Here is a 230,686-nt window from a genome sequence, read left to right on the forward strand (position 1 = left end):
ATCCTAAATTTAGAATTTTACCAATCCTTGATTTTATCCAAAAACACATTATAGCCCTAAGAAAAGAGATAACATGGGGTTATGACATTCCATATATGATTACTGGCCAGTTGAATGAGCATCCTAGATCTGCTATAGGTTTTAATAAACAGAAGAGATCGGACTATAGTAGGTTATACAATGAATTAACCGATGCAGAGGAGTAGATTATTTTACTACTGGTATTATAGGAGTTGGTTTGTTGGGAATTTTTACCCAGCTTGGCAGCTCTGATCTTTTTTTCAATGGAATCCATATTTGCTCCCTACCAAAGGGACCGATTTTACCCTTTACTATAAGATTATCCCCATCTATCCACATATCGCAGGAGTAAATCTTTCCACGAAGGGGATCTAGAATCTTTCCTCTACTCCATTTTTTACCCCTATCTTCTAGATCCCAGATAAAGTCCAACCCAATAAAAGTTGGGTCTCCAACAATTTTATCTGCAACTCCTTTAGGGTCAGATAGTTTTCCATCATCTTCATAGGTTACTAATAAACGGCCAAAAACTTTACTATTATACTCATAAATTAGGGCTATTGATTGTACAAAACCTGTCTCCTTAGAAATAATCTTCCATATCCCTGTTATTTTCTCCGCAGCTTGTAAATTCATATAGAATAACAAAACTCCAATTATAATAAAAACTTTTTTCATACTAAAATTATTATTTTTTAATATATATACGTCAAATCTTTTAATTTAACCAAAGTTTAACACTACTTTAATGATCTCCTAATTTACAGAATCTAATGTTTACATATCAATTAGATAGGAGTTTTTAAATGAAAAAAATTATTTTATTAAGCGTTATGTTTGTTTCAACTTTAGCTGTTTTTGCATCAGCTAATAGTGAGAATTCAGAAGCTAGTAGTTCTTCAGCTAGCAATAGTTGGATGGTAGAGTCTGAGGATGGAATTTTGCCAGGTGTAAACCCAATAAATGTTAAAGGTGATATAATAACAGCAGGATCATCTACAGTTTTTCCTCTCTCAGAAGCCATGGCTGAAAGATTTCAAGACGAGGGTTATGCAGGAAATATAACTGTGGATTCTATTGGTTCAGGTGCAGGATTTGAAAGATTTACAGTAACAGGAGAGACTGATATTTCTAATGCTTCTAGACCTATTAAATCAAAAGAGATCGAAGCTGCTAAAAAGATTGGACGAAACCCAATCGAGTTTAGAGTAGGAACAGATGCACTAGCTGTAACTGTTGCAAAAAGTAATACATTTATTAAAGATGCATCAATAGATGAACTTGTAAAGATATTTACAGCTGAAAAATGGAGTGATGTTAACCCAAGCTGGCCAGATGAAAAAATATTAAAGTTTATACCTGGAACAGATTCTGGTACATTTGACTACTTTGTTGAAGAAGTTTTTGATAAAGATTCTGCACCACTATTAAGTGCAGCAAACGTACAGATGTCCGAGGATGACAACATTTTAGTTCAAGGAATTACAGAATCTCCATATGGAATAGGGTTCTTTGGGTATGCATATTACAGTGAGAATAAAGATATCCTAAATATTCTTAGTATTGATGGTGTAGAACCAATAAAAGAGAATGTTGATGCAGCGAAATATCCCCTTGCTAGACCTTTATTTATCTACTCTGATGCAGAAGTTATGAAGAGCAAACCACAGGTTGCAGCTTTTATCAACTTCTACTTAACTTATGTAAACGAAGAAGTTACTAGAGTTGGTTATTTCCCTGCAGATGAAAGTGTTATTGCAAAAGGTAAAGCTGCATGGTTAGAGGCTATGAAGTAAAAGTATTATTAAAATGATCATAAAGTCTGCTATATGCAGGCTTTTTTTTTAACCAAATCTTAACAGAACATAAACATAATCCTAAATAATAATTTGTATTGTAGACTTATAAAAATTATTTAGGAGTTTCTTAGTGACAAAATCTAAGAGGGAGTGGTATGTGGGGAAACCCAAATATCATGAAAAAATAATACAGACCATACTTGCTGTAAGTGCAGTTTTAAGTGTTTTAATAACATTTGGGATTGTATATATATTAGGTAAAGAGTCTCTGTTATTTTTTAAAGAAGTTAGTATTGTAGAGTTTTTTACTTCAACTAAATGGCAACCCTTAATTAATGAGTTTGGGGTTCTTCCCTTAATTAATTCTACTTTAACTACAAGTTTTATTGCAATGTTAGTCGCTGGACCGTTAGGTTTATTTGTTGCCATATACCTAAGCGAGTATGCCAGTGAAAAAGCTAGAAGTATCTTAAAGCCAATTTTAGAGGTTTTAGCTGGAATACCTACAGTTGTATACGGTTATTTTGCTTTAACTTTTATGACTCCTCTTTTAAGGTTAATTTTTGGTAAAGATACTGTTGACATTTATAATACTGCATCAGCAGGGCTTGTAATGGGTATTCTAATCCTTCCTTTAGTTGCCTCAATAACAGAAGATGCATTAAAAGCTGTTCCAAGTTCTTTAAGGGAGGCTGCTTTTGGCCTAGGTGGAAATAAATTACATACTAGTATGACTATTGTTGTTCCTGCAGCATTTAGTGGAATATCCGCAGCATTTATTTTAGGTTTAAGTCGGGCCATTGGTGAGACTATGATTGTAGCCCTAGCAGCTGGAGCTGGCTCAAACTTTACTTTTAATCCATTTGAAGCTGCTGAAACATTAACAGGATATATAGTAAGAATATCAGGTGGAGATGTTAGTTATAATACAATGGATTATAACAGTATCTTTGCTCTTGGACTATTACTATTTTTTATTACACTTAGTTTAAATGTATTAAGTAGAAAACTTGTTAGAAAGTATCAGGAGGAGTATGATTAATACACTTTTTAAGTCAGCAACAATATTGGCAATTTTCATTTTATTTATCCTACTTGTAAATATTATAAATGATGCCTTTGGTTATGTAGCAATAGAGAATAGTATCGAACCTACAATTTTTATAGAATCAGGGAACTTAGATGATCTTAATAGTGATGATATTATTGAAATATTAGAAGAAAGACTCTCTAAGGGATTAGTTAGAAGATATAACTCTGAAAGTCCTCTTAAAGAGAGAAGTCAGAAAGAGCTAATGGAGCTTCTTTTTAATAGGGTTATAGAGCCTAGGGTTAAACAGAGCTGGAGCTTAAAAGAGTCTATCTTTAATAAAAAAGAGATTTTAGAGTTAACTACAAAAAAGTACCCTAATGCGTATATAGACTTTAGAGCTTGGCTAAATTTAGAATTTATTACTAAACCCCAATCTAGTATACCAGAATTTGCAGGTATTAGAACGGCAATACTAGGTAGTTTAATGATAATATGTATAACTATCTTTTTTGCCTTTCCTGTAGGAGTCGCTTCTGCTATATACCTAGAGGAGTATGCAGGGAATAATAGGTTTACAAGATTTGTACAGGTAAATATCTATAACCTATCAGGAGTGCCATCAATTATTTTTGGACTTTTAGGTTTAGCGGTTTTTGTTAGGGGCATGGAGCCTTTTACAAGTGGTTCAATGTTTGGTTACGGAGATCCAGCAACTGCAAACGGGAGAACAATCCTTGCGGCTGGACTAACTTTGGCTATACTAATTTTGCCTATAATAATTATTAACACCCAAGAGGCCCTAAGAGCTGTTCCTCAGACTCTTAGACAAGCTGGTTATGGTATAGGTGGTACAAAATGGCAGATTATTTGGTCACATGTTCTACCTGCATCCATTGAGAGAATAATGACAGGTACTATATTAGCTGTATCGAGGGCAATAGGTGAAACAGCTCCAATTGTTGTTATTGGTGCTTCTACTTTTATATCTGTAGATCCATCAAATATATTTTCAAAGTTTACAACTTTGCCAATACAGATTTATCAGTGGACTTCAAGACCACAGGCTGAGTTTAGAAATGTTGCAGCAGCAGCAATTATCGTTCTACTTCTAATGTTATTATCAATGAATACATTTGCAATTTTAATTAGAAATAGAATAGGTAAAAATAGGAGTTAATTATGAGTGATATAGCAGTAGAATTGAAAAATCTAAATGTTTTTTATGGAGATTTTCACGCAGTTGACAGTGTAAATTTATCTCTAAAAAATAAAAAGGTTACAGCGTTAATTGGGCCATCAGGTTGTGGAAAGAGCACGGTTTTAAGGTCAATAAATAGAATGAATGAGTTGATATCTGAAACTAAAGTAACTGGAGAGATAATTTATGGTGGTATAAATATAAACAGGTCAAATGTAGATCCTGTAGAAATAAGAAAGCGAATTGGAATGGTTTTTCAGAAGCCTAACCCATTTCCAAAAAGTATTTATGATAATATAACCTGGGGTGCTAAAATTCATGGTCATAAAGATGATCTTGATGAGCTTGTAGAGCGAACTTTAAAGCAAGCGGCCTTATGGGATGAAGTTAAAGATAAATTGAAACAGAGTGCTCTTCGCCTTTCTGGTGGACAGCAACAAAGGTTGTGTATTGCTAGAACAATTGCTGTAAAGCCTGATGTAATATTAATGGATGAGCCAGCCTCCGCTTTAGACCCTATTGCAACTGGAAAAATAGAGGAGCTTATAGCAGAATTAAAGCATGACTATACAATTGCTATTGTAACCCATAATATGCAACAGGCGAGCAGAGTTAGCGATTATACGTCTTTCTTTTTAGTAAATGATGAAAGGCGGGGACACTTAGTTGAGTATGGTAAGACGGATGACCTGTTTTTTAATCCAAAGGATAAAAGAACAGAGGATTATATTAGTGGAAAGTTTGGTTGATAGAGGGAAAAATGGATATTAGAACGCACTACCGTGAAGAGTTAAATGGCATAATGAATGATGTTGTTGTAATGGGAGATATGGTAATATCATCCCTACACAAAGGTTTAGAGAGTCTACTGGATAATAACAGTGAATTAGCTAAGGAAGTTATTGTTAACGATCAATTAATTGATGATTTTCAATTACAGATTGAAGATAGATCTACCCTACTTATAGCAAAAGAGAACCCTGTAGCTACAGATTTAAGAGAGATTTTAACTGTTCTTAAAATAGTTGTTGAGTTAGAAAGACTAGGGGATCACGGTAAACATCTCGCTGAAAAAGCTGGTAAAGTTAGTAATGAAGGTTTAAAGATTGCAGCTCCATACCTATCGGATATGACAGAGTTTGGTTGTCAAATGGTTAAAGAGTCTCTAGAGTCATTTATCCAGCAGGACTCAAAATGGGCAGAGGAGATAGCTGCTAGAGATAACTATATAGATGACAAATACTCTATTTTATATGGTAAGTTAATAGACATAATTAAGGAGAAACCCCATAAATCAGAAAACCTTGTTCCTCTACTGTTTCTTAACAGATTTTTAGAGAGAATAGGGGATAGGGTTACAAATATTTGTGAATCGGTTGTTTATGTAATTACCTGTAAGCATAAGTCCCTATAGTAGTTTTTCACGGTCAATAATGCCTAATATTTCATCTATTGGCATTGGCTTATAATAATAGTAGCCTTGGATTAGTTGGCAGTTTGCCTTTGATAAGTAATCAACCTGAGCCTTTGTTTCAGCTCCTTCGGCTACTATTTTTTTCCCTAGGGAGTGGGCTAGGGATATCATTGTATTTAAAATTGTTAGATTGCTCCCTTTTATTTCTAGGGAGTCTACAAATGACTTATCAATTTTCATAGTATTAAAAGGCAGGGATATTAAGTATTGTAGGGAGGAGTACCCTGTCCCAAAGTCGTCTATAGATATACTAAAACCGTAGTCTGATAGTCTAGTTAAACTCTCAATTGTGTTAAATATTTTACTAGCAGTTATACTCTCTGTTATTTCTAGATCTATAAATTTAGGGTCTATGCCCTTAGAGTTAACAATATTAATTAGGTTATCTATAAACTTAGGATCGCTAAACTGTTTCGCAGATATATTAACCCCTACATGAAACTGGTTATATCCTCTTCTTTTAAGGTCTATAACAAAGTCACAAGCCTTAGATAAAACAAAGTAACCAATCTCTATAATAAGTCCATTTTCCTCTGTTATAGGTATAAAAACCTGGGGAGATATCCACTCCTGTTTCCTTCTATGCCATCTTACAAGAGCTTCAAACCCCTCAATTTTACTGTTATTAGGGTTTACTTTAGGTTGATAGAATACATCAATCTCTTCTAAAACCAGGGCTCGTTTTAAGTCTAGTTCTAGCTCTAAGTTCATAATCTCTGTTTTATCTAATTCAGAATTATAAAAACTAAAGGAGCCTTTTTTATTACTCTTTGCTCTTTTTAAAGCTGTGCTGGATTTTGATAAAAGATCATCCATTTCTAACCCATCAAATGGAAATATTGATACTCCAATACTTACAGAGAACTCAATAGAATTACCATCTATTTTTATTGTTTGAGTTGTGTTTTTAATAATTCTTTTTACAACACTTTTAATCTGATTTTTATCGGTAAATCTAGGGGCCAAAATAGCAAACTCATCACCACTAAAACGGGAGACTATATCCTCGTCTCTTAAGCAGTTTTTTAAATTTGAGCTAAACTCTTTAATTACTTCATCTCCTACAATAAATCCGTACTTTGCATTTATGCTTTTAAGTCCATCAATATTAAGTAAAAGTATTCCACACCACTCCCCACTTCTACTCGATTTTTTTAGTTCTGTTTTAAGCATTTCTAAAAAGTAGGATCTATTTGAGAATCCAGTTAAAGTATCATTCTGTGACATCCATTTAAGCTCTTTTTCCTGCTGTTTTTTATCGCTAATATCACTAAAAACACCAATATATTTTTTCTCTGTAACAGAATCTTTATTTAAAATTGATAGGTTTAGAAGCATGGAAAAAAGTTCTCCCGATTTTCTTCTAGCTAAAAGTTCCCCACACCACATGTTATTTTTAGATATAGATCTTATAATTTCAAAGTCCAACTCCCTATTCTGATATTCGGACTTAAACTCATTTAAAACTTTGTTAAGTGTCTCTCTAGAACTATATCCTGTTATTTTTATAAAACTTTTATTTACCCTTTCAATCTCCTGTTTTGAATTAAAAACAAAAATTGCTTCTGATGAGTTTTCAAACATAGTATCCCAGAGGTTTTGTAGATATTTATGCTCCTTTTCAGCTTTCTTCTGATCAGATAAATCCCTAATTACCTCCACTCGAGCATGAATCCCATTATAATCAATATGTCTTGTTCTTATTTCTACCGGTACAAGTTCTCCGTTTTTATTAATACCTATGGTATCATAAAACTCAACTTTGTCTTCTTTTAATATATTTTCTACCTTCTCTATATAGTTAGGGGCAATTATCTTATCTAAAAAATTACCACCTTCTAACTCTTTTCTTGTATACCCAAAAATTTCTGAGAATCTTTTATTCATCTCTAAAATTGAGTTTTCACTATGTATAATTATTCCTTCCCAGGTGGAATCGGAGAACTGTCTTAGAGTATTTTCAATCTGGTTTTTCTTAATTATGTTTATAACTAAAAATATAATTAATATAATAAGAATTATAAAAGAAGTTATAGATATCCAAATTATATATTTATACTCCTCATATATTGAGTAGGGTCTATTTATAATTTCACTATCCAAGGGTAGTTGTTTTATATCAATTCCATATTTTTTTAGTCCTAAGTAGTTAAAGACGTATTGGTTATACTCCTTATTCTCAATTGGGATATCTCTAGGGGCTATACCTTCTAAAAGCTTAAGTCCAATATTTCCAATAGCTTCTCCATGTTTAAAACCACTAATGACCTTTCCACCAATAATATCCTTCTGTATATTAAACTTAACCAGGGTATAAAATGGTCTATTTGCACTATTGGCAAGATTTTTTGCCATATCTTCATAGGTTGAGTAGATATTGTTTTTATCCGAATAATATACACCTAAGAATATTAAACTATTTTCAGGGAGCTTTGATATTGTCTTTTTTAGATTTTCTATGGTAACATTTTCTGAGTATGTAATTTTAAGATCTTTTTCTAGCTCTGCTAAATCATTTTTAAACTGTTTGTCCCAAGCTCTACCAGTTGTTAAATAGTCATTAATTACAAATATCTCTTTTGTATTAGGGTGTAAGCTTAGGGCAAGGTCCACAGTCTCTCTAATTGACGATACCTCTTCCATTCCTGTTATTTCAGGGTGGTCTACTAAAATACTTCTATCTAAATCATTTACCCCAGAGAAAACAATAGGAATATTAGGGTATAACTCCTTGTGGTTATTTACTAAAAAATCAAATGCGTTATTATCTGAAACAAGTATAAGGGAGAAGTTGTAACTCTTATATTTATTTTTTATATAGGCTTTAAAATTATTAAAGTCAGACTCTCTATTAAACTCCTTTGAGTCCATAGCTTCATAATATATTTTAATACTCTGGGAGGGGTGTATAACATCTGTTATTCCCTTATAGACCTCTTTAGACCAGGTCATTTGGAAGTCGTAGGAGTTTATATAGAGTATATGGGTAATGTCATTATTATTTGAATAGAGACTAATTGTAGTTAAAAATAGTAGGTAAAAGGGAATAAATTTCCTAAAGATTGTCATGGTGAAATTCTAAGTTAATATTGATAAAAACACAACCTAATTTAAAGATAGTCTTTATATAGTAATATATATAACTTTAAATAAAAAAATATCTTTTAATAATTATTTACCTATGATAATCTACCTTAATTAAAGGTAAATATAAATGTCAGAAAAAGAAACTATAATTCAAATAAAAAACGTAAAAAGGCCTGGTTATAAAAAGAAAATTACAAATGCTATAATATCTGTAATTTTTTTTATACTTCTAATTATTATCTCCTTCATATTCTTATATCCAAAAAATAGAAAGTATACTTTGGAAGATTTCGATAAGGCTACAGTTAATTTAAGTGATTTAGATAACACTATTAGTCTAACTGGAGTTATTGGATTAAAGAAGAGTATTAACCTATTTTCTCCTGAAACAACCTTTTGTAAGCAGGTACTAAAAAAATCAGGAGATAGTATAAAAGAGGGAGAATTACTAATTATTTTAGACTCTTCAACTCTTTTATTAGAGAGGGATTCAATTTTAGATGAGTTAAAAAAAGTTGAAAGAGAGGTATTAAAAAATGATATTGTGTATAAAAGAGATAAACGAGTTATAGAGTCCAATATTAGTAAACTACAAAGGGCAAATTTAAGAGCTAAAAAAAATATGGATAAAATCCATGAACTATATAAATTAGGTTCAGCCACACTTCAAGAGTATGAAACTGCCCAGGATGAATTTTTAGAGTTTAAAGAGGGGTATAATGAGGCAAAAGAGAGTTTAATAAACTTAGATGAAGATTTAAAGGCTCAAAACTTTTTAATCGAATATGATCAAAATAATTTAAATGAGAAGCTTAAACGAAAGGAGAATGAGATAGAGAAATTATCAATAAAATCTCCAATATCAGGAACAGTTATCTCTATTAATATTAAAGAGGGTGAACTAATTAACTCCAACATACTATTAGCATCAGTAGGAGATTTAAATACACCATATATAGAGTTAGAAATTCCAGAAAAAAATAGACAATATATAAATAATAATCAGAGTTTAAACATAAAAGTTGATAAAAAAGTATATAAAGGGAAGCTATTCCAAATAGACGCTTCTGCATTGATAACTAGTAAGGGTAATGCTGTTGTAAAGGCTAAAGCTGATTTTATTGAAGCTCCATCTAATATTATTCCTGGATCCCAGTGTGGTGCAGAACTAATTATTAGTAGTGTAGAAGACTGCTTAACCCTCCCTAGGGGTACATATATAGTCTCGGGTAAAGACAGGTATCTATTTAGAATATCGGAGGATGGGAAGATGGCTAAACGTATTAAAGTCCAATATGGCAATATGAATAGCTCATTAGTCTCCATTAAAGATGGTGTTGAAATTGGAGATGAAATAGTAATATCTAGTTATAGTGATTTTGTTGATAATGAAGAGATATATTTAAAAACAAATTAGGAGGAAACGTTGATAAAGTTAACTAATATTAAAAAAAAGTATGACCTTGGAGGAACTGAGGTAGAAGCTTTAAAGGGTGTAGATTTAGAAATTAATAGGGGGGAGTTTGTAACAATAATGGGCCCCTCTGGTTCCGGGAAATCAACACTCCTACATATTTTAGGTCTTTTAGATGTCTCATCTGAGGGAAGTTTTTTATTAGAAGGGCATCCTATTGATTCTCTACCAGATAAAGAGTTAGCAAGAATAAGAAATAAACATTTTGGTTTTATATTCCAAAGTTTTAACCTTTTCCCAGAGTTAAACTCCCTCGATAACGTAATTATGCCTCTAATGTATAGCCAAGTTCCTAGGAAGGATAGAAAAAATCTCGCTATAAAGTTACTAACTGATGTAGGTCTCTCCCATAGGATATATCACTATCCAAATATGTTAAGTGGAGGGGAGCAACAGAGGGTTGCAATTGCAAGAGCCCTTGCTAATAATCCGGATGTAATATTAGCCGATGAACCTACAGGGAATCTCCCAAGCGAAAAGGGGTCTGAAATAATTGAGATGCTTAAAGAGTTAAATCGTAAGGGGGTAACTATAATTATGGTAACCCATGATAATGACCTCGGGAGATGTGGTACCAGGAAAATATCTTTTACTGATGGTAAATTGGTTAGTGATGAGAGTATGGTATGTTGTTAGATCAATTGATTTTAGCCAAAAATAGAATTAAAGATCGTCTACAAGAGTCCTTGATGGTTATTATAGGGCTTGGTTTTGGTATTGCTGTTGTATCTATAGTTATAACAGTGGTATATAACTTTAATAATATGATTAACCAAGAGTCAGAGAGTGAATGGTACAGAAATATTTTTGTTATTCCAAGTGAATATATGTATAACAACGACTCTTCGATTCAGAAAATTGGTAACCTGGACAGCCCGAAAATTAATTTTTCTATGGGTTATATGGAGGAGATAAAAAAGTTCTGTCCTACAATAGACTTTGCTTTTTATCGACTGTGGATAAATTTAGAACCTTCAAATTTTGAGGAGTATAGTGAAAACAGACCATGGTGGGAGTCCTCTTTAAGTGGTATTGGTATCTCAGAAGATTATCTTAAATTCTTAGGGATGGAGATTGATAAAGGAAGTTTTTTTTCACAAGAAGATTTTGAGAATGGATCAAATGTTATTATTATTGGTGGTAATCTAGCCCATAAACTCTTTCCAAATGGTAATGGATTAGGAAAAGTACTTTCCTATAATAACCTTGATTACACTATTGTTGGTATTTTAAAAGTTGACTATGGGACAGCATCTCCATCGGAGATAGAAGATCTTAAAGAGAGCCCTTGGGATAACAATAATGGGATAATGCTCCCTTATACCAATGTTATTAATGTAAATGAGTGGAACACTATAGACCAGATGACATTTGGTGTTTCTAGTAATAAGGATTTAAAGAAAGGTGTAAAAGAGATCTCAACATATCTTAAGAGAGATTTTCCAAATAATGAAGTGTATATAGAGAGTAGTCTAGATTGGAGTGGTAATGATGAGGAAACTTTCATAAAAGTTCTCTATGTTATTGGTTTAATTGCTTTTATATGTCTAATTATTGCGACCTTAAATAATCTAAATCTAATGTTAGCCAGGGTTTTAAGGCAAAAAAAAGGCCTAGGAATATCTATATCCCTTGGTGCAACAAAGAGAGATATTTTTACTAGTGTTTTTATAGAATCCGCTCTATTAGGTGTTCTTGGCGGTATCTTAGGTATATTGTTATCCATAATTTTTGGAGCAGTTATAGGAAACATTATATCTTCTTTTGATACATGGGCCAGTATGGATCTCTCTATTGTGTCAATTTTTGCATCATTGATTCTATCATTAATATTGACAATTATATTTTCGATATATCCTGGAATCGAAGCAACAAGGATTTCACCATCCATGGTTTTAAGAGAAGAGTAGGAGGATTTTATGGGCATATTATTAAAACAAATTATTAGTAGGTTACTTCTTAATCCTGTAAAGTCAGTATTAACAATACTAAGCATATCCCTAGGTGTTATGATAATCTCCTTAGTTCTGAATATGAACTTCAAATTAGATGATATCCTTCGAGATGAAGAGGATGTAACTGTTTTTTATGCAAGGAACGAAGTAGAAAACCATGAGTATGATGAGTCAAATATGTTATTAGGCTCTTTTGATGTTATTACTAAACTTAAAAACAGTATAGAAAATGTAGAGGATATCATTCCAATTATTCCATATGGAGATAATCTTTTTTTTTATAATAAGGAGAAATATAGGATAAATAGTGCGTTTCAAACTACTTCTGGATATACACTATATAACAACATAAAACTGATAAAAGGAGATAATATTTCAGACTTCTCAGAAACAAGAGAGTGTATTATCTCTATGGAAGTATATGAATCACTATTAGCAGATAAAAGTATAAAAGATGAAATAATATCACTTAAATATATTGATGAGTTTGAAGATGGAACAACTTCGACTAGTTTTGAGGATATTAAAATAGTTGGAGTCTTTGAAGATAGTACTCCCTTAGAAAAAGAGAGGTATAGCTTCCCAGATATTATTTATTCTATTCCTAGGTTTGAAGAGGGTTTATACAATACTTCAACAATTTTATTAAAAGTATCTCCATTAACTGAGAATCCTAAAGTTAAAATTTTAGAGGGAATAAAAAGTATAGATGGTAGTTTAAAGGATATAAAAGTTTGGAGTGGATCTCCAAGAAATAGTGATGAAAATCAGTGGTATAAGAGTATTGTATTATTGATTAAGATTGTATTTACTATTTTTGGAATAATATCCCTTCTTATAAGTTCATTTGGTGTTTTTAGTATGATAACAGTTTCGATTTTAGACAGAAATAAAGAGATAGGTTTAAAAAGAGCTCTTGGTGGAGCTAAAACAGATATTATTATACAGTTTTTATTAGAAGCAGTTGTTATTATAGTTTTAGGCTCAATAATTGGTATTTTGTTAGCAATGTTATTTTCCCCTCTTTTTATTATGAATGTTGTCCCATCTATAACTGGGGGTGCCATTGATATGTTAGTTGGAGTTAATCTTTCCCTGCAACCAAAAGCCGCTTTTGTCGCATTTTTATTCTCCTTGGTTTCTGGTGGGTTATTTGGACTTTTCCCTTCCCTGTCTTCTGCGAAAAGTAATCCTATAGACGCCATAAGGGAGAATTAATGAAAAAACTACTGTTTATTACTTTTATACTTCTTACAATATCTCTGTCATCAAATGAGTTAGACTTTAATAGCTTATTTGATTTGGCTAAGGAAAATTCCAAAAGCTTAAAACAGCTAAGTAATGAGTTAAGGGTTAGCGAGATTTCAAAGAATAGAACTGAATTTCCTGACTATATAGATTTTGGTTTAAGTGTTCGTCCAATGTTAACCTTCGATAGTCATGGAGATTGGGGCATATCGAAGGGAGAGATCACTCTTGATTTTAACCCTCTACATGATCTTACCACGTCAATAAGTCATGAGTTTGATGGTGGTACATCTCTATCCTTTTTATATACTCTATTCCAGTCAGATAAGGATCGTTTAATTGTAAGAAATACATACGACTTAAAAAAACTATATATACAAGAGGAAATTAAGAGTTTTAGAATTAATCTACAAACCCAGTATTCTAATATTTGCTATTTAAGATCCATGCTAAAAATAACTAATTTAGAGATAGACCTATATAAAAGAGAGCTAGTTATTTATGAAAATAGAGTGAAATCAGGTCTAGAGTCTCAGTTTAGTTTCGATCAAGCTAAAGAGACACTACTTGATAAAGAGTTCTCTATGATAAATTCAGAAATAGAACTTTTAGAGTTGGAGTCAAGACTATCAACTCTTGTAGGTATAGATATCTCTGAAGTAGAGTTTAAGCCATTAGAACTTCCTGGTATAGATGAAATATCAACTCCAAATAGGGATGAAATATTGGCATTATATAGGGATTCCTTTAGGTTTAACTCTTTAAAAGAGGTTGTTAGAATAAGAGAAAAAGAGTTGAAGGATGAGTATGCTAACTATTTTCCAAAGATCTCAATAGGGTCTGCTTTGTATACTGATGATTTTAGTCAAGTAAGTGGCTCCATTCTTCTTAATTTAAATCTATCAACTATATTTAATAAAAAAGAGAGTATTGAGTCTATTAAGATCGGAGTAGAGGAAGCCAAGGCGAGTTTAGAAGATGATATAAAAGAATTTTCCGATGAAATAGATTATCAATTCAAGAGAGCAGAATTGATTTTAAAAAAAATTGACCTACTAAATTTTACCCTTGATAAAGCTAATAAGGAGCTTGAGCTTATTGAGTATAAATTAAATTTAGGAGAGGTGCTTCCTGAAAGTTTAGATAGGCAGCAAGTTCTTATAGATAGCTTGAAACTACAATTAAGACATGAGATTGAGGTATATATTTTAGAAATACATTCTTTAGTAAGAATCTAGATTATAATGTACAATTAAAATGTGAAAATTATAAAAATTGGAATTTTACTCCTAATTCAGGGAAAAATGCAGCTAAGTACTTTCTTAGTAATAAACTTCCTCAAGCCATAATCTGTTTAAATGATGATATGGCAATAGGAGCCATTGAAGTATTTAAAAGTAGTGGCTTAGTAATTCCTGGGGATATAGCTGTTACAGGTTTTGATGGTAGCAACTTGTCTAACTATCTTTTTCCATCTTTAACCACAATAGAGCAACCCCTTGAGAGTATTACAGTAAATGGTTTAGAGAAACTTCTCTCAATAATTAATGGTTTTAAAGTGGAGGAGAAGTTAAGTAATGACTGTACTTTTATAACTAGACAATCCTGTGGTTGTTTATCTCCACAGAGGCACAATTTTAGGAATAGATCCTTTTCTCAAAATAGTATAGAGGACCATTATCATTACCTTAATTCAATTATTGAGGGTGAAGAGGATAAAAGTTCCCTCCATAACATGTTTATTGAACAACTTAATAAGGAGCGTATTAAAAAAGAGTTATTAAAGGATATCTACTTCATAGATTGCTTAGCTTCAAGACAGATAGAGTATAATAAATCCCATAACTATTTAGTTGACCAGTGGAAGTTAAGAACTATAAGTAACAAAATATCTGGTAGAATCTATTTTAGGGATATTTTAAATGAGATTTTAGACTCTTTAGCCCAATTGGATATTAATTATTTTAAACTTTACCTAATCCAAGAGGAAGTAATATATAATAATACACTAAATCTTGAAGATTTTACTATAAACTTGCATCTACACTACCAAGATGGAAGTAAAGTAATAAATAGTGTCGAGGGAATAAAAAAAGGGACATCAGACCTATTTAAATCTGATGATTCGGTTTTGGTTTCCACATTAAACTGGAACAATATTATTCTTGGTTTTTTTGAAATATGTTTTATTGATATGGCTGAGAATACCTATGATATTTTGGGAGATGTAATTAGTAACTCTATCTACACATCAAAAATTCATTTACAAATGCAGGATAGTCAAAGAAAGTTAGAGATGAGTCTAGCTGAAACCAGATGTTTAAATGAGAAATTAAAAACTCTCTCAATTAGGGATGAAATGACAGGACTCTTAAATCGCCGGGGTTTTTTTGAACTCTCCGAGACACTTCTAGAAGAAGCAAAAGATAATAGTTTATATCAGATCTTCTTTATTGATATGGATGGCCTTAAGAGTATAAACGATAACTATGGTCACGATTTTGGGGATACCGCTATTATTGAACTAGCAAATACTCTTAAAAAGTGTTTTAGATCCAATGATGTTGTGGCAAGACTAGGTGGGGATGAGTTTACTGTATTAATTAAAAGTGATGATAACTACGATTTTGATCATTTTAAAGAGCGGTTAAAACTAGAGCTTAATAAGTTAAATATAACAAGAAAATATAGATTTAAAATATCTGCAAGTATTGGAACAACATCATTTAATAAATCATCAAAGAGTGACCTCTATAAACTTTTGAAAGAGGCTGATAATGAACTGTATAGAGTTAAGAAAGATAAGTTTAGGGAACCTTAGAATAGTCGAGGATAGTATTTCTAACTATGGAATTCTACATCTATAATACCATCTTTTACTGCTATATATACAAAGTTGCTACTGCTTTTAATATCTATATCTGGGAGCTTACCTAGTTTTTTATTCCCAATTTTTGAGAAAAAGTAATACTGCTTTTGATCCACTCTTTCAGTATAAAACCCTCTCCACTTCTCATTTTCTAAAAAGTGAGGTTTTATATACTCTCCTCCTCCTGTCTGAATTAGAGTTAAAAAGTGATTCATCTTGTAGTTATTCTCTATATGCAGCCCAAGGTTAACCATCTTTCTTCTGGTTTTTCGATCTGGATCCTGCTTATTTAGTATGGCACTTATGACTTTTGTCTCAGTTGTTATATGATAATCATGCTCTATTATCGATGTAAGCCTAAAGTTCTGGTCCATTGAGCTAAAGTATCCATTATTAAAGGATAGATGCTCCTCTGAATGGATTTGCCATGTTATTGTTTTAGAGGACTCACTTAATAGTTCATCAAAAATCAGTAGTGAGTTGGCTCCAGTATAAAAAAAATGCCTTTTAAAGTGGGTTACACCTAAACTTCTATCGTAAACATTTTTTAAATTAGCACAAAAATAGGTAAACTTATCTTCTATTTTAATCTTTTCAATAAAAGCGTGTTGATCCTTCTCTATCTTTTTAAAGATGTTGTGTCTTCCCTCGTTATTATACCCCTTCCCATCAAAAAGGATCATATTATGATCAGAGGCCTTAACTTCTCTATTGTAGCCATCATCAATTATGTAGTTGTTTGCCCCTTTCCATAAAATAGGAGAGCCATCATCTGGGTGTTGGTGACAGAGGCTTCTTCTAGTAAAACCTTCTATTTTTTGCAGGCCCCAGGACTTTTCCCACTGCCTTTTACCTCCTGGAAATCCCGCTTTAACAGAAAAGGCAAAGGCATCAGGCCCCCAACCGGATCTACAGGATAGTAGTCCTAAGTCTGGGAAAAACCGGGTTGTAGGCATGTTTTTAGGGTTTCTTTTTTTTATCTCGGGGTTGTACCATAACATTTCAAGAAATGCCTCAGGTAAAATCCCTGGTTGAACACTACTCTCAAAAGCCTCTTTATAGAGGAGGTTGTTTAGTACATGTTCTCCCATCCATTGGGCTTCAGTTATGTTGTATTCTGATGCTAATTTAAAATAAACAGCAGAAGAGTGACCACTTCTTGTATCATGACAATCTCCAAAGTTGTAGTTTTTCTCAAAAATAGGAGAGCACTGATAGAGTCTATAATAGAAGGTGTTTCTAAGGAACTTAGAGTTTTTGAATATATCAATACCCTCTTCTAATTTTACAAGTTCAGCATACTGTAGTAACCAGATAATTCCATATCGCCAATATACAACACCCTCATAGTCACTTCCATCATCTGGAAGAAGAGAGAATATCTTTTTAAAATTCTCCTCAGCCCCTTTAAGCCAAACCCTGGAATCTATTGGGTAGTCATCCATTAATGCGTAGGCAGCAGTTGCTAGACCTGTGAAATTTAACCAGTTGTGATTTTGCCAATACCGTACAGGCCATCCTGTTTTACTATGTTTCTCTTTATAGGTCCACTTTTTATTAGCCTGAATATATACCCTTTTTTTATAATACTCCCTCTCTGTCTCTGTTAAGAATTCATTAAACCAGTTGTAACTTAAAGAGAGTCCAAAAAGAACCCAAGAAGAGTTTATATCTGCATGTACTAAATTTGTATGTCCCCAATGGTCGTAGGAGAGGGCAGTAAATATCCACCTTTTTGCTTCATCTATCCATCTTGGATCATGACTTAACAGGGAGAGTAGGGATAAATTAGCAGCAGCCATTCCCATATAGGATGAACTACCCTTTGGGTGTTTATCTGATAAAATAACATCCTCATATCTTTTACACTGCTCTAAGAGTCTAATATATAAAGGGTTATGTTTTTTTACTTTTAGTTTTAAGGAGTCTAGGTCCTTAATAAATAGATATGTTTTAGCCATTATTTCTCATATTATATTAAAAGAAACAACTCCAGGTAACACCTGGAGCTGAGTTTTAGGAAAACATTTGTATAATATATCAATTAATTATCTTTGAACCCTTCCTGATCCGTCACCCTTTAGTAAGTTAAGAACTTCATTCTCTGTTACTAATGCAACATCACCTGGAATAGAATGTTTTAAACAAGAAGTTGCTACTGCAAAATTTAAAGCCTTGTTATCATCCGTTTCAAAGGTAGTTAAACCATAAATAAGACCTGCAGCAAAGGAGTCCCCTCCACCTACACGGTCGATTATATTTTTAATCTCATACTTTGTAGAGATATAAAAATTCTCTCTATTATTAATAATTGCTGACCATGAATTATGATCCGCTGAGTGACTCTCCCTCATTGTAATTGCAATTTTTTTCATATTTGGAAACTGCTTTAATACTAAGTTGGATATCTCTTTATATCTATCTGTCCCAAGGTCTGCCTTTGTTACATCTGCTTCAGACTCTATGCCTAGACACTTTTGACAATCCTCTTCATTAGCAATTGCAATGTCCACATATTTAACTAACTCATTCATTACTTCAGGGGCCGTTTTTCCGTAGTTCCAAAGCTTTTTCCTATAATTTAAGTCGCAGGAGACTGTTACTCCCCTTTTTTTTGCCTCTTTAACAGCTTCTAGGGATAGTTCTGAACTTAGAGCAGATATTGCCGGTGTAATCCCTGTTATATGAAACCATGTAGCATCTTTAAAAACAACATCCCAGTCAAAGTCCGATGGTTTAGCCTCACTTATAGAGGAATTAGCCCTATCATAAACTACTGCAGAGGGTCTCTGGTTTGCACCTGTTTCTAAGTAGTAGGTCCCAACTCGATCTCCCTGTCTTAATATTCTAGACGTATCAACACCTCTAGCTCTTAGTGCCGTAATCGCTCCATCCCCAATTGGGTTTGAAGGTAGGGCGCTAACAAAAGCAGTACTCTTTCCTAATAAAGATAGGGCGGCAGCAACATTAGACTCGCCACCCCCAAAGGTTGCCTCTAACATAGGACTTTGAAAAAATCTCTCATTTCCTGGTGATTTAAATCTTAGCATTATCTCACCCATTGTAACTATTGTTCCCATTATTTTCTCCACTCTTTAATTAATTCTACTGCGTCTTTGCATAATTTCTCTATCATTTCAAACTTACCGTCTCGAATAAGGTCTGACTTAACCATCCAAGACCCTCCACAAGCTACAATATATGGAGACTCAAGGTAGGACATTACATTGTTAAGGGAAACACCCCCAGTGGCCATAAATTTAACTCTTCCGTAGGGTGCTCCCATAGCATTAACCATTTTTACTCCGCCAGAGGCTTCTGCCGGAAAGAATTTTAAAACATCTAACCCTCTCTCTAAGGCAGCTTCAACTCCTGTAGGGTTGTTAACACCTGGATATATTGGAATATTGTTTTCTATACAGTAATCAACAACTGTTGGGTTAAAGCCTGGGCTAACAACAAATTTCGAACCTGAATCAACGGCAGCTTTTGCTTGATCTATTGTTAAAACAGTTCCAGCACCTGTTAATATTTGTGGGTATTTCTTACTAATAATTGATATTGCCTCTTCAGCTGCAGCTGTTCTAAATGTTATCTCTGCAGCTAATAACCCTGAATTTACAAGAGCTTTTGCCAGTGGTTCTACATCTTTTACGTTATCAATTGCAATTACCGGTATTATGGCAATTTTTTCAATCTCTTTAGCTATTTCATAGTATTCTTTAGTCAAACTGTACTTCCTTCTATTTTATTTATTATAATATCCCATGGATAGGGAGATCTCTTCTGCACATTTTAGTAATATAGGTAAATATCTCTCTTTCTTCTCATTATAGTCTCCAAAAAATGGGATACTTAATGCTCCTATAACCTGACCTGTTGAGTTGTAAATTGGAGCTGCAACTGCATAAATACCAACTGACTCCTCTTGATTATCTGTGGCGTAGCCTAAAGTTTTTATTTCAGAAATAGCCTCATCTAATCTGTTCATATCAACAATGGTATTTTTTGTATATTTAACCATCGAAACATTTGGTAGAATGGTGTTGTAATACTCCTTTCCTTCATCTGTTAGGCTTAGTAATAACTTTCCCGCTGCTCCAATGTATGGTGGATAAACAGTTCCCGAATCCAGGGTTATCCTTATGGCTTTTTTACTCTCAATACTTACAAGGGGGTAAATTATGTTTCCCCTCATAATACTTAGTTTTACCATCTCGTTTAGGGAGTTGCAGAGTCTCTCCATAATTGGGGTTGCAATAGTATTAAGATTTAGTCTCTTGTTTACTATATTCCCCAGTGTTAACAGTTTTGCCCCTAAAGTATATAAACCAGCTTTGTTTTCCTGCTCTAAATAGCCCATACCGTGGAGGGTGTTTATTAGCCTGGATACCGTCGCTTTTGGAAGATCAAGGAGAGAACTTATAGTCGACTGGCTTAAACCTTTAGGCTCTAAAGCAAGAAGATCAAAGATTTGGTTCATCTTATTTATCGCAGGGACATCCCCGTTTTTTTCAATCATGTTTAATTAATAAACCTACTTTATTTATCTGTCAACATGTTTCATATATTAAACTATGTTTCATGTGTGAAATTAGGGGTTTTTTATCTAATTTTACCTAAAAATAACAATTTTCCAAGGGAAAAATTAATTTTCCAGCTTGCTTATTTGTCCTATTTCTATCATGCTACACCTTGTATATTTTAAAAATATAGAAGTAAAGGAGCATAAAATGGCTGAAGGTACAGGATTAAATAAGAAGGTAACTTTAAAGAGTGAACTAGCTTCATTTCTTGGTGAAAAAGAGTTACCACGAACAGAGATCACAAAAAAATTATGGGACTATATTAAAGCTAATGGTCTTCAAACAAAAACTGAAAATGGTGCACCAGAGAACGCTGGTAAATATATTGTAGCAGATGCTAAGTTATTACCAATTTTCAAGAATACTAATTCTACAAGCAAGTCTGGAAAATTAACTGACTTAACAAATTTAAGTGAAGGTCAAACTGTAAACATGATGCAGATGGCTGCAATTGTTAGTGCAAATATAGAGAAGTAATTTTTTTAATTATTGTAAATAGTCCTCAATTGAGGACTATTTCTTTTTATAAGTTTTCAAATATATTACCTAGACCACCTAAGACTGATCCTTCACCCTTAGATGTCCCAGCTGCCCTTGGTGCATGTTTAATAATTCTATTAGCCATTCTAGAAAAAGGTAGACTCTGTAAATATACAGTTCCATGACCTTTAAGAGTGGCAAGGAATAATCCCTCTCCCCCAAAAACCATAGATTTTAGATTTCCAGCCTGTTGGATGTCATAGTCTATTCCAGATGTGAAACCAACAATACACCCTGTATCAACCTTTAAAGTCTCCCCATTTAGCTCTTTTTTTACAATAGTACCACCAGCGTGGATAAATGCCATGCCGTCACCTGTTAGGGTTTGTAGAATAAAACCTTCCCCACCAAAAAAACCTGCTCCAAGTTTTTTATTAAAAGCTATATCAACCTTGGTTCCCATAGCAGCACATAAAAACGCATCTTTCTGACAAGTTATTCTGCCCCCAATTTTTGATAAATCCAAGGGAATAATTTTTCCTGGGTAAGGGGCTGCAAAAGCGACTCTTTTTTTCCCAACACCTCTATTGGTAAAGTGAGTTAAAAATATTGTCTCTCCACTAATTGCCCTTTTCCCTGCATTTAGTAACTTATCAAATAGGCCCTTCTCTGGTTCAGACCCATCACCCATTTTGGCTTCATATTCTATACCGTCATCCATCCAGTTCATTGCCCCTGCTTCTGCAATAACAACCTCACTTGGGTCTAGTTCAACCTCAACAACCTGCATATCATCGCCATATATTTCGTAATCTACCTCATGACTTCTCAAAACAACTCCTTTTGTAATACTTTTTTATGAAAATAAGTATATCCTAGAGTTATAAATAATCATACTTTTTTTATGTTACAGGAAGCTTTATTACTATTTTTGTACCTTTGTCTATTTCAGATTCAGCATAAATTGAACCCCTATGCAACCTTATTATCTCTCTACTTATGGCAAGGCCTAGTCCACTCCCACCCTTGTTTCTGTTTCTGGATCTATCAGTTCTATAAAATCTTTCAAATATTTTTTCCAGTTCATCTTTAGCTATACCACAACCGTTATCTTCAATTATTATAGATACTTCCCTGTTTTTTAAATGGGATGATATTTTAATTTCACCCCCTATAGGAGTATGCCTGTAGGCGTTGGCTAATACATTTGTAACTACTTGCTTTAGTTTTTGCCAATCACCATCTATAAGTGGAATATTTTTATTAATCTCAGTTTTTAAAGCAACTTCTTGGGAATCACCCGCTTTAAATGTTTCAGATGTATTCTTAATTAGTTTATTAATATCTAATTTTTCAATGTTTAATTTCATAGATCCTGATTCTGCACTAGAAAGCTCTTGTAACTCTTGAATCAGTTTTGTTAAAACCTTAGTTTCATTATATATACTCTCTATATGTTTTTTATCAGGCTTATATACCCCATCAATTATCATCTCTAAATGTCCCTGAATTAGGGTCGTGGGTGTTCTTAATTCATGGGCAGAGTCCGCAATTATCTGTTTTCTCCATGAATCACTATCCTCTATAGACTTAGCCATGTTATTAAAGGCCACCCCTAACATGGATATCTCATCATTTCCATTAACATCTACTCTTGTTGTATAATCTCCACTGCCTATTTTCTTTGATGCAGAGGATAATTTAGAAATGGGTTTTGTAAGCTTGTATGAAAATAAGTATGAGATAATTATTGAGATTATTAAAATAAATAGGGTAACAATTATTATAATATTGGTAATCCTTCCAAGAAAGTACTCCTCTTCTAGGGTTAGTTTCTCTACCAACATTGATCCTGAGAAGATGTAACCTATTACCTTATTTTCAATGTTAATATTTACACCTAGTTTTAGTTGCTCTTTAGAAACTCTTTTTATATCTATATTAAGTGTATTTAATACAATTTTTCCATGCTGATCAGTAATCATTATAGGTGGAGTTGGAGCTCTTCCCCTTCCATCCATCATATCTCCCATTCTTCCCCTAGGAATTTGTATAATACTTTCAATGCCCTCCCAGCTGTTATTCATCTCATAATATGCTTTTATATAAGGGACTAATCTATTTGAGTAAGTAATATCATTTTTATGGGCAAACTCTTTATAACCTGTTCTTGTTGAGTAATTTATAATTGAAACCATAATAATTGAGCTTAAAATAATTATTACAGAGAATAATAAAACAAACTTTGATCTTAATTTAAACACTGTCCTCTTCCTCTGCAAATTTGTACCCTACACCCCAAACAGTTTCGATAAATTTAGGCTTTGAAGGCTCCCTCTCTATTACTTTACGTATATTTTTTATATGAACATCTATAGTTCTTTCATATCCTTCAAAAACATCCTCTTGAAATGAGTTTAATATCTGAATTCTAGTAAAAACCCTTCCTGGGCTTAACATTAAGTTTTTCAATATTGTGAATTGAACAGAGGTTAGGCTAAGCTTTTCACTCTTTCTATATACAGTCATTTTTTCTGTGTCAATTTTTAAATCTTTTATTTTTATTATTGGATCAATTTTTACTTCTTCCTCTTCAACTTTAGAGAATGAGACCCTTCTTAAAAGAGCCCTCACTCTTGCTGCTAACTCTTTTAGACTAAATGGTTTAGTTATGTAGTCATCAGCCCCCATTTCAAGGCCTAGGAGTTTATCCCCTTCTTCAGCCTTAGCTGTTAACATAATAATGGGAACATTAGATCTCTCTCTTATTCTTCTTGTACTATCTATCCCATCAATACCGGGCATCATGACATCCATTATAATTAGATCTGGTTGTTCTTTTACAAAGATCGAAACAGCGTCTACCCCATCTTTAGCAGGGATTGTAAGAAACCCCACCGCCTCAAGATAGTCACATATCATTTTTCTTATCTTCTCTTCGTCATCTACAACTAAAATCTTTTTACTCATGTCCATCATAATACCCCTGTTTCTTAATTTCTGAAACCTTGGCCTCTAGGTTCTTTTTGCCCCATTCCAAAACCCATCATTCCTGTTCTTTCATCATGATCAATCTCAGTACTCTTTCCATCAATAGTAATTTTTGTAACTACAAACATTTTTTCTGACTGGTCCCAAACCATTGGTGAGTTCCACTCTGCACCCTCTATTGTAACCTTCATTCCATCTTTTACATTAAGAGCTATTAGTTGATCCCATGGAGCCATAATTGTATATGTTGTTTTACCACTTACAAGCTTTGCAGGTTCCCCGTTTACTAGTTCTAATTTCCCCTCTAGAGTAACTATTGTCGCATCATCTAATAGTTCAATCATTCTACCGCCACGGTCATCCCTCATTCTTCCGTAATTACTCTCTTGGTTGTTATTTCTGTTGTAGTTATTACGAGTATCATTATCTCGTCCTCTTGTTCCTGCAAAAACCATAGTTCCTGTACTTACTAATACTAATAATACTGCTATTCCTTTTTTCATGTTAAATCTCCTTAACCTTTGATCTGATTAAAATCTAAACCTTAAATGTGAAGGAGATATGAACAGAGTCTGTTTCTTTTAGAATTTTGCTATAACCCATCTATTTATATCTTTAAAACCAAGACTTTTATAAAGTTTTCCAGCATCTGGATTGTTGTAAAATAGTAAAACAGATTTGTCCTCTTTTATCATCTCTAGGCACAGCCTTCCAACACACTCCTTTGCAAAACCTTTTTTTCTAAAATCAGGGGCGGTGGCAACACCAATTATCATTCCATTTAAACTATTCTCCGCGGTTAACCCAGCTGTAGAGACTACTCCTTTATCATTTTCAATAAAGTATATTCTTCCTGTATTTGTTATAACCTCTTGACCAAATGATTCACGACTAGATTCATCTAGGGAGAACTCTTCTATAGAGGATTCGAAGTCAAAAAGTTTTTCTAAGTCATCCTTGGTTGCTCTTTTAGGCTCTTCTTTAGGAGAGAATCCTGTAAAAGAAGTTTTATTTAGTTCAGCTAAGTAGAGCCGTTTAATATCAGATAAGGGTTTTAATCTATTTAAATCATCAATAACACTTTCCAAACCAGATATCCCCAATGCATTTTTATTAAGTTTTACTGTATCTAATATCTCTGGGTAATCTTTTTTATCCGTAGAGTGAACTACGTAATAATTGTAGTATCTTAGTAGTATAGAAGTTATTAAATTATCATTTTTTATATACCAGACATCCATAAAGTCTGAATCAAGACTAAAATTTTCTATATCACCATATAAAAAACAGTTCTCAGAGGCGCTATCTTGTAGAAAATCTAGAAGTTCTTTTTTGTGATTTTTACTGCATTTTTCCATATAAACATCCTTTTTTTAAATAAGTTTATATTTTTTTGAATTAATATAAAAGAAATCACTATATAATTTAATTAAAGGAGATGTTTAATGACAGAGAATGACTTAAAAATTGAGCTAATGTGTTATAAGGAGTATGTAAATCCAGATTGTGATATTGATAATATGACAAAGGATGAGTTAGAAGAGTTTTACAATCTTTATGTTAAATCAGAATCCTATATGGCTGAAGTAAACACTGCTTCTTCTCTTAATAATAAATCGGCAAAAGTTTTAAAAGAGCAGGATGTTGAGATACCTCAAAAAAGAGAGGGTGCAATATATAAATACTAGTATTACAATAGATAAAATGAAGAGAGATAAGCTTAGTATCTATATATTACTATTTGGAGCATCATTAGTTGTTCATCTATTTGTATTTTTTGATTATAAGTTTCTGCTTGAGAGTTGGAGCCAACCTAAAAACTGGCATCTTCAGAGTTATATATTAATATTAGTCTCATTTTTAATATCAGCATTATTGATTTTTACTAAAAAATTGAGACTTCTTCTATTAAATATTAAATTCGCTACTCTAGTTTTAATTGGGTATCCCCTAGGGGAGTATTTAAATATAGAGACCATTTTACTAGCTTCAATTATTTTAGAAGCGGTCTATTATATTCCTAAGTTGTATGGAGGTTTTTTATCTATTCTATTTATACTAATTACCTTTTTAAATCAAAAACCGGTTACAACCTGGGGAGTTTCGCTTAATAAGCCTGATACCCACCAACTGCTGTTTTTTATTTTTACCTCTCTATTAATATTATCCATTGCAATATTTCTAAAGACAATTTTTAAAAAGTTTGAAGATAGTAGTTTTAATGTAAACCGACTAGATAATGCGGTAAAAGAGTTGACAGATATTAATCTTGACTTTCAAAACTATGCAGCAGCAGTTGAGCATGAGGCTATTGAGAAGGAGAGAAAGAGAATATCCAGGGAGATGCATGATATAATAGGTTATACCCTAACTAACCAATTAATGATTATTCAAGCAGTATTAAGTTTGGGAGAGGATCTCTCCCCTGAGATTAAAAAATTACTTCTTCAATCCCAGCAGCAAACTAATGATGGAATGGCCCAAGCCAGAAATGCACTTTATAAACTTAGAGAGTTCTCCCCTGATAGTGAGGTCGGGATTAAGTTAATCTATAAGCTTGTAAGAACCTTTGAGCAGATAACGGGGATAGATATAAAAATTGATTTCTCCAATACTCCTGATACCTTTGGAAGAGTTATCGATATGGTTATTTATAGACTTACACAGGAGAGTTTAACTAACGCATTTAGACACGGGAAAGCTACAAAAATATCAATCATAATGGCACTAAGGAATGAGGAAATTTTAATTAGTATTTGGGATAATGGTAAGGGGGCTAGTAAAATAAATGAAGGTATTGGGCTTAAGGGTATGAGGGAGAGGCTTAGTTCTATAAATGGAACCTTTCAAACAATGACATTAAATAGTGGGTTTACTATTAGAGCTAGAATTCCCTATTCTATAAAACAGATGGAGTAATAAATGAATATTTTATTGGTTGATGATCAACTACTATTTTTGGAAAGTTTAAAAATTGTCTTAGAGAATTTAGATAAAACCTTTAAGGTGGTTGGGCTTGCAGGAAATGGTGAAGAGGCTGTTAAATTAGTTCAAGAACTAAGTGTTGATCTAATTTTAATGGATGTAAGAATGCCTGTAATGGATGGTGTTGCAGCTACTAAGATTATTAAAGAGAAGTTTCCAAAGATTAATATAATCATGTTAACCACATTTGAAGATGATGAGTATGTAAAGGATGCTTTGCATAATGGGGCGGATGGTTATATGCTCAAAAATATTCCTCCTGAGATGTTAGTCTCATCAATTCAGGCAGTTAAAGATGGGGCTGTTTTAATCTCTCCCTCTGTGGCAGGCCACTTAATTGACAGTATGTATGTGAATAATAAAAAAGCAGCATCAAATTTAAAAAGAGATATTCCTGATTGGTACAACCTTCTTAATTCAAGGGAAAAAAATATAATAAAACTACTAATAAAGGGAAGGAGTAATAGTGAAATAGCAGAAGAGATCTTTGTTGGCTCCCAAACTATTAGAAACTATATAAGTGTTATCTACTCTAAATTAGATGTAGGAAATAGAACCGAGGCAATAAGAAAAGCCCAACAGATAGACTCTTTTTTTACGATTAGTTACAATGTGATTTATAAAAGTACATTTTAGAGTACATTTATAACTTCAATTATGGTCCCCCGTAACCTACAATTTAATTAAATTATTAAAAAAGGGGATTAAAATGAAAAGAACACTTTGTCTATTTATTGTTTTTGTTTTAGCTGTAAGTGGTATTATGGCAAATGGAAATGGTGAAGCTAAAGTCGAAAATGCTAGTAACAGTGTAGAACTTATTATGGGGTCTTGGAGAACTGATGATACAGCTCAGATGAAAGCTGTATTAGGTGAGTTTACAAAACAACATCCAAATATTAAGGTTGTTTTCCAACCTACTATACCTGCAGAGTATAATACTACTTTAAGAATGCAGTTAGAGGGGGGATTGGTCCTGACGTTATGTATGCAAGATCCTTTGCTACAGGAAATCAATTATATCAAGATGGCTTTTTTGCAGACGTTTCTTCTGTAGAAGGTTATGCTACAAACTACAGTGGTAGTAATAAAGCTCCATGGTTAGCAACTGATGGTAAGGCTTTTGGTATTCCTTTTGCCGCTGTATCCCACGGAATTTATTACAATAAAGAGATTTTTAAAGAGTTAGGACTTACTAAACCTAAAGATTGGGATGAATTTTTAGATTATTGCCAAAAAATTAAAGATGCAGGGTACATTCCTTTAGCAAACAGTTTAGGTGATGAGTGGGATATTACAGAAGTAGTTTTTATGAACATTGCTCCTAACTTTATAGGTGGAATGGAGGGACGATTAGCCTATGATAAAAAAGAGAAAGCTTTTAATGGTCCTGAAGTAGTAGCTCTATTTGAGGCTATGAAGTCTTTAGCTCCATATCTTCCTGGTGGATTTGAAGCTCTTGGATATAATGATAGTAATGCCCTATTTGCAACAGGTCAGGCTGCAATGTATTTTGATGGTTCTTGGTCTATTAGTACTTTTGATGATGTAGACTTCGAGTGGGGTATTCTTCCTCCTCCTGCTCCAAAGGGTGCAGAAAAAGAGTATATAACATTCCATGCTGATGCTGGTATGGCTATGAATAGTAAAACAAAACATCCTAATGAAGTAAAAACTCTATTAGCTTGGTTTGGTTCTAAAGATGGTGCCGCAGCCCTAGCTAAATACCTTCCTACAGGGTTTTTCCCAATGTCAGAAAACTCGGTTGTTATAGAGGATGTTCATGCAAATGAGTTTTTAAGCCTTAATAACGGTAGAGGAACAGATGTTAGATGGGCATGGCCTAAATTATTAGGTGGTGAGCCAAGTGGTTATACTTTAATGCAGGAAGGCTCAATAGCTGTAATAAATGGGGATAAAACTCCTAAAGAAGCAGCAGATGATTTTAAATCAGGTCTTGCAGAGTGGTATCCACCAGCACAATAGAATAAAAAATACGGTGGGTTCTCCCACCGTAATAAATAAAGGAGTGAATGGTGGATAATCTTATAAGAAGCAGAAACAGTACATTTTTTAGTAAACGTGGTTTTAAATGGTTTTTATACCTACTTCCAGCCTTAGTTTTTTATACAGGATTTATGGCATATCCAATTCTAAACTCAATCAAATTAAGTTTTTTTTCAGAAACAGTACAAAGTGGTCAAGACTTTGTTGGTTTTAATAACTATATAAAACTTTTTACCCACCCGGGAACTTCAGAGAGGTATTGGTCTGCATTTAGAAATACATGGTTATTCTTTGGAGTACACATGGTTGTTCAAAATGTGCTAGGTATTATTTTTGCAAACTTTCTATCTGATAAACTACTAAGAGGAAGTGGCTTTTTTAGGACAATTATTTTCCTACCTGCTACGCTTTCAATTCTGGTTACAGGTTATATATGGAAACTAATTTTAAATCCACAATGGGGTGCAGTTAACCTACTTTTAAAAAATATTGGGTTTGAGGATTTTTCAATTGCATGGTTAGGTGAACCTAAAATTGCTCTAATTGTAATTAGTCTTGTGTCGTCGTGGCAGTGGGTTGGAATGCCAACTATGATGTTTTTAGCTGGTTTAAATAATATTCCAGAGGATTTATACGAAGCTGCAGAGATATCCGGAGCTACAGATTGGCAGGTTTTTTGGTTCATAAAGTTGCCTCTTTTGAAACCTGTTATAGGAATTATAACAATATTAACCTTTGTAAATAACTTTAACGCTTTTGACGTTGTTTTCTCTATGGCCAATGTTAATGGAGCTCCAGCATATTCTACAGATATTTTAGGAACTTTTTTCTACAGAGTTGGTATTGCAGGTCAGCACCCTGTGGGTATCCCTGATAAGGGGTTAGGAGCAGCAGTTGCTACAATTACATTTATTCTGTTATCTATTGGTGTTGCACTAATAATGAGGGCTACTGGTTCAAATAGAGGGGGATCAAATGATTAAAAAGAAGCAAATCCTACCATATACGGTTTTAAGTATATGGAGTTTAGTTGTATTGTTCCCAATTTGGACAATGGTTATAAACTCGTTTAAGTTTAAATTAAGTATATACAAAGACCCTTTTGGACTACCAACAAAGTGGAACTTTGGGAGCTATTTAACAGTATTTAGCGATAGTGATTTTTTTGTTTACTTTAAAAATAGTCTAGTAGTTACTATTGGTTCAATTATATGTATTTTAGTTTTTGGGTCCCTTGCGGCTTACGCTATGGCTAACTGGAAAAGTCGATTCTCTAAGTGGATATATCTATTTTTTATTGCAGGGTTAATGGTTCCGCTTAGGATTGGTAGTATAAATCTACTTCAGATAGTTAAGAGTTTAAACCTACTAAATACATATGTTAGTCTGTTTCCTATTTATATCGCAATGGGACTACCTATGGCAACATTTGTTTTAACTGAGTTTGTAAGACAGATTCCAGAGTCTCTTACAGAAGCTGCGTTAATTGATGGGGCTAGAAGATCAAGGATCTTTGTCACTATTATTGTTCCCCTATTAAGACCAGCTTTAGGAACTGTTGCAATTTTAAACTTAGTTCCCCTATGGAATGATCTTTGGTTTCCCCTGCTTTTTATTACAGATGAGAAACAAAAAACACTTATTTTAGGGGTTACAAGGCTGTTTGGTCAGTATCAAACTGATTGGTCGAGGATTTTGGCTGTATTAACTCTATCGGCTATACCTGTTATGGGTCTATATCTATTAATGTCTAAACAATTTATTAAAGGATTAACTGCGGGGTCTGTAAAAGGATAATAAATAGTAACAAACTCTTACCCTATGTTATATAATTAATTTATGGTAAGGGTTCTTTTTATTGTTTTACTAACAGCACTCTCTTTTTTAAACTACGGACAAGATAGTATTAGGTTAACAAATGGAGAGTGGGAGCCCTATCTTTCTAAAGGGTCCTACCATTTTGGACTGGCATCCCATATAGTTGAAAAGGCCTTTGCCCTTGAGGGTATAGATGTGGAGTGGGGTTTTTTCCCATGGGTTAGATCCTATAATTTAGCAAAAATTGGAGCCTGGGATGGATCTGCTATATGGTGGGAAACATTAGAAACAGAAAAAGATTTTTATCTCTCTGATAAAGTTTTAGACTCTTCCTTAGTATTTTTCCATCTAAAGACTTTTAATTTTAAATGGGACTCCTTCGAAGATTTAAAAGGGTTAAAGATTGGAGTTACAAGAGGGTATGATTATGGAGAAGAGTTCACTAAGGCTTTAAAAGATAAAATCTTTGAGGTTTTAGAAGTTTCAACTGACGAGCAGTTATATAAGCTTCTTATATCTAAAAGAATAGATTTAATGCCTAATGATAAAGTTGTTGGTTATGCTCAAATTAAGAACTCTTTAGATATAGAGGAGCAACTGCTTTTTACAAACAATCCAAAAACCTTTGGATCCCGAAGCCTACATCTTATATTATCAAAGAATAGTCCTAAAGGGTTAACCCATTTAGAACTGTTTAATCGAGGATTATCAAAGTTAAGATTAAGTGGTGAGATAGATGATATGATTGAGAATTTAGAAATTGGACTATATGATAAAAAATAATTTCTTGACACATTTCATTAGTGTGTTACAGTAATAAAATGGTAGTTTTTCAGAAAGTTTCAGCAATATTACATAAAGTTTTACATGAAGATATTTTTCCCTGGTTAATTCTACTATTATCCGCTTTTATTATAATAATCTCTCTTAATTATATTAAAATAGATAAGTATTTCTCTTCTGATTTTGTAATAGGTCGGGTCTTATCGGTTCTTGAGTCTAATTTAGATGATGACCCCTATGTTCCTGGACGAAAACTTGGTAAACAGGAGCTAGTGGTTAATATCCTTTATGGAGAAGATGCCGGTAAAAAGTTTGAAATATATAATACCCTAACTAAAGGGCACAATATTCTAGCCCGGGAGGGTTACACATATGTTTTTTCTATTAGAGAAGAAATGTCTGGTGATAAGGTCGTCTGGTTATATAGCTATAACAGGGTCCCTCTTTTAGCATCACTACTACTACTTTTTATAGTATTAGTTCTATTTATTGCAGGGAAAAAAGGTTTTAGATCCCTTGTTGGTCTACTTTTTACAGGTGTTATTATTCTGTTTGTTCTTGCCCCTCTTATTCTAAGGGGGATAGATCCTATTTTTATCTCAATTATATCCCTCTCCCTTATTACAGTTGTTAGCTTTTTACTTATTTCCGGTTTTAATAATAAATCCTTAATATCCATATTAGGAACTCTTGGTGGTATTATTTCAGCAGGTATTATCTGTTATATCGCTTCAAAATTAGCCCACCTATCTGGAATTAATATGGAGAAGGGTGAACAAATACTATATATTGCTGAGGATTATGGTATTAGGATAAATGGGTTTCTATTTATATCCATATTAATTGCCTCATCTGGGGCTGTAATGGATGTTGCCATGAGCATTACCTCCTCTTTAATGGAGATAACTAAACATAATAGGGATATCTCTTCAAAGGATCTATTTAGTTCTGGTATGGATATAGGAAGAGATTTAATTGGGACTATGATAAATACTCTTATTTTAGCCTTTGCAGGCAGCTCTTTTACCCTTCTATTAATGGTTGTAGGACTCTCTATGAGTTTTAATCAATATATAAATATTCCACTAATCTCTATAGAGATTATTCAGGGTATTGCAGGGAGTATAGGTATTATTTTAACTGTACCCCTTACCAATATAGCTTTTATCATTTTAGAAAAAAGGAGAAACAAAAATGAAGAAGAGATTTCTAAGAGCTAAGACAATATTTATTTTAGCCCTTCTATTGGTTCTGTCCAGTTGTTTAAACAACAGAGTGGCAAAACCAGAATCAACAGCTAGTGGAATTAGTTCCTATGACCTTAAAACAGGTGAAATTACAAAAAAAGGTGATAAAGATCTTATAGAACAGACCATTGCCATAGGTGCTACAGCAGATGTTCATGGACGTATTTATGCCTATGATTATGCAATTGATGAGGTTGATTCTGATGCAGGTTATGCAAAGGTCTACTCAGCAATTATTGAAGAGAAAAAGAGTAATCCAGATATGATCCTAATGGATGTTGGAGATACAGTTCAAGATAACTCAGCGGAACTATTTAACGATTTAGATACACACCCAATGGTACAGGCTCTAAATTATATGAATTTTGATGTATGGGTTCTTGGTAACCATGAGTTTAACTTTGAAAAGTCATTTTTAGATAGAAATGTTTTAGCTTTTAACGGAGCTGTGCTCTCTGCAAATATAAAAGAAGAGATGGATGATAGTTACTACGCTCAACCATATAAAATATTTGATGTAAATGGGTGTCGAGTTGGTGTTATTGGTATTTTACCTCCCCATGTTGCTGAGTGGGAAGCCTCTTCTCCCTCCCATTTTAAAGGTTTAAGATTTGAACCTACTCTAGCTTCAGTAAAAAAGAGCATAGAGAAGATGGAAGGGCAGTATGATGTTTTAGTTGGTGCTTTTCATATAGGTAGAACTGATGATCGAGGTGCTGAGGCTATAGTTGAAATTGCAGAAAACATTCAAGAGTTTTCTGTTATCTTTGGTGGGCATGAACATTCTACATATGTAGAAAAAGTAGGTGATGTAACAATTATTGAACCAGGTAAGTATGGAGCAAACTTGGCAAGAGCCGATATTAAAGTTGTAAAAGATGGAGATAAGTGGTTAGTTAAAGGTGTTGAAGCTAAAAATATTGGAACTAAAGAGCTTGATGAAAATAGTGAAATTACTAACGAGTTTAAATTTGTTCACGATAAATCTGTAGCTGATGCAAATATGGTTGTTGGTGAGATTAGTGGTGACTTTGTAGATGGTGTAGATTATTTAACTGGTGATTATAAAGTAACAACAATGCCAAGGGCTCAAATTGAGGATACAGCAGTTCTGGATTTAATAAATAGCGTTCAGATGTATTTTACAGAAGCAGAAGTTTCATCGGCAGCTCTATTTAACTTTGGTTCTACATTAATAGAGGGTGTTTTTAAGAAAAAAGATGTGGCTTATATCTATAAATATCCAAATACTCTTGTAGGTGTAAATATAACAGGTGAGAATCTAGTTAAGTATATGGAGTGGTCAGTTAGTTATTATAACCAATCTGTAGAAGGAGATTTAACAATTAGTTTTAACCCAGATATTAGAGGTTACAACTATGACGTTTTCCAAGGTGTTTCATACGATATTGATATTTCTAAACCTGCTGGTCAAAGAGTAGAAAATATAATGTTTAATGGAAAACCTTTAGATCTTAATAGAGTATATAAATTAGCTGTTAATAACTATAGATTTGGAACTTTAACAGGCCTTGGTTTAGTAACTCAAGATGATATGTATTATGACTCCTACACCTCCTTACAGGATGCAGGACGTATTCGAAGTCTGATTATTAAATATGTTGAGGACGTTAAAAAAGGTGTTGTCTCCCCCGAGGTTGATAACAACTGGAAAATAGTTGGATTTGATTTTGAGAATCCTGAGATCCAGAATGTTATAAAAAAAGCATTAGCTGGGGAACTAGAAATACCTAGATCCGAAGATGGAAGAACTATGAATGTACGATCAGTAAGAGCATCTGATCTATAATCTTTGATTTTAAAAAGATAAAAAGGGGTTGTTGCAAGAGTCGATTAGATTTTCAACAGCCCATTTTTTATTTAAATTTGTAAAGAGAATTTGAATATAATATACTTAAAGAGTGATAGATAGTAAAAAAAATATATTTAAAAAATTAAAAGTTAAACTTACTTTATTGATAATATTATTCTGTTTCTTAATAGTTATGTTTCATATATTGTTCTTATATTTTGTCAATATTCGTATATTTCTCTTAGTACTTCTCTTATTGGTTTTCACCCTAATTTACCACTTCTTTTTAAGGCCTATACTTAGTCTGATTAGAAAGCATATTCACATATATGATAGTTATGCAAAAGAGTTAGAAGACCATATGGAGCTAACAGACTACCTTATGAAAAAAGCTAATATTGCTGCTAATGTTAAGTCTGAGTTTTTAGGTAACATGTCCCATGAGATAAGGACTCCTTTAAATGGTGTTATTGGGATGACAGAGTTATTGTTAGATACAGAGTTAGATGATACTCAGAAAAGGTATTTAGATGTTTTAAATAAGAGTGGTGGAGCTCTTTTATCCCTAATTGATGATATTTTTGACTATACAAAAATTGAAGAACAAACATTGAAAATTGAGTCCATGGACTTTAATATAAGAAGTTTAATAGAGGAATTTATACGATCCATCTCCTATAGGGCAGAGGATAAGGGACTAAAAATTAGTTCTAACATAGAGAGTGTTATTCCTGAAAATGTTAATGGAGATCCTAGGCGTTTAAGACAGATACTATCAAATTTAACAGCGAATGCAATTAAGTTTACTAAAGAGGGTGAGATTATAATAGGTTGTGAAGTAATTGATATAGGTATTGGGGAGAGTTCTTATAAATTCTCTGTAAGGGATACAGGCATAGGGGTTGATCCATCTAGCAGTAGTAAATTATTTGATGAGTTTACCCAAGAAGATTCCTCTTTAACAAAGGAGCAGGGTGGTCTTGGTTTAGGTTTAACTATATCAAAAGAGTTAATACAGCTTATGGGTGGGGAGATAGGAGTAAAAAATATACCCTCCGGTGGTGCTAACTTCTGGTTTACTTTGAAGTTTATTAGATCAAAATCTAGAAAGAGTTATACAGAACATGGTGATATTAAAGGTGCTAGGGTTCTATGTATAGGCCATAAATATACTGATATGGCTGTCTTAAGCGGAATGTTTGAAAGCTGGGGAATTGAGTTTAAAATAGTCTCAGATATAAATGTAAATTCCTCTTTTAAGTATAATATAATAATATTAGATATAAATAGTAAGGATATTAAGGAGCATAAGAATTATAGTTTTTCAGATGATGTTAAAGTTGTATTGTTAACATCCTCCATTTCTACTTTGGAGACTCAGCGAATAGAGAGTTTAGGATATGATGCCTGCTTAATAAAACCTATAGTTCAAGTTGATCTATATGACTGTATTAGCCAACTGTTAGGTGATATAAAGGAAGGTTTTCATCAAAGTATAATAACTAATGTAACACTAAGAGAGAGAAGGACTTTTATGAATTAGATATATAATTAAATAGATCTATACCCTTTAAGCTATTTCTATCCCCATTAAATGAGATGTCTGGAGTAGTAAATAGTTTTTCTACAATTAGTCCTGCTGCACCATATGATACATCATAGTCTCCAAATGTGGAAAAGTTAATATTTGTATTTTTTTGTAAGTCATATCCCCAGTTATTTTCAATCTCATTTTCTAGGATTCTTTTTGTATCCAGTTTGTAATCAGTAAAAAAACCAGTATAAATTACTTTTGTGATATTAAATGTATTAACAAATAGGGCTATCTGCTTCTGTAGTTCTTTAATAACCTTTAATGTTATATCCATATTATCTATAGCATTTTCAGCTTCATCATCAGTTATTGAAAATTGAGTATTATTAGAATTATTCCAATATATACTTCTAAATTCCCCAGCTGAAAAGTTATCCCCTATTAGCACCTTTCCATCAATTACAATACCTATACCAACAACAATACTTCTCTGTTGTTTATCATTTATATTTATTGGTCTTTTTTCACCTAATACCACAAGAAAATTATTATCTCTCTTGCCAAGGCTAAAAGTCAGTTCACCCCAACAGCAGCAGTTTGCATCATTATCTATAAAAATAGGATAGGTATATTTTTTATTTAGATAGCTGTATAACTCTAGGGATGTATTAATATTTAATGGTTTAGATTGGATTATAATACCTTTATAAGGGTCTATAAGACCTGGGATACCAATTCCTATACCTAATAATTTATCAAACTCATCCTCAGTTTTCTTTATTACTTTTTCCAGTAGTTTATCAATAGATGTTAAAAGGTCACCTTCTGGTAACTCTTCCCTGTAATTTAAAAGAATATCACCGTGGAGGTTTATTATAACTGCATTAAAATACTCTGTTTGGATCTCTAACCCTAAAATAACCCCATAGTTATTATTTAAACTAAGACCTATTCTTCGTCGCCCTGCATGGTTAAGCTCTTCCTCTGTTTTTTTATCAATAATTAAACCTTCTTCTAATAGGTCCGAGGTTATTTTTGAAATTGTAGATTTATCTAAGCCAAGAATTTTCGAAATTTCGATTCTACTAATCCCTTTTTCCTTTCTTATCTCTTGCAAAACTCGAGTTTTATTTATAGAATTTTTTATTGATGGATGCAAATCTTAATCCTTTATATTACGTTGACATTGAAAACTAATTAAATTAACTTAATTATAATATATTTGTAATTTAAGATAAATACAATTGTTAGGAGAGAAAAAGTGATTATTGGTATAGACGTTGGTGGAACAAATATTAAATCGGGACTTATGGATCTTGATAATAAACTTGTATTTGATGACTCCAGACCTACAGGAACAACCCAGGATGAGATTGTAAATAATCTCGCAGAAATTATTAATGAACTTAATGATAAAGCTAAAAGTGATTTTGGTGCAGATGTTTTAGGAGTCGGTATAGGGGTTCCGGGTGTTGTAAGTAAAGAGCTTGATCATGTTTTTAAGTGTACAAATCTGGGTTGGTTTGATGTTCCCCTAAGAGAAATATTAAAAGAGAAAACTTCCTTTTCTGTTTATATCGATAATGATGCAAACTTAGCAGCCCTAGCAGAGCATTATGTAGGTTCATTACAAAATGTTGATTCAGGTATTTTGTTAACCTTAGGTACAGGTGTTGGTGGTGGAGTTATTGTTAATAACAAGCCATTTAGAGGTGGAAACGGTTTAGGGTTAGAAGTTGGACACATGGTAATTGGAGAGAACTTTTTTAACTGTTCATGTGGTAAAAACGGATGTTTTGAGACTTTTGCTTCAGCCACTGCAATCGTTAGGCATTTTGAAAAAATGTTGGCTGATAACAATATAACTGTTGATCATGAGATCTCTTCTAAAGAGATTTTTGATCGGGCGGCAAAAGGTGAAGAACTACCTCTTAAGGCTGTTGATAGATATACAACTTATTTAGCAATTGGTATTAATAATGTTATAAATGTTTTAGATCCTCAGGTTATATCCCTTGGTGGTGGAGTATCCGCTGCTGGTGATTTTTTAATGGATATGTTAACTAAGAAGGTTACTGAAAATTTATTTGTTAAAGGTTTCCCATCAGCAAAAATTAACTACGCTTCTGCTGGTAATAAGGCTGGAGTTATAGGTGCAGCTCTTCTAGTTAAAGAAGAGATGACTAAATAAACTACTCATTTGTTAATAAATTATTAATCAGGCTGTCTATATCAGCCTGGTTAAAATCTGACTTTCTTTCGTAGGCTAACTCCCTGTTAGCTTCTTTTAGTTTTTGTAATAAGCTATAAATCATTATCATAAATATTTTATTACTTGCTATAGGGTGTTTGTTTACAAACTTAAGCATGTTTTTCCTAGAAATCCTAAGAACTATAGCCTTATCCATTGCAACTACGTTTGCAGTTCTTTTAGCATTTAAAAATAGACCAGCCTCCCCAAAAATTTCAGAAGCTCCCAATGTACATATATAGGACTCCCCACTCTGATTATCTACTGTAACTTTTACACTACCTTTTAAAACCGCATATAGGCTCTTTTCTACAACTCCTTGCTTTATTATAACTTCATCTATATACCTGTGTACTGTAATTAAATCCATAAAATCTTCAATCTCATCCTCCTGTAAATACTGTAGAGGATTTATCTTCTTTATATAGGGTTTCATTGATTCATTTATTTGTAGTCTCTCCATAGTTACTCCTAATCTATATTTTAATAGTTAAATTTTACAATATACAATAAAAAAAACTTAGACAAACTCTTTTTATAGCTCTATATTTAGGGTAGGAGTTAAAATGAATATTATTGTGGGACACTCTAATATGGACTTAGATTGTATCGGTTCCATGGTTCTTGCAGGCTACTTATACCCTGATTATACAATTATACGAAGTCGTTTGGTTCATCCAGTAGCTAAGAATGTTCTTAATTTATATAAAAATCAACTTAATTTTCAGTATGGAAAAATATTGAAGGGTGAGCATATTGAGAAAGTTGTCGTTGTGGATACAAGAACCTCAAATAGGATTAAAGAGTATTTTGAATTTGCTGATTATAATATTGGGGATGTAGAAGAAGTTATTATATATGATCACCATGAGGCTGATTGTTGTGATATAGAAAAAGCAATACTTAAAACCGAAGCAATAGGAGCAAATGTTTCTATTATGGTTAAGGAGTTAATTAAAGAGGATATTACTATTACCCCGGAGGATGCCACCATTGCCCTTGCTGGGGTATATGCTGATACAGGTTCCTTTACCTTTGATAGCACTACCTCTGACGATCTAAATGCAGCTAGTTGGCTAATTTCCCAGGGGGCAAAACTTGGTATTGTAAGAAAACTTCTAAAACCTATGAAGGAGGAGTCTCAAATAGACCTCTTTCATAATGTTATGAATAAATTAGAGGTTAAAAAAATTTTAGGCCACTATATACTGCTCTCTTATATTGAGATACCAAAACATGAGCCTGGTATTGGTGCTGTGGTAGAGAAGATTATGGATGTGGAGAATCCTGATGCATTCTTCCTAATTGTAGGGATTGTTAAAGGGAACCAGACCCTTATTATTGGCCGTAGCCAAAAGCAGTCAATAAATATAAGTAAGCTTCTTAAAACATATGGTGGTGGTGGGCATACTATGGCTGGTTCTGCAAAGGTTAAGGAGCTATATAGCCTAAGTTTTTTAGATGAATTTGTATGGTATTTACGTTGCTCTCTAATCCCATCAATATCTGCTGGAAGTTTAATGACTGACAATGTCTTTACTATTAATGAAAATGCAACTTTAATGGATGCATCTATCTATCTAGAGCAGATAGAACATACAGGTTGTCCTGTTGTAAATAGAAATAGTGAGTTAGTAGGAGTTATTACGCTACGGGATATTAGTAAGGGGCGTATGTCTGATTTAATGATGTCCCCTGTTAAAAGTTACATGGCGAGGAAGGTTGAAACCTTTACCATAGACTCATCTGTTCGTGATATAGAGAAGACTTTTTTTAGTAAAAATATAGGGCATATCCCTGTTGTTAAAAATAAAAAGGTTGTAGGTATTGTTACTAGGCAGGACTTCCTGGATCATATTAATGAAGCCAGGAAGTGATCTGTTTATATCTCTAGTGAGTTAATAATACCACAAATAGAGTTAATATCCTGCTTGGTTACCGATAGGCTAGTTACAAATCTAATGGTGTTTTCCCCTGTTGCAAAACATAAGATCCCTCTTCTTGCTAGTTTTCTCTCTAATTTAGATGCAGGGATGCCCACTGTATCAAAAAAAAGAATGTTGGTTTCTATTGTATTTGGATCAACCTTTGCCCACGCCTTACCGTTTAGACACTTAGCCAAGGTTTTAGCATTTATATGGTCTTCAATTAATCTAGGGATGTTATGCTCAAGGGCGTATAATCCCCCTGCTGCTATTATTCCTGATTGTCTTAGTCCTCCACCAAGCATTTTCCTAACAATCTTAGCCTCATCAATAAACTCCTTGCTTCCAGAGAGGATAGCTCCAACTGGAGCTCCTAAACCCTTTGCAAGACAGAATGTTATTGTGTCTGCATAAGAAGAGATCTCTTTTACACTTAAACCAGTGGCTATAGACGCATTAAAAATTCTAGCACCATCAATGTGTAGGGAAAGACCATACTTATGGGCGAAACTTTGTACGTCCTTTAAGTTTTCTTTGTAATAGCAGGTCCCTCCTGCAAAATTATGGGTGTTCTCTATAATAATCATAGAGGTTTTAGCATCGTGGTATGCACCACTTTTAGGGTTTACATACTCTTGTAGTATCTCTGACCTTAAAATACCCCTCTCCCCGGGAACACCTATAGGATTGACCCCTGCAATAGCAGCGGGTGCACCAAGTTCATGATGAAGAGAGTGGGCTTCGTTATGCATCAAAACATCTTTACCTCGGCCACCATTTATAAATAGAGTTATTAGGTTTGCCATAGAGCCACTAGAAACAAAAAGGGAGGATTTTTTCCCTGTAATCTTATTAGAGAGCTCTTGTAGCTTGTTTACTGTTGGATCTTCTCCATAAACATCATCCCCGACCTGGGCTTTATACATAGCTTTTCTCATTGCCTCTGACGGCTTTGTAATTGTATCACTTCTTAGATCGTAGATGTTCATGTTCTCTCCTATTTTTTTAATCTGTCTAAATGTTCAAAGAAACCTGGAAATGTTATATCAACAGCTTCTGCTGTATCTATCTTGTTAATACCTTCGGCTCCAAGGGCTGCAACTGCAAGGGCCATTACAACTCTATGGTCGTCATGACCACAGACTTCAGCACCTTTTAATGGTCCTCCAGTAATCTCCATACCATCTTCTAACTCAACAATGTTTGCACCCATTTTTCTTAGTTCTGCAGTCATAACAGCTATTCTATCTGTCTCTTTCATTCTTGCTTGGGGCACATTTAATAGTCTGGTAGTTCCCTGGGCGTAACAAGCACATGCTGATAGGGCGGGTAGTGCATCTGGTGTTGCATTTATATCTAAATCGCAACCAGTCATCCCCTTTCCTACTATTGTCATATTATCACCATCTATGTTTATTTCACATCCCATTTTTCTTAAATATTCCACTATTGCCTTATCTCCTTGAGAATCGGACATATCAAGACCCTGTAGGGTAAGTGTTGAACCTGTTACTGCTGCAGCTGTAAAGAAAAACGCTGAGGATGAGAAGTCCGCTGGTATTGACCTATTAAAGTTTTTATATTTTTTACCACCATCTATTACAAAGTGTGAATAGTCTGTGTCATCAATTTTAATTCCCTGTTCCTCCATCCATCTTACTGTCATTTCTGCGTATGGTTTTTCGTGGAGTAAAGGTACATTTATCTCTGTTTTTCCTTCAGAAAGTGGTGCTGCTAATAATAGTGCTGAGAGATATTGGCTTGTAGGACACTCTATTGTTGTAGTTCCACCCTTTATAGGCCCTGTTATAGTAAAAGGAGCGCAACCGTTATTGGATTCTACCTTAACCCCTAAATCCTCCAGGCTATTAAGCAGATTAGCTGCTGATCGTCTTTGGATTTGGTAGTCCCCTGTAAAAGTTATTGGAAGATGAGATAGGGCTGCAACAGCTGCAGCAAGATATAGTGTAGTTCCTGAATTCCCTACATCTATGGCCTCTTTTGGCTGTGTAAGTTTTCCTCCAGTTCCTTGAACAATCCATTGGGAATCTGTCTCTTTTATTTTAGCTCCCATAGCAATACATGCGTCTTTACATGCTCTAGTATCTGCGGAGTTAAGAGGATATGATATCACACTCTCTCCTTCTGCCAGTGTAGCGATTAAAAGTGCTCTTATTGTGTGGGATTTTGATGCGGGAATTCTAATGTTTCCCTCTAGTTTTCCCTTAGAAACTTCAATTTTCATGTTTTAACTCCTTGGTTGGCCATAATAATATCGGTTTTTTACTCTGATTTCAATCGGGGTATATATTTATAATCCTTTATTTGTCTAAGTAAAGTTGAAGATATTAGAAAAAGCAACGATAATAGATGTAGGAAATTATGAAAAAATTAAAGTTCTTATTTTTAACTCTATTTATGGTTCTCGCAGTTGTAGTATTTTCTCAAAGTAGAATACCAGGAAATAGTTCTAATTATATAAGTGTTACAGGTGCCGCAAATTTAGGGAATCATGATACTATTACAGTATTCTTTTTTGAGGTTCCAGATACATATACTCAAAAACTTTATTTTTCTATCTATGACCCGGACATATCAGGTGGAGCACCTGATAATGGTACTGGGGCGAGTACCTTTTATCTATATGGGGGCTCAGGGGCTTTAAGTGCTTCAAATGCTAGAAATATAGACTACACTTCTCTAGTTGAAGCACAAACAGGGACTCTGCTTTCACAATTCACAGATAGTTCCACGTATAATGGTGAATGGAAATCTTTTGATGGAGTGTATCCATCCCAGGGAGAGCACATTGGTAATAAATATTACTTTAGAGTAGTGGCTACAGCTGACGCCAGTAAAAATGGGTTCCAGGCAGATGTTTCATACTCCAGTATAAATGGAGGATCAAATGTTCCTACAGGAGATTCAAATATTTTAGCATTTTCATATAACTGGTCAGTTATTTTTCAGAATGTTAATACGTGGAATCTCTATCCGTATGTTCCTAAAGATTCTGCAGGAAATATAGAAGTTTATACTTGGGATTTTGATAATGGAGAGTCTACTACTGGACCCAGACTATATGATATCTCTAACAAAATTAGAGAGAGTGCTGTAACAACTAGTGGTGATGGTGCTAATTACGTTTATGGGGGAGCTAATTCCATTTCTGTAGACTCTACTCCAATAACTGATACTAATGGAACGTGGAGACTTGAAGTTATAGAGGATAATACCGGTACTGGAGGGGACATAAATCCTGCTGAGATCTGGTTCGGTCAAACTAATGCTTCAACTGTTTTTAGAACTTATTCATCTTATTTTGTTGCAAATGACCCTGATCATATCACTATAAATGTAGATGATGCCCAAGCAGATACAGGTTCAGCCAATGGAGATGGAGAGTATGTTACTTTACAAGTTGTTGATAGTGCTGGTGCCGCCATACCTTATGTTCTTGATCTCTATATATCTGTTACAGGAAGTGCTGAAATCTCTTTTGATCCAGGGACTGGTTGGCAGAATGAAAATCAAGCTTACTTAGCAACCACTGACAATAGTGGTATGTTCTCATTTTATCTTAGAGATGGTTTAGAAGAGGATGTAACATTAACCATCTTAACTGACGGTACAAATGGAACTACTACACTATCAGGAACTAATGATTCTCAAATTATATCTTTTAATGATACAGCTCCACCTACTGTTTCAATTCCCTCGGATTTACAGTTAGATATTAATTCTGCTGGAGACGCTCTTGGTAATTTAATAATAACTGATGTGGGTGGTGGAAATATAACTGCTGCCAATGATATAAGAATACTTCTACCAGCAAGCCTTGTTTATAATGAAATTGCCTTAACAAACGCTGGAAATAAAGTTTTATCAGGTGGAACAGTTGGAGATGTAAATTTAGAATCTGTAAGTACAGTTTACAGCAATGGAGGATTAGCAAATAATCTTTTAACTATAGATGTCACTGCAGATTTTGATGCAGGCAGAGTTTTAACAATTACTGGCTTATTAGTAGACTCTAGTAATTCAGAGGGACTAGGAAATATAAAAATTTCTGTTAACGGTGGAGTAAGTTATACAGTTATTGATTCACATTTTATAGAAGTTAAAGATTTAAGTACAAATAGATGGTATGGAACAGTTAGTTCTGATTGGGAGACAGCAGGGAACTGGAGTTTAGGATTAGTCCCAACAAATGCCCATGATGTAATTATTCCTGATGCTGTTAATGATCCGCTATTTGGAGCAAGTCATACTGATGTTAAATCTTTAACTATTGAAAGTGGTGCAACTGTTTATACTGCAGGATTTAATTTAACTGTTACAGGAGAAGTGTCTGGTGAAGGTTATATAGATTCTACAGGGGGAGGTTTAAGTTTTTCGAATATTACCTCTTTAGGCGGATTTTCCATATCTGGTGGAAGTGTAAATTTTACAGGGATTGAAGAGTTTGAAGATTTTGATATAAGTGGGGCTACTTGTAATGCTTCTGGTACCAGTCTAACAATAAATGGAACTATCTCAGGTAGTGGAACAATAAGTAGTTCCAACACAGATGTATCCATAAATGAAATAGCATCTTTAGGGACATTGGATATTAACAGTGGAACTTTAGATATTATTTCAGATTCAACACTAACAAATTTAGAGTTAGATAATATTACTTTTACACCTACTTTAAACATTACTACAACTAATACAACGCTAACTACAAATTCTGTTTTAAATATAGGAAGTGGAAAAGAGTTCTATGTGACTAATCAGCTAGACGATTGGTTTGACTCAATAATAAACCTAGATGGTGGGAATCTGTATGTAGATAATACCAATGGAAATTTTGCCGAGATAAATTTAACTAATAATTCAACCTTATACGTTTTAGGTAGTAGTGTCGTTGGATTTGGTTCATTAACAACTTCTAATAATTGTACTATTGATATTGGTAGTGGAAGTATTAATGTTCCTGCAGGTTTAACAGGTTCTCCTCATATTAACTCTAGCGGAGGTAGTTTTGAAATTAATCAGAGTATAAACGCTACAATTACTGGATCTTTTTCAAGTATAAGTCTACAAGCTGGAGGTACGATTACATATGCAGGAGATATTGAATTTTTAGGAAATGCAATATTTACAAATGTAGATTCTAATGGATATAAAACTTTTTTTAATGGAACTGGAGAATTAACCGGTTCATTATCAGCAGTCTTTGATGATATAGAAATTGGGAGTTCAGGAAATCTCACCCTAGGATCAGCTATTTCTATTTCAGGTGACTGGATAAATAATGGTGTTTTTATTAATAATAATAACGATGTTACTTTTGAAGGTTCTGCAAAAGCTTCAGCAATTTATGGTGATAATAGTTTTAAGGGTTTTTTATGTGCAACTGATAGTAAAAAGCTTATTTTTGAAGCTGGAAAAACACAAACCATTGCAGTATTAGACTTAAGTGCATCAGATAATGATAATGCAATAACTCTTTCTAGTACTATCCCTGGAACAAAATGGAATTTAATTAATACTGAATCTCATACTACCCAAAGACTGCTGGTTATTGATAGTGATGCTACTGGAAGTGCAGCAACAATAGATGCGTGTACTTTAGTTGGAGCAAGTTATGATGGTGGTAATAATACTAACTGGAATGGATTTACTACTCAAAATACTTGGCTTGGTGGTGCTATAGGGAATGAAACTAATTGGAATGAACCTTCTAACTGGAGTGAGGGAGTTGTCCCTCCTGGAGGTTCAGATGTTTTTAACGTTAATGACAGAGCTTTAATTCCTACTGGGAAGCCTTATTATCCTGTATTAACAGGTCAAACAAAAGTTGCCTTTTTAATTGTTAGTGCCGGTGCTGAGATTGATTTAGCAGGTAATAATTTACAGGTTTATGCTAATTTTAGAAATCAGGGTACTATTAGAATTAATGGCTCTGCTTCTATAACGGATTATGCGTTAACTCCAATTTCAGATATAGGTTCTGGTACTGTAGAGTTTTATGGTTCAGCCACTGATACATCAGGATGGGGACAAGATTTTTATAATTTAGTAATTTCATCCTCTGGAGCTGTTACTTTAAATTCTGCAAGTACAGTATATGGAACCATGGATATCTCTTCTGGTTCTCTAGATATTGGAGCAAATACACTAACATTAAAAGGTGATATCTCAAATAGTGGTTCAGGTATATCTACTACCGGGGTTGTTAATATCGATGGAAATGTTTATTCCACAGGCGATTTTTCTTTTAACAATTTGAATATAACTGCAGGTAATAGATTAACTCTTGCAGGAAATCTAGAAATTTCTGGGGATTTAGATAATTTAGGGGACTTAGTAACATCAAATAATAAAGTTACTTTTAATGGTACAAATACTATTACAGGTAATTCTATTACTTTTGGAGATATTGAAAATATAGGATCTTTAACTCTTAATCAGGATATTCAAGTTGGTGGAAATTGGATCTTTACAACAGGATTTAGTAGTGGAATATATGATGTTGAATTTGTTGATGGAATAGGATCTTCTACAATTTATGGAGATAACACTTTTAGTAGTTTTACATGTAATTCCCCAGGGAAATCATTACTTTTTGAATCAAATAAAACGCAGACAATAGGAAAAATAACTTTATTAGGTATAGAGTCTAATTTAATAACTTTAAATAGTACGTCCTTAGACAAGTATATAATAAATAATACAAACAATACAAATAACAGTATTGATTCTATTTCAGTATCTAATTCTACTTTAACGGGAGATGATATTAATGCGGGTTATCACTCTGTTGATGCTGGAGGAAATGAGGTTATTACTTCGCCTAAGTGGATTTTTCCAAGGGAAGTTTATGTTTGGTCAGGATACATTGATACCGATTGGACAAACTTAACAAACTGGGAACTCTCCTCTGGTGATTTAGTTACAACTCTTCCAAGTTCTACTGATTGGGTTTCAATACCAACGGGATTATCTAATTATCCTGTTATTACTGATGAAAATATAACGTTAAAAAATATTAATGTATCTTCTGGAGCTAGTTTAGAAATAGCTGGAACTTCAACTTGTACCTTAGTTAGTTTAAATAATGATGGAACAATTATTATAAGTGGTAGTGATGTTAATCCAATTAATATTGTTGATACTAATTCTGGTACTTTTGAATATACAGGAACAGTTTCTGTTAAAGATTTTGGAACTACTGATTACTATAATATAAAGTTTAGTGGAGTCGGAACAAAAACATTAGTAAATGACTTAAATATAAATGGTTCTCTTGTATTATCTGAAGGTATCCTAGATTGTAGTAGTAATAATATTAATCTATCAGGAAATTGGACTCAACTATCAGGTTCCACATTAACTCCAGGTGCTAATACTGTAACATTTGAAGACTCATCAAATTTTACTGGTATAACATCATTTGATAATTTAGTAATTGATACAGGGGCCGTATTAAATATATTAAGTGATATTGAAGTAAATAACATTACAATCTCAGGTATCTTAAACGGTGGTTCATCAACTATTAAAGTTAACGGTGACTGGGTAAATAGTGGCACTTTTAATCGAGAAACAGGGACTGTAGAATTTTTAGCCGGTGTTGGAGCATCAACTATTTCTGGTGAAAACACTTTTAACACTCTAAAGTGTATCTCTCCATCTAAAACTATAAATTTTCCACAGGGTGTAACTCAGACATTCTATGATCTTATACTTGATGGTGGGGCCATCGGTACTAGAATAACCCTTACAAGTGGAGCTGATTGGACATTTAAAAACCTTAAAGGAGTAGATGCTCAAGTATCTTTTGTCAGTGTAGAATTTGGTCAAATTGATGAGTCTGGAGAGAATATTGGAGCATCGGATAGTCTTTTTGATGCTAATACAGATACACTAACAACTAAAATTTGGAAAAGTATATCTCCAACAATTATAACTTGGAATGGATCTTCTAGCTCTGTTTGGAATCTCGCATCGAATTGGACTCCTGCACAAATTCCAACAGTTATAGATTCTGTAATAATTCCGGATTCTGGAACAACTACAAATGATCCAATCCTAACTACAGATATAGAAGTTAATAATTTAACAATTGAAACAGGTGGTATTTTTGATACATCAGATAATAATGTAACTATAAATGGATTAATTGATATCCAAGGTACTGGAATTCTCAAAAGATCTGGTTTAGCTTCCCAGTCTATATCAAAAACTGATAATGATTCTGGTACTGTTGAATATGTAACAACAACAACAACTTCTATTCAAAATTATTCAGGAACTGATTATTACAATTTAACAATTAGTAGTGGTGCTAATAGTTTAATTTCTGATCTTAGTATTTCTGGAAGTCTTAATTTATCCGGTGGAACATTAGATACTTCAACTTATAGTGTAATATTTAGTGGCGGTGACGCAGGTTCTATTACAGGTGCAATTAATTTTTATGATTTAATAATAAACAAAAACTTAACAGCAAATACTATAACCATTGATACTGGAATAATCGTTTCAAATGATCTATCTATAAGCCAGGGAACCTTAAACTTAAATGGAACCGATAATAGTGTTTCTGGTGATATAAATCTAACTGGAGGAATATTGCTAGGTGGTAGTGGAACTTTGGCTCTTTCAGGTTCTTTTAACTCCTCTGGTGGAACATTCACAGCGGAAACAAGTACTATTCTATTAGATGGTGTTAGTTCTTCAATTATTTATGGTTCAAATAGTTTTTATAATTTTAGCTGTTCAACATCAAATAAAGAAATTAAATTCAAATCAGGAACAACTCAAACAATAACAAATGCTTTTAATATTTCAGGAGGAAATGATCCTAATCGAATTGATTTAGTTAGTACTTTATCTGGTAGTCAATGGAATTTGTCTGCTGCAACTTCAACAGTGTCTAATGTTAATGTTCAAGACTCAAATATTGTAGGTGGTGATGATATAACAGCAACTTTAGATAGTGCTGATTTAGGTAATAATACGGTTAGTGGATATCCTAAGTGGATTTTTACATCAATTTACACTTGGGATGGAAGTGAAGGTGATGGCGATTGGAATAATGCTGCAAACTGGGATATAAATTCAGTCCCTAGTGGTGTTTTAGATGTGGTTATTATCCCTTCAGTTGCAACTAATCCAAAACTTCCTATTGGGGGAGTCTCAATATATTCATTGGTAATAGAAACAGGAGGTATCCTTGATTTAAATGGTCAGGATTTAACTTTATCCTCATTAGATCTACAAGCTGGAGGTACTATAAAGCTACAAGGAATTGAAGATATCATAGGAACTTCAATTCCAGACACTCAAGGAACTATAATATATTATGGAGTTCCTGGAACTGGAAATTATCCCAATCTCTCTCTAGGTGACTCATACTATAATTTAACCTTTGAGGATGTTGGTGGTAATGATGACGTATGGACAATTGCTGCTAATTTAAATATTGCATTAGGAGGGACTCTAACTTTAAATGGTGGTGTTTTAGACCTTGATGATAAGAATTTAACAATTAATACAGCAGGAAACTATAGTTATTCAGTAGGAACTTTAAGGCTGGCAGGATCTCAGGGAACAGTTTTTGGTTTAGTTGCTAACCCAGGGAGTGATTATATCCCTGGATTAGTTGAGTATACAGGAACAACTTCAGCATTTGCTGCTGGTTATTTATATAATGATTTATCTCTATTAGCAGGAAGTGTTATAACTCTTGGTAATAATATAAGTATATCTGGTGATATGCTTATTTCTGGAACTTTAATAGATAACGGTCAAACCATAAGTGTAAGTGGAAACTGGACAAACACGGCAGGAACATTAACAGCCACAGGAGTTGTAGACTTTACAGGAGCAAATGGTTCAACATCTGTAATAGCTGGTAACACCACCTTCGATGTATTAAGTTCATCGATAGATAATAAAATAATCCAGTTTACAGCAGGAACAACCCAAAGTGTAAACCAACTAGATATGACCCCAACAACAACAGATGGGACAGCATATATCCACCTTTATAGTACAGGTTTAGCAACTTGGAATATTTCTAATACCGGTGCTGGTGATGATAATATGGACTATGTAAAGGTTCAGTACAGTGTAAATACTGGGGCCGATAACCTAAATGCTGGAACACATAGTTTAAACGAAGGAAATAATGAGGTAAGTGGGGCTGCAGGAATCTGGCTGTTCCCAGTAAGCCTAACTTGGGATGGATCCTCTAATAATGGGACATGGTACGATATAACAAACTGGACTCCAGAGAGTATCCCTACAGGAGCGAGTACAGCGACAATAGCCGATGTTTCAGCAACATATTTACAACCAGTTTTAGTCTCAGCAGTAGAGATTGATACATTAAACATCTCTACAGATGCAACCCTGGATGTTGCAGGGAATAACCTAACAATAAACACAGCCTTTAATAATGATGGAACCCTTTACCGAACAGGTGGAGAGACAGTAAGTCTAACAGATATAGATAGTGGAACAGTAAGTTATACTGGAGCAGGGCTTGTAAATATCCAAGACTATGATGCAGGAGCTGGAGCAGATTATTTTAACTTAATAGTCGTAGAAGGAAATAAGAGTTTAACGGCTAACCTATTTGTAGCTGGAACCCTGGATCTAACAAACTCAGACTCTGTGTTATTAACAGGTGTAAATAATTTAACAGTAACTGGAGCAGTTTCAGGCTTCGGTGTAATCTCATCCACAGCTGGAACCACCGATTTAGGTTCAGGAACCATAAGAGCCACAGGAACCCACGGTGTTTTAACAACAGCTGGAGTCTTAACCATAAAAACCGAGTCTATAACAGCGACAACAGATAACTTAATAATAACTTCCTTAGAAGGAACAGCAACAACCACGTTTATAGGGGAAGCAAAGGATGCTACAACTAGCGGTGGGTCTTTACAAATAGATGCCAAAACCGCAGCAGGAACACCAATAGTTTATGGAAAGATAAACGCTTTAAACCTTGGGGTAGATGTAACAAGTGGAGCTAATAATTTAGACATTGATACAGGAAGTGGATCAGGAGTAGTAACTTCCACAGCTGGGGATTTTACTCTAGCAGGGGGCACAACTAATATTCAGGGAGACTGGGGCTTAGTAACTATAAATGGTGGAACAGGAGCAGTTGGCGCTAATAGTTTAACCACAACTGGAAACATAACAGGTACTGGAACACTCACCGCAACAAGTGGAACAATAACAGTTGGTTCCGACTGGGATATAGCTAATTTTACAACAGGAACAAGTAGGGTAGTCTTTACCAATGTTACAGCCAATATAACATCTGGTTCCGCCACAACTTTTTACGATTTAGAGGTAGGAGTAGGTTCAACTCTAACCCCGGCAGGAGGTGAGACTATAACAGTTTCCAGGGATTTACTTGGTCTTGGAACCCTAAGCCCTGTAGCAGAAACTGTAGTTGTAAATAGAAACTGGGATATAACAGGTTTTACAAAAGGAACATCAACTGTTCAGTTTAATAATGGCTTTGACTCTGTAATAAATAAAGCAGTAACCTTTAATGACTTAGAGTTAGTAGCTGGAAACCTAGAACTACTTGCAACCGTGGATATAGGGGCAGCAAATGTAACCCTAACTTCAGGAACTCTAACAGATAATGGTCAAACCATAAGTGTAAGTGGAAACTGGACAAACACGGCAGGAACATTAACAGCCACAGGAGTTGTAGACTTTACAGGAGCAAATGGTTCAACATCTGTAATAGCTGGTAACACCACCTTCGATGTATTAAGTTCATCGATAGATAATAAAATAATCCAGTTTACAGCAGGAACAACCCAAAGTGTAAACCAACTAGATATGACCCCAACAACAACAGATGGGACAGCATATATCCACCTTTATAGTACAGGTTTAGCAACTTGGAATATTTCTAATACCGGTGCTGGTGATGATAATATGGACTATGTAAAGGTTCAGTACAGTGTAAATACTGGGGCCGATAACCTAAATGCTGGAACACATAGTTTAAACGAAGGAAATAATGAGGTAAGTGGGGCTGCAGGAATCTGGCTGTTCCCAGTAAGCCTAACTTGGGATGGATCCTCTAATAATGGGACATGGTACGATATAACAAACTGGACTCCAGAGAGTATCCCTACAGGAGCGAGTACAGCGACAATAGCCGATGTTTCAGCAACATATTTACAACCAGTTTTAGTCTCAGCAGTAGAGATTGATACATTAAACATCTCTACAGATGCAACCCTGGATGTTGCAGGGAATAACCTAACAATAAACACAGCCTTTAATAATGATGGAACCCTTTACCGAACAGGTGGAGAGACAGTAAGTCTAACAGATATAGATAGTGGAACAGTAAGTTATACTGGAGCAGGGCTTGTAAATATCCAAGACTATGATGCAGGAGCTGGAGCAGATTATTTTAACTTAATAGTCGTAGAAGGAAATAAGAGTTTAACGGCTAACCTATTTGTAGCTGGAACCCTGGATCTAACAAACTCAGACTCTGTGTTATTAACAGGTGTAAATAATTTAACAGTAACTGGAGCAGTTTCAGGCTTCGGTGTAATCTCATCCACAGCTGGAACCACCGATTTAGGTTCAGGAACCATAAGAGCCACAGGAACCCACGGTGTTTTAACAACAGCTGGAGTCTTAACCATAAAAACCGAGTCTATAACAGCGACAACAGATAACTTAATAATAACTTCCTTAGAAGGAACAGCAACAACCACGTTTATAGGGGAAGCAAAGGATGCTACAACTAGCGGTGGGTCTTTACAAATAGATGCCAAAACCGCAGCAGGAACACCAATAGTTTATGGAAAGATAAACGCTTTAAACCTTGGGGTAGATGTAACAAGTGGAGCTAATAATTTAGACATTGATACAGGAAGTGGATCAGGAGTAGTAACTTCCACAGCTGGGGATTTTACTCTAGCAGGGGGCACAACTAATATTCAGGGAGACTGGGGCTTAGTAACTATAAATGGTGGAACAGGAGCAGTTGGCGCTAATAGTTTAACCACAACTGGAAACATAACAGGTACTGGAACACTCACCGCAACAAGTGGAACAATAACAGTTGGTTCCGACTGGGATATAGCTAATTTTACAACAGGAACAAGTAGGGTAGTCTTTACCAATGTTACAGCCAATATAACATCTGGTTCCGCCACAACTTTTTACGATTTAGAGGTAGGAGTAGGTTCAACTCTAACCCCGGCAGGAGGTGAGACTATAACAGTTTCCAGGGATTTACTTGGTCTTGGAACCCTAAGCCCTGTAGCAGAAACTGTAGTTGTAAATAGGAACTGGGATATAACAGGTTTTACACAGGGAACATCAACTGTTCAGTTTAATAATGGCTTTGACTCTGTAATAAATAAAGCAGTAACCTTTAATGACTTAGAGTTAGTAGCTGGAAACCTAGAACTACTTGCAACCGTGGATATAGGGGCAGCAAATGTAACCCTAACTTCAGGAACTCTAACAGATAATGGTCAAACCATAAGTGTAAGTGGAAACTGGACAAATACAGCAGGAACATTAACAGCAACTGGAGTTGTAGACATTACAGGAGCAGACGGTTCAACCTCTGTAATATCTGGTAATACAACCTTTGATGTATTAAGTTCATCGGTGGATAACAAAATAATCCAGTTTACAGCAGGAACAACCCAAAGTGTAAACCAACTAGATATGACCCCAACAACAACAGATGGTACAGCATATATCCACCTTTATAGTACAGGTTTAGCAACTTGGAATATTTCTAATACCGGTGCTGGTGATGATAATATGGACTATGTGAAGGTTCAGTACAGTGTAAATACTGGGGCCGATAACCTAAATGCTGGAACACATAGTTTAAACGAAGGAAATAATGAGGTAAGTGGAGCTGCAGGAATCTGGCTGTTCCCAGTAAGCCTCACTTGGGATGGATCCTCTAATAATGGGACATGGTACGATATAACAAACTGGACTCCAGAGAGTATCCCTACAGGAGCGAGTACCACGACAATAGCCGATGTTTCAGCAACATATTTACAACCAGTTTTAGTATCAGCAGTAGAGATTGATACATTAAACATCTCTACAGATGCAACCCTGGATGTTGCAGGGAATAACCTAACAATAAACACAGCCTTTAATAATGATGGAACCCTTTACCGAACAGGTGGAGAGACAGTAAATCTAACAGATATAGATAGTGGAACAGTAAGTTATACTGGAGCAGGGCTTGTAAATATCCAAGACTATGATGCAGGAGCTGGAGCAGATTATTTTAACTTAATAGTCGTAGAAGGAAATAAGAGTTTAACAGCTAGCCTATTTGTAGCTGGAACCTTTGATCTAACAAACTCAGACTCTGTGTTATTAACAGGTGGAAATAATTTGACGGTAACAGGAGCAGCTTCAGGTTTAGGTGTAATCTCATCTACAGCAGGAACCACCAATTTAGGTTCAGGAACCATAAGAGCTACAGGAACCCACGGTGTTTTAACAACAGCTGGAGTCTTAACCATAAAAACCGAGTCTATAACAGCAACAACAGATAACTTAATAATAACATCCTTACAGGGAACAGCCGCAACCACTTTTATAGGGGAAGCAAAGGATGCTACAACTAGCGGTGGGTCTTTACAAATAGATGCCAAAACCGCAGCAGGAACACCAATAGTTTATGGAAAGATAAACGCTTTAAATCTTGGGGTAGATGTAACAAGTGGTGCTAATAATTTAGACATTGATACAGGTTCTGGAGCTGGAGTAGTAACTTCCACAGCTGGGGATTTTACTCTAGCAGCGGGAACAACTAATATTCAGGGAGACTGGGGCTTAGTAACTATAAATGGTGGAACAGGAGCAGTTGGCGCTAATAGTTTAACCACAACTGGAAACATAACAGGTGCTGGAACCCTAAGTGGGACAACAGGAACAATAACAGCTGGAGCTGACTGGGATATAGCTAATTTTACAACAGGAACAAGTAGGGTCGTCTTTACCAGTGTAGCAGCTAATATAACATCTGGTTCCGCCACAACTTTTTACGATTTAGAGGTAGGAGCAGGTTCAACTCTAACCCCGGCAGTAGGTGAGACTATAACAGTTTCCAGGGATTTACTTGGTCTTGGAACCCTAAGCCCTGTAGCAGAAACTGTAGTTGTAAATAGGAACTGGGATATAACAGGTTTTACACAGGGAACATCAACTGTTCAGTTTAATAATGGCTTTGACTCTGTAATAAATAAAGCAGTAACCTTTAATGACTTAGAGTTAGTAGCTGGAAACTTAGAACTACTGGCAACCGTTAATATAGGGGCAGCAAATGTAACCCTAACTTCAGGAACCCTAACGGATAACGGTCAAACCATAAGTGTAAGTGGAAACTGGACAAATACAGCAGGAACATTAACAGCCACAGGAGTTACTGAGTTTATTGATAATGGAGTTATTTCTAGAATCTTCGGTGATACAACTTTTTATGAATTTAAATGTAATACTCCTGGGAAAACTTTACAATTTGAAGCAGGATCTCTACAAGGTGCCAATATATTTAACATAAATGGTGATAATTCATCTTTACCAGCTTCATTTGTTTCACTAGAAAGTTCATTAGTTGGAACAGTGTGGAATATTAAAAACAATCCAGGTGTTGATTCTTTGACTTATTTAGCAGTTCAGGACAGCAATGTTGATGATACAGGGGATAGTTTAGATGCAGGAGCGACCAGTTACAACAAAGGTAATAATGATATTATAGGAGTTAGTTATTGGTTTTTTAGACCTAGTGTAATTACTTGGACTGGAGCCGGGCCTGATATCGGTGGTGGATTTAGAGATTGGGAAAATGCTTCTAACTGGTTCCCAGAAAGTGTCCCAACCCTAAATAATAATGTAAATATTCCAAATGTTTCTAATAAACCAAAATTAACTGAGGCCGCATATACTAAAGAATTAAGTATAGATGTAAATGCTGAGCTTTATATTGATGGGAAACAGTTATATATTGACCCTGATGATTTAAATGGATTAGATGATTTAACAGACTTAGTAAATGGTGGTACTATTTATAGGCTTGGGACCGCTGGGGAGACTGTGACAAAAACTGACTCGACAAGTGGAACAGTTGTATATCAAGGTGTTGGAGTTGGAGATATAGAAGAGTACCCAGGATTAAATGATTATTATAATTTAACAGTTTTAAACGGAAATAAATCACTATCTGCAAGTACAATTGTCACCAATGATTTAGACATTAGTTCTAGTTTAATATGTAATGACTTTAACCTAGAAATTGGAGGCAATTTAACAGGGTTAGGAACTTTAACATCTACAGATAATGTAATTACACTTACTGGTAACTGGAGTATTACTAATTACTCTCCATCTGCAACAAAAACAGAAGGTAGTGTTATCCTAGTTGGACCTGCAGCTTTGGTAAATCCATCACTGCCAGTCACTTTTAATACTTTGACAGTTTCAGGGTCGGGGACAAAAACCATAACCCAGGATATTACAGTGGAAAACAGCATTACAGGGGCTGGAGTATTTGATGGAACAGACCAGATTATTACACTTAATGGTGGCTGGAGTCTTCAAGATTTTATACATGGAACATCAACTGTTAGGTTTCAGACTACACAAACAATAACCCCTACAACAGATAGTGATTTTTATAACCTTGAAATAAACAATGCCTCAATTTTAACCCTACAAAAAGACATAACAGTTTATAATGATATATGGATAGATAATAGATTAGAAATTGGATCTTATAATTTTAATCTATATGGATATAATCAGGGAAGTGGAGATGTTACAGGAACAACAGGAAATGTAAATATTCATAGAACAAACCTTGGGGCTTTAGTATCTCCATTTAACTTTACTACACTCTCACTAGATATGTTTATTATTAATGACATTACAGTAGATGATGACTTTGTACTAGAAACGTCTGGAAATATTACATTTAATGGTAGTATTAACGGTAAGAGTTTAGATGTTTTATCAACTGGTGTTGGACACACAGTAACTATGCTTGGAACAATAGGGGATACAACGCCAATAGGAACAGCAGGAACAGCTGCTCCATTAAATATAACATCGGAAAATATAGTATTAACAGAGAATATAACAGTAGCTGGCTCACTATTAGAAAATATATTTACCGGAAATATAGACTTCCAGGGCTTAACTTTAACATCCGCTTCGGATCTAAAATTTACCGGAGGTAGTATAAATACATCTTCGTCTGCAGTTAACATTATTACAACAGGGACAACAAAAAATATAACAATAGATAATCCCATTACTCAAAATACAGCTTTAAATATAGATAGTTCAGGATTTATATTATTAAATGAAACAGTAGCTGGAAATGGTAATTCTATAGATTTTACAGCCGTAGACAATATTGGAATTGTTAAGAGTATAACATCCTCAGCAGTAATGAACTATACATCAACAACCGGAGATATAAATATAAGTGATGTTGCATTAATATCATCATCAGACGAAATAACTTTAGATGCTAAAGATATTAGAGTTGGAGGTATAAAATCTACTAACGTATCCCCAACAGCTGTAAGTATTACAACAACAGGAAGTTTAATTGATAATGGGGATTCTCTTTTAGATCTTCAAACCCCTAATGGAGGAACAAATCTTAATCTAACTACAGGAACAACTCTACCTATAGAGACTCTAATAAAAGAAATCCAGTTTAATGTAACAGGCACCGGGGACTTTGAACTTAACCAAACAGGTGGAGATTTAACAATAAATGGAAGCAGTGTAAACAGTGGTGTAACAAATATTAATTTAACAGGAGACCTATATATAGACTTTTTAAATGTTGGAGTTAATACCCTTAACATAGATGTTGATGGAAGTATCTTAGAGTCACCTACACCTGATGCTGGGGTAGATATAACCTCTGGAAATATTAACTTTGTAACATCAAATAACATCTCTTTCTCTGAACCTTTGGAAATAGCAGCCCCATTAATGGACATAAATAATACAGGTACCGGTGGAATCTCTATAAACAATATCCCAACAGCTGATGTTGTAATTACTAAATTAGATAGCGTAGGTGGAGATATAAACTATAATCAGAGCATCAACGACTTAACCATAAATGGAACAATAACCACTACAGGAAATATTGTAATTGATAGTAATGGATCAATTTTAGATGGAACTATACCAGAAACTGCAATAATCTCTGGAACAGATTTAACAATATTATCACAAACTGGATCAGTTGGATTAACAGGTAGTGGGGATATAGATGTAGATATTACTAAATTAGTTGAAGCCAACTCATCTTTAGGTGGTGTTTATATTACAGAAGTTGGGGATAAAAATCTTGAAGTTACATATATAAACTCAACAAATGGTAACATTGAGTTATTAAATGAAGCAGCTACAAGTGGAGATATAACAATTGACTCTGGAATTAATAAAGGAATAGTTTCAGATTTAATAGATGATGTTATAAATATCTCCTCAAATAATGGTGATATCTTATCCCTAGGGGTAACATCTGCAACAAATCTTGATATTGCTGGATATAAAATTAACTTAGTATCAGCAGGAGTTATAGGTTCTGAATCTAATCAGATCGATATAGACTCAGGTAATGAACTTAATGTAACTACAAACTCTGAAGTTTGGATTAATGATAGATTCGGAGTCTTGAATGTAAATAGTATCTCTGCCCCTACTGGGGATGTAAGGTTAACAGCTGTAGATGGATTGTTCAGGTTTCCTGGAGGATCAGTTTTATCAGACTCCCTACAGTTAATTACAACTAATGGGGATATTGGAACTTCGACTACACCACTAAGTATTGATACCAACAATATAGAAATAAATAGTGGGGGCAGTGTTTATCTACTAGATTCTGATGATTTAGTATTAGGATTAACCCCAGGAAAATTTGGATCATTTAATATTAGTGGTGCTTCATTAAACGGGACACTAGAAATTACAACAGATGGAAACTTAAGTCTAAACGAAGATATAATAAATAATGGAGACTCATTTATTACCTTTAATAGTGGGGCTGGAATCATCTATCTTTCTGCTAATATAACATCTAATAATTTAACAATTAGTGACTTAAAGGATATAGTATTTGAATCCCCCGTTGAACTTACAGGTGTTGGTAGCACCATTGGGACTCTCTATGCTGGAACTGTTGACCTTGATATAACTTTTAACTCAACAATAAACTCAGATGGAAACTTACAACTTAACGCAGGTATCGGTTATGTTGATTTTAATGGTGTAATTGGTGGAACTACGGCAGTTACAAACCTAACTATTAATAATGCTCAAAGAGTAGATCTTTCCGGTGTAGGGATAGGATTAGATGGAGTTTCAAGTAATTTATCAGTAACAACAACAAATACAGATGGTTTAATTTTATTAGAAGGAACTAATTATAGGATAGGTGGTTCAACAACTCTAAATGCTGGAAATGATACAAATGGACTCTATATAAGTGTTCCATCCGCATTAAATTTTGTAACTGGGGCAACTTTTATTACAAACTCTTTGAACACTTTTATCTATGGTAATACAGCAAACCTTGTTAATTTAACAGGGACAAGTTTTACATTTAATAACCTCCATATATCCCTAGCTGATAAAACGGTTAATTTATCAGGAGACCTTTTAGCCCAGAATATTGTTATGTATAACGGATCATTTAACTCTGTAGGAAATAACATTACTACAACCCAAGATTTAATTATTCTAGGTGATGGGTATAATATAGAAGATCCTGATACCTCTGTTCCTGACTTATTTGCCTATAACAATACAAATAGAGTTACACCAATAAACTCTGTTATTCTAAACTCATTTATTAGTGGTTTTGACCCAAATTATGTTCTCCCTGTATCTACTGGTTATACCTCTAAATTTACAAATCTTTCAGGTTCTACACTTGATATAGGTGGTAATTTTTATAATAACGGAGCAGATATGTTATCTGGTTCTAACTGGAATCTAATTATTCCAGATAATAATATAGCTTCAGACTCTTTTGCAGAAGCTTACAATATGAGTGTTCAAAACAGTATCTCAAATAATCCAGTAACAGCAGTTGAAAATAGTAGTATAACAACCTCAACAAACTGGTTTAATACTAGACCAACTTTTGACATCACTGTTACTGGCTTAGCAACTGTGTATGATGATGTAATTAGGGTTAGTCTAACAGGTGGTTTACTATTTGAAAATAGTCTAAATGAGATCTCAACAGCACTGGCCTCAGGGCTTATTGGTATAGATGATAATAGTATAACAGGGGCTGATTTAGCATCCTATTTCGACCAAGAGTGCACTATTTCAACAGATGGGAAAGGGGATATTGGAACTTTTTATCTAAGAGTGGAAAATGATCCAACTTATAGATGGAATACTGATGCAACTGGTTCATCAGCAGGGTTAGCAACTAGTACAGATAGGGGTAGGGATGGAATTCCTGCAGAGCATAGAACTACTGTTCCAAATATTGTAGTAGAGAAAGCATCATCATCATTTTTATATACTCTGCAGGATCAGTATAAAAACCGAATAGAACATAGACCTTTAGGGTCAAAAATTACAGATGTTAAAGATGAGGCTGATCCAGTAATAGTGCAAATTGAGGCAAGTAAGCACAACTCTGGGACAACAGACCCATTTGATGGCCATAACTATTTTGAAATAACATACTCAGAAAATGTAAGTTATAAAGTTAATAGCAGTGTTGAAACATCCTATGGGGCAAATACTAGGAGTTTAAATACAATATTAAATACATCAGGGAATCAGTTAGGTAATATTACCCAATCAGGCTCAGATGTTAATGTTGAAGGTTTATTTTTATACCCAGGTATCTTTGAACATGGTACATTTAGTGGGGATAAAAATACTCACACCCTATTTAGTTCCCAACAAAATAAGTTACGAATAGACGTTGTTGGTTATAAAGATGGAGCAACTTGGCCAGGATATCTTGGAAGTCTTACCAATAATATTGATAACTATACAAAAATTACAAACCCTGCCTATAACCAGTTTAGAAATAATTTTAATGGTGAATTAGCAGACTTAATATCAGAGCAGACTGATTCATCAATAATTAACCAACTGTCTAACTTCTATAAGAGTGTAACAGTTCCTGGGAATCAGGATATATTCGATATCCAGGGTAATATTCTAGAGTCCTCTGGTGTAAGTTATGATGCTTATTTTAAAACAATGAGTATAAGTGGTTCAGGTTGGGATGTTTACCCTCCATACTTCTCAAAACAGATGTTGGAAAATGGAGATAAAACAGATGTATATGAGATATATTTCCTAGATCAAAATATAGATGTTGGTAACAGAATAGTTGATAATATTGCATTCCATGTTTTAGATGACTATGTAATGCTTCCATTCTGGGTCTCTTGGACAGGTTGGGCAAAGGGTGTTGGCATCTCAAATACTGGAATTAGACCAGATCCAATTGGAGGTATAAGGGATGACCTATTCCTAGGTAATGCCACAGCTTTTAAAATGGGGATATTAGGTAGTTCAAATTATATATCAACTCCAATTACAGGAATGTTAACTTCAGTTGATACCTATATGTTAAGGTCCGACGAGGGAAGTGGTTTTGAAATAAATAGTGCTAATGATAACTACTTCTCTATACAGATAGATGAGAGTCAAAACTGGCTACTTAATAACCAGATGCATATGGAGTATAACGCTTCAATTGGAAGAATAACAGATTTAGCAGGAAATATAATGCCTAACTCTAATAATAAGCTAGATCCATTCCAGTGGATTCCACCTAAAATATTACTTAGTTTAAGTATTGTTGATGATAAAACGCTATATATACAGTATACAAAGGATGTCTATTCAAACGACCCTTCAAATAGTGTAAGAACAGGAATTAATAAAGACTCATTCTCCCTAGTATCAACTGAGGGGAATAGTATTACTAATGTTATTGCTCTTAAAGGGGACTCAACTGAGACTGCAGGGAAGAAAGAGTTCTTTTTAACTCTAGATCAGCCATTATCAGCAAATGACATGGTAAATGCTCGTCTTAGATCCAAAGAACTAGAAGTTTTTGACCTCTACGGAACAGATACAGGTATATATGACAGAAGATTAACAGATTTAGGTTTAGGTCTTGTTTCTCCAATATATGCCAATGACTCCCTACATAGGGATGATAGACTGGTTCTAGATCAAGGTAGTATAAGGAGTTTTGATGGAACAGGACGGCTTCTTCCTGAGGATGTTGTAATTGCTACAGAGGTAAAGGGTAGCTTAAACCAGGACTTCCCACTATCCTTATATTATGATCTGGATACAGATCTATCAGCGGGTTATGATTACGATACTACAGATTCTGTTTACAATAAGAAGTTATGGTTACCAGATGTTCTTCAGGGTACCTATATCTTCTATAATGATTTAGATCTTAGAGAGTTAACTCCAAGCGGAACTGATGAAAACCTTAGTCTCTTTTCAATTGATAATAGTGATTATGAGCTAAATATTGGTTCAACATTACAGTTTATCTATAAATTGGAACTTCCTTCTGATGATCCGGTTGAAGATCCAAACCCATTTTCGCTCTACTGTGTATCCCTACCACCTGGAGGGTCCTATCTTTCAGACTTAATTCCCTGGGAAATATCTATAGAGGGGCTTAAAACCCAACGAGGTGGAGTTACAATTGTTAATAATGTGATAAATCCATTAGATGGACAACATACAGAGATTTTTGTTGAACAGGAGAAACCTGGAATGTCTACAATATCTGTATTCTCAATTGATGGAACAGTTGTAGAAACCCTGCAGAAGGGGAGATTAGGAGTTGGCTCCTACCGATACCTATGGGATGGAACTAACAAATCTGGTAAGCCTGTAGCTAGGGGGATCTACTTTATTAAAGTTATAGCTCCTGGAATAAATGAATCTAGAAAGGTGATGATAGTAAAATAGATGGATATATCCGTAATAATTCCCACTTACAATAGGGCACAGATGTTAAAAAAAGCTTTAGAATCAGTTCTGAATCAGGCATATAAAGCAAAAGAGATAATAGTAGTTGATGATGGATCAACTGATAATACAGCTGAAATCTTTCCAATAGATGGTGTTTTATATAAATATATAGAACACTCTGGTTTTCCAGGAAGGGTTAGAAATATAGGAGTAGAGCTCTCTAAGTACGATTACATTGCATTTTTAGACTCGGATGATATATGGGATAAGGATAAACTTTCCAAGCAGGTCGAATACTTTAAAAACAACCCTAATTGCAGAATTCTCCACACAAAAGAGAAGTGGTTAATGAACAATAAAGTTGTTTCCCAAAAAAAAAGGAAACACAAACGTAGTGGTAATATTTTTAAAGAGTCCCTTCAAGGCTGTATTATGGGTCCATCTACTATATTAATGGAGAAGAGTCTCTTTTATGAATACGGTTGTTTCCCTGAGGATATTGAAGTTGGGGAAGACTACTACCTTTGGCTAAAAATATGTAACTGTGTTGAAATTGACTACTTAGATATGGAGTTAATAAGTAAAATTGCTGGGCATGGTGATCAACTCTCATTTAAATATGGTTATATAGAGCCATTTAAGGTGGATGTTTTAGAGAGATTAATAAAAGAGGAGTGTTTTACTCCAGATAATAGAGCCTTAGCTATGGAAGCACTAATTTTAAAGTATGATATTATAAAAAATGGCTGCACTAAAAGGAGAAATAAAAGTGCAGCCGATATGTATAACAATAGAAAGATAAAATTCTTAGAGTCTATCTAAGAGAATATCCCCAGCAACTATCGTCATTTTTACATTAAAGTCATCATCTAAAACTGTAATATCCGCTAACATTCCTGGAATTAAAGCTCCAGTTTTGTCCATTCGTAATACAGTTGCAGGGTTAGATGAAGCCATTCTAAGGGATTGTTCTAAATTGATCCCCCACTTAGAAAGGTTTTTTATTCCGCCAATCATTGTAGATGATGAACCTGCAATTACATCATCATCTTTATGTCTGAAAATATCCTCATCTGTAAGGTATACTTCTCTTTTATTAGCAAGTAGGCAACCACACTTCTGCTTTGTAGGTTTTAAAGCATCAGTAATTAAAACAACCTTATCCATAGGTTTCTCTTTTAAGAGAAGTTTAACTAGGGATGGGTGTACATGGATTCCATCTGCAATAAGTTCACACGAAATCTCAGGGTGTATCATAATAGCCCCAACACAACCTGGGTCTCTATGGTGAAGTTTTCTCATGGCATTAAAGAAGTGAGTTGAGTGTAAAATACCTGTTTGCATCCCCTCCACCATCTGCTCATAAGTTGCACTTGTATGCCCTGCAGATAGAACAATTCCATGTTTCGTACAGTATAGTGCAAGTTGCCTCATATTTTTTAACTCTGGGGCAACAGTCATAATTGATATATTACCACCAGTCTCTTCAACAAAAGTCTTCATTAATTCAAGATCAACATCTTTAATACACTCTTCTTTTTGAGCCCCTCTCTTCTCTTTAGAAATAAATGGTCCCTCTAGGTGTATTCCCCTTATTTTAGCACCCTTCTCCTTGCCTATTGCATCTCTACAAGCGTGAAGGCTACTTAAAAAATCTTCATCAGGTTGGGGGTAAACTGTAGGGCAAAAACTAGTCACCCCATACTCAATTAAAGCTTCACTCATACCAAGGATTGACTCAACCGTTCCATCCTCTGTCCCAAAACCGTGAAGTCCGTGTATATGTGTATCAATAAAACCAGCAGTTAACATTGCACCATTAAGGTCAATAACCTTGGTTCCCTCTTCTAATACTATTTTATTTAATCTCTCAGTTCCTACTACATCAAAGATCTGATCATCTTTTATAATAACAGCACCGTTATCTAAATATGTATATCCAGTAAATATTCTGGCATTTTTTAAACATGTATAGCCCATTTGAAGCCTCTCTTATGGTAATCTTATTTCGATGTTGTAAAATTGTCAAGTTAATATGGTTTACCAAACAAACATTTTGTGAAGAATTTTAATAAGAGGTGATTTATGGACAAAAAAATAGAAAAAGTTCTAGAGATCTTTAAAAAGATAAACAGTATTCCAAGAAAATCTAAGAATGAAGAGGCTATCTCTAACTGGCTAGTAGAGTGGGCAAAGAGTAACAGCTTTAAGGTTGTTAGGGATGATTTTTTAGATGTTTTAATAACAGTCCCGGCAAGTAAGGGGTATGAGGATAGACCCACAATAGTATTCCAGGGACATATGGATATGGTCTGTGAAAAAATACCAGAGTCTAACCATGATTTTTCAAAAGATCCAATAGAAATGTATATAGATGGGGACTGGTTAAAGGCTAGGGAGACATCTCTAGGTGCGGATAACGGTATAGCCCTTGCACTAGCAATAGCCATTGCTGAGGATAAGGATGTAAAACACCCAGAGTTAGAACTTCTTTTTACAGTTGATGAAGAGACTGGATTAACAGGAGCTGTAAATTTAAAGGCTAACTGGGTACAGGGTAAAAAACTTATAAACATTGATTCTGAGGATGAAGGGGTATTTACTATTGGTTGTGCCGGAGGACGAGATGCTAAAATAGAACTCTCCTCTCCACTGGTTGAAAATTATAAATACGACACATCTTTAATTGTTGAAGTTGGGGGATTAAGTGGGGGGCACTCCGGGGTTGATATTCACCTAGAGAAGGCAAATTCAAATATTCTGTTAACTAGACTTTTAAAGGAGATATCCTATAAAGGTATAGGTTTTAAACTAGCTGAATTAAATGGAGGAAGTGCTCATAACGCAATATCAAGGTCTAGTAGGGCACATATTGCTATAAACAGTTGTGATATTGTTACAATTAAAGAGATCTTAAACAGTAAATTAAAACTAATGAAAAGTGAATTTATTGTTACTGACCCAAATATGAAGTTAAGTATAACCGAGTCTACAAAACTGGAAAAAGTTAGGGATAAAAAAGTTCTAGATCTAATTTTAGCACTACCACATGGAGTTATGTATAACTCATCACAAATGGAGGGTATTGTAGAGACATCTTGTAACTTAGCTGTTATCTCAACCGCTGAAAACTGCTTTAAAATTTTAATGAGCCAAAGAAGCTCTGTAATGTCCAGATTAGATGAGATCTGTAACAAAATAGATTCAGTAGTTAAACTTTCAAGTGGAGGTGTAGAGTTTGGGGGAGGTTACCCTGCATGGCAACCTGATTTTAAATCTACGATATTAAAAGAGTTAAAGGATTGTTATATTAACATTTTTAATAAAGAACCAAAAATTGAAGTTATCCATGCTGGTTTAGAGTGTGGTGTTATAGGTGCTAAATATCCAGGTATGGAGATGATCTCTATTGGTCCAACAATTAAACATCCTCATAGTCCAGATGAAAAACTACATATTCCTTCAATAGGAGATATTTGGTTATTATTAGTTAGGTATTTATCTATTTAATTTATATTTACCCTTAACAGGGTAAATGTAGCTTTGTGATAAAAAATCAATTGTTTTAATACCTTTTAGGGTGTAGTATCGAGGTGTCTGTTTAGGAGGTTTTTATGAAAATTCGAAGTCAGATGCTAACTAGTATGCTCGCAATAATCTTTATTTTTATTGTCTCAATTATTGTAAATGTTAAGAACTCCAATGATCTACAAGCTCTTGCAAAAACATCCTCCATATCCTACGAATTATCAAATGCATTTTTAAATTTATATAATAATAGTTTAACTTTTAAGGTTGAGCAAAAAGCTGTAGAGCTTCATTATGAAAGTTTTACCAGTGGTAAAAAAAAGTTTGAAACTGTTTTAGATAAATTTAACAACGCCCCAGGAAAGAGACTCTTGAATATAGAGTTTCAGGAAAGGTGGGATAATATTAATAAGTTATGGAATCATACAGAGAAGAGTCTAGATACAATAATTAACGCCTTAGATGGTATGGATAATAAACCTATAGCCTTTCTTTTTGATACCCGTTCATTTAATGAGATAATGTCTGATACATCTTTATTTTTAAAAAGTGAGAAGTACCGTTCTGACTATACCAGTGTTCGTGCAATAGATACAGCTCTTGTCTCTATGGGTTCCACATCGGATATACTTACTACAGCCCTTCAACATACAAGGGATAATCTTGGTGCTGTTGTGGAAGAGAAGGAGAAAATAAACGGTTATATAGTTCTTATATCAACACTTATTTCAACACTTTTTGCCCTACTGTTTGCTGGGGTTTTTAGTAGAAGCATCTCAAATAAGATCGGAAAGTTAAAAAAAATCCTGCACCAGATCTCAACTAAAAATTTAGCAGTTGAAATTGATTTAAACTCCAAGGACGAGTTTAACGAGCTAGGGCAATATACAAAAGAGTTAATAATTTCTCTACAGGGATTTATTAAAACCGCAGGGGACTCTGTAGATAAGGTAATGGAGAGTAAAGATGTAATAAATGACGGAACAAGGGAGTCTGCTAAATCATTAAACAGCATTAATAACAGTATTAATGAAATTACCTCCAGGTTTTCAACATTGGATAAAAATATTGAAACTTCATCCCTAGATATATCTAATATGGATGATGAAGTTGTTAAAATAGTAAACAACATAAATGCTCAATCAGAAGCCGTTGCTTCAAGTTCTTCTGCAATTGAGGAGATGACTGCATCTGTAAGCCAAATAGCAAACCTAACCTCAAAAAAACAGGAGAGTACAAATGGTTTATTAAAAGTTGTGGCAACTGGTGGAGTCTCTGTTGAAAATACCTTAGAGAATATCCAGAAAGTAAATAGCGAGATTGACCTTGTTAAAGGTTTGGTTGAGGTTATTAAAAATGTAGCAGATCAGACTAATATTTTGTCTATGAATGCCGCTATAGAGAGTGCTCATGCAGGAGATGCAGGTAAGGGATTCTCTGTTGTTGCAGATGAAATTCGATCCTTAGCAGAGTATACATCAAATAATGTAGAGGCTATAAACTCTGCAATTAAATCAATATCATTAAAGATTGAGTCTTCATTAAAAGCAAGTGAAGAGAGTTCCGTGGTTTTTGAGCAGATAAACAGGGATGTTAATGACTTCTCATCTGCCATGGCAGAGATATCATCTTCAATAGAGGAGTTAGCTGCTGGAAATAGTGAGATTCTAAACTCAACAAATAGGGTGTCATCCTTAAATAGTGAAGTTTATGAAGGTGCAGGTAAAATTAAAGAGCAGTCTGGTATGATTGAGTCCTCTATGCACTCTATTCAGTCTGTATCTAGGGATGTAAATGAAACTATTCAAGGTATATCTAGGGGAACAAACTCAGTACTAGAGTCATTTTCCGGCATAAACGATATCTCCGAAGAGAGTGGTGAACAGATTAAAGATCTATTTAAAAGGATGAATGAGTATAATCTAGAGAGTTAAGTTAGGGATACCACCCTTTTAATCCTCTTGCTATTTGCAATAACTTGATATTTTTTATTAATAACATTGCTAGATGTTTTAACCTTTACCTCTAAGTCTATTATATACTCCCTGTCTCCTTTAACTTCCACAAGGGAGCCATCCTTAGGGATGTAACATTTTTCCACATCCCTATCCATTTTGTAGAATATTTTTCTAAGGTCAAACCTTATTATCTCCTTAATTCCAAAGAGCCTTGAATGGTTTTTATATAGCTTCTTTGTAGATATTTTTACATGTTTTTTATAGTGTATTAAATCAACTATTATATCTTGGGTAGGATCATCACTCTTTCTAGGAAATGTTACCTTCTCCATTGACCGGCCACACTTTCGTCTGTTTATTGGGCTTATTACTGTTTTTACCCTGTCTGCAAAAACTAAACTAACTCTTTTTATAAATATTGATTTAAAAATATCCTTAAAACGATCTTTTATAGAGTAGATTAACATGGCCCCGATAAAAAAATATAAACCATCACTACCTATAAGGTTTCTAAATATCAATGTTATAGAACCGGCTACAAGCATAGCTAAGGCTGCTGCTGAACCAAGAAAAATATGGCTTAAGCCCCTTTGGGTTTTAGAGTCCTCCATATTTATATACATTATGCTCTCAGCCCACTTTTTTAATAGGTGTTCCTTATATATAAACTTTGAGTTACTATTTTCATCAGCTTTTGTAACACTTTTATAACCCCTAGACTCTCTAAATTCCCTCTGTCTAATTATCTCTTCTAGGGCTATATCCTCAAAGAGTTTATCCATTAGGTATATTCTGTACAGCGTTTTTTCTATACGAATACTTATTCCCTCAATAGCCATGTTATATATATTTTTTAGCTCATTAGGTGCTTTTATTGATAGATGAACCAGATTTTCTAGAACACTGTTAAAGCTAACGATTCTTCTCTTTATTATCTCATCCCAATCCTTTGTTTTATTATAAAATAGGTTTGATTTTGTTATTTTTTTACATTGAAATTTAAATGTATTTACTAAGGTTTTTAGTTCGTACTCAATCTCCTCTAAATTCTCAGCCCTTGGATCTATTTTTAGTAATCTAGCCAGTGGATTTAGAGGGTAATTTAGGTCGGCTAATTGTTCAAGACTTATATATGGGGCGTTGTATCTTGTATAAGTTGTAATCTCATTAAAAAAAGCTTCTGGGGAGTACCCTCCATTATTTAGGCTTTTAGGAATGTTAAATAGAATCTCAATATCATATATCTCACTCCTCTTGTCACTTTTTATGTCAAAATAGTTTGAAAACTCTATCTGTTTATTTCCATGTTTCTTTATCATAAATTGAAATAATCCTTTGCTATTGTTAAGTCGATATTTTGTTTATTTATATAACCTTTTTGAAGTTTAGAGACAGTGGGGTTAGCTATATTGAACTGGATATTTTCACAGCTCCTTATTGGTAAAATCCCTGGAGATGTCCCTGTAATTATTAAGCTATCAAACTCTTTTAGGCTATTTTTTGTAATAACTCTCTCAATAACAGGGATTCCCTCTTCTCTGCATACTAAAAAAATCATCTCCCTAGTTATTCCTTGTAAAGAGCTGCTAAGTGGAGAGGTTATTACCCTGCCGTCCTTATCTATACATAAAAAGTTAGAACGACTACCTTCGGTTATCCCACCAATTTTATTCTCTAAGAGTATGTCATAAAAGCCATTTTCACTACATATTTTATCGGATATACTACGTAATTCTAAATTTTCCCGTTTAATTAGTGGAGTATCTCTTTCTAAATCGACTATACCCAATGTTCCACCTTTAATGTAGGAATCTTTGTTAGGAGTTCTGGATTGAACTAGATCAATTGTAAAAATACTACTCTCTAAATTAAAAGTTATTTTAATATTCTTACCCTTTGATTCTGGTAGTTTCGATAAAATAAGGGGTTTTACAATGTCTAACATCTTTTCATAATCAAGTTGTATATAGTTATTTATTGATCTATGTAATCTCTCCATATGTTGGAAAAAGAATATTGGGAGATTATCCATTGTAGCCATAACTTCATAAATATTAATCATACTTTATTCTAGATTAAATATGATGTAATATAAAGTATGATTTATAAAACAGAAATTAAAGTAAGACACTATGAGTGTGATGCCTATGGCCATGTAAATAACGCCAATTATCTAAACTATTTAGAGCATGCTAGATCCGAGTTCTTAAAACAAATAGGATTTGATTATGCCAGTTTTGTTGCAGAGGGTTACGGAGTATATGTTGTAAAGATTTCAATATCATATAAGAGTTCTGCACTACCTGAGGATGCACTAGATATTTTTACAAAGGTTACAGAGAGGAAAAAAGCTAGTGGAGTTTTTTATCAGGAGATTAAAAGAGGGGAAACGCTTATCTGTGTAGCAGAGGTTACATGGGCCTCTATTGGTAAAAGTGGTAGAATGGCTCCAATCCCAAAAGAGTGGGATGTCCCAGGTCTTAATGTATAGATGAAGAAAATTTTTGAATTACTTAGAAGCTTAATAATTAAGTTTTTTGATGATAGTTGTTTAGTTAGGGCTTCAGGTCTGGCCTATAGTACTCTTTTAGCTATGGTTCCCTTTATTACAATTATCTATGCCTTTGGTGGTTTTGATACTCTAGGTAGAAGCATAGAAACTGTCCTTCTTAAGGCTATTATACCCACCCAACACCAGGCTATAAGCCAGGCATTAGATGGTTTTACAAGGAATTCCCTTGCAACAGGAACCCTAGGAATGTTCTTTTTTCTTCTAACCTCTATCTTTCTAATAAATACTATAGCTAGAAATGTTGATTCAATTTGGGGTATTACTTCAACTGTTAACTTTTTTAGGCGTTACGCCACTTATACCGCAATTCTAGTTTTTGGAAGTCTACTTCTTGGTATAAGTACATCTATCTCCGGTACCATAGAGAACTATGTTCTCTCAGTAGGTATTAAGGAGATGAGTAGTTATAATGAGTTTTTAAAATTAATACTTCCATTTGTTTTAACCCTTTTTATATTTTTTATTATGTTAATAGTTATACCCTCTGGAAAGGTTAAGTTTAAGTCAGCAGCAATAGGGGCGCTAACTTCAGCAGTACTATTTGAAATTGTAAAAAAAATATTTACTTATTGGGTTTTAAACTCGGTTAGAAACTCTTTAATTTATGGTTCTGTAGCCATTATTCCAATATTCTTAGTAGGGCTCTACCTTTTTTGGTTAATTGTATTAATTGGTGTTGAAATATCATTTTTAATACAAAATCAAGATAGTCCATTAAGGGGTAATATATTAGAACTTAATATGGAGGAGCGGATAGTTCTAGGATTAGATCTCTTTTTAGTAATTGCCAAATCCTATACTTGTAAGGGGGGTGGGGGTGTTACACTTAAAGATTTAGAGAAATCAACCTCCCTCTCATACAATATTGTAAATCCATTTATAGCCAACTTTTTAAAGAACGGGTTAATACTAAAAATACATAGTAATAAGGGTGGATTTATTCCCTCTAGATCCCTAGACCAGATCTCCTTATCTGACATTGTTTCTGCAATATACGGAGGTAAGTCTAATGTTAATGCAGTGGATTCTATCTCCTTGGAAAATGGGAAGAAGTTCAGTCTTGGGGGTTATGATTCACTAAGTAAAGAGTCCCTATTATCACTAATAAGAGGAGAATAAAAAAAATGAAAGTTCCTAGGTATCACTCTATATCCTTTCTAATTCTACCATTTATAATCTACTTAGCCTTAAATTTTTCCCTTGTAGGTACAGTCTTTTTAAAGGAGATTATCACCTATACATCTATTGTTATTCCTAACTTAGAGTTAGAAGAACCTAATTTACAGTTAACAAAAGAGGATCTTATTAAACAAAGGTATGCTAAAGATTTCTCAGTAACCCTTGTGGTTATAGGTTTTAGTGTAGCCCTTTTTAATCTCCCTTTTAAAATTTTCTTCTTTAAAAAGAGACGAAAAAAACAACCTAAACCCTTGGAGAGTAGATATACAAAGTTATTAATAAACTTCTCCCCAGAGATAATTACAACTATTGTTCTCTTGGGAACTATCTACATTCACTACTCTATATTTCATACTTTTAAGCAAGCCCCAGATAATAATTTTTTTAGTGGGGCTATGAATAATATATTTATAGTATCCGTATTTACCTCAACCCTTGTTGTTATTTTAGTATACTTTGGACAGAAGTTTAGGGTTCAGACAAAGTATATTCAACATGTTTTTTCTAAGGAGAGGTTAACAGAAAAACCGACTGGTTTTAATTTCCCTGGTTTAAGGGGGCGGTTTTTTATAACTACAATTTTTATAACCTTTATCCCCCTAATAATTGTTATGTTTTATGTTATATCAAGCTTTAAAACCGTAAGCTCTATCTCTGCTCTTTCCAATGTAGAGTTTAATTTTTTGTTTAAGGATTGGATAGAGTTAATATCTATGTTTACCCAGGAAGACCCTAAAAGTTTAATTTTAACTGCCTTAGATGGTGGTCCAGCCCCATATATTGATACCTTTGGTGTCTTTCAGCTCTTTTTAGGTATAATTCCAGGGCTGTTTTTCTCTCTAATTTATATTTTTAAAATAGTTAGCTGGAGTAATTACTCAATACTTAAACCAATTAATGAGCTTTTAGTCTCAATGAAAAGTGTCTCAAAGGGTAACCTTGACTCCTATACAATTGTAAGATCTAGGGAGGAGACAGGGCAACTATCCTATGGATTTAATCAGATGCTTAATGGCTTAAAAGAGAGAGAGAGGATAAAATCCCTATTTGGTCAGTATCTCTCTGCAGAGATTTCAGAGGAGATTATAAAGGGTAATGTCGATCTTAATGGAAGTATGTATAAGGCTACAATACTCTTTGCAGATATTAGGGGATTCACAACCCTATCCGAATCTATAACTCCCCATGAGACAATCAGCTTTTTAAATGAGTATTACAATGTAATTATTGATGTTATACAGAAGTATGGTGGAATAATAGATAAATTTATGGGGGATGGTATTCTTGTGCTTTTTGGTGTTCCCATAACTTCAAAGGACCATGCGGATAGGGCTGTTAATGCCTCATTTGAGATCCACGAGAAACTAAAGCAGTTTAATAAAGATAGGGAGTCTGCAGGTCTTTTTACTGTTAAAATTGGTATTGGTATTCATACTGGGGATGTAATTGCTGGAAATGTAGGGAATTCAAATAAACTTGAGTACACAGTAATTGGTGATACTGTTAATATCGCATCGAGAATAGAGAGTTTAACAAAGAAATTTGAAACGGAACTTCTTATTGGTGAGAGTGTGTATGACAACCTCTCCCTTAATAATAAAAATAGGGAGAGGTTTCAAAAACTTGATGGGGTAATTTTAAGGGGTAAAAGAGTTAAGGTTAACCTATTAAAATTTATCCAGTAATTAACCTTTTTAATATCTGAATAAAGTTACTCTTTACACCCCTAGTTAAAATACCTATTTTAAAAAGTTTAGCTGAACCAAGTAGTACTAATATTAGGGATGTTAATAATATCGCAATGGAAATTACTATATTCATATTTCCTGGGCTGTCAATTAATAATCTTACACTCATTACAGATGATGAGGTAAAGGGTATATAACTTAAAACCCGAGCTAGTAATCCATTAGGGTTTGATATTATCCCTCCGCTAATAATCATCGGAGTCATTAACACTAGTTGTAGTGGTATTTGAACTTGACCTAGATTTTGTTCATTTTCAACATTTGCACCAATAGCTGCATATATAAAGAGATAAAAGAAGAATCCTAATATAAAATATAAGAATATAAAAAATAGGTTTATAGGTGTGAATATAGTTATGTTTATTCCTAAGTCCATCATTGGAATAACAAATTTACCAACCATGGTTGCCATAAGCATCCAAACAAAAAACTGCAGTAGTCCTGCAAGGCCAGCTCCTAGAACCTTACCTAATAGTATAATAAAAGGTTTTACGCTACTTAGTAGAATCTCAATAGTTTTATTTGTTCTCTCTCCTAAAATCGATCTTGCAACAGATAGTCCATAAATTAGGGAAGTCATCATTATTAGGATTGATATAACCATGCCTACAATCAAAACCGACTCATAACTTGAATCATCTACATCTCCATTGTCACTAACTTTTTTACTTAATATCCTTATCTCATCTAAAAGCCATTTACTATCTTTTTCCGAGATATCTAATTTCTCTAATTTTAATTTATATAGATAGTCATTTATAACATCCTTTATCTCATTAGAGTATTGAAAGTCAGTTCCTGTTGATGAGTAGTAGGTTAATGATTTTGTGGTAATCAAGTTTTTTGGTAGTATAACAAAACCCTTAACAACTTCATTTATTACTAGGTTCATTCCCTCTCTCTCAGAAGATACCCTTATAACCTTAAGGTCCTTATCTAGTAAGTCACTCTCTATCCTATTTAAAATAGTCTCATCCTCCATGGATTGTATGGCTATAACAGCATTACTCTCTGGCTCCGATGACTTAATAGCTATATAACTTGGAATAACAGTTATTGCACCAAACAGAATTGGCCCTAGAAAAGTCATAATGATAAACATTTTACCCTTTGTTATCTCTCTAAACTCATGCTTAAATATTATATATAGTTTTTTCATAATAGATCTTCTCCTATAGAACTAATAAACACCTTATGAAGGGATGGAACTATTCTCTCATATCTTTTTATAGATATTTTATCTATAATATTTCTTAAAAAGCTATCTGCTAGCTCTTCATCCTTTAGTTCTACTTCTACATATCTAGGATATTTTATTATTGACTCTACTTCCTCCAGCGCCTCAATAAAAGAACCATCTCCATCAAATTCTAGGGCTATCATCTTGTTACCAAATGAGCTCTTAATTTCAGATACAGAACCAGTAATAGCAGCTTCACCTCTGTTTAAAATCATAATATGGGAGCATATCTTCTCCGCCTGCTCCATAACATGGGTTGAAAAAATTATGGTTTTCCCTGCATCTTTTAATAGTAGTATCGCTCCACGAAGCTTATCCATACTTAATGGGTCTAGCCCACTAAAGGGTTCATCTAATATTATTATTTCAGGGTCATGAATTATTGATGTTATAAATTGAACTTTCTGGCTCATCCCTTTAGATAACTCTTCTGTCTTTTTATATCTCCAGTCATGTAGATCAAAATATGTTAACCACTTCTCTATTTCCATCTCTAGTTGCTCTATAGAGCGACCCTTTAACATACCAAAATAGGTAATAAATTCGGTGACTGTAGACTTTTTATACATCCCTCGCTCTTCTGGTAGATAACCTATCTTCTCGTTATCACTTGCTTTAAGCTTCTTTCCATCAAAGAGTATCTGTCCTGAATCTGGATCAAGGATATTCATTATCATCTTTATAGTTGTGGATTTTCCTGCACCATTTGGTCCTAACAATCCAAATATCTCCCCTGGTTTAATTGAAAAGGAGATATCTTTTACTGCTTGAACACTGTCATACTTTTTATTTAGTTTTTTTAGTTCTATCAAATCTGGCTCCATTTTTTATATGTAGTATAATATAAATTACCAAATATTATTTAAATGTCAAGGGGGTTTAGTTTATTTTAGGAATCTCCTTCCATGATGTGGTATATCTAGGGGATAGCATCTCCCTTTTCATAAACCATTTTGAGTTTTTACTCTTATTTAGGTTACAGGTAACAGTCCCATTTCCGTATTTTTTATTAATTTCATTTACGCTAGTTTGTATTTTCTTAAACCTGGGGTCCTTTAGGGTAAAAAGGTCTGGAGTAATCTCCTTTGATGTTCTTAAATCACTTAAAAGTACACTTGTTTTTTTATATAGATACCCCATCTTATATATCTGTTTAATTCCCATGTCAGCTGCTTTTATAAAGTCTGGGAGATAGTCTGAGTAATCCTCAAGGTCTATGGTTATAGAGTTACTATACTGTTTATCCTTGTTTCTAAATCTATTTGTAGTTAGATATATAGTTATTGATTTACCCTTTAGATTCTGTCTTGTCATTTTATTAAAAGCGTCGTGAACGTAACTTTTTGTAGCCTCAAGTAAATTCTCTAAATCTTTAATCGGTTCTCCAAAGCTTTTTGAACTCATAATAGCTCTGTTCTCTTTTACCTCTGTTTCAAACTCAATAGAGGGTCTACCCTCTAACTCCCACTTAGTTCTAAGAGAAACAATACTTAGGTGTTTTTTTATCCACCAATCATCTAATTGTATAAAGTCATAGGCTGTAAAAACATTTCGACTACGAAGAAAAAGTGAAATTTGTCTTCCAATACCCCATACATCCTCTATAGCAGTATCCCTTAGAATATCCTCTCTTATCTCCTCCCTAATCCAATATATTCCTTCTCTATTTTTTTTCCCAATATGATTTGCAATCTTAGCCAATGTTTTTGTCTGGGCTAATCCTATAGAAACTGTCATGCCTGTCCACTGTTTTATTTTAAGTCTAAGATTATAAGCCTCCTCTACAGGGTCAATAAAATCCCAGTTAGCAAAGGCCTCATCTATAGAGTAGATCTCTGTTTTATCTGTAGAGTCCATTATTATACTCATTATTCTTCTGGATATATCCCCATATAATGCGTAGTTTGAGGAGAATACTTCTACATTGTTCCTTTCAAATAGATCTTTTAATTTAAAAAGAGGTGTGCCCCGTGGTATCTTTAGCTTTTTAGCTTCGCTGCTCATGGCGACAATGCAACCATCGTTATTAGACAGGACTACCACAGGTCGATCTCTTAAGTCTGGGCGGAAAATTTTCTCACATGAAGCGTAAAATGAGTTGCAGTCGATTAGGGATATCGGCACTACTTATCCCCTCTAAAGTTATGTATTGTAAAAGTTACCACCCCCCAAATTATAAAATCATCACTGGTAGTTATATCAATAATTGGGTAGTTAGGGTTTTCGGGGTATAAAAAAAAGTCGTTCCCTTTTTTTATAAACCTTTTTACTGTAAATTCTTTATCTAATGATGCTATAATAATATCATTAGATTTTGGAGTGATAGATCTATCTATAATCATAATGTCTCCAGGGAGAATGCCTGCATTTATCATAGAGTCACCTTGGGCTCTTACGGCGTAAGTTGCAGCTTTATTGTGTACAAGATATTTATTAAAGTCTAAGTCCGACTCTATATAATCTGTTGCAGGAGAAGGAAACCCTGCTTTTATGGTGTTCATGAATAGTGGTATCATATTTTAACTATACATCTGTATAGTAATATTTACAATCTGTTTGGAGTTTAAATGAGTAAAGATATAAGCAAAATAAGAATCCCTCTACTTGTTACAGGTATAGTTCTTTTTTTTATGTTGGCTATAAGTACATTCACCCAGGGAAATTTAGATGAGGATTATATTGGATTTCAACTCTTTCGCAACAACCTAACTGTAAATAACATTTCTATAAGAGTTGGGGATAAAGATAATTTAGACTATGTTATGAACCAATTAGATTTAAGTTTTTATCTCTTTAAGGATTCTGCATTTTTCTACTTATATAGGCTTGTAGATAAGGATTATGACCTAATATTAACCTCCTTAGAGGAGGAGTGGAAAACCATTTTTTATCAATATTTTAGGTCAGAGGTAATTGATTTTGATATATTGAATAGCAGTTTGGATAAATTATTAGGCTATGTTGATATTGTTAATGGGGTTCTTACAACAGTTGGTCATAATTGGAGAATCTTTTATAAGGTTTTATTAAGTCTAAACTTAGTGATTTTTATTCTTCTACTAATCGCTTTTTACCATTTAAGCAGTGGGAATTTAAACAATAATTCCAATGGGATAATGAGTGTAAGAAATGCTCTTATTGAGGGACAGGAGCAGGAGAGACTAAGAATCTCCCTTGAGTTACACGATAAGGTTGCCCAGGATCTATTTGCATGTAGAATGTTAATAAAGGATATATCTTCATCTAGCAAGGATGAGATGCTCCTATCGTCAATAAAAAAGTCACTATCCCTATTAGATACTTCAATTAAAGAGGTAAGGGATATGTCCTATACCCTAAGACCTCCTGCCCTTCAAGCTATTGGTTTAGATAGTGCCATACAGAGTTATGTAGATAATTTTTCTGGAAAAATAGATACCCCTATAAGTTTTAAGGCTGTAGGTTTGGTTAATAAAAATATTGATGAAACTGTTAGCATAAACCTCTATAGAATACTACAAGAGACACTAAATAATACTGCTAAACACGCCCATGCAGAAAATATTGATATTAAACTAATATATACCTATCCATATCTCCTTCTAAAAATTGAAGATGATGGTGTTGGTTTTAAATATGTTAAATCTGAGAGTAAGGTTCGTGGGCGAAATAAACTAGGGCTTCCAGGAATAAAAGAGAGGGTATCTCTTTTAGGTGGAGAGTTAATTATAAATACAGATAAAGGAGAAGGAACTAAAATTCTAATTAAAGTTCCTGTTGTTGGAAATGAAAAAGTGTAATGTAATGTTAGTGGATGATCATCCTTTTTTAAGAGCAGGTCTCCGGGAAGTTATTAAAGAGAAAGATAATTACGAGGTTGTAGCTGAAGCTTCAAATATAAGCGAAGCTATGGAAGAGTTTAATGAAAAACTTCCAGATGTTGTCGTTCTAGATATAAACCTAGGAGCAGAGTCAGGATTAGACCTTATACAGCCTTTTAAAGATATGAAAAGTGATGTAGGCATCTTAGTTCTAAGTATGTACGAAGATTATGAATACCTAAGAAAAGCCTTTACTGCCGGAGCAAACGGTTATGTTGTTAAGGGGTCTGAGACCGATATTGTACTCTCTGGAATATCTGTAGTCTCATCTGGAGAAACATTTTTAGGACCTAAGATGGCAGGAATTCTAGTAAAGAGAGTTCTGGAGAAGGGGAATATTCCCTCCTCTGAAGAGGAGAATGATCGTTATGACTCCTTAACGGATAGGGAGCAGCAAATCTTTAGACTTCTTGTAAATGGTCTTACATCGAAACAGATTGGTAAAGAGTTATTTATTAGTTCAAAAACTGTAGATAATCATAAGAGTAAAATTATGAGCAAACTAGAGGTCCACAACTCTGTAGGGCTATTTAGATTTGCTACAAAAATAGGGTTATTGGATAGTTAATGTGTTAGAACCAAAAAAAGAGTCACTTATAATATATAAAGGTCAACCTGGGAAAATAGTTAATGTTGATAAAAAAATTGATATAAAATTAGCTGATGGTAGTGGAAAAAAAGTAAGGGAGAAAGACTTTACCCTACTCCATCCGGGACCTGTAAAGTCCCTTAACATCCCTAGTTTAGATTGTAATATAGAGGAGGTTTGGACTCTATTGCAGGGGGAGAGTGTTTCACTTTTTGATTTAGCAGAGTTTCTTTATGGAGATTCTGATTTAAACTCAGTTTATAACGCCTATCTCCACCTGGAGGAAAATCTTTATTTTTCAGGTTCTCTAGAAGAGATAATATGCAACTCAAAAGAGTTTATAGAAGAGGTTCAGGAGAGGGAGCTTCTAAAGTCTCAAAAAGCTGAAGAGTATAATAGCTCATTAAAACGTCTCTCTATGGGGACTTGGATTGAAGAAGATGAAAATGCATTACGAGAGATTGAAGGAGTTGTTTTAGAACAACGTAGTGGAAGTAAGATATTAAAAAGTCTAGGGATTAAAGAGAGCCCTGAGAGTGCCCATAAATTCCTAATTAAAATTGGTTATTGGACTATAGAGAATAACCCCTTCCCTGGAAGGCTAGGAGTATCTCTTAAGTCAACTGTTAAGAAGGATGATTTTATTTTATCTAAAAATAGTCTAGATCTTACCCATTTAAAATCCTATGCGATTGATGATGAGGGCAGTACGGACCCAGATGATGCTATCTCTTTAGAGAATGGAAATAGGGTATGGGTTCATATTACAGATGTAGCATCTCTTATTCCAAATGGTTCAAACGGGGATATAGATGCTTCTTCAAAGGGGTCAAACCTCTACCTACCCACAGAGACAGTACATATGTTACCAAAGGAGGTAACTGATATACAGGCACTCGGCTCCTTAGAAGGGAATAATGCTATATCATATATGGTGGAGTTTGATGAAGATTATAACATAATAAATAGGGAGGTTCATCTTACTCTAGTTAAGGTCTCAAGGTTGTCTTATAGTGAGGTTGAGAGTCAAAGAGAGTCTGAAGATTTTAAACCTCTCTATAATTTAGCCCACAAGTTAAAAGATAAGAGGGAGGCTAATGGAGCTCTAACAATCTCTCTGCCTGAGGTTAAAATGAGGGTTGATGATAAGGGGAATATTGATATAAAACCAATTGGAGGGATAGAGAGTCGTAATATTGTTAGTGAATTTATGTTATTAGCAGGGGAGACTGCGGCAATCTTCTGTAGGGATAACAGTATTCCAATACCCTATGCAACCCAACAACCTCCCGAGGCAAAGGGAGCTCCGGAGAACAACTTAGCTTCTATGTTTATATGGAGGCGGAAGTTTAAAAGGGGTGAAACAAAGTATAGTCCTGAACCCCATGCAGGGCTTGGTCTACAGCTATATACAAGGGCTACTAGTCCTTTAAGAAGATATTCCGACCTAGTTGTTAATCAGCAGATAAGAAGCTTTTTATTAGGAGAGAGTTGTATGACACAGGATGAGGTCCTGCTTAAAGTATCCCCATCTATTGAGTCGATGAAGAGACTCTCTGTATGTGAAAGGTTGTCAAACTATCACTGGAAATTGGTCTATTTAAGCAGGTTTAAGGATAGTATATATGTTGGTACTTTTGTGGAGAAGAAGGATAAGGGGGTAGGGGTTCTGCTAATTGAGGATCTAGCCTTAGAGGTGACAATTCCAATGAACGAGTTTCCTGAATTAAACAGTAAAGTGAATCTGAAAATAAAAAAGATAGATGTACCAGCTGGAGTTGTTACTTTTCAGAGTTGTTAAAAAATACCTTTACATGGTCCGGGAGGTAGTGTATATGCTTTTTATAGTTATCTCGAATCTCTGTAGCACTAATTGGAGTTATCTCCCTCTTATGGTCGAATTTAAGATGTTTCACTCCAAGGTAGTCAGCTAGAGTATCTCCATAAGTTTCAGATGAGATAATAGAGTCTAGGTTTGGATACTCTTCCTTTACAAATTTGCACCATGCAGAAGTTCTGTCTCTCTGGGGGAGTGCATTTATATTGTCTCTATATGTAACATCAACACTAATGTTTTTATACTCTTTGTAATGCTCTAATAACCATGAATACCGTAACTCCGCTTCTATAGGATCATCTTTAGAAGCTACAAGTAGTAGAGTTATTTTTTTACAGTATTTTAGGCCATAATCAATTAAATTAAGGTGTCCTGTATGTAAGGGCATAAATTTTCCAATTATTATCCCATTATTGTAGCAATTATCCGTCTTGATCCCCCACTATTTCTATGTTCTCCAAGGTATATCCCTTGCCATGTCCCAAGGTTTAACTTCCCGTTTGTAATTGGGATGGATATATTTGTACCTATTATAGATGTTTTTATATGGGCAGGCATATCATCATCCCCTTCATAGTTATGTTCAAAATATTGGGTAGGCTCTTTTATTAACTTATTAAAAAAATTCTCCATATCCCGCCTAACTTCAGGAGCAGCACACTCATTTATAGATATAGAAGCTGATGTATGTTTAATATGAAGATTAATTATTCCATATTTAAAATTTGATATTTCAAAAAGGGAGGATACTATTTCATCTGTAATCAGATGGAATCCCCGGGGTTTTGGTCTTAAAGTGATCTCTTTTTGTATTATACTCATTACAATTAACGCCTTAAATAGGATAACTCTTTAGGAAGTACAATATTATTTCCAAACTTATCTTCACCGTAACCATTCTCAGCTAAAATTTTAATATCCTCTAATACTCTAACATCCCCTTCAAAACAAACCTCTTGGTCTGACTTAATATCTAGGGTTCCTGTTGCTAGGTGATGGGTTATTGCTCTTTTAGCATATGCTGCGATCTTCTCCCCATGGATTGGAGGCAGATCTTCAAAGGAGAAGGATTTATTGTATAGGGTAATATCATTATTCTCCATTAACTGAATATAAACAGCACTAATAGCCTCTCTTAGCTTTACAGAGTCAAGCTCAACACTGTTTTTTTCTTTAATAAGCTTCATATTGTTAACAACTCTAGTTATCATAAATCTCTTTTGAGCATTTATCACTTCATTTGCTCTAAAAAGTTCCAGAGGTATTGCTGCATTATAGGTTTTATCATCCATTATCATCTTTATCTCAGTACCATAGTGAATAACAATTTTGGCTATTAAAGTTGAAGGTCTTACATGGAAGCCTCTATAATTAGGGATATTAACCTTAATTTTTCCTCTTTTTTCATAGTTTATCAATGTCTCTTTACACAGCCTTTGGGCTTTCTGAGTAAAAACAAGAGCATTCGCTATAAATGTGTCAATGATTAGAGTTACTAGATCAAGGTCAGATACAGGTTGAACTACCGATGTTAAAAGAGAAGGTTTAAAATATGCAGCGTGTCTCTCTATATAGTGGGAACATTTAGTACCTATATCAAGTAGATGATAAATAACTGATATGTAATTTTTTAAGCTAGGTAAGGTTTTGTCTGCATTAAGTTTTTGTGACTCTGAAAGGTAGGTATCAAATAAGGATTGTAGGCTATGAAATTTATTTTCAAACTGCATTAGTTTAGCCTCATCAAATACATCTGGAATCATTCCTAAATAATCTGACTTCTTGGTTTTTACAATCTTTTTTAATTGTCCAAAATCCTCCGCAATATTTAAAAAACTCGTAGCTAATGATACAGCGGCATGTTCCGCAGATTTAATAGATCTTTTTTTTCTATTTTTCTCAATAAATCCTAAGTCTGGATAGTCATTTTGAAAAGAACAATCAATAGGGCATACTTTTTGTACAACGCCAACTTTTTTAAATTGTGTAATACTGTTTTTACATGAGTTATACAGTGCTTTTTTTAAAACAGAATAAGCATCAACTATGCTCTCTTTAAACTCTATTTCATCCTTAAAAATACGTTTTTTAGGTAGTTGCTCAATTAATCTTGTACACTTAAAACAGCTTCCAGAGAAGGATTTTATTACAGCTACTGATTCCCTAACAGGAAACCACTGTTTATTGTGCAGGCATCCATAATAATCTAGGAAATCTTCAAGATGTCCTGCTTCCACTTTTAGTCTAGCTAAAAATAATTGAGAGTAAGCTTTTTTTGGTCCTTTTACCAGGACATGACTAATCAATACAAAAAATACCCTAGACTGTTGTTCCACTGCTTCTAAGTACTTCTTATAGTCTATCTCTGAATCCATAATTTAATATAACCCTATGAAAAGGTTAGTTCAACCATTTTACAATCTAATTGTGCTTTTATTAATATAGGGCTGTATGATATTGTTAAAATTAACTATAGTTATTAGAAATAAGAAGAGGTAAATATGAGTAAAATATGGGCAAAAGATTATGAGTTAGACTCATTAATTGAGGAGTATACTGTTGGTAACGACTATGTTCTTGATTTAGATCTTATCGAGTTTGACTGTGTAGGTAGTATCGCACATGCTAAAATGTTATCAACTATTGGAATCTTAACAGAAAAAGAGTATTTGGATTTAGAGGTCGAGTTAAAAAATATTATTTCTGATGTTAAAAAGGGTTCTTTTAAAATAAATAGAAGTGATGAGGATTGTCATACTGCAATAGAGGCTAGACTAACTGATCGGCTTGGGGAAGTAGGGAAAAAGATTCACACAGGAAGAAGTCGTAATGATCAAGTCATTACAGCTACAAGGCTCTATACAAAGACACAGATAGAGAAGACTCTATCTAGTGGATTATCCCTTGTATCCGCCTTAGTGGATTTAGCTAAAGAGAATGAATTTATTCCTATGGTTGGGCGAACCCATATGCAAACAGCAATGCCATCATCTGTAGGGTTATGGATGGGTGCCTTTGCCGAGGAGATTATAGACTCCCTTAAACTTTTAGAGTCTGTATACAATATTATTGACCAAAATCCCCTAGGGTCCGCTGCTAGTTATGGGGTTCCTCTCTCCTTAAATAGAGAGTTAACCGGGAAGCTGTTAGGTTTTAAGAAGGTTCAAAACAATGTTTTATATGTTAATAATTCCAGGGGGAAATTTGAGTCTATGGTTCTTGATGTCTTAGATCAAATCTCATTAACATTAAGTAAAATGGCCCAGGATTTAATACTCTTTTCACTTCCTGAATTTGACTACTTTTCCCTACCTAAAGAGCTTTGTAGTGGATCTAGCATTATGCCACAAAAGAAAAATCCAGATGGGTTTGAGTTGCTAAGAAGTAAGTCCGCAATAGTTTCATCCTGTGCATTTCAAGTTAAAAGTATTATTAGGTCTCTTCCTTCTGGATATAACCGTGATTTCCAGGATACAAAAGAACCATTTTTAAGAGGGTGTAAGACTTCTCTTTTATCTATTAGAGTAATGGAGCTGTCAATTAAAAATTTACAGGTAAACAGGGATAAGTGTTTAGCAGGTTTTACTCCAGAAATTTATGCAACAGATGCAGCCCTAGAGTTAGTTGCCAATGGATCATCTTTTAGAGATGCTTATGTAGAAGTTGGATTAAATGTTGATAAACTTGGACAACGGGATGCTGTTGAATCAATAAAAAATAGAACCCATACAGGATCAACTGGAAATCTAGGTTTAGATAAAATAAAAGAAGATATATCTAATTTAAAATCTAGAATTAGTAACCTTTAGGATTCTCCATATCTATAAAAAAGGGGATGTTGTAAAAGTAATTAAACCTTAGGCAACAGCCCCTTTTTTTATTTAGGGAGATTAGACTATTTCATATTTTCCATCTCTTGCATAATGTTCATACAAAAGTCTCCAATATGCTCAATCTGTCTAAGTAGGTCGATATAAAGCAACTCTGCTTTTACATCACTACCTCCCTGTATTTGTCGTCTAGCTGCCTTCTTAAGAGTAGACCTATAGCTGTTTATCTTCTCTTCTGTTGATTGTGCATCAGCAATTTTGTAGTTCTCATCTTTTACAGATAGGTTGTGTACTACATCATTTAAAAATCCTGCAACCAACTCTTCATAAGGTTTTAGGTCTTCGATTGCTGTTTCATGGAACTTTAGGTTTTGCTCATGTTGTTTATTTAAAATTATCATTAACTTGTAACAACTATCTCCAATACTCTCTAACTCGTTTACAATTCTCATTAAAGAAGCGGCGTTTGTAAAACCGTCATCATTTAAGTTGTCCTTTGTACAAGCTAATAAGAATTGAGATAACTCCTCTTGCATCTGATCAGTATAATCTTCTTGTTTCTTCATAATATTTAAAGCATTTTCAAAATCTGAAAGATCACCGCAGATACTCTCTCTGTAGCTTGAGTACATCTTTTGAACAATATCTGACATCATTCTTACTTCGTTTTTAGCCTTTAATAAGTAGATCTCAGGCATGTCCTGAAAACCTGTATTCATATATTCTAGAGTATATGGTTGATCTTTATATTCAACTTCACTCTCTCTTACAATTCTTGTTACCAGTTTGGCAAATTGTGGGATAAACCATACAAATATCAAAGTTGCTGTTACATTAAAAATTGTATGGAACATTGCTAGTGTAAATCTTGGATCATCACCTGGTATTATGTAATTTACTAGTTTTAGGAAAGGATAAAAGAATATTAGTGCTAAAATAGTTCCAAAAACATTAAATAATATATGTACCATAGCCGCTCGTTTTGCAGCGGTATTTGCAGCTATCGATGCTAAAAATGCGTCTATAGTTGTTCCTATATTACTACCTAAAGCCATCGCTGCAGCTACTTCAAAAGGAAGTCCAATCCCTGCTCCATCTGTACCTACAAGTATTAAAATAACCCCCATAGTTGCACTAGAAGAGTGAATTATAATAGTAGCAATTGCTCCAACTGCAACAAAAAGTAAAATTGATAAGTAACCTAAATCAGTTAGTTGTTCCAGGCTGGCCATAAAAGCAGCAGCTTCACTCTTTCCTGGTAAAAGGTCTTTTAAAAGACTTAACCCAAGAAATAAGAGACCAAACCCAACAAAAAACTCACCCCAGTTTTTCTTGCTACCCTTCTTGGAAAACATCATCATAGGCATACCAATACCTATACATGGAATTGCTATGTGGGACATGCTGACCTTACCTATAACAGCTATTATCCAGCTTGTAACAGTTGTTCCTATGTTTGCTCCCATAATAACACCAATTGCTTGCGTTAGGTTTAATAGGCTAGCATTTACAAAACTGACTACCATAACAGTTGATGCTGATGATGATTGAACTATTGCAGTTACAAAAACACCGGTTAATACAGCCATAAATCTATTTGATGTCATCATATTTAATACACTTTGTAGTTTGTCACCAGCAGCCTTTTGTATTCCGTCACTCATGATTTTCATTCCGTAAAGGAAGATCCCTAGGCAACCTACGATCTCCAATATTAATATAATTGAAGTAAATATTGTACTCATTAAAGAAAACTCCTCTGTTAGCGTTTTATTAGAATAATGGTAATATTCTGTTAAAAATGCAATAAAAAAGAGCTTTATTTAACACAATTCTAACATTTAAAAATTGTATCTTTTTTACATCCTAGAATTATTGACCCCTAATAACCTACTATGTTAATGTTTAATAACTTTAATATTGAGAAAAAAGGGGCCTTAATGAGTTTCTCACAACCTACTAAGCTCGGCATTGTTGCGTGTCCGGGTGGAGAACAATTCGCCGATGAGATTATAACAAATCTAAAGTCTATTTATTATAGAAGATTTGAAAAGAAGACTAGAAATATATCTAAGGTATATGGTGTATCGGAGGAAGAGGCTGTAAAGCATCTTAATTATGATAAGGATTTAAGTTCAAGGCAGGTTAAAATATACGGAAACCCTGATAAATACAGAGTTCCATCTTTTAAAGTTCCTGGTACTTTTACAAAATTTGCTAATGGAGAGCTAAAAGCTGAAATCAATCACTCTATAAAGGGTATGGATATCTATATAGTTCAAGATGTTGAGAATGCTGAACCAATCCAGTTTAGTACTGGAAAACCTGTTCGTTGTTCTATAAATGACCACATCTTTAATCTATTAGTTACTATTGATGCTGTAAAACAGTCTGGAGCTAGAAGTATAACAGTCGTTGCTCCTGTCTACCCCTACTCGAGGCAGCATAAAAAAAAGGGAAGAGAAGGGTTAACTGCATCCTCTTTAGGTAGAATGTTAGAAGGGGCTGGTGTAGGTAGGATAATTACCCTCGATATTCATTCTAAAGAGATTGAACACACCTTTAAAAAGTTAAGTCTTGTAAACTTACACGCTTCATATCAGGTTTTAAGGAAACTAAGCAATATTATGGACCTTCATAATGAAGATATGGTTGTTGTATCTCCAGATACAGGAGCTATAGACCGGAATAAGTATTTTGCTAGCTCATTACAAAAACCCTTAGCTTTGTTATATAAAGAGAGGGACTACTCAAAGGTAACTGAGAGTGCATCTGACTCCAATATAACAAGTGCAAGACTTTTAGGTAGTGTCGATGGAAGAAACGTATTTATGGCCGATGACATGTTAGGTACAGGTGGTACAATGATTAAGGCAATGGAGCTTCTTAAGCAAAATGGGGCAAAAAAGATCGTTTGTGCTGTATCCCTACCTCTTTTTACAGGTAAGGCTATTGAGTACTTTGATAAGGCCTATGAAGAGGGGAAATTTTATAGAATTATAGGAACTAATGGTGTTACAAAGAGTAAGGAACTTCTAGCAAAAGAGTGGTATGTTTGTGCTAATGTTTCGAATCTTTTTGCAAGAAGTATTTCAAGAATTCATCACGATAGGTCTTTAAGTCCTATTTTAGATAATAGTAAGATGATTCAACGTATGCTGAATCAGAGTAAGAAAAAAGATAAATAATATTAAAATAATAAACAGTTTGTATTGACAATATTTTAGATGGTTGGTATATTTCTCGAGCGTTAGCCTTTGTAGCTCAGTTGGTAGAGTACGTCCATGGTAAGGATGGGGTCACCGGTTCAAGTCCGGTCAAGGGCTCTTGTGGATGATAGGCTCTAAAATAACGTTGACATATTTGTTTATTACGCATAATGTATATAAAATCAGGAGAGTTGGTTAATGGCTAAAGGAAAAAAAGGCGCTGTTGAGTTAATTGCACTACAGTGTACTGAGTGTAAAAGAAAAAACTATACAACACAGAAGAATAGAAGAAATGTACAAAGTAAGTTAGAACTTAAAAAGTATTGTAAATGGTGTAAGTCTCACATCCTTCATAAAGAGACTAAGATTAAATAGATTGTAATACAGGCCAATAGCTCCAATTGGCAGAGCGTCGGTCTCCAAAACCGAATGTTGTAGGTTCGAATCCTACTTGGCCTGTTTTTTTTATATGGAATCGGGAGAAACGAAATGGGTAAAATAAAAGCATTTTTAAGTGAAACTGTAGTTGAAATGAAAAAGGTTGTTTGGCCAAGTTGGCCCTCTGCTTTATCTTCTATGAAGGTTGTTCTTGTATCTACAGTGTTGTTTGCAATGCTGTTTGGGTTAGTTGATTGGTTACTTTTAAGTGGCTTATATTCAATATTTTAATTCGATTTATTTGACTTATATTTTGTTACGTAACTAATCTCAGGCTAAAGCCTGGGATTTTTTGTATGTAAGAAGAAGGTAGATTTATGGCTAAAGGTTGGTATATTCTTCATGTTTTTTCTGGGCATGAAAATAAAGTAGAGAAATACATTCAGATGTATTTAGATGAAGGTGTATATGGGGATGTAATATCCGATGTGAAGGTTCCTTCTGAAGAAGTGTCTGAGAAAGTTAATGGTAAAACTCGGGTTGTAAAAAAGAAGATTTTACCTGGTTATGTAATGCTTGAGATGGATCTACCGGAAAGAGGTTGGAAAAAGACTTGTGTTGCCATAAGAAGAATTCAAAGTGTTCTTGGTTTTTTAGGAACAATGGGTGATTCTAAACCACAACCTATAAGCTCAGAAGAGGCTAAGGCTATTTTACAGAAGGCTGGAGCAATAAAGGCTGATAAGGGGTTACTTATTGGGCAGGATTATGTTGCTGGAGAGAAAGTTCGAGTAACAGAGGGTCCATTTGAGTCTTTCTCTGGTGTTATCGAGAAGGTTATGCCTGAAAAGGGTAAGCTGCAAGTAGTTGTTGGTATTTTTGGAAGATCAACACCTGTGGAAGTAGAGTATCAGCAGGTAGAAAGAGTATAATTGTTTAATATTATGGGAGCTTGGCTTTTGCTTAAGCGTTAATACCATAAAGGAGATATAATGGCAAAAAAAAAGGTTACAGCAGTTATTAAATTGCAAGTTCCTGCAGGAAGTGCAACTCCTGCACCACCGGTTGGACCAGCTTTAGGTCCTCATGGTGTTAGTGCACCACAATTTGTTCAGCAGTTTAATGACAGAACAAGTAAGCACGAAAAAGGTATTTTAATACCGGTAGTTATTGAGGTTTACAGTGATCGAAGTTTTACTTTTATTACAAAAACACCTCCAGCAGCAGTATTATTAAAAAAAGCTGCTAATTTAAAGAGTGGTTCAGCTGAGCCTCATAAGGTTAAAGTTGCGACTATAACTAAAAAGCAAGTTCAAGAAATTGCAGAGCTTAAAATGCCAGATTTAAACGCTAATTCAATTCCAGCTGCAATAAGTATTATTTCAGGTACTGCCCGGTCAATGGGTATAGTAGTGGAGGGTTAAGCTGATGAAAAGAGGAAAGAATTTTAAACAAGCTGCTGCAAAAGTAGATTCCGCGGTTTTATATCCAACTTTAGATGCTTTAAATTTAGTAAAAGAGATCTCTTATGCTAAGTTTGATGAAACTGTTGAGGTTGCTGTAAAGTTAAACCTTAAAAAGAGTCATACAGTTAGAGATACTGTAGTTCTTCCTAATCAGTTTGCTGGTGAGAAGAAAATCTTAGTTTTTGCTAAAGGTGAAAAAGCTGAAGAAGCTAAAGCTGCTGGTGCAACTTATGTTGGTGCAGAAGAGTTAGTTGATAAAGTAAAAGACGGTTGGTTAGATTTTGATGTTTGTGTTGCAACACCTGATATGATGAGAGAAGTTGGAAAGCTAGGTCCAGTTTTAGGTCGAAGAGGTTTAATGCCTAACCCTAAAACAAGAACAGTTACAATGGATGTTAAAGGTGCGGTTGCTGAACTTCAGCAGGGTCGAACAGAGTTTAGAGCTGATAAGACAGGTGTTGTTTCAATTGCTATTGGTAAGGTTTCAATGGATGCTGAAAAGATTCAAGAAAACTTAAACGCTTTTACAGCAGAGCTTAAGAGAAAAAGACCAGTTGATTTAAAAGGTGACTTTGTTAAATCTTTATCTCTTGCTTCTACAATGGGGCCTGGTGTTAAGGTCGATTTTAAATAGTCGGTTACTGAAGGAGATATTCGATGGCAGAGAAAAAAATACAACAATATAAAATTGATGCTGTAGGTCAGCTTGAAAGACAATTTGGTTCAGTAGAAAGTTACTTTTTAACTGACTATAGAGGTCTTTCTGTGGAGCAGATTACAGAAATTAGAGGTAAGTTAAGAGCTTTAGATGCAGAAATTCATGTTGTTAAGAATAATTTTGCAAAAAAAGCATTTGAGCTTATTGATGTTAAAGGTTTAGAAGAGTATCTTGTAGGACCAACAGCTGTTGCTTTAGTAAAAGGTGAAGCTGGTCCTGTAGCTAAAGCTCTTTTTGCTGCTGCAAAAGAGACATCATTAGAAGTAAAGGGTGGATATGTTGCCGGAGACTTAATGTCAAGTCAAGAAGCAGAAGTATTCAGTACTCTACCTACTAGAGATGAAGCTATTCAGATGTTAATGTACGCTATGAATGGTGTTACATCTAAACTTGTAAGAACAATTCAGGCTGTTGCTGACCAAAAAGCAGAAGCTTAAAATAATTATTAACAGCGTTAGTCTTCGTAGTTGTTAACTATCGCTGTGACGTATATTTAGGAGAAGATAATATGACAACAGAAGAAATTTTAGACGCAATTGCTGGAATGACTGTATTAGAGGTTTCAGAGCTTGTAAAAGCAATGGAAGAAAAATTTGGTGTATCTGCTGCTGCACCTGTAGCTGTAGCTGGTGGAGCTGTAGCTGGTGCTGCTGCTGAAGAGCAAACAGAATTCGACGTAGTATTTAAAGGTTTTGCTGATGGAAAGAAAATTCCAGTAATCAAAGCTGTTAGAGAGGCTACAGGTCTTGGTCTTAAAGAGGCAAAAGAGATCGTTGAAGGTTCTGATGCTGTTATTAAAGAAGGTGTATCTAAAGAAGATGCAGCTTCAGTAAAGGAAAAATTAGAAGCAGCTGGTGCTGTAATTGAAGTTAAGTAGTTTAATTACTAATTTAAAATTATAATTTTTTCTCAACTAACCACCTCGGAGGGTTCTCCGAAGGTGGTATTGTTGTCTGGGGGTAGTTTAAAGTGTTTGTACGAGATAAGTCGGAAGCCCGAAGTTATATTGGGAAAGAATATGATGAGGTAATGGAATTACCAAATCTTATTGACATTCAGTTGTCATCATATAATAAGTTTTTACAGAAGGGAACTTTAGAAAAGGGCGGAGCTCTCGGAGATGAGGGTTTGGAAAGTGTTTTCAGATCAATTTTCCCAATAGAAAGTTCAAACGGAGAACTCACCCTTGAGTATAATAATTATACTTTAGATACTAATAAAGAGTTAATTTCAGAGTCTATATGTAAAAAAAAGGGCTTAAGCTATTCTGTGCCGGTAAAGGCAAATATTAGTCTTGTATTTAATAATACAGGAGAGATAAGACAGAAAGTTTTATATATGGGTGATGTTCCATTAATGACTGACCGTGGTACATTTATAATAAATGGTGCCGAAAGAGTCGTAGTTAGTCAAATCCATCGATCTCCTGGTGTAATTTTTTCCAGAGATAAAGATATATTTTCCTCACGAATAATACCATATAGAGGTTCTTGGTTAGAGTTTGAGATCGACCAAAAAAGAGAACTGATTTATGCAAAAATAGATAGAAAGAAAAAAGTTTTAGGTACTCTCTTTTTAAGAGCTTTAGGTTTTTCTACTCGAGAGCAAATAATTGAGAAGTTTCATGTTATTGAGACTGTAAAAGTAACTAAAAAGAGCAAAGAAGAGTTAATTAATCGATACTTCGCTAAAGCCGTTTACGGAGAAAAAGATGGTGAAGAGAAAAAATTATATAGAGCTGGTGAAAAAATTCATCCCCATGATATTGATGAAATGTTAGCCTCTGGTGTTAAAAAAATTGATGTGATTGACTTTGGTGCTAATGGTTCTTTAGATTCAAGAGTTGTTTTAAACTGCTTTGAAAGAGAAGAGTCAAAATTTAGTAAGGATGATCTTGAAAAAGATGAGCCTTCTAGGGAAGAAGCGATTGCCCAGGTTTATGCAATATTACAGCCAGGTGAGCCTATAACAGTTGAAAGTGCTGAAAAAGACTTAAAGTCAATGTTCTTTTCATTACGAAGGTATGAATTAGGTTCCGTAGGTAGATATAAGTTAAACAAAAAATTCGATTACGAAGACGCAAATGACTCCTTAGTACTTGAAATGAGAGATATTGTTAATACCATGTCTCAACTAATAAAAGTATATGAGGGTGATGCTTCAATTGACGATATTGACCATTTAGGAAACAGAAGAATAAGAAGTGTTGGAGAGTTATTAACTAACTCTTTAAAAGCTGCCTTCTCTAGAATGGAGAGAATTTCAAAAGAGAGAATGTCCTTAAAGGATAATGAATCTTTAAAACCTCAAGATTTAATTTCTATTAAGCCTATAGTTGCTGCAATTAAAGAGTTTTTTGGTTCATCTCAATTATCTCAATTCATGGATCAGGTAAACCCTCTTTCAGAATTGACACATAAAAGAAGATTAAATGCATTAGGGCCTGGTGGTCTATCAAGGGATAGAGCTGGATTTGAAGTAAGGGATGTTCATTACTCTCATTATGGTCGAATGTGTCCTATTGAGACTCCCGAGGGTCCAAATATTGGTCTTATTGTCTCTCTTGCAAACTATACAAAAGTAAATGACTTCGGATTTTTGGAAACTCCTTATAGAAAGGTAATCGACGGAAAAGTAACTAGAGAAGTTGAGTATCTATCTGCAATGGATGAAGAGAAATGTTATATTGCCCAAGCAAGTGCTGTTTTAAGTAAAGATGGTGAGTTTGTTGAAGAGCGTGTAGCTGTTAGAAAAAGTGGTGATTATACTACAAAGGTTCCTGAAGAGATCAAATATATGGATGTTAGTCCAAAACAGATCATTTCAGCTTCAGCATCTCTTATTCCATTTTTAGAGCACGATGATGCCAACAGAGCCTTAATGGGTTGTAACATGCAACGTCAAGCAGTTCCTCTTTTATTCCCTGAAGCACCACTTGTTGGTACTGGAATGGAAGGTAAATGTGCTTATGATTCTGGTGTACTTGTAAAATCTAGAGTAGCAGGAGAGGTTACTTACGTTTCAACCAATAAGGTTGTAGTTACCCCTGCAGATGGTTCAGATCCTGTAGAGCATGAGCTGATTAAGTTCCAAAGAACTAACCAGGATACATGTTTTAACCAGAGACCAATTGTTATGAAGGGTGAAATTGTAAAAGTTGGAGATGTTCTATCAGACGGTCCATCAGTTGCTAATGGTGAGTTATCTCTAGGTAAAAACTTATTAGTAGGTTTTGTTCCTTGGAATGGATATAACTATGAGGATGCTATTTTAATCTCTGAAAGAATTGTTAAAGAAGATTATTATACATCTATCCATATAAAAGAGTTTGTTACTGAGATTAGAGAGACTAAACTTGGTCCAGAAAAATTAACTAGAGACGTTCCTAATACAGGAGAGAGAGCCTTAGAGCAGTTAGATGCGGAGGGTATTGTTCGTGTTGGTGCTAAAGTTAAATCAGGAGCAATTTTAGTTGGTAAGGTTACTCCTAAAAATGAAACTGAAACAACTCCAGAATTTAAACTATTAAACTCAATCTTTGGTGAGAAAGCTAAAGAAGTTAGAGACTCTTCTTTAAAAATACCCCACGGTGTTGAAGGAACTGTCTTAGATATACAGCGACTAAAACGATCAGAAGGTGATGAGTTATCTCCTGGTGTAGAAGAGGTAGTAAAAGTTTTAATTGCCACAAAGCGTAAGCTTAAAGAGGGTGATAAAATGGCTGGTAGACATGGTAATAAGGGTGTTATTGCACGAATATTACCAGTTGAAGATATGCCATTTATGGCTGACGGTACATCTTTAGATATCTGTCTTAACCCACTAGGTGTTCCTTCAAGGATGAATATTGGGCAGATATTAGAGACTGAACTTGGTTGGGCAGCTGGTACTTTAGGTAAGTTTTTTGAAACTCCTGTATTCCAATCTGCTTCAGCTACAACAATTGAAGATACTTTAGAGAAAGCAGGTTTACCTAGAAGTTCTAAAGTAACTCTATATGATGGTTACACTGGTGAAGCGTTTAAAAACGATGTTTTTGTAGGATATATGTACTACTTAAAACTTCACCATTTAGTAGATGATAAAATGCATGCTAGATCTACAGGTCCATATTCATTAGTAACTCAGCAACCACTAGGTGGTAAAGCTCAGTTTGGTGGTCAAAGACTTGGAGAGATGGAGGTTTGGGCATTCCAGGCATATGGAGCAGCTCATACACTTCAAGAGTTATTAACTATTAAATCAGATGATATGGTTGGTAGAGCGAAAATATACGAAAGTATAGTAAAGGGTGACGTTGCAACATTTGCAGGTGTTCCTGAGTCTTTTAGAGTTCTTGTTCAAGAACTTAGAGGATTAGCTCTTAACTTAACTATATACGACGAAAAAGGTCGTGAAGTTCCACTTACAGAAAGGGATGCAGAAATAATAGATAAACAGGGCAGCCGGTTCTAAGGAGAAATAGATGATGAATGAACAACAAGATTTTGACCATATAATGTTAAAGCTTGCTTCACCAGAGCAGATCAGAGCATGGTCTTATGGTGAAGTTAAAAAACCAGAAACTATTAACTATAGAACTCTTAGGCCAGAAAAAGAGGGTCTCTTTTGTGAGAGAATCTTTGGAACAACTAAAGAGTGGGAGTGTTACTGTGGTAAATTCAAATCTATTAGATACAAAGGTGTTGTATGTGATAGATGTGGAGTTGAGGTAACCCACTTTAAAGTTAGACGTGAAAGAATGGGGCATATTGAATTAGCATGTCCTGTATCTCACATTTGGTATTATAGATCAGTTCCATCAAGAATGGGTCTTCTTTTAGATCTCTCAATTGCTGCGTTAAGAAGCGTTTTGTACTATGAAAAGTATATTGTAATTGAGCCAGCTGACACAGACTTAAAAAAGCATCAACTCTTAACAGAGGAGGAGTATGCTGAAGCTAAAGATAGATATGGTGTTACTTTTACTGCTGGTATGGGTGGAGAAGCTGTTAGTTCCATTTTAGAAAACTTAGACTTAGATGCATTGTCATCTGAATTAAGAGCTAAAATGGCTGATAAAGGAGCTAAATCTGATAAGCGACTACTTAAAAGGATTGAAATTGTAGAAAACTTTAGAGACTCTGGAAATAGATGTGAGTGGATGATACTAGATGTTATTCCAGTAATTCCACCAGAGTTAAGACCTATGGTTCAATTAGATGGTGGTAGATTTGCGACATCTGACTTAAATGATCTTTATAGAAGAGTTATTAATAGAAATAACAGACTTAAAAGATTAATGTCTCTTCATGCTCCTGATATTATTATTAGAAATGAAAAGAGGATGTTACAGGAAGCTGTAGATGCTCTATTTGATAACTCTAAAAAGAAAAAAGTTGTTAAAGGTGCTTCTAACAGACCATTAAAATCTCTTTCTGATATGTTAAAAGGTAAACAGGGTCGTTTTAGACAAAACTTACTTGGTAAGCGTGTTGACTACTCAGGTCGATCGGTTATTGTTGTTGGTCCTAATTTAAAACTACATCAGTGTGGTCTACCTGCAAAAATGGCTTTAGAGTTATTTAAACCATTTATTATGAAAAAACTTGTTGAAAGAGACATAGTATATAATATTAAAAAAGCAAAGAGTTTAGTAGAGCATGAAACTCCAGAAGTTTGGGCTGTATTAGATGAGGTTGTAAAAGAGCATCCAGTACTTTTAAACCGTGCACCAACTCTACATAGATTAGGTGTTCAAGCTTTTGAACCTGTTTTAGTTGAAGGAAAAGCTATTAGACTTCACCCTCTTGTATGTCATGCATTTAATGCCGACTTTGATGGTGACCAGATGGCTGTCCACGTACCTTTAACTAGAGCAGCACAGATAGAGTGTTGGACTTTAATGTTGTCTGATACAAATCTAATGTCACCTGCAAATGGTCAACCAGTAGTTTATCCTTCCCAGGATATGGTTCTTGGAATTTATCATTTAACTAGTGAAAAACCAAAGGCTAAAGGAACTGGTAAATACTTATCAAGTAAAGACGAGGCTATTTTAGCGGTACAAGCAAACTCAATAGAGTATCAAGCTTTAATTAATATCTTAATTGATGGAGAGTGGATAAAAACTACTGCTGGGCGAATTGTATTTAACGATCTTTTACCAGAAGAGGTAGCATTTGTTAACTATAGGCTTGGTGATGATGAGATTAGAGATTTAATTACACACACTTATGAAGAACATGGAGCTTATGTAACAGTTAAAATGTTAGATATCATTAAAGATACAGGGTATAAATATGCAACTATCTTTGGTGCTTCTATTGGTGTTGATGATATTCTTATTCCAGAATGTAAAAAAGAGATGATTGATGCCGCAAATGCTGAAGAGAGTAAAATCATAAATCAGTATATGCAGGGACATATTACATCTGACGAGAGATATAACAGAGTTGTTGAAGTTTGGTCTACGACAAATGAGAAGTTAACAAACGAGATGATGGATAATGTTGAAAAAGATAAAGATGGATTTAACAATATCTATATGATGGCAAACTCTGGAGCCAGGGGATCTAGAAACCAGATTAGACAGTTATCAGGTATGCGTGGTCTTATGGCAAAACCTTCAGGGGATATTATTGAGTTACCTATTCGATCAAACTTTAAAGAGGGTCTTTCTGTAATTGAGTTCTTTATCTCTACAAATGGAGCCAGAAAGGGTCTTGCGGATACAGCTTTAAAAACTGCGGATGCGGGATACTTAACAAGAAGACTTGTTGATATAGCTCAAGATGTTGTTATTAATGAGGAAGATTGTGGAACTATTAATGGTATTGAGATGACTGCTCTTAAAGACGGTGAAGAAGTTGTTGAGGCATTATCAGATAGAATCCAGGGTAGGTTTACACTTGAAAGAGTTAAGCACCCTATTACAGATGAGATTATTATTGATGTAAACGAAGAGATAACAGATAAAACTGCAAGAGCTATTGAATCAGTTGGTGTTGAGTCTGTAAAGGTTAGAACTGTATTAACATGTGAAGCAAAACAGGGTGTTTGTAGAAAATGTTATGGTCGAGATCTTTCAAGAAATAAGAATGTTAACATTGGTGAAGCTGTTGGTATTGTTGCTGCTCAGTCAATTGGTCAGCCAGGAACACAGTTAACAATGAGAACTTTCCACGTTGGTGGTGCTGCATCTGCAATAACTGAAGATAATAAGATCGCTTTAAACTACCCAGTATTAATTAGATCTTTTGTTGGTCAATCTGTAGAAATCGAAGATGATAAAGTATTGTTTACTCGAAAGGGTGAAATGACAGTAGCTAAAATCTTAGATACATACAAAATAGAGAAAGCTGACAATATTATAGTCGAAGATGGGCAGAAAGTTATTAAAGGTGAAATAATCATTGAAAGAAAGTCAGGAAATGTAGAAGCAGATGATATTGCATTTGTTGTACTTCACGGTGATGACCTTTTACTTGTAGCTCAGGATCAAGTTGTTGAAATAAGAAATGGTTCTACGGTAATCGCTAAAGAGAATCAAATTGTTCCAGCAGAAGAGGCTATTGCATTCTTCGACCCATTTAGTGATCCAATTATTGCGGAGTTTGAAGGTACTACAAAGTATGAAGATATTATACCTGGTTCAACACTTCGAGAGGAAGTTAATGAGGATACAGGTAAAATAGAGAAGAAAATATCTGATACAGCAGCTGAAACACTGCAGCCTAGAATTCTTATATTGGATAATAATGGTAAAGAGTTAGCAACATACTTCTTGCCTAATAACGCTTATTTAAGTATAGATAACAATGAAAAGGTTATAGCGGGAACAACTCTTGCTAAACTGTTAAAAGAGTCTGCTAAGACCCAAGATATTACTGGTGGTCTACCAAGGGTTGGAGAGCTATTTGAAGCAAGAAGACCTAGAGAAGAGGCTGTTTTAGCTAAAATCGGTGGTGTTGTTAGATTTAAAGGAATTGCTAAAGGTAAGAGGCTTATAGCAGTAGAAGATCCATACGGTAGAGAGTTTAAACATCAGATCTTAATGGGTAAACACTTAGTTGTTAGAGATGGAGATACTGTTAAAGCTGGTGAGAAACTTTGTGAAGGTAACATTGATCCCCATGATGTTTTAGATATCCTAGGAGAAAATGCTCTACAGAGATTCTTAGTTGACGAAGTACAAGAAGTTTATCGAATGCAAGGTGTTCAGATAAACGATAAGCATATAGGTGTTATTGTTCGGCAGATGATGAGAAAAATTGAGATTACAGAAGTTGGTGATACTCACTTTATCTACGGTCAGCAGATCGATAAGTATAGCTTTAGAAAAGAGAATGAGAAAGTTGTATCCCAGGGTGGTCAACCTGCTGTAGCTAGACCTCTATTATTAGGTATTACAAGAGCTTCATTACAGATTGATTCTTGGATTTCAGCTGCGTCATTCCAGGAAACAACTAGAGTTTTAACAAATGCTGCTATTGCCGGTGATATAGATGAGTTACGTGGACTTAAAGAAAACGTAGTTATAGGTCACTTAATACCAGCTGGTACAGGTATGAAACGATATGCTGGACCAAAACTGTATAACGAAGAAGTTGAGGACTTAGATCAACACGTTCAAGAGATTATGAATGAGAGAGCTAAGGCTGCTTTAGAGGCTACAGAAGAAGAAATTTAATATATTTATCAAGGGTTTATGCTGGACCCTTGAATTTATATTCTCAGTATGATATTTTTTGCAAACATGCTGAAACGAATACCATGAATTATTTACTTTGTTAAAATTGCGGGTTCATTGGATATTTAATTACATTATTAGGAGAGGCGAATGCCAACTGTTAATCAATTAGTTAGAAAAGGACGAAAGTCTACTAAGAAGAAAACAAAAGCACCTGCATTACAAGGGTGTCCTCAAAAAGAGGTGTATGTACAAGAGTAATGACTGTAACTCCAAAGAAACCAAACTCTGCGTTAAGAAAAGTAGCAAGGGTAAGACTTTCTAATGGAATAGAGGTAACTGCTTATATCCCAGGAATTGGTCATAACTTACAAGAGCATAGTGTTGTTGCTTTAAGAGGTGGAGCTATTAAAGATTTACCTGGTGTTAGATATCATATTATTCGAGGTACTAAAGATACTCTAGGTGTTGAATCAAGAAGACAAGCTAGAAGTAAGTATGGTACTAAGAGACCTAAGGCTTAGGGGGAGATAAGATGTCAAGAAGAAGAGCAGCTGAAAAAAGACCAGTAACTCCAGACTCAAAGTATAGTAGTAAGGTAGTTGCAAAATTTATTTCTAGAATGATGGTTGATGGAAAGAAATCTGTAAGTAGAAAATGTGTTTATGGTGCTATTGATTTTTTAGCGTCTAAAACAGAAAAAGAAGCTTTAGAGTCTTTCTTAAAATCTGTAGAAAATGTTAAGCCAGCAGTAGAGGTTAAGTCTCGAAGAGTTGGTGGTTCTACTTACCAAATACCTGTAGAGGTAAGAGATAGTAGAAAAGAAGCATTATCAATGAGATGGATAATTGCAGCAGCAAGAAAGAGAAATGGTAAAACAATGTCTCAAAAACTTGGTGCAGAATTATTAGATGCTTACAATCTAACTGGAACAGCTTTTAAGAAGAAAGAAGATGTTCATAGAATGGCAGAAGCTAATAAAGCGTTCTCTCATTACAAATAATATATTTTTTTACTTAAAACCTAGTTTAGACCTTGATAAAAGATCTAAGTTAGGTTATTTTATTTAAACACTCTTAAAGGGTGTTTTTGTTTATTGCTTTATAGCAATAGGATAAAGAGTTTTGTATAACTTTTTATGTCTGGCAAAATGATTGCGTTTTGGTAATCCGCTTTTGAACCAGGTTTACAACTTAATTTCAAGATATCAAACCACTGGCGTAGTCAGAAGGTGATGGATTTTAATAGTAAGCTTCTTAAGTTCTTAGCGATTCCTTATGCAATAATTTATACATAATATACCCTGTAATGGTATTTATATTTTATTTATTAGCAATATTATCCAGGAGGACGGAATGGCTAAGGAAAAATTCCAACGAAATAAACCGCATTTAAATGTTGGTACTATCGGGCACGTTGACCATGGTAAGACTACTCTTACTGCGGCTATAAGTGCATATTGTTCATTTAAAGCTGGTGACGGTAAAGTAATGAGCTACGAAGATATCGATAATGCTCCAGAAGAAAAAGAGCGTGGTATCACAATTAACTCTAGACACATTGAGTATGAAACAGAAACTAGACATTATGCTCACGTAGACTGTCCAGGGCATGCCGATTATGTTAAGAACATGATTACTGGTGCTGCACAGATGGATGGTGCTATACTTTTAGTTGCTGCAGATTCTGGACCAGAACCACAAACAAGAGAGCACATCTTACTTGCTAGACAGGTTGGTGTTCCTAAGTTATTAGTTTTCATGAACAAAATGGATTTAGCTGACCCTGAGTTAGTTGAGTTAGTTGAAATGGAAGTTATGGAGCTTTTATCAGAGTATGGTTTCCCAGGTGATGATACTCCAATAATCAAAGGTTCAGCTTTCCAAGCAATGTCAGCTATTGATGACACAGAAAAAACTGCATGTATTGAAGAGCTTTTACAGCAAATGGATACATACTTCCCAATTCCTGAGAGAGAAGTTGATAAAGATTTCTTATTACCAATTGAGGATGTATTCTCAATTTCAGGTCGTGGTACAGTTGTAACTGGTAGAATCGAAACAGGTGTTTTACATGTTGGAGATACTATTGAGATCGTTGGTATCAGAGATACTCAAACAACTACATGTACTGGTGTTGAGATGTTCAACAAGTTATTAGATGAAGGTCAAGCTGGAGATAACGTTGGTGCTTTATTAAGAGGTATCGATAAAAATGCAGTTCAAAGGGGTCAAGTACTTTGTAAGCCAGGTTCTATTAAGCCACATACTAAATTCTCAGCTGCACTATATGTGTTAACTAAGGATGAGGGTGGTAGACATAACCCATTCTTTACAGGTTATAGACCACAATTTTACTTTAGAACTACAGATATTACAGGAACAGTAACTCTTCCTGAAGATAAGCAGATGGTTATGCCAGGTGATAACGTAACAATTAGTGTTGAGTTAATTCACCCTATAGCAATGACACAGGGATTAAGATTCTCTATCCGTGAGGGTGGTAGAACTGTAGCTTCTGGTCAGATTTCTGAGATTATCGAGTAGTAATTCGAGATAGATCGAGCCTTCCCTGGTTCGATCTTATGGGGGAATAATGGGAAAAGAAGGAAAAATTCGAGTTAGATTAAGAGGTTTTGATGTACAGTTACTGGATCAATCTGCTAAGGCAATTGTACAGTCTGTTCAGAAACAGGGCGCAAAAGTTGCAGGACCTGTTCCTTTACCAACAAGAATTAGTAAGTATACAGTGCTTCGTTCTCCTTTTGTTAATAAAAAATCAAGAGAACAGTTTGAAATGAGAACGCATAAGCGTCTTATTGATATATTAGAACCAACCTCTGCTGTTATGGACGCTTTAATGAAGCTAGAACTCCCTGCCGGAGTTGACGTAGACATCAAACAGTAAGTGCAGATAATAGGATAGGTATTAAATGATAAGTCTTATCGGCAAAAAAGTTGGAATGACACAGGTATTTAACGACAATGGTGAATTGGTACCTGTAACGGTTGTAAAATTCGAATCAAATATTGTTGTAGCTCAAAGAGAGACAGCAAAAGATGGTTATGATGCAGTAGTTATAGGAACAGTTGAAACTAAAGAATCAAAAGTTTCTAAACCTGTTGCTGGTCAGTTCAAAGAAGTAACGCCTCAAAAACATGTAATGGAATTTAGAGGATTTGATAAAGAGTGCAAAATTGGTGACTCTTTTGGTGTAGAGCTACTTGATGGAATATCTTTTGTGGATGTTACAGGTACTTCTAAAGGTAAAGGTTACCAGGGTGTAATGAAGAAGCATGGTTTTGGTGGTGGTAGAGCTACTCATGGTTCAAAGTTTCACAGAGAAGCTGGTGGTACAGGTATGGCTACATATCCAGGTCGTGTTATTAAAAACACAAAAATGGCTGGAAGAATGGGTAGCGATAAAAAAACTGTGCAAAATCTTGAATTAGTTAAAGTTGATGCAGAGATGCAGATTGCTTTAATTAAGGGTGCTGTTCCTGGTAAACGAGGTGGACTCGTGATCGTTAGAAACGCGAAGAAAAAGTAGGGGATATTATGGACAAAAAGGTATATTCAATAGAGGGTAAAGAATTAAGAACTGTTACTCTTGATGATGCTGTATTCGCTCGTGAAGTTAGCGAAGGTTCAATTTATCTTGCTATAAATAATGAGCTTGCTAACAAAAGAGTTGGAACTGCATGTACAAAGGGTCGTAAAGACGTAAAAGGTAGTACTGCTAAACCTTGGAAACAGAAAGGAACTGGTCGAGCTCGTGCTGGTGATAAGAAATCTCCAGTTTGGGTAGGTGGTGGAACTGCATTTGGTCCTAAACCAAGAGACTATAGCTACACAATGCCAAGAAAAGCTAAAAGATTGGCTATGAAGTCAATTTTAAGTTTAAAAGCTAAAACAGATCTTATTACTGTTATCGAAGACTTTACAATTGAGTCTGGTAAAACTAAAGATTTTGTTAAGGTAATTAGCAATTTTGTAGAGAAAGAAAGAACTGTTGTTATTCTAAAAGATGATGATGCAATGGTAAGAAGAGCTGGAAGAAACGTTCCAAACGTTAAGTTTTTAGCCTATAACAGATTAAGAGCGCATGATCTTTTCTACGGAAAAAAGATTGTTGTTCTAGAAGGCGCAGTTGAAAAACTGAACGAATTCTACGGGAAATAATAAGGATTTAAATGATGACAGTTGATCAAATAATTTTAGAGCCGGTTATTACTGAGAAATCTATTAACTTACGTGAAAATGCAAAAAAACAGTATACTTTTAAAGTAAATGTTAAAGCAAACAAATTACAGATCAAAAGAGCTGTAAGTAAGTTATTTTCAGTAACTGCTACTGATTGTAATATTGTGAATGTGAAGAGAAAACAGAAGGCAAACCTTCCTGTTTCTAGAGCCAGCTATAAACGTGGTCATGGTTTTACTGCAGCTTGGAAAAAAGCTATAGTAACTCTTGCTGATGGTGAGAGAATTGACATGTTTGAAGGCGCATAGAGCGAAGGTTTAGGAGGAATTCTGTGGGAATAAAAACTTATAATCCTAGAACACCGTCTCAACGATATAGACAGAGTTTAACAACTGAAGGTTTATCAAAAGAAAGACCTTTAAAAGCTTTATCTAAAGGGACTTCCAGCAAAGCCGGTAGAGGTGCAGGTGGAAGAATCAGTGTTAGAAGACGTGGTGGTGGACATAAAAAGAAGTTAAGAGCAATTGATTTTAAACGAAATAAATTTGGTGTACCAGGAAGTGTTAAAGCTATCGAATACGATCCAAATAGAAGTGCAAATCTTGCTTTAATTTATTATGCTGATGGTGAAAAACGATATATTATCGCACCTAAAGGCTTAGAAGTAGGCGCAACTATAGTAAGTGGAAATGATGCACCAATTGCTATTGGTAACGCACTACCATTAGAGCTTATACCTGTTGGTAGAACAATACATAATATTGAACTACAGCTTGGTAAAGGAGCTCAATTAGTAAGATCTGCAGGTGCTGGAGCACAACTTGCTGCAAAAGAAGGGGATTACGTAACAGTAAAACTACCTTCAGGTGAAATGAGACTAGTTTTCAAAAAATGTATGGCTACATTAGGTGAAGTTGGTAACTCTGATCACATGAACATCAAGTTAGGTAAAGCTGGTAGATCCAGATGGCTAGGGAAAAGACCAAAAGTTAGGGGTGTTGTAATGAACCCTGTTGATCACCCGCATGGTGGTGGTGAAGGTAAAACTTCTGGTGGTAGACATCCTGTTTCTCCTTGGGGACAGCCTACGAAAGGTTTCAAAACAAGAAAGAAACATAACAAAACTGACAAATTTATTGTCAAACGAAGAAAATAGGAGTAAAGCGTGTCAAGATCAATTAAAAAGGGTCCATTTGTCGCTAAAAGCCTTTATAAGAAAGTTGAAGCTGCTAAAGCTGGCGATAAAAAGATGATCAAGACTTTTTCTAGAACATCGACTATTGTACCTGATATGGTTGGATTAACTGTATCTGTATACAATGGTAAAACTTGGGTTCCTGTGTATGTAACTGAGAATCTTGTTGGACATAAATTCGGTGAATTCGCTCCTACAAGAATGTACAGAGGTCACGCTGGATCTGACAAGAAGTCTAAGAAATAGGTTGGGTATAAATGGAAGCAAAAAAAGGTTATAGCGCCAAAGCTAAAGGTTTACCAATGTCTCCTTTTAAGATACGACCTGTTGCTGATTTAGTAAGAGGTAAATCTTATGTTGAATCAGTTGCAGTATTAGAAGCTTTGCCAAATAAAAGTGCTAAGCTTTTAAGAAAAGTACTTCAATCTGCTGGTGCAAACGCAATGTTTCAAAACAGCCAGTTAGATGAAGAGATGTTGTATGTAAAAGAGCTACTTGTTGATGCAGGACCAAGTCAAAAAAGAATCTGGCCAAGATCAAGAGGTAGAGCAGATAGATTAATTAAGAGATCCGCTCACATCTTAGTTGTGTTGGATGAAAAAAAGTTGCAGGGGAATAAGTAGATGGGACAAAAAGTACATCCTTACGGACTAAGACTTGGAATCAATAAAACATGGAAATCGAAGTGGTATGTTGATCCTAAAGATTATGCAAACACTTTACATGAAGATTTACAGATCAGACATGCTGTATTAAATAGTGCAGAGGGTAAAAGTGCTGATATTTCAGATGTTGAAATAATCAGACAACCTCAAAGAGTTACTATTATGGTACATACAGCAAGACCTGGTGTGATAATTGGTTCTAAAGGTGCTAATATTGAAAAACTGGGTAAAGATCTTCAGAAATTTACATCTCAAAAAATCAACATTAAGATTAAAGAGATTAAAAAACCTGAAGTTGATGCTCAGATAATTGCACTAAATGTTGCAAAACAATTAAAAGGTAGAGCTGCATTTAGACGTGTTTTAAAAATGGCTATGCAAAATGCTATGAGAGCCGGCGCTCAGGGAATCAAGATTAAGATTTCTGGTCGTTTAGGTGGAGCAGAAATGGCAAGAGCACAACTGGTTAAAGAAGGTAGAACTCCGCTACATACTTTAAGAGCTAATATCGATTACGGATTCTCTAGAGCAGAAACAACTTATGGTGCCATTGGTGTTAAAGTTTGGGTGTTCAACGGTGAAGTATATGGTAATGAGCAAAAAGATGACGCTGGACTTCTAGTTAAGAAACAGCGGGAAAGCCGACCTTCAAGGAGCAATTAACGTGTTAAGTCCAAAACGAGTTAAACATAGAAAGGTACATAGAGGTAGAGCAATTCCTAAAGGTTCTGCTACAAAAGGAAATAAAATTTCTTTTGGTGAAATCGGTTTAGTATCAACTGAGAACGAGTGGATAACTAGTCGTCAGATTGAAGCTGCCAGAATTGCATCTACAAGATTTTGTAAAAGAGAAGGAAAAGTATTCATCAGAATTTTCCCTCATATTCCTTATACAAAAAAACCTGCAGAAACTAGACAGGGTAAAGGTAAGGGATCTGTAGAGAAATGGGTTGCAGCTGTTAAAAATGGGACTGTAATGTTCGAAATTGGTGGTGTCGATTTAGGTGTCGCTAGAAGAGCATTAGAGCTTGCAGCAGGTAAACTTCCTGTTAAGTGCAAGATTGTTGAGAGAAGGAATCTGGGGTAGGATATGAAAAAGAATACTAACCTTACTTTAGAAGAGTGTCTTGCTAAGAAAGATGAGCTTAAAAAAGAGTTACAGGATTTAAGATTTAATATGGTTTTAGGTCATGTTGAAAATCCAGTTGCAAAGAGAAATATCAGAAGAGATATTGCTCGAATGAACACTGTGATTCGTGAAATTGAACTAAGTATCAGAAAGGCTTAGGAGATAGACTGTGGAAAATAAATCAAATAAAAAGCTTTTTACAGGAATCGTAGAAAGTAATAAGATGGAAAAAACAATTGTTGTTCGAGTAACAACTAAGGTTTTACATCCACTTTATAAGAAATACGTTACTAGTAGTAAGAAATATATGGCTCACGATGAAAATAGTGAAGCAAATATTGGCGATACTGTAAGAATTATTGAGTCTAGACCAATGAGTAAAAGAAAAAAATGGGCTATGACTGAAATCGTTGAAAAAGCGAAATAGGGGTAATTTATGATTCAAATGCAAACTTACCTTAATGTCGCTGATAACAGCGGTGGAAAAAAGGTAATGTGTATTAAGGTATTAGGTGGTTCTCATAGAATGACTGCCACTGTTGGTGATATCATCGTTGTAGCTGTAAAAGAGGCTTTACCAAACTCCGGAATTAAAAAGGGAGAGGTTAAGAAAGCTGTTATTGTTAGAACACACAAAGAGATTAGAAGAAAAGATGGTTCTTATATCAGATTTGATGATAATGCTTGTGTTATTCTTGATGATAAATTAGAGCCTGTTGGTAAGCGTATTTTTGGACCTGTTGCTAGGGAGCTTAGAGAAGTTGGTCAAATGAAGATCGTTTCTTTAGCACCTGAGGTACTGTAGGGGGACTTATGGCTGTAAAATATAAGATTAAGAAAGGTGACTTAGTACAAATTATTGCTGGAAAAGATTTTAATAAAAAAAATCCTAAAACTGGTAAGGTATTAAAAGTTAACCAAGAAAAAGGCCGAGTAATTGTAGAGGGTATTAACATTGTTAAGAAAACTGTAAAAGGTAACCCTCAGACTGGTGAAAAAGGTTCAATTGTTGAGGTTGAAGCAGCTTTAGATATTTCTAATGTTAAAGTTGTTTGTCCTAAGTGTGGACCAGTACGAGTTGGAATCAAAATTGATGCTAACGAAAAAACTCGTGTTTGTAAGAAGTGTGGGGAAAAACTGTAATGGGATACGTACCTAAATTAAAAGCTGAATACAAAAACAGTATTGCAGATGCAATGAATAAGGAATTTGGTTACAAATCAGTAATGCAAATTCCTAAGCTTGAAAAAATTGTTGTAAGTGCTGGTGTTGGTGAAGCAATAAATAATAAAAAGCTTTTAGATGCAATGGTTGAAGAGATGACTTTAATCACTGGTCAAAAACCAGTTAAAACTGCTGCAAGAAAATCTATTGCTGGATTTAAACTAAGAGAAGGACAGTTAATTGGTGCTAAAGTAACTCTACGTGGTGATAGAATGTATGAGTTTATGGAGAGACTAATTTCTGTAGCTATTCCTCGAGAGAAAGACTTTAAAGGTGTTAACGATAAAGCTTTTGACGGTAATGGAAACTACTCATTAGGTATTAAGGAACAGATTATCTTTCCTGAAATAGAATACGATAAGATCGAAAAAGTTAGTGGTATGAATATTGCTTTTGTTACATCTGCAAAGAGTAACGAAGAAGCAAAATCATTATTAACTAAGTTCGGTATGCCTTTCAAGAAATAGGAGATTGTTAGATGGCTAAAAAATCTATGATTGTAAAAGCTCAGAGAACTCCTAAGTTCAAAACACGTGGATACAATAGATGTAGAGTGTGTGGAAGACCTAGAGGGTACATGAGAAAGTTTCAAATGTGCAGAATTTGTTTTAGAGTGTTAGCTAGCGAAGGTATGATTCCTGGTATAACTAAGGCTAGTTGGTAGGAGTATATAATGAGTGTTTCAGATCCAGTAGCGGATATGCTAACTATAATTAGAAATGCCAGCTCAGCTGAGTTCGAAAAAGTAGATATTCGAACTTCTAAGCTTAAGCTGGAGATTATTAAGATATTAAAGAATGAAGGTTACATTAAGAACTTCAAAAAAGTTTCAATTGATGATAAACCGTCTATTCGAGTATTCTTAAAATATGATGATAAAAACCAACCTGTTATTAATGGTATTAAAAGTGTTTCAACACCTGGTAGACGAGTTTACTCAGGTTACAAAGACATGCCAAGGGTTCTTAACGGTTTTGGAACTGTAATTGTTTCTTCATCTAACGGTGTTATTACTGGTAAAAAAGCAGTACAACAAAACGTTGGTGGTGAGATAATCTGTAAAGTTTGGTAGGGGGAGTTAGAGATGTCTAGAATTGGTAGAAAACCTGTAGCTGTTCCTAAGGGTGTAGTTGTAACGGCTAAAGATGACTTATTGACAGTAAAAGGTCCAAAAGGAGAGTTAACTCAAACTTTCGCTCCTGCTAATGGAAATATTATTTTCAACATCAGCGACAATGAAATTGTTGTTGATAGAAAAAATGAATCCAAGCCAACAAAGTCTTTTCACGGACTTTACAGAAACCTTTTAAACAATATGATTATCGGTGTATCAGAAGGTTTTAAGAAAACTCTTGAAATCAATGGTGTTGGTTATAGAGCTGAGATTAAAGATAAAAGTGTTATCTTTAGTTTAGGTTATTCAACTTTAATTGAATATGTGATTCCTGAGGGTGTAACAATTGATCTTCCTAAGAATACAATTGTAGAAGTTTCTGGAATTGATAAAGCTGTTGTAGGTCAAGCTGCAGCAGAAATTAGAAGTCTTAGACCACCTGAGCCATATAAAGGTAAAGGTATTAAGTACTCTGATGAACATATTCAACGTAAAGTTGGTAAGACTGGTGTTAAGTAGGTAACGGGTCATGAAAAGAGTAATAGAAAAGAACAAACGAAGAGTTCAAAGAAAAAATCATATTCGTAAGACTTTAAGTGGTACTGCATTAAAACCTAGATTAACTGTATTTAGAAGTAATAAAAATATTAGTTTACAGGTTATTGATGATGTTGCTGGTCATACTTTAGTTTCTGCTACTACATTAGAAGCAGAGCTAAAGGGAACTAAGTCAAATATTGCTGGTGGAACTAAGATTGGTCAAGTAATTGGCCAAAGACTTAAAGAAGCTAACATAGATACTATAGTATTCGATAGAAATGGTTATAAATATCACGGTGTGGTTAAAGCAATAGCTGAAGCTGCGAGAGAGACCGGAATTAAGTTCTAAAAGGAGATTCTTGTGAGAAGAGATTCAAAACGAAATGTTGAAAAAGAATTTACCGAAAAGCTAATTCGGTTAAATCGAGTATCTAAAGTTGTAAAGGGTGGTCGAAGATTTTCTTTCTCTGCACTTATGGTAATAGGAGATGGTAAAGGTCGAGTTGGTTACGGTTTTGGTAAAGCAAACGACGTTACGGAAGCTATTAGAAAAAGTGTTGCTGATGCAAAGAAAAACTTAATAACTATTCCTTTAAAAGGTGATACAATTCCTCATCAGATTTTAGGAGAATTCAAAAGTGCATCAGTACTATTGAAGCCTGCTACTCCTGGTACAGGAATTATTGCTGGTGGACCGGTTAGAGCTGTGATGGAGTGTGCAGGTATTAAAGACGTACTTGCTAAATCTTTAGGTTCTAAAAACACAATGAATATTGAAAAAGCAGTATTCGATGGACTTTCAAATCTTTTAAATGCAAAAGAAGTTGCTGACGCAAGAGGAAAGTCTATTAACGAGTTGTGGGGTTAAAATGGCTAAGAAGATACGAGTTAAGCTTGTTAGAAGTACTATCGGTAGAAAACCAAATCAGGTAAAGACCGTAAAAGCTCTGGGTTTAAGAAAATTAAATTCTGTAGTTGAAAAAGATGTAAACCCTGCTATACTAGGTATGGTTAATACGGTTTCACATCTTGTAGAGGTTGAGGAGATCAGCTGATATGAGTGATTTTAACTTAAAAGCACCAAAAGGTGCCAATAAAAATAAAAAGATGCTTGGTAGAGGACGTGGTACTGGACTAGGAAAAACTTCCGGTCGTGGTAACAATGGTCAAAACTCTAGAAGTGGTGGTGGAACTAAATTAGGTTTCGAGGGTGGTCAAATGCCACTATTTAGAAGAATCGCATCAAGAGGTTTTTCTAACCATCCTTTTAAAACAGAGTATCAAGCTGTTAATTTAGATCAGCTTGAAGATAGATTTAACGATGGAGACAAAGTTAATCTTGAAACTCTTGTGGCAAATGGTCTAATAAAGAGATCAGAGAAACTTGTTAAGATTCTCGCAGCTGGTGAAATTACTAAGAAATTAGAAATTGAATCAGTAAAAGTTTCTGCTAGTGCTAAAGAGAAAATCGAAAAAGCTGGCGGAAAGGTTTTATAAAAACTATTTGAACAGGAATGATTATGGCTGGAAATCCACTAGTTGACATGTTCAGAGTAAAGGATCTTCGAAAGAGGATCCTATATACTCTTGGAATATTGTTAGTTTACAGACTTGGTTCTGTACTTCCGATCCCTGGGATCGATGTGCACGCATTAAAAAATTACTTTGAGCAACAAGCTAATACTGGTACAAGTTTAGGCTTAGTTGAGTATTTAAACTTCTTTGCAGGTGGAGCTTTTAAACAGAGTTCTATCTTTATGTTAGGTGTAATGCCTTACATTACAATGTCTATTGTTATGCAATTATTATTAATTGTATTTCCTTCTTTGAAGAAGATTCAAGAAGAAGAGGGCGGAAGAAAAAAGATAACTAAAATTACTCGGTACGGTACTGTTGCACTATGTTTAGTTCAAGGTTTTGCTTCAATAACATGGATTAAAAGTATTGATGTTATTAATAGATCTTTCTCAACAGGAATGTTTTATGTTGTTGCGTTAATTACAATAACTACCGGAACAATGTTTGTACTATGGATGGGTGAGCAAATTACACAAAAAGGTGTAGGTAATGGTGTTTCGCTTATTATCTTCTCAGGAATTGTATCTAAAATGCCTAATGCATTTTCTTTACTAATTGATGAGGTAAGATCAGGAAACTTAAATCCAATATTTATCCTTATAACAGTAATGTTATTTGTAGTAGTTATTATAGCTGTTATTTATGAGCAACAAGGACAGAGAAGAATTCCTATTAACTATGCAAAGAGAGCAGGTGCTAATACCTATATCCCTTTCAAAGTTAATCCATCGGGAGTTATTCCTGTAATTTTTGCTTCTTCAATTACAGCAATTATTCCACAATTAGCTAAAATGTTAGGTAATAAAAGTGCAGGTTGGGCAAAGTTCGCTGAGATTTTTGCACCTCACTCATTTCCTTATTTAATAGTATTAACACTATTAATTGTATTTTTTGCATATTTTTATACGCAGGTTACTGTTAACCCCCTTGAAATTGCTAAAAATATAAGAGAGAATGGTGGTTCAATACCTGGTATTAGATCAGAACACATGGAGTCCCATTTGACTAGGATCCTCAACAGAATCCTACTTCCTGGTTCTCTTTTTCTGGCACTAATTGCATTAATACCATCGTTGATTATTATTTTGTTCCAATTCCCGCAACAAGTAGCGTATCTAATGGGAGGAACTTCATTATTAATTATGGTAGGTGTTGATCTTGATACAATGAGTCAAATTGAAGGTCATTTAAAAATGCACCATCATGATGGACTTGTAAAAAAAGGTAAGCTTCGATCAAGCAAACTTTAGAGGGACGAATGAAATGAAAGTTAGAGTTAGTGTAAAGCCAATGTGTGATAAATGTAAAATTATCAAACGACATGGTGTTGTTAGGGTTATTTGCAGTGCAAGCCCTAAACATAAACAGAGACAAGGGTAGGAGGAAGAATGGCTCGTATAGCTGGTATAGATTTACCTAATAAACATTTATCTATTGCTCTTACATATATTTACGGAATTGGACGAACTACAGCAACACAAATTTGTGACAAAGCTGGTTTAGCTCATGATGTAAGAACAGCAGACCTTACTCAAGATGATTTAGGTAAGATTAAAGATATTATTGAGAATGAATATACTGTTGAAGGTAGATTAAGATCTGAAGTATCATTAAATATTAAAAGATTAATGGATATTGGATGTTACAGAGGTCTTCGACATAGAAGAAAACTTCCTGTTCGTGGTCAGAGAACTAAGACTAATGCTCGAACTCGAAAGGGTAAAGCTAAAACAGTTGCTCGAAAGAAAAAGTAGTAGCGGAGGATATTTAGTTGGCTAAGGTTAAGAAAAGAAAAGATAAAAAAACGGTATTTGAAGGAAAAGTGTTTGTACAAGCAACCTTCAATAATACTATAGTTACTGTAACAGACTTAAAAGGTAATGCTCTTTCATGGAGTAGTGCTGGATCTTTAGGTTTTAAAGGTGCTAAAAAATCAACTCCATTTGCTGCTCAAACAACTGCAGAAACAGCTGTTAATAAAGCTTTGGATATGGGTTTAAAAGAAGTGCACGTTTATGTTAAAGGTCCTGGTGTAGGTAGAGAGTCTGCTATTAGATCTTTAGGTGCACTTGGTTTAAGAGTTAAAACAATTACTGATATTACTCCAATACCTCACAATGGTTGTAGACCAAGAAAGAGTCGGAGAGTGTAATGTTAAAAGTACTGCTAATATGCAGTACTTTTTTAACGCATGCGCGCATGTGTTGAAGACTGTAGCACAGTTTATTCTAAAGAAGGAGAATGTATGGCTAGAAAATCTTTACTTAAAGGTTTAAAGAAACCAAAAGGTATATCATTTGAACATTCAGAGACAACTCCTAATTACGGAAAGTTTGCAGCTTATCCGTTTGAAAGGGGATATGGTGCAACTCTTGGTAATACTTTAAGAAGGGTTCTTCTTTCCTCAATACAGGGGCATGCGGTTACATCAGTACGTATAACCAGTTTTGATAATGAAGGAACATCTAAAGTTATTGCTAGTGAGTTTGAATCAATTCCACATGTTGTAGAAGAGACTCCAATTTTTTTAGCAAACTTAAAAAGATTGCAACTGTCCCTTCCTGAGGATGTAGAACAACTAACAATTTTAGTTGAATACTCTGGAGAGGGTCAATTAACTGGAGCAAATCTTGAAAAGGATGGAATTGAAGTTTTTAATAAAGATTTAGTTCTTTGTAACACAATGCCTGATGCAAACTTTGAAATTGAAGTTCAAGTAGAGTTAGGTAGGGGTTATGTTCCTTCTGAGTTAAATGAAAAGTATATAGATGTTGTTGGAACAATCCCTATGGATTCAGACTTTTCACCAATAAGAAAAGTTCAATATAACATTGAGAATACAAGAGTTGGTGATAGATCGGATTTTGATAAATTAGTATTTGAGTTATGGACTGATGGTTCTATTAAACCAGAAGACGCTATAGCTGAAGCTGCTAAGATTATTAAAGATCAGTTTACTGTATTTATTAATTTTGATGAAAATTGTATTGAAGGTGAAGAAGAGAGAGATGAAGAACAGGAGAAAATTAACGAATTGTTAGCTACTCCAGTTGAAGAACTTGAACTTTCAGTTAGATCAAGCAATTGTCTAAAAAATGCACAAATTAAAACAATTGGTGAATTAACTACTAAAACTGAAGATGAGATTGCAAAAACAAGAAACTTTGGTAAAAAGTCTCTTTTAGAAATTAAAGATAAGCTTAAGGATTGGAATTTATCACTAGGTATGACTGACTATAGTGTACTAAAAAATACGATTAAGCTTGAAAAGAATAAGGAAGATTAGTTATGCACAATAGAGTAGGATTTAAAAGACTTGGAAGAAAAGCAAGTCACAGAAAAGCTCTACATAGAAATATGGTGACTTCATTATTTAAGCACGAGAGAATTACTACAACAAAAGCTAAAGCTGGTGAAATAAAAAGAACAGCTGAAAAACTTATTACTCGAGCAAAAGTTGATTCTGTTCATAACAGAAGAATGGTTGCTAAAGTTATGTGGGATAAAGCAATTTTAAACAAATTATTTGTTGAAATCGCACCATTATTCTCGGAAAGACCTGGTGGTTATACAAGAACATTAAAGCTTGGACAACGACAGGGTGATGCTGCCGAAATGGTAATACTTGAGCTTGTTGAAAAAACAGCTGATAAAAGTGATAAATAATTAAGATTATTAGTTTTTTTGACGATTATAGAAGGAGATACATATGTATCTCCTTTTTTTATATCTTTTTTGGAGTACAATTTATAAAGTGAAGTCAACAACTAAAATACTTACAAGTTTAACTATCTCCATAATATTATTTACAGGTTTTATTTATTTTTCATTTTCTAAAGGGTTTAACTATATAGAAACAAATTTTTATAGCAAAAAAATTAGTAGAGAAGTATCTGAGAACTTAGAGAATTCACTTTCCTTATTAGATAAACTACATAAAAAAAGTATTGAGAAATTTAATAATGTATTAAAAGATGATAGCGTACTAAACATCTTTAGTTCCGAATACACAGATAATGAAATAATCTCTAGAGATAAGTTATTTAAAGAGTTAGATAGGAATATTCTTGGTTATGATTCTATTCGTATTATATCCCTTGATGGTAAAAGAATACAGTTTAGTACTATCCCTTCGGATATACGTTCACAGAGTGATCAAAAACGTAACTACTTAAATGTTAACCAGGTTGAAGATGATGACTTTTTTTCTAGTGTTAAACTTAATAATGAAGATAGTAAAATAATATATAACGAAGATACTAATCAATTTATATACGTACTCCCATTTGTCGATAAATATGACGTTCTTAAGGGGTTTTCCCTCTTTTATGTAAGTATTAGTGGTTTTAGATATATGCTTAGCCAGGAAGGGTTTATTTCATCAACAGAAGAAGCTTTTATAGTTGACGCTGGTGGTGTCTTGTTTAACTTAACTAGGAATCAATTTAATATAGTTAAAAACGAGGTAAATAATTTTTGGTCTAAAGAAGTACCTTTAAAAGAGGTTTATATAAGTCAAAATGAGTCACAAGAATCATATATCCTATTTACTGAAACACTTGGTGGCATTGGTTCCGTGGGACGTATAGTTCCCTCTGATGATCTGAAATTAACAACTTATATGAAGGCTCTTCTTTTTCTAACTCTTTTTCTTGTTCTTGTTTTTGTCAACTTCTTAATATTGAATGTACGGCAAGATAAAGAGATCATACTACAAAATAGAATTAAACGTTTTCAAATAAAGTTCTTGCATGACTATATAGAAAATAAAAGTGAATTAGATTGGAACCATTGGCAAGATGAAATTAAGTCTAGAAAAAAACAAGTACATGATGAATTAATAAAAAATCTTGGTGATTACTCTTTTAAACATAAGGATGAGGTTGATAGGCTTATTGACTCTGGTTGGAATGATATTATTGATGTAATTACTTCAAAGATTCCTAAACCTATTAAAGATGAAACAGTTAAAATTAATGCTGAACAGATAGAAGAAATACTTGAGAGAGTTTTGGCTAAGGGTGTTAAAGTAAAGGGTTTTGAAAAAGGTCTTACTGTTCCTTCAGTTAAAGTAGATAAGTCCTCCACTATGAAAAAGATTGATTCAGAAGATAACTTCTCTGATATGAAGCCAATTGATGTCGAAGAAGTTGATGAGCTTGACAACATTGAAGAGTTAGACGAATTAGAAGAGTTAGACGAAGTTGATGATTTTGACAACAGTGAAGACTTCTCTGATATGAAACCAATTGATGTCGAAGAAGTTGATGATTTTGACAACAGTGAAGACTTCTCCGATATGAAACCAATTGAGGTTGAAGAATTAGAAGACAATGTGCATACATCTGAAGAGTTAGACGAGTTAGACGAAGTTGAAGAGTTAGACGAAGTTGAAGAGTTAGACGAAGTTGAAGAGTTAGGCGAAGTTGAAGAGTTAGACGAAGTTGAAGAGTTAGATGAAGTTGAAGAGTTAGATGAAGTTGAAGAGTTAGACGAGTTAGACGAGTTAGACGAGTTAGACGAGTTAGATGAGTTAGATGACAATGTGCATACATCTGAAGAGTTAGACGAATTAGAAGAAGTTAGTGATATATACATGTTTGATTCACCTGAAGAGAGTAATAAAAGAATACTTGATACTATAGAGATGGAAGAAGAAGGGGAAGATGTAAAAATAATTGACCTTGAACCATATATAAGCCTTATTGAAAATAAAGCAGATATAGTAAAAAACGAAAGTATATCAAACTTGAATGAAACTGATTATGATCAGAACTCAATTGTGACAATTAGCGATATTGATTTTGACCTTTCCTTAGGTGAGGATGAGTTAGAAGAGACTCCTGAGTTGGAGTCTTATGGAAGTTATGGTTATAACTTTGATCAATACTTAGAACAATTTCCATCTTCCAGTTCACAACTCTTTAAAGGGATATTAAAAATTACCCGTGACTTTAATACCCATGCTGCAGCCATCATTAGGGAGCATGAAATAGTTGTAAACTTAGCTGTAAATGAAGAAATAATAGACTTAATTATTAAAGAGATGAATGAGGGTGTTCTTAAGAGGCATATTGGAGATACAAAGGCTGTTGTTATCAAAAATATTGATAAAAAACCATATTCTGATATATTTAATACTAGGGATAATTTTAACGAGGCTGTAATAATACCTATAAAATATAAAAATTTAAATTCAAATTTAATTTTATTTTATCCTGAAATGAATAATGATATAATTAATGTATTCGAATCATTAAATAAAAAATAGAAGGAAAAGTATGATTTATCACTTAATTAACAAAGAAAAATGGAATAAAGTAAAATCAAAGGTTTATTATAGACCAAAATCTGTGGATAGAGAGGGGTATATTCATTGTTCATATGATGATCAACTACTAAAAGTTGCTGAATCCTTTCATCGTGGGGAAGAGGGTCTACTTGTTCTTTGTATAAATGAACAGTTCTTAGGTGATATGCTAAGAAGTGAAGATCTATTTAATTTAAATGAAAAATATCCCCATGTATACGGTGAGCTTCCAATTAAATCTATAGAGAAAGTTGTTCCTTTAGAGGTAAATGAAAGTGGTGACTTTATCAAACCTAACTTAGAATCTATATCTACTCTTGTTGTAGAGCAGGGAGAATGGACTTAATAGGCCTACTTAATATAAGTATAATTAATATTGATAGTAGAATATATTGAACTACACCGCCATATTTTGTATAAAATGTGGTTTTATCATTATAGACAGGGACGTCGTATGTAAGTTCTCCCTTTGTTAGAACTGGGATTGAAACTAAAATTTTACCATTAGGGTCTATAACACAAGAGTATCCTCCTGTTCCAACCCTAATAAATGATCTTCTGTTCTCTATGCTTCTAAAAAGAGCTGCAGATAGATGTTGTTTGCTACAAGCTTCTTCAGAACTCCAAGCATCATTTGTCATATTTACTATTAGGTCTCCACCAGAAGAAATCCCTTTCCTTACTTGATACCCAAAGGTATCTTCGTAACAAATAAGTGGAGTAAGGTTGTATTGGTTCACATTAAAGTTGTTAACTTCTTCCCCTGGTGTTAGATCCTTTCCTCCTATACTCTTTATGTAGCTGTGTAGCCACGGGAGTAGATTAGGGAATGGAAACCTTTCGGTAAATGGTACTAAGACATTCTTTCTATATTTTTCAGTTTTTTCATTAGGAGAGTAGTTGTATGCACTATTATAAAATACCTGTTCACCCTCTTCTAAACCTATTGTTTCATTAGCTCCGAAGATAAAATCTGTATTGTAGTCACTTATATACTTCTCTAGTCTTTCCACAAGGTTAAATCTAAACATATTCTTTTTATGTTTTTTATGCCACTCTAAGGCTGGAACAAAAGCAGTTTCAGACCAGATTATTAATTCCGGTTCTAAATCTCTACTTCTATTACTTAGGTTTATTAACTCATCTAGGGTTTCTTTATAGACTTGGTTGCTACCAGTTGCCCAACTATCGATATTATGTTGAACTAATGATGTTCTAATTGTATCTGATTTTGAATAATCTACTCTGTTTATTAAAGTGTAAATTATAGAAGATGATAGAATTAAAAAGTAGATTATTATATTTAATTTTAACTCTCTACTACTTATACTATTCTTTCCTCTAATAATTAAAAAAGAAATAAAGACCCCAGGATAGATTATAAGTAATGAGAGTACATATACTCCTGTTATATCACTTATTCCAGTAAAAATATGTGTTTTGTACATGGAATGAGCTATTGTTCCATAGGTATAGCCAATTATATTCTCACCCTTAAATATTTCAAAAGCAAGCCATGAAAGGGTTAGGGGAATATATGTAAATCTTTTAAAATTATTGTATATAAACTTTAATAGTAGAAAAAGTAATAGATAGTAGCTACCTATTATTGTTGGTAATACAGAGAAAGAGACCGGATCAAAGGATTTCAGCCAATAATTAAATAGTAAATAGGAGCCAGATCCGTATGTAAAACCATATAGTACGGACTCTTTGTAATTAATCCGACCTACAAGAACATATAGTGGTATAGGAACTAAAAATGAGAGAAAAGCTAAACCATCCGAATTGAAATATCCAGGAAAAGAGAGAGCAAATAATAAAATGCCAACTACAGTTAAAACTAAAAACCTAGATGTTTTTTAATTAGATGTCTCATTTTACCTTAAATTTCCTGATTAATGATAAAATTAGGGCTATGAATAATCCTATGTATCCTAAATTATCCATAAACTTACCAAACTTGGTATAAAAGGTAATATGTCCATTATAAATTGGAACATCATAGGTTAATTCATCTTTTACAAATAGAGGTAGTGAAGCCACTATTTTACCATTTGGATCGATTACACCTGTAAATCCAGAAGTCCCTGATCGGACTAAACTTCTTCTTGTCTCTATACTTCGCATAACTGCGGCAGAAAGGTGCTGTAGTGGAGTTGCACTATACTGTGTCCATGCATCGTTAGTTATATTCACCAATAGATTACTACCTTTTAGTACACCTTCTCTAGGTAGGTCTGGAAATGCATCCTCATAACATATAAGAACTGTAGCTTTTACTCCATTTAAGTCAAACAGTGTTTGTTTCTCTCCTGGTGTTATCTGCGTAGCTCCTAATTTATTAACATACTCAAATAACCATGGAAATTTATCTGGATATGGGAATTGTTCTGTAAATGGAACTAGGTTAATCTTTCTGTATTTATCAACAATTTTATCCTTTTTAAATAGATAAGCGCTATTATAGTTTTTGTCCCTATCTATATTAAAAGATTCATTATTACCAATAATATAAAGTGCATTTGTTGTACTTAAATATCTCTCCATTCTAGTAATAAGATCATATCTTTCTCTTTCATTCGCAGGCCGATATTTTTTGTGCCACTCTATTGCAGGAACAAAGGCTGTCTCTGGCCAGATAATTACCTCTGACTCTTGTTCTTCTCCTTCTATACTTAGAGCTTCTAAGTGGTCATAAGCTTGAATATATAGGGATGGATTGGAAGTTGATAGCCAGCAGTTTAGGTTGTGCTGAACAAGAGTTACTCTTAAAGTTTCTGATTTAGAATAATCAATCTTACTTAATTGGGTATAAATGATTGAAAAACACATTATTCCAATATAAATAGCTCCTGGAATAACCCAATCTTTTTTATTAACACTCTCTCGTTTTGAAAATAAAAAAGCGAATAGTAGTCCTGGGAAAACTATTAATAGTGACAAAGCATAACTTCCTACAATGTCAGCAACTCCAGTAAATAGGTGTGTTTTATACATGGTTTGAGAAAGAACTCCATAGGAAAACCCTACTACATTGGTACTTTTAAAAACCTCGTAACTAAACCAAGCAAAAAGTATTGGTATATAACCATGTTTCGGGAACCTTTTATATAGGAATTTAATTAATGGGAAGAGTAGAAGAAAATAGAATCCATGTATCCCTGGGGCAACAGCATATGCTGCTGGGTCAAAATCTTTAAACCAGAAATTAAATACTTGATATTTAAGTAGACCAAATATAAAACCATATATAAAAGCCTCTAAGTAGTTTAGTCTAAAGATAACCAAAAACATTGGTATAAGAGCTATAAAACTTAAAAAGGCTACCCCATACATATTGAAATAGCCTGGAAAAGATAAAGAAAATAGTAATATAGATAATGATAACAATAAAACTATCACTAAATGTTTTTTAATAAAAGAAATCATAATCAATATTATAGAAGGTGTCTGCTTAATGGTAAAGTTATTAATAGATAAAAATTTCTTCTGATTTATCCGATAATAAAATATATGGTATCCATATTCCAGGTATAAATAGAGCTCTAAAAGTTGCGGATAATACCTCTATAAGAGTTGGTGCTAATGGTCCCTTTGTTACAGTTTGGAAGTAGAATGTAAAAGCTAAAAGTAGAAGTCTTACCGTGAAATATATAACAAGTGCAGTAGGAAAAAACCTCGATTGTTTAGTAAATAGTAAAAAAAGAGTTATGCTTAATAATATTATAAAAATTATAGAGAAGAAATTAAAATATACAAAATTTATCCATCCCTTATTATAAGAATCTAAAGATAAATTACTAATCTCAAGCCAAGTTTTGTTAAAGTCAAAAGGTAAAACTATTTTAGATACAGTACTAAAGGAGACTATAGCTGTAATTGCAAAGGATATTACCGCTAATACTAATAATCCTCCAAGGTTGTTCTTTCTCTCTGTTTTATTCATGTAGCTCTCCTAAGTATTATATAAATATATCATATTAACTCTTTAAGAGTTTAATTCCATTTTCTCTCTTGGTAAACTGTTAAATATATTTCCTATAACTTTTATTGCTCTTTGTATAGCGTTTTGAGTTATCGGATCTCATTTTTATACTTTCTATATAGTCCTCGAAACTGATCATAGGTAATATTTAGTAATTCTGCAGCTTCTTTTTGTCTGTTTTCACTCTTTTTTAAAGCTTCAAGTAAATAATCTATCTCCATTTGGCGTATATCATCTTTAAAGTTTTTTAAAACAATATCTCTATTATCTAGATAAGTAGGCTCTTCTGTTATATATGGATTTTCAAAGGGATCAAGTTTGATGCTCTTTATAAAATTAGTCTCACTTGTATATACAGCCCTCTCTATTACATTTTTTAACTCCCGAATATTCCCTGGCCATTTATAGTCGTGTATCTGTTTTATTACATTGTCGGAGAATTCTATTACACCTTCTAATTCTAATTCATTGGCTATTCGACTCGCAAAGTGGCTTGCAAGTAGCATTATGTCTTTTTTTCTCTCTCTTAGGGGAGGTAGAAATAACACCTCAAAGGATAGTCTATCAAGAAGATCCGCTTTGAACTTACCGTTACGTGCCATCTCTTTTAGATTTGCATTAGTAGCGCCTATTATTCGTACATTAGTTTTTATTGGTGTAGAACTTCCAACCATTTCAAAGACTCCATACTCTACAACTCTAAGAATTTTAGATTGTACTTCCATAGGTAGTAGTCCAATTTCATCAAGAAAAAGAGTTCCTTCATTGGCTTCTTCAAACCTTCCCTTTCTTTTTGTTCCTGCCCCTGTATAGGCGCCTTGTGTATGTCCAAAAAGTTCTGTTTCAATTAGGTTTGGATTTAGAGCGGCACAATTTAGTGTAATAAATGGTTTATCCCATCTATTTGAGAGATAGTGAAGACGGGAGGCGGCTAACTCTTTCCCCGATCCTCTCTCTCCAATAAAAAGAACAGGTCTATCTATTTTTGCAGCTCTACTTATACATTGCTGAAAGTCTAAAAATTGGGTCGATTCTCCAATTCCATCATTTACATGGTTCATCATAGGTTAAATATACCATTAAAAGGTTATATAAACCATATTAATATCATTTCTAAGAAAAAAAGTTCACTTATAGGAGGTTCTAAGGGTTGGCACGTTTGTTGCAATAAGTGTGTATATAAGAAATTATTGGAGGAACCAATGGGTATTTTTAAAAGAACAAGAGATATTATTTCAGCAAATGTTAATTCAATGTTAGATCATGCAGAAAATCCAGAAGCAATGATTAATCAAATTGTTAGAGAGCTAGAGTTAGCAATATCTGACCTTAAGTGTAGTTGTGCTAATAAATTAGCGGATAAAAAAGGATTAGATAGAGGTGTTATCGATTTAGAAAAGCAGGTTAAAAGATGGGAAGAGAGGGCTGAGTTAGCAATTGAAAGTAAAAAAGATGACTTAGCTAAAGAGGCTTTAAGAGAGAAAAATATGGCTGTAAACAAGCTAGAGCAAATGAAATCTGATTTAACAAGAATTGATACAGATGTGGAGCTATGTAAAGAGCAGGTTATACAGTTAGAAGAAAAATTAGTAGAAATGGTAAATAAGAAAAAAGATCTACTATCTAGGGTGTCTAGAGCGGAAGAAAAAAATTATACTAATACTGTAATCAATAAAGCTAGTGGAGTGGATGTTTTAGAGAAGTTTTCAAGATTTGAATCAAAAATTGAGAGAATGGAAGCCGAAGCTGAGATTTTTACTTCATCAACAGATCGGAAATTTGAAGAGATGGAACAGGATAGTAAAATTGATGAGGAACTTGCTGCGTTAAAGGCTAAACTTAAAGAGAAGAAATAAACTATTGCAGCATAATCTTTTGTGCTGCAATATAATATGTTATATTATTGAAAAACAAGGGGGCAATCATGGGTGTATTTAATCGGGTTAAAGATATAGTTACTGCAAATATAAATGCTCTTCTAGATAAAGCTGAAGATCCATCAAAAATGCTAAGATTGATGATCCAGGAGATGGAAGATACTATTATCGATCTTAAATCTTCCTGTGCAGCTCAGTTAGCAGAGAAAAAAACAATGCAGAGACAGCTTAATGAGGCTGATTCAAAAACTGAACAGTGGTCTAATAGAGCAACACTAGCATTAGAGAAGGGTAGAGAAGATTTAGCAAAAGAGGCTTTAATAGAGAAGAGGAACTGGAGTGATAAAAAAACTTCTCTAAACAAGCATTTTGAGACACTAAGTGTTAATGTAGATCTGTCAAGGGAAGATATTATTAAACTTGAAAAGAAACTTATTAGCGTTAAGGCAAAATATAAAGAGTTATCATTAAGATCAATGCAGGCTGAAGAGAGTCAAAAAATTAATCAATATAAATCCTTCTCTAAAATTGAAGAGATGGAGAGACAGGTTGATAGAATGGAAGCAAAATTTGATATTGATTCAATGACATCTAGTTCACTAGAAGATGAATTTTCTAAATTGGAAGGGAATAATTCAATAGATGATGAATTAGAGATATTAAAAAATAAATTAAAAAAAGGGGAGTAGGTAATTATGTATAATCCACAAGAGTTTGTATTGGGGATACTGTTTATTGTAGTTGGTATCCCGGTAATTAGTGGCACCATAGTTAGCTTAGTTCATGGGCCAAAGGAGTTACGTAAAGAGAAATGGCGTAAAAGGCACCAGGATTCTTCGGCAAAAAATGACAAAGAGAGTGAGATGCTAGAAGAGATTTATTATGGTCTTAGTGATTTAAATAAGCGTGTTAAGAACCTGGAAACTATATTAGAAGATCAGGGGGAGTAAGATGAGTAAGGGTAAATTATATAGAAGTTCAAATGGAAAATTTATGGGTGTTTGTGCTGGCCTTGCTAATTGGTTACGTATGGACGTAGGATTAGTTCGTTTAGGTTTTATCATAACATCTTTTATGACAGGTGGAGTTGTATTTTTTATATACTTGGCATTAGGGATTTTCCTACCTATAGACGATTGCATAGAGTCTGAATCCATTTTTGATAAAGTTAGAACAGAGTACTCCGGAAGTAGTAAAAAGGGGTCTAGGCGATCAGGTTTTAGAGGTGGTGTTACTGTAGAGGATGTAAGGGATGAATTTAACAATCTTAAGTCTAGAGTAAGCAAGATGGAAGACTCTGTTTTTAATAAAGAGAGAGATTGGGATAATAGGTTTAAAAATAGTTGACATATAGTGATTATTTTTTAATAATAATCACTATGAATAAAAATATTGAATTTACAATTACAACGACTCAAACCACCACTAAAATATAGTTGGAGTTTGTATCGTTAATTTGAATATAGAGCTCCAGTATTAACTGGAGCTTTTTTTATAAATAGGAGTATTTAATGAAAATTACATTCCCAGATGGAAAAATTAGTGAGTTCCCAGAGAACTCAACAGGTTATGATGTAGCACTTTCTATTTCTGAAGGTCTAACAAGAAGTTCTGCTGCCATAAAAGTTAACGGTGTTATACAAGATTTAACTACTCCTATAACCATGGATTCAGAAATTTCAATTGTGACTTTTAAAGAAAAAGAAGGATTAGATGTATTAAGACACTCAGCTGCCCATGTTATGGCTTTAGCTGTGAAAAGATTATATCCAGAATCTAAGCTAGCATTTGGTCCAGCGACTGATGATGGTTTTTATTATGACTTTGATGATATTCAAATAACAGAAGATGATATTAAAAAGATTGAAGATGAAGTTAAAAAAATCGTTAAAGAGAAGGTTACATTTAATAGGCATGAGGTTTCAAGGGAAGAAGCTTTGAATATATTCAAAGATGAACCATATAAAATCCAACGAATAAATGATCTAGGTGCTGATGAAGTTATTACATATTATCAGTCAGGTGATTTAATAGATCTTTGTCGAGGCCCTCATTTGCCTAATAGTGGGTCTATAAAGGCGTTCAAAGTAATTAGATTAGCTGGAGCATACTGGAAGGGGGACTCTAATAATAAGATGTTAACTAGGGTGTATGGTACAGCATTTAGTGATAAAAAAGATTTAAAAGAGTATCTTGATATGCGGGCTAAGGCTGAGGCAAATGACCACAATAAACTTGGAAGAGAGCTGGATCTATTTATTACAGATAAAAGGGTTGGAAAGGGATTACCTCTATTAACTCCTAGGGGAACAACTCTTAAAAGAACATTAGTACGTTTTATAGAGGATGAAGAGATCTCAAGGGGTTATGAACACACTGCTACACCTTTTATGGCTACTAGAGAGTTATATCAAACTTCTGGACACTGGAATCTTTATAAGGATGGGATGTTTATTTTAGGTGATAAAGATAATGAAGATCCAAATGAAGAAATTTTATCACTACGTCCAATGACATGCCCACACCAATATATTATTTACAATAGAAAACCACATACATATAAGGAGTTACCGAAGTTATACGGTGAAACATCTACTCTGTTCAGAAATGAAGCATCTGGTAGTATGCATGGTCTTATTAGGGTTAGGCAATTTACCCTATCAGAAGGGCATATAATGTGTAGACCTGATCAGATTGAAGAAGAGTTTGAGAAGGTATTAGACCTTATTTCATATGTTATGAAAACTCTAGATTTAACTGATTATACTTATAGGTTTAGTAAATGGGACCCTAATAATACTGATAAGTACATAAACAATCCTGCCGCATGGGAAGAGTCTCAAGCTATTTTAAAGAGAATATTAGATAGATCAGGCATGCCTTATACTGAGGAAGAGGGCGAGGCAGCTTTTTATGGTCCTAAGTTAGATATTCAGATGAAAAATGTATGGGGTAAGGAAGATACGGTAATAACAGTTCAGTTAGACTACGCTTTAGCTGAGAGATTTGATATGAAGTATATTGATAAAGATGGATCTGAAAAGAGACCAGTAATTATTCATAGAACTTCAATTGGTTGTTACGAAAGAACTATGGCTCTACTTATTGAACAGTATGGAGGGCGATTCCCATTCTGGCTTGCACCAGAGCAGATAAAAATATTAACTATAAACGATGCCTGTCATCCTGCTGCGGAAGCTTTAAAAGTTAAACTTTTAAGAGCTGGCTTAAAGGCTGATGTTGACTCAAGAAGTGAAACTTTAAAGAAAAAGGTTAGAACTGCTCAGTTGATGCAAATTCCAGTAATTTTAACAATTGGAGAGAAGGAGATAGAGAATGATACTGTAAGTATTAGGACTCTAGATGGTAATGTTGTTCATGATGTTAAGGTTGATGATTTTATTTCAAGATGCCTTGAATTAGATAGATTACGGTCCCTGGAGACCTCTTTTACAAAATAGTCACAAAATTCTAAAAATAAATTTGAAATATGAAATAACCTCAACTAACATTTAAATAGTTGAGGTTATCTTTTATTGTATTTAATAACTACGGAGTTATTAGGTGTAAAAACAACGCAACCAGTTAATATTTCTAGATGTAAAAAAGCTACTTGGATTTTACTAATTACATTTTGTTAATGTAAATACTCCCTTACAAAGGGAGTATTTATTTTATATTATGTTTGTTATTTTTTTTTGTTAACCTATAATTTATAGTATGTATAGATACTTGATAATTCTATTATTTACTTTAATTACATCAACCTCTAAAGCTTCATCCCTATATGATTTAAATGATTATATTTTTCTAACTGAGCACTTCCCACCATATAACTATGTTGAAGATGGAGTTCTTAAGGGTATATCTGTGGATATATTAGTCGAGATTTTTAAAAAGATAGGAATTGATAAAGACGCCAAGGATATTATTATTCAACCTTGGATTAGATCATATATACAGTTAGAAAACAATAAAAATGTCTGTCTGTTTACAATGCTTAAATCAGAAACTAGAAAAAATAAATTTAAATGGGTAGGACCAACAATTCCAAACTATATAGTAGTTATAGGAAAAACTAGTAGTAATATTGTAATTAATACAATTGATGACTTAAAAAAATATAAAATTGGTGCAATACGGGGGGATATAGGAGAAGAACTTCTTAGGGAGGCAAGTATTCCATCTACATATATAACTAGTGTTGCACACCCCTTTCAGTTGGTAAAAATGTTAGATTCAGGACGTATTGATTTATGGGTTTATGGTTCTCTGCCAAGTAGATGGATAATTAAAGAGAATAATCTTAGACAAGGAGACTTTAAAGAACTATTTCCCCTAGATAATACTAAAGGTTCTTATTTTGCATTTAATAATGATACTCCTGATGAAGTCATTTCTCTTTTTCAACAAGCTTTTGATGAAATTGTTAAAGAGGGTGTTTATGATCTAATACTAAATAAGTATTTAGATTAAAAACGATAGTATAGAGCTGTTTCCGCGGTAAATCCTAATCCTTGGAACATTCCATTAAATCCATATTTAAACCCAAACATAATATCTATAACAATATTGTTGAAAAGGTAAATTTCAAGGCCTGGACCAATTCCTATAACAGATTCAAATGTTTGTTTTCTTTCATTGATAACCATTTCTTCATAATCATAATCTTCATAGTTATTATATGTCCCATTTCCCACAAGGTATAAGAATAGACGAGTATAAGTAGTTTCATGTAGGGTTTTTAATGCTCCTAAACCAAGATTAATCATAACATCTGCTCCATCTGACATAGGGGTAAAAACAACTTGCCAACCATACTCCTCTGGCCAGTATCTATAGGATAGTCCAAAACCAGTAGATATGCCTGCAGCTCCTCCTATATAGTGGGATAAGTTACTATTTTGATCTTCTAGGGATGAAATTTCTGATAGCAGTATAACTAACAATAAAACTAAAAATACCTTTTTCATATAATCCTCTTTTATAAAGTAAAATATCTTACCTGATAGTTATAGTTATCAGGTAAGATATTTTATTATTTTATTGTTTTATTAGTTGTAAGTCTACTGGAATATAAGCATCTAACATCTCACTGTTTAATATTTTTTTAGCAGCTTCTATTCCCATATAGCCTATATCATATGGTTTTTGGGCAACTGTTGCTGCCATTCCACCTTCACTAACAGATCTAACCGCATCAGGATTTGCATCAAAACCAACAACAATAATATCTCGACCAGAGCCCTCTATTGCTTTTAATGCTCCAAGAGCCATCTCATCATTATGTGCAAAAACAGCATCAATTTCACTTTGTGCCTGTATAATGTTTTCCATTACATTTAATCCCTTGGTTCTATCAAAGTCTGCAACTTGTCTTGCCACAACTTCAATAGATGAAGTAGATATTGCATCGTTAAATCCTTTACCTCTATCTCTAGCTGCAGATGTTCCTGCAATACCTTCTAGTTCAACAACTTTACCTGTACCTCCAAGTAATTCAATAATGAATTCCCCAGCCATATAACCACCAGCAACATTATCAGAAGCTATATGAGTTGCAACCTTACCTTCCGAAGCACCTCTATCAAGTGTAATTACTGGAATAGATTGTCTATTTGCCATTTTGATTGCATTACCTACAGCATCGGAATCTGTTGGGTTTATAAGTATTACATCAACTCCTTGTGTAATTAAATCCTCCATATTTCCTAACTCTTTTGCTGGGTCATTCTGTGAATCAAGAACAATTAATGTGTATCCACTAATAATTGCAGCTGCTTCTACTCCCTCTTTCATCTCCACAAAGAATGGGTTATCTAGAGTAGACAGCAGAAGTCCTACCTTAACTTGATCACTTTCAGCTTGGTTGTTAGAAAAAGCTGAAAAACTTGCCATTGAAATAATTAGTAATACTAAAATAATTCTTTTCATAAAAAATCTCCTTTTTATATACAACTCTAAAATTAGAGTAGTTTTGCTATTTATTTTTTCTATCTATCAATACTGCTAAGAGGATAACGGCACCCTTTGCTATCATCTGGTAGTAGGATGATACATTCATAAGATTTAATGAGTTATTAAGAACACCAATAATTAATGCACCTACAACTGTACCAAGAATTCTCCCAGAACCTCCTGCTAAACTGGTTCCTCCAAGAACTACTGCTGCTATGGCATCAAGTTCGTAACCTGTTCCTGCTGTTGGTTGGGCGGATGATAGCCTAGATGTCATAATTATCCCTGATAAGGAGGCTAAAAAACCACTTATACCGTAGACTATAGTTTTTAGTTTTTTGGTCGAAAGTCCAGACAGTCTTGCAGCTTCTTCATTTCCTCCAAGTGCATATGTGTATCTTCCAAATCTTGTTTGATGCAGTGTGTACCAAACAATTGCATATACAACAGCCATTATGTATACAGGGACTGGAATCCCTAAAATATAACCACCACCTAGCCATGCAAAGGAATCTGATGCTCTACCAATTCCAGCATTAATTGGCTTTCCTTCAGTAAATACAAGTGTTGCCCCTCGAACAATTGTCATAGTAACTAAAGTTGCAATAAAAGCTTGAACCTTACCACGACTAATTATTGTCCCTGTAACAAGACCCATAGCAGTTCCTGTAATCAGTGTAACAATTAAAACTAATATTAAAGGTTGACCTGCTGCGACCATAGCTGCTGCAACTGCTCCACTAAATGCAAGTACAGAACCAACAGAAAGGTCGATTCCTCCTGTTAATATTACAAAGGTCATACCAGCAGCAATAATGGCATTAATCGATGTTTGCCTTAAGACGTTTAGTATATTAAAAATTGATAAAAATCTTGGGTTTATTATGGATATAATAACTGAAAAGATCAGTAATCCTATTAGTGGTTTTAATCTATTTAGTCTCTCTTTATTCACTTACTTTCTCCTTAAGGCCTACTGCCATTCTCATTATTGATTCTTGGGAAGCTTCATCACGGGATAGTTCTCCTGTAATAGTATTATTGTGCATTACTAATATTCTATCGCTTAAACCTAGTAATTCTGGCATCTCAGACGAGATCATTAAAATTGCTAATCCCTCATCTTTAAATTTATTTATAAGGGTATATATCTCTTTTTTTGCTCCTACATCGACACCCCGAGTTGGTTCATCGAGAATAAGTAGCTTAGGTTTGGTTATTAGCCCTCTAGCTATAGCAATTTTTTGTTGATTCCCTCCACTTAGGTTTCCAACTAGTTGGTCTCTATTAGGAGTTTTTATTGATATTTGATTAATATACTCATCAACTGAACTGTTACGCTCTTTCTCATCAATTTTATATAATAACTTTTCGAATTCTTTTAAAGCAGGTAGGGTTATGTTGTCTTTAATAGAGAGACCTAGAAATAGACCCAACTGCTTTCTGTCTTCTGAAACATAAGCAATACCTTTCTCTATTGCTTTTTGAGGGCTATCTATTTTTATACTCTGGCCATTTAGAATTATCTCTCCACTATTACATGGGTACATTCCGTATAGAGATAGTGCCATCTCTGTTCGACCAGCACCCATTAGACCTCCAATTCCAACAATTTCGCCCTGTTTAATGTTGAAATTTATATTGTTGCTTACAGAACTGTTAAAGTCTTTAACTTCTAAAAGGATCTCTCCTGCTCTATGGGGTGAGAATGGAATTTGATCTGTTAACTTTCTTCCAACCATCATCTCAATAATTCCATCTTCATCTAACTCAGAAACAGCTCTCTCTCCAATAAACTGACCATCTCTTAATACAGTTACACGATCACATATTTCAAATACTTCTGGTAGCCTATGGGATATGTAAACAATTCCTTTTCCATTTTCCTTTAGTTCTTCAATTACTCTAAATAAGTTATTAGCTTCCCGGTCTGTTAAAGCGTCAGTTGGTTCATCAAAAATAAGTATTTCTGCATCAACTGATAGTGCCTTTGCTATCTCTACCATCTGTTGGTCTCCAATACTTAGGGTGGAGGCAGGAGCTTTTGAGTTTATTGAACTACCTAATCGTTTTAATAAGTTATCTGAATCTGTATATAGCTTATTCCAATTTATGTTTTTACTCTTGTTAGTCGGTTCTTTCCCTAGAAAGATGTTTTCTCCAACTGTAAGTCCAGGGATTAGGTTTAGTTCTTGGTGAATTATTCCTATCCCTAAATCCATTGCATTTTTAGGTGAAGTAATTTGAATGCTTTTATCTTTAAGTAAAATACTTCCCTTTTCGTTTTCATATACACCACTTAAAATTTTCATAAGTGTCGATTTACCAGCACCATTTTCACCAAGAAGAGCCATTACTTCTCCTTTGAATACATTCAGGTGCACTGAGTCTAGTGCTTTAACTCCAGGGAAATCTTTTGTAATGTTTTCCATTTGTAGGATGGGCTTTTTTTCTTTCATATTAAAAAACAACTCCTGAGTATAAGATTATATTTGCATATGGTTTTATTTCTCCAGTTCTTATTACAGCATTAGAAGCTGTAGTCTCATGTTTGAAGTTTTCATGGGGCATAAATTCTATTGTAATAGTAAACCCAGACTCTTTCTCATATCTGTTTATGATATTTTCAATCTCTTTAAGACCTGTAGGATTAAAATCTTTAATCTCATTGGCTAAAACTACTCTCTCAACACATAGCTCGCTAAGAACTGTACTTAGAACATCAGAAAATGCTGGGATTCCAGCTTTTAGCGCTAAATCAATTCTTTCTGTTGAGTCTGGGATCGGTAGACCCGCATCTGCAATAGTTAAACTATCTGTGTGACCCATTTTAGATATTACAGAAGAAACCCTAGAGTTTAGTAAAAGACCTCTCTTCATAACCACCCCTTTAGTATTATTGTTTAGTTAACAATCGCACTGGTTTTAGCTCCTGTCAAGTTAAATCTAAACAAAATTATATATTTTAGTTAAAATTAATTCTCTTTAAACTTAATATCTTTATCCCCTTAACTAATTATAATCTATTCTAGACCAAATTCCATATATTTATTTTATTATTGCTTAAATACTTATTATATAGATAATTATAGCGTATTTATGTTCATTGTAGTTTTTGTTTTTAATTATAAATTAACTTGATAATATTTAAAATATAAAAATCTAAAGATATAAATATAATTATAATCTAACTAAACAAAAGTATAATGTTTAGTTAAATCGAAGGTATTTTGTTTAGTGTTTAAGGCTATTTTAATTGACAGATGAATAGCTACTATGTAATATGATTTTATGAGTATAACGATAAGAGATGTTGCCAATAAGGCTGGAGTCTCCCCAGCAACAGTTTCATTAGTTCTTAATAACAAAATTGGAGTTGGTGAAAAAACTAGAAAGATTGTCTTTGAAGCTGTGGATTCCCTTGGATATAATATTCCAAAAGTTAAAAAAACTTCTAAGTCTAAGGGAGTCGTAAGATTTTTAAAGATCGCAAAGCATGGGCATATTATAAATCGTGATCACAGTGTATTTATATCTGATTATACCGATGGAATAGAAAAGGAAGCTAAGGAGTTTGGATATGGACTTGAAATAAGAAACTATAACTCCTTTGATATTAATGAGATTATATCTGAACTTGATAATTCAACTGTATCAGGGATGGTTGTTTTAGCCACTGAATTAAAGAGTGAAGATATTCCTCTATTTGATAAAATAAATATTCCAATAGTTTTTATAGATGCCAGCCACCCCTATTCTCATTTTGATTTTGTAGACATGGATAACGAAGGTGCTGTGTTTTCAATAGTTTCAGCCTTTAAAGAGCTTGGACACAAAAAAATTGGTTTGGTTAAATCTTCGTTTGAAACTAGAAATTTTAAGCATCGAGAGAAGAGTTTTTATGATGCTCTAGCATATTTTGGTTTGGAACAGAACAAAAGTTGGGAATATTCAGTTGATTCAACATTTAAGAAATCCTATATGGATATGAAAACACAGTTAGAAGAAGGACGGGAACTTCCTACGGCACTCTTTTGTGTCTGCGATATTATCTCCTTTGGTTGTATGAAGGCATTAAAGGAGAAAGGATTAGATATTCCTAATGATATATCTATTATTGGTTTTGATGATCTTCCATCATGTTTACTTTCAGATCCCCCTTTATCATCAATAAAAGTATCAAAAACTAGAATTGGTCGTAGAGCATTCCAATTATTAAATAGACGTTTACAATCTTCCGAGGATCTACCTTATGAAAAGGTATATATAGGAAGGGAATTAATAAAACGAGATAGTTTAGGAGAGGTTAAATTATGAAAATACTTAGTTATGGTTCTATTAATATAGATTTAGTTTATCAGGTACCCCATATTGTTCGACCAGGAGAAACTATCTCTAGTAGTGATTCTACGAGATTTGCAGGTGGAAAAGGGGCTAATCAATCTGTGGCTTTAGCAAAAGCGGGGGCTGAGGTTTGGCATGCAGGTAAGATAGGGGAAGATGGTTTATGGTTAAAAGATAAGCTTGAGACTTATGGGGTTAAGTCTGAGTTAATAAAGAGTTATCAAGGGCCTACAGGTCAAGCTATAATTCAAGTAACTTCAGATGCAGAAAATTCTATTATTTTACTTGGTGGTGGTAATCAAAAAATTACTAAGAAAGAGATTGATGAGACTCTATCATATTTTGAAAAAGGGGATTATCTAGTTCTTCAGAATGAGATAAATTTAATTCCTGAAATTATTAAAGCAGCTAAAGATAAAGAGATGAACATCTGTCTTAATCCAGCTCCTTTTAGTGAATCTATTTGCTCCTGGCCTTTGGATTTAGTAGATATATTGATTGTTAATGAGTTAGAGGCGGAGGGTCTATCTGGAATAAGTGGTAGTTTTGATGAGATTCTTAACGAGCTAACTATGAAGTATCCAGATACTGATATAGTAATGACTCTTGGAGAGAAAGGTGCTAATTATGGAAGAAATGAGTTAAGAGAACACGTTCCTATAACTAAAACAAAGGCTGTAGATACTACTGCTGCAGGTGATACTTTCCTTGGATATTATCTGGCATCTTTAATCTCTGGTTATAAGGTTAAAGAGGCTATGGAGAGAGCTTCAAAAGCTTCTTCAATAACTGTCTCTAGGGTAGGTGCCATGGACTCAATACCAAGGGTTGAAGAGTTACAATTTTAAAGATCGAGTTTTTTGAGGTACTCTAATCTATCATTATTACTTTCAGATGAGTAAGCTATGGCTTAGTGATAATGGAAGCTGAGTTTAGGATGATTCAGTACCCTTGTAATTTAGTTGTCCCAAAAACAACTAACTTTTAAAATAACCCTTAGGGGATCTTATATAAAATTAGATGGGAATAGCCTCTAATACCTTTTCTGCATATTCAGGATATAATTTTTGTATGCAACTTGGACAGATTCCATGGGACCCTGCACCTTCTAATTTTGATATAATTATATCAGAGACTGGAACCCACCTATCGTTTTCTGCTTTAACCCTAGAACAGTTTGAACAGAGAGTATAAATATGCTGTTCTTTATTGTTTAAATAAACCTTACTTTCAGTTTTAATAAAATCTAAGAGTATATCAGATGCTTCTCTTGGGTTATCTTCTGAACCCAAATTTATTACTATTCCCCTCATCCTTATAGGGTTCCCATACTCTTTCTCAATTACTGTTCCTCTATCCATGTACCATTTATAGGTTCCATCAGATGCAAGAATCCTATAATCTATTTGATAAAGTTCTTTACGCCCATCTAGAACTATTTTCATTGACTGCATAGTTCTATGGTAATCATCTTTGTGTAATAAGTTTGTAAAGTTCTGATACTTTGCTCCTCTAAAGTCTTTAGGATCATACCCTAGCATAGTTGCTTTTTTATCATTAAATGTTACAGCATTATTCTTAATATCCCACTCCCACCAAGGAAATATTGACTTATATAAATAGTTATCTAATATATCATTCATATTATAAGTTATTAGTAATAGGTATAGATATGTCAAGGCAATAAATAAATTTCGAATAACTATTACTTTCAATTATTAAAGCATTTTAAGGCACCATAATAATTCAAAAAACGTTAAAGAGAGAGTCCTGAATGTAATTATTTCTATTATTTTACAAGTAGATTAGCCATTTCTTCAGGAAACCCTCGCCTTAAAGCTATAGTTTTGGAATTACGTTCAATATCTACTTTTTTTATACTATTTATCAAGCTATTTTTATATGATTCCTTAGCTACCAGAGTTGAATTATTATTTCGTTGAACATTGTTGACTATTTTTCTTGCTACAGTTAAAGCAGATGATGCTTTAATTATTTCGGATCGAGCATAGAATTTTTCAGGAAAGCTTACTTCCCCAACTCTTAACCGTGAATCAGTCCCTACTATCTGTTGGGCTCCAAAGAGGGGAGGTCCAGCAACACTAGCATCTTTAAATAAGGGTATAAACCTGGCAATAAAATTAATGGCTCTTTCTGTCCTAGAATTGACTTCATTTTGTTCCCAACCATCGTTTAATTTTTTTAATATATCATCATTAAAATCAGGTACTCCATCATTAGTTGTTCTTCTAACTAAACCTCCTTTAAATAGAGTTATTTCATCAGTCATTCCATGAATCTGGAAATAATTCCCATAGTAAGGTGTGAGTTGGGCCATTCCATTGGGAGTTCCTCTCTCTCCATGGAAAATTATTTCTGGTAGCATTCCATGAGAATTATCCCATTTTGAAACATAAGCAGCTTTAAATTCAATTAAACGCTTAGGATTGAGTTTTAATGACTTATCTATACTACCTGTTTTGTATCCGCTTGAATTAACAAGGTATTTTACTTTGTATACACTGTTTTTTGTATGTAATTTCCAATTATAATCCAAATATTTATTACGAACATCTTCAATTAAAGTTACTGTGGTATTTGTTTTTAGCTCACAATATTCTGCCGATTCTAGAGCTAATTGAGCCTGAGCTGCCAAACGAAACATATTCCAGCCATACTCTTGTACCATAAAAATAGGCATTTTTAACTTATGATAATCAATAACTTTAATTGCATTAACCATCCAGTCATCTACAGATTGTGGGTTATCAACCTTTGGTTTCTCTTTTAAAGAGTCTAATTCGTCTCTGTAGTATATTTTATAATAATCTTTAGCTTCTCCTAGAACAGAGTTATCTTTTTCCTCTTCTATTAGTTTTTTGTAGTGTTGAACTAACATCTTTAAACGACGTTCTATTTGATCTGGTTCGAGCTTTTCTGTTTTAGGTACAGTTATTAGAGTAGGTCTTTTATCAATTGATTGAGGAAATAATCTGGACATCTCAATGGACTGTTTCATTAATAACTTACATTGGTCATCAGAAATATCGGGATATAAATTCCCTCCAGCATGAAGATGACAAAATGGAGGTCCATTTACAAGGCTATCTTTTTGTTCTAACAGAATTGTATCTACACCACTATTTGCTAACTGCAGAGCTGTAACAGAACCAGAGATTCCACCTCCAATTATTCCTACATCATAGACTTTGCCCATACTTATAAACACTCCTGAAGTTCTGCAAAATTATCAATAATATGAGTTGGGTTGTAATCTGCAATATGTTCGTTGTAATTATACCCATAACTGACACCAACACAATCCATATCTGCATTTTTAGCCGCATATATATCATTCTTTGAATCTCCTACCATAAGGCAAGAGGAAATTTCAACATTTTCTTTCTCTGCAAGATATAATAGGGGAGCTGCACTAGGTTTCTTTTCTGTTATAGAGTCTTCTCCTATCCAATGATTAAAATAATCTCTAATATTTAATTTCTTTAGTATAGGTTCTATAAAAATATATGGTTTATTTGTGCAAATTGCTAACTTATATCCCTTTTTATGTAGATATTTTAAAGTATCAACAACACCATTATAAGTATAAGTTTTATTACATATATTCTGACGATAAGAATCAAGGTATAGTTCAAATGCTTCTTCAAAAATAATATTAGACTTTTCCAAACCATTAGTTGCGTAATTTATAGACCGCTCTACTAGTGGTTTAGCTCCATTCCCAATAAAGGGGATAACCTGTTCAATTGTTAATTTTGGCAAGTTGTAGTTACTTAGCATTTTATTAATAGATAAGGTTAAGTCAGGTATACTATTTATTAGAGTTCCATCAAAATCAAATATTATAAGTTTTTTATTATTAAAAATCATAATTAGTATAATAGAAAAAGATATATTTTCTGTCAAAGGTCGCAATTAAAATAGTAAAAAAGATCCTCGTACTATGGCTTTTTAGACTAATGTGGAAGATATTTCTTTAACTTAATCCTTTAAATTTTGTTCACCTTTACGGCATTGGAGAATAAGGTCTATAAAAAGAGAATTAAATCATAAGAGATTTCATAACCTATAAAAGAAGTATTACTAATGGTAATATCATAATGAAACTAAGACCTATTAACCAAAAAATGATAGGAGTTTCAAATAAATACATAGATAAGCTACTAAAATTTCTTAGTATGAAATAGAGCGAGCTAAAGTACTTAGTGCAATGGCACACTACAAAACATCTGTTAAGCAATAAAAAATTAAAATGTAAACTTTTCGCTATATCAACAATTCCTGCGAACCAACCTTTCGCATAGATGAATCAAAATCTCTTATATAGGAGATTAAAAAAAAATGAAGAAATTAATAATTTTATTACTAACAGTTACAACACTATTACAAGCACAAGAAAGTGCAATTACAACCACTGGTAAAAGAGTAACACTTAATGAAGATTTTACTTGGTCTTATATTTAGTCTAAGACAGCTAAAGAGTTTGACTTTAGAAAGACTAATTGGGGCATGAGTATGGAAGAGGTCGCATCAATTGAGACTATGGAAAAACTAGAAAGTGGATCTGATAAAGTCTTGATGTTTAATGGAAATATTTCTGGATTAGATTGTGTAATTGTCTACTTTTTTACAAATGACTTACTGACCGGCGGTAGATATTATTTTACAGAAAAACACAGTAATAAAAATGATTATCTGATAGATTTCAACAACATGGAAGAACTACTAACTAAGAAGTATGGAGAACCCACTGAAGAGGACGACTTCTGGAAGAATGATTTATATAAAGATGATTATCAATATCGAGGAATGGCTATAAGTATGGGGCACTATGTTAAATATGCTACATGGGAAGGGGATGAAACAGATATAGAGATATCTATTACAGGTGAGAATTATAGTATAAGCCATCAAATTGATTATACATCAGTTGAACTAAAGGATATGAAAGAGGCAGCTTTTGAGGGTGAAGCTATGGATGAATTATAATTTTATACTTCTAGCTTTTAAGCAATGGGGATATACTGGATAAAAAATAATTAATAAGATTCTATGAGGTTTGAATGGCTAAACAAAAGAAAGAGGAGAACTTTCAAGAAATTCTCTGGAAAGCATGTGATAAGTTAAGAAATAATATGGACCCTGCTGAGTATAAATTGTAGTACTTGGTCTTGTGTTCCTAAAATATATAAGTGATAAATTTGAATTAAAATACCAACAACTAGTAGAAGAAGGTGATGGATGGGAAGAAGATAGAGATGAATATACATCAGAGAATATCTTCTGGGTTCCTAAAGAAGCTAGATGGCACAGATTGTATCCCAAGCTAAAACTCCTGAAATAGGTCAAGTTATAGATGAAGCCATGGGACATATCGAAAGAGAGAATGTTCAACTTAAAAATGTGCTATATAAAGTATTTACTAATCCTAACCTAGATAAAGGTCGCCTTGGGGAACTTATTGATATAATTGGTAACATCCAACTACACAGTAAGGACAATAAAAATGAAGATGTCTTAGGGCAGGTTTATGAGTTCTTTTTAGGTAAGTTTGCCAACTCCGAGGGAAAGAATGGTGGTCAGTTCTATACACCAGAATCAATAGTTAAAACTATAGTATCGTGTTTAGAACCAACTTATGGTAGGGTTTATGACCCATGCTGCGGTTCTGGGGGTATGTTTGTTCAATCTGAGAAGTTCGTAGAAGCTCATCAAGGTAATTTAGGAGATATTTCCATATTTGGACAAGAGAGTAATGGTACTACCTGGAAACTTTGTAAAATGAACCTTGCTATTAGGGGTATTGAAGTAGACTTAGGTAAAGAACCTGCTGATACTTTTACAAAAAATCAACATGTTACTAAGAAGATGGATTTTATTATGGCAAATCCTCCATTTAATATAAAAGATTACTGGCATGAGAGTTTAACTGGAGATGCTAGGTGGCAATATGGAACTCCTCCAGAGGGTAATGCTAACTACGCTTGGTTACAACACATGGTTCATCAGTTAAAACCAAATGGTGTAGCAGGTATAGTATTAGCTAATGGATCTCTATCTTCTAATACTTCAAGCGAAGTTGATATTAGAAAAGCTATGATAGAAGGTGATATTGTAGATTGTGTTATAGCAATGCCCGATAAACTATTCTTAACTACTGGTATTCCTGCATGTATATGGATTCTTAACAGAGGTAAAGGAACAAACCCTAAACATAGAACTAGAGAGAAAGAGACTCTTTTCATAGATGCTAGAAACATGGGAACTATGATTGATAGAAAGCTAAGAGAGTTGAAAACAGAAGATATTGAGAAAATTGCAGAAACATATCACTCATGGAGAACTGAAGGTGGAGAGTATCAAGATGTTAAAGGTTTCTCTAAAGCAGCTAAACTAGAAGATATTATTAAACATGATTACATCTTAACTCCAGGACGATATGTAGGTATTCCAGATGAAGAAGATGATGGTATTCCATTTGAAGATAAAATGGCTGAACTAACATCTAAACTATCAGAACAGTTCTCTAAATCGAATCAGTTAGAAAAAGAGATAAGAGAGAACCTTAAAAGCATAGGTTTTGAGCTTCCAAATGGATGAAAAAAATAAAGGTGAAATCCTTATATATAACTCTAAAGATGGGAAGGTTAATCTTGATGTAAAACTTCATGATGATTCTTTGTGGCTAACACAAAAAGAGATGGCAGACTTATATAATTGTTCTTCAGACAATATATCTTTACATTTAAAAAATATATTTTCTGAGGGTGAGTTACAAGAAGAGTTAACTGTCGAGGAATCCTCGTTAGTTCGAATTGAGGGTTCAAGGGAAGTAAATAGAAAGGTTAAGCTTTACAATTTAGATGCAATAATCTCTTTTGGTTATAGAGTTAAAAGTAGTATTGCAACTCAGTTTAGAATATGGGCTAGCTCAATATTAAAAGATTACCTAATTAGGGGTTATGCACTTAATGAGAAAAAGTTGGAACAGAACAAACTAAACAAAATTCTACAAATAGTTAATTTAGCATCTAATACCCTTAATAATGAAGTAAACACATTAGACGAAGCAAAGGGAATATTTAAAGTAATTACAGACTACACCTACGCCCTAACTATTTTAGATGAATACGACCACCAAGATATTAAAAAGAGAGAAACTACAAACAGAGAAGCCTACCTTTTAACATATAGCGAAGCTGTAAGTGTAATAAATTCCATGAAGGATTAATTTACAACAGATCTTTTTGGTTTCGAGAAGGATGAATCTTTTAAAGGTTCCCTAGGTGCAATATTCCAAACAGCATTTGATAACGATGTATATCCAAGTATAGAGGAGAAAGCAGCTAACCTACTTTATTTTGTAGTTAAAAACCACTCCTTTACCGATGGGAACAAAAGAATAGCAGCAGCAATATTTATCTATGCAATAATGATGACAAAACAAAGAGAATTGCAGACAACACTTTAGTAGCAATAACACTACTAATTGCAGAAAGCAGACCGGAAGAGAAAGATATAATAACCCAGGTTCTAGTTAACCTAATAAATAGTAATAATTAAGGATGATGATAAAATGAAGTTAATAATTAAATATCAATTATATATAAACTCAAACCTTTGGGGGGCTAGGGGATGAGTGAGTGGAAGGAAAGCCATGTCGGAAAATTTCCAAGCTATTGGGATTATTGTTACCTTAAAGATATATGTACAAAAATTGGTAGTGGTGCAACTCCTAGAGGTGGTAAAGAAGCCTACCATAAATCTGGAATATCTTTAATACGGAGTCAAAATGTATTAGATTTTACTTTCTCACATTCAGGATTAGCATTTATAGATAAGAAACAGGCAGATGAATTATCAAATGTTGAAGTATTTGAAAATGATGTTCTACTTAACATCACAGGTGATTCAGTTGCAAGAGTTTGCCAACCAGATAAAGAAATATTACCAGCTAGAGTAAATCAGCATGTTATGATAATAAGACCAGATATTTCTAGATTAAATCATAAATTCTTAAAGTACTCTTTAGTAAGCAATAGATATAAAAACTATCTATTAAATTATGCTTCATCTGGTGCAACGAGGAAAGCAATTACAAAAACTATGGTTGAAGAAATAGAAATATTTTTCCCAGAGATCACTGAACAACAAAAAATAGCATCAATCCTATCATCCCTAGATGACAAAATAGAACTAAATAACCAAATTAATGAAACATTGGAAGAGATGGCACAAACTCTATTTAAAAGATGGTTTGTTGATTTTGAATTCCCTAATGAGGACGGATTCCCATATAAATCATCAGGTGGTGAAATGGTTCCAAGTGAATTAGGAGAAATCCCTAAAGGCTGGGAAGTTGGTAATTTATCAGATATTTCAGTAATATTTGATTTTATGAGAGTTCCTTTATCAAAAAATGAAAGAGAAAAAAGAAAAGGTCTTTATCCTTATTATGGAGCAGCCTCGATAGCTGGCTTTGTTGACGATTATCTTTTTGATGGAGATTATATTCTTCTTGGTGAGGATGGAATCTTTTGGTTATTTGGTGGATATGGGCTTGGTGATTCTTCATCAGTAGGTTTTCTTAATGATTTATGGTGTTTTGATTCAAGTAGTAAAGAATGGTCATGGATTTCCGGTGCTTCTGATGTAAATACTCCAGGTAAATATGGTTTATCCCAGATTTCATCAGTAACTGACTACCCAGGGGCACGTAAGAATTCATGTGGTTGGGCGGATGATGATGGAAATCTGTGGGTCTTTGGTGGATATGGGTATGATAGTTCAGGTAATAAAGGCCGATTAAATGATTTATGGAAGTATGAAATAAGCAGTGGTATCTGGACTTGGATGAGTGGATCAACTTCTAAGGATTCTCTTGGTTCTGGTCTTGGTGAAAACTCTGAAGAGTTTTCAATGGATTATGTACCTAGTGCTAGAATGGGATCTCATGGGTGGATTGATAATGAAGGAGATTTATGGCTTTTTTCAGGATCTGGAAAAGAAAAAAATGTAGATGATATATGGAAGTTTGATGTAAGTAAAAAACAATGGGCTTGGATGAGAGGGAATTCTGCTGCTCCTATCTATAACAATTTAGGAATAACTTCTAAAGATAGTACACCTGGTGGTTCTCGAGAATCATCTGCTTCTTGGGTGGATCAAGAAGGAAATCTGTGGATTTTTGGCGGAGGAAACAGAAATGATTTATGGAAGTTAGATAAAGATTCATTAAATTGGACTTGGAAGGGAGGCTCTTCAGAAACCTATAGCGGAGGATCGTATTCCGATCTTGGACTTTACAATTCAGATAATATGCCTCACTCCATGAATGATTCATCAAGTTGGGTTGATTTAGAAGGGAAATTATGGCTTTTTGGTGGTCATTTTACTTCACGTATTGGTGGAAGTCAATATTATTACAATACACTTTGGTGTTATGATATCAGCATAAATCAATGGGCTTTAATTAAGAATGATGGTAGAGGCAGTGCTGGAACATCTCCTGGTACTTATGGAACATTAGGTGTATCTTCTGTAGATAATTTACCTAGTGGAAGGTCTAATGGAGCAAGTTGGGCAGACTCAACAGGTAAGTTATGGTTTTGGGGTGGAGTTAATGGAAATTGGTTAAATATGTATAAGCACAATGATATGTGGATGTTTGAGCATTAATAACTTATTTATTTGTAACCACTCAGCTATATTACAAATAATATCCTATAATTTTTATAAAAACTATCTAAAGACCTTTTATAATTTCTGAATTAAGTTTATAAAATAATAGATGGGACAAGAAAAGATTCAGAAAGTTACAATAACTAGTGAACAGACTAGAGAGGCATATGATCAAGGACCTGATGCTGTTGAGGCTCTCGTATTTTCTCTAGTAGATACCATCGATGTGTTAATTGATAAAGTTGAAGATCAGAGTATAAGAATAATAAAGCTTGAAGATCAGTTTAATAAAAATAGTCGTAATAGTAGTAAACCTCCATCAACAGATTCTCCATTCAAGAATAAGGATAAAAAGAAAAAAACTCAAAATCCTGTACAAAAAAGAAGCGTAAAGGTTCGACTCTAAATCAGATGTCTGATTCTGATAAGTTAATCTTATGTAAAGTTGATTTTTGTGAACACTGCCATAAGTATATATCAAATGTTAAAATCAAAGATATTGATAAACGACAAGTGACAGATATTCCTCCTGTGAAGGCTTTTACTACAGAATATCATGGTGTGATAACAGAATGCCCACATTGAGAAAGGAGTATATGTATTCACCTTTTCTCAAAAGTCCATTTTAGCCTTTTTTAGGACTGATTTTTAATGTAGAAAGTTTAACCAATATCATCCCTGATTATTAGAAGACTTTCTACATTTAAACCTAGTGTTAATTTAAATCTTCTAATTTTACCTCTGGCATACTTTCCATATCTTTCATTGATACACTTAAAGCAAATTTACCATCTGGTAATGTTTCAGTAGTCATCTCTCCAATAAACATTTCTATGAATGGTTGCAAGTCTTCTATATAATCATTCATATTCAGTTTGAAATTTAAAGGTGTAAAACTTTCTAATGATTGATCTATATTAAATGAAGCATTAATTCTAAAATCAATCCAGTTCGTAGCTAAATCCAAAGAATCAATTGTAATAGTACTATCATCTTTTCCAGCGTCTAGAGCTAATTTATTTATAGCCCAGTTCTCTTGGTTCCCTATAAATGAAACTTCTCCTAAAAACATATAAGCCATCATAGTTAAGCTTTGCCTAATTTCTTGATCAGCTTCATATTTAAATCCTTCAAAGTTAAGACTTACTTTTTTAAATATATCCATTAGAGCAATATAACCGAGTTCATCATAATCTTTCTCTAAATCAGATGCTTTAATATTACCATCTATACCCATTGAAAAATCGTCAAAACTCATTACACCAATAGCTGATGTAAAAATAACATTATTGTTTTTTAACTCTATCTTCTCTATTAAAAAGTCATCATCAGTTGGTGCAGCATCCATATCAAATATTTTAGTATTAATTTTTCCCTTAAAAACAATAGACATGTCACCCTGTTCAAGTTTAGTACCATCAGATTTACTGGTAAAATTCATCCCTTTAATATTCACTTTTAAATCAGAAATTATTGAATTATTAGGATCCTTTGCTAAACTCAATGCTTCACTCATAGGTAATTTTATTTCAAGAGAACTAACTTTTATATCCATTTTGAATTATTCAATATCAGTGCAGTCATAAATACCTAAAATTTAATATTTATGCAGCTGTAAGTTTCTCCGTAATCATCTCCCTAAATACAGTTGGAGGAAATCCACCTTCATTTACAGTACAAATCCTTTGACGATTATAATATGTCATCACATATCTCCAGACTATAGTTTTTACTTCCTCTCTTTTCAACTTTTTAGTATTAATCTTATATACTTTCTCTTTTTTTAGAGTTGCAAAAAAACTTTCCATACGACTGTTATCATAGCATTTACCTACATCACTCATACTCTGAATAGCTTTAAATCCCCCAAGCGTATTTTTATATTTTTCACTTGTATACTGCGATCCAGCATCACTATGGATGATGACTCCATTCCCTGGATTTCTTAACTTATATGCCTCCTTGACTGCATTTATACATAATTCTTTTCTCATATGACTATCCATAGCTAGACTTATTATTTCTCCTCCAAAACAGTCAAATATTGGAGCTACATACAACTTTCCATCAGAGCAAGGTATTTCTGTAATATCAGTCAACCACTTCTCGTTTGGTTTAGAAGCTGTAAAATCCCTTTTGATAACATTATCCGGTCTATTTGCTTTTTTATCAGATTTTGTAAGTCCATTAGGGCTTCTTCTACTCTTATGAAGAAGATTTCCCTTCCTCATTGCTCTAATTACAGTTGATCTGGAACATTTTATTATACCTTTTTGCTTCAAAGCTAACTGCATCCTCTCGATTCCATAATTCTCATTATCTGGATGTTCATCTAAAATCTCATGCATTTGGACCAGAAGAAGTTGCCATGCTTTAGGACGGTTTCTATTCCTTTTCCATTTATAAAAACCCGTCTCACTGACATTTAGAGATTTGCACATTTTTATAACTGGTATTGATTCTTCAACACTTTGATCTTTTATATATGCAAAAATCTCTTTTTTTGTTACTTCTTCCGGTCTTTGGCAAAAAAACCAAGAGCATCCTTTAAAATTTCATTAGCTTGCTTTAGCTCTTGAATCTCTTTTTGCATTTTTAGTTCTCTATCTGTCATTGGAGTTGTATCTTTTTGAACTACATTTATACTCTTTTTACTCCTGTTCCTTCTCCAACCTGAAAGTGTGCTATACTTTACTCCAAGTTGATCTGAAGCTTTTTTTAATCCTATTTCATCAGATAATTTTAGAGCCTGATCTTTAAATTCTTTACTGTACGTTGTCATTTATACCCCTTTATATTTTTTCGGATATTTTAGACTGCACTTTTATAATAATCCTCCAGGTTCAAAAGGTCAAAAAATGGGTACTTGTGGCAAAGATGAAGTTCTTGCTAGATTACAGGATACAATGGTATTTGGGTTAAAGGGTATGGCTGCATATAGGTATCATGCTGACGAATTAGGGGCTCATGTAAAAGATATTGATGATGTAACTACAAAAGCGTTATATTTCGGTATTACAAACGCAAATTTTAACTTTGATGATCATATATCTATGCTAATGGAGATTGGAAGAGCTGGAACTAAATGTATGCAAATATTAGGAGATGCTCATCATAAAGCTTATGGGACGCCTATACCTAAACAGGTCACTAATAATAAAGCTGAAGGGAAATGCATTCTTGTTTCTGGGCATAACCTCACTATGCTTAAAAAACTACTTATAGCAACTGAAGGTAAGGGAATTAACGTTTATACTCACTCAGAAATGTTACCCGCACATGGATATCCTGAACTTTTTAAATTTACTCATTTAAAAGGTAATATTGGTGGAGCTTGGCACGATCAAAAAAAATTATACGAGAAGTGGAATGGAACAATTATTATGAATACAAATTGTATCCAAACACCTCCAAAATCTTCTACATACCTAGATAGATTTTATGGTTACTCAATTCCTGGTGTGGAGGGAATTAAAAAAATTGAAAATGATGATTTTACAAAAGTAATCGAACAAACTTTATCATTAGCTGATGCAGAAGGTTTTAATTCCGATGAAACTTTAATGACTGGACATAGTTTTAAAACAATTTTAACATTAGCTCCTCAGATCCTTGATGCTGTTAAATCAGGTAAAATAAAAGAATTTTTTGTAATAGCAGGTTGCGATGCACCAGGTAAAGATGGGGAATACTTTAGAGAGTTAGCTTCCAGACTTCCTAATACTACTGTTCTATTGACTTCGAGCTGTGGTAAATTTAGATTTAACGATATAGATTTTGGAGTAGTCCCAGGAACTGAAATTCCTAGGTATCTTGATCTTGGTCAATGTAATGATAGTTATGGTGCAGTTGAGATTGCATTAGCATTAAGTGATGCACTTGATACACCAGTAAATGAACTTCCATTAAATATACAATTAATGTGGATGGAGCAGAAAGCAGTAATAATACTCCTAGCTCTCTTTAGTTTAGGTATTCAGAATATTAAAATTGGGCCAAAACCTGCGCAATTCTTTAATGATGATATAATTAATTTTCTAGTTGAACAGTTTAACATTAGCTATACAACTAATGTTGATGATGATTGGGGTAATCACCTCAAATAGTGTATAGATCTAATAACCAGCTATTTTAATAGTTGGTTATTTTAAAGCCTGAATAACTTAATTAGAGAATGTAAGAAATTCTGTGTAACTGCCAATATTCATTAGAACCGATCTTCATACTCAATTAGGAATCTATTCATAGCAGATCCACCATTTCTAATCGGCATCGTTCCACTTCATACAGCCAAGTATTGAAATTCCCCTAGTTCTATAGACACACTAACTTACATTTAATTTCTTTTCAAATTCATTTGGACTTATTCGACCTAAATAATCATGTCGTCTTTTAGGGTTATAGAAGAATTCTATATAATCAAATAATGAAGATCTAGCTTCATCTATAGTTTTATATGTTTTAACTCTCTTTACTCTATCCTTCTTTAAAGAATTAAAAAACGATTCAACAACGGAATTATCCCAACAATTTCCTCTTCGACTCATGCTTCTTTTTAGGTTATGATCCTTACAAAATCTTATCCATAAATCAGACCCAAATTGGGATCCTTGATCTGTGTGTATTAGAACTTCCCCACTTGGTTGACGCCTCCAGATTGCCATCAACAATGCATCAAGAACTAATTCTACTCTCATATTGTTTTTAACAGACCAACCAACTACTTTTCTTGAGTATAAATCTACAACTACAGCTAAATATGCAAAACCTTGTAAAGTCCTAATATAGGTAATATCTGTTACCCATTTTTGATTGGGTTTAGTACAGTTAAATTCTCTATTTAAATGATTTTCAGCTACATTAGATGTTACTCCTAAAGAGTGTTTATGTTTGGATGTTGGGATTAAACCTTTAATGCCTTCTAATTTCATTAATCTTGCAATTCTATTCTCACCAATGGTGATCGCTGCTTCTTTAAAATCCTTAAATATTCTTGGAGAACCGTAAGACTCTTCACTTTCTACCCAATAATGTCTAATTTGTTTTATAAATTCCTGGTCTTCTTTTGCTCTATTTGATGCTGGATTCTTTAACCATGCATAGTAGCCACTTCTATGAAGATTCAAAACTCTACACATAGTTATAACTTTAAACTCAACCTTATGTTCTTTAATAAAAATGTACTTTACTCTGGGTTGTTCGCGAAGTACATTGCGGCCTTTTTTAATATATCACGCTCTTCCTCAGCTCTTTTTAGCTTAGACTTTAATCTAGCTATTTCCGCATCTTTATCAATTTGTTTTGAATTCCCATGTGGTCTATCTTTACCAAACTCTTTTATCCATCTAAATAAACTTGCTTGAGATATCCCTAAATTCTCCATTACTGATGCTTGGGAGTAACCTCTATCAACTACTTGCTTGACTGCTTCTTTCTTAAACTCTTCTGTGTATCTTTTTCTCTTCATTCTAATTCCTCTTTTGATAATATATCAAATAATGATGCCTACCAAACTAGGGGACTTTCATAACAGACTCTCTCTCAATTAAAGATTTTTGATAAGCTTCTTTCGCAATCCTCTCAGCTTCATATTTAACTCTTGTTTTAGTTGATATCTCAGTCCTCGGTCCTGTTGATAATACATATCTCCAATATCTGTGATGCTTATTAGGCTTTTTCATTTTGTAAGGTAATTTATGTCTTCCCAATGTGTGCTCCTTAGAACCTATTTTATTGTTAAATATGCTTTCAGGGAGCGGGGGATATTTTGTATTTGGAAAAGTTTCTATATACATAAAAAATATTCAATTATCTAAATTAGGAATATAATTTGGTAATTTTATTAATCTTCTCCCCAACCAATGGTTACACTTAATCCTCTATTAGGATCATCAATAACGTTAATTTCTCCTTGAAAGTAAGGTTGCATTGTATAGTAAGCTTCGTTGATTGTTGAAATATTTAGATCTAATTCCCAGTAACTATTACAAAAAGAACTAAGGGTTGATGATATATCATAATCATCATCATTTAGCTTTAACATACTTGAAGTATTCATTATATGTAAGGTATATTCGCCTGATGTTATTGGACTATCTATTACAGTAGATGCTGTAAATGTATTTTCTGATCTAGAGAAATCTATTGAATAATAAGTATTGTTATCTAAATAATATTTACTATACAATGTTGAGCCAGTATTAAAGTCAATAACTGATATAGGAAGAGTTATTTCATGTGTCACAGTAAAAGTCGTTCCTGTAAGTATATCATCGGTTGGCCAATTAGTAGTTATTTGATATGTATTAATCTCAACATCAACTGTTGTTATTTGAGCTGCTTCTACTAAAACTGATTCAGCTTCTCCTAGAGCATAGATGTAAGGATAATCACCTGCTAATACTAGCACATCATAATTCCCTACGGGTACAGATAATTGATGAGGACCTTCTTCTGTTAATCGTCCAGAAGCTACATTAGTACTTGAATTGTAAACTATTATTTCATAGTCATAAGTATATTCTGATAAATCAGAGTTAACCCATGATCTACTTGAACTAGTAGGAATAGATACTGAAACTAAACCATAATTTTCATCATTTGTAGGATTGTTTTCTAAATTATTTTTATCATATAAATTACACCCTAAAAATGTAAAAAAGATGATTAAATTACTATAGGTTTATTACTCATGTTTAACCTCACTTTATAATACTATTATTAATATGAAAACTTTGCGATAATTTTTTTTGTAAATAGAAACTTTTCCAAAAACAATTATAAAAAAAAGGCGTCAATATCGGCGTCAGTAGTATATTTAATAGTATGAAGATTGTAAAAAAGATGAGTTGGAAATGTTCTAAACCCTTGCATTGTAAAAGGATATAAAAAAAGCACCCTCAGTTGAAAGGTGCTTTAAAAGTGGGCCCACTTGGACTTGAACCAAGGACAACCTGATTATGAGTCAGGGACTCTAACCAACTGAGCTATAGGCCCGCGCATTTAGTAATATATAGAAAGGACCCATTTGTGTCAATAAGGGAGGAATATTAATTTCCGAGCAAGGGAGGAATTAATATATCCGTTACTCATTTTGTGGAAACTCATTAAAGTAAATGATAAATATCGATTCAATAACTTTAGTTGAGTATTTTATATCCTTCTCTTTAAGAGTTAACTCTATATCTTCAACCTTAATACCAGGATTACCCTCCTTAAGTGATATAACCTCATCAACTAAAGTCGAGTCAAACTCATTTAAAGATCCAAAAAGAGATTTATTATTTAAAGAGATTACCCCATTCTTAAGTTTTGTCTGGGCTATTTTATCAAGTTCCACCTCTTCTTTTAGTAAAGAGTGTTTATTTAAAAGCTCATTATGCATCTTAAGTAGATTAGTATAATTATCTATTAGAGTGCTGATTTTATCAGTTTGTTCAAGATTTTCATCTCTTAGACTCGCGATTTGCTTTATTAAATATGCAGGATCATGAATTTGGACATATAGAATAGGGTCATTTACAGCCTTTAATAACTCATCTAGGAACTCTTTTTTTGAAAAATACTGTCCTTTTAATCTCATAAAAAGAGTATCTTTAAACATTCTAAAATCATACTCATAAAAAGTATCGTAATATATTTGTATTCCTGAAGGCATATATTGGGAAATCTCAACTCCATTATAGTTAAGGTTTGATACATTAATAACAGTACTTAGTATATTATCTTCAAACTCCATATTTGATGTTGAAATATCCATCTCTGGCCAGTTATAAAATGTATTATATGTTCTTCCAATAATCTCCTCTTGTTCCAAGGTAAGAGTTTTATCAGATTTTACTAATATCTGCTTATTATTTATTGTGTTAATAGTTGTTATATTTTGGTTATTCTTTTTAATACTACTTACAATCTTTAAATTATATGTAGAAAGATCTCCAGAGTATAAGTAAAAACTAATTAGTGATAATAAAAGTATTCTTTTCATAAACTCCTCCTACTTGAGGTCTATTAATATTTTGTCAAATGGTTTTAACCCTCTATTACTAGAAGCTAACTCTTCAATATTCCCTACTAACCTACCTTTTACAGTTTTAAATTTTATAGTCCCGATAAAATCACTATCATTTCTATATATATAACCAATGCTTTGTTGTTTTATATTGTACATAGAGTCTACAAATAATTTTATATCCCTATTTCGAGGATCAATTATTATACCGTTGACTCTATTTGTTTTAACAAAATCCTGTAAAAAATACCCATACTGTTCTATTTCTGATATTTTATTCTCAATAAGTATATTTTTTGAGGTTAGTAGGGGACTAACTCGATCTACAAAATTAGTAAAATCATTTATAGATGAGTAGTACAACTTTTCTATATATAAAATTGCATCACTAGGGGAGTTGTAATATGGTATTTCACCAAGTTTTTCAAAGACTCTGCTTACATTATAAAAATCATCAATGCTTTTATTTAAACTCTCTAAGCTTAATAGCCCCTCATTAAAAAGTATCTGATCCTTTGCATTTAGAGAAAATTCAGGTAGGTTTACATTTTCCCCGTTGGCTTCTAGGAAATCAAAATCTTCCCCGAAAACTGGATTATATTTTTCTTCTAGGGATTTTATTAGTGCTTGATTATTACTTTTTAGGGTTAAAATAATATCTTTGTTTGCTTGATTTATAATTTCAAGTTGTTTTATCTGATCACTTTTTAGTTTTTGTATCTTATCTTCATAATATTTTACTGACTCTTCCATCTCCATATCAAATCTTTTTTGCTGATTGTTTATTATACTCTCCTGTTCCTTTGCTTTCTCTAAAATCCTTGTATCGTATGAGTCTATTTTATCCTGTACTATCTTAATTTTTTCCTGAGCATCACTAATTTTTGATGTCCATACTATCTCCTCGTTTTTTAACTGTTCAGCTAGTTGGTTTTCTATTAGTTTTATCTGTCTATCTTTTCCCCCTAGGTTTTGTGCCTCGATTAAATTAATTTTATCTTGAGCTATACGAGTTAGTTCTTTTAATGCTGATTCCTGTTTAATATATAGGTCTTCTAGATCTCTATTTGCGGACTTCATCTCTTTTTCATACTGCTTAGCTTTGTCAAAAATCTCTCTTAGGTTAACATCTTCAAAAGCGTTAATATTTATTGGAATTTGACTATTTTGATACTCAATATATTTAGTTACACCATATGCAGCTGCTAAAAAGAGTAGGGTAAAAATAATTAGAGATAAGATGGTAATACTATTCCTATTTTTTTTGGTTTTTGCAAACTCCTGGTCTAGGTTATATAGGTCAGGAGGCATATTTTTTTGAATATCTCCTCTAATGAAAATTGATGTGGCCTCGTGGGTTAGATACTTAGGGTCTTCTATCATTTTGTTGTCATTGACCATATTCCACTCCAATTTGTAGGTTTATCTTCCAACATTCTAACTAAAAACTCATCACATATTGGAAGATCTATAGTTTTAAATAACCTCTTAGACTCTTGCCAGTCACCACTGTAATATAGATCCCTAGCAGTGTTGAAATTATTAATAGAGTCTAAAAGATCTGATGAAATATTTTCTGTTATTAATGGCCAGAAAACTTTTTTCCCCTGGGTTTTACCCTTTACAAAAACCTGGTCTATCTCTACAAATGTATATTTATCAGAGTTATTTTCTACTTCTTCCTTTACATAGCTTGAGCAGATAATTGGAACCTTGTAGATCCTTGTTAATCCTTCTAACCTTGATGATGAATTTACATTGTCTCCAATTACTGTATTAGTCATTCTACTAAAAGATCCAATATTTCCGTAAAAAACCTCTCCTCCATCTATACCTACTCCAACTTCAAGGGATACAGCATGAAAAACCTTCTCTTGAACCTCGGTAAGGCCACCCTCCTTAGCTTCTAGGCTCTCTTTCACCCTCTTCATCTGTTCTCTTAATTTAGCTGTCTCATCCTGGATTTTAAAGCCTGAATCTAAGGCTTGTACAGATTTGTTCTTATTACTTTTATATGTACCAAAAACAGCCAAAAGAGCATCCCCTATAATAGATCCAATAATACCATCATTATTATGTATAGGTTTAAAGGTGTTATCATAGTGTGTATTTAACAGCTGAATTATATCGGTACCAAGGGCTTCTGTTATAAAGGTGAAACTTTTAATATCCGAGAAGAGTATTGTTAACTCGGCCTTTGAACCTTCAAGTCTAATCTGTTTCTCTTCATAGGCTTTTAATGCAACATCTTTTGTAACAAATTTTTTAAAAATATTCATCAGGGTATCAATTGTGCTTGAAGTTGCATTTATTGCTGCACCAAGGTAAGTAATTTCATCTGGACTTGCACCTTCTAGGCTTATTAAATCCATTTTATTACTATTTTGCATCTCCATAATTGCCTTAGTAATAATTTTTACAAACCTTAAAATCCTTTTAATTAGATAGACTCCTAATATTGCACAGATAATTGTTAATATAACTATTATAATTGAAACATTGTAGAATATTACCTGGGTCTCTCTATAAAATTCATTCTTTTCTTCACCCCTTATTATAAAGTTATTCCACCTGGGGTGATATTTATAAATCCCAAAATACTCATTTTCCCCTATATTGAACTCAATTGTTCCCTCTGTTATATTTTTTTTAAAGTTGTCATTTAATATTTTTAGGGCATCTAAATCTTTGAATATATTTAGGTTATTATTGTTAGAGGCAAAAAAAAGAATCTCTCCTGTACTATTTACACCGAAGGCTACAGACTTTTCCCCAGTTAACTGTTTTTTTGCATTATCAATTATAACTTGTATTGTTCCTTCTAGGTCCTGGTTAAAGAAGTATATCTCATACTGATTCATGGCAAAAATGTGTAACTCTTTTAAATCTTTTACTAAGAGTCTATTCATTAGTTTTAATTGTTGGCCCCTGTTAAGGGTGAGGTTTATATAGTTAGAAGAAAAATTTGATACTAATAGCAGTATAATAAAAATAAAAACAATCTTAAGGGTAAGTGGTGTAACCCTAACTCCTAATATTTTTTCTCCTAGAATAAAATCTAACTTTTTCATAACTTTACCTTTAATTTTTTTTAGTTAGGCAAGGTGTATAAAGTAATTATAATTCTAATCTAGGGGAAAATGTAATTAATTTAGTGGTTTTTTTTTTAAGGTTTATTCAATTCTTCCGCAACCTAGGCACATATCTCCATCATAAAAAATAGCAAATTGTCCCGGAGCAACACCCTTATCTGGTTCACTCATTGTTATCTCTATTCTGTCACTACCCACCCATTTTATAAAACACTTAATTATATTAGGTCCGTGCCTCAATTTAATACTAAGAGTCTCTTGTGTTGGTTTATCACCAAGCCAACTAAGACTATTAACAAAGAACACTCGTTTCTCTCTATTTTCATCATTTTTTTTGTGGCTAACATATACTACGTTATTTTTAGTATCTTTACTTACTACAAACCAGGGGCCTCCACTTAAACCTAGGCCAGATCTCTGACCAACAGTGTGGTACCAAAAACCATTATGTTTTCCTAGGATCTCCCCTGTCTCTCTATTTACAATATCCCCAATCTCTTTACCAAGATAGTGACCGATAAAATCGTTATATTTTATCTTGCCTAGAAAGCAAATCCCCTGACTATCCTTTCTTGCTTTATTAGGAAGGTCATATTTTTCTGCTAACTCCCTAACCATATTCTTTTCTAACCCTCCAATAGGAAATAGAATTTTTGATATCTGTTCCTGGGATAGGTGGGCAAGAAAATAGGTTTGATCTTTAACCATATCTGGAGATCTATACATGTAGAATTTTCTATCGATCTCTTTTATTTGAGCATAGTGTCCTGTCGCTACTTTATCGTATTTTTCAGTTATGTGGTCATAAAATGCACCAAACTTTATTCTCTGATTACAAAAGATATCAGGGGAGGGGGTTCTTCCCTCTTTTAGTTCAGCTATAACATAAGAGACAACCTTATCGTAATACTCCTGTTGTAGTGATACTGTTTTAAGCTCTACCCCAGCTTTGTCACAAACTGCCTGAGCATATTCTAAGTCCTCTTCCCATGGGCAGCTCCCCATAAAGTCTAATTCATCTTCTAACCAGATCTTTAAATAATAAGCGGTTATATCAGTATAACCATCTTCTAATAACTTAAATAAAACAACGGAGCTATCTACGCCCCCAGACAATAGTACGGCAATCTTCATAGGGTAAATATATGTTTTAACAAATATTTATTCAATATTGGAACTATTATGCTTGACTATCTTTATATTGTTTTTTAATATTAGTGTATTAGTAGCATAGAACACTAATAAAGGAGCTTAAAATGTTAATATTAGATGAAGTTGATTTTAAATATGGTAAAAAAGATCTATTTAGAAATTTAAATCTAGATCTTAAGCCAGGAAATATTTATGGACTTCTTGGCAAAAATGGGGCTGGTAAAACAACCCTTTTAAAAATAATGGCAGGTTTGCTCTTCTCCTCGGAGGGGTCATGTGAGTTTTCAGGTATGGATGTAAGTAAAAGGCTGCCTAGCTTTTTAGAAGATGTATTTTTTTTACCAGAGGAGTTTTATCTTCCACCAATAAAGGGTTCTCTATTTTTATCTTTAAGAGCTCCTTTTTATCCAAATTTCGACTATAAATCTTTTAGCGATTATATCTTGGATTTTGGTATAGAGCTTGAAAAACCATTAAATACTCTCTCCTTTGGGCAAAAGAAAAAGTTTTTACTCTCTTTTGGTCTAGCAACAGGCACTAGCTTAGTAATTATGGATGAGCCAACAAATGGGCTTGATATTCCTTCTAAAACAATTTTAAGAAGAATAATTGCTAAATCTATGGATGATAACAGGATAATATTAATATCTACCCATCAGGTTAAGGATGTTGAGAATTTAATAGACCCAATAATTATTTTAGAGGATGGAGCAGTAATATTTAACCAATCGACATATGATGTATCAACAAATTTATCCATGGGCGATAGTAAGGTATTAAGTGGGGATGAGATATATACACAAGAAGTTTTAGGTGGATATCAAACTGTGGAAAAAAATATAACAGGAGAGGAGAGCTTAGTGGATCTTGAACTTCTGTTTAACTCGGTAATAACACAACCAGAAAAATTAAATAGTGTATTTAATAAAGGAGGGAGTGATGAATAAATATTTCAATTCTAGACGTTTTGGTCTTCTTTGTAAAAATGAAGTTTTGTCAAATTACAAGTCTTGGGGATTATACTTTATAACTATTGTTGGAAGTTATACTGTTCTAGCAATGTTAATAACTGCATATAATAAATTTACTGGACAAGGAGTTCACGGGTACGATCCAAATACATTAAATTATCTATTCCCTGGATTTTTATTTATTGGTGGGTATATCGTCTCATCCTTAAAATTCTCTGATATAAATGATAAATTTAAGAGTTCATTATGGTTTAGTCTACCAGGTTCCACTTTTGAGAAGTATAGTGTTGGTGTTATAGTCTCAAGTATTGGTTACTCCATATTTATCATAGTATCTTTTATTGTTGCTTCTGCAATTTCAAACATTTTTACTAGGCCATTTTTTGGTTCCGGGATGTCTATTTTTAACCCTCTAATACTTGGTGCAGATCGATACGCCGGTGTAGTAGAGTATTCAGCATCGACAGGTGGAGTTAATGTGATGGTTTGGGTTTTGATCTATGTATTAACTAACTCAATTTTCCTAGTAGGTTCAATAGTTTTTAGAAAGGGTGCCTTTATTAAAACACTTTTAGTCTCTTCTGTAGTTCAAACACTTTTATCTATTATCCTAGGGGTGATAATTTATTTTACCTTTCGTATTGGGATTACGGATAGTTGGGATGTTAGAATTTTTGAAAGTATATTCAAATATTTAGAATCTCATACAGATTCAGAGACATTTAATATGTTTATGCTTAAGTGGACGCTACTGTTTTTAATACCAATAAGTCTATTTTTTAATGTTGTAGGTTATTTTAAATTAGAAGAAAAAGAGGTAAAAGGTGGAATTTAATAGTAAAAAACCAATTTACTACCAAATCTCTGACTTAATATGCGAAAACATTTTACTAAATAAATTTAAAGAGGATGAGAGGATCAGCTCAGTAAGGGACTTGGCAGTAGAACTAGAAGTTAACCCAAATACAGTTATGAGGGCTTATAGCTTTTTACAGGATGAAGAAATTATCTTTAACAAGCGGGGGATAGGGTATTTTATATCTAAAGATGCAAAGCAGCTTACCCTACGTCTAAAAAAAGATAGTTTTATTAAGGATGAACTTCCTAATATATTTAAGGAGAGTTCTCTATACGGAATAGATCCTGAAGATCTTAAAAAAATATATATAGAATATTTAAGTGAGGATGAAAATGAAAAAAAGTAATAAAGTTTTATTAGGAGGGTTCCTATTTCCTATATTAGTAACTCTAATTTTTATAGGTTTTATGAGTGTAAACTCTACTAAGGATAAGGCATACCAGTTAGGTAACGAGTATAATCATATTGGTAGTTATAATTACTCTTTTTAAAATAATATATTGCCCCTCTATTTTAACTCCATTAGAATTAAGGTATAGGGGCTTAATAATTGTTTAGGAAGAGTTTAATTCTATTATCTATATTTATCACATCTATAAATATCTTTAGCGATGAAGTTGATATCTCTCTTTTATCCAAAAAAGAGATTTTAAAAGAGTTAGAAAGTGTTATTGATTTACGGTCTAGTTCCATTTTTGACTATATACAATCAATGGGCTATGACTTTCCTGATTATTCAACTTATGAAGAATTTATTCTTAAAAAAGTTGAGGATATTATTGTTGAAGGGGATCTAGAATATCCTCTAGAGATAGTTGAGAACCTTTTGTATGTAAATCTTGAAAACCCTAAAAGTCAGGAACTATATACTATTATTTTAAACAAAAATATTGAGATCCAAGAGAGAATTGAAGCCGAAAAGATTAAAGAAGATATAAAAAGAGAGCAGTTAGGCCAGCAGAATGATGTTGTAAATGAGATTTATAAAAAAGATGTTAAGCTTGATAACATTATAAAAATGAACTTAAACCTTCTAAATAGGGTTGGCGAATACGAGAGTTCATATAATAAGGCTCACTATTTTTCTAATACTTACTTCTATCCTATATATACAAAATTCTACACCTCAGATGTCTATGATGGGTTTATTAGCAGGGATAAAACAACTAATAGGTTTAGTGGATTCTCAAGTGAGTTTGGAATAGGGGTTAAGCTAAATCTGTTTACATTTAAATTAGATATAAATACAAACTTCTCATACAATGAAATTTTTGATGATAATATTAAACAAAATACAAGTAGTATTAACTTCTCCACAGGTTTAACCCCCTTTGATTTTCCCATCTATCTTAGAACTGGGTTTTTACATGACTTATACCTTTTTGATGATATGGAAAAGTCCGATGTAGCAATAACAACTCTTCCATCCCCAAGCCTTGGAGTGGGGGTTTTGGGTCTTAACATCTTTAAAATAGTAAAAATTGATTTATCTAGTGATATCCTACTTGCTTCTACTTATACAAAAAACCTGGAGCTTGCCATGTATAACCGATTCTACTTAACTTTAAACCTTTTTAGATTAGATGTTTATAATTTTGAAATAAGAGTTGGTTTTGATCATATCTATTACAATGAAGGAGGCCTAGCTGAATATAGTTTAATGCCTAAGTTCGGTTTAGGGATAAGCCAATATGAATAAGATAGCTTTAACCTTTATATTACTATTGAATACATTTCTATTTGCTCAAACATCTAGTTTGTCAAATGTAGATAGGGCAAATAGAGCCTATATTCAAGGGGATTATTACACTGCATTTAATATTATTAATCAGTATTTTAAGGAGTTAGACAGTAATACTCCTGAGGATAAGGCTATTGTTATTGGTGAAAAAATATATTTTTATTACTTAAGATCTCTATTTTTAAATGATGATTTTAAGGATTTCGATACTCTGGAAAAAATTATAAATAGCAACAAAATATTATTATCTAAAAGGGTTTTAAACGCCTTAAATATATTAAATAACAGTGAGGATTTAGATGGTGATGGAGTTGTTGATAATATTGAAATCCCGGATATTTTAACTGAAGAAACTCAAGATAGTACAACTGGGTACAGTAGTGGAGAGTTGGCTCTAATGTTAAAAAAGTCACTTTTAGATAGTGAGAAAAATGCTCAGAATGTATCTAGAGTAAATTCTATTTTAATAATCCTACTAGGAGTTATTCTACTTATTTCACTTTTAATTATTACAGTATTATATAAATCTAAAAAAAGAAAATCTTACAACCATAGGGATTCCCTCCCAGCACACATTGGTCTCTCAGATGAATCTAGGAGTAAAATTGAAAAGCTAATTTCCACCTGTAAAAGGATTGGATTAACAATAGACCAGGCTACTGGGCGTAAAAATACCTCAGTTAACAGTGCTGAGTTAGTTTATAAGATCTCCATGGATTTAGGATATAAAAAAGAAGATTCTATTTTATATTACACTGCTACTCTAGTGTATGATATTGGGTTGTTAGGTGTTGATAAAAATATTTTACAAAACAGTTCTATCTCAGATGAAGACTTTATTGAGATTAAAAAACATGTTGAGTATGCAAAGGACTCCTTAAATTTTGTCCCTACTGAGTATATTGACTTGTTTATTGATGCTTCTACAAAGCATCATGAAAATATGGATGGCTCAGGTTATCCCTACGGCTTAGTCGAGGGGGAGATTCCATATATAGCTAGAGTTATTAGAGTTGTTGAGAGTTACCTTTCCCTTGTATCAATAAGGGAGTATAAGGATATTAGGGATAAAAAAGCTGCTATGGAGTCCCTTGTATCTGAAGTTGATAAATATGATAAGAAGATTGTAGAATCTCTGTTTGAGGTTGTATAGGGAGGCTTTATGGTGAAATTTTATAGAAGATATGTTATAGCTCTTTTTTCTCTATTGTTATTATCCTGTGAAGTCTCTTTTAATCGTGATCTACGGGAGTATGTAAATAATGTGGTTGATAGGACCCCATTAAAATTCTCTGTTTCAGGCAGCAGTGTGATTGATGATTATGATGCAATTAACATGGGTTTTTTAATTGATAATGAGACATCGACCTATACTGTTGTTAATAATGAAAAGAGTGATATAAATTTAACCTCTTTCCCCGGAATTAATGGTGATTTTATTATACCATCATTTGAGACATTTATACTAAAAAAAGGTGAATCTTTTAATTTAGATATTGGCTTTGTTGCAAGTGCCAATACTTTTAATAAGAGAGTTTCAAGTCAGGTTAAGTTTTTTGATAAAGATGGAAGAGCTTATACTTTTTATTTATGGGCAACTTCTAGGAATCAACCTATTTCCTTATATGATATTGACTTATACCCTATAGAAGAGTGTGACTTAGGGGCCTGGGGGATTTAAGAAGAACAAGAGTATACTTAAAAAATGAAGGTCTCTCTGAACTAAATATTTTAAGTATTGATAGACCTGGTGGCATAATATTAGATAGTAGGGAATCATTTAGTTTAGGAATTAATCAAATAGAAGAGATCTCTTTTTATTATGACCCAGGGGTAGGTAGTGTCTCTGGAGAGAGTATTATTTTTAATACAGATTATTTAAAAGATAATACTTATGAACTCCCCGTCTCTGCAGGAGGTTCTTTAGATCTTATAGTTAAGGATTCGGCAGGGAATTTACAACCAAATAATATTGATTTTGGAACCTATGTTTCTGGGGATCAAATTGTTTTAGACTTTACTATAACCAATAATCAGAGCATCGCTATTGACCTGGATATAGAACTTGCTTCAGATATGTTCCTAACTGATTTTTTTAACTTAAACCTTGGAGTAGATGAGACTAAGAGTTTTAAAATATCATTCCTTCCAAGTGGTGATTTTGGAGTGAAGGGTGTCGATTTTATTATAAGAAATGTTCTAGATAATAGAAAGCTTATATATAATCTAACTGGAAACTACTCTGAAATATGATTGTGATTTTTAATATGGTCCTCACAATAACACTGTTCCGGGTTACACTTACTACAGTATCTGAACTCTGAATGGGGGTTATCAATATCATTTTTATTACAGATAAAACAGCTATGTTTAGGACTGTTTTTACTCATCTCATACTCAATTTTTCTTTTTAATCCACTTCCTCTATACTTTATTTTATAGAATATATCCTTGCTGAAAAAGATTATAAAATTAGCTAAAGAAGCAATTAGTAGCAGTTTAGCCCCTAGGCTACCAAAAATTAAAGCCCAAGCATAAAAAATCCATGTAATTAGAGCAATCCATTTTATTTTAATGGGAAGAATAAAAAAAAGTCTTACAGTAAAGTTGGGATTTAAAAATGCAAATGCTAGAAATATTGAGCTTTGGAAGTAGTAGTTTGTTCCAATTGAAAGTTTAAAAAAATAGGCTGTTAAATTGGTTAATACTACAGCTACAAGAATATACGTATTATAGTGGAGTGCCCCCCAAAAGTGTTCTAAATTACTACCCATTAGGTACAAAATATACCAGCTTAGCAGGGACCATATAGGGGATGTAGCTGGAGGTATAAAAACAAAAGAAACTACCCTCCAAAACTCTCCATTAACTATAAGGGAGTAACTAAGAGATAGGTCACTATATGTAATATATCCAGAGTTAATTGCTAGATAAGTTATCACCTGACCAATTATGATAAATAGAGTTAAGTTATTTATAGCATACTTATGGAGTTTATTTTTCATAGGACGTTTTTAGTCGATTTTCTAAATCTTTTATAGAGGACTCCCACTTGCTATACTCTCCCCTAAGTGTCCAGAACTGTTTAAGTTCTGAGTTAGATGATAGTATCATTTCTAAGGCTGTTATAGTTTTATTTATAAGTTTAATATCTACACTATCGGAAAACTCTTTGGCCCATTTATCTATATGTTCTGTATAACTGCTTGAACCAGATGATGTTCCTAAAAGTCGAGCAAGAGACTCAGCAGCGGCTAGTGCTTTATTTGATATATCAATATCTAAACTATCCTCTGTATTTTCAAGAACGTGATCTATAGCACTCTCTATATATGATAAATCTCTATTATCTTTAATACTATTTTCCCAATCGCAAGCCATATCATTATCGAAAAAACCAATATCCCAGGTACCCAAAAAATTACTCCTTAATGTTAGTATAACATCACTTTTATTCTTCTGAAATAAAAAGCTGCAAAAAGCAGCTTTTTATATTTATTAAATATTATCTTTCTAAAAATGCTTTGTAGAGTTTAAAACATGAGTAGATATCAACTTTTGAAGCTACCTCGTATGGAGAGTGCATACCTAGAAGTGCCGGACCTGCATCAATAACATCCATACCATATTTAGAAAGATATTTAGCAATTGTTCCACCACCACCTAAATCTATTTTACCCATAGTTGTAGATTGAATTGCAGTATTGCTCTCCTTGGCTATGGTTCTAATATATGCTACAAATTCAGCTCCTGAATCATGGGCACCAGATTTTCCCCTTGAGCCTGTATATTTAGCAATTCCTACACCTTTTCCAAGTACAGGTGCATTTCGTAAATCATGAACATCTTTAAAGTTAGGGTTTACACCAGCTGTAACATCCGAGGATATTGCCTGGGATTTTTCTAGGATAAGGTGGGCATCCTTAGCTGATCCAACAAGTTCTTTGTATTCTATAGCAAGGTTTAAAAGTATATTGCTATCAGCACCTGTATCTCCAGCGGAACCTACTTCCTCTTTATCTGATAAAAATACAATAGCTGTTTTTAATGGAGTTTTTAACTCTCTTATAACCTCTATTGCTGGATACGCACATACTCTATCATCATGACCATAGGCTGCTATTAAAGATCTATCAAAACCTATATCCATAGCCTTCCCTGCTGGAGTGATTGATATATCAGCACTATTAAAATCTTCTTCGATAAAGTTGTAGTTTTTATATAAGTACTCTAATACTGCAAATTTTACCTTCTCTTTAATCTCATCATCATTAACTGGGATGCTTCCTACAATTAGGTTTAACTGCTCACCCTCTACTACTTTCGCACCATCTTTTTTAGCCTGTTCCTGGGAGAGGTGAATTAATAGATCTGGTATCATAAATTTAGGTTCATCATCCCGATCTCCAATTGATATTGGAATCTCTCTACCGTCTGTAGTAAAAACAACTCCGTTAATAGATAGGGGTTGGTTAACCCATTGGTATTTTTTTACTCCACCATAGTAGTGGGTTTTTAATAGTGCAAGTTCTGAATCTTCAAATAGAGGATTTGGTTTAAGATCCAATCTAGGAGAGTCTACATGGGCTCCCACTATATTAAATGTATCTTTATCCTCTCCTACAATACCTGCAAAAAGTGCACGGCCCTTAATGTTTTTATAAAACTTATCTCCAACTTTTAAATTTGAGTAACTCTTCATCTCTTTAAATCCCGACTCTTCAAGTAGGTTTATCGAGTATTTTACGCATAATCTTTCAGTTTTTGAATTATCTATATATGTTTTATACCCTTCGCAAAATTCTAGAGCTTTAGTTGTTTCTTCCTTGTTATATGTTATCCATGAACTTTCTCTCTTTAAAAAAAGTTTCTTCTCTAACTCTTTATTCGTCATAATAATCTCCTTATTTCTAATTATTACTTATAAACCAATGAATTATAATATAAAATACCAAAATTTATAAACTCTATGAAAAAGAGTTTCAGTAGGATATAATTTTAATATACTACTACAGGGGTTAAATGTGAATCAAAAAGAGAGAGCTATAAATCTAGGACTAAAGATCAAATCATTAAAGGGAAACCTTTCAGTTTCTAAGGCAGTTATTTCAGATTTAGAAATAGAGATAAAAGAGGCAATAATAGATGATGGTGATAGGATTAGACTACTAGAATTATATAAAAATGTAGTGGAAGACTTAAAGCAAATAGTATCTCCATCCGCCCAAAGAAAAGGATATTTTAATCAGAGGATTGAAGATATATTAAGGAAAATAAAAGAGTCAAAAAACTATAAAATGGCAGATGATAATGAAGGTTTAATTATTGCTCTAGAAGAGGAACTTAAAAAGGATAATATTCTAAAAAAAGAGCATAGGGCTGCAATTAAAAATAGATTAGAAACAGTTGGAGAGAAACATAGGGCTAGGGTTGGCTTCTTTTTAAAGAAAAACTATGACAATTTATATAGGGAAATAAAGAATGAGTGCGATTGTGACAACCCTTTTCATGTCTCGGTTGTTGTAAAAAAATACAATGAGGTTGTTAAACTTAAACCACTATTTAATGATGATAGACACTCTATTCAAGCTCTTTTGGATACTAATTGGCAAAAATCGTCCAGTGATATTAAGGAGCAAAAGAGAAGGGAGAGGGGATTAGATGAGTAACTATTTAAAAAAAGTATTTAATATTAGTAATAAAATTAGAATTGGGATTATTAATACTTTTTTTTGGATTATCATTATTTTTCTTATATATTTATTATCTACAAGCTCCGAGGAAGTAAATTGGGGAGAGACTCTCTATTTACAAATTAATGGAGCTGTCCAGGAGTCTGGGACCGAGGATGATCTAATAACACTTGTTACATCGGAGAATTTTGAAGTTCCTAAAAACACCCTATTAAGGGATCTTTTAGGGGCTATTGAACAGGCTACAGCCGACGATTCAATTAAAAATATGGTTATTGACTTAGACTCCTTAGATTATATAGGCCTCGCCTCTAACCAAGAGGTTGGAGAAGCCCTAGATAAATTTAAAAATAGCAATAAAGAGATATATGTATACTCCTCATTCTTCGATAGAGATAGTTACTATCTAGCAAGTTTTGCCTCATCTATATCCATGGACCCTTTTGGGGAAGTAAATATTGATGGAATATCTGTTTATAGAAGTTATTTAAAAAATGCAATTGATAAATACGATGTAGACGTAACAATCTTCCGAGCTGGTGACTATAAGTCCTATGTTGAGCCCTATATGTCTGACTCTATGTCTAAAGGGGTAAAGGAGCAAAATCTATTATGGATGAACTCTATTTGGGATAATTATATTAGTCAAATTTCAAAAAACAGGGGCTTTAATAGCCTATTAGTTGATTCTTACTTTTCCAATAGATTAGATCTTACAAAAAAATATAGTGGAGACCTCTCTGCCTTAGCTTTAAATGAAGGGTTTGTTGATACACTTGAGAGCCGTAATCAGTTTTTTGATAGATTTCCATCCTTAGTTTATTATAAAGATTATATAGATAAGAGCAAGAATGATGGGGCAACAAAGGTTGCAGTTATTACACTTGAGGGGCCAATTACCTACTCTGATAACTCTCCTGGGTCTATTAGTGCTGTGGATACGGAACAACTTCTAGATTCGGTTTTAGATAGTGATATTGAGGGAGTTATTTTAAGAATCAATAGTGGTGGAGGTGGAGTTTACGCCTCTGAAATAATTAGAAGAAAGGTAGAGGAAGTAAATAGAAGTATCCCTGTTGTTATTTCCATGGGGGATGTATGTGCCTCAGGTGGTTATTGGATTGCAACTGCAGGAAGTAAAATTTATGCAGATCACTCTACAATAACAGGTTCTATAGGTGTTTTTGGTCTGATTTATGGAGTAGAAAAGACCCTTGAAAATAATTTTGGTATAAAAACTGATGGTGTTTCAACAACGCCTAATTTAGAGCCTGTATCCCTAACAAAGAGTATTAGTAGGGATAGGGCAGATATAATTCAGTTAAATATTAATGATACATATAGTAAGTTTAAAAATCTTGTAGCCAAGAGTAGAGGTATTGATATTAATAGTTTAGAGTCTATTGCTTCTGGAAGGGTATGGAGTGGAGCCCAGGCTGTAGGTAATGGTCTAGTTGACTCTATTGGTGGCTTAGGAGAAGCTAAACAATTTTTTGGTAATGATGTACAGCTTATATACAAAGAAGGTGATATCCCTCTATTTGATGAGGTATTAAAAACTTTCACATCCTACTCTAAGGTGGAAATAAAGGTTCTTGAGGAATTCTCAATATTTGAAAGAATTAATGATCCCAAAAACATCTACGCATTATGGCTCTAAAAAAGGCTCCCTATGGAGCCTTTTTTTAGTAGTATTTATAGTTGTGTTTTAGGGTCTAAGTTATTTGTCTCAATATCCTTAAAGTAGTTTACAGTCCCTACTTTTAATTCTACAGTTGCTGCATCATTACACACAATTATACCGTTTCTATGTAGTTGTAGGGCAGAAACTGTCCACATATGGTTAACTCCCTCTTCAACAACCTTGTGTAGAGCTAAGGATTTATTATGTCCTGTTGCAAGTATAACTACAGTTTTTGCTGACATAACTGTTTTAACACCAACTGTTAACGCTGTTTTAGGTACTTGGTTTACATCGTTATTAAAAAATCGACTGTTTGCTATTATTGTATCCTGGGTTAATGTTTTAATTCTTGTTAAAGATTCTAGGGATGACCCTGGCTCATTAAAAGCAATATGTCCATCTGGTCCAATACCACCCATAAATAGATCTATTCCACCAGCATTTGCAATTTTTTCTTCATACTGTTGGCACTCTAAATCTAAATCTTTTGCATTTCCATTTAAAATGTTTACATTTTTCTCATTTATATCAATATGATTAAAAAAGTTTGTCCACATGAATGTGTGATAACTCTGTTCATGGTCCTCTGGTAGTCCAACATACTCATCCATATTGAAGGTTAATACATTTTTGAAACTTACATACCCCTCTTTGTTAAGTCTAATAAGCTCTTTATAAACTCCAATAGGTGTTGACCCAGTAGGTAGTCCTAAAACATAGGGTTTTTCCTCTGTTGGATTGGCATCTTTGATTTTTTTAGCAATAAAGGCTGCTGTCCATTTTGAAACATTATCATAGTCTTTTTGAATAATTACACGCATGGTTATTCCTTTTATATTATGGGATACATAATAAATAACATGGGTTTATTTTAATGTAAATAGAGTTAGTTTGATTTGTCATACTTTTTATAGATTTTTAGTGATTATTATTTTTTTCTCTGTATTAAGTCCTTGTTAGATGGCATTTTATCTCTATTTTTTAGCTCCTCTAGAAATCGTAACCCATCAGTGTAATAACCTGCTGTTCTCTTTATTCCAGGAATTATATTATCCCAATAATCATTAAAGCTTTTCATGGATATTTCCCGCATATATTTTGAGAACATTGATGCAAGAGCTGTTGTAAAATCAGTTGAATCCGCCTTAGCTTTAAAGTGAATATGGTTTGTATCCCATTTATAGTGGGAGTGATTTGCCTCTTCTTTAATAATTGTAAATTGAAAACCTGTTATTTCATCTAGGTATGGTTTATAGAATTTTCTCCCTCCCTGTTTATCTATGGTAATAACCTGTTCTCTTCCCTTAATTATTGCTGTTGAAATTAGTGGTTCAATAATTTTTTGACATACACTACTTTTATTATCATACAAATCAATTAGATGGTTAAAGTTCGAGGGGGATACTGCTGTTCTTTTTATATCTAACATTTTAACACCCCTTTGTTTAAATATTTTTAAAATGGATGTTGACTTATCTACAATATCCTTTTCCTTTGCTAATAGGGGTAGGGATAAATTGTATTTTTTATTCCATGGTGAGTTTAGTGAAGGGATAAATTCTGAAGTATTTTTAGGGATCGAACCATTTAGTAGATAGTAGAAGCTTAAAACATTTTGTTCTAATCTTAGTAGTCCCCCCTTACCTTGGTAGACTTTTTTACTATCATCTATATAAAATATCCTCTTTTGTTGATCCTCCATCAACTCTTTAAGGGGTGAGGGAGAGCTCATAGTCACTGCTGTAGCACAGTATGGGCCTAGTATTGGCCCTAATCCAGCCTCATCAATTCCTGAATATATCACTATTATCTTCCTTTACTCTATTAATTGTTTCGACTAATCTTTTGTAAACTTTTTTTACTCTTATATGATCTTTTTTGTTGTAAGCATTATCAAAGTTCCGAATTAACCTAGCAAAATAGAATGCATTTATTATTGCTGCAGCGTGTAGTAAAACTGGAATTTCCATTTTAATCCCTTCATCATCAGCAGCAGATATAAGGACCTCTAAAACCTCTAACTGTTTAGATATCTGATTAATTGTAGAGGTAAAAAGAGTTTCTGTTTCAACCTTAGATATTCCGTAGTCAGCCCTTAATGATGCTATAGTTGGAAACTCTTGGGGTTTAAATGTTTCTAAGGATTCTAACTTATTATATAACTGGTTTTTTCTTATAGGTTTTACTTGAACATCGTCCATCCCTGATTCGAAGCAGTGTCTTATATCCAGATCTAATGAGCTAGCAGTTAAACCTACAATTAATGTATCTAACCCTTTTTCTGTTGATCTAATTCGCTCTGTGGCTTCCCATCCATCCATTATAGGCATTTTTATATCCATTAGAATTACATCTACAAACTCTTTTTCAAAGAGCGTTATAGCATCTTCTCCATTAGTGGCAGTTAATACATTACAACCCATTTTAGTTAGATGCAGCTTTACTATGTTTAAGTTTGGTAGGTAATCCTCCACTACTAAAACAGTAATGTTTCTGTCTAAAAAATGTTTTGTTGGAACATTTAAGTTAGGAATACTCGTTTTAGTTTTATCATCAGATAAACCACACTGAAATTTTATATTAATAATATAATCATTGTCATTAAACTCCTCGTGAAACTTAATATCGTATAACTTTATATACTTTGTAAATATGTCTTTTCCATTACTAATTGGGGTTATAGATTCCGAGTCTGTATTTTGTAGCTTATGGGCTATAAACCTAGCATCTAGGTTCATATACTTCTCTGTTATTCCGTTGTTAGATATCTCATAGTCTATGTCTTTAGGGTTTAAGCTAATTAAAAATTGAAGAATATTTGTTACCATTTGCTTATATATTAGCGGATTACCTTTAATGAGGACTTTATCGGTAACTCCTACAGAGTTATAGTTTATCTGTTTTTTAAATGAGCTAATAAGGGGGGACGCATATACAGAGTTATCAAATATCTCCTTCATTCTAAAATCCTTAAGAAGAAGATCATTATTATTAAAATCCCTAGTTGAGAAGTCCATTATGTTGTTAATAGATTGGAATATTTTATCTGCTTCAATAATTATCTCTGTAACTAAAGGGGCCACCTCTGTAATATCATCTGTTGTATAGATAGTTTCACTATATCCTATAATACTGTTAAGTGGAGCTCTTAAATTTCTACCTAGAGTTGTAAAAAATATCGCCTTATCCCTAGTTATCTCCTCATTTATATTTTTTAATTCAGAGATGTGATGCTCTTTTCTTGATATCTCTAATTTATTTTTTTCTATAGTATCGAATAACTTACTACTGTACAGTTTATTACTCTCAATTTTGTCTGATATATCCTTAAAGTGGGTAATGTAGTAGCCAATAAGAACTGAGATTATAGCTGTGGAGGCAAGACCAAAGTCAGGTTTGTGCAGTATATTAATCATAATTATATTACCTAAATGAAGTACTAGACTTATTATAACTGAGGTATTTAATATTCTTGAATCTTTCATAGGTTTTTTTAATAGAATCAGTAAAAATCCTATGTTAGTTATAAAAAGAAGGGTGTTTATCACCTCATTTATACCAATTTTTTTAATATGAAGTGAATAAGAGACAGAGAGGGATAGTAGGGCTAAACCAATAATTACACTAGTTGTTAATATCTGTTTAGTTTCCCATACAGATCTTTTTACAGTGTGATATAGAATAAATAGTAACCATGCTAATAGGGAGAGTATAGGTTTAATTGAACTTAGGTTATCTTTAAGTAGGTTGCTATCTTCTAACCCATTTAATAAAAAGTGCATAAGAAAAAGAATTAGTGAAATTAGATAAAGGTAGTTACTTAGGTTTTCTCCATTTTTTCTAAAATAGGCATAAGAGAATATAAAAACAATTATTAATAGGGTATAGGTTAATGACTGGACCTGTTTTAGCCATTTATAAAATGAGATATACCATGGTAGTTGCTGTTCTGAACTTATAAACATCTTTGGTATTTTTGATTTTTTTAAGCCATAACTTACTACTTGTAGTTTATTTGGTTTTGACTTCTCTAATAAACTAGGAGGTATTCCTACAGTTAGTATGTGGCTAACGTCGCTATTCTTTACATGAATATAAGAACCAATATTTGATATAAGTTTATTATTTAGATAGATATAGGATAGTCCTAAATGTCTCTCTACTTTTAAGTATAACAGTCTATTGTTAAATTTCTCAGGGAGTTCGAAATGTGTCGTTCTAATACTTTTTTTATACTGATCTAGTAACCCTAGGTTAAAGTTGTTACTAAAATAGTTCTCCTCTCTCTCCCAGTTATTTAAATTTATTTGAAGAACTCCATTTTGAGAGAATAGTGATACTATGGAAAAAAGAAGTAATATTATTAATATTCTTTTTCTAAACATAGTCTATAATATTTGTTTTCATAGCATTGTGACAATACATTTTTTTCTATAAAATTATTTAGATAAATTCATAATTAAGTAGGTTTACATGGATAATAGTGAAGTTAAGACAGTAGATTTTATCAGAACTCAGATTAACGAAGATTTAAAAAACAATAAAAATGATAGTAGGGTTCATACAAGGTTTCCACCAGAACCCAACGGATTCCTTCATATTGGACATGCAAAAGCTATAAGTGTAAATCATGGTATCGCCACAGAATACGCAGGGAAATTTAACTTAAGATTTGATGATACCAATCCTGTAAAAGAGGATACTTTATACGTAGATGCTATAAAAAAAGATATTGAGTGGCTAGGTGCTAACTGGGATGGGGATGTTAAGTTTGCTTCAGACTATTACCAAACATTTTATGAGTCTGCAGTTAAGCTTATTAAAGCTGGTAAAGCGTATGTTGAAAGTCTAAGTGCTGAAGAGGCGAGAGAGTTTAGGGGTAGTCCTACTAAACCTGGTAAAAATAGCCCTTATAGGGATAGATCTGTAGATGAAAACCTAGAGCTTTTTGAAAAAATGAAGATGGGCGAGTTTGAAGAGGGAGAGTGTACTCTAAGAGCAAAAATAGATATGACCCATGTTAATGTACATATGCGGGACCCTTATTTATACCGAATTAGAAAGGTTGCCCACCATAGAACAGGGGATGATTGGTGTATCTATCCAATGTACGATTTTGCCCACTGTATAGAGGATGCTATTGAAGGGATAACCCACTCACTATGTTCCTTGGAATTTATAAACCATAGAGAGCTTTATGATTGGATTTTAGATAATCTTGATTTTAAATATAGGCCACGACAGATTGAGTTTGCCAGACTAAACTTAAGTTATACCGTTATGAGTAAGCGGTATCTTTTAGAGTTAGTTGAAACTGGAGTTGTTAATGGCTGGGATGATCCTAGGTTACCAACTATTAGTGGAATGAGAAGAAGAGGATACTCTCCCCAGTCCATTAGAAGCTTTTGTACCCAAATTGGTCTGTCAAAGGTTAACTCTTTAGTTGATTTTGCATTTTTAGAGTATGTCATTAGAGAGGATTTAAACAGTAGTGCAGATAGAATAATGGCAGTTACTAAACCTTTAAAAGTTACAATAACAAACTATCCTGAGGGACAGACTGAAGAGTTTGAAGCTGATAACAACCCAAATAGTGAGACTGCCGGTAAAAGAATGGTACCTTTTTCTAAGGAACTATACATAGACCGTACAGATTTTATTGAAGAACCACCTAAAAAATTCTTTAGAATGACTAAGGGACAAGAGGTTAGACTTAAACACGCCTATTATGTTACTTGTACAGATGTTATAAAAGATGATAATGGAGAAGTTACTGAGCTTCTATGTACCTATGATCCTGAATCTAAGGGAGCAAAAACTCCAGATGGAAGAAAAGTTAAGGGGACTATTCAATGGGTTTCTATAAAACACGCTGTAGAAGCTGAAGTTAGAATGTATGATAAACTTTTTACTCTAGAGAATATGGGTAGTATGGAAGAAGGTAAGGGGTATAACGACTATTTAAACCCTAACTCCCTTGAGATTATAAATAATGCATTTATAGAACCCTCTATAAAAGAGAGAGCTATAGGTGAAGTAGTTCAGTTTATGAGAATTGGTTATTTTTGTAAGGATCAGGACTCTACTGATGATAAATATGTTTTTAACTTAACTGTGGCTCTTAAAGATTCATGGGCAAAGATGCAGAAAAAGAACAAATAATAAGGAGTTGTTAGGATGCAGCCAGATGAGATTGACTGGAAAATAATTGAGAATATTAGGGAAGAGCATAAAAATAATAATGCAATTGCCAGGGATCTAGGTGTTTCTGAGGGTATGATACGTCAGAGATTAAAAAAGCTTAAAGACTCTGGAGTTGTAAAAATCAGTGGGCTTATTAATCCTGATGTTCTTGAGAATAAGATGTTAGCTTTAATTGCAGCTACCCTAGTTGATAGCTCAAAATTAACAGAGATCTCTGAGAGAATTTCCGAGTTTGATGAAGTTTTATCCGTCTCTGTATCCACTGGACGATACGATATTATGATTGAAATATTAGTAGAGTCAAATAAAGGCTTGGTTAAATTTTTAACTCAGACCTTATCTTCTGTTGAGGGTATTAGCGAGACTGAAACATTTGTTATGTTAAAAACCTTTGGGAAATATGTTTAGGATTAGATTAATACTAATCCATAATCATATAAGATAGATGTTGATTCCTGACTTAACCATAAGTCAGGGTCAATTCTGTATTTCGAGGCAATTGAATCCACATCCTTAAGAGTTATTTTGGCTCTTTTTTTATAAGTTATCACTTCTAAAAGCTCTTTAATAAAATTCACTTCATCTTCATCTAAGGTAATACTCTCCTGGGATGTATTGTCATATAGGTAGATGTTATTCCCTTTAAACTCTACATTCGAACCTATCCACACTATCTGGGTTGAATCCTTAAGTTCAACAGATGTTGTAGCAAGGATATCTTCTAAATAGCTCTTTTTTATTTTAGTTTTAGGAATAGGGAAGTCAAACCATCTTGATAGTGGAAGACTTAATCCATTCCCCCTCATAAAATTGTACAAAGATGTTTTTAATCCATTTGAAAATCTAGATGGATCTTTATCACTAGAAGAGAACTCTAAATCATTTTTTGCAAACCCTTCATGTTTTGGTCCAGTTATTGAAACACCGTACTCTTTTGGATTTATTCCGACCCTACTATGGGCTGTTAAAGCAAACTGGTGCCAGTATGCAGATTGTATTAAACCTAATTGAAATAGCTGTCTAACAATTTCTAAGGCATCTACTGTCTCTCTATCTGTCTGACTAGGAAAACCATACATAAGGTAAGCGTGAACAAGAATCCCTTCCTGCCCTAATGAGGCCGTAACCTTAGTCACTTGGTTTACAGTTACACCCTTATCCATAAGTTTCAATAATCTATCCGATGCAACTTCTACACCTCCAGATACTCCTATACATCCACTTTTAGCCATTATTCGGGCAAGACCCCTGGTAAAACGAGTCTCAAACCTAATATTTGTCCACCATGTAACAGCTAGACCTCGTCTAATAATCTCTAAGGATACTTCCTTTAATAGGGCAGGGGGTGCTGCCTCATCTACAAAGTGAAACCCAGTCTGACCTGTATCCTTAATAATCTTCTCAATTTTATCTACAATTGAAGTGGCATTGGATTGATGATAGGAGTTTATATAGGGTAGGGATGTATCGCAAAATGCGCATCTTTTCCAATAACATCCGTGGGCTAGTGTCAATTTGTTCCATCTTCCGTTGTTCCATAGGGAGTGCATGGGATTTAGTGTATCTAAAAGGGATATATATAGGGAGAGGTCTAATCCTTTGTAGTCTGTAGCTGGAAGACTCTCTAAAGCTGGATCCATTGAACTATTTTTGTGATAGACTACCTTACCATCCTTTAGGGTATAGGTTCTATTTAACTTAATGTTTTTATCAGATAAACTTCTTAGAATAAGCTCTATAGGTGTTTCTCCATCATCTAATACAACATAGTCCACATAGTCAAAAAACTTCTTCTCTGTAAGTGATCTTAATTCGGTATTAACCCAACCTCCACCTATTATTATTTTTATATTTGGATCAATTTTTTTTATATATGACGATATTTTTAGGGTTGATATTAGGTTTCCCGGGAAGGGGATTGTAATACCAATTACATCATATTTCTCCCTAGCAATTATTTTACTCCACTCTTCTAATATAATATCAGTTATTACAGTTGTTGGTCTCTCTAGCTCATCTTGTATAATTGAGAAAGAAGCGGGGGAGAGACCTAGCCTCTCACTATATCTACTAAAACCAAAGTTCTTATCTATATTTTGAGTTATATAGTCCCCAATATCGTTTATATATAGGGTTGCTAAGTATCTAGCATTATTTTCAATGCCACTCTCTAGGTTATCAAAACGTGTTGATTGGGGTAGGAAGTCACTATTGACTATTCTATTCTCTAAGGTAGGGTTTTTCCCTTTTAAAAAATCTATTACAGGATCTATAGTCTTTATGTATGACTCTTTTAAAGCTCCAACTCTTCCAACTGACTTTACGCTGAAAATTCTCTCTAGTCCCTCTTTAGAGAGTATTTTATTTATTACTATAATTCCTAAGTCTACTTGATCAACACTATGCCCCTTCTCTCTTAAAAAGGCACAGAGATAGGATATTGCTGGGTATGGAGTATTTAGCTGGGAGAATGGGGGAGTAACTAGTAGCGTTTTCAATTAAATACCGTTTACATTAAGCATTCTAATTTGTCTCTCTGCTTTCTCTATTGTCATACCATCTAAATCCTCTACAATTAATACATATCCACCATAGTTTCCCTTCCAGCTATAAAATATAAAGTCAATAAGTGGGTCTGGAATATTTATTGGGTTCTCCCCTGAAGAGAACTCTAGATACTCATTATATGAAGGCATTATTACCCTCTTATTCTCCTCGGTTAAATCTGCTCCAATAAAATTTAAAACTGCTGGTATCCCTCTTTTTAATACAATTACAGATGGATTAAAACCGTTCTTTGTAATCTCTATCTCAATATACTGTTTGTCAGAGGATAGTTTAGATACTCCAAAGTTATTTATTTTAATATCAGGAACATTTTGATCTGCAATATAATCTTCTCCATGTATATCATCTCCATAACCAGAGTCTAAGACTTTTTTATAGGGAAGAGAGAACACATCTATCTGTTCATCAAAAACTTTTATTACATAATCTCCCCGTCCTAATCGTCCTGTAAAATAGATAAACCCCGCTTTATTTTCGTTAATTACAATTGTCTGATATCCTGAGTTTAGGATAGATCTATGTCTATATCTTGGTATATAGATTGTATCCCCCTTCTTCTCTCCCTGTATCATCCAGTTTAAATCATATCCTTTACTAATTATAATTCTGTTATCTAGAGTGGAGATATCTGATTTAAGATATTGAATGTTATTAAGAGTTTCAGGCACCACTGCTGTTTTTCTACTCTCAAATGGGCTAAATAGGAAAATTTCACTATACATTAACCCTTTAAAAAGTATAAAAGCTGTAGCTATAATAAATAGTATAATTTGTAAAATATTGTAGAGTTTATTAAAATTAAGAAACTTTCTACCTGGTATATAGAGGGAACCTAGGGCAAAGAATAATAATATAACTCCACTCTCAAAATAATATCCATGGGCAAGGGCAATAAACATAATAAGGTGTAGAGATGCGGATGAGGAGAAGATATTAAGTAGTCCAGCTAAGAGTGATTTCCTTGAGTGGTGATGACTATGAAGACCTATTAATATTATTTGGGGGAAAAGGGGCAGATGGGACAGGGATAATATAAGTGTTCCAAATGCAATTATTGAGAGAATCAACCCACCAATTGGCTGATTAATCTTTAATAAAAATCCTAGTATACCTAGTAAGACCCCGATAATAGGGAAGGATATTATCTTCCCCAAATTGAAAAGCAGAGTATTCTCTATATGAGTAGGAGTTAGATGTTCTTCTAATCTATTGGCAAGAAACCCCATTAATATTACTAAAAGTAAAAAAACTATCTTTATAATTATAATCATAATTTAGTTTAATCATTACTTCTTTTTAGAACAAGGTTTACTTCCTTATTTGTGATATTAATATTAATCCTATAATAGATGTAATCCCTGTAATAATAAAAGGAGTTGTATAACTGTTACTATGTTTTAATAAAATAGGACCAATTAAAGCCGCAACACCGTAAGCCTGGTATACTAATCCATAATTTCTCCCTAGGTTTGTCAATCCAAAATACTCTGATGTTATAGTAGGGTATATAACAAGAAATCCTCCAAAACAGAATGTAATGATTGCTATTAAAAAGTAGAAGAGGAAGATATTTATCGGTATCAAACTAATAGTAAATAGGGCTAGAGCAGAGAGAATAAACATTAACATTGCTGATAATCTGCAACCTATCTTATCTGATATTATACCCCAGAATAGTCTGCCTAGGGTATTGAATATTGATATTATAATAACAGCTGATGTTGCCTGGGTAAATGTTACATGGGCTACGTTTAAACCAACCTCTACAGCCGAACTAATAAGTAAAAGACCTCCAATACAAGCTAGTAGGTATGAGAACCAGATAAAGTAGAAGTTTTTAGTTTTTACCATTGTTCTAACTGTATATAAAGTAGAGTTATTTTCTTTATGTTTATCTGAATGGGATTTAGAAGGTTCTTTTAATAATCTTGATCCTGTAACTGTCAATATTAAATAGATCATTCCAAGCCATAAAAATGATTGGGATACGCCCTTATTTATTATTAGAGCTTCAATTACTGTTTTAAAAATTAGGCTTCCCATACCAAATGCGCCAATGGCAATCCCTGTAACTAAACCTTTTTTCTTTGGAAACCACTTAATACATGTTGCTAGAGGGCAAACATATACAAAACCCACTCCTATTCCTGCTATAACTCCATAAAATAGGTATAGTTCTATTAGGGTATCAGCTCTACTTGTTAAAATTAGGCCTAAACCGTAGAGTATTCCACCTATTGTTCCAATTATTCTTGATCCAAATCTATCTAAGAGTCTACCAGAGAACATCGTTGTAAAGGCAAAAACAAATATTATTAGTGAGTTTGTTAATAATATATCACTAATATCCCAATTAAACTTATTATGCAAAGCTTCGTTAAAAAGTGTCCATGAGTATATAGCCCCTATGGAAATTTGCATTAGGACGGCACCAAATAGAATTATTAGTTTTTGATTTTTCATTTTCATTATAGAAAAATATTAACTAATTACTCTTTAATATCAATACTTTTATAGAAAAATTTACAAACCTTTGTTATATTCATCCCCAGGAGATTACAATTGAAGAAGTTAGAGACACTAATTGATAAAAAGATAACTAAATCGATATTAAAATATAAAATGATTGAAGAGGGAGATAAGGTTTTACTTGCTGTATCTGGGGGTAAGGACTCTATGATATTAGCCTACTACTTAGCAAAAAAAATAAAGGGATTCCCAATTAATTTTACCTTTAAAGCTATTCATATTCAGTCTGAGTTTGGGAACCCAGCGGAGATGGCCAATATGGAGAAACTACTCCAGAGCTGGGGGGTTGATTATGAAATACTTGAGGTGGGTGTAATAAAAAGGTTAAAACCAGGAAAAAAAATGAACTGTTATTGGTGTTCAACCCAAAGAAGGACTGAGTTATTAAAATACGCTGTGGATAATGGGTATGATAAGATAGCTCTTGGCCACCATATGGATGATATAATTGAATCATTAATAATGAATATGGCCCTAAAGGGAAAAATATCAACAATGTTACCAATATTAGATTACGATAGATATGACCAAGCAATTATTAGACCTCTCTCCTATGTTAAAGAGCATGAGATAATAAAAATGGCAGACCATTTAAATATTACTAAGTGTACCTGTCAGTGTGGGTTTGCAGATAATTCTAAACGTAGGGATATGAGGGATATTATCCAAACTATGGTAGATACCCATGGGGATGTTGTAAGGGAGAATCTATACAACTCTATGAGCAATATTATACCTAGATACCTTCCTGAAGAGTAAAGATAAACTTAAAGCCTAGAAGTTGGGAGCTTAATAACTCCCTAATCCTAGAAACATGGCTTCTTTTCATCCTTTGAACACTTTCCAAACTGTTTACACTGATAACAAACCTCATTATCTATATACTCTTTATCCTTAAAGTTTTTAATATTATTTAAAGTTGTATTTGCAATATTCTTTAATGCTTCGTTAGTCAAAAAGGCTTGGTGGCTTGTAATTAATACGTTAGGGAAGGATATTAGTCTTGCCAATTTATCATCTGAAATCATATCATTTGAGAAATCCTCAAAGAAGTATTCAGCCTCCTCTTCGTAAACATCTAACCCTGCAGAACCTATCTTACGGCTTTTAAGGCCATTAATTAGATCCTTTGCGTCTATTAAACCTCCCCGGGATGTATTAATTATCATAACTCCATCCTTCATCTTTTTAATACTATCCCTATTTATTATGTGCTCTGTTTCCTTTAACAGAGGGCAGTGTAGAGATATTATATCAGACTCCCTATATAGAGTATCTAAGTCGCAATAGGTAACCTTTAGGTTAGTGTTTGGAAATTTATCATAGGCTAAAACATTCATTCCAAATCCATTTGCTATGTCTATAAACTTTTGTCCTATCTTACCTGTTCCTATTACACCAATGTTCTTTTTATATAGGTCAAAGCCCATAAGTCCACCAATATTAAAGTTGCTCTCCTTTGTTCTATTATAAGCCTTATGAGTTTTTCTATTTAAGGTCATAATTAGTGCCATTGCGTGTTCTGCTACAGCGTATGGGGAGTAACTTGGAACCCTTACTACGTGAACTTTATTAAAAGCACTTTTAAAATCGATGTTATTATATCCCGCACAACGTAGGGCTATAATTTTTATACCAAGTTCGTGTAATCTTGTAATAATTGGTTCCGTTATTATATCATTTACAAATACACAAACAGCGTCATAACCTTTGGCTAATTCTACTGTTTCGATTGTTAACTTAAAGTCAAGAAACTTAAGCTTGTAGTTAAAGTCTCTGTTCTCTTTTTCAAAAGAGTCTATATCATACTGTTTACTATCGTAAAATACTATTTTCATTTTGGCCTCCAGTTAGTTGCGCCTATATTAGTAAGTTATTAATATTAGTCCTAATGGTCAAGGTTTGAACATCGATTAGATTTAACAAACTTCGATTCTAGGTTATTTAAAAATTATAGGTTTATATTCCTATATATTCAAATATAGTATAAAAGGATACTATTAAAAGAATGGATCTTTTTTTATAGGAAAATATAAGATTAAGCTTAAGGAGTGACTTTGTGACTAGTGTTGAAAGTGAATTAAGAGAGAGGGAAAAGGAGCTTGATTGTCTCTATCATCTTTCACCTCTGTTTACTAGTTATAGTGGTGCAGAGGAACCTCTTTTAAAAAGGGTTACCTTGGAGCTTTCTAAGGCAATGACTAACCCAAAAGCTTTAGATATGAAGTTGAAAATAGTTAGAGAGGGTGAACAGATAGTAGGACAGGGTAATATATTTACAACTTCTAGGCTTAACAAAGATGAGAAGTTAGTATTGTATATTAGTTTTTTTAATAATGAAGATATACTTGTTCCAAGGGAAAAGAATCTACTTATTTCGGCAGTTGAACTATCTGCAATAGCTGTGCAAAGATTAAGAAATGAAGCTGCTATAAAAGGAAAAAATGCAACTCTTACAGAACTTTTGACTAGACTACAAAATGAAAGGGAGAAAGATGCTGAAACAATTCAGGTCAAAATCCAAACATTTCTATTCCCTCTACTTAATCAGCTTCGTCAAATATTACCTGATCAGAATCAGATACTCTTATCCTTAATTCAAACAGAACTTGAAAACTTAACAAACAAAGGTAGTAAGCTTAATTCTCTTCTAGGGATTTTGACTCCTAGGGAGATGGAGGTTTGTAGTTTTGTTGCAAAGGGGGTAGGTTCTAAGGAGATAGCTAACTGCTTAAATATTAGCCCTGAAACAGTTGAACGGCATAGATGTACTATTCGTAAAAAGCTAAAATTAAACGGAAAAGCTATAAATCTGCAAACCTACCTAATAAACCTGTAAAAAACCTGTACGTTAACTACAGGGTTAATTCAGATTGTCTGCTTTACTGCCTAGATATAGAGTTAAGTAATAATTAGGAGGTCAAAAATTGGCTAATAAGCAGATAATATTAAATGAGAAAGATTATAAAAGTCTTACCTTATTCATACGTCAAATTAAAAAAACACAAAAATATAATAATAAGTTTATGAAAGTTCTAGTAAGCGAGATGGAAAATGCATTTATTGGGGACGTTAATCATTTTACAACCAAGTATGTTACCCTTAATTCAAAAGTGACATATAAGGACATAAAAAGTGGAACTATATCTAAAGCAACTATTGTTTTTCCTGTTTTTGCCGACTCCACAAAAGATCTATACTCAATACTCTCTCCTCTAGGAACGGCTTTGATAGGTGAAGCAGTGGGAAATATCGCAACATGTTATGCTCCTGCTGGAGTAATAGAGCTAGAGGTTATAGACGTAGAACAAGTTACTATTGGAGGTGAATAAACATGCAGGTTAACTTGAATACCTGTAACTCTCCAGGAAATAATCTTATATTTTCAGAGGAGGGTGAGTATCTTATAGCAGGTATTATGGAGTTTCTTAATTACAGGAAATCCCCATTTTTATCGATGCTTAAACAAAGAAAGTCTGACCTTGAAGCTCTTTCTGTTATTGTTAGACGATCACCTAGCCTAATAAAAGAGATGAATATGCTTGGTGAAAGTCGGAGTAGAGATACTCTTAGTCTTAAAATTAAAGAAAAGAGGATTGATCAAGTTGTAAACATGCCTACCAAGGTAATTCTAGGTTTTGGTTTTTCCATAAGCCTACTTCACTTTTGGGGTTTTCTTGTTAAACTGACATTTAAATTTCCAGAACTTGAGGCGTTTAAAGAACCAGTGGAGGAAGCTTATTCCAATATTCTATATTCACTTATGGCGGAAGAGTTATATAAATCTCTATTAACTATGAAAAATTATAATGGAAATTCTTCTGATTACATATCTAGCGAGCTAATTGAATTATGGGAAAATAGATTTGAAAATAAAACTCAGTTTTTTGCTCCATATATTAGAACCCTATGGGAAGCCCGTCAAAATATTGTACCTGTTTTAGGTACTCTTATGGGATCAATGGAACTAATGCGTCTAAGTTCCCTTTTATCTCCTATTTGGTCTGAATTTCTCCAGTGGTATAATAGAGACTTTGATGATAAAGGTGAAGCTTTAGAGGAGTTTCTTTTTGATCTTAAATATGAAGAGATTACAGCCCTTCGTAGTTATATGAAAGAGAACCATATATCAGCAGTAGATCGAGTTCGTGGTACTGAGATTATTTCTAACCTGCTTAATGAGCCTCTTATAAAGCTTAGGGAGAGACAGGATAGGTATAATCAACCCCAATCTCTTCAGTTGTATCAAAGTTTTTTAAGAAGACGACAAGATGGAATTAATAGACAACGTGAAGGTGTGGAAGGTCCAAAGCAGACCTTAGAGGAGCTATTTCTACTATTCCTTATGAAAAAAAGGGTCTAAAAGTCCCTACTTATTACTATTTAGAACCTTATTCCCCCACGGATGTATTGCAATTTAGTTTTGGAATAATTATTAATAAAAAAAAGAGTCGGTACCGTTACTGACTCTTTATTTCCTAGTTTCCATTTAACTTTTTCTAATCTACTTTTTTTTACATTTTTTAATAAATAACTTTTGTTAATTAACTTTTAATAATGATTAAATAATACACCTGGTTTTATTATTTGAATATAAGTAGATAGCCTTAAATTGAATAGGGAAATTTCCCAAAAGGTGTGTGAGAAAAGGATAGTATTTATTTTAATTTAAAGATAAAATTCTTTATGGTTTTAACTTCTTTATTTTGCTTATGGAATTTCCATCTTTTTTTTATTGTTGTTATACATTGATTGTCCAATATTTTATGTCCACTGGACTTTAATATAGTTACACTCTTAATTGAACCATCCATCATTATTGATATTTCGACCTTAACAATCCCTTCTATTTTCCACTTAATGGCAGATTTGGGGTAGGTTGGCGCTACAAGATTTAACCTTCTGGATATCTCTTTAAAATCTATAGTTTCACCATTACGTTGGGTTTCCTTAGTAGGTTGGGTTTCCTTAGTAGGTTGGATTTCCTTAGTAGGTTGGATTTCCTTAGCAGGTTGGATTTCCTTAGCAGGTTGGATTTCCTTAGTAGATTGGGTTTCCTTAGTAGGTTGGATTTCCTTAGTAGGTTGGATTTCCTTAGCAGGCTGGATTCCCTTAGTAGGCTGGACTTTTCCAGTAGTTTTGGTCTTCTTTGAAATTAGTGTGGGAATTGTAGTTTTACTTTCCTTTGTTGTTTGAGTTTCTTTAGCAGTTTGAGTTGTTTTTACAGGTCTTTTTTTGTTGGAAACTATTTGGGGGGGATTGGCCGAATCTATTAAAAAAAACAATTTTGTAACCTGAGGAACATCTATCTTTTTGACGTCATGTTTTTTTATATACAAATCTAGAAGAAAAATAGAAGAGAACATTAGTACCAAGGAGATAAAAATTGAACTAATCCATCTATTATCTAATATAAATGAGCTGCTGAACACCATCAGAAGCTTGAATAGTCTCTTCATGATTATAGCTATCTCCATTAAGAATATAAATCTCATCCTTAGCAAAATTTGATAGATAAATTTTATTTGTCTCAGGAATAAATAATAAGCCAGAGATAAAAATATTATCAAAAACAGTAGTAATACCTATTTTCTTATATGTCTCATAATTATAGGCACCTAGGCCTGTAGTACCATGTAGGTAGACTAGCTTTTTAGAAAAGTTAATTCCCCCATCAGCGAATATTGGAGAACCTCCGACCTCTATTGTTGATTTTAACTGGAGGGATTTTGAGTTTAGAATAATAACTACTCCATCACTAACTCCAGTACTGTTTTCTCCTGTGCATATTACATGAATTTCTTCCCTTTCTTTAAAGGGGATTATTGATTGTGGATTAAAGATTCTATTAGGAATTATATCCCTTAGGTTAACTGTTTTCTCAATGGTATCATCTAAAGTATTGATTATAGATATTGAATTAGAAGTTGTATTGCCAATATAGAGCCTGTTATTTATAAGACAACCACCCTCAGGATTTTTTCCCACCTTAATAGCTTTAAGAATTTCTCCAGATTGCTTGTTAACCTTTATAACTTCATCTGAGATATAACAGCTAATATATAGGAAATCTGTATTAGGTAGAGGAAACGTCATCCATGGATTTTTACCACTACCTAAATAGATCTCTTTAGTTTTGTGTAAATCTTTGTCGTCGTACAGGGAAATCGAGTTATCGCCAGAATTTACTAATATAATAGTGTCAGTTAATACTAGATGGTTTGGCCACATACCCGTTATTTGCACATTATTATAAACTCGATTCTCTGGAATATCTAGAACGCTTAATGTCTCTGCTAGTCCATTAAAAAAAACAATATTCCCTTTAATTTCAGGAATAATAATCTGTTTATCGTTATTACAAGAGAGCATTAAAACTGTGATAATTACTGATAGAAGTTTATTCATTTATATTCCTTATATATTCTAGACTTATCCCAAGAGTAAATCCTGGTACAGGGTAACCACGGTAATCCGTATAGTTTTTGTTTAATAAATTTTTACCATAAATATTTAGTATTAACTCATCTGTTATTGGTATAATGGTATTTAGGTCTACAAGGGTATAACCGGCTCTACTTTTTGTATTTGCACTAGTTATATAACTCTCTCCTGTAAAAGTGGTATCAAGGGAGATTTTAAAACTATTGTAATGATAATATATTAGAATTACATTTCCTTTATGGGATGGCCTGTTTATAAGTTTTTTATTGAATAATATACCTGGATCCCTGTTTAAAGCTGATAGGTATGTATAATTTATTCGACCTTCTAAATATCCGTAAATTGGTAAAAAATCAATTAGAATTGACAATTCAGTCTCTAAACCCTTAATTTGGGCTGACCCTAGGTTATTAGGCGACCAAAGACCGTTGGGCCCTGGGTTCCATTGTATTAGGTTTGAAATATCATGATAGTAGAGCGTTGTTTCAAGTTTTAAATTTCCTGTTAGAGCAGTTATAATGCCAAGGTCAAATATAATGGCATTCTCATTTTTTAGATTAGAGTTTCCAATTGCAAATGAGGTTTGAGGCCAAAATAGATCGTTAAAAGAGGGCAACCTATAACTATTGGCAACACTACTTTTTAGTGTGTGTCTGTTTTGAGAATCAAAGTTGTAAGAAAAACCAAGACTCCAACTAAAAATAATATCGGAGTCTATTACCGTATCTATTCGAATTGATGGATGAATTAAAAGTTTAGAAAAAATATACTGGGGAGAAATGTAAAGGGAAATTGCCTCCCTTTTTATATTTTTATCTATAGTTGTAGAGTCTAAATAGTCAAATCTTGAACTTAGTTCAATTGTATTATTATAGGAAAAAGTTGATGATAGTGATTTATAATCATGGTTACTACTAATAGGTCCTAAAGGGGCATCTGAATCTTTATAATCCCTTATTTTATTTAGATATGTGACATCTATAAAAAAGAGGTCTATAAAGTTAAAATTAATTCCACTAATGTATTCTAAGTCCTTCATTCTAGCTGTTATTGAAGGAAACTCTATAATACCGGGAACACCTTTATCAGCAGTATAAAGGCTATTATTAAGGGTTATGTCTATATTATTGATTAAAAAGTTCAAATTAAATGAACCAAATATAGATTTTAAGTCAGAGTTTATCCTCTGTCTTGAACTCTCTCTATATAAAAAATCATAATTCCCAGGGCTATATATTCCATATATTCCACCATTAACATTTAAGCCTTTAAAATTCTTGTTTAAGTTTAAAGAGAGGATATTTCTTTTTTCTATGTTGTAGTCATACTTTATTCTTATGTAGGAATTAATATTTTCATCTGTAATAATATTAACTACTCCACCAAATGCACTCTCTCCATAAACAGCAGACCCTCCACCTCGTATAACTTCAATCTCTTTTATGCTCTCTGGGGATATAGTGGAAAGATCAACTCCTCCCCCCTGGGATGAGTTAAGCCGCTTTCCATTTAACATTATAAGAACCTGCTCTGGAGAAGAACCTCTAATTGATATAAATGATGGAGACGCATCATTACCCATTTTTGACATTGCTACACCCATTGCTGATGATATTAATTCTGATGTGGATGCCCCAGGTAATAGAGATATTTCTTCCTTGGAAATTATAGATATCTGTTTTGTATTATTATCAAATTTATTAATTTTTTCTGTTTCTCCGGTTATAATTATTGTTTCTATATCCTCTGTAGAGAAAAGGTTTAATGATAAAAATAGCAGTATTATTAATAGATATTTTTTCACTTTTTCACTCTTATAATTGCATCAACTTCTGTCTCTGACTGGTAATAAGTCCCCCCATATGTGTACCCTCCATTAGGAAAGAGACCTGTACTAATTTTTATATATGAAATACTGCTTAATTGAACAGGAGTAAACTTACTGTCTACTGCCCATTCTAACTTAAAAGCATCCCCTCCCCCTGAACCACTATCTATAGTTAAGTCTCCTGGAGTGTCTGGTACAGTATAAAAATCTTCATCTTTTATGTTTTCTGGTTTTTTAAGTGTAGGTGTAACTTCTGTAAACCCAACTCTGCAGTTATAATCATCTGCTGACTCCCAAGCATTTATAGAGTTCGAACCATATGTCACTTTTTTTTTGACTATTGAGTCTCTATTCTCAGGAGTAACTAATAAAAGCCATTCATCTTCAATATTCTCTTTTACTTCAACAAATCCTGGCTCTAGGTTGGGGTTATTAGGGTCTGCTCCTACCCAAATGGTATTTCCAAATACAATAAAATCATAACTGTTGGGTATATTCTCAATTGGGGGATCAAATCTAACAACGATATACCCTCCAGGGCCTCCAAGAGTCACTATAGAACTATTATCTGCCCCGTAAATACCACCCCCCTTTGGGAACCCAAGAAGTTTGTCTAGGTTTTCCTTTATAGAAAATGTAGGGTTTTTACTATAAAACCCTGGAGCAGCATAATAGTCAGTTACTTCCACTGGGTAGTAGATAGAGGCCCTATTATAATTACCTTCATTAACAGAGCAAGATAACAGTAGTACAAAAATAATAGGGGAGAACCTCATAACTACTCTTTTGTTGTTGTAGAGTAGAAGTTAAAATAGTTAGCTTCGTCTGTCATACCAATTTTAGCCTCAGCTTCTGTCTCAAAATATGTTCCAGAATTATAACCTTCAGAGTAGGACATTGTTGTAACTCCATTATCAGTTATTAAGGATTTCCATCTAAGAATACCGTATTTTCCAGCCCCAGCGCCACCGTTTATTGAGTCGTACTTAATTGTAATATATCCATACTCCCCAGTAGAGGTTTCCACTTCTGACCCATTGTAAGTGCCATTTTCAAAGGAAGTTATCTTCCCTTTGTGACTTTGAGTAAGTTGTCCATTATTGGACCAGTATGATGAGTATTCATTGCTTGTTACTTCAATTTTTCCTCCGGATGATGGATCAAGCCATGTTCCTACAATACTTAACTCTGTTGTGGTTTGGTTATCAAATAGGTTACAGCTATTAAGCAGTAATAGAAGGGCTATTAGAGGGGTTATAAATCCTCTTCTTAATGTTTTGTTGTTCATTTGTTCTCCTTTCATTCAAGAAAAGAGTCTGGAATTAAATAGACAGAGATGTGGTGCTGTGTATTATTATCCCGACTCAATCGCGAAGTCTTAATAATTTTTTACACATATTCAAGTATCCGACTTAAGTTTTCCAAATAGGAAAAACTAATACGATGGCGCGACCGTGGAGGATTCTAACCTCACTTCCATGAATTATATGTTTGCAGAATGTTAGCAGGTTCTCTGTTCAATGTAAACCGATGATATTATAAATAAAAAGCCACAGGTTTTAACCTGTGACTTTTTTATTATATTGTACAACTTCTAGTTTAAGCCAGCCATCATGCTCATTAGACCTCCACCATTTTTAACATTGGTGAAACCTAATGATTGTAAAACCCTAACTCCATAACCACTTCGAGCACCAGAAGCACAGTATAGAGTAATATCTCTATCCTTAGCTCCTAACTCATCAGCCTTAGTTTCTAAATAGTCTAAAGGAATGTTAATAGCTCCTGGGTATGCTCCGTATGCAAACTCTCCAGGGGACCTAACATCCACTACTATTGCTGAGTTTGTATCAATCTTCTCTTCAACAACATTTTCTTCAACAACTTCTACACTAGAATCTTCAAGGTTATGAACAGACTTTTTATCTAATGGGATTAAATTAATGTGTAGATGTTCAAAACCAATAGTTCTTGCAAATCTTTCAATGCTTGGAAATCCTCCACCAATATTATATACATCACTATAACCCTTAAGGATTAATTCTCTTACAACTTGGTGACCTTTTTTACCCTTATCAGAGTAGATTAAGATTGGTCTATCTTTAGGAATCTCCGCTAATCTTTTATCTATCTGAGTATGTGGTATGTGGTCAGCTCCTGTTATGTGGGATCTCTCAAATGCAAAATAGTCCCTTACATCTATAAATGCTGGTCTGTTTTTTCCCGCAAAGTCATCTAATTCACTAACTGTAATTGATGGGCTATAACCTGTCATTCTATTTTGTGCTACAAATGCAGCCATATTAACTGGGTCGTTAGCTGTTCCAATTGGAGGAGAGTAGGAAAGATCAAGTTCTGATAAGTCTCCAATTGTCATTTTACAAGCTGCAGCTGTTGCCAAAACATCTAATCTCTTATCCGCAGCTTTATATCCACACGTCTGCCCACCTAAAATTATGCCTGTCTCACTATCGTAGGTTAGTAGAACGGTAACCGGGGATGAACCTGGGAAGTAGGATGTATGGTGCTCTTTGTGTATTACAATTGATTGGGCTTTAAACCCAGCATCAATAGCTTGCTTCTGGTTAAGTCCAGTAGACCCTGCAACAGCTTCAAAAACTCTAACAACAGAAGTTCCTTGGGAACCTTTATATGTCATCTTTTGACCTAATGCGTTAGATGCAGCAATTCTACCCTGTTTATTTGCTGGACCTGCAAGGGGAATTCTAACCTTTTTCCCACCAATTTTATGGGTCATCTCAACCATATCGCCAGCGGCGTATATATTGTCATCGTTTGTTTTCAGAGTCTCATCTACTAGAAGCCCACCTGCTTCTCCAATCTCTAATTTACTATCAATTGCTAGTTGTAGAGTTGGTTTTACTCCTACAGACATTAATACCATATCAGCATCTAAAGATTTACCGTTATCAAGTTTAGCCGTATATCTCTCAATTGAAGTAACAGCTCTCCCTGTATGTATTCCTACACCGTATGACTCCATCTCTTCTTGGATAAAACCCGCAATCTCAGCTTCCATATTAGGCATAACATGGGGCATCATCTCTACTACATTAACTTTTATATCCCGTTTAGCTAGGGCCTCTACCATCTCTAAACCGATAAAACCACCACCGATTACAACCGCCGACTCAGGTTTGTTTTTAGTAATATAATTTTCTATCTTATCCATATCCGATAGTGTCCATAGTGAGAATACATGTTCCTGATCTACACCAGGCAGAGGAGGTATTATTGGTTTTCCTCCCTGGGCCATAATTAGTTTATCATATTTGTATTCAACATTTTTCCCAGCTTTTTTATCTAGGGCAGTTACAACTCTATTTTCTCTATCAATTTTTATAGCTTCAGTCTCTGTTTTTACATTTACATTGTATTGATCTTTAAAACTTTCAGGGCTCTCAAGAATAAGGCTAGATCTTGCCTCAATATCCCCACCTATATAGTATGGCAGACCACAGTTTGCAAATGATACATCTGGACCAGCTTCTAACATTGTTATTTCAATATCTTTATTAAGTCTTCTAGCTCTTGCCGCAGCAGTTGCTCCACCCGCAACACCACCAATAATTAATAATTTTTCCATTTATTCCCCCAAAACATTATGTCGTAAAAACAATATATATAAAAAATTGCATATCGTCAAACATTCTACTGTCAAATATTGTAAATTTACTTAATAATACTTATTATTAACAATTATAGTGGAGGCTTAAGTAAATTGAAAATTTTTAATAATGATTTTTATGGAATATTTATAAAAAGACCAAATAGATTTATTATATATGCCTTACTTAATGGGAAAGAAGTTGTCTGCCACTGCCCAAACACTGGGCGGATGGGGGAACTACTTATCCCTGGAGTTAAACTAATATTGGAAAAAAGTCAAAACCCAAAGCGGAAGACAGAGTTTACTGTTGTTGCCATTTACAAAGGAGAGTTAATTGTTCCTATAACATCGGCTAGGGCAAATGATGTTGCACAGGAATTAATTATCCCAAAACTTTTTCCAGAACTTGATATAAGACGAGAGGTTACATACAAAAAATCTAGATTTGACTTCTTTATTGGTGGTACAACTTATATTGAAGTTAAATCCTGTACACTTTTTAATGGAGAGTTAGCTGTTTTTCCAGATGCACCTACCATTAGAGGGGTAAAACATTTAAAGGAGTTATTAGATAGTAGTAATAATGGTTATTCTGCCGCTGTAATTCTTGTCGTTTTTAATCCAGAAGCTAAACTTTTTACACCAAACTACATTACAGATCCACTTTTTGCTCAAACACTTTTTGACGTTTCAAGTAACATAAAAGTTTTTCCCTATAAGGTTGGTGTAGACCCAATGGGAAATATTATGGAAGTTGAAAATCCTATTCTGCCAATAAGTTATAAAGGAGATTTGCTTGGTTAAAGATTTAGATAATTTATATAAAAAATATAATAATATTGAGTTTGTACACCCAGATCCCTTTGAGTTTGTTTTAAAATATAGTAATAAAAATGATATGGAAGTTGTAGGGTTAATTGCTGCTTCTTTTGCTGTAGGTAATGTTTTTCAGATTCTTAAGTTTTTAGGGTCTGTATTTGATAAAATGGGGGAGTCTCCATATCTATATTTACTAAATAGTAGTGATAGTAAAATTGAGAATGATTTTAAAGGTTTTTATTATAGATATTATAAAGATTATCATATTGTAGAGTTTTTTATTAATATTTCTAGGGTTTTAAAGAGCTACGGATCAATTGAGGATTGGGTTGTTGGTTATTTAGATGAAGATGATGAGACATATTTCCCTCTATTTAAAAAGATTTCGGCAGATTTTAATCTGAGTTCTGCCTTAATTCCAAAAAGTAGTGGGAATAGTGCATTTAAAAGACTAGCTCTATATTTTAGATGGATGGTTAGGGATGATGGATTAGATTTAGGGCTTTGGAAAAAATTAAGCCCTAAAAAATTGATTATACCCCTAGATATACACATGATGAGTATTAGCATGATTTTAGGTTTTACTAAATCGAAGAGTAACTCAATGTCTAACGCCTTAAAGATTACCCAGGAGTTTAGAAAGTTAAATCCAAAGGACCCTGTAAAGTGGGATTTCTCTCTCTCAAGGTTGGGAATACATCCCGATTTGAATTATAATGAACTTATCTCCTTATTTTAATGGCTCCAGGTTCGCACACTTTAACACAAGCACAATCTTTATCGCATAAATCTTGGTGACTAACTTTACATAGACCTTTAAAATCGTCGATATATAATATCTTTTTTTTACAAACTTCTATACAGCATTCACAACCTGTACAGAGCAATGAATTAATCTCAACAATAGAATCCATTTTTCACCTCTATATTAAATATAATATATGTTATCATATATAAGTAAAAAAGATTCAATAAAATTGGTATTAATATTAAATTATTTAGTATTAGTTTTTTAATGTAAGGAGATTTTAAATGGAAAGAGTAGCTGTACTAGGTGCAAGTAAAAAAGAAGATAGATATTCAAACATGGCTGTTAAGCTATTAAAGGAGTTCGACCATGAGGTTTTTCCTGTTAACCATGTTGCCGATGAGATTCATGGGTTTTCTGTAATTAAAAGTTTAGACGATCTACCTAAGGATATTGATACCTTAACTCTATATGTAAATCCTACACTTGTAGATAAACAAGTAGACGATATTATAAAATTATCCCCTAAGAGAGTAATATTTAATCCTGGAACTGAGTCTGAAGATGCTATGAAAAAGATTGAGAAGAGTGGGATTAAGGTTGTTAAGGGTTGTACCTTAGTAATGTTAAAGACTGGGCAATACTAATTAAGTAGTAATTTTTACTAATAGTAGAAAAAAGTGTTGACATGGAGATGGAAAGCCAATAACCTACTATTCAGATGGGATTAAGGAGATATAAAATGGTATATGATTCAATAATTGATTTGGTTGGGAATACTCCTGTAGTTAAACTTAACAAAGTTGTAGAGGGGTTAAAGGGTGAGGTCTATGTAAAACTAGAAGGCTTTAACCCACTTTCAAGTGTAAAAGATAGAATAGCAAAACAGATGATTGAAGATGCAGAGAGTAGAGGGGATATTGATAGTTCTTCTACTCTAATTGAGGCTACTAGTGGAAATACTGGAATAGGGTTGGCATTTGTTGGTGCTGCTAAGGGGTATAAGGTTGTTCTAGTAATGCCGGATACTATGAGTGTAGAGAGAAGAAAACTATTAAAAGCCTTAGGTGCCGAGCTTGTTTTAACTCCAGGATCTGGTGGGATGAAGGCTGCTATAGATAAGGCTGAAGAGATTGCAAAGGAGAGGGATAAAACATTTGTTTTAAGACAGTTTGAAAATCCTTCAAATCCAAAGGCCCATAGAAAAACAACTTCGTTAGAGATTTTAAGAGACTTTCCTGATGGCTTAGACGCCTTTGTCTCTGGGATTGGTACAGGTGGTACAATTACCGGTACATCTGAAGTTTTAAGGAAAACATGGCCTGATTTATACGTAGCAGCTGTTGAACCTGCAGGTTCTCCAATTTTATCTGGAGGAAGTGCTGGACCTCATAAAATTCAGGGGATAGGAGCTGGTTTTGTACCAAAAGTATTAAATACAGAAATCTTCAATGAGGTTATAAAGATTACTTCTGAGGATTCTGGTATTATTGCTAGAAGATTAGCCAAGGAAGAGGGTTTATTATTAGGTATCTCTTCTGGTGCTGCGGTTAAAGCTGCATTAGAATTAGCTTCAAGGGATGAGTTTGCTGGCAAAAAGATATTAGCCATCTGTCCATCTTCTGGTGAAAGATATTTAAGTACGTGGTTGTACGAAGAGTAAAAGTTTAATATTAGGAGTAGATATGAGTCAAAAATTTGAAACCTTAGCACTGCATGCAGGTTATGATAGAGAGAAGGGTGATGGTACATGTGCTGTTCCTTTAAGTAGAACAAGTGCCTACCACTTTAGAGATGCAAAACACGCAAGGGACCTTTTTCACCTTAAGGAGTTAGGTAATATATATACAAGACTTAATAACCCAACTCAAGATGTTTTAGAGCAGAGAGTTGCAGCTTTAGAGGGAGGTGTAGCAGCAGTTGCCCTATCCTCTGGTACTTCCGCTATTTTTTACGCAATAATAAATTTAGCTAAAGCTGGAGATGAGATTGTAGCTACAAGTAACCTATATGGTGGAACATATACAATGTTTAACAATATACTACCGGACTTAGGTATTAAGGTTCATATTATTGAAAATGGGGATTATGAAGGTTTAAAATCAGCTATCAATGAAAAAACTAGGGCTGTTTATACCGAGACTATTGGTAATCCATCCCTAAACTTTGTTGATATTAAAAAGTATGCAGATATTGCCCATGGGTATGAAGTTCCTTTAATTGTTGATAGTACTTTTACTACCCCATACCTGTATAGGCCAATTGAAGATGGTGCAGATATAGTTGTTCACTCGTTGACTAAATGGATGGGTGGCCACGGTATAGGTATAGGTGGGATTGTTATAGACTCTGGTAATTTTGACTGGACTATTCCAAAGTTTGCTCTTTTTAATGAGCCAGAAGCGAGTTACCAAAATTTAAGATTTGCCCATGACCTAGGTGATCTAAATAAGATGGCATACGCTTTAAGGTTAAGGTTGGTTCCTTTAAGAAATTTAGGAGCAGCAATTTCTCCAGATAACGCGTGGCAGTTTCTACAGGGAATTGAAACATTGGCTCTTAGAATGGAGAGACACAGTGAAAATGCTCTAAAAGTTGCTAAGTATTTACAGGCGCATAAGGACGTGGAGTGGGTAAATTATCCAGGTTTAGAGGGTGATGAATCCTATGAACTTGCAAAGGAGAAGCTTCCTAATGGTGCTGGTGGAATGGTTGTTTTCGAAGTTAAGGGTGGAAAGGATGCAGGAGAGAAATTTATTAACTCACTAGAGCTATTTAGTCATGTTGCAAATGTTGGTGATGCTAAATCATTGGCTGTACATCCCTCTAGTACTACACACTCTCAACTAAGTGAAGAGGCTCAGAAGAAAGGAAGAATTACTCCTGGGTTAATTAGATTATCCATTGGTATAGAGAATATTGATGATATTATTCAAGATTTAGATAGAGCATTAAAAGCTTAAGATAGGCCCCTTCTTGAAAGGGGTCTTTATTCATGCATGTAAGTTTTTGTAAAAAGATAAAAAATATTTCAAAATATTACATTTTTTAGTTGCCGTATTTCAGAAACAGATTTAATATACTTCTAAATAGGAGATATTTAATGAAAAAAATTGGATTATTATTATTGATGATGGTTATTTTTGCTGCTAGTACTTTTGCAAACAGTAACAGTGAAGTTTCGAAAGAATCTACTTTTAAAATTGGAATGGTTACAGATTCAGGGTCAATTGATGACAAATCATTTAACCAAGGAACATGGGAAGGTATTGTAAGAGCTGGTGATGAGTTAGGTACACAGATTAAATACTTAAAGCCTGTTGGTACAACAGAAGCTGATTATTTGAAAGAGGTTGGAAACTTATACGATGCTGGTTATAAATTTATAGTAACTCCGGGTTTCAAATTTGAAACAACTATCTACAAAGCTCAGGAGAAATATTCAGATGCAAAATTTGTTTTAATTGATGGTATTCCTCATCCTGGAGATTATAACTCTTTAGTAAAGTTAAATACAGTTTCTATCTTTTTTGCAGAGCAAGAAGCAGGATTTTTAGCAGGTATTGCTACAGCACTTAAACTTTCTACTGGTTCAGTTGGTTTTATTGGTGGTATGGAGATTCCTCCTGTACAGAAATTTAACTGGGGATTCCAACAGGGTATAGCTTATGCAAATGATAATTTAAGTACTGATATAGCACTTGATGCTGAGAATATTATATACCAAGGTACTTTTGATAATGTAGCTGCTGGTCAACAACTTGCTGCTCAAATGTTTGATAAAGGTGTAAATGCAATTTTCTGTGCCGCTGGTGGTGTAGGTGTTGGTGCAATAAACGAAGCTAAAAATAGAGTTAAAGCGGGAGAAAAATTCTGGATAGTTGGTGTTGATGTAGACCAATACTCGGAAGGTATCTACGAAGAGAATAAGTCTGTTATTTTAACTTCTGCAATGAAGAAAATTGACAATGCAGCTTTTGATATGATTCAAGCTGAATTAAATGGTACTTTCCCTGGTGCCCAGGTATTAACATTTAATGCTGCTAATAATGGTGTAGGTATACCAGAAGTTAACCCTAACTTAACTCCAGCTATTGAGTCTACAGTAAATGATGTATTCAAAAAATTACAAAATGGTGAGTTCATTGTTTCTGATGAGAAAGGTGACTTATATAAATAGTAGTTTTAGCTATTTACTAATATAAATGAGGGGGGTCTTTGATCTCCCTTTTTTATTTATAATAGTATCCTATTAAAATAGTAGGATTTTTATATAACATCGTAACATAGGTTACATCCTCATTTTTTTCTCTGTGTTAAATTAGGTTTAACAGTAAGAATAAAGGAGATTATTTATGTCAATGTTTTGTTATCAGTGTCAGGAAGCTGCAGGAAATAAGGGTTGCACAGGTTCAGCTGGTGTATGTGGGAAAAAAGATGAAACAGCTCTATTACAGGATGTTTTAATTTATACTTTAAAGGGTGTTTCATACTATGCCCAAAAACTTAATTCTGGAAAGGTCGAGGGACAGTTAATTACAGCTGGACTTTTTAAAACTATTACAAATGCTAACTTTAATGATGAAATATTTGAAGAAGAGATTACAAAAGCATTAGCGTTAAAAGCAGACTTGAAAGCTAGAGCTATTGCAAAGGGGTTAGACTTATCAGATGCTCCATCATCTGCCTTATGGGAGCCTACTTCAGTTTCTGAGTATCAGTTACAGGGAACTTTTGCATCAATATTATCTACAAAGGATGAGGATATCCGTTCTCTTAGAGAACTTATAGTTGGTGGTCTAAAAGGTATAGCAGCCTACGTTTCCCATGCTGGAGCTTTAGAAAACTTTAATCAAGATATATATACTTTTATGTTTAAAGCCTTAGCCGCAACAGCAGATGATAGTAAAAGTGTGGATGAGTTAGTATCTTTAACACTTGAGACAGGTAAATATGGTGTAGAGTGTATGGCTCTATTAGATAAAGCAAATACTGAGGCTTATGGACATCCAGAAATTAGTGAGGTTGATCTTGGGGTTAGAAGTAATCCTGGAATACTTATCAGTGGTCATGATTTAAAAGATATAGATGAGTTATTAAAACAGACAGAAAATAGTGGTGTAGATGTCTATACTCACTCTGAGATGTTAGCTGCTCAATACTACCCCGCATTTAAGAAATATGATCATTTTGCTGGGAATTACGGTAACGCTTGGTGGGCTCAGAAAGAGGAGTTTGCTAAGTTTAACGGCCCTATTATTATGACTTCAAACTGTTTAGTTCCGCCTACTAAGGAGTATATAGATAGAATATATACAACTGGTGAGACTGGTTTTAGTGGAGTGAAACATATTTCTAACCACGATTTTTCAGAAGTAATTAATCAAGCAAAGGGTTGCAAAGCTCCTACAGAGATTGAAACAGGTAAGATAATTGGTGGATTTGCCCATGAACAAGTATTTGCTCTAGCTGATAAAGTTGTAGATGCTGTTAAAACTGGAGCTATTAAAAAGTTCTTTGTAATGGCTGGGTGTGATGGTAGACAAAAGGGGAGAAACTACTATACTGAGTTTGCCCAAGCTCTTCCAAATGACACAGTTATATTAACAGCCGGTTGTGCAAAATATCGATACAATAAGTTAAACTTAGGAGATATTGGTGGAATCCCAAGGGTATTAGATGCTGGACAGTGTAATGACTCCTACTCCCTTGTTCTTATTGCATTAAAACTACAGGAGATATTTGGTTTAGAAAGTGTTAATGATCTTCCAATTGCTTATAATATAGCATGGTATGAGCAGAAAGCAGTTATTGTTCTATTGGCCCTATTATATCTAGGTGTTAAAAATATTCACTTAGGGCCTACATTACCAGCCTTTTTATCAGAAAATGTAGCGAATGTACTAGTAGAGAATTTTGGAATATCTCCAATGGGAGAAGTTGGGGAAGATATTAAACTCTTTATGGGTGAAGCTGTTTAATAATAGGGGCAATGCCCCTATTATTATCTATATGCCTTTTCTATTTCCACTGCTATATTAATTAGATTATTAATATAGTCTGGATCTAGAGGATTTAGTGTTGTTACTTTTCCATCTATAGCATCGGCTATAATTGAGGCGCTTTTTTGGGAAAACTCAGGTTGTACAATTATCATTTTAACATTAGATTTTTGGGCCTGATCAATAATTTTCTCTATTATTGAAGGGGTAGGCTCCTTACCTCCTGTCTCAATTGCAATCTGTTTTAAGCCAAATTCATCGGCAAAATATCCAAAAGAGGGGTGATATACAAATAGGATTTTCCCTTTTAATGGATCTAATATTGTATGTATTTTAACAATAACATCATCTAAATCTGATACTAGACTGTTAAATCCATTTAAATACTCCCTCTCTCCATCTGGATCCAGTTCTATAATGGCATCTAATATGTTTTTAGCCTGTATCTTAGCAAGAGTTGGGGATAGCCAAACATGGGGATCAAGTGCTTCATCATGGTCTTCATCATGGTCTTCATCATGGTCGTGGGATTCAATTGACCTTTTGATAATTCCAGCAGAAGTATCAATAACCTTTAATGAACTAAGTGTCTCTAAAACCTTATCTAAATATGTCTCTTCAAAGGGTACACCTGTTGTAAATAGTGTATCAGCTCTACTTAGTCGCCCTATTTGGCTGGGTGTAGGTTGGTATGTCGCTGGGCTTTTCCCAGGTCCTACAAGGGCATAGGATGTAATCCTATCTCCACCAATTCTATCAACAAAGTATTTTTGTGGTAAAACACTGGTAAATATTGTTAACCCTTTACTTTCCGTCTCTAAATTACTGCTGGCAAAAAGTCCTATTGGTAGTAGCAGTAATGATATAAACAGTATAGATATTTTTTTCATGTAGTTTCTCCTTTTGTTTTAAATGCAAATTAGTTGCATTTAGAGTATGTAAAAAGTGGATATATTGTCAATAACAAAATTACTATTTAGAACATTTATCACAAATTCCTGAAAATTGCATTGATATATTTTCAATGGTAAAACCTGGACAACTTTTCTTTAAGCTGATTAGATTTTTTTCATCTATAGCTTCTAGGCAGTAGATCTTTCCACATTTTTTACAGTTGAAATGGGGGTGGACAGGATTATGTATACAGGAGAGTTCATACATTTTTGAATCATTATTACTGAAAATTTCTCTTACAATATTTTTATCATTGAATAAATTAAGTACACGATAAACCGTAACTAAATCCATATCATTATTTAACTCTTTATATAGATCATTTACTGAAAAAACTCTCTGTTTAACTATAATCTCTTCTAATATTTGGACTCGCTGTTTTGTAGCCTTCATTCCTTTAGATTTTAATAACTCTTTTGAATCACATCTGCCCATACTGTCTCCTGCATACTAGGTTAACCTAGATGTTAGCAAATTAATAAATAGTATATAACTATCATTATTTGAATGATACCCTATTTCTTCCGCTGTTTTTAGAGTTATATAGTGCTTTGTCTGCTATTTCTATTAAGTCACCAGGGTTATCATTTTTAGGATTTAAAATAGTGCAACCTATACTAATTGTAACTTGTATATCTTTCTTTAGGAATTTATCCTGAACGTATTTTCTCATTCTTTGGGCCACTTTTATTGTTGCATCCTTATTAGATTCAGGGAGAATTACAATAAATTCATCCCCACCATACCTCCCAATGGAATCGATATCTCTTAGAGTTTCTAAAAAATAGTTTGTAACCTTTTTTAGTATCTCGTCCCCTTTTTGATGTCCATATCTATCGTTAATATCCTTAAAATGATCAATATCTATCATAAATATTCCTAGGTGTAAGTTGAACCTTTGAGCTCTAGACAGCTCTTTTGAAAAGATATTAAGAATATTCCTTCTATTGTGAATAGATGTTAACTCATCCTGGGTTGCTAACCTTTCTAACTCCTCACTATGAATCTTCTCCTGGGTTATATCCCTAGCGGAAACCACTATATCCTTATCCCCAGGGGAGGTAAATGAGTTCCAAGATAACCACTTATGGCCCCCATTTTTACATAGATATCTACTTTGAAAATTTTCTAATGTGTAACCTTTTTTTATCTTCTTCATCTCCTTAGATAAAAGTTCTTTATCATCAGGGTGAATATATTTTAATAGAGGTTCATTTAATAGCTCTTCATTATTCCAACCTAGTACATCCATCCAAGATTTATTTAGCTGAATAACCCTTCCATCAGGTGTTGCAATACAAAAAAGATTACTAGATAGATCAAAAATTGCACTCCTTTGAATTAATAAATGAGTCTCCCTAATTCTCTGTTTTTTTAATCTATATAGTATGGAAAAAAGAATAATTGATGCTAGTGTTAGAATAAAAATGGAAAAAAAACGGATTTCATAGGTATGTTGTCTATAAAATGATGGTCTGGGATTTACATAGATGCTATCTTTAGGGTTTAAACTCTTTTCTATATTACTCTTATATAAGGCGGTTTCGTCAAAAATATACCTATTGGGGCTATTGGTCATAATAGGTAGTGTAGTAATATCCCTTCCATTAAGCAGTTTTATTAAGAAATTTGCAGCTTCTTCTCCTTGATGGTATCCACTAACTACCTTACCACCAATTACACCTGTGTTTAAGTAGATATCATGGAGAGCATAAACTGGAGCAAAACTCATATTAGATATTAAAGTCCCCACTTTCTTAGCAGGAATTATATGACCAAAATCATCCCTTAAAGAACTAAAAAGAAGTATAGCATCTCTCTGTGTTAAATAGGAAAACCTATTAATACTCTCATATAAGTCATCCCCTTTTAACTTTATAACTTTAATCTTAGCACTTTTTGTTTTTATATAATCCTCTGCTAATTTAACGTTGTTTATAGCTATTTTATGGTTCATACTCCAAAAAAGTATGCTCTCTAGTTGAGGGTTGTGTTGTAGTATTATATCAATTGTATCCTCAATATCCTCGCTCTCAACTATACCTGATATATTGGTGATACCATCTAATATCTCTTTATTATATCCGTTTACTCCACAAAATATTGTTGGAACCGGCCCCCAAATTTTATCCCTATACATTTTTACAAAATCTAAGGCGTCATTATCTGCAGTTATTATTATATCAAACATGTTATTAGGGTATTTTAGACTGTATAGGTCATATAAAAGTTTAAACTGTTTATCCTTATTATTTATTATGTCTAAATTTTCAATTTTAATATCTATACTAATGTTACTACTTTCTAATCTGTCCATAACTCCCTGTTCAATATTTTTTGTCCAAGAATAATTTGAGGAGTATGAATGTAGTAGAAGTATGTTTTTATCCTTAGAGCTTAACATTGTTAGAGGTAGTAATAATATAGCTATAAATATTTTTTTTATCCTCATCCTTATAATTCTATTTTAAGACCATTCCTAATTCAAGCTTATTAATGGTACATTAATGGTAGGAGTTTTGATGAAAGGTAGATTACACCCAAATAATAAACATATAGGAAGATATAATTTTAAAGAGTTAGTAAAAGTATCTCCTGACCTTAAGGATTTTTTAAAGCCAAATCCCCAGGGTGACGAAACCATTGAATTTAGTAATAGAGATGCCGTAATAAGCTTAAATAAAGCTCTTTTAAACTTCTATTACGGTATAGAAAGTTGGGATATTCCTAGTGGTTTTTTATGTCCCCCATACCTGGTAGAGTTGACTATATCCACTATGTTAATGATTTAATAAAAAATATTGATGGAGATAAAAAGGTTCTCGATATTGGTGTTGGAGCAAACTGTATCTATCCTCTTTTAGGTGTTTCTATATACCGCTGGAACTTTAAAGGTGTAGATATTGATCCAATATCCCTAGAAAATGCAAAAAGAATAGTTGGCTCAAATAAAAATATAGCGAGTAAAATAGAACTAGTTTTACAAGGTAATAAGAGTAATATTTTTAAGGGAATTATAAATGAGGACGAGTATTATCATTTAACAATTTGTAACCCTCCATTTCACTCCTCCCTTAATGAGGCTGTTCAAAGTAATTTAAGGAAAGTTAAGAATTTAAATAAAAGTAGAGAGAATAAAATCGATAATGAAATGAATTTCGGAGGCCAGAAAGCTGAGTTATGGTGTCCTGGAGGAGAAGTCTTCTTTATTAAAAAAATGATAAACGAGAGTATTCTTTTTAAGGATCAAGTTTTATGGTTTACTACACTTGTTTCTAAAAACGATAATGTTAGACCTTTAAAGCATATTGCTAGAAAGGCTGGTGCTAAGAAGGTTAAAGTTATTGAGATGAGTCAGGGGCAGAAGATCAGTAGAATTTTGGCTTGGAGCTTTTCTAATGGTGTATAGAACCAATCGGTTAATACTAAGACCCTTATTAAAAGAGGATTTAGACTCTTTTATGGATTTTTTAGTTAATAATCGAGATTTTTAGCTGTTTGGGAGCCTAAAAGGGATAACTCATATTTTGAAAAAGAGAATCTTTTAAACCTTATACAACAACAGATAGAAACTAATAATAACAAAAGTGGTATCAGTCTTGGAATATTTTTAGAAGGACAACTTATAGGTCAAATCAATATTTCTAATATAGTTTATGGCCCATTTCTTTCATGTTTTTTAGGGTATAAACTTGGTGAGAAGTTTCAAGGTATGGGTTATATGGGCGAGGCCTTAAATAAGGTGATTGATATTGCTTTTAATCAGTATAAATTACACCGTATAGAGGCTAATATTATTCCTAAAAATATAAAATCAATAAATGTTGTAGAAAGATTAAACTTTGTTAATGAAGGGCTTAGTAAAAAATACCTAAAGATAAATGGTCAGTGGCAGGACCATAGTCACTATGTTTTATTAAATAATTTACTAGAATAGTAAAAATAATTGCATTGTGTCTCTTTTACTCTTACAATTTTTTTATGAGGTTTCTATTATTAACTAAGGAAGAAAATTGTAATAAATATAAAAAAATCTTAGACTTCCTAGGTTGTAAAAATATCATAGCCACCCTATGTTATAATATCAATAATCCTCCAAATAACAACTTTGATTTTTATCTTATTGAAGACTTCCTATGGAGTGAAATAGAGATAATTTTAAACATACCATTTTTTATTAATCTAAATAAAGATAAAGAAATAGAGGGTGTTTTTTCTAATAAAAACTTTGTTGGATATTTAGATTTAACTTCAAATCCTACTTTTATATACTCAGTATTTAAGAATTCTACAGCTTTAGTTGTTGCAAATAATAAAAAGATAAGTGAAAAAAATAAAATATTATCAATGGCAATTGATAATAGCCCAATTTCTATAATGATAACAGATAGTGATGGGATTATAGAGAGTGTAAACCCTAGGGTCTGTGAAATAACCGGTTATGATTATGACTCTTTAATTGGTCAAAACCCTAGGATACTAAAGTCAGAGAACTCTGTTACAGATTACAAAGATATGTGGTTAACCTTAACTTCTGGTAGGGTATGGAAGGGTGAGTTTTGTAATAAAAAAAGAGTGGAGAGGAGTATCGAGAATCTGTTATCATTACTCCTGTTTTTGATGAAAACAGAGAAATTATTAAATATGTTGGTTTAAAAGAAGATCTTACTGGGCTTTTAACAATACAGAAGGAACTAGAAGAGACCCTAGTCTCCCTAGAAGAGACTGTTAATAAACGAACATTAGTACTAAGAAGCACTCAATCTCTACTTTTAGAGTCTTTAGCAACACTTTCTGAATATAGGGATAATGAGACTGGAGAACATATCAAAAGAACAAAACTATATGTAAAATTTCTAGTAGAATGTATTAGCAGTAGTTTAGACTATACTGAGTATGAGTTAGTTCAGCTCTGGAGTTCTGCCCCACTACACGATATAGGAAAGGTAGCTATTCCTGATAATATATTATTAAAGCCGGATAAATTAACTGATGAAGAGTTTGATATAATGAAAATGCACCCAATTCATGGAAATGAGGCATTGATGAGGGTTAGTGAGTGTAAAGATGATGATAATTTTCTGAAGTTTGCAAAGGAAATTACCCTTTTTCACCATGAGAAGTGGGATGGTTCCGGGTATCCATACGGTTTAGAGGGGGAGGATATTCCAATCTCTGCAAGAATGATGGCCTTAGCTGATGTATATGATGCTTTAAGATCTAAAAGGCCATATAAGGATCCTATCCCCCATGAAAAAGTTATGGGTATGATTTTAGAGGAGAGAGGTAGGCACTTTGATCCAGTGTTAGTAGATCTTTTTATTGAGTTTAATGGTAAATTTAATGATATTTTTACAAATTCAATGGAGGAAGTATTTAATTTTGATGATTTGTAGTTGTCGAAATGATTAAATATTAGTATATTCATATATATAGATAAGGAGATATTATGGAGCATTTAACATTAGAAAGTTTTAAGGAAAAAATCTGTACCTGTGGTTTAGATGGAAAAGAAGGTGCGGAGTGGAGTTATAAGGGTGATCTACCTTGTTTAATAGATTTTTACGCAGACTGGTGTGGTCCATGTAAAAGGGTTGCTCCAATCTTAGAGGATTTAGCTAAAGAGTTTGAAGGTAAAGTTCATATATATAAGGTAGATACTGAGGCTCAGCAAGAGTTAGCGGCTATGTTTGGTATTCAAAGTATTCCAACTCTTTTATATGTACCAATGGAAGGAAAACCTCAGTTGGCAGCAGGAGCTCCTCCTAAACCACAATTAGTACAAACAATGAAGGATATTCTAAAAATATAATTAATGGCACCTTCGGGTGCTTTTAATTATCTATCTGTACTCCTTTAATAGAGTGTAATCTAATATAGTTATATACTCTTTATCCTGTTTTATTATTCCTTGGGTAATTAGGTTTTTAAACTCCCTTGAAAGGCTAGGCCTTGTAACTGCCATCTCTTTTGATAGTTCTTCCTTAGTTTTACTTAAGATAAAACTCTTTGAATTTACTTTTTTAGACTCTTGTAATAGTATAGTGGCAATCTTCTGCTTTATATTATTAAGTTGCAAAAAGTTTATCTTTTTAGATAAAAAATCCACCTTTGTTGACATTACCGACAGTGTATTTTCCAGTATATCTTGATTCGCCATACAGCAGCTTAATAACATCTCCTTAGGTAGTAAAAAAACTTGACTATCCTCTTTTGCAAAAAGAGTAACAGGAAGTTTTTGATTTTTAGAAAATAGAACGGGGATAGCAACTGGTTGATACTTCCCAAACTCCTCCATATTGATTATTTTTCCATCATCTGAAGCCATTTGAGCTTTTAGCTTCCCATCAATAACAATAATTAATTTATCTAAAACTTGACTCTGAAACCAAACAGTCTCCCCTTTTTTAAACCATTTAATAATTGGTTGGTGGGACGTTAATATCCTGTTTAATTGGTTAATATCAATATTCTTAAATATTGGTGATTCTGCTACTGCTAATAACTCTCTTTTTTCCATTTTAACCTCTAATAAATGGTACTTTTTTTGTATATATTAGTTAACCTCTTTATGATACTCTATTTTAAAAAAGGAGATAAAAATTGATTAACAAACTAAAAAAAATAGCTATTATTAGCTTAGCGTTACTAATTTTTTCAGGTTGTACAACAACTAAGAGTGAAACAGCAGAGAATTATGAACCAAATATTCTAGATGTTTATGGAACATATGAGGCTGGAGAGTATGTAAACAAGTATTACGGATTTAAACTAGATATCCCAGAATCCTATACTATTCATGATGATGAGACTAAAAGATATGTCGAGGAGTTAGGGTCACAGGTATTTGATGTTGATGGTGAGTCATCAGTAGACATCCAAGAGATTATGGCTGTTCAGACATATAATATTTTATTAGCATCAAAATATGCTTTTGGTGAACCTGTAGAAGAAAATATACTTTTTCAATTAATTAGTGAAAACCTAACATACTCCCCTGGAGTTGAAAATGGTGAAGACTACCTATGGCATGTAAAAAAACTACTTAAGGAAGGTGGTCTTAATATTATTGATGAATCAGAAACTGCTACAGAAACTATAAATGGTGTTGAGTTTTATACTTATAGTTATGGAATGGTTATTCAGGGTTCAACAATATACCAAAATTGGTTTTGTAAAAAGGTGAATGATCATATGGTATGTTTTGCATTAAGTAGTGTAACAGATGAAGGTTATGCCGAGCTTTATTCAATTTTAAACACTCTTGAATTATTAGATCAAACTTCTATAAATTAAGGAATGGCTGTTGCTAAAGGTCATAAGGTTTTAGCAACAGCTTTTTTATTTATAATCTATTAACATCATACTCTTTATCTTTTAACAAATTTATTAAACTACCATCTCCAACTAAATGGCCGGCACCAACAACAATAAAGTAGTTATCATTGGTCTCTAGGAATCCCTCTATCGCTTCTAACCAGTTTTTATTTCTTTGATAAAAGAGCAGATCTAAAAACTCATCACCTTTTGATAACAATAAAGATTCATCAATTATATTTTTTATTCTTTTTGTATCTCCCAATTTCCAAGCACTTATTAAATTCTCATAATAGTCTCCAAAAGTATTTACATTATCAATTGTGGATATTAACTCCGCAATTTGATACTCCTTTGGGTAAGAATCCCTTAGTAATATCTGAGACTCTGCAGACTCTAGGTACATAGTATCTAATCCCATTTCATCAGCCACAGCCTGTAAGTGAATATCTACTCCATTCTCAGAACTATATCCAAATTCTTTAGTCTTATAATCCGAAATTACTGCTGAAACCATCCAGGGCTTAAATATCCTAATATGTTCGAAAGTCATATTGTACGGAGTTAAAATCTCTGTTATTTGTCTCCTATGATTCTCATCTACATAATTAGCAAGATCATCATTATCTGGGAGTAGGGATGTCTCAATTATAAACTTTTGAAATTCTGGGGTGGTAGTTAATGAAGCATCAGCTTCTAATACAAAGTGATCAGAATTTTCTATAGCCTGATAAAAAGAATCATCTAAAGGGTAGATATCCCCAGGGGCAATATGAATTGAACCAGCTATATAAATAGACCTATCCCCATTTTTTAGTTCCCATAGTAGTGGTCTTACATCATTACCCTTTAAGACTTTATCAGCCGTACTTGAACAAGATATGCTAGAACCTATAACTATGGTCACTGCACACATTGTAATAATTTTTTTTATCAATAACTTAATTTTATACATACTTTTCCTTTAAATTCTATTAATTAAAAAAATAGAGTTTATTATTATATTATCTTGATTTTCAATAAATTCAGTGTCTTCTATAAAAATGATTGTTTTATTATTAATTATTGATTTCCCAGACTGTATAGTAACTTCTAAAATTTCTGAGGTTGCATAACTTCCTTTATCTGTCTTTATGGTTAAAGAAAAAGTTGTCGTCGATATATCCACATTTCCTGTATTACTAATTTTGTAATTTAATAAGCATTCCTTTTTCTCGGTATCCTTATTTAAGTAAACCCGATAACTCTCTATTCCAACATCCCCTGTTGGATACCAGTCTTCAATATTATTACAACTCATGACTGAGATGATAAATAACGCTAAAAATATTTTTTTCAATTTTATACTCCTAAAATTCTATGTCGTAACTAGTTGCAATTTCTGTGTTAGGATTAATGCTCCCTGAGTCAAACTGGCTGTTTACCCCAGTATTAATTGCTAATTTATCAATGTAATAAAAGAAACTAAAATTAATTGACATGTAGCTTGTAGTATCATTCCATTTTGTTTTGTTAAAATCGGTCTTTGGTAAATATATACTGTTTATAAATTTGATATTATATCCAAGTTTATCATTTAATACCTCTGTTATCCCCCCATTAAAGCAGATTACTCCTAATGTACTAACAGTTTTAAACCTACTTTTTTTAAATAACCTAAGAGTATAGTCAATTGATAGATTTAATATTGTTGGATCAATTATTTTTGAAAGACTAATCGCAATATTAGGTTTATGATATCCATCACCACTCATTATATTACGCACGTTAGCTTGATAATTATTATGAATTCCTAATGGATAGGAATAACCAAGATCCCCTCTAATCCAGTAATCTCCAAAGTTTTTATATAGACTCAAGCTTGCTCCACAATCACCTAATGCTAAACCATTTTTCGTTTTTCTAGTGGTAGTTACTCTTGAAAATTCCTGATTCAAAGAGATAGAAAGATAATTCATATATTTATAAGAAACAGATAAATTACTATCTAAATAGATGTCATAGGATGTATCACCATTTACACAATTAAAAGATAGGCCAATACTTGGGGTAATTAAGTGTTTCCTACGTTTCTCAACACCCAAACGTTGGTGATCTTCTGCTGAAATATTAACAAATGATAATAAAAGCATTATCACCATGCTCTCCTGTGTAACAGATCTATTCTTCTTAGATTAACATTAACCGCTTTTTCTAATGTTTTTTTATCACTATTTTCTGTTTGTGATGCAACAATAACAACTTTATTTGACCATCTGTCATTAAATTGTTTTACTGATAAAACTTCAATGCCTCTTGCAGGATCAGCAGTAACAATCCTAAAATCTCTATATCCTAAAAACAAAGCAAAATGTTTATTTGGATAATCATAATGGACAATTATAGGATAATATTTTTCAGAGTTATTTATAAGCTGATCTAGAGTCATTTCATATGACTTGGTAAGTAGTCCATATTCACTAATAAATTCTGAAATATCATTTAAATTAACGGTATATTTACCATCTTTAATTTTTTCGAGAAGTTCGTATTCATTGCACTTTTTTCTCCAATATATATCTAATAAACTTGAAGTTATTGATGCTCCACATGAATTATCATAACCTTGTTCATGAACATATTTAAACTTTAAATCTTCTTTAGGGATAACTAAGGATACTAACTCAAATGTTAATTTAGTCATGTATATCCTCTAAGATCTCAAAGTGTTTACGATCCCCTTTAAAGTCTCCAATCAATTTATCTAAATATAATAAATTGAAAATAACTGTATAACTAACCATCAATCTTAATGGCATATAATCATAAATAAATATTGAAGTGATATATAAAATAGCTGAACCTATTAAATAGAGTAGTACATCACCTTTATATGACTTATTCCAACTTTTTTTATAGATAAAAATTTTAACCTTATATCCTTTTAAGCTCAACCATATTTTAACAATCCATTCTGGAATAAGCCATGTTAGAAAAATAGTGTCTATATGTAAATAAAATATAAATACTAGTAAGATATGTATAATAAAATTAGGTATATGTAGGGTATTAGCTTAAGAGATTCACTCTTAAGCTAACTAAGCATTTTTATTCAACTATTTCACTTTTTATATAGTTTATTAATTTTGATATAAGCTCTCCAATACCTGCTACTAAGCTAATAACAATAATAAGTTTTATACCTAGTGTGGATTTTGAAAATAGACCATTATTTACACCGTTATATATAAAAAGTTTATCAGAACTTAAAATAATTATCATAAAGATAGTTTCAGATAGGGATGTTACAAAATCTAAAACATATAGGGACTTTGTTTTTATCTCCTTCTTTAGAAGTTTAAAATGATAATATACTTGAAGTAGACCTAAAGCTGAAAATATATAGATATACCCTGAAAAAACATCCATATTGATTCTATTGCCAAGGCTTAAACCACTTTTAAGGAATTGATTTTCTAGGAGTTGTATAAAATCGGGATATAAATTTATTAGAGTTATAAAAATAGGTATAAGAATTATTGCTATAATAGACTCGACTTTAGACTCTGTCTCCTTGGAAAGGGTTATGGATTCTAACTCTTTTACACTCCAATCTTCCTCTAGATCAACCTCTTTATCCTTTAGGAATTTAGTGATAATTATAAATATAACAGTTAAAAAACCAATTCCGGAAATTGATGCTTGTATGGTGTTTATTGGAAATTTAATAAAAAGTCTAAATATCTCTATTCCTTTTGGATTTGTTGTAAATAGGTTAACAATAAATATTGTAAAAAACGAAATTCCTATAGAGCCTACAATAATCTTAAGTATCATAAAATATAGGTCAGTAAATCCAGAGCTAATTACCTGGGGAGTTCCTATATATTTTTTAGCTACTCTACCTGGAGTTCCAAAATCGCTAATTGCTTGATTTATACTCTCTGGAGTTGGATCTGTACCATATTTCTCTTCAATCTCATCTAAAATAAGGGATTTCAACTCCTGTTTAATCTCTTCTCGACCCTTTAGGGGTAATTTTTGTCCAATAGCGTATATATACTTATCAATTATTTCCATTTTTTCCCTCTCTTTTTGAAAAGCTTTCAATTATAGAGTTGGTTTTTACCCAACTACTGTAGAGTTTTTCTCGTACCTCTACTCCTAAACTACTTATTTGGTAATACTTTCTAGGTCTGTTATCCGTTGTATCCCAAAAGCTCTCTAGTAACCCCTGTTTATCTAATCTTCTTAATAGTGGGTAAAGTGTGTTTTGTTCAATTTCTATACCCTCTCTATTTAGATCGTTAACAAGGGAGTATCCATAACACTTATTTGTTGTATTAAAAAGAACGGATAAAACTAGAGTTCCTCTTTTTAGCTCTTGATTCAGGTTTTCTATGATCTTTTCTCTCTCTTCCATACTTTCCCTCTATTTATATAATAGTGTGTGATATACAGTATTGTCAAATAGTAAACAGTGTAAACTAGTAAAGTTATGCGATAAACGGATAGCCATCAATATCTTTTTTACAACTCTCCCAATGAATCTTCCCATTTATCTTTGACTCTACGGCTAGTGCCACAGCTACAGACATAATTTCATGATCATTTTTGGGTTTTATTTTAAATGTATAACCCCTAATCTCTATGGCTTTTATAAGATTGTTTATTGAAGGTATGGATTTTTTTACCAAAAGAACATCTTCATAATTGTAGTTGTCTAGGGCTAAAAAGGCTCCTGGATGACACTCGTATAAAATAGGTTTTATATCTAAGAAACTAAATAGTCGAGTTAACCTTATTCCCCTTGATGTTAAGTATATCATTCTACTATAAGTTGGTGGCATAACACCTATTTTTGTAAAACCAAAACTATTTAGATAAGTTCTTAAGTCTCTATCTGACTCCCTATATCCTCCTTGTTGAGAGTAGGATAGGGGTGCATCAATTCCAACGTATTTTGCTTTATGTTTAAAAAGAAAATTAAATAACTCATCATCAGAAAACCCACTATAAACTTTTATGTTCTTATCTTCTATAAATGATATAGCTGTATCTGTATGGTTTTTAGGGCCTGCTAGATCTATACCTATAATCATAGTACTCCTTTTATATTAACCCTTTCAAGGAATTCTGCTATCCACATCTTGTAAGTAGGGGGAATTAGCTCCTGATTAAAGGTGATTATTATTGTAAATAGATCCTTTCTTGTATTAATATTATCAACCCTTGTAATCTCTCCCATCATTTCTCCAATTCCATCAAGTCCATTATATTTTATTAATAAAAGGACGCTTGTTTTCTCCTTAAACTCTTTTTTATCCCCTACTATAATTATTTTTGCACTAAATATTGATATCTCTGTTAAAATACATCTTCTTCCCTTTCCTGAGATAAATAGAAAATTTTCCATACTATTTCGTAATAATGAGTTGCAATTTTGGTTGTTTAATACAAATCGCTCTTCTGCTCTCTTATGTTTATTTTCTTGATCCTGTATATATGTCCCTAAAATACTAATTAGGTCGTTTGGGGCTCTATTTATAAATTCAAAGGTTGCAAAATAGAGCTCTTGTTCCTGGTTACCATAGGGGACTAAACTTATAATTTTTGAGTTTATATAAAAGACTATATTACTCTTCTCTGTTGGGATTTTAAAGCAGTATTTTATTGCTAGGTTATTTCTATTTTTTTTTAAGAATTCTATTTGAAGTGGTGTCAATTTTATTATAATCCTTGAGCTTGTTAGTGATGAAGAGTATAAAATAGATGGGAATTTCCTATCCCCAACCTTTAAATATATTTGATCAACTTTTAATCCTAGGGATCTAATAACACTTTGATTAAATGTAATATCGTGGTCTTTATGATTATTATATATATCATTTAATCGACGTCTCATTAAGTAATTCTATAACTAAAAATAGGTATATACAACAAAAATGAATCTGTATCTTATATTTAAAAAAATATTTGAATTACTAACATTTGTAGTTTAAAATTCTAAAGGATAGGAGTATGTAAATGAAGATAAGTGAAATATATAAAGATAGTAGTTATGAGATAAGTATGAAGGCACAAATGTTAGGTATAATTGAGATAGGATTAATATGCTCTCTTTTCCCTGTATTAATATTAAACTTTGTTTCTAAAAATTTTATGAATGTAACTTTGTTTGTTATTGTTTTATTTCTACTAATATACTCCTTTATCAGTTTAAAAAAGGGGAAATATAATAGATCAAGTAAGGTAACTGTAATAAGTGTAGCGGTTATTCTTCTTTTATCAGCTGTTTTAGGTAAAATATCTGGGGAGCAGCATTTTTATGCCCAAGCTGGAACAGGGGTTTTAATAATACTTCTTTCATCTATTTTTATTCTTAGTAACCGAATTAATTATATTGTTGTATTTACTTATTCTGCTCACATTATAATTGATATCCTACGTAGAATTATTAACAATGAGTATACCGAGTTAACTAGATCATTATCCCAGCAGTTAGTAGCACCTATTGTCATTTATGTTCTAAGTGTTCTAATTCTTATAAATTATAAAAAAATTGTTAAAGGTGTTATAGATAAAACCCTCCTAGAGATAGAAAATGGTAAAGTTCGTGAGACTTTATTAAAGGATATAATTACAAAATCAAATGATCAGCTGTCTAAAACAGATAGTATTTCAAAAAATATAGAGACTTCAAGGCTCTCTTTAAGTGGTATAAATGAGAGTGTTAGCTCTGTAAAAGGTAAGGTTGTCTCCCTAAATGATAAATTTTCTATTTCTGAGGACTCCCTAATGCAAATCTCTGATAGTTTAAACAGGTTAGATCAAATATCAGATAGCCAAGCATCACACATTGTAGAGACAAGCGCTGCATTAGAAGAGATGGTCGCCTCCATAAAAAATGTATCCGCCATTATAAATAATAAGATGAGTTCAGTATCAAAACTTTTATCAACTGCTGAAAACGGTGCTAAGGTTATAACTAAAACAAATAAATCCTTTCAAACTGTTATAGACCATATAGATAGTATAACAGAGATGACAACTATTATATCTAAAATATCAAGCCAAACTAACTTATTAGCTATGAACGCAGCTATTGAGGCAGCCCATGCTGGGGATTCCGGAAAAGGTTTTGCAGTTGTTGCAGATGAAGTTAGAAAACTTGCAGAATCTAGTGCTGTTAATGTAAAAACAATAAGCGAGACTTTAAAAGACCTTGTAAAAGCTATAAAGGATACTGATAATAATGTAAAGAATAGTGGAGAAGCTTTTGTATCAATAAGTTCAGAAGTTAAGGATGTTAGTTCTGCTATGCATGAAATAGATCAGAGTGTTAGGGAACTCTCGGTTGGTAGCGATGAGATATTAACAGCAACATCAGGATTAAATGAGTTAACAAGTAATGTAAAAGAAGCTGTTAATGTTGTTAAGGTTAACGATGATACTGTTTCTAAAAACTTTGCAGATATGGGAAGCTTTGTAATTACCCTAAATAATAATATGGATGAGATAAATTCTAAAAGCTCTAATATTAGCATTGAAATGGATGGACTTAAGGATTTAGCCGATGACCTTAATCAGGTAGCTAACAAACTTGGAGAAGAGCTTAAATCTATCTAAAAAAATCATAAATTATCAATTAATCTACTCAATTAGGTTGCATAAGCAACTTTTACTCTATATAGTTGCATAAGCAACTATTTGGGGTTTTTATGGAGAAAAAAAAGATTATAGGAAGGGATATTTCTATCCTTCACAGACATAAAAATAGGTATGGAGATACGGTCTTTAAGGAATTTAATCTAAATAATACCCAGGCCGAGGCTCTTTTATATTTAAACAGATTTCCTGGGGCAAATTTAAAGGAGATAAATAACTATTTTATGATTAACAAGGCTTCGATTACAAAAATTGTTAACCATTTAGAGATTTTAGGTTATGTAAGCCGTAGGTACAACAAACAGGATAAGAGAGAGTGTGGTGTATATTTAACAGATTCTGGTATTGAATTGATTCCAGAACTGATTAATAGACTTCAAAAATGGGAAAATATGTTGCTTAGTAACATTGAAAGTAGAGATGTAGAGAAGCTTCGGGATCTTCTATTCCAAATGGTAGAAAATATAACAGTAATGGGGTTAAAATGAATAAAAAAACAGAAAAACTTGGTAATATGGATGTTAAAATATTAATATTAAAAATGGCTCTGCCTGCAATGATATCTATGATAGTTCAGGCTCTTTATAATATAGTAGATAGTATCTTTGTTGCAAGAATATCTGAGAAAGCATTAACAGCTCTATCCCTTGCATTCCCTATTCAGATGATAATTGTATCGATATTTGTAGGCCTAGGGGTTGGAGTAAACTCATATATTTCTAGGAAACTAGGTGAGGGTAAGAAGGATGAAGCTATAAATACAGCTGAACATGGACTTTTAATTGGAATAGCAATTTGGAGTCTACTTGCTATATCTTCATTTATTTTGCCTAAGTTCTTTTTTAAGCTTTTTACAGATGATCCAGTAATTATTAAATACTCTGTCCAGTATACAAGAATTGTGATGTTATTTTCATTTGGAAGTATACTAACCGAGGTTTGTATGAACATTTTAAGGGCTACAGGGGATATGATTAGCTCTATGAAGATTCAGCTACTAGGAGCTCTAATAAATATTATTTTAGATCCAATTTTTATATTTGGATTTCTTTTTATTCCTGCTTTAGGTGTTACAGGAGCTGCTATAGCAACTGTAATAGGACAGTTATGTGCTATGGCATTTGCACTAACCCTAGTATTAAAAAACAAGAAAGGTTTAGAGCTGGATTTTAGTAAGTTTAAGTATAGTTTAAATATAACTAAAGAGATCTTTAGAGTTGGAGTCCCTGCAATTTTTATGCAACTGTTAGGATCATTTATGTTAACTGGTCTTAATTTAATACTAGCTGGAATATCCTCAACATCCGTAGCTGTTTTTGGGGCTTATTTTAAGCTGCAATCCTTTATCTATATGCCTGTTTTTGGCTTGAACCAAGGGATGATGCCTGTAGTAGGGTATAACTATGGAGCAAAAAAGTATGATAGGGTAGCCTCTGCTGTAAAGTATAGCGTAATCTATGCTGCAGTAATAATGTTATTTGGTTTTATACTTTTTCAACTCTTTCCAAGACCTCTTTTAGCACTCTTTAATAGCTCTGAACAAATGTATGAAATAGGGGTTGTTTGCCTTAGAACAATAAGTTATGGATTTATATTCTCCGCGGGAGGAATAGTTTTATCAACACTCTTTCAAGCCTTAGGAAAGGGGTCAATAAGTCTTTTTCTATCTTTTGCTAGACAGATTATATTTTTACTCCCTCTAGCCTTTGTTTTTAGTAGGATAATGGGAGTACAAGGAGTATGGTTAGCCTTTCCTATATCGGAAATATTATCACTGTTCATAGCTATCTTTTTTACCTTTAAGGTTTTTAAGGGTATGGGAGAGGGGTCTTTTGTTAAAAAAAAGTATGCATAAATATTATGTTTAACCCTAGCAACAAAAAGATTATGGCTTTATGAATTACTAAATGTTAAAATATATATATGAATACTAGAGCCCTACAATGTTTTATTAAGGTTTATGAAAAAAAGAGTATAACCGCAGCAGCTAAAGAGATATACATCTCTCCCCAGGGGCTTAGTAAAATTATTAAGCAACTGGAGATAGAGCTTGAAACAGAGCTCTTTTTTCGTGGCTCCCATGGTATGGAGTCTACAGAGTCTGGTGAGTTACTCTATGCTAGGGCTAGGCATATTTGTTATCTAATGGAAGATATAAAAAAAGAGATAGGGATTATAAATGGAAGTCGAGGTGCTTTAAATGTAATTGTTTCAGCATCTGCTACCTTTTTTATTCCGCTAGATTTAATATATTCATTTTCCGATGAGCATCCAAATCAACAATTAAAAATACAAGACCACCCAGATAGCTTCCCTATAAATGATCTATTCCAAGAACAGGCTGATGTAGGCATTATTATATGTCATGAGGGGATAGATAATTGTAATTATAACCTACTTCATAGGGGAGAGATTGTCTTAGTTGTTTCTAAGGACCATCCTTTTGCTATAAAAGATGAGGTCTCTATAACAGATCTGGAGAACGAAATGCTTGTTTTAAAGGCAATTGACTCTGGTAAAGATCATATATTAATCGAGAAGTGTTTAGACCTTGGTATAACTCCAGTAATTAAACATGAGAGTGAGAGTCTATCTACAATACACCATCTGTGTGAGAGTCAGAATGTTGTTGGTGTATCAATAGACTTTGTTGAGGATAAAATTTCTAATGATAGGATTAGAGTTATTAGACTTAAAGAGGTTCTTCCAGTAAACTTGTATTTTATATCAAAAAATCGTGAAGTAGAAAACAGATCTATAAAGCTCTTTTATGACTACTTAAAACAGAGTAAGGGTTAGTGAATAATTGTATGGGTAAGTTAAAGTATATAGAATTAATAGATAAAATGACCTTAGAGGAAAAAGCATCTTTAATGTCTGGTAAGGATTATTGGCAATCCCAGGATATTGAACATTTAGGCATATTTAGTATGTTTTTAGCCGATGGTCCCCATGGTATTAGAAAACAGGCTGTATCATCCCAGCAGATGGGGTTAAATAGGGGAATCCCTGCTACTTGTTACCCTACAGAAGCAACAGTAGCCAATAGTTGGAACGAGGATTTAGGTGAGTGGGTTGGATCTTACCTTGGAAAAGAGGCTGTATCACAAAAAGTAAATGTTTTATTAGGCCCTGGACTTAATATGAAAAGGAACCCTCTGTGTGGAAGGAACTTTGAATACTTTAGTGAAGACCCTTTCTTAGCAGGAAAACTGGCTGCCGCCTATGTCAGGGGGATTCAATCCCAGGGGATCTCTGCCTGTGTGAAGCACTTTTGTGCAAAAAATCAGGAAGAGAGAAGTATGTCTATTGATACGATAATTGATGAACGTGCCTTAAGGGAGATCTATTTAACAGCTTTTGAGATTGCAGTAAAAGAGGGTAGTACAAAGGCCCTTATGTCCTCTTATAATAAGTTAAACGGTACATACACAAATGAAAATACCCATATTATGCTAGATATTCTTAGGGGTGAATGGGACTATTCTGGTTGTGTTATTACCGACTGGGGTGGAAGTAACGATAGGGTTAAAGGACTAATTGCAGGTAATGAGTTAGAGATGCCTTCTAACAATGGAGAGACTGATCGAATAATTGTTAATGCTGTTAAAAGTGGAGAACTTGATGAGGCTATTTTAGATAGTTGTGTTGATAGACTTTTAGATTTGACTTTTACTACCGAGAAGATATTTGATAAGGGGCATGTCTCCTTTGATATAGAGAAGCATCATAGGATTTCCCAGAAAATGGCTGAAGAGTCTATTGTCTTATTAAAAAATGATGAAGGAATACTCCCTATTAACTTTGATAAAAAAGTCGCAGTAATTGGAGACTTTGCCAGGGATGCAAGGTACCAAGGTTCCGGTTCTTCTAGGGTTAATCCTACTATTTTAGACTCTACTCTTGAGTGTTTTGATGAATCTGGTATTAGAAGTGTAGGTTATGCTCCTGGATTTAAAAGATATGGTCAGTGTAGTAAAAAACTTATGAAGGAAGCATGTGACTTAGCTACAAAAGCAAATGTTGTACTACTCTACCTAGGTTTAGATGAGGCAACTGAGACCCAAGGATTAGATCGAACCAGTATGAGTCTCCCTAGAAATCAAGTTGATCTATTAGAACAATTATATAGTGTAAATAAAAATATTGTTGTTATTTTATCAAGTGGTGCGGCAATAGAGATGCCGTGGATCGGAATGGCTAAGGGGTTATTACATGGATATCTAGGTGGTCAAGCTGGGGCCAGGGCAATTCTAAGAGTAATATCTGGGGATGTTAACCCATCAGGTAAATTAGCTGAGACATATCCTATTAATTATATAGATGTTCCATCATCAACAAACTTTCCAGGAAAAGAGGTCTCTGTTGAGTATAGAGAGTCACTTTTTATTGGATATAGATATTTTGATACTAATAATATAGATGTTCTATTTCCATTTGGTTTTGGGCTTAGTTACACAACCTTTGAATATTCTAATCTAAGGGTTGAGGAAGACTGTGTACTCTTTGATGTAACTAATAGTGGTGCGTATCCTGGAATGGAGATCTGCCAACTATATATCGGTTGTGAGTCTAAACTTATTTTTAGACCAAAGAAGGAGTTAAAAGGTTTCAAAAAAATATTTATCAATCCAGGGGACACTAAGAGGGTTAGAATCCCCTTTGATGATAAGACCTTTAGATACTTTAATATTAAAACAGATAGTTGGGAGATTGAGAGTTCTAATTATAATGTTTTTATAGGTGCTTCTATTAGTGATATTAGGTTAACAGGAAGTTTATATGTTCTAGGAACTGATGCTCCTCTTCCTTATAATAGTGTTGATCTTCCATCATATTTTAATGGGAGGGTTGGAAATGTTAGTAGTTCTGAGTTTGAGAAACTTCTTGGTTACAAGCCTCCTGAATCAAAATGGGATAGAAAAAAGGATTTAGAGTATAATGATACCTTATCCCAGTGTAGATATGCTCGTAGTTTATTGGCTCGGTTTGCCTACTGGTGTATTGTTTTTACCCACTGGTTTCTAAAAAAGATATCTAGAAGAAATGAAGCTAACTTAATAATGATGTCTGTTTACAATATGCCTTTTAGAGGTATTGCAAGAATGACTGGTGGCTCTATAAGTATGGGAATGTTAGATGGTATTCTGTTAATAGTTAATGGGCATTTTTTTAAAGGTATTAATAAATTTTTAAAAGAGAGAAAGAAAAATAGATGAAAGAGTATGATTTTTTAATTGTTGGCTCTGGTCTCTATGGCGCAGTGTTAGGGCATGAGCTTAAAAGAGCTGGAAAAAAATGCTTAGTTATTGATAAAAGGGAACATATTGGTGGAAATATCTATACAGAAAAAAGTCATGATATTTATGTTCATAAATATGGAGCCCACATATTTCATACTAATAATAAGAGTGTTTGGCACTATATAAATAGGTTTTCTGAGTTTAATAGATATATAAATAGTCCTATTGCAAACTACAACGGGGAGATTTATAACCTACCATTTAATATGAATACCTTTTATCAGATGTGGGGAGTCTCAAAGCCTGAAGATGCAAAAAAAATTATAGAGGATCAGCAAAAAAGTGACTTCTTTGATAATCCTAAAAACCTAAAAGAGCAGGCTATAAATTTAGTTGGTAAGGATATATATAAGAAACTAATAGAGGGATACACCCAGAAACAGTGGGGTAGACCATGTGAGGAGCTTCCAACCTTTATTATTAAAAGACTTCCTGTTCGTTATACATATGATAATAACTATTTTAACTCAAAATATCAGGGAATTCCTGAGTATGGTTATACTAAAATAATAGAGAGTATGTTAGAAGGGATTGAGGTTAAACTTAATACAGACTACTTAGAGAAGAGGGAGTATTGGGATAACATAGCTACAAAGGTGATCTACACTGGTCCAATAGATGGTTATTTTGATTATAAATTAGGGGCTCTTGAGTATAGAAAGGTAAGTTTTGATACTAAGGTTTTAGATAAAAGTAATTTCCAGGGGAATGCTGTGGTCAATTATACAGATTCACAAACTCCATATACAAGAATTATTGAGCATAAACACTTTAACTTTATAGAGTCTGATAAAACTGTTATTAGTTATGAGTACAGTGATGAGTGGTCTATAGGGGATGAACCTTACTACCCTGTTAATGATGAAAAAAATAATATGCTATATCTAAGGTATAAAGAGCTTGGAGATAGGATAGAAAACTTAATCTTTGGTGGAAGGTTAGGTGAGTATAAGTATTACGATATGGATGTAACTATTGAGTCTGCTTTAAAAAAAGCTAAAGAGTTAATATAAAAAAAAGGCTGTTGAAAGTCATAATGACTTTTACAACAGCCCCTTTTTATTTATCAGCCTCCATAACCACCAATAGAAGGGTAGTTTAATCCGTAGCCTGTCTCAAACGTAGGGTTTGGAGTATCGTTAGGAACATCTCCTAACTGTTGGCTTAAAGACTCCCATGTACTTGGGATCTCAAAGGGAAGTCTTCCTTCAGGTTTGTTTCCACCTTGGAAGAATACAACATCAAGGAATGCCTTATCTGTTGCTGCAAAGTCAATTATCATACCATCAATATCATCTAGGAAGCCAGAAATAATCCCTGGTCTAGAGTCTGTCATACCAATAATAACTTTAAGATCTGGGTTTCCAGCTTTAGCCTTTAATGCTCTCTCTAAAGCGGCCTTACTATCTGAGTATCCTAGGTATGTCATATAACCCTGTCCAATCATTCCTGAACCTGTTAGGTTACTCCAGTCATCAAAAACCCACGGTCCAAAATTACCATAAGCTTCACCTGGGTTTGTAGTTACTTTTACAAGTTCATCAGTGTATGTTTTATTCTCTCTATCGTAAACATATACAGGATCATCATAGTTTAAAGGTGTTGCTCCTGTTGTTCCAAAATATGTAGCTCCTCTAGAGAATATTCTAGTAATCGCAACATCGGCATCTTTTATGTTGTCTACAAAGTTAATATTTAAATACTGTGAATCTGTTGATACAGCTTTACTTTTTCCTTGACCACTATCTGCATTAGGGTATGCACTGTCAAAATATACATCAACTTTACCATTACCATTTAAATCTACAGCGTTTATATAGGTTTCATCTGTTCCATTAATAGGAAGAATAGGGCTATTTTCTGCAACATCAATACTTTTAACTAGTGTCATAGCTTTTTTCATTGCAGATTCAGCCGCATCGTTTCTCTCTTTATATAGAGGACCGTTTGGATCCCAGAATTTTTCTGCTATATCTAAATTGATATATGGGTTTTCAAAAAGACCTAATTTGAATTGTAGTTCTAACGCTCTAGTTGCGGCTGTATTTATAACATCTTCAGATATTAAACCAAACTCAAACGCTTCTTTCCATAGTTCTGTAAAGTCTTTTCCACCATATTGATAAGTTCCAGCATTTAACATCTCAGCTAAAATTTCTGGTTTCTCTTTAATATTCTCATGACCCCATGGACTAGATGTTCCAATCCCCCAGTCTGATAGAACAGCACCTTTGAAACCAATTCTTGTTTTTAGTAGATCTGTCATTATTTTGGTAGAGAAAGCTGCACCTTCATCAATAGGTTTCCCGTTAACAATATCTTTATACTCTTCTACATCGATAATACTGTAACATGCCATTGTTGCTGCAGCTCCAGCTTCAACAGCCGCTATAAAAGGTTTTAAATGTTCTTCCAGGTTATTTCCAGGGAACAGGCTATACTTACCCGCTTCTGTATGGCTATCCATACCCTCTTCAACTGAACCAGATCCAGGTATATGTTTTACTGTTGTTGCCATACCCCATGGTTTTAGCTCGCTTCCACCCTGCATTGCTTGAATAAGAACCTTAATATGTTTTGCTGTTAAATCACCATTAGAGTGAATAACCTGGGAAATCCTTGCCCATCTAGGATCTGTTGCAATATCTGCCTGGGGTCCTAATAACATCTGATGTCCTGCCATTCTCATCTCTGCAGCGACAGTTTCTCCAAATATTTTAGTAGTTTTTAAGTCATCTGCTGCACCTAATCCGATGTAGTAAGGCCATTTAGAGAGACCTGTAGGACTAATATCATCTCCAGCCCACCCATTATGTGCTGGGTCTGAACTTATAATCATAGGAATACCCCATTTGCTTCTCTCAACTAAACCCTGGATATTGTTATTATATTTAACCTCATCCATTGGAGCTATTTCCATGTTATCATTAACATATCTTAGCCCGTTAGTTAATAAGGAAAAGGGAATAGAGGATGAAGTATCATCATATGTTCCATCGGCATTAATTCCTTCGATACCGTAATATAGTATATCTTCAGCTTCATTTTTAGTCATCTCGGTATTTCCAGACTCACCTAGCCAGTTTAACAGCCCTAGTCTTTCAGCAACACTCATTTGACTTACAAGATCAGTTGCTCTCTCTGTTGGAGTTAATCTCCAGTCCTCATATAGATCTAGTTTTTTATTTCCGTTGGAATCCTTAAACTCTAGACCGCTTTTTTTAATAATACTTTTTTCTGATCCTGTAGCTAGAATCGGACCTGTACCTTCGGTTGGTAGGTCAGGATTTTTAGCTAAATAATCTTGGTATAAACCAATTTCTGGTTGCTCACTGTAGATACTCTTCTCAAAATGATTTTTATTACAGCTTGTAACTGAAAAAATTAGTCCTATTGTACTTAAAACTACTATCAATCTCTTCACTCTATTGATACCTCCATTTTTTATATTAAAATCCTAGCATGAGAATTTGGAGACGACCATAAGCAGTAAGTTGTTGCCTTGTAACTTAAAGTTTATAGGTAAACTATAAGTTGTTACCCTGTAACAACTAGATGATGGCTGATAAATAAAACCCATGATATATTTAGCTTACAATTATGTTATTAGAGCCAAAATAATAAGGAGATATAGATGAAAAAGATTAAAAGTAAGAAACAGATGAGACGATCTTGGATTATTACTTTATCAGTAATTGTTGCAGTTACACTACTATTAAATGTAGTTATTAACATTTTTAGTGGTTATGCTGACCTTTATATAGGTAAGGGTAAGGCCATTATTACTGCTGCTGAAGGAACAGAGAACTGGGACAGCGAGTATTATACTTTAGATTATAAAAGTGAAGATGATCTTAAAGCTGCTGCTGGAAAGGTTGTAGAGGAGCTTGTGGCTGAAGGTGCGGTTTTATTAAAAAACAATGGAGTTCTTCCCTTAAAATCAACTTCTGCTAATAAGAAAAAAATAACACTTTTAGGTAGAGATAGTGTAGACTCTGTATTTGGTGGATCAGGTTCTGGTTCTGTAGATGTTTCAACAGTAATTGATCTAAAAACAGCCCTATTAAACTCCCATTATGATATAAATGAAGAGGTTTACTCTCTATTTGATAGTTTTGCATCATATAAAATGGGGCGAAATAGCTTTGGACAACCTGTTAAAAAGTATGATAACCCTAAGGCTGATATTGTTATGGATAAACCTGAAGTTTCTACCTATACAATTGGAGAGATGCCAGCTTCTTACTTTACAGAATCCGCAATTAATAGCTTTAAATCCTATAATGATGCGGCTATTATAACCTTTGGCCGTGGTGGTGGGGAAGGTGGTGACCTAACAAAGGATATGTATGGCTTTGATGATAATTACACTATAGGCCAACACCAGCTTGAACTAAATAAAGATGAAAAAGATCTATTAGAGATAGCTAAAGTTAATTTTGATAAGGTTATTGTTTTAATAAACTCAAGTACACCAATGGAGCTAGGAATTTTAGAAGATGACCCTAAAATTGATGCCGTTTTATGGATTGGTTCCCCAGGGCAAACTGGTTTTAATGCTGTTGGAGATATTTTAAATGGAACAGTTAACCCATCTGGTAAAACAGTAGATATATATGCTAGGGATTTTACCAAAGATCCTACCTTTGTAAACTTTGGAAACTATCAATACTCTAATATAAGTAGAAATAACTCCTATGGAGATGGTTTTTTTGTAGAGTATGAAGAGGGTATCTATATAGGTTACAAATATTATGAAACAGCTGCCTATGAAAACTTTATTAATTATGACAGCGCAGTTGTTTATCCCTTTGGATATGGTTTAAGTTATACAGAGTTTGACTGGGAAATTGTAAATAAAGAGTTAGGCAATGTTGACGGAAGTATTAAAATAGATGTTAAAGTTACAAATGTTGGAGATTATCCTGGTAAGGATGTAGTTGAGTTATTCTACTCTGCTCCATATACAAAGGGTGGAATTGAAAAATCATCAGTTGAGTTTGCAGATTTTGCTAAAACATCCCTGCTTAAACCAGGTGAATCTGAAACTTTAAGTCTTCAGCTATCTGTTGAGGATATGGCCTCCTATGATTATAAAGATAATAGGGCTTATGTTTTAGAAGAGGGTGAGTATAAACTAAGAGTACAAACCGACTCCCACAATAAAAAAATAGGTCTAGATGAGATTGTTTACACAGTTTTAAAAACTGTTGTCTATAACTCTAAAAACCCTAGAAATTCAGATGATTTAGTTGCAACTAACCAGTTTGATGATGTTTCTAAAGAGTTAAACTCTATGTCTAGAAGTGATTTTGAAGGAACTTTTCCCACAGCTCCAACTGCTGAGGACTTAAAGGCTAATAGTGCAGTTTTAGAAGCTTTTGCTCCATATTTTGTAGATGATCATATAGACTCTACCCAGAGTAAACCTGTGACAGGGGAGAAAAACGGTGTCTCTTTAATAAATATGAGAGGCTTAGATTTTGATGATCCTCTATGGGATACACTTCTTAATCAACTTACAACTGAAGAGATATTAGCTGTAACTATAAGCGCAGCGTATAATACAGGGGAGATTGAATCTGTTGGTAAACCTGCTACAGTAGACTTAGATGGTCCAGCTGGATTAAACTCCTTTATGGGTGCATCTTTACACGGAATTGCCTATCCTTCCGCTGTTGTTATCTCTTCATCATTTAACAAAGATTTAGCTTTTAAAATGGGTGAGATGTTAGGAAATGAAGGTCTATTCTACGGTGTAAATGGATGGTATGGACCTGCAGCTAATATTCATAGGTCTCCATTTGCTGGTAGAAACTTTGAGTACTACTCTGAGGATGGGGTATTATCTGGTAAAATAGCTGCTAAGGCAATTGAAGGGGCTGCAAGTAAGGGTGTTTACTCTTTTATGAAGCACTTTGCGTTAAATGATCAGGAGACAAACAGAACAAATAATGGAGTTTCAACCTGGGCAGATGAACAAGCTATAAGAGAGATATATTTAAAACCCTTCGAAATTGCGGTTAAAACAGCTAGAAATGAAATTAAATATATTTCAGATAAGGATGGAACTATATCACAAAAAGAAATTCCTGCTACAACAGCAATAATGAGTTCGTTTAATAGAGTTGGTGGTACTTGGGCCGGTGGTTCATCTGCACTTGTACAAACTGTATTAAGAGATGAGTGGGGATTTACAGGTTTTGTTTTAAGTGACTTTAACCTTTATAGTCATATGAATGCAAACCAAGGTTTAGCAGCAGGAACAGATTTACAGTTAACAATGACTGGAATGAAATCCTATGATGATGAAGATAGTGCCACTACGGCTAACTACTTAAGAAGAGCTGCCCATAGATTATTTTATACTGTTACCCATAGTAATGCTATGAACGGCATAATACCTGGTTCTACTGTAAAATTTACTACGGCTCCATGGAAAATTGGATTAATAGTTTTTAATATTATTATGTTGTTATTAATTGTATTAAAGACGATATCATATAGAAATAAAAGAAAGTCTCTTTAAATTATTCAATGAAAGGGCGGGATCCATAGGGTTCCATCCTTTCATTTTTTCTTTTATTTACAAATTAGAAGTTATCTATAATAATATTTTACATAGAGAGGAATATATAATGAAATTATTATCTGTAATAGTTCCATGTTATAACTCAGAGAGTTATATGGAATTTTGTTTAGACTCCCTTCTAGCTACAGAGAACAAAGATATTGAAATTATAGTAGTTAACGATGGATCAAAGGATAAAACAGGAGAGATTGCAGATAGTTATAGCTCTAGATTTCCAGACATTGTTAAAGTTATACATCAGGATAATGGAGGGCACGGAGAAGCTATAAACTCTGGTCTTAAATCTGCAACAGGTCTTTACTTTAAGGTTGTTGATAGTGATGATTGGGTTAATAGGGAAGCTTATAATAAAATCCTTGATACACTTAGTAGGTTTGATCAAGATGAAAATATTCTTGATTTAGTAATTAGCAACTTCGTATACGAAAAAGAGGGTGCTAAAAATAAAAAAACAATGAGTTATACTAAAATGCTTCCAAAGGGTAGGGTCTTTTCCTGGAATGATGTTAGAAGTATTAAACTTGGACAATATATATTAATGCACTCTGTTATATATAAGACAGAGCTTCTTAAACAAATAGATTTAAAACTTCCAAAACACACATTCTACGTGGACAATATTTTTGTTTATGTACCCCTAATTTATGTTAAAAAGATCTACTATGTGGATGTGGACTTTTATAGATATTTTATTGGAAGGGATGACCAGTCTGTTAATGAACAGGTCATGATTAGAAGAGTAGATCAACAAATTAGAGTAAATAAGATAATGCTCGAACATTATAAAAATGTTCTAGATAAAAAAACAGATCATAAGCTTAAAAGATATATGTATCACTACCTAGAGATAATGACAGCAATATCTAGTATATTGTTAATTAACTCTGGAACAGTAGAGGACTTAGAAAAGAAGAGATCTTTATGGAAACTAATAAAGGAGTTTGATGAACTTCTATATTATAAACTACGTACAAGATTTTTTGGTGTAATAGTAAATATCCCAGGTAAATTAGGTCGTAAAATCTCTGTTGGACTCTATCGAATATCCCAAAAAGCCGTAGGTTTTAATTAAGGCTACCACTCAACTTTTAGTTACCCCCCTGTAAACATATTGCTTATGGTTTTAATAGAATAACCATTATACAATTCTCCATAGATTATAAAGAGAAACTTTATGATTTCTAGATTATGCCTAGAAGAAGGGGGGCTCTTTTTTTAGGTATTACAAGAGATAAATAATCTTAGGTAGTAATAGGAGATTAAAATGAAATATCAAGAACTAATCGATAAGATGACAATAGATGAGAAAGTTTCCCTTTTATCTGGAAAGGACTTTTGGCAGACAAAGTCTATTGATCGTTTAAATATTCCTTCAATGTTTTTAGCAGATGGCCCTCATGGATTAAGAAAGCAGGCCGCAGATGCTGACCATTTAGGACTTAATGCGGGGATAGCTGCCACTTGTTTCCCTACATCAGCAACAATTGCTAATAGTTGGGATATTACATTAGGGGAGAGACTTGGGAGTGCATTAGGCCAAGAGGCACTATCTGAGGGTGTTAATATAATATTAGGCCCTGGGCTAAACATTAAAAGAAGTCCTCTGTGTGGAAGAAACTTTGAGTATTTTAGTGAGGATCCATACCTCTCTGGAAAGATGGCCTCAGGTTATATTAAAGGGATTCAGAAAGAGGGTATTGCAGCCTGTCCTAAGCACTTTGTTGCTAATAATCAAGAGTTATTTAGAATGATAAATGATTCTGTAATTGATAAGAGAACCCTATATGAAATCTACTTAACAGGATTTGAAATTGCTGTTAAAGAGGGTAATCCGAAGGCTATAATGTCGGCATATAATAAAATAAACGGTACCTACGCAAATGAGCACAAAGAGCTTTTAAACGATGTGTTAGTAGAAGATTGGGGATTTAAAGGTATTGTTGTATCCGACTGGGGTGGAAGTAATGAGCATATAGATGGAGTTGCTTCTGGAAGCCATTTAGAGATGCCATCCACAGGGGGAGATAGTGATAGAGAGTTACTCTGTGCAGTAAAAGATGGACTTTTAGATGAGGCTCTTTTAGATAAAAGAGTTAATGAGTACCTTGAAGTTCTTTTTGAAATACAAATTGAGGGAAAGCAACGTAAGGCTAATTTTGATCTCCACCACAATATTGCCCGAGAAGCTGCTGAGGCATCAATAGTACTTCTAAAAAATGATGCCCAGATACTTCCACTTAAAAGAGACCAAAAAGTAGGGATTATAGGTAGTTTTGCAGATAAGCCACGTTATCAGGGAGCTGGATCTAGTTTAGTTAATCCAGCTAGGTTAGAAAATACTCTAGATGAAATTAAAAATAGGGATCTAACCTTTGTTGGATATGAGAGTGGGGATGACATATTAAGGGCTAAAACTCTAGCAAGTAGTGTGGATGTGGTTCTTCTATACTTAGGTTTAGATGATGCTAGCGAAACAGAGGGGTTAGATAGGTCCCACCTAAATCTTATAGAGAAACAGATAGAACTTCTTGATAACTTAAGTTTAGAGAATAAAAATATTGTTGTTATTTTAAGTGGTGGATCAGCAATTCAGATGCCATGGTTAGATAAGTGTAAAGGTTTAATTCACGGTTATCTATCTGGACAGGCTGGGGCTAGTGCTATGCTTAATATTTTAACTGGGAAAGTTAATCCTAGTGGTAAATTAGCAGAGACATATCCTTTAGAGTTATGTGATACTCCTGTATATAACTACTACCCAGGAAAAGAGAAGAGTAGTGAGTATCGAGAGGCTCTATATGTTGGTTATAGGTATTACGATACAGGGAGTGTAGACGTTCTGTTCCCCTTCGGTTTTGGTCTTTCCTATACCACCTTTGAGTACTCAAACTTAGAGGTAAGTAGGGAGGGTGTTGTTTTTGCTATTACTAATATGGGTACGATAGATGGAAGTGAAATTGTTCAACTCTACATTGGAAAAGAGTCAAAAAATGTTTTTAGACCTAAAAAAGAGTTAAAAGGTTTCAAAAAAATATTCCTTAAAGCCGGGGAAAGTAAAGAGGTATCAATAGATTTTGATGATAAATCATTTAGATATTTTGATATAGAATCTAATCAATTTGAAGTAGAGAGTGGTGATTACAAAATTTATATAGCAGCATCCTCCACAGATATTAGATTAGAGGGAGGAATCGTTATTGATGGAACAAAAGAATCAGTTGTATACGATCCAATAAAATATAAGAAGTACTATCTAGGCGATATTAAAAAGGTTGATGATGATGAATTTTCATCCCTCTTAGGTCACGATATTCCTACTCCCTATTGGGATAGAGATCGGGATTTAGACCGTAATGATGCCATTGCCCAAATGGTGTATGCAAAAAGTGGTTTTGCCCGACTTATCCATAGGTTCCTAAGATTCCTAAAGGATAGATCTATAAAAAAAGGTAAGCCGGATTTGAACTTACTGTTTATATATCATGTTCCCTTTAGAGGTATCGAGAAGATGATGGGTGGTGTAGTAAATAAACAGATGGTTAACGCTCTACTAATTATTGTAAATGGCCACTTTTTTAAGGGTTGTAGGCTCTTTATTAAGGGATTTTTCAACTTAAAAAAACTTAACAAGGATACAAAAGAGAAATTAGTACATGCAGAAGAGTATATTAAGGAGAGTAAGTAAGTGTTAAACGCTATAAGAAAATTTAAAGAGAGCCACGCAAACGTATATGAATTTATTATGTTTAATCTACTAAGTAATATTGCTACAATTACAAACTTTACAGTGTTAAATATTAGTAGTAGTCTATTATTTAAAGGGTTTGCAGATAGGGACTTTCAGTTATGGATTTTTGATTATCCAGCTAAGAATGGTGGTTTAGGAAGTTTTATTTCATTTTTACTAGCATATGCTAGTGCACAAATAGTTAATTTTGTTGTACAGAGAAAATTAGTATTTAACTCTAACCACAAATTAAGAGCTGCTATTCCTATTTATGTATTAACAATACTTGTTGTATATGTAATTTGTCTCTATGTTCCTACCCTAGTAATGACACCTTTAACAGGGCTTGTTGGTAGTATATGGGCAACTAACTTAACCAATGCTATAAACATTTTTATTCAGGTAATAATTATCTATCCTGTTTTAAAGTTTGTTGTAATGAAAAAGGTTTAATTCATAAAGGAGAAAATATGAATATTCGAAAAACAATTGCGTTAGTCGCCCATGATAATAGGAAGCCTGATCTACTGGAGTGGGTAGATTATAACTGGCAAAGCCTTCAAGGACATAAGATAATATGTACCGGTACAACTGGGAGTCTTATCCAAGAGAAGTTTAATCAGAAGCTTAAAGGTTCTAAGGAAGTTGGTCCAGAGATTATACGTTTAAAAAGTGGACCTTTAGGTGGAGATCAACAACTAGGATCTTTAATATGTACAAATGAGATAGATATTATGATTTTTTTATGGGATCCTATGGAACCACAACCCCACGACGTTGATGTTAAAGCACTAGAGAGAATTGCAGTTTTATACAATATCCCATATGCCTCTAACAGAGCATCTGCAGACTTTTTAATATCTTCAGAACTGTTTAAAACCGGGTATAAGCCTAAGTTAAAGGATTATTCTAGCTATATAAATAGAAAGATCT

The 230,686-nt window shown here is 33.5% G+C and carries 211 protein-coding genes, 3 tRNA genes, 4 pseudogenes and 1 riboswitch (2 of these 219 cut by a window edge); of the genes and pseudogenes, 139 read left to right on the forward strand and 79 right to left on the reverse strand.

Translation table 11 applies throughout. From position 1 onward, the window contains the following. Nucleotides 1-206, forward strand: partial view of an aldolase catalytic domain-containing protein gene (locus EW093_RS10300; RefSeq protein WP_149568325.1) — the 3' end only. Its footprint begins 796 nt before the window's first position; 206 of the gene's 1,002 nt are visible here — the last part of the coding sequence; the start codon falls outside the window, past its left edge; it ends in the stop codon at nt 204-206. Nucleotide 207: 1 nt separating this feature from the next. Here EW093_RS10300 and EW093_RS10305 read toward each other — a convergent pair whose 3' ends face one another. Next, complete coding sequence (locus tag EW093_RS10305) at nt 208-699, reverse strand: DUF2147 domain-containing protein (RefSeq protein ID WP_149568326.1); 492 nt, start codon at nt 697-699, stop codon at nt 208-210. Nucleotides 700-827: 128 nt separating this feature from the next. Between EW093_RS10305 and EW093_RS10310 the strand changes: the two genes are divergently transcribed. The 5 genes from EW093_RS10310 (at nt 828) to phoU (ending at nt 5,465) form a co-directional block, all read left to right on the forward strand. Then, on the forward strand, nt 828-1,817 hold the full coding sequence (locus tag EW093_RS10310; RefSeq protein ID WP_149568327.1) for a PstS family phosphate ABC transporter substrate-binding protein: 990 nt from the start codon (nt 828-830) through the stop codon (nt 1,815-1,817). Nucleotides 1,818-1,950: 133 nt separating this feature from the next. Then, nucleotides 1,951-2,862, forward strand: coding sequence for a phosphate ABC transporter permease subunit PstC (gene pstC, locus EW093_RS10315; protein ID WP_149568328.1), 912 nt, complete (start codon nt 1,951-1,953; stop codon nt 2,860-2,862). Next, the gene (pstA, locus tag EW093_RS10320) at nt 2,855-4,030 is read left to right on the forward strand and encodes a phosphate ABC transporter permease PstA (protein ID WP_149568329.1); all 1,176 of its coding nucleotides are present in this window, start codon (nt 2,855-2,857) and stop codon (nt 4,028-4,030) included. Before pstC ends, pstA begins: the two co-directional genes overlap by 8 nt. Nucleotides 4,031-4,032: 2 nt before the next feature. Beyond that, a complete protein-coding gene (pstB, locus tag EW093_RS10325) occupies nt 4,033-4,800 on the forward strand; it encodes a phosphate ABC transporter ATP-binding protein PstB (protein WP_149568330.1) in 768 nt (255 codons plus the stop codon). An 11-nt stretch (nt 4,801-4,811) separates the two neighbouring features. Next, the gene (gene phoU, locus EW093_RS10330; RefSeq protein WP_149568331.1) at nt 4,812-5,465 is read left to right on the forward strand and encodes a phosphate signaling complex protein PhoU; all 654 of its coding nucleotides are present in this window, start codon (nt 4,812-4,814) and stop codon (nt 5,463-5,465) included. On the opposite strand, the gene EW093_RS10335 is transcribed toward phoU, so the two are convergent. Further along, nucleotides 5,460-8,594: an ABC transporter substrate binding protein gene (locus EW093_RS10335; protein ID WP_149568332.1), complete on the reverse strand. Its 3,135-nt coding sequence runs from the start codon at nt 8,592-8,594 to the stop codon at nt 5,460-5,462. The two genes, phoU and EW093_RS10335, sit on opposite strands and share 6 nt — an antisense overlap. Nucleotides 8,595-8,739: 145 nt before the next feature. On the opposite strand from EW093_RS10335, the gene EW093_RS10340 reads away from it, so the two are divergent. From EW093_RS10340 to EW093_RS10365, 6 genes are read left to right on the forward strand one after another with little or no spacing between them, the layout of a single operon-like run. Continuing rightward, nucleotides 8,740-10,029: an efflux RND transporter periplasmic adaptor subunit gene (locus EW093_RS10340; protein ID WP_149568333.1), complete on the forward strand. Its 1,290-nt coding sequence runs from the start codon at nt 8,740-8,742 to the stop codon at nt 10,027-10,029. Nucleotides 10,030-10,038: 9 nt separating this feature from the next. Then, entirely contained in the window at nt 10,039-10,722 is a 684-nt protein-coding gene (locus EW093_RS10345) for an ABC transporter ATP-binding protein (protein WP_149568334.1), read from the forward strand. After that, nucleotides 10,713-11,996, forward strand: coding sequence for an ABC transporter permease (locus tag EW093_RS10350; protein ID WP_149568335.1), 1,284 nt, complete (start codon nt 10,713-10,715; stop codon nt 11,994-11,996). Before EW093_RS10345 ends, EW093_RS10350 begins: the two co-directional genes overlap by 10 nt. Nucleotides 11,997-12,005: 9 nt before the next feature. Then, a complete protein-coding gene (locus EW093_RS10355) occupies nt 12,006-13,259 on the forward strand; it encodes an ABC transporter permease (protein ID WP_149568336.1) in 1,254 nt (417 codons plus the stop codon). Next, nucleotides 13,259-14,527 (forward strand): TolC family protein, encoded by a 1,269-nt coding sequence (locus EW093_RS10360; protein ID WP_149568337.1) that lies wholly within the window; start codon nt 13,259-13,261, stop codon nt 14,525-14,527. The genes EW093_RS10355 and EW093_RS10360 overlap by 1 nt, the downstream gene beginning before the upstream one ends. After that, the gene (locus tag EW093_RS10365) at nt 14,491-16,110 is read left to right on the forward strand and encodes a diguanylate cyclase domain-containing protein (RefSeq protein WP_281283516.1); all 1,620 of its coding nucleotides are present in this window, start codon (nt 14,491-14,493) and stop codon (nt 16,108-16,110) included. The genes EW093_RS10360 and EW093_RS10365 overlap by 37 nt, the downstream gene beginning before the upstream one ends. A 20-nt stretch (nt 16,111-16,130) precedes the next feature. Here EW093_RS10365 and EW093_RS10370 read toward each other — a convergent pair whose 3' ends face one another. The 4 genes from EW093_RS10370 to EW093_RS10385 form a co-directional block, all read right to left on the reverse strand. After that, nucleotides 16,131-18,119: a DUF4962 domain-containing protein gene (locus EW093_RS10370; protein WP_149568339.1), complete on the reverse strand. Its 1,989-nt coding sequence runs from the start codon at nt 18,117-18,119 to the stop codon at nt 16,131-16,133. Between the two features lie 87 nt (nt 18,120-18,206). Further along, nucleotides 18,207-19,238 carry a sugar kinase gene (locus EW093_RS10375; protein WP_149568340.1) on the reverse strand — a complete coding sequence of 344 codons (1,032 nt, stop codon included), beginning with the start codon at nt 19,236-19,238 and terminating at the stop codon, nt 18,207-18,209. After that, nucleotides 19,238-19,888 (reverse strand): bifunctional 4-hydroxy-2-oxoglutarate aldolase/2-dehydro-3-deoxy-phosphogluconate aldolase, encoded by a 651-nt coding sequence (locus EW093_RS10380; protein ID WP_149568341.1) that lies wholly within the window; start codon nt 19,886-19,888, stop codon nt 19,238-19,240. The genes EW093_RS10375 and EW093_RS10380 overlap by 1 nt, the downstream gene beginning before the upstream one ends. Before the next feature lie 18 nt (nt 19,889-19,906). Next, nucleotides 19,907-20,680: an IclR family transcriptional regulator gene (locus EW093_RS10385; protein WP_149568342.1), complete on the reverse strand. Its 774-nt coding sequence runs from the start codon at nt 20,678-20,680 to the stop codon at nt 19,907-19,909. A 211-nt stretch (nt 20,681-20,891) separates the two neighbouring features. On the opposite strand from EW093_RS10385, the gene EW093_RS10390 reads away from it, so the two are divergent. Next, the gene (locus tag EW093_RS10390; RefSeq protein ID WP_187759674.1) at nt 20,892-21,221 is read left to right on the forward strand and encodes an SWIB/MDM2 domain-containing protein; all 330 of its coding nucleotides are present in this window, start codon (nt 20,892-20,894) and stop codon (nt 21,219-21,221) included. 46 nt (nt 21,222-21,267) lie between these two features. Here the strand turns inward: EW093_RS10390 and EW093_RS10395 are convergent, their stop codons facing one another. From EW093_RS10395 to EW093_RS10415, 5 genes are all read right to left on the reverse strand, one after another. Continuing rightward, the gene (locus tag EW093_RS10395) at nt 21,268-22,056 is read right to left on the reverse strand and encodes a TIGR00266 family protein (protein WP_187759675.1); all 789 of its coding nucleotides are present in this window, start codon (nt 22,054-22,056) and stop codon (nt 21,268-21,270) included. 70 nt (nt 22,057-22,126) lie between these two features. Then, nucleotides 22,127-23,488, reverse strand: a complete 1,362-nt coding sequence (locus tag EW093_RS10400; RefSeq protein ID WP_149568344.1) for a sensor histidine kinase — start codon at nt 23,486-23,488, stop codon at nt 22,127-22,129. Next, the gene (locus EW093_RS10405) at nt 23,481-24,194 is read right to left on the reverse strand and encodes a response regulator transcription factor (protein ID WP_246745022.1); all 714 of its coding nucleotides are present in this window, start codon (nt 24,192-24,194) and stop codon (nt 23,481-23,483) included. Before EW093_RS10405 ends, EW093_RS10400 begins: the two co-directional genes overlap by 8 nt. Before the next feature lie 23 nt (nt 24,195-24,217). Further along, nucleotides 24,218-24,718 carry a hypothetical protein gene (locus tag EW093_RS10410; protein WP_149568346.1) on the reverse strand — a complete coding sequence of 167 codons (501 nt, stop codon included), beginning with the start codon at nt 24,716-24,718 and terminating at the stop codon, nt 24,218-24,220. 78 nt (nt 24,719-24,796) lie between these two features. After that, a complete protein-coding gene (locus EW093_RS10415; protein ID WP_149568347.1) occupies nt 24,797-25,573 on the reverse strand; it encodes a GNAT family N-acetyltransferase in 777 nt (258 codons plus the stop codon). A gap of 87 nt (nt 25,574-25,660) precedes the next feature. Between EW093_RS10415 and EW093_RS10420 the strand changes: the two genes are divergently transcribed. The 11 genes from EW093_RS10420 to EW093_RS10465 all read left to right on the forward strand — a co-directional run bounded on the left by EW093_RS10420 (nt 25,661) and on the right by EW093_RS10465 (nt 36,411). Beyond that, nucleotides 25,661-25,903 (forward strand): hypothetical protein, encoded by a 243-nt coding sequence (locus EW093_RS10420; protein WP_149568348.1) that lies wholly within the window; start codon nt 25,661-25,663, stop codon nt 25,901-25,903. A 16-nt stretch (nt 25,904-25,919) separates the two neighbouring features. After that, nucleotides 25,920-27,134 (forward strand): sensor histidine kinase, encoded by a 1,215-nt coding sequence (locus EW093_RS10425; RefSeq protein ID WP_187759676.1) that lies wholly within the window; start codon nt 25,920-25,922, stop codon nt 27,132-27,134. Between the two features lie 3 nt (nt 27,135-27,137). Then, entirely contained in the window at nt 27,138-27,836 is a 699-nt protein-coding gene (locus EW093_RS10430) for a response regulator transcription factor (RefSeq protein ID WP_149568350.1), read from the forward strand. A gap of 73 nt (nt 27,837-27,909) precedes the next feature. Further along, the gene (locus EW093_RS17660) at nt 27,910-28,257 is read left to right on the forward strand and encodes a hypothetical protein (protein ID WP_246745023.1); all 348 of its coding nucleotides are present in this window, start codon (nt 27,910-27,912) and stop codon (nt 28,255-28,257) included. Beyond that, the gene (locus EW093_RS10435; RefSeq protein WP_246745024.1) at nt 28,185-29,186 is read left to right on the forward strand and encodes an ABC transporter substrate-binding protein; all 1,002 of its coding nucleotides are present in this window, start codon (nt 28,185-28,187) and stop codon (nt 29,184-29,186) included. The genes EW093_RS17660 and EW093_RS10435 overlap by 73 nt, the downstream gene beginning before the upstream one ends. Before the next feature lie 50 nt (nt 29,187-29,236). Beyond that, entirely contained in the window at nt 29,237-30,190 is a 954-nt protein-coding gene (locus EW093_RS10440; protein ID WP_246745025.1) for a carbohydrate ABC transporter permease, read from the forward strand. Further along, entirely contained in the window at nt 30,183-31,004 is an 822-nt protein-coding gene (locus EW093_RS10445; RefSeq protein WP_149568352.1) for a carbohydrate ABC transporter permease, read from the forward strand. The genes EW093_RS10440 and EW093_RS10445 overlap by 8 nt, the downstream gene beginning before the upstream one ends. A gap of 42 nt (nt 31,005-31,046) precedes the next feature. Beyond that, nucleotides 31,047-31,808 carry a substrate-binding periplasmic protein gene (locus EW093_RS10450; protein ID WP_149568353.1) on the forward strand — a complete coding sequence of 254 codons (762 nt, stop codon included), beginning with the start codon at nt 31,047-31,049 and terminating at the stop codon, nt 31,806-31,808. A 38-nt stretch (nt 31,809-31,846) separates the two neighbouring features. Further along, complete coding sequence (locus EW093_RS10455; protein WP_149568354.1) at nt 31,847-33,028, forward strand: YibE/F family protein; 1,182 nt, start codon at nt 31,847-31,849, stop codon at nt 33,026-33,028. Next, nucleotides 33,003-34,865, forward strand: a complete 1,863-nt coding sequence (locus tag EW093_RS10460) for a bifunctional metallophosphatase/5'-nucleotidase (RefSeq protein ID WP_149568355.1) — start codon at nt 33,003-33,005, stop codon at nt 34,863-34,865. Before EW093_RS10455 ends, EW093_RS10460 begins: the two co-directional genes overlap by 26 nt. Before the next feature lie 259 nt (nt 34,866-35,124). After that, nucleotides 35,125-36,411, forward strand: coding sequence for an ATP-binding protein (locus tag EW093_RS10465; RefSeq protein WP_187759677.1), 1,287 nt, complete (start codon nt 35,125-35,127; stop codon nt 36,409-36,411). On the opposite strand, the gene EW093_RS10470 is transcribed toward EW093_RS10465, so the two are convergent. Next, a complete protein-coding gene (locus tag EW093_RS10470; protein WP_149568357.1) occupies nt 36,401-37,561 on the reverse strand; it encodes an ROK family transcriptional regulator in 1,161 nt (386 codons plus the stop codon). The genes EW093_RS10465 and EW093_RS10470 overlap by 11 nt on opposite strands. Nucleotides 37,562-37,663: 102 nt before the next feature. Here EW093_RS10470 and EW093_RS10475 point away from each other — a divergent pair, with 102 nt between their 5' ends. Continuing rightward, a complete protein-coding gene (locus EW093_RS10475) occupies nt 37,664-38,593 on the forward strand; it encodes an ROK family protein (RefSeq protein ID WP_149568358.1) in 930 nt (309 codons plus the stop codon). A 1-nt stretch (nt 38,594) separates the two neighbouring features. Here the strand turns inward: EW093_RS10475 and EW093_RS10480 are convergent, their stop codons facing one another. Then, nucleotides 38,595-39,116 (reverse strand): cyclic nucleotide-binding domain-containing protein, encoded by a 522-nt coding sequence (locus EW093_RS10480; RefSeq protein ID WP_149568359.1) that lies wholly within the window; start codon nt 39,114-39,116, stop codon nt 38,595-38,597. A gap of 103 nt (nt 39,117-39,219) precedes the next feature. On the opposite strand from EW093_RS10480, the gene EW093_RS10485 reads away from it, so the two are divergent. Beyond that, the gene (locus EW093_RS10485; protein ID WP_149568360.1) at nt 39,220-40,530 is read left to right on the forward strand and encodes a CBS domain-containing protein; all 1,311 of its coding nucleotides are present in this window, start codon (nt 39,220-39,222) and stop codon (nt 40,528-40,530) included. Between the two features lie 5 nt (nt 40,531-40,535). Here the strand turns inward: EW093_RS10485 and EW093_RS10490 are convergent, their stop codons facing one another. Together EW093_RS10490 and aroA are read right to left on the reverse strand one after the other, a co-directional pair. Further along, the gene (locus EW093_RS10490) at nt 40,536-41,567 is read right to left on the reverse strand and encodes a threonine aldolase family protein (protein WP_149568361.1); all 1,032 of its coding nucleotides are present in this window, start codon (nt 41,565-41,567) and stop codon (nt 40,536-40,538) included. A gap of 8 nt (nt 41,568-41,575) precedes the next feature. Continuing rightward, nucleotides 41,576-42,823: a 3-phosphoshikimate 1-carboxyvinyltransferase gene (gene aroA, locus EW093_RS10495; protein ID WP_149568362.1), complete on the reverse strand. Its 1,248-nt coding sequence runs from the start codon at nt 42,821-42,823 to the stop codon at nt 41,576-41,578. 137 nt (nt 42,824-42,960) lie between these two features. Here aroA and EW093_RS10500 point away from each other — a divergent pair, with 137 nt between their 5' ends. Continuing rightward, nucleotides 42,961-63,624, forward strand: a complete 20,664-nt coding sequence (locus EW093_RS10500; RefSeq protein WP_149568363.1) for a FlgD immunoglobulin-like domain containing protein — start codon at nt 42,961-42,963, stop codon at nt 63,622-63,624. Next, complete coding sequence (locus EW093_RS10505; protein ID WP_149568364.1) at nt 63,625-64,449, forward strand: glycosyltransferase family 2 protein; 825 nt, start codon at nt 63,625-63,627, stop codon at nt 64,447-64,449. Here EW093_RS10505 and nagA read toward each other — a convergent pair. Continuing rightward, the gene (nagA, locus tag EW093_RS10510; protein ID WP_149568365.1) at nt 64,435-65,607 is read right to left on the reverse strand and encodes an N-acetylglucosamine-6-phosphate deacetylase; all 1,173 of its coding nucleotides are present in this window, start codon (nt 65,605-65,607) and stop codon (nt 64,435-64,437) included. The genes EW093_RS10505 and nagA overlap by 15 nt on opposite strands. Before the next feature lie 105 nt (nt 65,608-65,712). On the opposite strand from nagA, the gene EW093_RS10515 reads away from it, so the two are divergent. Together EW093_RS10515 and EW093_RS10520 are read left to right on the forward strand one after the other, a co-directional pair. Next, nucleotides 65,713-67,137 (forward strand): aminoacyl-histidine dipeptidase, encoded by a 1,425-nt coding sequence (locus EW093_RS10515; protein WP_149568366.1) that lies wholly within the window; start codon nt 65,713-65,715, stop codon nt 67,135-67,137. A 104-nt stretch (nt 67,138-67,241) separates the two neighbouring features. Next, a complete protein-coding gene (locus EW093_RS10520; RefSeq protein WP_149568367.1) occupies nt 67,242-69,089 on the forward strand; it encodes a methyl-accepting chemotaxis protein in 1,848 nt (615 codons plus the stop codon). On the opposite strand, the gene EW093_RS10525 is transcribed toward EW093_RS10520, so the two are convergent. Continuing rightward, a complete protein-coding gene (locus EW093_RS10525; RefSeq protein ID WP_149568368.1) occupies nt 69,086-70,432 on the reverse strand; it encodes a hypothetical protein in 1,347 nt (448 codons plus the stop codon). The genes EW093_RS10520 and EW093_RS10525 overlap by 4 nt on opposite strands. Beyond that, nucleotides 70,429-71,175: an aminotransferase class IV gene (locus EW093_RS10530; protein ID WP_149568369.1), complete on the reverse strand. Its 747-nt coding sequence runs from the start codon at nt 71,173-71,175 to the stop codon at nt 70,429-70,431. Before EW093_RS10530 ends, EW093_RS10525 begins: the two co-directional genes overlap by 4 nt. A 36-nt stretch (nt 71,176-71,211) precedes the next feature. On the opposite strand from EW093_RS10530, the gene EW093_RS10535 reads away from it, so the two are divergent. From EW093_RS10535 to EW093_RS10545, 3 genes are read left to right on the forward strand one after another with little or no spacing between them, the layout of a single operon-like run. Then, nucleotides 71,212-71,604, forward strand: a complete 393-nt coding sequence (locus EW093_RS10535) for an acyl-CoA thioesterase (RefSeq protein ID WP_149568370.1) — start codon at nt 71,212-71,214, stop codon at nt 71,602-71,604. Next, nucleotides 71,605-72,804 carry a YihY family inner membrane protein gene (locus EW093_RS10540; protein WP_149568371.1) on the forward strand — a complete coding sequence of 400 codons (1,200 nt, stop codon included), beginning with the start codon at nt 71,605-71,607 and terminating at the stop codon, nt 72,802-72,804. Nucleotides 72,805-72,809: 5 nt separating this feature from the next. Beyond that, on the forward strand, nt 72,810-74,549 hold the full coding sequence (locus EW093_RS10545) for an adenylate/guanylate cyclase domain-containing protein (RefSeq protein WP_149568372.1): 1,740 nt from the start codon (nt 72,810-72,812) through the stop codon (nt 74,547-74,549). Here the strand turns inward: EW093_RS10545 and EW093_RS10550 are convergent. From EW093_RS10550 to EW093_RS10565, 4 genes are all read right to left on the reverse strand, one after another. After that, nucleotides 74,539-75,771: an ABC transporter permease gene (locus EW093_RS10550; RefSeq protein ID WP_149568373.1), complete on the reverse strand. Its 1,233-nt coding sequence runs from the start codon at nt 75,769-75,771 to the stop codon at nt 74,539-74,541. The genes EW093_RS10545 and EW093_RS10550 overlap by 11 nt on opposite strands. After that, the gene (locus tag EW093_RS10555; protein ID WP_187759678.1) at nt 75,768-76,664 is read right to left on the reverse strand and encodes an ABC transporter ATP-binding protein; all 897 of its coding nucleotides are present in this window, start codon (nt 76,662-76,664) and stop codon (nt 75,768-75,770) included. Before EW093_RS10555 ends, EW093_RS10550 begins: the two co-directional genes overlap by 4 nt. 67 nt (nt 76,665-76,731) lie before the next feature. Beyond that, on the reverse strand, nt 76,732-77,976 hold the full coding sequence (locus tag EW093_RS10560; RefSeq protein ID WP_149568375.1) for a Y-family DNA polymerase: 1,245 nt from the start codon (nt 77,974-77,976) through the stop codon (nt 76,732-76,734). After that, nucleotides 77,976-78,368, reverse strand: coding sequence for a LexA family protein (locus tag EW093_RS10565; RefSeq protein ID WP_149568376.1), 393 nt, complete (start codon nt 78,366-78,368; stop codon nt 77,976-77,978). Before EW093_RS10565 ends, EW093_RS10560 begins: the two co-directional genes overlap by 1 nt. A gap of 51 nt (nt 78,369-78,419) precedes the next feature. Between EW093_RS10565 and EW093_RS10570 the strand changes: the two genes are divergently transcribed. Genes EW093_RS10570 through EW093_RS10580 form a run of 3 tightly spaced genes read left to right on the forward strand, consistent with a single transcriptional unit; the run spans nt 78,420 to nt 82,102 of the window. Then, nucleotides 78,420-79,631 (forward strand): sensor histidine kinase, encoded by a 1,212-nt coding sequence (locus tag EW093_RS10570; RefSeq protein WP_149568377.1) that lies wholly within the window; start codon nt 78,420-78,422, stop codon nt 79,629-79,631. Continuing rightward, complete coding sequence (locus tag EW093_RS10575; RefSeq protein ID WP_149568378.1) at nt 79,618-80,280, forward strand: response regulator; 663 nt, start codon at nt 79,618-79,620, stop codon at nt 80,278-80,280. The genes EW093_RS10570 and EW093_RS10575 overlap by 14 nt, the downstream gene beginning before the upstream one ends. A 1-nt stretch (nt 80,281) precedes the next feature. Continuing rightward, complete coding sequence (locus tag EW093_RS10580; protein ID WP_149568379.1) at nt 80,282-82,102, forward strand: ribonuclease catalytic domain-containing protein; 1,821 nt, start codon at nt 80,282-80,284, stop codon at nt 82,100-82,102. Here the strand turns inward: EW093_RS10580 and EW093_RS10585 are convergent. The 3 genes from EW093_RS10585 to EW093_RS10595 are packed head-to-tail and all read right to left on the reverse strand — an operon-like array spanning nt 82,083 to nt 84,513. Further along, nucleotides 82,083-82,526 (reverse strand): nucleotidyl transferase family protein, encoded by a 444-nt coding sequence (locus EW093_RS10585; RefSeq protein WP_149568380.1) that lies wholly within the window; start codon nt 82,524-82,526, stop codon nt 82,083-82,085. The two genes, EW093_RS10580 and EW093_RS10585, sit on opposite strands and share 20 nt — an antisense overlap. Before the next feature lie 14 nt (nt 82,527-82,540). Further along, a complete protein-coding gene (locus EW093_RS10590; RefSeq protein WP_149568381.1) occupies nt 82,541-82,960 on the reverse strand; it encodes a secondary thiamine-phosphate synthase enzyme YjbQ in 420 nt (139 codons plus the stop codon). Between the two features lie 5 nt (nt 82,961-82,965). Further along, entirely contained in the window at nt 82,966-84,513 is a 1,548-nt protein-coding gene (locus EW093_RS10595; RefSeq protein ID WP_149568382.1) for an HPr family phosphocarrier protein, read from the reverse strand. A gap of 126 nt (nt 84,514-84,639) precedes the next feature. On the opposite strand from EW093_RS10595, the gene argH reads away from it, so the two are divergent. Continuing rightward, entirely contained in the window at nt 84,640-85,947 is a 1,308-nt protein-coding gene (gene argH, locus EW093_RS10600; RefSeq protein WP_149568383.1) for an argininosuccinate lyase, read from the forward strand. 86 nt (nt 85,948-86,033) lie between these two features. Here argH and EW093_RS10605 read toward each other — a convergent pair whose 3' ends face one another. Continuing rightward, the gene (locus tag EW093_RS10605) at nt 86,034-87,713 is read right to left on the reverse strand and encodes a Na/Pi cotransporter family protein (RefSeq protein WP_149568384.1); all 1,680 of its coding nucleotides are present in this window, start codon (nt 87,711-87,713) and stop codon (nt 86,034-86,036) included. A 195-nt stretch (nt 87,714-87,908) separates the two neighbouring features. Here EW093_RS10605 and prs point away from each other — a divergent pair, with 195 nt between their 5' ends. The 44 genes and pseudogenes from prs (at nt 87,909) to EW093_RS10825 (ending at nt 118,714) form a co-directional block, all read left to right on the forward strand. Further along, nucleotides 87,909-89,156, forward strand: a complete 1,248-nt coding sequence (gene prs / locus EW093_RS10610) for a ribose-phosphate diphosphokinase (RefSeq protein ID WP_149568385.1) — start codon at nt 87,909-87,911, stop codon at nt 89,154-89,156. 65 nt (nt 89,157-89,221) lie between these two features. Beyond that, a tRNA-Thr gene (locus tag EW093_RS10615) sits at nt 89,222-89,294 on the forward strand. 81 nt (nt 89,295-89,375) lie between these two features. Then, the gene (gene rpmG / locus EW093_RS10620; RefSeq protein WP_149568386.1) at nt 89,376-89,552 is read left to right on the forward strand and encodes a 50S ribosomal protein L33; all 177 of its coding nucleotides are present in this window, start codon (nt 89,376-89,378) and stop codon (nt 89,550-89,552) included. A 10-nt stretch (nt 89,553-89,562) separates the two neighbouring features. Further along, nucleotides 89,563-89,636 (forward strand) — tRNA-Trp (locus EW093_RS10625). A 30-nt stretch (nt 89,637-89,666) separates the two neighbouring features. Continuing rightward, nucleotides 89,667-89,846 (forward strand): preprotein translocase subunit SecE, encoded by a 180-nt coding sequence (gene secE, locus EW093_RS10630; RefSeq protein WP_149568387.1) that lies wholly within the window; start codon nt 89,667-89,669, stop codon nt 89,844-89,846. Nucleotides 89,847-89,932: 86 nt separating this feature from the next. Next, nucleotides 89,933-90,487 carry a transcription termination/antitermination protein NusG gene (gene nusG, locus EW093_RS10635; protein WP_149568388.1) on the forward strand — a complete coding sequence of 185 codons (555 nt, stop codon included), beginning with the start codon at nt 89,933-89,935 and terminating at the stop codon, nt 90,485-90,487. A gap of 60 nt (nt 90,488-90,547) precedes the next feature. Next, the gene (rplK, locus tag EW093_RS10640; protein WP_149568389.1) at nt 90,548-90,979 is read left to right on the forward strand and encodes a 50S ribosomal protein L11; all 432 of its coding nucleotides are present in this window, start codon (nt 90,548-90,550) and stop codon (nt 90,977-90,979) included. Nucleotide 90,980: 1 nt separating this feature from the next. Beyond that, nucleotides 90,981-91,655, forward strand: coding sequence for a 50S ribosomal protein L1 (gene rplA / locus EW093_RS10645; RefSeq protein ID WP_187759898.1), 675 nt, complete (start codon nt 90,981-90,983; stop codon nt 91,653-91,655). Between the two features lie 23 nt (nt 91,656-91,678). Next, entirely contained in the window at nt 91,679-92,176 is a 498-nt protein-coding gene (gene rplJ, locus EW093_RS10650; RefSeq protein ID WP_149568391.1) for a 50S ribosomal protein L10, read from the forward strand. Between the two features lie 71 nt (nt 92,177-92,247). After that, nucleotides 92,248-92,616, forward strand: a complete 369-nt coding sequence (gene rplL, locus EW093_RS10655; protein ID WP_149568392.1) for a 50S ribosomal protein L7/L12 — start codon at nt 92,248-92,250, stop codon at nt 92,614-92,616. Nucleotides 92,617-92,708: 92 nt separating this feature from the next. Beyond that, nucleotides 92,709-96,194, forward strand: coding sequence for a DNA-directed RNA polymerase subunit beta (gene rpoB / locus EW093_RS10660; RefSeq protein WP_149568393.1), 3,486 nt, complete (start codon nt 92,709-92,711; stop codon nt 96,192-96,194). Nucleotides 96,195-96,207: 13 nt separating this feature from the next. Beyond that, nucleotides 96,208-100,410 carry a DNA-directed RNA polymerase subunit beta' gene (gene rpoC, locus EW093_RS10665; protein WP_149569606.1) on the forward strand — a complete coding sequence of 1,401 codons (4,203 nt, stop codon included), beginning with the start codon at nt 96,208-96,210 and terminating at the stop codon, nt 100,408-100,410. A 150-nt stretch (nt 100,411-100,560) separates the two neighbouring features. Next, nucleotides 100,561-100,934: pseudogene (gene rpsL / locus EW093_RS10670) on the forward strand (30S ribosomal protein S12). An 11-nt stretch (nt 100,935-100,945) separates the two neighbouring features. Then, complete coding sequence (gene rpsG, locus EW093_RS10675) at nt 100,946-101,413, forward strand: 30S ribosomal protein S7 (RefSeq protein ID WP_149568394.1); 468 nt, start codon at nt 100,946-100,948, stop codon at nt 101,411-101,413. A 352-nt stretch (nt 101,414-101,765) separates the two neighbouring features. After that, nucleotides 101,766-102,956 (forward strand): elongation factor Tu, encoded by a 1,191-nt coding sequence (tuf, locus tag EW093_RS10680; RefSeq protein WP_149568395.1) that lies wholly within the window; start codon nt 101,766-101,768, stop codon nt 102,954-102,956. A gap of 49 nt (nt 102,957-103,005) precedes the next feature. After that, nucleotides 103,006-103,317, forward strand: coding sequence for a 30S ribosomal protein S10 (gene rpsJ / locus EW093_RS10685; protein ID WP_149568396.1), 312 nt, complete (start codon nt 103,006-103,008; stop codon nt 103,315-103,317). A 25-nt stretch (nt 103,318-103,342) separates the two neighbouring features. Beyond that, nucleotides 103,343-103,960 carry a 50S ribosomal protein L3 gene (gene rplC / locus EW093_RS10690; RefSeq protein WP_149568397.1) on the forward strand — a complete coding sequence of 206 codons (618 nt, stop codon included), beginning with the start codon at nt 103,343-103,345 and terminating at the stop codon, nt 103,958-103,960. A gap of 8 nt (nt 103,961-103,968) precedes the next feature. After that, entirely contained in the window at nt 103,969-104,592 is a 624-nt protein-coding gene (gene rplD / locus EW093_RS10695; protein WP_149568398.1) for a 50S ribosomal protein L4, read from the forward strand. A 14-nt stretch (nt 104,593-104,606) separates the two neighbouring features. Beyond that, on the forward strand, nt 104,607-104,921 hold the full coding sequence (gene rplW / locus EW093_RS10700) for a 50S ribosomal protein L23 (protein WP_149568399.1): 315 nt from the start codon (nt 104,607-104,609) through the stop codon (nt 104,919-104,921). Nucleotides 104,922-104,944: 23 nt separating this feature from the next. After that, the gene (gene rplB / locus EW093_RS10705; RefSeq protein WP_149568400.1) at nt 104,945-105,769 is read left to right on the forward strand and encodes a 50S ribosomal protein L2; all 825 of its coding nucleotides are present in this window, start codon (nt 104,945-104,947) and stop codon (nt 105,767-105,769) included. A 9-nt stretch (nt 105,770-105,778) separates the two neighbouring features. After that, nucleotides 105,779-106,054 carry a 30S ribosomal protein S19 gene (gene rpsS / locus EW093_RS10710; protein WP_149568401.1) on the forward strand — a complete coding sequence of 92 codons (276 nt, stop codon included), beginning with the start codon at nt 105,779-105,781 and terminating at the stop codon, nt 106,052-106,054. Nucleotides 106,055-106,065: 11 nt separating this feature from the next. After that, nucleotides 106,066-106,431 (forward strand): 50S ribosomal protein L22, encoded by a 366-nt coding sequence (gene rplV / locus EW093_RS10715; protein WP_149568402.1) that lies wholly within the window; start codon nt 106,066-106,068, stop codon nt 106,429-106,431. Next, nucleotides 106,432-107,136 carry a 30S ribosomal protein S3 gene (rpsC, locus tag EW093_RS10720; protein WP_149568403.1) on the forward strand — a complete coding sequence of 235 codons (705 nt, stop codon included), beginning with the start codon at nt 106,432-106,434 and terminating at the stop codon, nt 107,134-107,136. Between the two features lies 1 nt (nt 107,137). Then, nucleotides 107,138-107,560: a 50S ribosomal protein L16 gene (gene rplP / locus EW093_RS10725; RefSeq protein ID WP_149568404.1), complete on the forward strand. Its 423-nt coding sequence runs from the start codon at nt 107,138-107,140 to the stop codon at nt 107,558-107,560. 3 nt (nt 107,561-107,563) lie between these two features. Next, nucleotides 107,564-107,761: a 50S ribosomal protein L29 gene (gene rpmC / locus EW093_RS10730; protein ID WP_149568405.1), complete on the forward strand. Its 198-nt coding sequence runs from the start codon at nt 107,564-107,566 to the stop codon at nt 107,759-107,761. Between the two features lie 10 nt (nt 107,762-107,771). Beyond that, complete coding sequence (gene rpsQ, locus EW093_RS10735; protein WP_149568406.1) at nt 107,772-108,029, forward strand: 30S ribosomal protein S17; 258 nt, start codon at nt 107,772-107,774, stop codon at nt 108,027-108,029. A 9-nt stretch (nt 108,030-108,038) separates the two neighbouring features. Then, complete coding sequence (gene rplN, locus EW093_RS10740; RefSeq protein WP_149568407.1) at nt 108,039-108,407, forward strand: 50S ribosomal protein L14; 369 nt, start codon at nt 108,039-108,041, stop codon at nt 108,405-108,407. 8 nt (nt 108,408-108,415) lie between these two features. Continuing rightward, nucleotides 108,416-108,745 carry a 50S ribosomal protein L24 gene (rplX, locus tag EW093_RS10745; RefSeq protein WP_149568408.1) on the forward strand — a complete coding sequence of 110 codons (330 nt, stop codon included), beginning with the start codon at nt 108,416-108,418 and terminating at the stop codon, nt 108,743-108,745. Then, entirely contained in the window at nt 108,745-109,293 is a 549-nt protein-coding gene (gene rplE, locus EW093_RS10750) for a 50S ribosomal protein L5 (RefSeq protein ID WP_149568409.1), read from the forward strand. The genes rplX and rplE overlap by 1 nt, the downstream gene beginning before the upstream one ends. Nucleotides 109,294-109,304: 11 nt before the next feature. Then, nucleotides 109,305-109,490 (forward strand): type Z 30S ribosomal protein S14, encoded by a 186-nt coding sequence (locus EW093_RS10755; protein ID WP_149568410.1) that lies wholly within the window; start codon nt 109,305-109,307, stop codon nt 109,488-109,490. A gap of 9 nt (nt 109,491-109,499) precedes the next feature. Beyond that, nucleotides 109,500-109,898 carry a 30S ribosomal protein S8 gene (rpsH, locus tag EW093_RS10760; protein WP_149568411.1) on the forward strand — a complete coding sequence of 133 codons (399 nt, stop codon included), beginning with the start codon at nt 109,500-109,502 and terminating at the stop codon, nt 109,896-109,898. 12 nt (nt 109,899-109,910) lie between these two features. After that, complete coding sequence (gene rplF, locus EW093_RS10765; protein ID WP_149568412.1) at nt 109,911-110,459, forward strand: 50S ribosomal protein L6; 549 nt, start codon at nt 109,911-109,913, stop codon at nt 110,457-110,459. A gap of 10 nt (nt 110,460-110,469) precedes the next feature. Beyond that, on the forward strand, nt 110,470-110,829 hold the full coding sequence (gene rplR, locus EW093_RS10770) for a 50S ribosomal protein L18 (protein WP_149568413.1): 360 nt from the start codon (nt 110,470-110,472) through the stop codon (nt 110,827-110,829). Between the two features lie 12 nt (nt 110,830-110,841). Beyond that, complete coding sequence (gene rpsE, locus EW093_RS10775) at nt 110,842-111,348, forward strand: 30S ribosomal protein S5 (protein ID WP_149568414.1); 507 nt, start codon at nt 110,842-110,844, stop codon at nt 111,346-111,348. A 1-nt stretch (nt 111,349) separates the two neighbouring features. After that, nucleotides 111,350-111,535 carry a 50S ribosomal protein L30 gene (gene rpmD, locus EW093_RS10780; RefSeq protein WP_149568415.1) on the forward strand — a complete coding sequence of 62 codons (186 nt, stop codon included), beginning with the start codon at nt 111,350-111,352 and terminating at the stop codon, nt 111,533-111,535. A 1-nt stretch (nt 111,536) separates the two neighbouring features. Beyond that, on the forward strand, nt 111,537-111,977 hold the full coding sequence (rplO, locus tag EW093_RS10785) for a 50S ribosomal protein L15 (protein WP_149568416.1): 441 nt from the start codon (nt 111,537-111,539) through the stop codon (nt 111,975-111,977). A gap of 23 nt (nt 111,978-112,000) precedes the next feature. Beyond that, a complete protein-coding gene (secY, locus tag EW093_RS10790; RefSeq protein ID WP_149568417.1) occupies nt 112,001-113,308 on the forward strand; it encodes a preprotein translocase subunit SecY in 1,308 nt (435 codons plus the stop codon). A 13-nt stretch (nt 113,309-113,321) separates the two neighbouring features. Next, the gene (gene rpmJ, locus EW093_RS10795) at nt 113,322-113,438 is read left to right on the forward strand and encodes a 50S ribosomal protein L36 (RefSeq protein WP_149568418.1); all 117 of its coding nucleotides are present in this window, start codon (nt 113,322-113,324) and stop codon (nt 113,436-113,438) included. Between the two features lie 8 nt (nt 113,439-113,446). Next, on the forward strand, nt 113,447-113,812 hold the full coding sequence (rpsM, locus tag EW093_RS10800; protein ID WP_149568419.1) for a 30S ribosomal protein S13: 366 nt from the start codon (nt 113,447-113,449) through the stop codon (nt 113,810-113,812). 17 nt (nt 113,813-113,829) lie between these two features. Next, a complete protein-coding gene (gene rpsK, locus EW093_RS10805; protein WP_149568420.1) occupies nt 113,830-114,210 on the forward strand; it encodes a 30S ribosomal protein S11 in 381 nt (126 codons plus the stop codon). Between the two features lie 93 nt (nt 114,211-114,303). Then, nucleotides 114,304-115,344, forward strand: a complete 1,041-nt coding sequence (locus EW093_RS10810; RefSeq protein ID WP_149568421.1) for a DNA-directed RNA polymerase subunit alpha — start codon at nt 114,304-114,306, stop codon at nt 115,342-115,344. 2 nt (nt 115,345-115,346) lie between these two features. Further along, a pseudogene (rplQ, locus tag EW093_RS10815) lies at nt 115,347-115,721 on the forward strand (50S ribosomal protein L17); the annotation flags it as partial. A 91-nt stretch (nt 115,722-115,812) separates the two neighbouring features. Next, the gene (locus tag EW093_RS10820) at nt 115,813-118,329 is read left to right on the forward strand and encodes a cache domain-containing protein (RefSeq protein ID WP_149568423.1); all 2,517 of its coding nucleotides are present in this window, start codon (nt 115,813-115,815) and stop codon (nt 118,327-118,329) included. Between the two features lie 10 nt (nt 118,330-118,339). Beyond that, the gene (locus tag EW093_RS10825) at nt 118,340-118,714 is read left to right on the forward strand and encodes a DUF952 domain-containing protein (protein ID WP_149568424.1); all 375 of its coding nucleotides are present in this window, start codon (nt 118,340-118,342) and stop codon (nt 118,712-118,714) included. Here the strand turns inward: EW093_RS10825 and lnt (EW093_RS10830) are convergent. The 4 genes from lnt (EW093_RS10830) to EW093_RS10845 all read right to left on the reverse strand — a co-directional run bounded on the left by lnt (EW093_RS10830) (nt 118,680) and on the right by EW093_RS10845 (nt 123,420). After that, on the reverse strand, nt 118,680-120,194 hold the full coding sequence (gene lnt, locus EW093_RS10830; protein ID WP_149568425.1) for an apolipoprotein N-acyltransferase: 1,515 nt from the start codon (nt 120,192-120,194) through the stop codon (nt 118,680-118,682). The genes EW093_RS10825 and lnt (EW093_RS10830) overlap by 35 nt on opposite strands. A gap of 49 nt (nt 120,195-120,243) precedes the next feature. After that, a complete protein-coding gene (gene lnt / locus EW093_RS10835; protein WP_149568426.1) occupies nt 120,244-121,800 on the reverse strand; it encodes an apolipoprotein N-acyltransferase in 1,557 nt (518 codons plus the stop codon). 40 nt (nt 121,801-121,840) lie between these two features. After that, nucleotides 121,841-122,317, reverse strand: coding sequence for a DUF2569 family protein (locus EW093_RS10840; protein ID WP_149568427.1), 477 nt, complete (start codon nt 122,315-122,317; stop codon nt 121,841-121,843). Between the two features lie 128 nt (nt 122,318-122,445). After that, a complete protein-coding gene (locus EW093_RS10845; protein ID WP_149568428.1) occupies nt 122,446-123,420 on the reverse strand; it encodes a sigma 54-interacting transcriptional regulator in 975 nt (324 codons plus the stop codon). A gap of 138 nt (nt 123,421-123,558) precedes the next feature. Between EW093_RS10845 and EW093_RS10850 the strand changes: the two genes are divergently transcribed. The 6 genes from EW093_RS10850 (at nt 123,559) to EW093_RS10875 (ending at nt 128,709) form a co-directional block, all read left to right on the forward strand. Next, complete coding sequence (locus tag EW093_RS10850) at nt 123,559-124,212, forward strand: PspA/IM30 family protein (RefSeq protein WP_187759679.1); 654 nt, start codon at nt 123,559-123,561, stop codon at nt 124,210-124,212. A 68-nt stretch (nt 124,213-124,280) separates the two neighbouring features. Continuing rightward, complete coding sequence (locus tag EW093_RS10855) at nt 124,281-124,922, forward strand: PspA/IM30 family protein (protein WP_149568430.1); 642 nt, start codon at nt 124,281-124,283, stop codon at nt 124,920-124,922. Between the two features lie 6 nt (nt 124,923-124,928). Beyond that, nucleotides 124,929-125,183 carry a hypothetical protein gene (locus EW093_RS10860; protein WP_149568431.1) on the forward strand — a complete coding sequence of 85 codons (255 nt, stop codon included), beginning with the start codon at nt 124,929-124,931 and terminating at the stop codon, nt 125,181-125,183. A gap of 1 nt (nt 125,184) precedes the next feature. Beyond that, a complete protein-coding gene (locus EW093_RS10865; protein ID WP_149568432.1) occupies nt 125,185-125,580 on the forward strand; it encodes a PspC domain-containing protein in 396 nt (131 codons plus the stop codon). Between the two features lie 164 nt (nt 125,581-125,744). Continuing rightward, nucleotides 125,745-127,694, forward strand: coding sequence for a threonine--tRNA ligase (gene thrS, locus EW093_RS10870; RefSeq protein WP_149568433.1), 1,950 nt, complete (start codon nt 125,745-125,747; stop codon nt 127,692-127,694). A gap of 259 nt (nt 127,695-127,953) precedes the next feature. Next, nucleotides 127,954-128,709: a substrate-binding periplasmic protein gene (locus tag EW093_RS10875; RefSeq protein ID WP_149568434.1), complete on the forward strand. Its 756-nt coding sequence runs from the start codon at nt 127,954-127,956 to the stop codon at nt 128,707-128,709. Here the strand turns inward: EW093_RS10875 and EW093_RS10880 are convergent. From EW093_RS10880 to rbsD, 5 genes are all read right to left on the reverse strand, one after another. Continuing rightward, nucleotides 128,706-129,206, reverse strand: coding sequence for a hypothetical protein (locus tag EW093_RS10880; RefSeq protein ID WP_149568435.1), 501 nt, complete (start codon nt 129,204-129,206; stop codon nt 128,706-128,708). The genes EW093_RS10875 and EW093_RS10880 overlap by 4 nt on opposite strands. 70 nt (nt 129,207-129,276) lie before the next feature. Beyond that, a complete protein-coding gene (rbsB, locus tag EW093_RS10885) occupies nt 129,277-130,167 on the reverse strand; it encodes a ribose ABC transporter substrate-binding protein RbsB (RefSeq protein WP_149568436.1) in 891 nt (296 codons plus the stop codon). Nucleotides 130,168-130,213: 46 nt separating this feature from the next. Then, nucleotides 130,214-131,146, reverse strand: coding sequence for a ribose ABC transporter permease (gene rbsC / locus EW093_RS10890; protein WP_149568437.1), 933 nt, complete (start codon nt 131,144-131,146; stop codon nt 130,214-130,216). Beyond that, nucleotides 131,139-132,650 (reverse strand): sugar ABC transporter ATP-binding protein, encoded by a 1,512-nt coding sequence (locus tag EW093_RS10895; protein ID WP_149568438.1) that lies wholly within the window; start codon nt 132,648-132,650, stop codon nt 131,139-131,141. The genes rbsC and EW093_RS10895 overlap by 8 nt, the downstream gene beginning before the upstream one ends. 1 nt (nt 132,651) lies before the next feature. Next, the gene (rbsD, locus tag EW093_RS10900; RefSeq protein ID WP_149568439.1) at nt 132,652-133,071 is read right to left on the reverse strand and encodes a D-ribose pyranase; all 420 of its coding nucleotides are present in this window, start codon (nt 133,069-133,071) and stop codon (nt 132,652-132,654) included. A 411-nt stretch (nt 133,072-133,482) separates the two neighbouring features. Here rbsD and EW093_RS10905 point away from each other — a divergent pair, with 411 nt between their 5' ends. Beyond that, nucleotides 133,483-134,508, forward strand: a complete 1,026-nt coding sequence (locus EW093_RS10905) for a LacI family DNA-binding transcriptional regulator (protein WP_149568440.1) — start codon at nt 133,483-133,485, stop codon at nt 134,506-134,508. Further along, a complete protein-coding gene (locus EW093_RS10910; protein ID WP_149568441.1) occupies nt 134,505-135,383 on the forward strand; it encodes a ribokinase in 879 nt (292 codons plus the stop codon). The genes EW093_RS10905 and EW093_RS10910 overlap by 4 nt, the downstream gene beginning before the upstream one ends. Before the next feature lie 168 nt (nt 135,384-135,551). On the opposite strand, the gene EW093_RS10915 is transcribed toward EW093_RS10910, so the two are convergent. The 3 genes from EW093_RS10915 to EW093_RS10925 all read right to left on the reverse strand — a co-directional run bounded on the left by EW093_RS10915 (nt 135,552) and on the right by EW093_RS10925 (nt 138,426). Continuing rightward, a complete protein-coding gene (locus EW093_RS10915; protein WP_149568442.1) occupies nt 135,552-136,178 on the reverse strand; it encodes a PAS domain-containing protein in 627 nt (208 codons plus the stop codon). 146 nt (nt 136,179-136,324) lie between these two features. Continuing rightward, nucleotides 136,325-137,752 carry an FAD-dependent oxidoreductase gene (locus EW093_RS10920; protein ID WP_149568443.1) on the reverse strand — a complete coding sequence of 476 codons (1,428 nt, stop codon included), beginning with the start codon at nt 137,750-137,752 and terminating at the stop codon, nt 136,325-136,327. A gap of 2 nt (nt 137,753-137,754) precedes the next feature. Further along, entirely contained in the window at nt 137,755-138,426 is a 672-nt protein-coding gene (locus EW093_RS10925; RefSeq protein WP_149568444.1) for a phosphoglycolate phosphatase, read from the reverse strand. 471 nt (nt 138,427-138,897) lie between these two features. Between EW093_RS10925 and EW093_RS10930 the strand changes: the two genes are divergently transcribed. From EW093_RS10930 to EW093_RS10955, 9 genes are all read left to right on the forward strand, one after another. Next, nucleotides 138,898-139,020, forward strand: a complete 123-nt coding sequence (locus EW093_RS10930) for a DUF3157 family protein (RefSeq protein ID WP_149568445.1) — start codon at nt 138,898-138,900, stop codon at nt 139,018-139,020. A 51-nt stretch (nt 139,021-139,071) separates the two neighbouring features. Then, nucleotides 139,072-139,545, forward strand: coding sequence for a hypothetical protein (locus EW093_RS10935; protein WP_149568446.1), 474 nt, complete (start codon nt 139,072-139,074; stop codon nt 139,543-139,545). Between the two features lie 74 nt (nt 139,546-139,619). Continuing rightward, nucleotides 139,620-139,718, forward strand: a complete 99-nt coding sequence (locus EW093_RS17665; RefSeq protein WP_246745026.1) for a type I restriction-modification system subunit M N-terminal domain-containing protein — start codon at nt 139,620-139,622, stop codon at nt 139,716-139,718. Between the two features lie 11 nt (nt 139,719-139,729). Continuing rightward, nucleotides 139,730-139,900 (forward strand): type I restriction-modification system subunit M N-terminal domain-containing protein, encoded by a 171-nt coding sequence (locus tag EW093_RS17670; protein WP_246745027.1) that lies wholly within the window; start codon nt 139,730-139,732, stop codon nt 139,898-139,900. Continuing rightward, nucleotides 139,861-141,156 (forward strand): N-6 DNA methylase, encoded by a 1,296-nt coding sequence (locus EW093_RS10940; protein WP_246745028.1) that lies wholly within the window; start codon nt 139,861-139,863, stop codon nt 141,154-141,156. Before EW093_RS17670 ends, EW093_RS10940 begins: the two co-directional genes overlap by 40 nt. Then, nucleotides 141,149-141,787 (forward strand): virulence RhuM family protein, encoded by a 639-nt coding sequence (locus EW093_RS10945; RefSeq protein ID WP_223111595.1) that lies wholly within the window; start codon nt 141,149-141,151, stop codon nt 141,785-141,787. Before EW093_RS10940 ends, EW093_RS10945 begins: the two co-directional genes overlap by 8 nt. Before the next feature lie 60 nt (nt 141,788-141,847). Next, nucleotides 141,848-142,027 (forward strand): Fic family protein, encoded by a 180-nt coding sequence (locus EW093_RS18105; RefSeq protein ID WP_223111686.1) that lies wholly within the window; start codon nt 141,848-141,850, stop codon nt 142,025-142,027. A gap of 164 nt (nt 142,028-142,191) precedes the next feature. After that, nucleotides 142,192-144,234, forward strand: a complete 2,043-nt coding sequence (locus tag EW093_RS10950; protein WP_149568447.1) for a restriction endonuclease subunit S — start codon at nt 142,192-142,194, stop codon at nt 144,232-144,234. A gap of 112 nt (nt 144,235-144,346) precedes the next feature. Further along, complete coding sequence (locus tag EW093_RS10955) at nt 144,347-144,643, forward strand: DUF6444 domain-containing protein (RefSeq protein ID WP_149568448.1); 297 nt, start codon at nt 144,347-144,349, stop codon at nt 144,641-144,643. Between the two features lie 309 nt (nt 144,644-144,952). Here the strand turns inward: EW093_RS10955 and EW093_RS10960 are convergent, their stop codons facing one another. The 3 genes from EW093_RS10960 to EW093_RS10970 all read right to left on the reverse strand — a co-directional run bounded on the left by EW093_RS10960 (nt 144,953) and on the right by EW093_RS10970 (nt 147,019). Next, entirely contained in the window at nt 144,953-145,753 is an 801-nt protein-coding gene (locus EW093_RS10960; protein ID WP_149568449.1) for a hypothetical protein, read from the reverse strand. A gap of 88 nt (nt 145,754-145,841) precedes the next feature. Then, on the reverse strand, nt 145,842-146,732 hold the full coding sequence (locus EW093_RS10965; RefSeq protein WP_149567449.1) for an IS3 family transposase: 891 nt from the start codon (nt 146,730-146,732) through the stop codon (nt 145,842-145,844). An 11-nt stretch (nt 146,733-146,743) separates the two neighbouring features. After that, nucleotides 146,744-147,019, reverse strand: a complete 276-nt coding sequence (locus EW093_RS10970) for a transposase (RefSeq protein ID WP_149567450.1) — start codon at nt 147,017-147,019, stop codon at nt 146,744-146,746. A gap of 76 nt (nt 147,020-147,095) precedes the next feature. Here EW093_RS10970 and hcp (EW093_RS10975) point away from each other — a divergent pair, with 76 nt between their 5' ends. Continuing rightward, a complete protein-coding gene (gene hcp / locus EW093_RS10975; RefSeq protein ID WP_149568450.1) occupies nt 147,096-148,343 on the forward strand; it encodes a hydroxylamine reductase in 1,248 nt (415 codons plus the stop codon). Between the two features lie 219 nt (nt 148,344-148,562). Here hcp (EW093_RS10975) and EW093_RS10980 read toward each other — a convergent pair. From EW093_RS10980 to mnmA, 8 genes are all read right to left on the reverse strand, one after another. Further along, a protein-coding gene (locus EW093_RS10980; RefSeq protein WP_149568451.1) for an IS3 family transposase occupies nt 148,563-149,704 on the reverse strand; the annotation gives its coding sequence in 2 pieces (ribosomal slippage) (nt 148,563-149,464 and nt 149,464-149,704; 1,143 coding nt in all). 46 nt (nt 149,705-149,750) lie between these two features. Further along, complete coding sequence (locus tag EW093_RS10985; protein ID WP_149568452.1) at nt 149,751-150,032, reverse strand: hypothetical protein; 282 nt, start codon at nt 150,030-150,032, stop codon at nt 149,751-149,753. Nucleotides 150,033-150,079: 47 nt separating this feature from the next. Then, nucleotides 150,080-150,646, reverse strand: coding sequence for a hypothetical protein (locus EW093_RS10990; protein WP_149568453.1), 567 nt, complete (start codon nt 150,644-150,646; stop codon nt 150,080-150,082). 513 nt (nt 150,647-151,159) lie between these two features. After that, nucleotides 151,160-151,233, reverse strand: a tRNA-Ile gene (locus EW093_RS10995). Between the two features lie 88 nt (nt 151,234-151,321). After that, nucleotides 151,322-152,224 carry a hypothetical protein gene (locus tag EW093_RS11000; protein WP_149568454.1) on the reverse strand — a complete coding sequence of 301 codons (903 nt, stop codon included), beginning with the start codon at nt 152,222-152,224 and terminating at the stop codon, nt 151,322-151,324. Between the two features lie 9 nt (nt 152,225-152,233). Continuing rightward, nucleotides 152,234-153,649 (reverse strand): coiled-coil domain-containing protein, encoded by a 1,416-nt coding sequence (locus EW093_RS11005; RefSeq protein ID WP_149568455.1) that lies wholly within the window; start codon nt 153,647-153,649, stop codon nt 152,234-152,236. Then, a complete protein-coding gene (locus EW093_RS11010) occupies nt 153,628-155,319 on the reverse strand; it encodes an adenylate/guanylate cyclase domain-containing protein (protein WP_149568456.1) in 1,692 nt (563 codons plus the stop codon). The genes EW093_RS11005 and EW093_RS11010 overlap by 22 nt, the downstream gene beginning before the upstream one ends. 102 nt (nt 155,320-155,421) lie before the next feature. After that, nucleotides 155,422-156,474 (reverse strand): tRNA 2-thiouridine(34) synthase MnmA, encoded by a 1,053-nt coding sequence (mnmA, locus tag EW093_RS11015; protein ID WP_149568457.1) that lies wholly within the window; start codon nt 156,472-156,474, stop codon nt 155,422-155,424. Nucleotides 156,475-156,596: 122 nt separating this feature from the next. Here mnmA and EW093_RS11020 point away from each other — a divergent pair, with 122 nt between their 5' ends. From EW093_RS11020 to EW093_RS17335, 8 genes are all read left to right on the forward strand, one after another. Beyond that, nucleotides 156,597-157,439 carry an ABC transporter ATP-binding protein gene (locus EW093_RS11020; RefSeq protein ID WP_149568458.1) on the forward strand — a complete coding sequence of 281 codons (843 nt, stop codon included), beginning with the start codon at nt 156,597-156,599 and terminating at the stop codon, nt 157,437-157,439. Continuing rightward, entirely contained in the window at nt 157,432-158,298 is an 867-nt protein-coding gene (locus EW093_RS11025) for a hypothetical protein (RefSeq protein ID WP_149568459.1), read from the forward strand. Before EW093_RS11020 ends, EW093_RS11025 begins: the two co-directional genes overlap by 8 nt. Next, nucleotides 158,288-158,668, forward strand: a complete 381-nt coding sequence (locus tag EW093_RS11030; protein ID WP_149568460.1) for a GntR family transcriptional regulator — start codon at nt 158,288-158,290, stop codon at nt 158,666-158,668. Before EW093_RS11025 ends, EW093_RS11030 begins: the two co-directional genes overlap by 11 nt. Then, nucleotides 158,655-158,813: a hypothetical protein gene (locus EW093_RS17330; RefSeq protein WP_187759680.1), complete on the forward strand. Its 159-nt coding sequence runs from the start codon at nt 158,655-158,657 to the stop codon at nt 158,811-158,813. The genes EW093_RS11030 and EW093_RS17330 overlap by 14 nt, the downstream gene beginning before the upstream one ends. Before the next feature lie 59 nt (nt 158,814-158,872). Continuing rightward, nucleotides 158,873-160,021, forward strand: coding sequence for a hypothetical protein (locus EW093_RS11035; RefSeq protein ID WP_149568461.1), 1,149 nt, complete (start codon nt 158,873-158,875; stop codon nt 160,019-160,021). After that, entirely contained in the window at nt 160,014-161,216 is a 1,203-nt protein-coding gene (locus tag EW093_RS11040; protein WP_149568462.1) for an HD-GYP domain-containing protein, read from the forward strand. Before EW093_RS11035 ends, EW093_RS11040 begins: the two co-directional genes overlap by 8 nt. Before the next feature lie 9 nt (nt 161,217-161,225). Next, nucleotides 161,226-161,744 carry a hypothetical protein gene (locus tag EW093_RS11045; protein WP_149568463.1) on the forward strand — a complete coding sequence of 173 codons (519 nt, stop codon included), beginning with the start codon at nt 161,226-161,228 and terminating at the stop codon, nt 161,742-161,744. Between the two features lie 395 nt (nt 161,745-162,139). Then, nucleotides 162,140-162,316, forward strand: coding sequence for a hypothetical protein (locus EW093_RS17335; RefSeq protein ID WP_187759681.1), 177 nt, complete (start codon nt 162,140-162,142; stop codon nt 162,314-162,316). On the opposite strand, the gene EW093_RS11050 is transcribed toward EW093_RS17335, so the two are convergent. From EW093_RS11050 to EW093_RS11060, 3 genes are all read right to left on the reverse strand, one after another. Beyond that, nucleotides 162,301-163,068, reverse strand: a complete 768-nt coding sequence (locus EW093_RS11050) for a DUF1751 domain-containing protein (protein ID WP_149568464.1) — start codon at nt 163,066-163,068, stop codon at nt 162,301-162,303. The genes EW093_RS17335 and EW093_RS11050 overlap by 16 nt on opposite strands. Next, on the reverse strand, nt 163,058-163,480 hold the full coding sequence (locus EW093_RS11055; RefSeq protein WP_149568465.1) for a DUF4259 domain-containing protein: 423 nt from the start codon (nt 163,478-163,480) through the stop codon (nt 163,058-163,060). The genes EW093_RS11050 and EW093_RS11055 overlap by 11 nt, the downstream gene beginning before the upstream one ends. An 88-nt stretch (nt 163,481-163,568) precedes the next feature. Beyond that, nucleotides 163,569-164,957, reverse strand: a complete 1,389-nt coding sequence (locus EW093_RS11060) for an aminopeptidase (RefSeq protein WP_149568466.1) — start codon at nt 164,955-164,957, stop codon at nt 163,569-163,571. Between the two features lie 130 nt (nt 164,958-165,087). Here EW093_RS11060 and EW093_RS11065 point away from each other — a divergent pair, with 130 nt between their 5' ends. Next, nucleotides 165,088-165,732 (forward strand): hypothetical protein, encoded by a 645-nt coding sequence (locus tag EW093_RS11065; RefSeq protein WP_149568467.1) that lies wholly within the window; start codon nt 165,088-165,090, stop codon nt 165,730-165,732. After that, nucleotides 165,725-167,416: a signal peptide peptidase SppA gene (sppA, locus tag EW093_RS11070; protein ID WP_149568468.1), complete on the forward strand. Its 1,692-nt coding sequence runs from the start codon at nt 165,725-165,727 to the stop codon at nt 167,414-167,416. Before EW093_RS11065 ends, sppA begins: the two co-directional genes overlap by 8 nt. Nucleotides 167,417-167,451: 35 nt before the next feature. Here sppA and nagB read toward each other — a convergent pair whose 3' ends face one another. The 3 genes from nagB to EW093_RS11085 form a co-directional block, all read right to left on the reverse strand. Then, nucleotides 167,452-168,261, reverse strand: coding sequence for a glucosamine-6-phosphate deaminase (gene nagB / locus EW093_RS11075; RefSeq protein WP_149568469.1), 810 nt, complete (start codon nt 168,259-168,261; stop codon nt 167,452-167,454). Between the two features lie 107 nt (nt 168,262-168,368). Continuing rightward, complete coding sequence (locus tag EW093_RS11080) at nt 168,369-169,244, reverse strand: hypothetical protein (RefSeq protein ID WP_149568470.1); 876 nt, start codon at nt 169,242-169,244, stop codon at nt 168,369-168,371. Then, nucleotides 169,225-171,825 carry a response regulator gene (locus EW093_RS11085; RefSeq protein ID WP_149568471.1) on the reverse strand — a complete coding sequence of 867 codons (2,601 nt, stop codon included), beginning with the start codon at nt 171,823-171,825 and terminating at the stop codon, nt 169,225-169,227. Before EW093_RS11085 ends, EW093_RS11080 begins: the two co-directional genes overlap by 20 nt. Nucleotides 171,826-171,913: 88 nt before the next feature. Here EW093_RS11085 and EW093_RS11090 point away from each other — a divergent pair, with 88 nt between their 5' ends. Further along, nucleotides 171,914-173,602, forward strand: coding sequence for a glutamine--tRNA ligase/YqeY domain fusion protein (locus EW093_RS11090; protein ID WP_149568472.1), 1,689 nt, complete (start codon nt 171,914-171,916; stop codon nt 173,600-173,602). Between the two features lie 15 nt (nt 173,603-173,617). Further along, nucleotides 173,618-174,052, forward strand: a complete 435-nt coding sequence (locus EW093_RS11095) for an Lrp/AsnC family transcriptional regulator (protein WP_149568473.1) — start codon at nt 173,618-173,620, stop codon at nt 174,050-174,052. A 2-nt stretch (nt 174,053-174,054) separates the two neighbouring features. Here EW093_RS11095 and EW093_RS11100 read toward each other — a convergent pair whose 3' ends face one another. From EW093_RS11100 to EW093_RS11110, 3 genes are read right to left on the reverse strand one after another with little or no spacing between them, the layout of a single operon-like run. Beyond that, a complete protein-coding gene (locus EW093_RS11100) occupies nt 174,055-176,142 on the reverse strand; it encodes a B12-binding domain-containing radical SAM protein (RefSeq protein WP_149568474.1) in 2,088 nt (695 codons plus the stop codon). Further along, the gene (locus tag EW093_RS11105) at nt 176,143-177,483 is read right to left on the reverse strand and encodes a sulfite exporter TauE/SafE family protein (protein ID WP_149568475.1); all 1,341 of its coding nucleotides are present in this window, start codon (nt 177,481-177,483) and stop codon (nt 176,143-176,145) included. A 37-nt stretch (nt 177,484-177,520) separates the two neighbouring features. Continuing rightward, on the reverse strand, nt 177,521-178,681 hold the full coding sequence (locus tag EW093_RS11110) for an L-lactate MFS transporter (protein WP_149568476.1): 1,161 nt from the start codon (nt 178,679-178,681) through the stop codon (nt 177,521-177,523). Between the two features lie 93 nt (nt 178,682-178,774). Here EW093_RS11110 and EW093_RS11115 point away from each other — a divergent pair, with 93 nt between their 5' ends. Continuing rightward, nucleotides 178,775-179,500, forward strand: a complete 726-nt coding sequence (locus EW093_RS11115; protein ID WP_149568477.1) for a tRNA 2-thiocytidine biosynthesis TtcA family protein — start codon at nt 178,775-178,777, stop codon at nt 179,498-179,500. Between the two features lie 47 nt (nt 179,501-179,547). Here EW093_RS11115 and EW093_RS11120 read toward each other — a convergent pair whose 3' ends face one another. Next, nucleotides 179,548-180,579: a 2-hydroxyacid dehydrogenase gene (locus EW093_RS11120; RefSeq protein ID WP_149568478.1), complete on the reverse strand. Its 1,032-nt coding sequence runs from the start codon at nt 180,577-180,579 to the stop codon at nt 179,548-179,550. 221 nt (nt 180,580-180,800) lie between these two features. On the opposite strand from EW093_RS11120, the gene EW093_RS11125 reads away from it, so the two are divergent. The 3 genes from EW093_RS11125 (at nt 180,801) to EW093_RS11135 (ending at nt 183,104) form a co-directional block, all read left to right on the forward strand. Further along, nucleotides 180,801-181,580, forward strand: a complete 780-nt coding sequence (locus EW093_RS11125; protein ID WP_149568479.1) for a helix-turn-helix transcriptional regulator — start codon at nt 180,801-180,803, stop codon at nt 181,578-181,580. 187 nt (nt 181,581-181,767) lie between these two features. After that, nucleotides 181,768-182,073, forward strand: a complete 306-nt coding sequence (locus EW093_RS11130) for a GreA/GreB family elongation factor (RefSeq protein WP_149568480.1) — start codon at nt 181,768-181,770, stop codon at nt 182,071-182,073. Between the two features lie 2 nt (nt 182,074-182,075). Then, nucleotides 182,076-183,104, forward strand: a complete 1,029-nt coding sequence (locus tag EW093_RS11135) for a hypothetical protein (protein ID WP_149568481.1) — start codon at nt 182,076-182,078, stop codon at nt 183,102-183,104. Nucleotides 183,105-183,399: 295 nt separating this feature from the next. Here EW093_RS11135 and EW093_RS11140 read toward each other — a convergent pair whose 3' ends face one another. The 6 genes from EW093_RS11140 to EW093_RS11160 form a co-directional block, all read right to left on the reverse strand. Next, nucleotides 183,400-184,080 (reverse strand): energy transducer TonB, encoded by a 681-nt coding sequence (locus EW093_RS11140; RefSeq protein WP_187759682.1) that lies wholly within the window; start codon nt 184,078-184,080, stop codon nt 183,400-183,402. A gap of 64 nt (nt 184,081-184,144) precedes the next feature. Then, entirely contained in the window at nt 184,145-185,149 is a 1,005-nt protein-coding gene (locus EW093_RS17340) for a YncE family protein (protein WP_187759683.1), read from the reverse strand. Next, nucleotides 185,142-186,989 (reverse strand): TonB-dependent receptor plug domain-containing protein, encoded by a 1,848-nt coding sequence (locus tag EW093_RS11145; protein ID WP_149568483.1) that lies wholly within the window; start codon nt 186,987-186,989, stop codon nt 185,142-185,144. Before EW093_RS11145 ends, EW093_RS17340 begins: the two co-directional genes overlap by 8 nt. Beyond that, nucleotides 186,986-187,789: a hypothetical protein gene (locus EW093_RS11150; RefSeq protein ID WP_149568484.1), complete on the reverse strand. Its 804-nt coding sequence runs from the start codon at nt 187,787-187,789 to the stop codon at nt 186,986-186,988. The genes EW093_RS11145 and EW093_RS11150 overlap by 4 nt, the downstream gene beginning before the upstream one ends. 2 nt (nt 187,790-187,791) lie before the next feature. Next, a complete protein-coding gene (locus tag EW093_RS11155; protein ID WP_149568485.1) occupies nt 187,792-188,301 on the reverse strand; it encodes a hypothetical protein in 510 nt (169 codons plus the stop codon). 62 nt (nt 188,302-188,363) lie between these two features. Then, nucleotides 188,364-188,518: riboswitch (adenosylcobalamin (AdoCbl) riboswitch) on the reverse strand. Between the two features lie 89 nt (nt 188,519-188,607). Beyond that, complete coding sequence (locus EW093_RS11160; protein WP_149568486.1) at nt 188,608-190,620, reverse strand: FAD-dependent oxidoreductase; 2,013 nt, start codon at nt 190,618-190,620, stop codon at nt 188,608-188,610. 135 nt (nt 190,621-190,755) lie between these two features. Between EW093_RS11160 and sfsA the strand changes: the two genes are divergently transcribed. The 7 genes from sfsA to hcp (EW093_RS11195) all read left to right on the forward strand — a co-directional run bounded on the left by sfsA (nt 190,756) and on the right by hcp (EW093_RS11195) (nt 198,192). Further along, a complete protein-coding gene (gene sfsA / locus EW093_RS11165; RefSeq protein ID WP_187759684.1) occupies nt 190,756-191,448 on the forward strand; it encodes a DNA/RNA nuclease SfsA in 693 nt (230 codons plus the stop codon). Then, a complete protein-coding gene (locus EW093_RS11170) occupies nt 191,441-192,202 on the forward strand; it encodes a TIGR02757 family protein (RefSeq protein WP_187759685.1) in 762 nt (253 codons plus the stop codon). The genes sfsA and EW093_RS11170 overlap by 8 nt, the downstream gene beginning before the upstream one ends. A gap of 293 nt (nt 192,203-192,495) precedes the next feature. Further along, complete coding sequence (locus tag EW093_RS11175) at nt 192,496-192,858, forward strand: CoA-binding protein (RefSeq protein WP_149568489.1); 363 nt, start codon at nt 192,496-192,498, stop codon at nt 192,856-192,858. A gap of 95 nt (nt 192,859-192,953) precedes the next feature. Beyond that, nucleotides 192,954-193,874: a cysteine synthase A gene (gene cysK / locus EW093_RS11180; protein WP_149568490.1), complete on the forward strand. Its 921-nt coding sequence runs from the start codon at nt 192,954-192,956 to the stop codon at nt 193,872-193,874. A gap of 22 nt (nt 193,875-193,896) precedes the next feature. After that, nucleotides 193,897-195,174 carry an O-acetylhomoserine aminocarboxypropyltransferase/cysteine synthase family protein gene (locus EW093_RS11185; protein WP_149568491.1) on the forward strand — a complete coding sequence of 426 codons (1,278 nt, stop codon included), beginning with the start codon at nt 193,897-193,899 and terminating at the stop codon, nt 195,172-195,174. A gap of 140 nt (nt 195,175-195,314) precedes the next feature. After that, nucleotides 195,315-196,391: a BMP family lipoprotein gene (locus EW093_RS11190; RefSeq protein WP_149568492.1), complete on the forward strand. Its 1,077-nt coding sequence runs from the start codon at nt 195,315-195,317 to the stop codon at nt 196,389-196,391. A gap of 175 nt (nt 196,392-196,566) precedes the next feature. Beyond that, nucleotides 196,567-198,192, forward strand: coding sequence for a hydroxylamine reductase (gene hcp / locus EW093_RS11195; RefSeq protein ID WP_149568493.1), 1,626 nt, complete (start codon nt 196,567-196,569; stop codon nt 198,190-198,192). Nucleotides 198,193-198,215: 23 nt separating this feature from the next. On the opposite strand, the gene EW093_RS11200 is transcribed toward hcp (EW093_RS11195), so the two are convergent. The 3 genes from EW093_RS11200 to EW093_RS11210 form a co-directional block, all read right to left on the reverse strand. Continuing rightward, nucleotides 198,216-199,103: a metal ABC transporter solute-binding protein, Zn/Mn family gene (locus EW093_RS11200; RefSeq protein ID WP_149568494.1), complete on the reverse strand. Its 888-nt coding sequence runs from the start codon at nt 199,101-199,103 to the stop codon at nt 198,216-198,218. 82 nt (nt 199,104-199,185) lie between these two features. Beyond that, nucleotides 199,186-199,602, reverse strand: coding sequence for a Fur family transcriptional regulator (locus EW093_RS11205; protein ID WP_149568495.1), 417 nt, complete (start codon nt 199,600-199,602; stop codon nt 199,186-199,188). 64 nt (nt 199,603-199,666) lie between these two features. Further along, a complete protein-coding gene (locus tag EW093_RS11210) occupies nt 199,667-201,619 on the reverse strand; it encodes a GGDEF domain-containing protein (protein ID WP_149568496.1) in 1,953 nt (650 codons plus the stop codon). Nucleotides 201,620-201,689: 70 nt separating this feature from the next. Here EW093_RS11210 and rlmF point away from each other — a divergent pair. From rlmF to trxA, 5 genes and pseudogenes are all read left to right on the forward strand, one after another. Next, nucleotides 201,690-202,576 (forward strand): annotated as a pseudogene (gene rlmF, locus EW093_RS11215) (23S rRNA (adenine(1618)-N(6))-methyltransferase RlmF). 141 nt (nt 202,577-202,717) lie between these two features. After that, nucleotides 202,718-203,104: pseudogene (locus tag EW093_RS11220) on the forward strand (GNAT family N-acetyltransferase); the annotation flags it as partial. 44 nt (nt 203,105-203,148) lie between these two features. Beyond that, on the forward strand, nt 203,149-203,823 hold the full coding sequence (locus EW093_RS11225) for a PAS domain-containing protein (RefSeq protein WP_149568498.1): 675 nt from the start codon (nt 203,149-203,151) through the stop codon (nt 203,821-203,823). Nucleotides 203,824-203,993: 170 nt separating this feature from the next. Then, the gene (locus EW093_RS11230) at nt 203,994-204,563 is read left to right on the forward strand and encodes an HD-GYP domain-containing protein (RefSeq protein ID WP_281283517.1); all 570 of its coding nucleotides are present in this window, start codon (nt 203,994-203,996) and stop codon (nt 204,561-204,563) included. 53 nt (nt 204,564-204,616) lie between these two features. After that, entirely contained in the window at nt 204,617-204,979 is a 363-nt protein-coding gene (trxA, locus tag EW093_RS11235; protein ID WP_223111598.1) for a thioredoxin, read from the forward strand. A 30-nt stretch (nt 204,980-205,009) separates the two neighbouring features. Here trxA and EW093_RS11240 read toward each other — a convergent pair whose 3' ends face one another. Continuing rightward, nucleotides 205,010-205,687 carry a Crp/Fnr family transcriptional regulator gene (locus tag EW093_RS11240; RefSeq protein WP_149568501.1) on the reverse strand — a complete coding sequence of 226 codons (678 nt, stop codon included), beginning with the start codon at nt 205,685-205,687 and terminating at the stop codon, nt 205,010-205,012. A gap of 83 nt (nt 205,688-205,770) precedes the next feature. Between EW093_RS11240 and EW093_RS11245 the strand changes: the two genes are divergently transcribed. Further along, entirely contained in the window at nt 205,771-206,463 is a 693-nt protein-coding gene (locus EW093_RS11245; RefSeq protein ID WP_149568502.1) for a hypothetical protein, read from the forward strand. Nucleotides 206,464-206,512: 49 nt separating this feature from the next. Here EW093_RS11245 and EW093_RS11250 read toward each other — a convergent pair whose 3' ends face one another. The 9 genes from EW093_RS11250 to EW093_RS11290 form a co-directional block, all read right to left on the reverse strand. Beyond that, nucleotides 206,513-207,421 carry a TraB/GumN family protein gene (locus tag EW093_RS11250; RefSeq protein WP_187759686.1) on the reverse strand — a complete coding sequence of 303 codons (909 nt, stop codon included), beginning with the start codon at nt 207,419-207,421 and terminating at the stop codon, nt 206,513-206,515. A 27-nt stretch (nt 207,422-207,448) separates the two neighbouring features. After that, complete coding sequence (locus tag EW093_RS11255; protein WP_149568504.1) at nt 207,449-207,823, reverse strand: hypothetical protein; 375 nt, start codon at nt 207,821-207,823, stop codon at nt 207,449-207,451. Between the two features lie 10 nt (nt 207,824-207,833). Beyond that, nucleotides 207,834-208,616: a hypothetical protein gene (locus tag EW093_RS11260; RefSeq protein WP_149568505.1), complete on the reverse strand. Its 783-nt coding sequence runs from the start codon at nt 208,614-208,616 to the stop codon at nt 207,834-207,836. Between the two features lie 2 nt (nt 208,617-208,618). After that, the gene (locus EW093_RS11265; RefSeq protein WP_149568506.1) at nt 208,619-209,167 is read right to left on the reverse strand and encodes a cysteine peptidase family C39 domain-containing protein; all 549 of its coding nucleotides are present in this window, start codon (nt 209,165-209,167) and stop codon (nt 208,619-208,621) included. Beyond that, nucleotides 209,160-209,417 (reverse strand): hypothetical protein, encoded by a 258-nt coding sequence (locus EW093_RS11270; protein WP_149568507.1) that lies wholly within the window; start codon nt 209,415-209,417, stop codon nt 209,160-209,162. The genes EW093_RS11265 and EW093_RS11270 overlap by 8 nt, the downstream gene beginning before the upstream one ends. Before the next feature lie 154 nt (nt 209,418-209,571). Next, nucleotides 209,572-210,543 carry a hypothetical protein gene (locus tag EW093_RS11275; RefSeq protein ID WP_149568508.1) on the reverse strand — a complete coding sequence of 324 codons (972 nt, stop codon included), beginning with the start codon at nt 210,541-210,543 and terminating at the stop codon, nt 209,572-209,574. Beyond that, nucleotides 210,530-210,886, reverse strand: a complete 357-nt coding sequence (locus EW093_RS11280; protein WP_149568509.1) for a PadR family transcriptional regulator — start codon at nt 210,884-210,886, stop codon at nt 210,530-210,532. The genes EW093_RS11275 and EW093_RS11280 overlap by 14 nt, the downstream gene beginning before the upstream one ends. Before the next feature lie 73 nt (nt 210,887-210,959). Next, nucleotides 210,960-211,565: a DUF429 domain-containing protein gene (locus tag EW093_RS11285; RefSeq protein WP_149568510.1), complete on the reverse strand. Its 606-nt coding sequence runs from the start codon at nt 211,563-211,565 to the stop codon at nt 210,960-210,962. Continuing rightward, complete coding sequence (locus EW093_RS11290; protein ID WP_149568511.1) at nt 211,562-212,368, reverse strand: PilZN3 domain-containing protein; 807 nt, start codon at nt 212,366-212,368, stop codon at nt 211,562-211,564. The genes EW093_RS11285 and EW093_RS11290 overlap by 4 nt, the downstream gene beginning before the upstream one ends. 122 nt (nt 212,369-212,490) lie before the next feature. Between EW093_RS11290 and EW093_RS11295 the strand changes: the two genes are divergently transcribed. The 6 genes from EW093_RS11295 (at nt 212,491) to glf (ending at nt 220,447) form a co-directional block, all read left to right on the forward strand. After that, nucleotides 212,491-214,092, forward strand: coding sequence for a methyl-accepting chemotaxis protein (locus EW093_RS11295; protein ID WP_149568512.1), 1,602 nt, complete (start codon nt 212,491-212,493; stop codon nt 214,090-214,092). Between the two features lie 92 nt (nt 214,093-214,184). Continuing rightward, entirely contained in the window at nt 214,185-214,619 is a 435-nt protein-coding gene (locus EW093_RS11300) for a MarR family winged helix-turn-helix transcriptional regulator (RefSeq protein ID WP_149568513.1), read from the forward strand. Then, on the forward strand, nt 214,616-215,986 hold the full coding sequence (locus EW093_RS11305) for an MATE family efflux transporter (protein WP_149568514.1): 1,371 nt from the start codon (nt 214,616-214,618) through the stop codon (nt 215,984-215,986). Before EW093_RS11300 ends, EW093_RS11305 begins: the two co-directional genes overlap by 4 nt. A gap of 68 nt (nt 215,987-216,054) precedes the next feature. Then, entirely contained in the window at nt 216,055-216,930 is an 876-nt protein-coding gene (locus EW093_RS11310) for a LysR family transcriptional regulator (RefSeq protein WP_149568515.1), read from the forward strand. An 11-nt stretch (nt 216,931-216,941) separates the two neighbouring features. Next, nucleotides 216,942-219,350 (forward strand): beta-glucosidase family protein, encoded by a 2,409-nt coding sequence (locus EW093_RS11315; protein WP_149568516.1) that lies wholly within the window; start codon nt 216,942-216,944, stop codon nt 219,348-219,350. Next, nucleotides 219,347-220,447 (forward strand): UDP-galactopyranose mutase, encoded by a 1,101-nt coding sequence (gene glf, locus EW093_RS11320; protein WP_149568517.1) that lies wholly within the window; start codon nt 219,347-219,349, stop codon nt 220,445-220,447. Before EW093_RS11315 ends, glf begins: the two co-directional genes overlap by 4 nt. A gap of 53 nt (nt 220,448-220,500) precedes the next feature. Here the strand turns inward: glf and EW093_RS11325 are convergent, their stop codons facing one another. Then, entirely contained in the window at nt 220,501-222,858 is a 2,358-nt protein-coding gene (locus tag EW093_RS11325) for a glycoside hydrolase family 3 N-terminal domain-containing protein (protein WP_149568518.1), read from the reverse strand. 210 nt (nt 222,859-223,068) lie between these two features. Between EW093_RS11325 and EW093_RS11330 the strand changes: the two genes are divergently transcribed. The 5 genes from EW093_RS11330 to EW093_RS11350 form a co-directional block, all read left to right on the forward strand. After that, on the forward strand, nt 223,069-225,963 hold the full coding sequence (locus tag EW093_RS11330) for a glycoside hydrolase family 3 C-terminal domain-containing protein (protein ID WP_149568519.1): 2,895 nt from the start codon (nt 223,069-223,071) through the stop codon (nt 225,961-225,963). Nucleotides 225,964-226,072: 109 nt separating this feature from the next. Further along, a complete protein-coding gene (locus EW093_RS11335) occupies nt 226,073-227,098 on the forward strand; it encodes a glycosyltransferase family 2 protein (protein ID WP_149568520.1) in 1,026 nt (341 codons plus the stop codon). A gap of 192 nt (nt 227,099-227,290) precedes the next feature. Further along, entirely contained in the window at nt 227,291-229,711 is a 2,421-nt protein-coding gene (locus EW093_RS11340; RefSeq protein ID WP_149568521.1) for a glycoside hydrolase family 3 C-terminal domain-containing protein, read from the forward strand. Beyond that, a complete protein-coding gene (locus EW093_RS11345; protein WP_223111599.1) occupies nt 229,712-230,206 on the forward strand; it encodes a hypothetical protein in 495 nt (164 codons plus the stop codon). A 17-nt stretch (nt 230,207-230,223) separates the two neighbouring features. Next, nucleotides 230,224-230,686, forward strand: the 5' portion of a protein-coding gene (locus tag EW093_RS11350) for a methylglyoxal synthase (RefSeq protein ID WP_149568522.1). It continues 2 nt past the right edge of the window; the window shows 463 of its 465 coding nt (coding positions 1-463); it begins with the start codon at nt 230,224-230,226; only part of the stop codon is in view: it crosses the right edge, with 1 base visible at nt 230,686.

The sequence above is a fragment of the Thiospirochaeta perfilievii genome, assembly GCF_008329945.1.
Classification (GTDB): Bacteria; Spirochaetota; Spirochaetia; order DSM-2461; family DSM-2461; genus Thiospirochaeta; species Thiospirochaeta perfilievii.

What these genes read in the sequence shown, in the direction of transcription:
- EW093_RS10305 (WP_149568326.1), bottom strand. Translation starts at nt 699, where the DNA reads ATGAAAAAAGTTTTTATTATAATTGGAGTTTTGTTATTCTATATGAAT.
- EW093_RS10310 (WP_149568327.1), top strand. Translation starts at nt 828, where the DNA reads ATGAAAAAAATTATTTTATTAAGCGTTATGTTTGTTTCAACTTTAGCT.
- pstA (WP_149568329.1), top strand. Translation starts at nt 2,855, where the DNA reads ATGATTAATACACTTTTTAAGTCAGCAACAATATTGGCAATTTTCATT.
- pstB (WP_149568330.1), top strand. Translation starts at nt 4,033, where the DNA reads ATGAGTGATATAGCAGTAGAATTGAAAAATCTAAATGTTTTTTATGGA.
- phoU (WP_149568331.1), top strand. Translation starts at nt 4,812, where the DNA reads ATGGATATTAGAACGCACTACCGTGAAGAGTTAAATGGCATAATGAAT.
- EW093_RS10335 (WP_149568332.1), bottom strand. Translation starts at nt 8,594, where the DNA reads ATGACAATCTTTAGGAAATTTATTCCCTTTTACCTACTATTTTTAACT.
- EW093_RS10340 (WP_149568333.1), top strand. Translation starts at nt 8,740, where the DNA reads ATGTCAGAAAAAGAAACTATAATTCAAATAAAAAACGTAAAAAGGCCT.
- EW093_RS10350 (WP_149568335.1), top strand. Translation starts at nt 10,713, where the DNA reads ATGTTGTTAGATCAATTGATTTTAGCCAAAAATAGAATTAAAGATCGT.
- EW093_RS10355 (WP_149568336.1), top strand. Translation starts at nt 12,006, where the DNA reads ATGGGCATATTATTAAAACAAATTATTAGTAGGTTACTTCTTAATCCT.
- EW093_RS10360 (WP_149568337.1), top strand. Translation starts at nt 13,259, where the DNA reads ATGAAAAAACTACTGTTTATTACTTTTATACTTCTTACAATATCTCTG.
- EW093_RS10370 (WP_149568339.1), bottom strand. Translation starts at nt 18,119, where the DNA reads ATGGCTAAAACATATCTATTTATTAAGGACCTAGACTCCTTAAAACTA.
- EW093_RS10375 (WP_149568340.1), bottom strand. Translation starts at nt 19,238, where the DNA reads ATGGGAACAATAGTTACAATGGGTGAGATAATGCTAAGATTTAAATCA.
- EW093_RS10385 (WP_149568342.1), bottom strand. Translation starts at nt 20,680, where the DNA reads ATGATTGAAAAAAACGGGGATGTCCCTGCGATAAATAAGATGAACCAA.
- EW093_RS10390 (WP_187759674.1), top strand. Translation starts at nt 20,892, where the DNA reads ATGGCTGAAGGTACAGGATTAAATAAGAAGGTAACTTTAAAGAGTGAA.
- EW093_RS10405 (WP_246745022.1), bottom strand. Translation starts at nt 24,194, where the DNA reads ATGAGTAAAAAGATTTTAGTTGTAGATGACGAAGAGAAGATAAGAAAA.
- EW093_RS10410 (WP_149568346.1), bottom strand. Translation starts at nt 24,718, where the DNA reads ATGAAAAAAGGAATAGCAGTATTATTAGTATTAGTAAGTACAGGAACT.
- EW093_RS10415 (WP_149568347.1), bottom strand. Translation starts at nt 25,573, where the DNA reads ATGGAAAAATGCAGTAAAAATCACAAAAAAGAACTTCTAGATTTTCTA.
- EW093_RS10420 (WP_149568348.1), top strand. Translation starts at nt 25,661, where the DNA reads ATGACAGAGAATGACTTAAAAATTGAGCTAATGTGTTATAAGGAGTAT.
- EW093_RS10425 (WP_187759676.1), top strand. Translation starts at nt 25,920, where the DNA reads ATGAAGAGAGATAAGCTTAGTATCTATATATTACTATTTGGAGCATCA.
- EW093_RS10430 (WP_149568350.1), top strand. Translation starts at nt 27,138, where the DNA reads ATGAATATTTTATTGGTTGATGATCAACTACTATTTTTGGAAAGTTTA.
- EW093_RS17660 (WP_246745023.1), top strand. Translation starts at nt 27,910, where the DNA reads ATGAAAAGAACACTTTGTCTATTTATTGTTTTTGTTTTAGCTGTAAGT.
- EW093_RS10435 (WP_246745024.1), top strand. Translation starts at nt 28,185, where the DNA reads ATGTATGCAAGATCCTTTGCTACAGGAAATCAATTATATCAAGATGGC.
- EW093_RS10445 (WP_149568352.1), top strand. Translation starts at nt 30,183, where the DNA reads ATGATTAAAAAGAAGCAAATCCTACCATATACGGTTTTAAGTATATGG.
- EW093_RS10450 (WP_149568353.1), top strand. Translation starts at nt 31,047, where the DNA reads ATGGTAAGGGTTCTTTTTATTGTTTTACTAACAGCACTCTCTTTTTTA.
- EW093_RS10455 (WP_149568354.1), top strand. Translation starts at nt 31,847, where the DNA reads ATGGTAGTTTTTCAGAAAGTTTCAGCAATATTACATAAAGTTTTACAT.
- EW093_RS10460 (WP_149568355.1), top strand. Translation starts at nt 33,003, where the DNA reads ATGAAGAAGAGATTTCTAAGAGCTAAGACAATATTTATTTTAGCCCTT.
- EW093_RS10480 (WP_149568359.1), bottom strand. Translation starts at nt 39,116, where the DNA reads ATGGAGAGACTACAAATAAATGAATCAATGAAACCCTATATAAAGAAG.
- EW093_RS10485 (WP_149568360.1), top strand. Translation starts at nt 39,220, where the DNA reads ATGAATATTATTGTGGGACACTCTAATATGGACTTAGATTGTATCGGT.
- EW093_RS10490 (WP_149568361.1), bottom strand. Translation starts at nt 41,567, where the DNA reads ATGAACATCTACGATCTAAGAAGTGATACAATTACAAAGCCGTCAGAG.
- aroA (WP_149568362.1), bottom strand. Translation starts at nt 42,823, where the DNA reads ATGAAAATTGAAGTTTCTAAGGGAAAACTAGAGGGAAACATTAGAATT.
- EW093_RS10500 (WP_149568363.1), top strand. Translation starts at nt 42,961, where the DNA reads ATGAAAAAATTAAAGTTCTTATTTTTAACTCTATTTATGGTTCTCGCA.
- EW093_RS10505 (WP_149568364.1), top strand. Translation starts at nt 63,625, where the DNA reads ATGGATATATCCGTAATAATTCCCACTTACAATAGGGCACAGATGTTA.
- nagA (WP_149568365.1), bottom strand. Translation starts at nt 65,607, where the DNA reads ATGGGCTATACATGTTTAAAAAATGCCAGAATATTTACTGGATATACA.
- EW093_RS10515 (WP_149568366.1), top strand. Translation starts at nt 65,713, where the DNA reads ATGGACAAAAAAATAGAAAAAGTTCTAGAGATCTTTAAAAAGATAAAC.
- EW093_RS10520 (WP_149568367.1), top strand. Translation starts at nt 67,242, where the DNA reads ATGAAAATTCGAAGTCAGATGCTAACTAGTATGCTCGCAATAATCTTT.
- EW093_RS10525 (WP_149568368.1), bottom strand. Translation starts at nt 70,432, where the DNA reads ATGATAAAGAAACATGGAAATAAACAGATAGAGTTTTCAAACTATTTT.
- EW093_RS10530 (WP_149568369.1), bottom strand. Translation starts at nt 71,175, where the DNA reads ATGATTAATATTTATGAAGTTATGGCTACAATGGATAATCTCCCAATA.
- EW093_RS10535 (WP_149568370.1), top strand. Translation starts at nt 71,212, where the DNA reads ATGATTTATAAAACAGAAATTAAAGTAAGACACTATGAGTGTGATGCC.
- EW093_RS10540 (WP_149568371.1), top strand. Translation starts at nt 71,605, where the DNA reads ATGAAGAAAATTTTTGAATTACTTAGAAGCTTAATAATTAAGTTTTTT.
- EW093_RS10545 (WP_149568372.1), top strand. Translation starts at nt 72,810, where the DNA reads ATGAAAGTTCCTAGGTATCACTCTATATCCTTTCTAATTCTACCATTT.
- EW093_RS10550 (WP_149568373.1), bottom strand. Translation starts at nt 75,771, where the DNA reads ATGAAAAAACTATATATAATATTTAAGCATGAGTTTAGAGAGATAACA.
- EW093_RS10565 (WP_149568376.1), bottom strand. Translation starts at nt 78,368, where the DNA reads ATGATACCACTATTCATGAACACCATAAAAGCAGGGTTTCCTTCTCCT.
- EW093_RS10570 (WP_149568377.1), top strand. Translation starts at nt 78,420, where the DNA reads ATGAGTAAAGATATAAGCAAAATAAGAATCCCTCTACTTGTTACAGGT.
- EW093_RS10575 (WP_149568378.1), top strand. Translation starts at nt 79,618, where the DNA reads ATGAAAAAGTGTAATGTAATGTTAGTGGATGATCATCCTTTTTTAAGA.
- EW093_RS10585 (WP_149568380.1), bottom strand. Translation starts at nt 82,526, where the DNA reads ATGCCCTTACATACAGGACACCTTAATTTAATTGATTATGGCCTAAAA.
- EW093_RS10590 (WP_149568381.1), bottom strand. Translation starts at nt 82,960, where the DNA reads ATGAGTATAATACAAAAAGAGATCACTTTAAGACCAAAACCCCGGGGA.
- EW093_RS10595 (WP_149568382.1), bottom strand. Translation starts at nt 84,513, where the DNA reads ATGGATTCAGAGATAGACTATAAGAAGTACTTAGAAGCAGTGGAACAA.
- argH (WP_149568383.1), top strand. Translation starts at nt 84,640, where the DNA reads ATGAGTAAAATATGGGCAAAAGATTATGAGTTAGACTCATTAATTGAG.
- EW093_RS10605 (WP_149568384.1), bottom strand. Translation starts at nt 87,713, where the DNA reads ATGAGTACAATATTTACTTCAATTATATTAATATTGGAGATCGTAGGT.
- prs (WP_149568385.1), top strand. Translation starts at nt 87,909, where the DNA reads ATGAGTTTCTCACAACCTACTAAGCTCGGCATTGTTGCGTGTCCGGGT.
- rpmG (WP_149568386.1), top strand. Translation starts at nt 89,376, where the DNA reads ATGGCTAAAGGAAAAAAAGGCGCTGTTGAGTTAATTGCACTACAGTGT.
- secE (WP_149568387.1), top strand. Translation starts at nt 89,667, where the DNA reads ATGGGTAAAATAAAAGCATTTTTAAGTGAAACTGTAGTTGAAATGAAA.
- nusG (WP_149568388.1), top strand. Translation starts at nt 89,933, where the DNA reads ATGGCTAAAGGTTGGTATATTCTTCATGTTTTTTCTGGGCATGAAAAT.
- rplK (WP_149568389.1), top strand. Translation starts at nt 90,548, where the DNA reads ATGGCAAAAAAAAAGGTTACAGCAGTTATTAAATTGCAAGTTCCTGCA.
- rplJ (WP_149568391.1), top strand. Translation starts at nt 91,679, where the DNA reads ATGGCAGAGAAAAAAATACAACAATATAAAATTGATGCTGTAGGTCAG.
- rplL (WP_149568392.1), top strand. Translation starts at nt 92,248, where the DNA reads ATGACAACAGAAGAAATTTTAGACGCAATTGCTGGAATGACTGTATTA.
- rpoC (WP_149569606.1), top strand. Translation starts at nt 96,208, where the DNA reads ATGAATGAACAACAAGATTTTGACCATATAATGTTAAAGCTTGCTTCA.
- rpsG (WP_149568394.1), top strand. Translation starts at nt 100,946, where the DNA reads ATGTCAAGAAGAAGAGCAGCTGAAAAAAGACCAGTAACTCCAGACTCA.
- tuf (WP_149568395.1), top strand. Translation starts at nt 101,766, where the DNA reads ATGGCTAAGGAAAAATTCCAACGAAATAAACCGCATTTAAATGTTGGT.
- rpsJ (WP_149568396.1), top strand. Translation starts at nt 103,006, where the DNA reads ATGGGAAAAGAAGGAAAAATTCGAGTTAGATTAAGAGGTTTTGATGTA.
- rplC (WP_149568397.1), top strand. Translation starts at nt 103,343, where the DNA reads ATGATAAGTCTTATCGGCAAAAAAGTTGGAATGACACAGGTATTTAAC.
- rplD (WP_149568398.1), top strand. Translation starts at nt 103,969, where the DNA reads ATGGACAAAAAGGTATATTCAATAGAGGGTAAAGAATTAAGAACTGTT.
- rplW (WP_149568399.1), top strand. Translation starts at nt 104,607, where the DNA reads ATGACAGTTGATCAAATAATTTTAGAGCCGGTTATTACTGAGAAATCT.
- rplV (WP_149568402.1), top strand. Translation starts at nt 106,066, where the DNA reads ATGGAAGCAAAAAAAGGTTATAGCGCCAAAGCTAAAGGTTTACCAATG.
- rpsC (WP_149568403.1), top strand. Translation starts at nt 106,432, where the DNA reads ATGGGACAAAAAGTACATCCTTACGGACTAAGACTTGGAATCAATAAA.
- rpmC (WP_149568405.1), top strand. Translation starts at nt 107,564, where the DNA reads ATGAAAAAGAATACTAACCTTACTTTAGAAGAGTGTCTTGCTAAGAAA.
- rplN (WP_149568407.1), top strand. Translation starts at nt 108,039, where the DNA reads ATGATTCAAATGCAAACTTACCTTAATGTCGCTGATAACAGCGGTGGA.
- rplX (WP_149568408.1), top strand. Translation starts at nt 108,416, where the DNA reads ATGGCTGTAAAATATAAGATTAAGAAAGGTGACTTAGTACAAATTATT.
- rplE (WP_149568409.1), top strand. Translation starts at nt 108,745, where the DNA reads ATGGGATACGTACCTAAATTAAAAGCTGAATACAAAAACAGTATTGCA.
- EW093_RS10755 (WP_149568410.1), top strand. Translation starts at nt 109,305, where the DNA reads ATGGCTAAAAAATCTATGATTGTAAAAGCTCAGAGAACTCCTAAGTTC.
- rpsH (WP_149568411.1), top strand. Translation starts at nt 109,500, where the DNA reads ATGAGTGTTTCAGATCCAGTAGCGGATATGCTAACTATAATTAGAAAT.
- rplF (WP_149568412.1), top strand. Translation starts at nt 109,911, where the DNA reads ATGTCTAGAATTGGTAGAAAACCTGTAGCTGTTCCTAAGGGTGTAGTT.
- rplR (WP_149568413.1), top strand. Translation starts at nt 110,470, where the DNA reads ATGAAAAGAGTAATAGAAAAGAACAAACGAAGAGTTCAAAGAAAAAAT.
- rpmD (WP_149568415.1), top strand. Translation starts at nt 111,350, where the DNA reads ATGGCTAAGAAGATACGAGTTAAGCTTGTTAGAAGTACTATCGGTAGA.
- rplO (WP_149568416.1), top strand. Translation starts at nt 111,537, where the DNA reads ATGAGTGATTTTAACTTAAAAGCACCAAAAGGTGCCAATAAAAATAAA.
- secY (WP_149568417.1), top strand. Translation starts at nt 112,001, where the DNA reads ATGGCTGGAAATCCACTAGTTGACATGTTCAGAGTAAAGGATCTTCGA.
- rpmJ (WP_149568418.1), top strand. Translation starts at nt 113,322, where the DNA reads ATGAAAGTTAGAGTTAGTGTAAAGCCAATGTGTGATAAATGTAAAATT.
- rpsM (WP_149568419.1), top strand. Translation starts at nt 113,447, where the DNA reads ATGGCTCGTATAGCTGGTATAGATTTACCTAATAAACATTTATCTATT.
- EW093_RS10810 (WP_149568421.1), top strand. Translation starts at nt 114,304, where the DNA reads ATGGCTAGAAAATCTTTACTTAAAGGTTTAAAGAAACCAAAAGGTATA.
- EW093_RS10825 (WP_149568424.1), top strand. Translation starts at nt 118,340, where the DNA reads ATGATTTATCACTTAATTAACAAAGAAAAATGGAATAAAGTAAAATCA.
- lnt (WP_149568426.1), bottom strand. Translation starts at nt 121,800, where the DNA reads ATGATTTCTTTTATTAAAAAACATTTAGTGATAGTTTTATTGTTATCA.
- EW093_RS10840 (WP_149568427.1), bottom strand. Translation starts at nt 122,317, where the DNA reads ATGAATAAAACAGAGAGAAAGAACAACCTTGGAGGATTATTAGTATTA.
- EW093_RS10845 (WP_149568428.1), bottom strand. Translation starts at nt 123,420, where the DNA reads ATGATGAACCATGTAAATGATGGAATTGGAGAATCGACCCAATTTTTA.
- EW093_RS10850 (WP_187759679.1), top strand. Translation starts at nt 123,559, where the DNA reads ATGGGTATTTTTAAAAGAACAAGAGATATTATTTCAGCAAATGTTAAT.
- EW093_RS10855 (WP_149568430.1), top strand. Translation starts at nt 124,281, where the DNA reads ATGGGTGTATTTAATCGGGTTAAAGATATAGTTACTGCAAATATAAAT.
- EW093_RS10860 (WP_149568431.1), top strand. Translation starts at nt 124,929, where the DNA reads ATGTATAATCCACAAGAGTTTGTATTGGGGATACTGTTTATTGTAGTT.
- EW093_RS10865 (WP_149568432.1), top strand. Translation starts at nt 125,185, where the DNA reads ATGAGTAAGGGTAAATTATATAGAAGTTCAAATGGAAAATTTATGGGT.
- thrS (WP_149568433.1), top strand. Translation starts at nt 125,745, where the DNA reads ATGAAAATTACATTCCCAGATGGAAAAATTAGTGAGTTCCCAGAGAAC.
- EW093_RS10875 (WP_149568434.1), top strand. Translation starts at nt 127,954, where the DNA reads ATGTATAGATACTTGATAATTCTATTATTTACTTTAATTACATCAACC.
- EW093_RS10880 (WP_149568435.1), bottom strand. Translation starts at nt 129,206, where the DNA reads ATGAAAAAGGTATTTTTAGTTTTATTGTTAGTTATACTGCTATCAGAA.
- rbsB (WP_149568436.1), bottom strand. Translation starts at nt 130,167, where the DNA reads ATGAAAAGAATTATTTTAGTATTACTAATTATTTCAATGGCAAGTTTT.
- EW093_RS10895 (WP_149568438.1), bottom strand. Translation starts at nt 132,650, where the DNA reads ATGAAAGAAAAAAAGCCCATCCTACAAATGGAAAACATTACAAAAGAT.
- rbsD (WP_149568439.1), bottom strand. Translation starts at nt 133,071, where the DNA reads ATGAAGAGAGGTCTTTTACTAAACTCTAGGGTTTCTTCTGTAATATCT.
- EW093_RS10905 (WP_149568440.1), top strand. Translation starts at nt 133,483, where the DNA reads ATGAGTATAACGATAAGAGATGTTGCCAATAAGGCTGGAGTCTCCCCA.
- EW093_RS10910 (WP_149568441.1), top strand. Translation starts at nt 134,505, where the DNA reads ATGAAAATACTTAGTTATGGTTCTATTAATATAGATTTAGTTTATCAG.
- EW093_RS10915 (WP_149568442.1), bottom strand. Translation starts at nt 136,178, where the DNA reads ATGAATGATATATTAGATAACTATTTATATAAGTCAATATTTCCTTGG.
- EW093_RS10920 (WP_149568443.1), bottom strand. Translation starts at nt 137,752, where the DNA reads ATGGGCAAAGTCTATGATGTAGGAATAATTGGAGGTGGAATCTCTGGT.
- EW093_RS10925 (WP_149568444.1), bottom strand. Translation starts at nt 138,426, where the DNA reads ATGATTTTTAATAATAAAAAACTTATAATATTTGATTTTGATGGAACT.
- EW093_RS10930 (WP_149568445.1), top strand. Translation starts at nt 138,898, where the DNA reads ATGAAGAAATTAATAATTTTATTACTAACAGTTACAACACTATTACAA.
- EW093_RS10935 (WP_149568446.1), top strand. Translation starts at nt 139,072, where the DNA reads ATGGAAGAGGTCGCATCAATTGAGACTATGGAAAAACTAGAAAGTGGA.
- EW093_RS17665 (WP_246745026.1), top strand. Translation starts at nt 139,620, where the DNA reads ATGGCTAAACAAAAGAAAGAGGAGAACTTTCAAGAAATTCTCTGGAAA.
- EW093_RS10940 (WP_246745028.1), top strand. Translation starts at nt 139,861, where the DNA reads ATGGCACAGATTGTATCCCAAGCTAAAACTCCTGAAATAGGTCAAGTT.
- EW093_RS10945 (WP_223111595.1), top strand. Translation starts at nt 141,149, where the DNA reads ATGGATGAAAAAAATAAAGGTGAAATCCTTATATATAACTCTAAAGAT.
- EW093_RS10950 (WP_149568447.1), top strand. Translation starts at nt 142,192, where the DNA reads ATGAGTGAGTGGAAGGAAAGCCATGTCGGAAAATTTCCAAGCTATTGG.
- EW093_RS10955 (WP_149568448.1), top strand. Translation starts at nt 144,347, where the DNA reads ATGGGACAAGAAAAGATTCAGAAAGTTACAATAACTAGTGAACAGACT.
- EW093_RS10960 (WP_149568449.1), bottom strand. Translation starts at nt 145,753, where the DNA reads ATGAGTGAAGCATTGAGTTTAGCAAAGGATCCTAATAATTCAATAATT.
- EW093_RS10970 (WP_149567450.1), bottom strand. Translation starts at nt 147,019, where the DNA reads ATGACAACGTACAGTAAAGAATTTAAAGATCAGGCTCTAAAATTATCT.
- hcp (WP_149568450.1), top strand. Translation starts at nt 147,096, where the DNA reads ATGGGTACTTGTGGCAAAGATGAAGTTCTTGCTAGATTACAGGATACA.
- EW093_RS10985 (WP_149568452.1), bottom strand. Translation starts at nt 150,032, where the DNA reads ATGTATATAGAAACTTTTCCAAATACAAAATATCCCCCGCTCCCTGAA.
- EW093_RS11000 (WP_149568454.1), bottom strand. Translation starts at nt 152,224, where the DNA reads ATGAAAAGAATACTTTTATTATCACTAATTAGTTTTTACTTATACTCT.
- EW093_RS11005 (WP_149568455.1), bottom strand. Translation starts at nt 153,649, where the DNA reads ATGGTCAATGACAACAAAATGATAGAAGACCCTAAGTATCTAACCCAC.
- EW093_RS11010 (WP_149568456.1), bottom strand. Translation starts at nt 155,319, where the DNA reads ATGAAAAAGTTAGATTTTATTCTAGGAGAAAAAATATTAGGAGTTAGG.
- mnmA (WP_149568457.1), bottom strand. Translation starts at nt 156,474, where the DNA reads ATGAAGATTGCCGTACTATTGTCTGGGGGCGTAGATAGCTCCGTTGTT.
- EW093_RS11020 (WP_149568458.1), top strand. Translation starts at nt 156,597, where the DNA reads ATGTTAATATTAGATGAAGTTGATTTTAAATATGGTAAAAAAGATCTA.
- EW093_RS11025 (WP_149568459.1), top strand. Translation starts at nt 157,432, where the DNA reads ATGAATAAATATTTCAATTCTAGACGTTTTGGTCTTCTTTGTAAAAAT.
- EW093_RS17330 (WP_187759680.1), top strand. Translation starts at nt 158,655, where the DNA reads ATGAAAAAAAGTAATAAAGTTTTATTAGGAGGGTTCCTATTTCCTATA.
- EW093_RS11040 (WP_149568462.1), top strand. Translation starts at nt 160,014, where the DNA reads ATGAATAAGATAGCTTTAACCTTTATATTACTATTGAATACATTTCTA.
- EW093_RS11045 (WP_149568463.1), top strand. Translation starts at nt 161,226, where the DNA reads ATGGTGAAATTTTATAGAAGATATGTTATAGCTCTTTTTTCTCTATTG.
- EW093_RS17335 (WP_187759681.1), top strand. Translation starts at nt 162,140, where the DNA reads ATGTTCCTAACTGATTTTTTTAACTTAAACCTTGGAGTAGATGAGACT.
- EW093_RS11050 (WP_149568464.1), bottom strand. Translation starts at nt 163,068, where the DNA reads ATGAAAAATAAACTCCATAAGTATGCTATAAATAACTTAACTCTATTT.
- EW093_RS11060 (WP_149568466.1), bottom strand. Translation starts at nt 164,957, where the DNA reads ATGACGAATAAAGAGTTAGAGAAGAAACTTTTTTTAAAGAGAGAAAGT.
- sppA (WP_149568468.1), top strand. Translation starts at nt 165,725, where the DNA reads ATGAGTAACTATTTAAAAAAAGTATTTAATATTAGTAATAAAATTAGA.
- nagB (WP_149568469.1), bottom strand. Translation starts at nt 168,261, where the DNA reads ATGCGTGTAATTATTCAAAAAGACTATGATAATGTTTCAAAATGGACA.
- EW093_RS11085 (WP_149568471.1), bottom strand. Translation starts at nt 171,825, where the DNA reads ATGTTTAGAAAAAGAATATTAATAATATTACTTCTTTTTTCCATAGTA.
- EW093_RS11090 (WP_149568472.1), top strand. Translation starts at nt 171,914, where the DNA reads ATGGATAATAGTGAAGTTAAGACAGTAGATTTTATCAGAACTCAGATT.
- EW093_RS11095 (WP_149568473.1), top strand. Translation starts at nt 173,618, where the DNA reads ATGCAGCCAGATGAGATTGACTGGAAAATAATTGAGAATATTAGGGAA.
- EW093_RS11105 (WP_149568475.1), bottom strand. Translation starts at nt 177,483, where the DNA reads ATGATTATAATTATAAAGATAGTTTTTTTACTTTTAGTAATATTAATG.
- EW093_RS11110 (WP_149568476.1), bottom strand. Translation starts at nt 178,681, where the DNA reads ATGAAAATGAAAAATCAAAAACTAATAATTCTATTTGGTGCCGTCCTA.
- EW093_RS11120 (WP_149568478.1), bottom strand. Translation starts at nt 180,579, where the DNA reads ATGAAAATAGTATTTTACGATAGTAAACAGTATGATATAGACTCTTTT.
- EW093_RS11130 (WP_149568480.1), top strand. Translation starts at nt 181,768, where the DNA reads ATGAAAGTTCTAGTAAGCGAGATGGAAAATGCATTTATTGGGGACGTT.
- EW093_RS11135 (WP_149568481.1), top strand. Translation starts at nt 182,076, where the DNA reads ATGCAGGTTAACTTGAATACCTGTAACTCTCCAGGAAATAATCTTATA.
- EW093_RS17340 (WP_187759683.1), bottom strand. Translation starts at nt 185,149, where the DNA reads ATGAATAAACTTCTATCAGTAATTATCACAGTTTTAATGCTCTCTTGT.
- EW093_RS11150 (WP_149568484.1), bottom strand. Translation starts at nt 187,789, where the DNA reads ATGAGGTTCTCCCCTATTATTTTTGTACTACTGTTATCTTGCTCTGTT.
- EW093_RS11155 (WP_149568485.1), bottom strand. Translation starts at nt 188,301, where the DNA reads ATGAACAACAAAACATTAAGAAGAGGATTTATAACCCCTCTAATAGCC.
- EW093_RS11160 (WP_149568486.1), bottom strand. Translation starts at nt 190,620, where the DNA reads ATGGAAAAATTATTAATTATTGGTGGTGTTGCGGGTGGAGCAACTGCT.
- EW093_RS11175 (WP_149568489.1), top strand. Translation starts at nt 192,496, where the DNA reads ATGGAAAGAGTAGCTGTACTAGGTGCAAGTAAAAAAGAAGATAGATAT.
- cysK (WP_149568490.1), top strand. Translation starts at nt 192,954, where the DNA reads ATGGTATATGATTCAATAATTGATTTGGTTGGGAATACTCCTGTAGTT.
- EW093_RS11185 (WP_149568491.1), top strand. Translation starts at nt 193,897, where the DNA reads ATGAGTCAAAAATTTGAAACCTTAGCACTGCATGCAGGTTATGATAGA.
- EW093_RS11190 (WP_149568492.1), top strand. Translation starts at nt 195,315, where the DNA reads ATGAAAAAAATTGGATTATTATTATTGATGATGGTTATTTTTGCTGCT.
- hcp (WP_149568493.1), top strand. Translation starts at nt 196,567, where the DNA reads ATGTCAATGTTTTGTTATCAGTGTCAGGAAGCTGCAGGAAATAAGGGT.
- EW093_RS11200 (WP_149568494.1), bottom strand. Translation starts at nt 199,103, where the DNA reads ATGAAAAAAATATCTATACTGTTTATATCATTACTGCTACTACCAATA.
- EW093_RS11205 (WP_149568495.1), bottom strand. Translation starts at nt 199,602, where the DNA reads ATGGGCAGATGTGATTCAAAAGAGTTATTAAAATCTAAAGGAATGAAG.
- EW093_RS11210 (WP_149568496.1), bottom strand. Translation starts at nt 201,619, where the DNA reads ATGAGGATAAAAAAAATATTTATAGCTATATTATTACTACCTCTAACA.
- EW093_RS11225 (WP_149568498.1), top strand. Translation starts at nt 203,149, where the DNA reads ATGAGGTTTCTATTATTAACTAAGGAAGAAAATTGTAATAAATATAAA.
- trxA (WP_223111598.1), top strand. Translation starts at nt 204,617, where the DNA reads ATGGAGCATTTAACATTAGAAAGTTTTAAGGAAAAAATCTGTACCTGT.
- EW093_RS11240 (WP_149568501.1), bottom strand. Translation starts at nt 205,687, where the DNA reads ATGGAAAAAAGAGAGTTATTAGCAGTAGCAGAATCACCAATATTTAAG.
- EW093_RS11260 (WP_149568505.1), bottom strand. Translation starts at nt 208,616, where the DNA reads ATGCTTTTATTATCATTTGTTAATATTTCAGCAGAAGATCACCAACGT.
- EW093_RS11265 (WP_149568506.1), bottom strand. Translation starts at nt 209,167, where the DNA reads ATGACTAAATTAACATTTGAGTTAGTATCCTTAGTTATCCCTAAAGAA.
- EW093_RS11275 (WP_149568508.1), bottom strand. Translation starts at nt 210,543, where the DNA reads ATGGAAATAATTGATAAGTATATATACGCTATTGGACAAAAATTACCC.
- EW093_RS11280 (WP_149568509.1), bottom strand. Translation starts at nt 210,886, where the DNA reads ATGGAAGAGAGAGAAAAGATCATAGAAAACCTGAATCAAGAGCTAAAA.
- EW093_RS11285 (WP_149568510.1), bottom strand. Translation starts at nt 211,565, where the DNA reads ATGATTATAGGTATAGATCTAGCAGGCCCTAAAAACCATACAGATACA.
- EW093_RS11290 (WP_149568511.1), bottom strand. Translation starts at nt 212,368, where the DNA reads ATGAGACGTCGATTAAATGATATATATAATAATCATAAAGACCACGAT.
- EW093_RS11295 (WP_149568512.1), top strand. Translation starts at nt 212,491, where the DNA reads ATGAAGATAAGTGAAATATATAAAGATAGTAGTTATGAGATAAGTATG.
- EW093_RS11300 (WP_149568513.1), top strand. Translation starts at nt 214,185, where the DNA reads ATGGAGAAAAAAAAGATTATAGGAAGGGATATTTCTATCCTTCACAGA.
- EW093_RS11305 (WP_149568514.1), top strand. Translation starts at nt 214,616, where the DNA reads ATGAATAAAAAAACAGAAAAACTTGGTAATATGGATGTTAAAATATTA.
- EW093_RS11310 (WP_149568515.1), top strand. Translation starts at nt 216,055, where the DNA reads ATGAATACTAGAGCCCTACAATGTTTTATTAAGGTTTATGAAAAAAAG.
- EW093_RS11315 (WP_149568516.1), top strand. Translation starts at nt 216,942, where the DNA reads ATGGGTAAGTTAAAGTATATAGAATTAATAGATAAAATGACCTTAGAG.
- glf (WP_149568517.1), top strand. Translation starts at nt 219,347, where the DNA reads ATGAAAGAGTATGATTTTTTAATTGTTGGCTCTGGTCTCTATGGCGCA.
- EW093_RS11330 (WP_149568519.1), top strand. Translation starts at nt 223,069, where the DNA reads ATGAAAAAGATTAAAAGTAAGAAACAGATGAGACGATCTTGGATTATT.
- EW093_RS11335 (WP_149568520.1), top strand. Translation starts at nt 226,073, where the DNA reads ATGAAATTATTATCTGTAATAGTTCCATGTTATAACTCAGAGAGTTAT.
- EW093_RS11340 (WP_149568521.1), top strand. Translation starts at nt 227,291, where the DNA reads ATGAAATATCAAGAACTAATCGATAAGATGACAATAGATGAGAAAGTT.